The sequence below is a fragment of the Streptomyces chromofuscus genome (assembly GCF_015160875.1).
Lineage (GTDB): Bacteria > Actinomycetota > Actinomycetes > Streptomycetales > Streptomycetaceae > Streptomyces > Streptomyces chromofuscus.
Genome location: NZ_CP063374.1, coordinates 629284 through 853210, shown reverse-complemented (window position 1 = coordinate 853210; position 223927 = coordinate 629284). Strand labels below are relative to the sequence as shown.

At 73.0% G+C, this 223927-nt stretch carries 207 protein-coding genes and 17 pseudogenes (2 of these 224 running past the window's edge); 118 read left to right on the top strand and 106 right to left on the bottom strand.

The features are described from left to right. The 5 genes and pseudogenes from IPT68_RS03845 to IPT68_RS33800 all read left to right on the top strand — a co-directional run. Nucleotides 1-891 carry the 3' portion of a zinc-dependent alcohol dehydrogenase family protein gene (locus IPT68_RS03845; protein WP_189701945.1) on the top strand. The gene continues 180 nt to the left of window position 1, outside the view, so 891 of the gene's 1071 nt are visible here — the last part of the coding sequence; the start codon falls outside the window, past its left edge; its stop codon occupies nt 889-891. A gap of 20 nt (nt 892-911) precedes the next feature. Then, the gene (locus IPT68_RS03840; protein WP_189701944.1) at nt 912-1589 is read left to right on the top strand and encodes a helix-turn-helix domain-containing protein; all 678 of its coding nucleotides are present in this window, start codon (nt 912-914) and stop codon (nt 1587-1589) included. Between the two features lie 187 nt (nt 1590-1776). Further along, nucleotides 1777-4161, top strand: a complete 2385-nt coding sequence (locus IPT68_RS03835) for a phosphoketolase family protein (protein WP_189701943.1) — start codon at nt 1777-1779, stop codon at nt 4159-4161. A gap of 152 nt (nt 4162-4313) precedes the next feature. Beyond that, nucleotides 4314-4487: a hypothetical protein gene (locus IPT68_RS33805; RefSeq protein WP_228040753.1), complete on the top strand. Its 174-nt coding sequence runs from the start codon at nt 4314-4316 to the stop codon at nt 4485-4487. Continuing rightward, nucleotides 4460-4699: pseudogene (locus IPT68_RS33800) on the top strand (hypothetical protein); the annotation flags it as partial. The gene IPT68_RS33805 and the pseudogene IPT68_RS33800, both read left to right, overlap by 28 nt. A 103-nt stretch (nt 4700-4802) precedes the next feature. Here the strand turns inward: IPT68_RS33800 and ppdK are convergent. Together ppdK and IPT68_RS03820 are read right to left on the bottom strand one after the other, a co-directional pair. After that, a complete protein-coding gene (ppdK, locus tag IPT68_RS03825) occupies nt 4803-7472 on the bottom strand; it encodes a pyruvate, phosphate dikinase (RefSeq protein ID WP_194074054.1) in 2670 nt (889 codons plus the stop codon). Nucleotides 7473-7522: 50 nt separating this feature from the next. Continuing rightward, a complete protein-coding gene (locus IPT68_RS03820; RefSeq protein ID WP_189701941.1) occupies nt 7523-7750 on the bottom strand; it encodes a hypothetical protein in 228 nt (75 codons plus the stop codon). A 212-nt stretch (nt 7751-7962) separates the two neighbouring features. Here IPT68_RS03820 and IPT68_RS03815 point away from each other — a divergent pair, with 212 nt between their 5' ends. After that, nucleotides 7963-8661 (top strand): response regulator, encoded by a 699-nt coding sequence (locus IPT68_RS03815; protein WP_189701940.1) that lies wholly within the window; start codon nt 7963-7965, stop codon nt 8659-8661. Nucleotides 8662-8746: 85 nt separating this feature from the next. After that, complete coding sequence (locus IPT68_RS03810; RefSeq protein WP_189701939.1) at nt 8747-10525, top strand: sensor histidine kinase; 1779 nt, start codon at nt 8747-8749, stop codon at nt 10523-10525. Between the two features lie 125 nt (nt 10526-10650). Here IPT68_RS03810 and IPT68_RS03805 read toward each other — a convergent pair whose 3' ends face one another. Further along, on the bottom strand, nt 10651-11103 hold the full coding sequence (locus IPT68_RS03805; protein WP_189701938.1) for a universal stress protein: 453 nt from the start codon (nt 11101-11103) through the stop codon (nt 10651-10653). Nucleotides 11104-11291: 188 nt separating this feature from the next. On the opposite strand from IPT68_RS03805, the gene IPT68_RS03800 reads away from it, so the two are divergent. Beyond that, nucleotides 11292-12197: a universal stress protein gene (locus tag IPT68_RS03800; RefSeq protein ID WP_189701937.1), complete on the top strand. Its 906-nt coding sequence runs from the start codon at nt 11292-11294 to the stop codon at nt 12195-12197. Nucleotides 12198-12347: 150 nt separating this feature from the next. Next, complete coding sequence (locus tag IPT68_RS03795; protein ID WP_189701936.1) at nt 12348-12773, top strand: pyridoxamine 5'-phosphate oxidase family protein; 426 nt, start codon at nt 12348-12350, stop codon at nt 12771-12773. Between the two features lie 104 nt (nt 12774-12877). Here IPT68_RS03795 and IPT68_RS03790 read toward each other — a convergent pair whose 3' ends face one another. Both IPT68_RS03790 and IPT68_RS03785 read right to left on the bottom strand, forming a co-directional pair. Beyond that, nucleotides 12878-13543 carry a CBS domain-containing protein gene (locus IPT68_RS03790; RefSeq protein ID WP_189701935.1) on the bottom strand — a complete coding sequence of 222 codons (666 nt, stop codon included), beginning with the start codon at nt 13541-13543 and terminating at the stop codon, nt 12878-12880. A gap of 65 nt (nt 13544-13608) precedes the next feature. Next, a complete protein-coding gene (locus IPT68_RS03785) occupies nt 13609-14067 on the bottom strand; it encodes a Crp/Fnr family transcriptional regulator (RefSeq protein WP_189701934.1) in 459 nt (152 codons plus the stop codon). Nucleotides 14068-14949: 882 nt separating this feature from the next. On the opposite strand from IPT68_RS03785, the gene IPT68_RS03780 reads away from it, so the two are divergent. Continuing rightward, nucleotides 14950-15825 carry a universal stress protein gene (locus tag IPT68_RS03780; RefSeq protein ID WP_189701933.1) on the top strand — a complete coding sequence of 292 codons (876 nt, stop codon included), beginning with the start codon at nt 14950-14952 and terminating at the stop codon, nt 15823-15825. Nucleotides 15826-15940: 115 nt separating this feature from the next. Here the strand turns inward: IPT68_RS03780 and IPT68_RS03775 are convergent, their stop codons facing one another. From IPT68_RS03775 to IPT68_RS34775, 3 genes are all read right to left on the bottom strand, one after another. Next, nucleotides 15941-16198 (bottom strand): DUF1876 domain-containing protein, encoded by a 258-nt coding sequence (locus IPT68_RS03775; RefSeq protein WP_189701932.1) that lies wholly within the window; start codon nt 16196-16198, stop codon nt 15941-15943. 257 nt (nt 16199-16455) lie between these two features. Beyond that, complete coding sequence (locus IPT68_RS03770) at nt 16456-17562, bottom strand: ABC transporter substrate-binding protein (protein WP_189701931.1); 1107 nt, start codon at nt 17560-17562, stop codon at nt 16456-16458. Nucleotides 17563-17809: 247 nt separating this feature from the next. Next, complete coding sequence (locus IPT68_RS34775) at nt 17810-17911, bottom strand: putative leader peptide (protein ID WP_322734594.1); 102 nt, start codon at nt 17909-17911, stop codon at nt 17810-17812. A 215-nt stretch (nt 17912-18126) separates the two neighbouring features. Here IPT68_RS34775 and IPT68_RS03765 point away from each other — a divergent pair, with 215 nt between their 5' ends. After that, on the top strand, nt 18127-18957 hold the full coding sequence (locus IPT68_RS03765) for a DMT family protein (RefSeq protein WP_189701930.1): 831 nt from the start codon (nt 18127-18129) through the stop codon (nt 18955-18957). A 101-nt stretch (nt 18958-19058) separates the two neighbouring features. After that, nucleotides 19059-19313: pseudogene (locus IPT68_RS03760) on the top strand (gfo/Idh/MocA family oxidoreductase); the annotation flags it as partial. Between the two features lie 130 nt (nt 19314-19443). On the opposite strand, the gene IPT68_RS03755 reads toward IPT68_RS03760, so the two are convergent. Together IPT68_RS03755 and IPT68_RS03750 are read right to left on the bottom strand one after the other, a co-directional pair. Beyond that, a complete protein-coding gene (locus IPT68_RS03755) occupies nt 19444-20226 on the bottom strand; it encodes a DUF899 family protein (RefSeq protein WP_189701929.1) in 783 nt (260 codons plus the stop codon). Between the two features lie 231 nt (nt 20227-20457). After that, nucleotides 20458-20904: a DUF6174 domain-containing protein gene (locus IPT68_RS03750; protein WP_189701928.1), complete on the bottom strand. Its 447-nt coding sequence runs from the start codon at nt 20902-20904 to the stop codon at nt 20458-20460. A gap of 320 nt (nt 20905-21224) precedes the next feature. Between IPT68_RS03750 and IPT68_RS03745 the strand changes: the two genes are divergently transcribed. The 5 genes and pseudogenes from IPT68_RS03745 (at nt 21225) to IPT68_RS33790 (ending at nt 26731) form a co-directional block, all read left to right on the top strand. Next, complete coding sequence (locus tag IPT68_RS03745; protein ID WP_189701927.1) at nt 21225-21875, top strand: DUF4360 domain-containing protein; 651 nt, start codon at nt 21225-21227, stop codon at nt 21873-21875. Between the two features lie 222 nt (nt 21876-22097). After that, nucleotides 22098-24155 (top strand): galactose-binding domain-containing protein, encoded by a 2058-nt coding sequence (locus tag IPT68_RS03740; protein WP_189701926.1) that lies wholly within the window; start codon nt 22098-22100, stop codon nt 24153-24155. A 1259-nt stretch (nt 24156-25414) separates the two neighbouring features. Beyond that, entirely contained in the window at nt 25415-25822 is a 408-nt protein-coding gene (locus IPT68_RS03735; protein WP_189701925.1) for an SseB family protein, read from the top strand. 77 nt (nt 25823-25899) lie between these two features. After that, nucleotides 25900-26220 (top strand): annotated as a pseudogene (locus IPT68_RS33795) (MBL fold metallo-hydrolase); the annotation flags it as partial. Between the two features lie 124 nt (nt 26221-26344). Then, complete coding sequence (locus IPT68_RS33790) at nt 26345-26731, top strand: MBL fold metallo-hydrolase (protein ID WP_228040240.1); 387 nt, start codon at nt 26345-26347, stop codon at nt 26729-26731. A gap of 38 nt (nt 26732-26769) precedes the next feature. Here the strand turns inward: IPT68_RS33790 and IPT68_RS03725 are convergent, their stop codons facing one another. The 4 genes from IPT68_RS03725 to IPT68_RS03710 all read right to left on the bottom strand — a co-directional run bounded on the left by IPT68_RS03725 (nt 26770) and on the right by IPT68_RS03710 (nt 28752). Next, nucleotides 26770-27039 (bottom strand): hypothetical protein, encoded by a 270-nt coding sequence (locus IPT68_RS03725; protein ID WP_189701924.1) that lies wholly within the window; start codon nt 27037-27039, stop codon nt 26770-26772. A 94-nt stretch (nt 27040-27133) separates the two neighbouring features. After that, nucleotides 27134-27538, bottom strand: coding sequence for a MarR family winged helix-turn-helix transcriptional regulator (locus tag IPT68_RS03720; protein ID WP_189701923.1), 405 nt, complete (start codon nt 27536-27538; stop codon nt 27134-27136). An 87-nt stretch (nt 27539-27625) separates the two neighbouring features. Continuing rightward, nucleotides 27626-27976: a VOC family protein gene (locus IPT68_RS03715; RefSeq protein ID WP_189701922.1), complete on the bottom strand. Its 351-nt coding sequence runs from the start codon at nt 27974-27976 to the stop codon at nt 27626-27628. 50 nt (nt 27977-28026) lie between these two features. Further along, nucleotides 28027-28752: a LacI family DNA-binding transcriptional regulator gene (locus IPT68_RS03710; RefSeq protein WP_228040238.1), complete on the bottom strand. Its 726-nt coding sequence runs from the start codon at nt 28750-28752 to the stop codon at nt 28027-28029. 6 nt (nt 28753-28758) lie between these two features. Here IPT68_RS03710 and IPT68_RS03705 point away from each other — a divergent pair. The 5 genes and pseudogenes from IPT68_RS03705 to crcB (IPT68_RS03685) form a co-directional block, all read left to right on the top strand. After that, nucleotides 28759-28953: pseudogene (locus IPT68_RS03705) on the top strand (glycosyl hydrolase 53 family protein); the annotation flags it as partial. Between the two features lie 306 nt (nt 28954-29259). Continuing rightward, the gene (locus tag IPT68_RS03700) at nt 29260-29547 is read left to right on the top strand and encodes a helix-turn-helix domain-containing protein (protein ID WP_189701921.1); all 288 of its coding nucleotides are present in this window, start codon (nt 29260-29262) and stop codon (nt 29545-29547) included. A gap of 746 nt (nt 29548-30293) precedes the next feature. Further along, the gene (gene crcB / locus IPT68_RS03695; RefSeq protein WP_189701920.1) at nt 30294-30755 is read left to right on the top strand and encodes a fluoride efflux transporter CrcB; all 462 of its coding nucleotides are present in this window, start codon (nt 30294-30296) and stop codon (nt 30753-30755) included. Then, complete coding sequence (locus IPT68_RS03690) at nt 30752-31129, top strand: DUF190 domain-containing protein (RefSeq protein ID WP_189701919.1); 378 nt, start codon at nt 30752-30754, stop codon at nt 31127-31129. Before crcB (IPT68_RS03695) ends, IPT68_RS03690 begins: the two co-directional genes overlap by 4 nt. Then, complete coding sequence (crcB, locus tag IPT68_RS03685; protein WP_189701918.1) at nt 31126-31500, top strand: fluoride efflux transporter CrcB; 375 nt, start codon at nt 31126-31128, stop codon at nt 31498-31500. Before IPT68_RS03690 ends, crcB (IPT68_RS03685) begins: the two co-directional genes overlap by 4 nt. A gap of 15 nt (nt 31501-31515) precedes the next feature. Here crcB (IPT68_RS03685) and IPT68_RS33785 read toward each other — a convergent pair. Next, nucleotides 31516-31668 (bottom strand): annotated as a pseudogene (locus tag IPT68_RS33785) (acyl-CoA desaturase); the annotation flags it as partial. A 247-nt stretch (nt 31669-31915) separates the two neighbouring features. Here IPT68_RS33785 and IPT68_RS03680 point away from each other — a divergent pair. The 5 genes from IPT68_RS03680 to IPT68_RS33780 all read left to right on the top strand — a co-directional run bounded on the left by IPT68_RS03680 (nt 31916) and on the right by IPT68_RS33780 (nt 37524). Then, complete coding sequence (locus tag IPT68_RS03680) at nt 31916-32593, top strand: FadR/GntR family transcriptional regulator (RefSeq protein ID WP_189701952.1); 678 nt, start codon at nt 31916-31918, stop codon at nt 32591-32593. Between the two features lie 89 nt (nt 32594-32682). Then, nucleotides 32683-33699, top strand: coding sequence for an asparaginase (locus IPT68_RS03675; protein ID WP_189701951.1), 1017 nt, complete (start codon nt 32683-32685; stop codon nt 33697-33699). A 55-nt stretch (nt 33700-33754) separates the two neighbouring features. Then, a complete protein-coding gene (locus IPT68_RS03670; protein WP_189701950.1) occupies nt 33755-34687 on the top strand; it encodes a glutaminase in 933 nt (310 codons plus the stop codon). A gap of 90 nt (nt 34688-34777) precedes the next feature. After that, nucleotides 34778-36172, top strand: coding sequence for a polyprenol phosphomannose-dependent alpha 1,6 mannosyltransferase MptB (gene mptB, locus IPT68_RS03665; protein WP_189701917.1), 1395 nt, complete (start codon nt 34778-34780; stop codon nt 36170-36172). Beyond that, nucleotides 36169-37524, top strand: a complete 1356-nt coding sequence (locus tag IPT68_RS33780) for a glycosyltransferase 87 family protein (protein WP_228040231.1) — start codon at nt 36169-36171, stop codon at nt 37522-37524. The genes mptB and IPT68_RS33780 overlap by 4 nt, the downstream gene beginning before the upstream one ends. Before the next feature lie 83 nt (nt 37525-37607). On the opposite strand, the pseudogene IPT68_RS03660 reads toward IPT68_RS33780, so the two are convergent. Beyond that, nucleotides 37608-38393 (bottom strand): annotated as a pseudogene (locus IPT68_RS03660) (D-alanyl-D-alanine carboxypeptidase family protein); the annotation flags it as partial. Between the two features lie 234 nt (nt 38394-38627). After that, nucleotides 38628-39773 (bottom strand): transcription termination factor Rho, encoded by a 1146-nt coding sequence (gene rho / locus IPT68_RS03655; RefSeq protein ID WP_189701915.1) that lies wholly within the window; start codon nt 39771-39773, stop codon nt 38628-38630. A gap of 470 nt (nt 39774-40243) precedes the next feature. Here rho and IPT68_RS03650 point away from each other — a divergent pair, with 470 nt between their 5' ends. Continuing rightward, complete coding sequence (locus IPT68_RS03650) at nt 40244-40969, top strand: class I SAM-dependent methyltransferase (RefSeq protein WP_189701914.1); 726 nt, start codon at nt 40244-40246, stop codon at nt 40967-40969. A 21-nt stretch (nt 40970-40990) separates the two neighbouring features. Here IPT68_RS03650 and IPT68_RS03645 read toward each other — a convergent pair whose 3' ends face one another. The 8 genes and pseudogenes from IPT68_RS03645 to IPT68_RS03615 form a co-directional block, all read right to left on the bottom strand. Further along, nucleotides 40991-41737: a GntR family transcriptional regulator gene (locus IPT68_RS03645; RefSeq protein WP_189701913.1), complete on the bottom strand. Its 747-nt coding sequence runs from the start codon at nt 41735-41737 to the stop codon at nt 40991-40993. 152 nt (nt 41738-41889) lie between these two features. Further along, nucleotides 41890-43056, bottom strand: a complete 1167-nt coding sequence (locus IPT68_RS03640) for a serine hydrolase domain-containing protein (protein WP_189701912.1) — start codon at nt 43054-43056, stop codon at nt 41890-41892. A gap of 88 nt (nt 43057-43144) precedes the next feature. After that, a complete protein-coding gene (locus tag IPT68_RS03635; protein ID WP_189701911.1) occupies nt 43145-43549 on the bottom strand; it encodes a nuclear transport factor 2 family protein in 405 nt (134 codons plus the stop codon). A gap of 12 nt (nt 43550-43561) precedes the next feature. After that, nucleotides 43562-44530: an acetylxylan esterase gene (locus IPT68_RS03630; protein ID WP_189701910.1), complete on the bottom strand. Its 969-nt coding sequence runs from the start codon at nt 44528-44530 to the stop codon at nt 43562-43564. A gap of 86 nt (nt 44531-44616) precedes the next feature. After that, a pseudogene (locus tag IPT68_RS33775) lies at nt 44617-45064 on the bottom strand (DUF6010 family protein). Nucleotides 45065-45195: 131 nt separating this feature from the next. Continuing rightward, the gene (locus IPT68_RS03625) at nt 45196-45780 is read right to left on the bottom strand and encodes an Rv1733c family protein (RefSeq protein ID WP_189701949.1); all 585 of its coding nucleotides are present in this window, start codon (nt 45778-45780) and stop codon (nt 45196-45198) included. 142 nt (nt 45781-45922) lie between these two features. Beyond that, on the bottom strand, nt 45923-46678 hold the full coding sequence (locus IPT68_RS03620; protein ID WP_189701909.1) for a ferredoxin reductase: 756 nt from the start codon (nt 46676-46678) through the stop codon (nt 45923-45925). Beyond that, on the bottom strand, nt 46671-47276 hold the full coding sequence (locus IPT68_RS03615; RefSeq protein ID WP_189701908.1) for a sulfite oxidase-like oxidoreductase: 606 nt from the start codon (nt 47274-47276) through the stop codon (nt 46671-46673). The genes IPT68_RS03620 and IPT68_RS03615 overlap by 8 nt, the downstream gene beginning before the upstream one ends. 275 nt (nt 47277-47551) lie before the next feature. Between IPT68_RS03615 and IPT68_RS03610 the strand changes: the two genes are divergently transcribed. After that, entirely contained in the window at nt 47552-48334 is a 783-nt protein-coding gene (locus tag IPT68_RS03610; RefSeq protein WP_189701907.1) for a putative protein N(5)-glutamine methyltransferase, read from the top strand. A gap of 192 nt (nt 48335-48526) precedes the next feature. Here the strand turns inward: IPT68_RS03610 and IPT68_RS03605 are convergent, their stop codons facing one another. Further along, nucleotides 48527-50605, bottom strand: a complete 2079-nt coding sequence (locus tag IPT68_RS03605) for a SpoIIE family protein phosphatase (protein ID WP_189701906.1) — start codon at nt 50603-50605, stop codon at nt 48527-48529. A 361-nt stretch (nt 50606-50966) separates the two neighbouring features. Here IPT68_RS03605 and IPT68_RS03600 point away from each other — a divergent pair. From IPT68_RS03600 to IPT68_RS03585, 4 genes and pseudogenes are all read left to right on the top strand, one after another. Then, a pseudogene (locus IPT68_RS03600) lies at nt 50967-51740 on the top strand (hypothetical protein). Between the two features lie 119 nt (nt 51741-51859). After that, nucleotides 51860-52234 (top strand): hypothetical protein, encoded by a 375-nt coding sequence (locus IPT68_RS03595; RefSeq protein ID WP_189701905.1) that lies wholly within the window; start codon nt 51860-51862, stop codon nt 52232-52234. Between the two features lie 99 nt (nt 52235-52333). Beyond that, the gene (locus IPT68_RS03590) at nt 52334-54349 is read left to right on the top strand and encodes an NADPH-dependent 2,4-dienoyl-CoA reductase (RefSeq protein ID WP_189701904.1); all 2016 of its coding nucleotides are present in this window, start codon (nt 52334-52336) and stop codon (nt 54347-54349) included. 29 nt (nt 54350-54378) lie between these two features. Next, entirely contained in the window at nt 54379-54930 is a 552-nt protein-coding gene (locus IPT68_RS03585) for a PadR family transcriptional regulator (protein WP_189701903.1), read from the top strand. Between the two features lie 9 nt (nt 54931-54939). On the opposite strand, the gene IPT68_RS03580 is transcribed toward IPT68_RS03585, so the two are convergent. After that, complete coding sequence (locus IPT68_RS03580; protein WP_189701902.1) at nt 54940-55473, bottom strand: hypothetical protein; 534 nt, start codon at nt 55471-55473, stop codon at nt 54940-54942. Nucleotides 55474-55638: 165 nt separating this feature from the next. After that, nucleotides 55639-56619, bottom strand: coding sequence for a fibronectin type III domain-containing protein (locus IPT68_RS03575; protein ID WP_228040229.1), 981 nt, complete (start codon nt 56617-56619; stop codon nt 55639-55641). 360 nt (nt 56620-56979) lie between these two features. Between IPT68_RS03575 and IPT68_RS03570 the strand changes: the two genes are divergently transcribed. Continuing rightward, nucleotides 56980-57681 carry a glycoside hydrolase family 75 protein gene (locus IPT68_RS03570; protein WP_189701901.1) on the top strand — a complete coding sequence of 234 codons (702 nt, stop codon included), beginning with the start codon at nt 56980-56982 and terminating at the stop codon, nt 57679-57681. A 160-nt stretch (nt 57682-57841) separates the two neighbouring features. On the opposite strand, the gene IPT68_RS03565 is transcribed toward IPT68_RS03570, so the two are convergent. Genes IPT68_RS03565 through dhaK form a run of 3 tightly spaced genes read right to left on the bottom strand, consistent with a single transcriptional unit; the run spans nt 57842 to nt 59880 of the window. Next, a complete protein-coding gene (locus IPT68_RS03565) occupies nt 57842-58252 on the bottom strand; it encodes a PTS-dependent dihydroxyacetone kinase phosphotransferase subunit DhaM (protein ID WP_194074053.1) in 411 nt (136 codons plus the stop codon). Next, nucleotides 58245-58844, bottom strand: coding sequence for a dihydroxyacetone kinase subunit DhaL (gene dhaL, locus IPT68_RS03560; RefSeq protein ID WP_189700624.1), 600 nt, complete (start codon nt 58842-58844; stop codon nt 58245-58247). Before dhaL ends, IPT68_RS03565 begins: the two co-directional genes overlap by 8 nt. Nucleotides 58845-58887: 43 nt before the next feature. Further along, a complete protein-coding gene (gene dhaK / locus IPT68_RS03555; RefSeq protein ID WP_189700625.1) occupies nt 58888-59880 on the bottom strand; it encodes a dihydroxyacetone kinase subunit DhaK in 993 nt (330 codons plus the stop codon). A 278-nt stretch (nt 59881-60158) separates the two neighbouring features. Here dhaK and IPT68_RS03550 point away from each other — a divergent pair, with 278 nt between their 5' ends. Further along, nucleotides 60159-61232, top strand: a complete 1074-nt coding sequence (locus IPT68_RS03550) for an NAD(+)/NADH kinase (protein WP_189700626.1) — start codon at nt 60159-60161, stop codon at nt 61230-61232. 31 nt (nt 61233-61263) lie between these two features. On the opposite strand, the gene IPT68_RS03545 is transcribed toward IPT68_RS03550, so the two are convergent. Continuing rightward, a complete protein-coding gene (locus IPT68_RS03545; RefSeq protein WP_189700627.1) occupies nt 61264-62298 on the bottom strand; it encodes a zinc-binding dehydrogenase in 1035 nt (344 codons plus the stop codon). Nucleotides 62299-62605: 307 nt separating this feature from the next. Between IPT68_RS03545 and IPT68_RS03540 the strand changes: the two genes are divergently transcribed. Further along, nucleotides 62606-63463 carry an MBL fold metallo-hydrolase gene (locus tag IPT68_RS03540; protein WP_189700628.1) on the top strand — a complete coding sequence of 286 codons (858 nt, stop codon included), beginning with the start codon at nt 62606-62608 and terminating at the stop codon, nt 63461-63463. 11 nt (nt 63464-63474) lie between these two features. Here the strand turns inward: IPT68_RS03540 and IPT68_RS03535 are convergent, their stop codons facing one another. Further along, nucleotides 63475-64140 carry a hypothetical protein gene (locus tag IPT68_RS03535; RefSeq protein ID WP_189700629.1) on the bottom strand — a complete coding sequence of 222 codons (666 nt, stop codon included), beginning with the start codon at nt 64138-64140 and terminating at the stop codon, nt 63475-63477. Between the two features lie 388 nt (nt 64141-64528). Between IPT68_RS03535 and IPT68_RS03530 the strand changes: the two genes are divergently transcribed. Continuing rightward, on the top strand, nt 64529-65623 hold the full coding sequence (locus tag IPT68_RS03530; protein WP_189700630.1) for a carboxylate-amine ligase: 1095 nt from the start codon (nt 64529-64531) through the stop codon (nt 65621-65623). Between the two features lie 12 nt (nt 65624-65635). Here the strand turns inward: IPT68_RS03530 and IPT68_RS03525 are convergent, their stop codons facing one another. From IPT68_RS03525 to IPT68_RS03510, 4 genes are all read right to left on the bottom strand, one after another. Continuing rightward, nucleotides 65636-67237 (bottom strand): polyamine aminopropyltransferase, encoded by a 1602-nt coding sequence (locus tag IPT68_RS03525; protein ID WP_189700631.1) that lies wholly within the window; start codon nt 67235-67237, stop codon nt 65636-65638. A gap of 10 nt (nt 67238-67247) precedes the next feature. Then, nucleotides 67248-67685, bottom strand: a complete 438-nt coding sequence (locus tag IPT68_RS03520; protein ID WP_189700632.1) for a DUF350 domain-containing protein — start codon at nt 67683-67685, stop codon at nt 67248-67250. A gap of 66 nt (nt 67686-67751) precedes the next feature. Next, nucleotides 67752-68150, bottom strand: a complete 399-nt coding sequence (locus IPT68_RS03515; protein ID WP_189700633.1) for a DUF4247 domain-containing protein — start codon at nt 68148-68150, stop codon at nt 67752-67754. Next, nucleotides 68147-68641 carry a DUF2617 family protein gene (locus IPT68_RS03510; protein WP_189700634.1) on the bottom strand — a complete coding sequence of 165 codons (495 nt, stop codon included), beginning with the start codon at nt 68639-68641 and terminating at the stop codon, nt 68147-68149. Before IPT68_RS03510 ends, IPT68_RS03515 begins: the two co-directional genes overlap by 4 nt. Before the next feature lie 210 nt (nt 68642-68851). On the opposite strand from IPT68_RS03510, the gene IPT68_RS34575 reads away from it, so the two are divergent. Next, complete coding sequence (locus IPT68_RS34575) at nt 68852-68977, top strand: hypothetical protein (protein WP_265583895.1); 126 nt, start codon at nt 68852-68854, stop codon at nt 68975-68977. A 27-nt stretch (nt 68978-69004) separates the two neighbouring features. Here IPT68_RS34575 and IPT68_RS03500 read toward each other — a convergent pair whose 3' ends face one another. The 3 genes from IPT68_RS03500 to IPT68_RS03490 all read right to left on the bottom strand — a co-directional run bounded on the left by IPT68_RS03500 (nt 69005) and on the right by IPT68_RS03490 (nt 70611). Beyond that, on the bottom strand, nt 69005-69589 hold the full coding sequence (locus IPT68_RS03500; RefSeq protein ID WP_444545036.1) for an AMIN-like domain-containing (lipo)protein: 585 nt from the start codon (nt 69587-69589) through the stop codon (nt 69005-69007). 205 nt (nt 69590-69794) lie between these two features. Next, nucleotides 69795-70259, bottom strand: a complete 465-nt coding sequence (locus tag IPT68_RS03495) for an SRPBCC family protein (RefSeq protein ID WP_189700635.1) — start codon at nt 70257-70259, stop codon at nt 69795-69797. A gap of 109 nt (nt 70260-70368) precedes the next feature. Further along, complete coding sequence (locus IPT68_RS03490) at nt 70369-70611, bottom strand: DUF6411 family protein (RefSeq protein ID WP_189700636.1); 243 nt, start codon at nt 70609-70611, stop codon at nt 70369-70371. Nucleotides 70612-70811: 200 nt separating this feature from the next. Between IPT68_RS03490 and IPT68_RS03485 the strand changes: the two genes are divergently transcribed. Beyond that, nucleotides 70812-71102 (top strand): zinc-ribbon domain-containing protein, encoded by a 291-nt coding sequence (locus IPT68_RS03485; RefSeq protein ID WP_189700637.1) that lies wholly within the window; start codon nt 70812-70814, stop codon nt 71100-71102. Nucleotides 71103-71151: 49 nt separating this feature from the next. On the opposite strand, the gene IPT68_RS03480 is transcribed toward IPT68_RS03485, so the two are convergent. Beyond that, a complete protein-coding gene (locus tag IPT68_RS03480) occupies nt 71152-71544 on the bottom strand; it encodes a nuclear transport factor 2 family protein (protein WP_189700638.1) in 393 nt (130 codons plus the stop codon). A 125-nt stretch (nt 71545-71669) separates the two neighbouring features. Here IPT68_RS03480 and IPT68_RS03475 point away from each other — a divergent pair, with 125 nt between their 5' ends. The 7 genes and pseudogenes from IPT68_RS03475 (at nt 71670) to IPT68_RS03445 (ending at nt 79711) form a co-directional block, all read left to right on the top strand. Beyond that, complete coding sequence (locus IPT68_RS03475) at nt 71670-72233, top strand: PadR family transcriptional regulator (protein WP_189700639.1); 564 nt, start codon at nt 71670-71672, stop codon at nt 72231-72233. 296 nt (nt 72234-72529) lie between these two features. Beyond that, nucleotides 72530-73159 (top strand): annotated as a pseudogene (locus IPT68_RS03470) (molybdopterin-dependent oxidoreductase); the annotation flags it as partial. 166 nt (nt 73160-73325) lie between these two features. Then, entirely contained in the window at nt 73326-73772 is a 447-nt protein-coding gene (locus IPT68_RS03465) for a hypothetical protein (RefSeq protein WP_189700640.1), read from the top strand. A gap of 734 nt (nt 73773-74506) precedes the next feature. Beyond that, nucleotides 74507-77173 (top strand): LuxR C-terminal-related transcriptional regulator, encoded by a 2667-nt coding sequence (locus IPT68_RS03460; protein ID WP_228040227.1) that lies wholly within the window; start codon nt 74507-74509, stop codon nt 77171-77173. 85 nt (nt 77174-77258) lie between these two features. Beyond that, the gene (locus IPT68_RS03455) at nt 77259-78887 is read left to right on the top strand and encodes an MFS transporter (protein ID WP_189700641.1); all 1629 of its coding nucleotides are present in this window, start codon (nt 77259-77261) and stop codon (nt 78885-78887) included. Next, nucleotides 78887-79399, top strand: a complete 513-nt coding sequence (locus IPT68_RS03450) for a hypothetical protein (RefSeq protein WP_189700642.1) — start codon at nt 78887-78889, stop codon at nt 79397-79399. The genes IPT68_RS03455 and IPT68_RS03450 overlap by 1 nt, the downstream gene beginning before the upstream one ends. A 114-nt stretch (nt 79400-79513) precedes the next feature. Next, entirely contained in the window at nt 79514-79711 is a 198-nt protein-coding gene (locus tag IPT68_RS03445; protein WP_189700643.1) for a hypothetical protein, read from the top strand. A gap of 7 nt (nt 79712-79718) precedes the next feature. Here IPT68_RS03445 and IPT68_RS03440 read toward each other — a convergent pair whose 3' ends face one another. Then, nucleotides 79719-80264 (bottom strand): potassium channel family protein, encoded by a 546-nt coding sequence (locus IPT68_RS03440; RefSeq protein ID WP_189700644.1) that lies wholly within the window; start codon nt 80262-80264, stop codon nt 79719-79721. A gap of 202 nt (nt 80265-80466) precedes the next feature. Here IPT68_RS03440 and IPT68_RS03435 point away from each other — a divergent pair, with 202 nt between their 5' ends. The 10 genes from IPT68_RS03435 (at nt 80467) to IPT68_RS03390 (ending at nt 89898) form a co-directional block, all read left to right on the top strand. Beyond that, entirely contained in the window at nt 80467-81126 is a 660-nt protein-coding gene (locus IPT68_RS03435) for an HdeD family acid-resistance protein (RefSeq protein ID WP_189700645.1), read from the top strand. Between the two features lie 66 nt (nt 81127-81192). Then, nucleotides 81193-82542: a hypothetical protein gene (locus tag IPT68_RS03430; protein ID WP_189700646.1), complete on the top strand. Its 1350-nt coding sequence runs from the start codon at nt 81193-81195 to the stop codon at nt 82540-82542. A 123-nt stretch (nt 82543-82665) separates the two neighbouring features. Beyond that, nucleotides 82666-83115: an SHOCT domain-containing protein gene (locus IPT68_RS03425; protein WP_189700647.1), complete on the top strand. Its 450-nt coding sequence runs from the start codon at nt 82666-82668 to the stop codon at nt 83113-83115. 43 nt (nt 83116-83158) lie between these two features. Further along, nucleotides 83159-83602: a DUF7144 family membrane protein gene (locus tag IPT68_RS03420; protein ID WP_189700648.1), complete on the top strand. Its 444-nt coding sequence runs from the start codon at nt 83159-83161 to the stop codon at nt 83600-83602. Nucleotides 83603-83964: 362 nt separating this feature from the next. Further along, nucleotides 83965-84933, top strand: a complete 969-nt coding sequence (locus tag IPT68_RS03415) for an ATP-grasp domain-containing protein (RefSeq protein ID WP_189700649.1) — start codon at nt 83965-83967, stop codon at nt 84931-84933. Between the two features lie 71 nt (nt 84934-85004). Then, nucleotides 85005-85412, top strand: coding sequence for a luciferase domain-containing protein (locus IPT68_RS03410; RefSeq protein ID WP_189700650.1), 408 nt, complete (start codon nt 85005-85007; stop codon nt 85410-85412). A gap of 184 nt (nt 85413-85596) precedes the next feature. Beyond that, complete coding sequence (locus tag IPT68_RS03405) at nt 85597-87966, top strand: glycoside hydrolase family 65 protein (RefSeq protein WP_189700651.1); 2370 nt, start codon at nt 85597-85599, stop codon at nt 87964-87966. 103 nt (nt 87967-88069) lie between these two features. Then, a complete protein-coding gene (locus IPT68_RS03400; protein ID WP_189700652.1) occupies nt 88070-88960 on the top strand; it encodes an NAD(P)-dependent oxidoreductase in 891 nt (296 codons plus the stop codon). A gap of 33 nt (nt 88961-88993) precedes the next feature. Continuing rightward, complete coding sequence (locus IPT68_RS03395) at nt 88994-89416, top strand: PPOX class F420-dependent oxidoreductase (RefSeq protein WP_189700653.1); 423 nt, start codon at nt 88994-88996, stop codon at nt 89414-89416. Between the two features lie 26 nt (nt 89417-89442). Next, nucleotides 89443-89898, top strand: a complete 456-nt coding sequence (locus IPT68_RS03390) for an RpiB/LacA/LacB family sugar-phosphate isomerase (RefSeq protein WP_189700654.1) — start codon at nt 89443-89445, stop codon at nt 89896-89898. Nucleotides 89899-90084: 186 nt separating this feature from the next. Here IPT68_RS03390 and IPT68_RS34930 read toward each other — a convergent pair. The 3 genes and pseudogenes from IPT68_RS34930 to IPT68_RS03380 form a co-directional block, all read right to left on the bottom strand. Then, a pseudogene (locus IPT68_RS34930) lies at nt 90085-90432 on the bottom strand (hypothetical protein); the annotation flags it as partial. Between the two features lie 53 nt (nt 90433-90485). Beyond that, complete coding sequence (locus IPT68_RS03385; protein WP_189700655.1) at nt 90486-90851, bottom strand: DUF6479 family protein; 366 nt, start codon at nt 90849-90851, stop codon at nt 90486-90488. A 37-nt stretch (nt 90852-90888) separates the two neighbouring features. Continuing rightward, a pseudogene (locus IPT68_RS03380) lies at nt 90889-91291 on the bottom strand (ChaB family protein). A 119-nt stretch (nt 91292-91410) separates the two neighbouring features. On the opposite strand from IPT68_RS03380, the gene IPT68_RS03375 reads away from it, so the two are divergent. From IPT68_RS03375 to IPT68_RS03355, 5 genes and pseudogenes are all read left to right on the top strand, one after another. Beyond that, nucleotides 91411-91791, top strand: coding sequence for a ferredoxin (locus IPT68_RS03375; protein WP_189700656.1), 381 nt, complete (start codon nt 91411-91413; stop codon nt 91789-91791). A gap of 233 nt (nt 91792-92024) precedes the next feature. Beyond that, nucleotides 92025-92951, top strand: coding sequence for an oxygenase MpaB family protein (locus tag IPT68_RS03370; RefSeq protein ID WP_189700657.1), 927 nt, complete (start codon nt 92025-92027; stop codon nt 92949-92951). Then, nucleotides 92933-95149, top strand: a complete 2217-nt coding sequence (locus tag IPT68_RS03365; RefSeq protein WP_189700658.1) for a serine/threonine-protein kinase — start codon at nt 92933-92935, stop codon at nt 95147-95149. Before IPT68_RS03370 ends, IPT68_RS03365 begins: the two co-directional genes overlap by 19 nt. Nucleotides 95150-95201: 52 nt before the next feature. Further along, nucleotides 95202-96778, top strand: a pseudogene (locus IPT68_RS03360) (phytoene desaturase family protein). A gap of 69 nt (nt 96779-96847) precedes the next feature. Then, the gene (locus IPT68_RS03355) at nt 96848-99238 is read left to right on the top strand and encodes a SpoIIE family protein phosphatase (RefSeq protein WP_189700660.1); all 2391 of its coding nucleotides are present in this window, start codon (nt 96848-96850) and stop codon (nt 99236-99238) included. 150 nt (nt 99239-99388) lie between these two features. On the opposite strand, the gene IPT68_RS03350 is transcribed toward IPT68_RS03355, so the two are convergent. Next, nucleotides 99389-101167, bottom strand: a complete 1779-nt coding sequence (locus IPT68_RS03350) for a serine hydrolase domain-containing protein (protein WP_189700661.1) — start codon at nt 101165-101167, stop codon at nt 99389-99391. A gap of 183 nt (nt 101168-101350) precedes the next feature. After that, a complete protein-coding gene (locus tag IPT68_RS03345; RefSeq protein WP_189700662.1) occupies nt 101351-103768 on the bottom strand; it encodes a penicillin acylase family protein in 2418 nt (805 codons plus the stop codon). A 110-nt stretch (nt 103769-103878) separates the two neighbouring features. Here IPT68_RS03345 and IPT68_RS03340 point away from each other — a divergent pair, with 110 nt between their 5' ends. Continuing rightward, nucleotides 103879-105411, top strand: coding sequence for an acyl-CoA synthetase (locus IPT68_RS03340; protein WP_189700663.1), 1533 nt, complete (start codon nt 103879-103881; stop codon nt 105409-105411). On the opposite strand, the gene paaK is transcribed toward IPT68_RS03340, so the two are convergent. Then, nucleotides 105380-106675, bottom strand: coding sequence for a phenylacetate--CoA ligase PaaK (gene paaK, locus IPT68_RS03335; RefSeq protein ID WP_189700664.1), 1296 nt, complete (start codon nt 106673-106675; stop codon nt 105380-105382). The genes IPT68_RS03340 and paaK overlap by 32 nt on opposite strands. Nucleotides 106676-106843: 168 nt before the next feature. Here paaK and IPT68_RS03330 point away from each other — a divergent pair, with 168 nt between their 5' ends. The 5 genes and pseudogenes from IPT68_RS03330 to IPT68_RS03315 all read left to right on the top strand — a co-directional run bounded on the left by IPT68_RS03330 (nt 106844) and on the right by IPT68_RS03315 (nt 110477). Continuing rightward, on the top strand, nt 106844-107695 hold the full coding sequence (locus tag IPT68_RS03330; RefSeq protein ID WP_189700665.1) for an alpha/beta fold hydrolase: 852 nt from the start codon (nt 106844-106846) through the stop codon (nt 107693-107695). A gap of 122 nt (nt 107696-107817) precedes the next feature. Next, a pseudogene (locus IPT68_RS33770) lies at nt 107818-108100 on the top strand (thiolase C-terminal domain-containing protein); the annotation flags it as partial. An 83-nt stretch (nt 108101-108183) separates the two neighbouring features. Next, entirely contained in the window at nt 108184-108426 is a 243-nt protein-coding gene (locus IPT68_RS03325; RefSeq protein ID WP_189700666.1) for a DUF397 domain-containing protein, read from the top strand. Between the two features lie 152 nt (nt 108427-108578). Next, a complete protein-coding gene (locus IPT68_RS03320; RefSeq protein ID WP_189700668.1) occupies nt 108579-109484 on the top strand; it encodes a universal stress protein in 906 nt (301 codons plus the stop codon). A 495-nt stretch (nt 109485-109979) separates the two neighbouring features. Continuing rightward, nucleotides 109980-110477, top strand: coding sequence for a hypothetical protein (locus tag IPT68_RS03315; protein WP_189700669.1), 498 nt, complete (start codon nt 109980-109982; stop codon nt 110475-110477). Nucleotides 110478-110481: 4 nt separating this feature from the next. Here the strand turns inward: IPT68_RS03315 and IPT68_RS03310 are convergent, their stop codons facing one another. Both IPT68_RS03310 and IPT68_RS03305 read right to left on the bottom strand, forming a co-directional pair. Next, nucleotides 110482-112455, bottom strand: a complete 1974-nt coding sequence (locus IPT68_RS03310) for an N-acetylmuramoyl-L-alanine amidase (RefSeq protein ID WP_189700670.1) — start codon at nt 112453-112455, stop codon at nt 110482-110484. Between the two features lie 407 nt (nt 112456-112862). Continuing rightward, nucleotides 112863-114044: an aminoglycoside phosphotransferase family protein gene (locus IPT68_RS03305; RefSeq protein WP_189700671.1), complete on the bottom strand. Its 1182-nt coding sequence runs from the start codon at nt 114042-114044 to the stop codon at nt 112863-112865. Nucleotides 114045-114283: 239 nt separating this feature from the next. Here IPT68_RS03305 and IPT68_RS03300 point away from each other — a divergent pair, with 239 nt between their 5' ends. Then, nucleotides 114284-115777 (top strand): DNA-binding protein NsdB, encoded by a 1494-nt coding sequence (locus tag IPT68_RS03300; RefSeq protein WP_189700672.1) that lies wholly within the window; start codon nt 114284-114286, stop codon nt 115775-115777. 58 nt (nt 115778-115835) lie between these two features. Here the strand turns inward: IPT68_RS03300 and IPT68_RS03295 are convergent, their stop codons facing one another. Next, complete coding sequence (locus tag IPT68_RS03295) at nt 115836-117263, bottom strand: PP2C family protein-serine/threonine phosphatase (RefSeq protein ID WP_189700673.1); 1428 nt, start codon at nt 117261-117263, stop codon at nt 115836-115838. 349 nt (nt 117264-117612) lie between these two features. Here IPT68_RS03295 and IPT68_RS03290 point away from each other — a divergent pair, with 349 nt between their 5' ends. Next, nucleotides 117613-118026, top strand: a complete 414-nt coding sequence (locus tag IPT68_RS03290) for an SsgA family sporulation/cell division regulator (RefSeq protein WP_189700757.1) — start codon at nt 117613-117615, stop codon at nt 118024-118026. Nucleotides 118027-118055: 29 nt separating this feature from the next. Here IPT68_RS03290 and IPT68_RS03285 read toward each other — a convergent pair whose 3' ends face one another. The 3 genes from IPT68_RS03285 to IPT68_RS03275 all read right to left on the bottom strand — a co-directional run bounded on the left by IPT68_RS03285 (nt 118056) and on the right by IPT68_RS03275 (nt 121903). Then, on the bottom strand, nt 118056-119081 hold the full coding sequence (locus IPT68_RS03285; RefSeq protein ID WP_189700674.1) for a Gfo/Idh/MocA family protein: 1026 nt from the start codon (nt 119079-119081) through the stop codon (nt 118056-118058). Between the two features lie 61 nt (nt 119082-119142). After that, on the bottom strand, nt 119143-120237 hold the full coding sequence (locus IPT68_RS03280) for a baeRF3 domain-containing protein (protein WP_189700675.1): 1095 nt from the start codon (nt 120235-120237) through the stop codon (nt 119143-119145). 52 nt (nt 120238-120289) lie between these two features. Continuing rightward, the gene (locus tag IPT68_RS03275) at nt 120290-121903 is read right to left on the bottom strand and encodes an alpha/beta hydrolase (RefSeq protein WP_189700758.1); all 1614 of its coding nucleotides are present in this window, start codon (nt 121901-121903) and stop codon (nt 120290-120292) included. 301 nt (nt 121904-122204) lie between these two features. Between IPT68_RS03275 and IPT68_RS34770 the strand changes: the two genes are divergently transcribed. Beyond that, a complete protein-coding gene (locus IPT68_RS34770) occupies nt 122205-122870 on the top strand; it encodes a chaplin (protein WP_189700676.1) in 666 nt (221 codons plus the stop codon). 577 nt (nt 122871-123447) lie between these two features. Here IPT68_RS34770 and IPT68_RS03265 read toward each other — a convergent pair. After that, nucleotides 123448-123930, bottom strand: coding sequence for a nucleoside deaminase (locus IPT68_RS03265; RefSeq protein WP_189700677.1), 483 nt, complete (start codon nt 123928-123930; stop codon nt 123448-123450). A 184-nt stretch (nt 123931-124114) separates the two neighbouring features. Here IPT68_RS03265 and IPT68_RS03260 point away from each other — a divergent pair, with 184 nt between their 5' ends. Then, nucleotides 124115-124882 carry an ArsR/SmtB family transcription factor gene (locus tag IPT68_RS03260; RefSeq protein WP_189700759.1) on the top strand — a complete coding sequence of 256 codons (768 nt, stop codon included), beginning with the start codon at nt 124115-124117 and terminating at the stop codon, nt 124880-124882. A gap of 79 nt (nt 124883-124961) precedes the next feature. On the opposite strand, the gene IPT68_RS03255 is transcribed toward IPT68_RS03260, so the two are convergent. Next, nucleotides 124962-125414, bottom strand: a complete 453-nt coding sequence (locus IPT68_RS03255) for an SPW repeat protein (protein ID WP_189700678.1) — start codon at nt 125412-125414, stop codon at nt 124962-124964. Nucleotides 125415-125507: 93 nt separating this feature from the next. Here IPT68_RS03255 and IPT68_RS03250 point away from each other — a divergent pair. From IPT68_RS03250 to IPT68_RS03240, 3 genes and pseudogenes are all read left to right on the top strand, one after another. After that, nucleotides 125508-126041: pseudogene (locus IPT68_RS03250) on the top strand (MarR family winged helix-turn-helix transcriptional regulator). A gap of 189 nt (nt 126042-126230) precedes the next feature. Next, entirely contained in the window at nt 126231-126398 is a 168-nt protein-coding gene (locus IPT68_RS03245; RefSeq protein WP_189700679.1) for a hypothetical protein, read from the top strand. Nucleotides 126399-126659: 261 nt separating this feature from the next. After that, nucleotides 126660-126964, top strand: a pseudogene (locus tag IPT68_RS03240) (LLM class flavin-dependent oxidoreductase); the annotation flags it as partial. Between the two features lie 97 nt (nt 126965-127061). On the opposite strand, the gene IPT68_RS03235 reads toward IPT68_RS03240, so the two are convergent. Next, a complete protein-coding gene (locus tag IPT68_RS03235; RefSeq protein WP_189700681.1) occupies nt 127062-128093 on the bottom strand; it encodes an acyl-CoA dehydrogenase family protein in 1032 nt (343 codons plus the stop codon). Between the two features lie 429 nt (nt 128094-128522). Continuing rightward, a complete protein-coding gene (locus IPT68_RS03225) occupies nt 128523-128666 on the bottom strand; it encodes a hypothetical protein (protein WP_189700767.1) in 144 nt (47 codons plus the stop codon). A 15-nt stretch (nt 128667-128681) separates the two neighbouring features. Here IPT68_RS03225 and polX point away from each other — a divergent pair, with 15 nt between their 5' ends. Further along, nucleotides 128682-130433 carry a DNA polymerase/3'-5' exonuclease PolX gene (polX, locus tag IPT68_RS03220; RefSeq protein WP_189700682.1) on the top strand — a complete coding sequence of 584 codons (1752 nt, stop codon included), beginning with the start codon at nt 128682-128684 and terminating at the stop codon, nt 130431-130433. Between the two features lie 31 nt (nt 130434-130464). Here polX and IPT68_RS03215 read toward each other — a convergent pair whose 3' ends face one another. Further along, the gene (locus IPT68_RS03215; protein ID WP_228040223.1) at nt 130465-131529 is read right to left on the bottom strand and encodes a saccharopine dehydrogenase family protein; all 1065 of its coding nucleotides are present in this window, start codon (nt 131527-131529) and stop codon (nt 130465-130467) included. A gap of 233 nt (nt 131530-131762) precedes the next feature. On the opposite strand from IPT68_RS03215, the pseudogene IPT68_RS03210 reads away from it, so the two are divergent. Further along, nucleotides 131763-132431, top strand: a pseudogene (locus tag IPT68_RS03210) (chitinase). Nucleotides 132432-132490: 59 nt separating this feature from the next. After that, the gene (locus tag IPT68_RS03205; RefSeq protein ID WP_189700683.1) at nt 132491-133867 is read left to right on the top strand and encodes a PI-PLC domain-containing protein; all 1377 of its coding nucleotides are present in this window, start codon (nt 132491-132493) and stop codon (nt 133865-133867) included. A gap of 49 nt (nt 133868-133916) precedes the next feature. On the opposite strand, the pseudogene IPT68_RS03200 reads toward IPT68_RS03205, so the two are convergent. Beyond that, nucleotides 133917-134137 (bottom strand): annotated as a pseudogene (locus tag IPT68_RS03200) (sphingomyelin phosphodiesterase); the annotation flags it as partial. Between the two features lie 220 nt (nt 134138-134357). Here IPT68_RS03200 and IPT68_RS03195 point away from each other — a divergent pair. The 7 genes from IPT68_RS03195 to IPT68_RS03165 all read left to right on the top strand — a co-directional run bounded on the left by IPT68_RS03195 (nt 134358) and on the right by IPT68_RS03165 (nt 141615). After that, on the top strand, nt 134358-135188 hold the full coding sequence (locus IPT68_RS03195) for an alpha/beta fold hydrolase (RefSeq protein WP_189700684.1): 831 nt from the start codon (nt 134358-134360) through the stop codon (nt 135186-135188). Nucleotides 135189-135722: 534 nt separating this feature from the next. Continuing rightward, a complete protein-coding gene (locus IPT68_RS03190) occupies nt 135723-136247 on the top strand; it encodes a (2Fe-2S)-binding protein (RefSeq protein ID WP_189700685.1) in 525 nt (174 codons plus the stop codon). 12 nt (nt 136248-136259) lie between these two features. Further along, nucleotides 136260-137288, top strand: a complete 1029-nt coding sequence (locus IPT68_RS03185; RefSeq protein WP_189700686.1) for an FAD binding domain-containing protein — start codon at nt 136260-136262, stop codon at nt 137286-137288. After that, nucleotides 137285-139522, top strand: coding sequence for a xanthine dehydrogenase family protein molybdopterin-binding subunit (locus tag IPT68_RS03180; protein ID WP_189700687.1), 2238 nt, complete (start codon nt 137285-137287; stop codon nt 139520-139522). The genes IPT68_RS03185 and IPT68_RS03180 overlap by 4 nt, the downstream gene beginning before the upstream one ends. A 333-nt stretch (nt 139523-139855) precedes the next feature. Beyond that, the gene (locus tag IPT68_RS03175; protein ID WP_189700688.1) at nt 139856-140035 is read left to right on the top strand and encodes a hypothetical protein; all 180 of its coding nucleotides are present in this window, start codon (nt 139856-139858) and stop codon (nt 140033-140035) included. A gap of 49 nt (nt 140036-140084) precedes the next feature. Further along, nucleotides 140085-140477: a VOC family protein gene (locus tag IPT68_RS03170; RefSeq protein WP_189700689.1), complete on the top strand. Its 393-nt coding sequence runs from the start codon at nt 140085-140087 to the stop codon at nt 140475-140477. 73 nt (nt 140478-140550) lie between these two features. Continuing rightward, entirely contained in the window at nt 140551-141615 is a 1065-nt protein-coding gene (locus IPT68_RS03165) for an adenosine deaminase (protein ID WP_189700690.1), read from the top strand. On the opposite strand, the gene IPT68_RS03160 is transcribed toward IPT68_RS03165, so the two are convergent. Together IPT68_RS03160 and IPT68_RS03155 are read right to left on the bottom strand one after the other, a co-directional pair. Then, entirely contained in the window at nt 141603-142112 is a 510-nt protein-coding gene (locus IPT68_RS03160; protein WP_189700691.1) for a mycothiol transferase, read from the bottom strand. The genes IPT68_RS03165 and IPT68_RS03160 overlap by 13 nt on opposite strands. 533 nt (nt 142113-142645) lie before the next feature. Continuing rightward, entirely contained in the window at nt 142646-143521 is an 876-nt protein-coding gene (locus IPT68_RS03155) for a LysR family transcriptional regulator (RefSeq protein WP_194074052.1), read from the bottom strand. Between the two features lie 116 nt (nt 143522-143637). On the opposite strand from IPT68_RS03155, the gene mgrA reads away from it, so the two are divergent. After that, a complete protein-coding gene (mgrA, locus tag IPT68_RS03150) occupies nt 143638-144627 on the top strand; it encodes an L-glyceraldehyde 3-phosphate reductase (RefSeq protein WP_189700693.1) in 990 nt (329 codons plus the stop codon). A 123-nt stretch (nt 144628-144750) separates the two neighbouring features. On the opposite strand, the gene IPT68_RS03145 is transcribed toward mgrA, so the two are convergent. Further along, entirely contained in the window at nt 144751-145038 is a 288-nt protein-coding gene (locus IPT68_RS03145; RefSeq protein ID WP_189700694.1) for a DUF1905 domain-containing protein, read from the bottom strand. A 302-nt stretch (nt 145039-145340) separates the two neighbouring features. Here IPT68_RS03145 and IPT68_RS03140 point away from each other — a divergent pair, with 302 nt between their 5' ends. The 4 genes from IPT68_RS03140 to IPT68_RS03125 all read left to right on the top strand — a co-directional run bounded on the left by IPT68_RS03140 (nt 145341) and on the right by IPT68_RS03125 (nt 149709). After that, the gene (locus IPT68_RS03140) at nt 145341-145751 is read left to right on the top strand and encodes a hypothetical protein (protein ID WP_189700695.1); all 411 of its coding nucleotides are present in this window, start codon (nt 145341-145343) and stop codon (nt 145749-145751) included. Between the two features lie 74 nt (nt 145752-145825). Beyond that, nucleotides 145826-148162, top strand: coding sequence for an ABC transporter ATP-binding protein/permease (locus IPT68_RS03135; protein ID WP_189700696.1), 2337 nt, complete (start codon nt 145826-145828; stop codon nt 148160-148162). Nucleotides 148163-148171: 9 nt separating this feature from the next. After that, nucleotides 148172-148717: a hypothetical protein gene (locus IPT68_RS03130; RefSeq protein ID WP_189700697.1), complete on the top strand. Its 546-nt coding sequence runs from the start codon at nt 148172-148174 to the stop codon at nt 148715-148717. Continuing rightward, complete coding sequence (locus IPT68_RS03125) at nt 148717-149709, top strand: serine/threonine-protein kinase (RefSeq protein ID WP_189700698.1); 993 nt, start codon at nt 148717-148719, stop codon at nt 149707-149709. Before IPT68_RS03130 ends, IPT68_RS03125 begins: the two co-directional genes overlap by 1 nt. A gap of 133 nt (nt 149710-149842) precedes the next feature. Here the strand turns inward: IPT68_RS03125 and IPT68_RS03120 are convergent, their stop codons facing one another. Beyond that, on the bottom strand, nt 149843-151105 hold the full coding sequence (locus IPT68_RS03120; RefSeq protein ID WP_189700699.1) for a streptophobe family protein: 1263 nt from the start codon (nt 151103-151105) through the stop codon (nt 149843-149845). 209 nt (nt 151106-151314) lie between these two features. Between IPT68_RS03120 and IPT68_RS03115 the strand changes: the two genes are divergently transcribed. Both IPT68_RS03115 and IPT68_RS03110 read left to right on the top strand, forming a co-directional pair. Then, nucleotides 151315-152571 carry a DUF6777 domain-containing protein gene (locus IPT68_RS03115; protein ID WP_194074051.1) on the top strand — a complete coding sequence of 419 codons (1257 nt, stop codon included), beginning with the start codon at nt 151315-151317 and terminating at the stop codon, nt 152569-152571. 173 nt (nt 152572-152744) lie between these two features. Continuing rightward, the gene (locus tag IPT68_RS03110) at nt 152745-153200 is read left to right on the top strand and encodes an ATP-binding protein (protein ID WP_189700701.1); all 456 of its coding nucleotides are present in this window, start codon (nt 152745-152747) and stop codon (nt 153198-153200) included. 88 nt (nt 153201-153288) lie between these two features. Here the strand turns inward: IPT68_RS03110 and IPT68_RS03105 are convergent, their stop codons facing one another. After that, nucleotides 153289-154176 carry an RNA polymerase sigma factor SigF gene (locus tag IPT68_RS03105; RefSeq protein WP_189700761.1) on the bottom strand — a complete coding sequence of 296 codons (888 nt, stop codon included), beginning with the start codon at nt 154174-154176 and terminating at the stop codon, nt 153289-153291. A gap of 318 nt (nt 154177-154494) precedes the next feature. Here IPT68_RS03105 and IPT68_RS34765 point away from each other — a divergent pair, with 318 nt between their 5' ends. After that, entirely contained in the window at nt 154495-154959 is a 465-nt protein-coding gene (locus IPT68_RS34765; protein WP_308438817.1) for a helix-turn-helix domain-containing protein, read from the top strand. Between the two features lie 49 nt (nt 154960-155008). Here IPT68_RS34765 and IPT68_RS03095 read toward each other — a convergent pair whose 3' ends face one another. The 3 genes from IPT68_RS03095 to IPT68_RS03085 all read right to left on the bottom strand — a co-directional run bounded on the left by IPT68_RS03095 (nt 155009) and on the right by IPT68_RS03085 (nt 157582). Beyond that, on the bottom strand, nt 155009-155611 hold the full coding sequence (locus IPT68_RS03095; RefSeq protein WP_189700702.1) for a ClpP family protease: 603 nt from the start codon (nt 155609-155611) through the stop codon (nt 155009-155011). A 2-nt stretch (nt 155612-155613) separates the two neighbouring features. Further along, on the bottom strand, nt 155614-156255 hold the full coding sequence (locus tag IPT68_RS03090) for an ATP-dependent Clp protease proteolytic subunit (RefSeq protein WP_189700703.1): 642 nt from the start codon (nt 156253-156255) through the stop codon (nt 155614-155616). Nucleotides 156256-156370: 115 nt separating this feature from the next. Continuing rightward, nucleotides 156371-157582, bottom strand: a complete 1212-nt coding sequence (locus IPT68_RS03085; protein ID WP_189700704.1) for an epoxide hydrolase family protein — start codon at nt 157580-157582, stop codon at nt 156371-156373. Nucleotides 157583-157704: 122 nt separating this feature from the next. Here IPT68_RS03085 and IPT68_RS03080 point away from each other — a divergent pair, with 122 nt between their 5' ends. Next, nucleotides 157705-158187: a VOC family protein gene (locus tag IPT68_RS03080; protein ID WP_189700705.1), complete on the top strand. Its 483-nt coding sequence runs from the start codon at nt 157705-157707 to the stop codon at nt 158185-158187. 204 nt (nt 158188-158391) lie between these two features. On the opposite strand, the gene IPT68_RS03075 is transcribed toward IPT68_RS03080, so the two are convergent. Then, entirely contained in the window at nt 158392-159270 is an 879-nt protein-coding gene (locus IPT68_RS03075) for an SGNH/GDSL hydrolase family protein (protein ID WP_228040221.1), read from the bottom strand. Between the two features lie 183 nt (nt 159271-159453). On the opposite strand from IPT68_RS03075, the gene IPT68_RS03070 reads away from it, so the two are divergent. Beyond that, on the top strand, nt 159454-160653 hold the full coding sequence (locus IPT68_RS03070) for an esterase-like activity of phytase family protein (RefSeq protein ID WP_189700707.1): 1200 nt from the start codon (nt 159454-159456) through the stop codon (nt 160651-160653). Between the two features lie 41 nt (nt 160654-160694). Here IPT68_RS03070 and IPT68_RS03065 read toward each other — a convergent pair whose 3' ends face one another. Continuing rightward, nucleotides 160695-161696, bottom strand: a complete 1002-nt coding sequence (locus tag IPT68_RS03065; RefSeq protein ID WP_189700763.1) for a zinc-binding alcohol dehydrogenase family protein — start codon at nt 161694-161696, stop codon at nt 160695-160697. Between the two features lie 191 nt (nt 161697-161887). On the opposite strand from IPT68_RS03065, the gene IPT68_RS03060 reads away from it, so the two are divergent. Both IPT68_RS03060 and IPT68_RS03055 read left to right on the top strand, forming a co-directional pair. After that, a complete protein-coding gene (locus IPT68_RS03060) occupies nt 161888-162688 on the top strand; it encodes a VOC family protein (RefSeq protein WP_189700708.1) in 801 nt (266 codons plus the stop codon). 45 nt (nt 162689-162733) lie between these two features. Then, entirely contained in the window at nt 162734-163435 is a 702-nt protein-coding gene (locus tag IPT68_RS03055; RefSeq protein ID WP_189700709.1) for a ribonuclease H family protein, read from the top strand. 129 nt (nt 163436-163564) lie between these two features. Here the strand turns inward: IPT68_RS03055 and IPT68_RS03050 are convergent, their stop codons facing one another. Beyond that, nucleotides 163565-163978 carry a hypothetical protein gene (locus IPT68_RS03050; RefSeq protein ID WP_189700768.1) on the bottom strand — a complete coding sequence of 138 codons (414 nt, stop codon included), beginning with the start codon at nt 163976-163978 and terminating at the stop codon, nt 163565-163567. Between the two features lie 441 nt (nt 163979-164419). Next, entirely contained in the window at nt 164420-165109 is a 690-nt protein-coding gene (locus IPT68_RS03045; RefSeq protein ID WP_189700710.1) for a CAP domain-containing protein, read from the bottom strand. A 546-nt stretch (nt 165110-165655) separates the two neighbouring features. Between IPT68_RS03045 and IPT68_RS03040 the strand changes: the two genes are divergently transcribed. Beyond that, nucleotides 165656-167233 (top strand): M1 family metallopeptidase, encoded by a 1578-nt coding sequence (locus IPT68_RS03040; protein WP_228040215.1) that lies wholly within the window; start codon nt 165656-165658, stop codon nt 167231-167233. 225 nt (nt 167234-167458) lie between these two features. Next, nucleotides 167459-169450 (top strand): N-acetylmuramoyl-L-alanine amidase, encoded by a 1992-nt coding sequence (locus IPT68_RS03035; protein ID WP_189700711.1) that lies wholly within the window; start codon nt 167459-167461, stop codon nt 169448-169450. Here IPT68_RS03035 and melC2 read toward each other — a convergent pair. Continuing rightward, entirely contained in the window at nt 169433-170314 is an 882-nt protein-coding gene (gene melC2 / locus IPT68_RS03030) for a tyrosinase MelC2 (RefSeq protein WP_189700712.1), read from the bottom strand. The two genes, IPT68_RS03035 and melC2, sit on opposite strands and share 18 nt — an antisense overlap. A gap of 32 nt (nt 170315-170346) precedes the next feature. Further along, nucleotides 170347-170754 carry an apotyrosinase chaperone MelC1 gene (gene melC1, locus IPT68_RS03025; RefSeq protein ID WP_189700713.1) on the bottom strand — a complete coding sequence of 136 codons (408 nt, stop codon included), beginning with the start codon at nt 170752-170754 and terminating at the stop codon, nt 170347-170349. Between the two features lie 370 nt (nt 170755-171124). Here melC1 and IPT68_RS03020 point away from each other — a divergent pair, with 370 nt between their 5' ends. The 3 genes from IPT68_RS03020 (at nt 171125) to IPT68_RS03010 (ending at nt 174207) form a co-directional block, all read left to right on the top strand. Further along, nucleotides 171125-172327 (top strand): FAD-dependent monooxygenase, encoded by a 1203-nt coding sequence (locus IPT68_RS03020; RefSeq protein ID WP_189700714.1) that lies wholly within the window; start codon nt 171125-171127, stop codon nt 172325-172327. Between the two features lie 334 nt (nt 172328-172661). Beyond that, nucleotides 172662-173645: an aldo/keto reductase gene (locus tag IPT68_RS03015; protein ID WP_189700715.1), complete on the top strand. Its 984-nt coding sequence runs from the start codon at nt 172662-172664 to the stop codon at nt 173643-173645. A 64-nt stretch (nt 173646-173709) separates the two neighbouring features. Beyond that, nucleotides 173710-174207 carry a DUF6328 family protein gene (locus IPT68_RS03010; RefSeq protein ID WP_189700716.1) on the top strand — a complete coding sequence of 166 codons (498 nt, stop codon included), beginning with the start codon at nt 173710-173712 and terminating at the stop codon, nt 174205-174207. Here the strand turns inward: IPT68_RS03010 and IPT68_RS03005 are convergent. The 11 genes from IPT68_RS03005 to IPT68_RS02955 form a co-directional block, all read right to left on the bottom strand. Next, the gene (locus IPT68_RS03005; RefSeq protein ID WP_189700717.1) at nt 174201-174863 is read right to left on the bottom strand and encodes a DUF2238 domain-containing protein; all 663 of its coding nucleotides are present in this window, start codon (nt 174861-174863) and stop codon (nt 174201-174203) included. The two genes, IPT68_RS03010 and IPT68_RS03005, sit on opposite strands and share 7 nt — an antisense overlap. 126 nt (nt 174864-174989) lie before the next feature. Continuing rightward, nucleotides 174990-175418: an SsgA family sporulation/cell division regulator gene (locus tag IPT68_RS03000; protein ID WP_189700718.1), complete on the bottom strand. Its 429-nt coding sequence runs from the start codon at nt 175416-175418 to the stop codon at nt 174990-174992. 116 nt (nt 175419-175534) lie between these two features. After that, nucleotides 175535-176506, bottom strand: a complete 972-nt coding sequence (locus IPT68_RS02995; RefSeq protein ID WP_189700719.1) for an LLM class F420-dependent oxidoreductase — start codon at nt 176504-176506, stop codon at nt 175535-175537. 74 nt (nt 176507-176580) lie between these two features. Beyond that, nucleotides 176581-178233 carry a serine/threonine-protein kinase gene (locus tag IPT68_RS02990; RefSeq protein WP_189700720.1) on the bottom strand — a complete coding sequence of 551 codons (1653 nt, stop codon included), beginning with the start codon at nt 178231-178233 and terminating at the stop codon, nt 176581-176583. Nucleotides 178234-178403: 170 nt separating this feature from the next. Further along, nucleotides 178404-179081 carry an AIM24 family protein gene (locus tag IPT68_RS02985; RefSeq protein ID WP_189700721.1) on the bottom strand — a complete coding sequence of 226 codons (678 nt, stop codon included), beginning with the start codon at nt 179079-179081 and terminating at the stop codon, nt 178404-178406. Nucleotides 179082-179159: 78 nt separating this feature from the next. Then, nucleotides 179160-180599, bottom strand: a complete 1440-nt coding sequence (locus IPT68_RS02980; protein ID WP_189700722.1) for a CAP domain-containing protein — start codon at nt 180597-180599, stop codon at nt 179160-179162. A gap of 114 nt (nt 180600-180713) precedes the next feature. Beyond that, entirely contained in the window at nt 180714-181454 is a 741-nt protein-coding gene (locus tag IPT68_RS02975; RefSeq protein ID WP_189700723.1) for a hypothetical protein, read from the bottom strand. Nucleotides 181455-181587: 133 nt separating this feature from the next. Continuing rightward, nucleotides 181588-181944, bottom strand: a complete 357-nt coding sequence (locus IPT68_RS02970) for a UBP-type zinc finger domain-containing protein (protein WP_189700724.1) — start codon at nt 181942-181944, stop codon at nt 181588-181590. Beyond that, complete coding sequence (locus IPT68_RS02965; RefSeq protein WP_189700725.1) at nt 181941-183401, bottom strand: ATP-binding protein; 1461 nt, start codon at nt 183399-183401, stop codon at nt 181941-181943. The genes IPT68_RS02970 and IPT68_RS02965 overlap by 4 nt, the downstream gene beginning before the upstream one ends. Then, nucleotides 183398-185074: an FAD-dependent oxidoreductase gene (locus tag IPT68_RS02960; RefSeq protein WP_189700726.1), complete on the bottom strand. Its 1677-nt coding sequence runs from the start codon at nt 185072-185074 to the stop codon at nt 183398-183400. The genes IPT68_RS02965 and IPT68_RS02960 overlap by 4 nt, the downstream gene beginning before the upstream one ends. A 155-nt stretch (nt 185075-185229) precedes the next feature. After that, entirely contained in the window at nt 185230-185583 is a 354-nt protein-coding gene (locus tag IPT68_RS02955) for a VOC family protein (protein ID WP_189700727.1), read from the bottom strand. A 61-nt stretch (nt 185584-185644) separates the two neighbouring features. Between IPT68_RS02955 and IPT68_RS02950 the strand changes: the two genes are divergently transcribed. Continuing rightward, nucleotides 185645-186514: a universal stress protein gene (locus IPT68_RS02950; RefSeq protein ID WP_189700728.1), complete on the top strand. Its 870-nt coding sequence runs from the start codon at nt 185645-185647 to the stop codon at nt 186512-186514. A 486-nt stretch (nt 186515-187000) separates the two neighbouring features. On the opposite strand, the gene IPT68_RS02940 is transcribed toward IPT68_RS02950, so the two are convergent. The 3 genes from IPT68_RS02940 to IPT68_RS02930 form a co-directional block, all read right to left on the bottom strand. Next, the gene (locus IPT68_RS02940; RefSeq protein ID WP_189700729.1) at nt 187001-188236 is read right to left on the bottom strand and encodes a DUF4032 domain-containing protein; all 1236 of its coding nucleotides are present in this window, start codon (nt 188234-188236) and stop codon (nt 187001-187003) included. 9 nt (nt 188237-188245) lie between these two features. Then, on the bottom strand, nt 188246-188992 hold the full coding sequence (locus IPT68_RS02935) for an MBL fold metallo-hydrolase (protein WP_189700730.1): 747 nt from the start codon (nt 188990-188992) through the stop codon (nt 188246-188248). 146 nt (nt 188993-189138) lie between these two features. Then, a complete protein-coding gene (locus tag IPT68_RS02930) occupies nt 189139-189768 on the bottom strand; it encodes an alpha-ketoglutarate-dependent dioxygenase AlkB (protein WP_189700731.1) in 630 nt (209 codons plus the stop codon). Nucleotides 189769-189925: 157 nt separating this feature from the next. Between IPT68_RS02930 and IPT68_RS02925 the strand changes: the two genes are divergently transcribed. Further along, nucleotides 189926-190546 (top strand): TetR/AcrR family transcriptional regulator, encoded by a 621-nt coding sequence (locus tag IPT68_RS02925; RefSeq protein ID WP_189700732.1) that lies wholly within the window; start codon nt 189926-189928, stop codon nt 190544-190546. 20 nt (nt 190547-190566) lie between these two features. Further along, on the top strand, nt 190567-192240 hold the full coding sequence (locus IPT68_RS02920) for an FAD-binding dehydrogenase (RefSeq protein WP_189700733.1): 1674 nt from the start codon (nt 190567-190569) through the stop codon (nt 192238-192240). Nucleotides 192241-192275: 35 nt separating this feature from the next. Here IPT68_RS02920 and IPT68_RS02915 read toward each other — a convergent pair whose 3' ends face one another. Then, nucleotides 192276-192632 carry a DUF488 domain-containing protein gene (locus IPT68_RS02915; RefSeq protein ID WP_189700734.1) on the bottom strand — a complete coding sequence of 119 codons (357 nt, stop codon included), beginning with the start codon at nt 192630-192632 and terminating at the stop codon, nt 192276-192278. A gap of 110 nt (nt 192633-192742) precedes the next feature. Here IPT68_RS02915 and IPT68_RS02910 point away from each other — a divergent pair, with 110 nt between their 5' ends. Beyond that, a complete protein-coding gene (locus tag IPT68_RS02910; RefSeq protein WP_189700735.1) occupies nt 192743-193483 on the top strand; it encodes a L,D-transpeptidase family protein in 741 nt (246 codons plus the stop codon). Nucleotides 193484-193591: 108 nt separating this feature from the next. Then, entirely contained in the window at nt 193592-194041 is a 450-nt protein-coding gene (locus IPT68_RS02905; RefSeq protein WP_189700736.1) for a DUF6098 family protein, read from the top strand. Nucleotides 194042-194054: 13 nt separating this feature from the next. Here IPT68_RS02905 and IPT68_RS02900 read toward each other — a convergent pair whose 3' ends face one another. Next, nucleotides 194055-194954 carry a LysR family transcriptional regulator ArgP gene (locus tag IPT68_RS02900; protein ID WP_189700737.1) on the bottom strand — a complete coding sequence of 300 codons (900 nt, stop codon included), beginning with the start codon at nt 194952-194954 and terminating at the stop codon, nt 194055-194057. Nucleotides 194955-195055: 101 nt separating this feature from the next. Between IPT68_RS02900 and IPT68_RS02895 the strand changes: the two genes are divergently transcribed. Further along, complete coding sequence (locus IPT68_RS02895) at nt 195056-195670, top strand: LysE/ArgO family amino acid transporter (RefSeq protein ID WP_189700738.1); 615 nt, start codon at nt 195056-195058, stop codon at nt 195668-195670. A gap of 72 nt (nt 195671-195742) precedes the next feature. Further along, nucleotides 195743-197041 carry an MFS transporter gene (locus IPT68_RS02890; RefSeq protein WP_189700739.1) on the top strand — a complete coding sequence of 433 codons (1299 nt, stop codon included), beginning with the start codon at nt 195743-195745 and terminating at the stop codon, nt 197039-197041. Nucleotides 197042-197145: 104 nt separating this feature from the next. On the opposite strand, the gene IPT68_RS02885 is transcribed toward IPT68_RS02890, so the two are convergent. The 3 genes from IPT68_RS02885 to IPT68_RS02875 form a co-directional block, all read right to left on the bottom strand. After that, entirely contained in the window at nt 197146-197604 is a 459-nt protein-coding gene (locus tag IPT68_RS02885) for a cyclic nucleotide-binding domain-containing protein (RefSeq protein WP_189700740.1), read from the bottom strand. A 267-nt stretch (nt 197605-197871) separates the two neighbouring features. Next, on the bottom strand, nt 197872-199344 hold the full coding sequence (locus tag IPT68_RS02880; protein WP_189700741.1) for an aminotransferase class I/II-fold pyridoxal phosphate-dependent enzyme: 1473 nt from the start codon (nt 199342-199344) through the stop codon (nt 197872-197874). Between the two features lie 53 nt (nt 199345-199397). Then, nucleotides 199398-199619: a hypothetical protein gene (locus tag IPT68_RS02875; RefSeq protein ID WP_189700742.1), complete on the bottom strand. Its 222-nt coding sequence runs from the start codon at nt 199617-199619 to the stop codon at nt 199398-199400. Between the two features lie 155 nt (nt 199620-199774). Between IPT68_RS02875 and IPT68_RS02870 the strand changes: the two genes are divergently transcribed. After that, nucleotides 199775-200218 carry an ATP-binding protein gene (locus IPT68_RS02870; RefSeq protein ID WP_189700743.1) on the top strand — a complete coding sequence of 148 codons (444 nt, stop codon included), beginning with the start codon at nt 199775-199777 and terminating at the stop codon, nt 200216-200218. 183 nt (nt 200219-200401) lie between these two features. Continuing rightward, nucleotides 200402-201262, top strand: a complete 861-nt coding sequence (locus IPT68_RS02865; RefSeq protein ID WP_189700744.1) for a SigB/SigF/SigG family RNA polymerase sigma factor — start codon at nt 200402-200404, stop codon at nt 201260-201262. 736 nt (nt 201263-201998) lie between these two features. Here the strand turns inward: IPT68_RS02865 and IPT68_RS02860 are convergent. Both IPT68_RS02860 and IPT68_RS02855 read right to left on the bottom strand, forming a co-directional pair. Next, nucleotides 201999-203375 (bottom strand): NAD(P)/FAD-dependent oxidoreductase, encoded by a 1377-nt coding sequence (locus IPT68_RS02860; RefSeq protein ID WP_189700745.1) that lies wholly within the window; start codon nt 203373-203375, stop codon nt 201999-202001. Nucleotides 203376-203562: 187 nt separating this feature from the next. Beyond that, nucleotides 203563-203952, bottom strand: coding sequence for an STAS domain-containing protein (locus IPT68_RS02855; RefSeq protein ID WP_189700746.1), 390 nt, complete (start codon nt 203950-203952; stop codon nt 203563-203565). A 224-nt stretch (nt 203953-204176) separates the two neighbouring features. Here IPT68_RS02855 and IPT68_RS02850 point away from each other — a divergent pair, with 224 nt between their 5' ends. After that, nucleotides 204177-204548, top strand: a complete 372-nt coding sequence (locus IPT68_RS02850; RefSeq protein WP_189700747.1) for a PRC-barrel domain containing protein — start codon at nt 204177-204179, stop codon at nt 204546-204548. 107 nt (nt 204549-204655) lie between these two features. Beyond that, nucleotides 204656-204886 carry a hypothetical protein gene (locus IPT68_RS02845; RefSeq protein WP_228040213.1) on the top strand — a complete coding sequence of 77 codons (231 nt, stop codon included), beginning with the start codon at nt 204656-204658 and terminating at the stop codon, nt 204884-204886. A gap of 39 nt (nt 204887-204925) precedes the next feature. Here IPT68_RS02845 and IPT68_RS02840 read toward each other — a convergent pair whose 3' ends face one another. Then, the gene (locus IPT68_RS02840) at nt 204926-205360 is read right to left on the bottom strand and encodes an ATP-binding protein (protein ID WP_189700748.1); all 435 of its coding nucleotides are present in this window, start codon (nt 205358-205360) and stop codon (nt 204926-204928) included. Nucleotides 205361-205706: 346 nt separating this feature from the next. Here IPT68_RS02840 and IPT68_RS02835 point away from each other — a divergent pair, with 346 nt between their 5' ends. Then, a complete protein-coding gene (locus IPT68_RS02835) occupies nt 205707-205994 on the top strand; it encodes a DUF4190 domain-containing protein (RefSeq protein WP_189700766.1) in 288 nt (95 codons plus the stop codon). 9 nt (nt 205995-206003) lie between these two features. On the opposite strand, the gene IPT68_RS02830 is transcribed toward IPT68_RS02835, so the two are convergent. Beyond that, nucleotides 206004-207908, bottom strand: a complete 1905-nt coding sequence (locus IPT68_RS02830; protein WP_189700749.1) for an AMP-dependent synthetase/ligase — start codon at nt 207906-207908, stop codon at nt 206004-206006. Nucleotides 207909-208062: 154 nt separating this feature from the next. On the opposite strand from IPT68_RS02830, the gene IPT68_RS02825 reads away from it, so the two are divergent. After that, nucleotides 208063-208296, top strand: a complete 234-nt coding sequence (locus IPT68_RS02825) for a DUF6480 family protein (RefSeq protein ID WP_189700750.1) — start codon at nt 208063-208065, stop codon at nt 208294-208296. A 29-nt stretch (nt 208297-208325) separates the two neighbouring features. On the opposite strand, the gene IPT68_RS02820 is transcribed toward IPT68_RS02825, so the two are convergent. From IPT68_RS02820 to IPT68_RS02795, 6 genes are all read right to left on the bottom strand, one after another. Next, nucleotides 208326-209447 (bottom strand): glutamate--cysteine ligase 2, encoded by a 1122-nt coding sequence (locus IPT68_RS02820; protein WP_194074050.1) that lies wholly within the window; start codon nt 209445-209447, stop codon nt 208326-208328. Nucleotides 209448-209553: 106 nt separating this feature from the next. Then, on the bottom strand, nt 209554-211791 hold the full coding sequence (gene glgB / locus IPT68_RS02815) for a 1,4-alpha-glucan branching enzyme (RefSeq protein WP_189700752.1): 2238 nt from the start codon (nt 211789-211791) through the stop codon (nt 209554-209556). A gap of 6 nt (nt 211792-211797) precedes the next feature. Next, nucleotides 211798-213180: a maltokinase N-terminal cap-like domain-containing protein gene (locus IPT68_RS02810; RefSeq protein WP_189700753.1), complete on the bottom strand. Its 1383-nt coding sequence runs from the start codon at nt 213178-213180 to the stop codon at nt 211798-211800. A 28-nt stretch (nt 213181-213208) separates the two neighbouring features. Then, entirely contained in the window at nt 213209-214927 is a 1719-nt protein-coding gene (treS, locus tag IPT68_RS02805; protein WP_194074049.1) for a maltose alpha-D-glucosyltransferase, read from the bottom strand. Next, nucleotides 214924-216909: an alpha-1,4-glucan--maltose-1-phosphate maltosyltransferase gene (locus IPT68_RS02800; RefSeq protein WP_194074048.1), complete on the bottom strand. Its 1986-nt coding sequence runs from the start codon at nt 216907-216909 to the stop codon at nt 214924-214926. The genes treS and IPT68_RS02800 overlap by 4 nt, the downstream gene beginning before the upstream one ends. A gap of 172 nt (nt 216910-217081) precedes the next feature. After that, nucleotides 217082-217378 carry a DUF5133 domain-containing protein gene (locus IPT68_RS02795; RefSeq protein WP_189701548.1) on the bottom strand — a complete coding sequence of 99 codons (297 nt, stop codon included), beginning with the start codon at nt 217376-217378 and terminating at the stop codon, nt 217082-217084. A 300-nt stretch (nt 217379-217678) separates the two neighbouring features. Here IPT68_RS02795 and IPT68_RS02790 point away from each other — a divergent pair, with 300 nt between their 5' ends. Together IPT68_RS02790 and glgX are read left to right on the top strand one after the other, a co-directional pair. Then, nucleotides 217679-218191, top strand: coding sequence for a pep a2 (locus tag IPT68_RS02790; protein WP_189701549.1), 513 nt, complete (start codon nt 217679-217681; stop codon nt 218189-218191). Next, nucleotides 218188-220341, top strand: coding sequence for a glycogen debranching protein GlgX (gene glgX, locus IPT68_RS02785; protein ID WP_189701550.1), 2154 nt, complete (start codon nt 218188-218190; stop codon nt 220339-220341). Before IPT68_RS02790 ends, glgX begins: the two co-directional genes overlap by 4 nt. Before the next feature lie 90 nt (nt 220342-220431). Here the strand turns inward: glgX and IPT68_RS02780 are convergent, their stop codons facing one another. Then, on the bottom strand, nt 220432-221235 hold the full coding sequence (locus tag IPT68_RS02780) for a VOC family protein (RefSeq protein WP_189701551.1): 804 nt from the start codon (nt 221233-221235) through the stop codon (nt 220432-220434). A gap of 124 nt (nt 221236-221359) precedes the next feature. Here IPT68_RS02780 and IPT68_RS02775 point away from each other — a divergent pair, with 124 nt between their 5' ends. Then, nucleotides 221360-221692 carry an ANTAR domain-containing protein gene (locus tag IPT68_RS02775; RefSeq protein ID WP_228040211.1) on the top strand — a complete coding sequence of 111 codons (333 nt, stop codon included), beginning with the start codon at nt 221360-221362 and terminating at the stop codon, nt 221690-221692. Nucleotides 221693-221726: 34 nt separating this feature from the next. Here IPT68_RS02775 and IPT68_RS02770 read toward each other — a convergent pair whose 3' ends face one another. After that, nucleotides 221727-222524 carry a SigB/SigF/SigG family RNA polymerase sigma factor gene (locus IPT68_RS02770; protein ID WP_189701552.1) on the bottom strand — a complete coding sequence of 266 codons (798 nt, stop codon included), beginning with the start codon at nt 222522-222524 and terminating at the stop codon, nt 221727-221729. 469 nt (nt 222525-222993) lie between these two features. Between IPT68_RS02770 and IPT68_RS02765 the strand changes: the two genes are divergently transcribed. Next, nucleotides 222994-223515, top strand: coding sequence for a hypothetical protein (locus IPT68_RS02765; protein WP_189701553.1), 522 nt, complete (start codon nt 222994-222996; stop codon nt 223513-223515). Between the two features lie 9 nt (nt 223516-223524). Here IPT68_RS02765 and hemC read toward each other — a convergent pair whose 3' ends face one another. Then, nucleotides 223525-223927, bottom strand: the 3' end of a protein-coding gene (gene hemC / locus IPT68_RS02760) for a hydroxymethylbilane synthase (protein WP_189701554.1). The gene runs 530 nt beyond the window's last position; the window shows 403 of its 933 coding nt (coding positions 531-933); its start codon lies off the right edge, out of view; its stop codon occupies nt 223525-223527.

Genomic DNA, 223927 nt, shown 5'->3' with positions numbered 1-223927 from the left:
GAGGCGGTCGGCGAGATCGTCGAGGTGGGCGGTGAGGTGCGCACCGTGCGGCCCGGGGACCGGGTGCTGGTCTCCTGCATCACCGCCTGCGGTCGCTGCCGCTACTGCCGGGAGAGCGTGTACGGCCAGTGCCGGGGCGGCGGAGGCTGGATCCTCGGCCACCTGATCGACGGCACCCAGGCCGAGTACGTCCGCGTCCCGCACGCCGACCTGTCCGTGCACGCGCTGCCCGGCGCCGTGGACAGCAACGACGCCGTCCTGCTCGCGGACATCTTCCCGACCTCCTACGAGGTGGGCGTCCTCAACGGCCGGGTTCGCCCCGGAGACACCGTCGCCGTCGTCGGGGCCGGCCCCGTCGGGCTCGCCGCGGTCGCCACGGCGCGGCTGTTCGCCCCCGAACGCATCGTCGCCGTGGACCTCGCCGCCTCCCGCCTGGACGCCGCCAAGCGGCTCGGCGCGGACGCCGTCGCCGACGCCCGCGAGACGCCGGAACAGCTGATCGCCGACCTCACCGACGGGCTCGGTGCCGACGTGGTCATCGAGGCGGTCGGCGTACCGGAGAGCTTCGAGCTGTGCACGCGCATGGTGCGCCCCGGCGGGCACGTGGCCAACATCGGCGTGCACGGCAGGCCCGCGACCCTGCACCTCGAGGACCTGTGGATCAAGAACGTCACCATCACGACCGGACTCGTCGACACGTCCTCCACCCCCACCCTGCTGCGGATGGCGGCGGCGGGCCGGCTGCCGACCTCGCAGCTGGTCACGCACACGTTCCCGCTCGAGCAGATGGAGGAGGCGTACGACGTCTTCGCCGGGGCCGCCGAGACCGGCGCGCTCAAGGTGGTGCTGGGCGAGCCGCGGCACGACGTCGTCGCCGTCCGGCCGGACTGACGGAGAGGAAGTGACAGGCCATGCCTGAGCAGGCGATGGGGAAGAGGACGGACGCCTCCCCGCGCGGCGACCTCGGGAGGCGGATCGCGCAGCGCCGCGCCGAACTCGGTCTGACCCGCAGGGAGACGGCCGCACGGGCGGGTACGTCCGCCAGCTACCTGCGGCACCTGGAGGAGAACCCGGCCGCCGCGCCGGACGCCGGTGTCCTGCTGCGGCTGGCCGGAGCCCTGCACACCACTGTGACCGAGCTGACCGGCGGGAACGTCGATCTGCCGCCCGGTCTCGGCCGGGCCGCCGGGCACCGCCGGTTCACCGAGCTGAGCGCGTCGGAGTGCCGGATGCTGCTGGGCACGCACGGCGTGGGCAGGGTCGGTGTGCCCACCGCCTCGGGACCGGCCATCGTCCCCGTCAACTACAGCGTCGTCGACGGGGAGATCGTGTACCGGACCGCACCCGGTACGACGCCCTGGCAGGCCCGGGGGCGACTGGTCGCCTTCGAGGTCGACCGCGTCGACGACGCGCTCAGCCAGGGCTGGAGCGTGCTGGTGCGCGGCGACGCCCGGGTCGTGACGGAGCCGGACGACGTGCGCCGGCTGGAGGAGCGGGCGTACAGCGCGCCCTGGGTGGGAGGCGGACGCGACGCGTGGGTGCGGATCCATCCGGTGAGCATCACCGGCCGCCGGATCGAGTCCCGGTGACCGCCCCGGACGGCGCGGCCGTCCGGGGCCCCGCATCGGCGGGCGTCCACTGCGGCGAACGGGTGCCATGCGCCAGGGATGGCCCGGTCGGCCCTGTCGGGTACCCGGTCGCCGGGCGGAGTGTGGGAGGGCACTCCTGTGAACCCCCACGCACACATCCGCCGCCGTCCGACCGGAAGGACCCCTCATGTCCGTCGACACGCGACAGGCGCCCGCCGAGCTCACCGACGAGGAGCTGCAGGCACTGGACGCCCACTGGCGCGCCGCCAACTACCTGTCCGTCGGCCAGATCTACCTCATGGCCAACCCGCTGCTCACCGAGCCCCTGCGTCCGGAGCACATCAAACCCCGCCTGCTGGGCCACTGGGGCACCTCACCGGGCCTGAACCTGGTGCACACCCACCTCAACCGGGTGATCAAGGCCCGCGGCATCGACGCCCTGTGCGTCTGGGGGCCCGGGCACGGCGGGCCCGCCGTCCTCGCCAACAGCTGGATCGAGGGGTCGTACACCGAGACCTACCCCGACATCACGCGGGACGCTGCGGGGATGGCCCGGCTGTTCCGGCAGTTCTCCTTCCCCGGCGGCGTGCCCAGCCACGTCGCCCCCGAGACGCCGGGCTCCATCCACGAGGGCGGCGAACTGGGCTACTCCCTGTCGCACGCCTACGGCGCAGCCCTGGACAACCCCGGCCTCCTGGTGGCCTGTGTCGTCGGCGACGGCGAGGCGGAGACCGGGCCGCTGGCGGCCTCCTGGCACGCCAACAAGTTCCTCGACCCCGTCCACGACGGCGCCGTCCTGCCCATCCTCCACCTCAACGGCTACAAGATCGCCAACCCCACGGTGCTCGCCCGCCTGCCGGAGACGGAACTCGACGAGCTGCTCAAGGGGTACGGACACGACCCCGTCCACGTCACCGGCGACGACCCGGCCGCCGTGCACCGCGCCATGGCGCGGGCCATGGACACCACGCTGGACAAGATCGCCGCCGTCCAGCGCGCGGCCCGCGAGGACGGCGCCACCGAGCGCCCCCGCTGGCCTGTGATCGTGCTGCGCACGCCGAAGGGCTGGACCGGCCCGAAGGAGGTCGACGGCCTGCCCGTGGAGGGCACCTGGCGCGCCCATCAGGTCCCGCTGGCCGGGGTGCGCGACAACCCGGAGCACCTGCGGGAACTGGAGGCGTGGCTGCGCTCGTACCGGCCACGGGAACTCTTCGACGAGCAGGGCAGCCCCCGCCCGCAGGTCCTCGCCTGCGTTCCGGCGGGCCCGCGCCGGCTCGGCGCCACCCCGCACGCCAACGGGGGCCTGCTGCTGCGTGAACTGCCGCTGCCGGCGCTGGAACGGTACGCCGTGCCCGTCGACAAGCCCGGCATGACGTTGCACGAACCCACCCGAGTGCTGGGCGAGTTGCTGGAACACGTCGTGCGGGAGACGGCCCAGCGCCGCGACTTCCGCCTCGTCGGTCCCGACGAGACCGCGTCGAACCGCCTGGACGCCGTGTACGCCGCCAGCGGCAAGGCGTGGCAGGCCGCGACCCTGGAGGTGGACGAAGACCTCGACCGGCACGGCCGGGTGATGGAGATCCTGTCCGAACACACCTGCCAGGGCTGGCTGGAGGGCTACCTCCTGACCGGCCGGCACGGCCTGTTCTCCTGTTACGAGGCCTTCGCGCACATCGTCGACTCGATGGTCAACCAGCACATCAAGTGGTTGCGCGTGACCCGCCGCCTGCCCTGGCGCGCCCCCATCGCCTCCCTCAACTACCTGCTCACCTCCCATGTGTGGCGGCAGGACCACAACGGCTTCTCCCACCAGGACCCCGGCTTCGTCGACCACATCCTCAACAAGAGCCCCGAGGTCGTCCGCGTCTACCTGCCGCCGGACGCCAACACGCTGCTCTCCGTCGCCGACCACGCGCTGCGCAGCCGCGACTACGTGAACGTGATCGTCGCGGGCAAGCAGCCCTGCTTCGACTGGCTGTCCATGGACCAGGCCCGGGTCCACTGCACCCGCGGCGCGGGCATCTGGGACTGGGCCGGCACCGAGGACGACACCCGGGAGCCGGACGTGGTGCTGGGCTGCGCGGGCGACGTCCCCACCCAGGAGGTGCTCGCCGCGGCCCAGCTGATGCGCCGTCACCTGCCCCAGCTCTCCGTCCGGGTCGTGAACGTCGTCGACATCGCGCGTCTGCTGCCGAGCGAGGAGCACCCGCACGGGATGACCGACTTCGAGTACGACGGCCTGTTCACCCAGGACAAACCGGTCGTCTTCGCGTACCACGGCTACCCCTGGCTGATCCACCGCCTGGCCTACCGGCGCACCGGCCACGGCAACATGCACGTGCGCGGCTACAAGGAGATCGGCACCACGACCACGCCGTTCGACATGGTCGTCCGCAACGACCTCGACCGCTACCGCCTGGTCATGGACGTCATCGACCGGGTTCCCGGCCTCGCGGTGCGCGCCGCCGTCGTGCGCCAGCGCATGGAGGACGCCCGCCTGCGTCACCACGAGTGGGTCCGTGCCCACGGCACCGACCTGCCCGAGGTGGCCGACTGGTCCTGGGAAGGCTGACGGTCCCTCAACTCGACGGGTGAGTAGGGACGTCCGGCCCGGTGGTCCGGGCCGCGCAGCCCCAGCGGCAGCGGGCGGCCGCGCGGGACATCGGTGGCGCGACGAGAGGTCACCGGGGCCCCGCGCGACACTCCCTGGAAGGGATGAGCATCATGGCAGTCCACGACCACCCCCAGCCGCACCCGGGGTTCCGCGGCCCGCCCCCGCGTCCGCGCCGGACCGGGGCGGCCCCCGCGCCCGGCGGCGCGGCGGCGACCGCGACCGGCGCCCACTTCCTCGCGGTGCTCCGTCTGCTGACCGCGCGGCCGCCGTCGCCGGCACGCTGATGACGGCGCTGATGTGGATCGCCGAGTGGCCGCCGGCCAAGCTCCTCTCCGACGGCTCCCCGAGCATGTCCACCAACCCGTTCGCGGACTACCACCTCGTCCACACCGTCGTCCTCGTCGCCCTCGCCGCCGCGGGCGCGGACGCCACCTGGGGCCTCGGCAGGGTGTGGGCGCGCCTGCCCTTCGTCAGCCGCAACCGCCGGCTGCTCTGACCGGCCCCCGCGTGCCGACCGGGGCACCGCCGCCACGAGGCGGCGGTGCCCCGCCCTCATGCCCTCATGCGGTCGCTCCCGCCGATGCGCGTCACTCGGCCCGTCACGTCGCCAGGACGGCCGCCCGGCCGGCCTCCAGCCGGGCGACCGGGACGCGGAACGGCGAACAGGAGACGTAGTCCAGCCCGGCGGCGTGGAAGAAGTGGACCGACTCCGGGTCGCCGCCGTGCTCCCCGCAGACGCCGATCTTCAGACCGGGCCGGGTGGCCCGGCCCTCGGCGACGGCGAGCCCGACCAGCCGCCCCACGCCCTCCCGGTCGAGCCGCTCGAACGGCGAGGCGGGGAAGACACCCTTGTCGAGGTATGCGGAGAAGAACTCGGCCTCGACGTCGTCGCGGGAGAAGCCCCAGGTGGTCTGCGTCAGGTCGTTCGTGCCGAAGGAGAAGAAGTCCGCCTGCTCGGCGATCCGGCCGGCCGTCAACGCGGCCCGGGGCAGCTCGATCATGGTGCCGACCGGACAGTTCACGGGGACGCCGGTCTCGTCCCGGACCTCGGCCAGCACGCGCTCCACCTCGCCGCGCTCCAGGCGGAGTTCCTCGACGGAGCCGATCAGCGGCACCATGATCTCCGCGACCGGGGTGCCACCCGCGCGCGTGCGCTCCACGACGGCCTCGGCGACGGCCCGCACCTGCATGGCGACCAGGCCCGGGACCACCAGGCCGAGGCGGACGCCGCGCAGGCCGAGCATCGGGTTCTCCTCGTGCATCCGGTTCACCGCTTCGAGCAGCTCGACGTCGTGCGGGTCGGGCAGGCCGCCGCGGGCTTCGACGGTCGCGACGCGCACGGCGAGTTCCGTGCGATCGGGCAGGAACTCGTGCAGCGGTGGGTCGAGAAGCCGGATCGTGACCGGAAGGCCGTCCATCGCGGCGAGGATGCCGACGAAGTCCTCGCGTTGCATCGGCAGCAGCGCGTCCAGCGCCCGGTCGCGCCGGTCGGCGGTGCAGGCCAGGATCATCTCCTCGACCAGCTTGCGGCGCTCGCCCAGGAACATGTGCTCGGTGCGGCACAGGCCGATGCCCTGCGCGCCGAACCGGCGGGCGCGCGCGGCGTCCTCGGGGGTGTCGGCGTTGGCCCGCACCTCGAGCCGCCGTACGCCGTCGGCCTGGAGCAGCGCGCGGGCCACCGCGTCGGCCACCTCGCCCGACCGCTCGCCGGTCTCCAGGTACCGCATGACCGGGGAGTCCACCAGCGGCGCCGCGCCCGGGTACACGGCACCGGCCGTGCCGTCGACCGAGATGACCGTGCCCTCCTCGACCACGGTGCCGTCACGGGTCGTGAAGTTCCGCGTCCCGGCGCGCACGGTCAGTTCCTCGGCGCCGCAGACGCACACCCTGCCCATGCCGCGGGCGACCACGGCCGCGTGACTGGTCTTGCCGCCGTGGCTGGTCAGCACCGCCTGGGCGGCGACCATGCCGGGCAGGTCGTCGGGGGTGGTCTCGTGACGGACGAGAACGACCTTCTCGCCGGCGGCGGCGCGTCGCACGGCCGTCGCCGAGTCGAAGACCACCGCGCCCACCGCGGCGCCGGGCGAGGCGGGGATGCCGTGGGCGAGCGGTACCCCGGCCGCGGCGGTGTCGAAGCGGGGGAACATCAGCCGGACCAGCCCGTCCCCGCTCACCCGTGCCAGGGCCTCGTCCTGGGTGATGAGCCCCTCGTCGGTCAGCTCGGCGGCGATGGCGAACTCCGCCGCGGCGGTGCGCTTTCCCACCCGCGTCTGGAGCATCCACAGCCGACCACGCTCGACCGTGAACTCGATGTCGCACAGGTCCCGGTAGTGATCCTCCAGAGTCCGCAGGTACTCCCGCAACTGCCCGTAAGAGCGCGGATCCAGCCGTTCCAGTTCGGTCAGCGGCACGGCGTCGCGGACGCCGGCGACGACGTCCTCGCCCTGTGCGTCGGGCAGGTAGTCGCCGTACAGGCCGGGGCGGCCGGTGGCCGGGTCGCGGGTGAAGGCGACGCCGCTGCCCGAGTCGGGGCCGAGGTTGCCGAAGACCATGCGCTGGACGGTGACGGCCGTGCCCAGGTCGTCGGGGATGTGCTCGCGGCGCCGGTAGAGGCCGGCGCGTTCGCAGTTCCAGGACCGGAAGACGGCGAGCACCGCCCGGCGCAGCTGCTCGGCGGGGGACTGGGGGAAGTCGTGCCCGGTCGCGTCGCGGATCAGCTTCTTGTACATCTCCACGAGGTCGGCGAGGGCGTCGGCGTCCAGGCGCCGGTCGTCCGGGACGTCGCGGGCCTCCCGCAGCACCGTCATGGCCTCGTCGAACAGCGAGGACTCGACCCCCATGACCGTACTGCCGAACATCTGCACGAGACGGCGGTAGGAGTCCCAGGCGAAGCGGTCGTTGCCGGAGACCACGGCCAGGCCCAGGACGGACTCGTCGTTCAGGCCGATGTCCAGCACCGTGTCCATCATGCCGGGCATGGAGGCGCGCGCCCCGGAGCGGACCGACACCAGCAGCGGATCGTCGCGCTGCCCCAGCCGCCGTCCCGAGGCGGCCTCCAGGCCCGACAGGTGCGCGGAAACCTCCCGGGACAGCCCCGCGGGTTCGGCGCCGGTGGCGAGGAAGGCCCGGCAGGCCTCGGTGGTGACGACGAAACCGGGCGGCACCGGCAGGCCCATCCGGGTCATCTCGGCGAGGTTCGCGCCCTTGCCGCCGAGCAGGTCGGCCATGCCACGGCCGCCCTCGGTGAAGTCGTACACGTAACGGACCATGATCCTCTGCCCTGCCTTCCGTGTCGGGCCCGGTGACCGCTGACTTCCGGTCAGCTCTCGAAGACGACGCAAGCCCTGATCCGCCCGTCGGCGACCTGCGCGGGGGCCGGGAAGCGGACGGTGCGGGGCGCGGGAAAGGCCACCATGACCAGTTTCCCGCCGCTCCGCATCCCGGCGTGCACCGAGGCGAACGCCCGCCCGGGCACGGCCGGGGCGGCCGGGGACCGGTCCGCGATCAGGAGGGGTCCGCCGAAGGAGTGGACGACTGATGCCTTCATGGTCGCTCCTCGTTCCGCCTCCGGGCCCGCCGGTCCGGTCCGATCCCAGGGTCGGACGCGCGCGGGCGCGCGGAACAGGTGCCGGCCGTCCCGGGAATCCGGGAAAACAGGGCCGACCGGCCCTGGCCCTCGGGCCCGGGAACGAGCAAGATCCTCGACAGGGAATCCGACCGCGTCCGGACGGGGACGGCGGCGTACGACGGGAGCAGCCCATGCCGGACAGCGAGCGCGGCGACGCCGAGAGTCCGATCCGTGTCTTCCTCCTCGACGACCACGAGGTGGTACGCCGCGGGGTGCACGACCTGCTCGACGACGAGCCGGACATCACCGTCGTCGGCGAGGCCGCCACCGCCGAGCAGGCCCTGGTCCGCGTCCCCGCGCTGCGCCCGCAGGTCGCGGTGCTCGACGTACGGCTGCCGGACGGCGACGGTGTGACCGTGTGCCGGGAGCTGCGCTCGCGCATGCCGGACCTGGCCTGCCTGATGCTGACCTCGTTCGACGACGAGGAGGCACTGCTCGACTCGATCATGGCCGGAGCCTCCGGGTACGTGCTGAAGCAGATCCAGGGCTCCGACCTGGTCTCCGCCGTCCGGACGGTCGCCCGCGGCCAGTCGCTGCTGGACCCGAGTGCCACGACCCGTCTGATGGCCCGGCTGCGCGGCGGCGGACGGCCCGAGCCCGAGCCCGAGCCGGACGTCCTGCCGGGGCTGACCGACCGTGAACGCGAGATCCTCGCCCTGATCGGCGAGGGCCTCACCAACCGTCAGATCGGTCAACGGCTCTACCTCGCCGAGAAGACCGTCAAGAACCACATCTCCCGCATGCTGGCCAAGCTGGGCGTCGAGCGGCGCATCCAGGCCGCCGTCATCGCGACCCAGGCCCAGGACCGGCTCCGGCAGGAGGGACGCTGACGGGCGGGCCGGACGCCCCGTCGGCGGCCTCGTCCTTCTTCCCCGATCTCCTGCCGTCCCCCCGCTCCGGCCGATACCGTGGCAGATGACCGGAACGATCGGCCCGGGGTATGTCGAGGGGACCTGGAGGACAGCCGTGGGACGCCCCAAGGAGCCCGGGGAGCAAGCGCGTGTGCGGTTGCCGCAGCTGAGGCTGGACGAGCTCCTGGAGGAGCTCCAGGCCCGCCTGGACGCGGCACGCGGCACCCGCGACCGGGTGCACAGCCTGCTGGAGGCGGTGCTCTCGGTCGGCCGTGAGCTGGACCTGCAGCAGGCGCTGCGCGGCATCGTGCAGGCCGCGGCCGTCCTGGTGGACGCCGAGTACGCCGCCCTGGGCGTGATCACACCTGACGGCAAACGGCTGTCGGACTTCCTCACCGTGGGCATCAGCGAGGAGGGCATCGCCCGGATCGGCCACTACCCGGAGGGGCACGGCATCCTCGGCGAGCTCATCCGCAACCCCGAGCCGCTGCGGCTGGAGAAGATCTCCGCGCACCCCGCCTCGTACGGCTTCCCGGCGAACCACCCGCCGATGAACACCTTCCTCGGCGTCCCCATACGCGTCCGCGACCAGATCTTCGGCAACCTCTACCTGACCGAGAAGCGCGGCGGCGCGCAGTTCGACGAGGACGACGAGTCGGTGCTGGCGACCCTCGCCGTGGCGGCGGGGGTGGCGATCGACAACGCCCGGCTCTACGAGGAGTCCCGGCTGCGCGAGCGGTGGCTGCGGGCGAACGCCGAGATCACCCAGCGGCTGCTGTCCGGCAGCGCACGCGGCGAGGTGCTCGCCCTGATCGCCGAGCGGGCCAGGGAGAACACCGGCGCCGCCCTGGCCGTGGTCGCCGTGCCGGTGGAGGACACCGACGCGCTCACCGTGGAACTGGCCATCGGCCGGCAGGCCGAGGCGCATCGCGGGCGGGTGCTGCCGGTCGACGACGGCCTGATCGGCCGGGCCTTCACCACCGGCGCCCCGGTCACCAGCCCCGACGTCCTGGGTGACGAGCGGGGCCCGTCGGACGCCGGGCGGGTGACCGGGCTCGGCCCGGCGGTCGCGGTGCCCATCGGCGGCAAGGAGGGCGTCCGAGGTGTCGTGCTGCTGGTCCGCCCGGCGGGCCGGACGGTGTTCTCGGAGGAGGAGACCGAGCCGCTCAAGGGCTTCGCCGCCCAGGCCGCGGTGGCGATGGAGCTCGCCGAGCACCGCCGTGACGCGGAGCAGATCGCCTTGCTCCAGGACCGGGACCGCATCGCCCGCGACCTCCACGACCTGGCGATCCAGCGGCTGTTCGCCACCGGGATGACGCTGCAGAGCGCCGGCCGGTTCATCGAGCACCCGGAGGCCTCCGAACGTGTCGCGCGGGCCGTCGACGACCTGGACGAGACCATCAAGATCATCAGGTCGACGATCTTCGGGCTTCGCGCGCGTGAGGACGCCGTCGGGCAGGGGCTGCGGGCCAAGGTGGTGCGGGCGGTCGGGGAGGCCGCGCCGCTGCTGGGGTTCGCGCCCAGCCTGCGCATGGAGGGGCTGCTGGACACCCAGGTCCCCCAGGAGACGGCCGACCACGTGCTCGCCGTCCTCTCCGAGGCCCTGACCAACGTCGCCCGGCACGCGCGCGCGGACCGCGCCGACGTCGTCCTGGAGACCGACGGCGGCACGCTCTGCCTCACGGTCACGGACAACGGCGTCGGCATCCCCCCGGACGGCCGCCGCAGCGGCCTGCAGAACATGGCCGACCGGGCCCGGCAGCTGGGCGGCACCCTGGAGGTGACCAGTCCGGTCGACGGCGGGGCGCGGGTGGCGTGGCGGGTGCCGGTGCGTCGGACGTAGTGCATCAGGCGTGGCCCACGGCGGCGGACGGCCGTTCCGGGCCGGTGCGCACGCGGCACGCCGCAGCGCTCCGCCTCAGGCCCCTGCCACGATGCCGGCGTCCGCTGCCGGTCGCGGCAGGACGGTCAGTGCGCCGGGTCCTGTTCCTGACGGACGACGACCACCGGGCAGGCCGCGTGCTGGGCGCAACGCTGGCTGACCGATCCCAGCATCGCCCGGGCGAAGCCGCCCCGTCCGCGGCTGCCCACGACGAGGAGTTCCGCGCCTTGCGAGGCGCGGATGAGCACCTCCGAGGGGTCGCCCTCCACGAGCTCCTCCCGCAGCCCGGCGGGGTGCTCGTCCCGGAAGACGGTGCGCAGCTCCGCCGCGAAACGCTCCCGGGCCTGCTCCAGGTCGAACTCCGGGTCGATGGCCGGCCCGCTCCAGCCGATGGCCGACGGCGTGTCCCAGGCGTGCACCGCCTCCACGAAACCGCCGACCCTCTGCGCGTACTGGACCGCCCAGCGCAGCGCCGCGTACGACGACGGCGAACCGTCCACTCCCACGACCACCCGTGGTACCGGCTCCGAGGAATGCATGGCCACCTCGCTCGACAGTCGACCTCTTCAGCTCCACGCTGCCCGCACCCGCGGCGCCGCGCCAGCCGGGGAGTGGCGGGAGCGGTCGGTCGGGCCGGTCGGCCCGGGACAGGGCCCAGTGGCCCCTCCCCGCACGACGCGCCGAGGACGACGATCGAATCCGACCGATCACGCAGGAGGTGGGCACCATGCCCCGCACCGTCACCGTAGGTCTGGACGGTTCGCCCGAGAGCAGAGCGGCCGCCGAGTGGGCCGCCCGTGAGGCGACGCTGCGGCAGTCGCCGCTGCGGCTCGTCCACGTCTGGGAACCGGTACCGGAGCCGATGGCCCAGGCCCCGCTGCTCGGCGCCGAGACGCACCGGCACTGGACCGAGCGGATTCCCCGGGAGGCCGCCGAAGGCCTCGGGTTGCGTCACCCGGGGGTGGAGGTGACCTGGGAGCAGCGCACCGGCCGGCCGGCCGACGTCCTGCCGGAGGCCGCGCGGGACGCCGAACTGCTTGTCCTGGGCTCGCGCGCCCTGACCGGGTTCGGAGGCTTCCTGGTCGGCTCCGTCGGTCAGGCCGTGATTGGGCGGGCCGCGGTGCCCGTGGTCCTCGTGCGGGCCTATGAGCTGGCCGCCGACGAGCACGTCATGGACCCCGCCGGGGTTCCGAGCGCGTCGACCGCCTTCCGGCCCGTCGTCCTCGGCCTCGACACCGACGGCCCCGACGACACGGTGCTCGCCTTCGCCTTCGAGGAGGCAGCGCGCCGCGGCACCGCCCTGCACGTGGTCCAGGGCTGGAACCTGCCGCCGTACTACGTCTACAGCCCGGCTGCCGGGGTCGAGCCGCACGACGAGGTCGCCCGCGAGAAGGCCGCCGAACTCACCGAGGTACTCCGCCCCTGGCGGCGGAAGTTCCCGGACGTCCCGGTCGTCGAGACCTCCCGCACCGGAAGCCCTTCCGACCACCTCGTCGACGCCTCCCGCGACGCCTCGCTCGTCGTCGTGGGCCGCCGTATCCGGCGCGGCCCGCTCGGCGCCCACATCGGCCCCGTCACGCAGGCCGTGTTGCACCACGCCACCACTCCCGTCGCCGTGGTCGCCCACCGCTGACCCGCAGGGGACGGGCCCGAGGAAGCCGGTCGCCGGTGGACCGGGCCGTTCTCCGGCGCGGGCGGGACCGATGGCCCTCCTCCCCGGGGCGCGCCCGCCCCAGGATGGAGTGAGGCACCACAGCTGGACCACATGAGAGACGACTGGCCCATGTATCGCAACGACGGATTCCGCGAGTTGGAGCGGCAGGAGTGTCTGCGGCTGCTGGCGAAGGCGACCGTGGGCCGTATCGTCCACACCCGTCAGGCGCTGCCCGCCGTGCTCCCGGTGAACTTCGGCCTGGACACGGACGGGTCCGTGCTCCTGCGCACGTCGGCCGCCTCCGAACTGGTCCGCGCCATCGACGGCACGGTGGTCGCTTTCGAGGTCGACGACGTCGACGCCGTCGCCCACACGGGCTGGAGCGTCGTCGTCACGGGACCCGCGTCCGTGGTGACGGATCCGGCCGAGCGTGAACGCCTCGCCCGGACCGGACCCCACTCCTGGGTGCCGTGGCCCGACGAGGTCTTCGTCCGCATCGGGCCCGAGCTGGTCACCGGCCGGGAGCTCGTCGGCCGGCCCAGCGCGTGCGCGTGAGCCGTGCACCACAGCGCTGACCTTCAGCACGAGACACGAGAAGTGCCCCAGGCGGTCACCTGGGGCACTTCACCTCTCCGGCGTCCACGACACCTCGCGGCCTCTCAGCGCGGCCCGGTCACCGCCTGGCCGCTCTCGAGACGGCACTCGACGTCGACGACGCCTTCGACGGCCCGTATCAGCCGCGCCGCGACGGGCACCAGCGACGTGTCCCTGATCCGCCCGGTGAGCGTGGCCACGCCGTCGGAGACCTCCACGCGAACGGGCTCCGGCGGGGCGGGGAAGAGACGGGTGACGATCTCCCGGTCGATCTCCTCGGCGAGCTCGTCGTCCGTCCGCAGGAACACCTTGAGCAGGTCGGCCCGGCTCACCACGCCTTCGAGCAGGCCCTGGGCGTTGACGACGGGCAGTCGCTTGACGTTGCGCCGGGCCATGATGCGGGCGGCCTGCGCGAGCGTGGCGCCGGGATGGACGGTGACGGCCGGAGTGCTCATGAGGTCCCCGGCGGTCAGCCCGCCCGCCTTGGCCAGGTCGGTCAGGCGGCGCAGCTGCGTGAACCGGTCGGGGTCGCTGTCACGGAACTCCTCCTTGGGCAGCAGATCGGCCTCGGAGACGACACCGACGACGCGGCCCTCGCCCTCCAGCACGGGCAGGGCGCTGACCTTCCACTGCTGCATCAGCTGGACGATGTCCTTGAACGGTGCGTCACGGCCGACGGCCACGACGGTGTGCGTCATGACATCGCTCACGATGTGCGGACTGCCGTGCATGGTCTCCTCCTCCTGCGATCGGGTGCGGTGCCCGGCGGGGCGTCCGCGGCGCCGTGGCGGCGCGGTCAGATCAGGCTGCCGCTGCCGTACGGGGCGTACAGGTCCAGCAGCCGGATCCGGGACGCGTGCAGCCGGTCGGCGACCACGTTGCCGACCCAGACGGCGATCGCGCGGCCGAACTCCGCGTCCTGGGCGCACATCGCCCGGACGGCGTCCGCGTCGAACTCCCAGGCCCGTACCGGGCTCATGGCCTCGGCGCCGAGATGCCAGGTGTACGGAGGGAAGTGCCAGGACCAGCCGACCAGTTCGCCCGGGCCCAGCGACTGGATGACGGCGGCGCGGCGGCCGGGCACGTGCAGGTCGAGCGTGACCGTGCCGGTCCGGATGATCCAGAAACGGTCGGCGCGCCGGCCTTCCTCGAACAGTCGGGTGCCCGCGTCGAAGGAGACCTCGCGGGCGGTCCGCATCAGTCGATGACGGTGCTCGGCCGGAAGGCCCGCGGCTCGGGTGGTGGTGGAGGTCATCGATCCGGTTCCTTTCGCTCCGGCCCGCCCCGACCGGTCCGGGAACCGACCGGTCGTCGTGCCCTCCGGGAGCCCTGGGGCCTGCTGATTCCAGCCTGTTCCCGCGACGGCGGGGGCACCACGGGCCGGACGGGCCCGACCGGGGGTCGTTCGGCCCATAAGGACCGGGGGAGCGCATCGGGCGACGGCCCGGCACGACGGGACGGGAAGGACATCCACTTCTCGCGGATCCTGATTGCGCGGTGCGCGGTCGAGAGGGCCGCTTCCCCGCGTCTCTTCCGGCGTCCTTCCCGTCACGTACAGCACACCACGCGCACTGCGCGGGCGCCAGGGCCGTTCAGTAGGGCAGTGGGCGCCCCGAGGGCGTCCTCAGGTCGAGACCCGCCGGGCGGCGCGGTGGACGGGGACGCCTCTCCTCCTGGATCCGCTTCATGACCCTCGCCTCCTCGGTCGTGGCGCGTGACCGCCGGTCCGCGCTCCGCCTGCACGCAAGCCCTGTCCGCGACCGGAGGCCCGGCCCGGGGCGGCGAGCGACCCGATCACCGGGTACGTCCGATCTTCCCCCGGGCCGACGGCCCCAACCCTCGCCCGTCCGCACCGGGCCGTCCAGGAGCCGGACCGACCGGGCCGGACGAAGTGGGATGCATCGCGAAGGACTTGGCCGTGGCAGGCCGGTCCGCCGACGCTGCCGGCCTCCGCATCCCCGCGCTCGCCTGCACAGCCGCGGCTCGGCGTCCCGCGGCCGGACCGCACCGGCCGTAGGGCGTTTCCTCCGCGCAAGCCTCCGCAAAAGGGACCGGACCGCCCTACCCGCCGCTGGCCCAGGGATGCGACCGTGGCAGGGGGACCCGGACGACTGCCGGACGAAAGGCGGTGAGGACGATGGAGCTGCCCCTGGTCGTGGGCGTCGACGGGTCGAACGGCAGCCTCCACGCGGTCGACTGGGCGGTGGACGAGGCCGCCCGGCACGGTCTGGCGCTGCGGCTGATCCACGCCTCCTTGTGGGAGCGGTACGAGGGTGCCGTTCCGGCGACGAGCCCGGAACCCCCGTCGGAACAGGCGATGGCGGAGCACATCGTCGGCTCCGCCGCCGAGCGCGCCCGCCTGCGCAACCCCGACGTGAAGATCGCCACCGACGTGATCGCCACGGACGCGGTGACCGCCCTCATGGAGGAGGGCAACCATGCAACCGCCCTGGTCACCGGCTCGCGCGGGCGCGGTGAGCTGGCCGGACTGCTGCTCGGATCGGTCGGCCTGGCCGTCGCGGCCCGAGCGCAGTGCCCGGTGATCGTGGTCCGGGGCGACCGGGCCGGCCTGGCCGGCACCCACCAGCGGATCGTGCTCGGCGCCGGGCAGCCGGAGGGGTGCGCGGAGGCCGTGCGGTTCGCCTTCCGGGAGGCCGAGGCGCGCCGCGCCGTTCTGGACGTCGTGCGCGCCTGGCGGCGCCCCGCGTACGAGATCGCGGAGTTCCCGGCGGGCGCCGACGAGCCGGCGCGGCACCACGAGGAGCAGGCCTCGGCCGTCCTCGACGCGCTGCTAACCGAGGCGACGGCCGACCATCCGGGGGTGCGGGTCTGCCGTACGACGGTCGAGGGAACGGCCCGCAAGGTGCTCGTGCACCGCTCGGCCGCCGCCGACCTCGTCGTCCTGGGGACCGGGCACAGGTCCGGCCGCTTCGGGCTTCAGCTCGGCCGGGTGAGCCACACCCTGCTGCACCACGCGGCGTGCCCGGTGGCTGTCGTACCGCAACGGGTGTGACGCTCGTGCTCCGTGCGCGCGAGCGAGCCGCGTACCGGGGCGGTCGCCCGATGCCGGTGGACCTCCCGCGAGGGGACGTTCCCGGGCGGGCCGGGCGGCCGCCCCGTCCTCGTGGTCACCTCAGGACCGGCCCCGCGAGCTCGACGATGTCGTCGGCGGCCACGTCGTGCAGCCGGATGGCGAGGTCCTCCAGAGCGCGGCTGGCGGCGAGTTCGTCGCCGATCTCCGGTACGGGCCGGTCGATCGGGTTGCGCCGGGCCACGCCCTTGCCGGTGACGGTCGAGGTGTCGCGGGTGGTGAGCACAGCACGCGCGTGCGTGTCGTCACCGTCCTCGGTGATGTAGATCTGCACGGTCCACTGCTTGGCTTCCATCGTGATCACTCCCGTACGAGGGTCTCGCCCCGTCACCTCTCACCGTGCGCCCGAAACGGCCGCGACGCCAGACGCCGCATGCCGCGCACCCGGTTCCGACCGTGTCGCCCGGCCCCACGGCGTGCGTCTCCCGGAGCGGGTCGGCCGGCGGGCCGGCGATCAGGGCGGGGACGAACCCGCCGGGCGCGGCGGTCCCGGCGACCGTGGTGGCCGCCAGGACCGTCAGCTCCAGGGAACTCGGCGGGTCCGGCCGGTCGTCACTGGGTGCCGAGACCCGCGTCGTCCACCTCGTCCCTGCCCTCGGCCTTGAGGACCTTGTTGAGCGGGGCGAGGTCGTAGATGCCCTTCAGGTTGGGCTTCTCCAGCAGGCCGGCCTTGACGGCGTGGTCCGCCTGGGCGTCGAGGGTGGAGGCCAGCGGGTCGTCGAGGAAGGTGACGGACTCCCAGGCCGGGTCGATGACCTCGGCGGGCAGCGCCTTGCCCGACAGCTTCTTCAGCGCCTCGTTGGCGGAGGCCTTCGCCTTCTCCGGGTTGGCGTTGATCCACTCGTTGGTGCGCACCGAGCCGCGCAGCACGGCCTCGACGACGTCCTGGTGCTCCTTCAGGAAGCTCTGCGACACGATGATGTTCGTGATCACGAACTTCTTGTCCGGCCACAGGTCGGCCTCGTCGAGGAGCACCTTCGCGCCCTCGGAGACCAGCTTGGACGCGGTCGGCTCGGGCACCCATGCTCCGTCGATCGAGCCGGACTTGTAGGCGTCGGGTGTGACCTTGTTGTCGGTGCGGACCACGGACACATCGCCCCGGCCGCTCTCGGCGTCGACCTTCCAGCCCTTCTCCGCGATCCAGTTGAGGAACGCGATGTCCTGGGTGTTGCCGAGCTGGGGGGTGGCGATCTTCTTGCCCTTGAGGTCGTCCAGCGTCTTGATCTTGTCAGGGTTGACGACGAGCTTGACGCCGCCGGAGGCGGAACCGCTGATGATGCGCAGGTTCTTGCCGTCCGACTTGGTGTAGCCGTTGATGGCGGGGGAGGGGCCGATCCAGCCGATGTCGATGGAGCCGGAGTTCAGCGCCTCGATCTCCGAGGGGCCGGCGTTGAAGGTCGAGGCCTTGATGGTGGTGCCACCGAGTTCCTTCTGGAGCAGGCCCTCCTGGACCCCCACCAGAGCGGTGGCGTGGGTGAGGTTGGGGAAGTAGCCGATCTTCACCTCGTCGGCGGAGAGCTTCTCGGCGCCCGCCGCGACCTCCGTCTGCCGGGCGTCGTCGGTGGACTCGGCACCGTAACCGCAGGCGGTCAGCAGGAGAGGGAGTGCTGCTGTGGCGGCGAGGGTGCGCAGGGCGGTGAGCGGTCTTGCGGCAGACACGGAGGTGTCCTCTCAGGGATGGGGACGAACGGTGAGATGCGCGAACGGTGAGATCACGAATGGTGAGATCACGAACGACGAGATGCGCGAACGACGAGATGCGCAGACGGCGGCGGAAGCCTTGGCCAGGGCATCCTTGGGCAGGGCATGCACCGGCACCCCGCCCGACGGCCCTCGGCGGCCCACTGGGCTGCCTAGGGTCCAGGAGCGCGAGACGGTCGCGGTGACACGGTGACGCGGTGGCGGGTCAGACGGAGCGACAGATGGCGCTGGAGGTGCGGCCGAGGTCGATGTGACGGCGCGAGGTCAGCAGGGGGAGCGACCGGTCCGCAAGGTGGAGCGTGCGCATGGTCACCCCCGCGTTCCCGGGATCGATCCGTGGATCCCTAGTTTTCCTATCTGGCTGGTAGGGATCGTGACAGAAGGCGGCCCCCGCCCCAAGAGGGTGTTCACATAATGGATGCATCTATCTCGCACTTCGGAATCGACGTGGTCGCGTTCGTTGCGACACCACGGCGGGCCGCCCTCCGGGCCGGGGCGGCGTCGGCGCATTAGCCTGCGGTCATGGGACTCGGCCTGCTGTTCGCGCTGTGCGCCGCCGTCTTCATGGGAACGGCGACCGTGTTCCAGGCCCTCGGTGCGCGCAGGGTGACGCCCGGAGGCGCAGGGGCGGCGGTGCGGGCCACGTGGCAGTGGCCGTTCATCGTGGGCGTCGCCCTCGACACGCTGGGCTTCGGTGCGGAACTGTTCTCCCTGCGATCGGTCCCGCTCTTCCTGGTCGAGGCGGCGGTCGCCGGGGCACTGGCGGTCACCGCGCTCGTCTCGGCGCTCGTGCTGCGCATCCGGCTGCGCCGGGTGGAGTGGGCCGCCGTCGGCGCGGTGTGCGGCGGGCTCGCGCTGATGGCGATCGCCGCGGGCCGGGAGACCGGCGGGGACGGCGACGCGCGGATGCGGGCCGCGGTGCTGGTGGGAGCGGTCGGGCTCGCCCTGGTGAGCTGGGCACTGAGTCTGCGCCTGGGGCCGATGCGCCACCGCGCCGCCGTGCTGGGCGCCCTGGCGGGGGTCAGCTTCGGCGTGGTCTCCGTGGCGGCGCGGCTGCTGCCGGGACTGTCCTTCCCCGGCCTGCTCGTCGATCCGGCGGTGTACGCCGTGATCGTCTCCGGCATCACCGGCTATCTGGTCCTCATTCAGGCCCTCCAGTGCGGCTCGGTCACCTCCGCCACCGCGGCGATGGTCACCGGGGAGACCGTCTGGCCCGCGCTGTTCGGGGTCGTGTGGCTGGGCGACACCACCCGCCACGGGCTCGCGCCGCTGGCGGTCGCCGGATTCGCGGCCTCCATCGCGGGCGCCCTCACGCTGGCCCGCTTCGGCGAGGCGGAAGAACCGACCCTGTAGACGCTCGGCCTCGTTCCCGCCGACCGACCGACCGACCGACCGACCGACCGACCGACCGACCGCCCACCGCCCGCCGGCCTCGGGCTGACGCGAAAACGCCAGCGGCCAACAACGGCGGGCACGGCGGCATGGACGACGTCCTGCAGTGGCGCACCGTCCAGCAGATGCGCGCCGGGCTCGTCCCCGACATGGACGTCCACGACGCCGCCGTCTGGTGCTCCCCGATCCCCCTGAGCGTCAAGTCCCGCGCAGCGGGCGGCCGTCCGGTCGCCGTCCCCGACTTCACCCGCGGCTCCTGGGTCACCCACCGTACGGGCCTCGACTCACGCCCGAGCGAGATGCCGCCGGTCACCTGAGCAGGACAGCCCACAGGTCCCGACGCCCCACACCCGCCGCCACGTCCTGTCCCCATGTCCCGCGAGGCACACCTGCCGTACGGACGGGTACGGCAGGTGCACGGGACGCCGGCGCGTCGGCGAAGGCACTTCAGTGGTGATCGCCGTGCCGGCCGAGGGTGTTCACCGGGGTTGCGCCGGGGCGGGTCCACTGCGGTACGGGGCGGCTGGTCGGGCCCCAGGTGGCGTTCCCGCCCGCGTCCGTGCGCCAGTACCAGCACGGGCGGCGCCCCTCGGGTCGGCCCTCGGGATTGTCCTCCCAGGCCTCGCCGCGGCCGTAGGGCGTCATGTCGAGCAGGCTCAGGGACCCGTTGACCGGCTCGTTGCCACGGCCCGTCGTGCGGTAGGTGAGGAACACACGGTCGCCGTCGCGCAGGAAGCAGGTGAGGTAGCCCATGTCACCGCCGACCGGCGGCGGCACGTCGCGCACCGAGTACCAGGGCTGCGTGTAGCCCATGAACGCGACGTAGGGGGCCACCTCGTCCCACCGGCCCGTGGTCAGGATGGCGAACGAGACGCCGCGGGCGTTGAGGTAGACGGCGTCCTTCAGGTGCCAGGCCGTGGTGGTGCAGCCCTCGCACTGCCCCTGGTGCGGCGCGCCGTCATGCCACATGTGCTTGTAGACCACGAGCTCGTCGCAGCTCTGGAACAGGTCCGGGAACGGTACCGGGCCGTCGGGTCCGACGACCTCGACCGTCCCGTCGAGCTCCACCATCGGCAGCCGGCGGCGGGCCGCGGCAAGGGCGTCGCCCTCGCGGGTGTGGGCCTTCTCGCGGACGAGCAGCTCGTCCCGGGCCTTCTGCCAGGTGGCCAGGTCGACGACGGGCGGGCGGCCGGGAAGCGCGGTGGCCGGGTCGTCCGGTGCGGTCGTCATGGTGTCCTCCGGGGTGTCTCGTGCCGGGCGCCGTCGTACGACGTCCGACGACGGTCACCAGAACGGACTCCCGACCCGGCCGGAACTCATCGCGGCCGGCGTGTGGCGCAGCCGGCTCCGTCGGCCTCCGGCCTACCGCACGTCGCCCCGTACGCACAGCCCGGCGCAGTTCGTCCGCCTCGAAGCGGCTCCCCCTCGTCCTGACGCGCGCCGGCCTCGGTGTCCGCCCGCCTACTCCTCGACCGGCTCGTACGCGCTGATGACGTACGCGGCCTCGTCGTCGAGGGCGCGCTCGTCCCAGTCCAGGGTGATGCGCACCGGATGCCCCTCGGCGGCGTACTCGACCTCGGCCGTGTCCGCGTCGTCACGCCGCGCCTGTTCCAGCTCCCGCAGCAACTCCCCGATGGTGGGCACCGCTTCGGGGCTGTGCTCGACCACCCGCCGCCCGCTCTCGTCCAGACCGGCCGACCCCGCGACCGCGCCGTCCTTCACGGTCACGCGGAACGTCCCGATCAGCGCCCGCTCTCCTTGAGTGGACCGGAGCGTGTAGGCGTACGAAGGGGGTTCCTTCCAGGTGATCGGGCTGCGCGCTCCGTCCGTGCCGCACGCGGCGGTCGTGCACAACAGCCCTCCCGTCAGCAGGGGAGCGAACACGGCACCCAGGCGTGCACTCGTCATGGCGGCAGTCCCTTCGACCCTTCGGCGGCTACCGCTGTGACGCCGGCCGCCCGCGGAACGTTCGGGCCGCTCCAAAAGGGTCCCCTGCACCAGCCGGAGGCTGCGGAGCGGGGATGTCCGGATACAGCCCTGGCCGCCCGGTGACCCGCCCCCCTACGATGCGACCGCTCCCGACCTTCACAACGTGTTCACAATCGCCTCCCGGGTCGGGGGCGCGATCGGTCTCGCATGGGCATGATTGTTGACATGTTCATGACTAAACCATCGTGGTTGCCACCCCCCTGACCGCATGTACAGAGACCTGTGCAGATAGGAGAACCATGGCTGCCGGCCTGCTCCTGAGCGGCGCGATCGGCGCGCTGCTCGCCACCGCGGTACCCGCACACGACCCGGGGTCCGGAATCGTCGACCCGCCCCCGGACCGCATCGTCATCAAGGTCGCCACGGTGAACGGCTCCGGCTGCCCGCAAGGCACAGCCGCCGTCGCCGTGTCGCCGGACAACACGGCCTTCACCGTGACCTACAGCGAGTACCTCGCCCAGGTCGGCGGCAGCTCCGACCCCACGGCGTTCCGCAAGAACTGCCAGCTCAACCTGATCGTCCACGTGCCGCAGGGCTTCACGTACGCCGTCGCCAGCGCCGACTACCGCGGCTTCGCGGCGCTCCAGTCCGGCGCGAGCGCCGTCCAGCGGGCCTCGTACTACTTCCAGGGCTCCTCGAACACGGAGTTCCGCAACCACCCGTTCCGCGGCCCCTACAACGACAACTGGCAGGCCACCGACACCACCGACTGGGCCCAGCTGGTCTGGGCGCCCTGCGGCGTCCAGCGCAACTTCAACATCAACACCGAGTTGCGGGTGAGCGCGGGCACCTCCGACCCGGCGAGGACCAGCTTCATGACGATGGACTCGACCGACGGGGACATCAGCACCATCTACCACCTGGCGTGGAAGGAGTGCCCCGACACCTGACACCGGCCCCGTGCCCCGCTCGCCGCGGACGCCCGGCGACCGGGGAACGGGTGCACCAGACCGCTCAACGGCCCGATACCGCACGGCTCTTGACGTCCCCAGCACCGCTGGTCATCCTCGTCGAGTATCGCGCCGGTCATGACAACCCGTCAGTAGCGCCCTCGCAAGGGCCCGGCTCGTCGACCGTGCCATCCCGCCGACCTAGGGACGTGGGTAACGACCATGGCTCCACGACGCCCGAACCGCCGCAGACACGTCACCGTCGTGTCGCTGCTCCTCCTCGTGCTCGCCACCGTCCTCGGCCCGTCGCCCAGCTCGGCGGCCGGAACCGACTGGTGGAACCCGGTCGCACGACCCGCCCCGGACTCGCAGATCAATGTCACGGGCGAGCCGTTCACCGGCACGAACGCCCAGGGCGAGGTGCGCGGCTTCGCCGACCTGCACAACCACCTGTTCTCCAACGAGGCGTTCGGCGGACGGCTCATCTGCGGCAGGACCTTCTCCGAGGCGGGCATCGCCGACGCGCTCAAGGACTGCCCCGAGCACTACCCCGACGGCTCACTCGCCGTCTTCGACTTCATCACCAACGGCGGTGACGGCCGCCACGACCCGGTCGGCTGGCCCACGTTCGAGGACTGGCCCGCCCATGACTCGCTGACCCACCAGCAGAACTACTACGCCTGGGTGGAGCGGGCCTGGCGCGGCGGCCAGCGCGTCCTCGTCAACGACCTCGTCACCAACGGCGTGATCTGCTCCGTCTACTTCTTCAAGGACCGCAGCTGCGACGAGATGACGTCGATCCGGCTGCAGGCCAAGCTGACGTACGACCTCCAGGACTACGTCGACCGGATGTACGGCGGCCCCGGCAAGGGCTGGTTCCGGATCGTCACCGACAGTGCGCAGGCCCGTCAGGTCATCGAGCAGGGCAAGCTGGCGGTGATCCTCGGCGTCGAGACCTCCGAACCGTTCGGGTGCAAGCAGATCCTGGACATCGCGCAGTGCAGCAAGGAGGACATCGACAAGGGACTGGACGAGTTGCACGCCCTCGGCGTGCGCAGCATGTTCCTGTGCCACAAGTTCGACAACGCGCTGTGCGGTGTCCGCTTCGACTCGGGCGCGCTCGGCACGGCGATCAACGTCGGGCAGTTCCTGTCGACCGGCACCTTCTGGAAGACGGAACCGTGCGCCGGACCGCAGCACGACAACCCCATCGGCGGCGCGGCGGCACCCGAGGCCGAGAAGGAACTCCCCGCCGGCGTGGAGGTCCCCTCGTACGGCGCGGACGCCCAGTGCAACGTGCGCGGACTCACCGAACTCGGCGAGTACGCCGTGCGCGGCATGATGAAGCGCAAGATGATGCTCGAGATCGACCACATGAGCGTCAAGGCCACCGGCCGGGTGCTCGACATCTTCGAGGCCGAGTCGTATCCGGGCGTGCTGTCCTCGCACAGCTGGATGGACCTCAACTGGACGGAGCGGGTCTACTCGCTCGGCGGCTTCATCGCCCAGTACATGCACGGCTCCGAGGAGTTCGGCGCCGAGGCGCGGCGCACCGACGCGCTGCGCGAGAAGTACGACGTGGGCTACGCCTACGGCACCGACATGAACGGCGTCGGCGGCTGGCCGGCCCCGCGCGGCGCGGACGCCCCGAACCCCGTGCGGTACCCCTTCCGCAGTGCCGACGGCGGCTCGGTCATCGACCGGCAGACCACCGGCCGGCGCACCTGGGACCTGAACACCGACGGCGCCGCGCACTACGGGCTCGTCCCGGACTGGATCGAGGACGTCCGGCTCGTCGGCGGTCAGGGCGTGGTGGACGACCTGTTCCGGGGCGCCGAGTCCTACCTGGACACCTGGGGAGCGTCCGAGCGGCACCAGGCCGGCGTCAACCTCGCCGCGGGCGGCTCCGCCACGGCCAGCTCGGCCGAGTGGAACCCGTTCACCAGCTACGCGCCGGGCCGGGCCGTGGACGGCGCGCCGGACACCCGCTGGGCCAGCGACTGGAGCGACGACCAGTGGCTGCGGATCGATCTCGGGTCGACGAACCTGGTCGGGCGCGTCACGCTCGACTGGGAGCGGGCGTACGGGAAGGCTTACCGCGTCGAGCTCTCCACCGACGGCGTGAACTGGCGGACCGCCTGGTCCACCACCGCCGGTGACGGCGGCCTGGACACCGCGCGGTTCACCCCGGCACCCGCCCGGTACGTCCGCGTCCAGGGCCTGGACCGGGGCACCGACTGGGGTTACTCGCTGTACGAGGTGGGTGTCCACAGCAGCTGACGGCCGCACGGCAGCGGGCGCCGCCGGTCGCGTACGGCGGGGCCCGCCGCCGTCCAAGTCGCTTTCCCTCCTCAGGTGTTCGGCCGAGGCCGGGGCACGGCGGCTCGGTCACGCGCACGTATGCGCGAGTTGCACGCATCTTGTGCGACGTTCCGGTGGTCTGATCGGATTCTCCTGTCCTTGCGGGTGGATATTTCTACGCGGTGGAAGGGGTGGCGGGGCCTGGCGAATTACCCTGGCGAACAGCGCCGCCGGGCGTGGGTGTCCCCGAAGTGCGCGAAAGGGGAGGACGGTTGGCAGGGATCACGGTCGCACGATGGCTGGTCCGTTTCCGTGTGCGGAAGAACCGGGGTATCCGGGTGGAGCCGCGCACTCCTTCGAGTGATCCTCTCGCCGCTCTGGTGAGGACCGCACAGCGGCTCGACTACGGCGCCGGCCGGGCCGGCGGGGCGATGGAGGGCGACCGGAAGCGGTAGGTGTGGCGGTGGGCGCACGGGGCCCGCACTCACAGCCGGTTCGGTGACCGCCGGGCCGTTCGGCGACCGGCCCCCCGCGGCGCACCACCAGGGAAGGGGCGGCCGGTCGGCCCTCGGCGACGCTGTGAGCCAGGACGGCTCGCTCGTCATGGCCGAGGCGCGGGCCGGATCGTGGCCATCGACGGCGGCGACCACCTCACCGTCGGCGCCGAAGGGCCTGGTCGTCCCGTCGACGCGGCCTTCGTGCGGCCGGGCGCTGCCATGGCGCGAAGACCGGTGGGCCGTGCTCCGTGTCGCGGAGGACGGGAGCACGGTGACCGTCGCGGACGGGCTCGGCGCGCCGCGGGGAATGGTGATCGTGGGTGACGAGGCGTTCACGCGGAGACGGCGCACCGCGGGCTCCGGGCGGTCTCCCTCACCACGGGAGAGCCGGACCCGCGTCGAGGGCCTGCCGGTCGGGCCGCCCCGGGCGTCGAGCACCGCGCGCGACCCGCCGTCTCCGTGGGCGCCATGTTCGGCTCACCTGCCCCTGCGCCGGGCCGGCCGTCGCGCTGCTGCTCGCGGCGACGGGGAGGCCTCGGTGCTGCGGCTGACCCCGTCGCGAAGGGCCGACCCGGACCAGCCGCCCCAGGACGGGTGGGGCCGGGCCCGGCCCGGACGTGCCCGGGTTTCTCCTCCCGACGGGGAATGGTCTGCGCCCCGCCGGGGTACGCGTCGAGGGCCGCACCGGGGACCGATCTTGGCCCGGGCGGGCCCCCCAACCCCACGATCAGGGAATCCGCCATGGAGACACCCGCGAACGACCCCACCCCCACACCGGCCCAGCGGGCGCTGGACGCGCTCGTCGTGAACACCGAGGACGAGGCGGCGCTGGACACGCTCGCGAGCAGCGAGGTGCTGATCCCCGTGCCGGACGACGCCGCCGACGAGGAGGCCGCCGACCCCACCGCGGTGGCGCTGCCGGTGCTGGAGGAGCCGGACGGGCGTCCGGTGGTGCCCGTGTTCACCTCCGAGCTGGAGATGGCCGAGCTGCTGCCGTTCGTTTCCCGCTATCGCCTCGTACCGCTCGGCGCCCTCGCCTCGCAGTGGCCGTCGGACGATCTCTCCCTCACCATCGACGGCAGTTCGTCGCACGGTCTGACGCTCACCTCGGACGGGGTGCGCACCCTGCTGGCCCGGCCGCAGCGCTGAGCCCGGGCGTTCACCTCGCCTGAACGCCCACGTCACGCGGGGGCCGCCCCTCCGACGGACGCCGAGGTCGACCGGAAATGTGCGGAACGTCGGGGGTCGTCTTGAGGGTCGTCCTGCTCGGCACCGCGGCCGGTGGCGGCTTCCCGCGGTGGAACTGCGGCTGCACGCCGTGCGCCGCCGCCCGTGACGGCAAACTGCCCTCCCGCACCCAGGAGGCGGCGGCCGTCACCGGCAACTCCCGCGACTGGTGGCTGCTCAACGCGTCGCCGGACATCCGCGCCCGGCTCACCGCCACCTCGGCACTGTGGCCGGGCCCCGGATCCCTGAGGACGCCGGTGCGGGGCGTGCTGCTCACCGACGCCGAGCCCGACCACGTGTCCGGGCTGACCGAGCTGCGCGGAGGTCCGGGCCTGAAGGTGTACGCCGCGCCGCCGGTCCTCGACGCGCTCGCGCCCGCACGCGCCATGGTCGACCGGTATGCGCCCTGGGAGTGGCACGACAAGCCTCACCGCGGGTGGTTTCGTGGTTTCCGGCGGCCTGGTCGTCACCGCGCTCCCCGTCGGGGCGTCGGCGCCCGCGTACCTGCGCCGGCGTCTGACGGACGGTGCGACGGACGGGTGCTGGGTGACGGCGTACCGCATCGAGGACCTGGCGACCGGCGGCGTCCTCGTCCACGCGCCCCGTCTTGCGGCCCGGGGCGCGGACCTGGACGAACTGCTGGCGGGCGCCGACTGCGCGGTGCTGGACGGCGGCGGTCGCCCTCCGGGGGCCACGGTCCCGGCCGCGACCGCCCCGGCCGGGACGTCCGGGCCGCGTCGCGTGCCCATCCGCCTCGACGACATGAGCCCCCTCCTCGATCCCGCCTCGGCCGCGCGCACGCGCGGCCGAGGCGGGCATCGAGGTGCTTGACGACGGGACCGAGTTCGTCCTGTGACGGCCGCCTCGCGTCACTCGGTGGTGAGTTCCAGGAGCTGGTCGGCGGCGGTGGTGCTGCCCGCGTCGGCGAGGCGGCGCAGCTCGTCCAGGTCGCCGCGCTCGGTGGCGGCTTCGACGAGCCGGTCGGTGGCGGCGCTGCTGCCCCGGTCGGCCAGGCGGCGCAGCTCGTCCACGTCACCCCGTTCGGCGGCGCGTTCGACCAGCTCGTCGATCGCGTCGGGGTCGCCGCTGTCGGCCCGCTCCCTCAGCAGGGTGAGCGCCATCTCGTCGGAGTCGGTCATGTCGGCACCTCTCGTGGGTCGGTAGCCCCGTCAGGGCAGCTTTCCCGAGGCTCGGAGTCCGTCACGACCGGGTACCCCGGCGGGTGGCCCGCCATCAGGGGGAAGTCGCCGGGCCTTCCAGCGTCCGGGCCAGCGCCGCCCGGTGCAGGGGCAGCACCTCCGCGTGCAGGGCGCGGCCCTTGCCCGTCAGGGCGACCCACACGCCCCGCCGGTCCTCCGCGCAGACCGACCGTTCGACCAGCCCGTCCTTCTCCAGTCGGCCGATGAGGCGGGACAGGGCGCTCTGGCTGAGGTGCACCCGGCCCACGAGGTTCTGCACCCGGCAGAGGTCGCCCTCCTCGGGCGCGGCGGTGGCCAGGATGTCCAGCACCTCGAAGTCGCTCGCACCGAGCCCGTGCGGATGGAGCACGCGGTCGATCTCGCACATCGTGCGCGCGTGCGCCGACAGGATGTCCCGCCACCGCTGCTCGAGACCGGTGCCGGCTGTTTTCGCTGCCATGTCCGCACGGTAACACCGATTCGACCAATTGTTGAGAGTGCAACTAGTGCGTACGCAAGAAGCCGAACTTCCGGGGACGGCGAGGGCTCAGGCGGTCGGGTCCTGGAGCAGGCCGACGAGGTTGCCGTCGGGGTCCTGCACCGAGGCGATCAGCCGGCCGGCGCCCACGTCCCGGACGTCCTGCAGGGTCTCGGCGCCCGCGGCCAGCAGCGCCGCGAGGGTGGCCCGGATGTCGGCCACGTGCCAGAACGGGACCGGACCGGTCAGGCCCTGCGCATGACCGTTCGGGTCGAGGCCGATCTCCTGCCCGGCGTACCGGAAACCCGCGTAGTAGGGCTGATCCGTGTGCGGCTCGACTCCCAGCAGCGCGCTGAACAGCGACTTCGCCTTCTCCAGGTCCTTGACGGGGTAGACGATCGTCTGCAGGCCGGCGGTCATTGGCGTACTCCTCGTGTGGCGTGGTCCGACGGCTGTTTCCGTCGGTGGCCTCACGCTAGGCCGGGGGAGCGGTGGACGGCTTCTTCGATCCTGACCAGTTGCCGCGCACGCTGCCGCGGCTCGCCGTCACGCGCCGGTCCCCGCTGCGTCGACGCCCGCTTCACCAGCTCCGTCGGCAGAATGACCGCCGCCGGATCCTCCCGCCGATCTGCGTGAGCAGCACCCGCACCATCTCCGCGCTGATCCGGTCCCACGGCTGCCGGATGGTCGTCAGCTGCCGGGCTCACGGCGACGACGGCGGGGGAGTCGTCGAAACCGCCGACCGCCACGTCCTGCGGCACCCGGCGCCCCGCCCGCCGCCGTGCGGTGAGCACGCCCTGCGCCATCAGGTCCGACGCGACGAACACCGCGTCCGTGCCGGGAGCCCGTGCGAGCAGCCGCTCGGCGCCCGCCTCGCCGCCGGCCCGGCTGTAGTCGCCGGAGACGATCAGGCGTTCGTCGACGGCGACGCCGGCCTCGGTGAGCACCTCCCGGTACCCGGCGAGCCGCTCCGCACCGCCGGGTGTGTCCGGCGGGCCGGTGACGACCCCGATCCGGCGCCGCCCCAGCGACAGCGGATGACGGACCATGTCCCGCGCGCCGTCCCGGTCGTCGGCGGCCACGTGACTCACCTTCGAGCCCGGCCCGATCGGCTTGCCGCACGCCCCCAGTGGCACCCCGGCCTCCCGCAGCTCCTGCGCCACCGGGTCCCCGGAGTGGCTGGAGACCGGCAGCACCCCGTCGACGTCACCAGCATCCTGGAGGCCGTCCCGAACCGCCGCGGCCTCGGCGTCTTCCCCTGGGCGGCCACCTGGACCGCGGTCCCCGGCAACGGCTGGGACCCGGCAGACGCCTCCTCCGGACAACGATGGGAGAATCAGGCGCTGTTCGGCTACGACGACCGGGCGCTGCCGGCGATGGCGTGGTTCGCCCACCGCCAGGGCGAGGGCCCTGTCGTGCCGAGCCGGACTGCCGAGGAGCCCGCCCCCGGCCGGGAGTGCGGTGACCTTCCGCGAGGCCTGGACAGGGTCCCCGCTCCGGGGAGCCGCGTACCGGTCCTCGGCGCATCCGGACGACCCGGTCGGGGAGGGCGCACCTCCGCGGCCGAGTGGTCGCGCTTCCGCGACATTGCGTCGAAGGCCCGTTCGATCCCGGTCAAGTGCGGCGGTGTGCCCGGCGGGGCCGCTTGCCCGGCGCCACAGTGGGAAAGCCGCTTGTGAGCGCCCGGACCGAGGGGGACGAGAATGCTGCAACCTCCCGCCAACGACACCCGCCTGCGCATCCTGGAGTGGCTGAAGGATCCGGTCGCCCACTTCCCACCCCGACGGCACACCGACCTCGTCGCGGACGGCGTGTGCGCCGACGCCGTCGCCGCGAAGCTCGGTGTGCGCCGCTCGGTGGCCCACACCCACCTCACCCTCCTGGCGGACCTCGGCATGCTGCGCGCCAAGCGGGTCCGGCGCCGTACGTACTACCGCCGCGACGAGGTGCGCATCGCCGAGGTGGCCCGGCTGTTCGAGAAGGGCTGGTAGGGGAGCGGCCGCGACGGGCACCCGCCCGGGCGTCACGCCCCCGACCGCGAAGGGCAGCCGCCCGTGCCCGGTCCCCGCCCCTCGTGCCGCTGCGCCCAACGGCCCCGCCGCGCGCCCCGGTTCACGTCGACACCGGCGCGCGGGGCCCCGAGGTCGTCGTCGCCGACCCCGGGCCGCTTCCTGACCGGAGTCGAGGACGGCCGCATCCTGCGCGTCGACGGCCGGAGCGACCCGCGGCGACCCGTGTCGAGACCGTCGCCGAGACCGGGGGCCGCCCGCTCGGTCCCGAACTCCCGCCCCGCGACGCGCTGTTCGCACGGGTCGGCCGATGCGCCGGAGCCCGGCGTGACCGGCCCGAAGCGCTGCTGGACGGACTGCAGTTCGCGAGCGGCCTCGCGTCAGCCGGTACGGCTCGTTCCCGGTCGTCGCCGGGACCAGCGCCTGCCGCCTCCTTCCCCCCTCACCCACCGCCGCACCGGCTTCCGCATGGTCACCATCGTCCGCGAAGGGGGCGACCTGCCGGTCCCGGGCAGCGTCCGGGACCGCGGCGTCGAGGTGCGCACGGCACCGGAGCCGACGTGACGGGGCCGCGGACCCGGAGTTAACCTGGCGTGCGGCCGCGTACCCGCGCGGCGCGGCGGTGGGGCCCGCCGTACCCGAACCGCGGCGTCGGTGCCGCCACCGGTCCCTACTCGCGACGACAGGCGCCCGCGGTGAGGGCCCCGGCGAGTAGGAGACATGCCGTCATGACATCCCCGGAGACCGAGAGCCTCTCCGCGGGCACCCGTCGCCCGCGGCGGCGCGACTGGCGCGGCCAGGTTCCCGTCGTCGCGGTGGTGGCCGTCGGGGGAGCGATCGGCGCGACGGCCCGGTACGCGGCCGGCCTGTGGTGGCCCGAGCGGACCGGCGGGTTCCCCTGGGCGACCTTCTGGGTCAATGTCGTCGGCTGCGCCCTCATCGGCGTGCTCATGGTGCTCATCACCGACGTTCGGGTCGCCCACCGCCTCGTCCGCCCGTTCTTGGGCACGGGCGTCCTCGGTGGCTTCACGACCTTCTCGACGTACGCCGTCGACATCCAGCGGCTGGTCGACGGCGGCCACCCGCGCACCGCCCTGGCGTATCTGGCGGCGACCGTGTCGGCGGCGCTCGCCGCGGTGTGGCTCGGCGCGACCGCGACCCGCCGTTTCTTCACCTGGAGGCAGCGATGACCCGGCTGACCGGCAACGCCACGCGCGTGACCGTCTTCGTCGGAGAGAACGACACCTGGCACCACAGGCCCCTGTACTCCGAGATCGTGCACCGGGCCCGCGCCGCGGGGCTCGCCGGCGCCAGCGTCTTCGCGGGGGTCGAGGGCTTCGGTGCCTCGTCCCTGATCCACACCTCCCGGCTGCTGTCGCTGAGCGAGAACCTGCCGGTGGCCGTCGTCGTCGTCGACACCGAGGAGCGCGTCCGGGCCTTCCTGCCGCAGCTGGACGAGCTGGTCACCGAAGGGCTCGTGATCCTCGACGACTGCGAGGTCATCAGGTACGTCGGCCGGGAGGGCGGCCGGGGCGGAGCGGACACGGAGGAGGAGCCGTCGTGAACTGGCTGCTGGTCGTCGCGGGCGCCGTGATCGGCGCCCCGCTCCGCTACCTGACCGACCGGGCGGTGCAGTCCCGGCACGACTCCGTCTTCCCGTGGGGCACCTTCGTGGTCAACGTCGTCGGCTGCGCGGTCCTCGGCCTGCTGGCCGGTGCGGCAGCGGCGGGGGCGGCGGGCTCGCACCTCCAACTGCTGCTCGGCACCGGCCTGTGCGGGGCCCTGACGACGTACTCGACCTTCTCCTACGAGACCCTGCGGCTGGCCGAGACCGGGGCCGGTCTCTACGCCGCCGTCAACGTCGTGGGGAGCGTGGGCGCGGGCCTCGGCGCTGCCTTCGTGGGGGTGGCGACGGCCGAGGCCGTCTGGGCGTAGTGGAACCGCGTCGACTCAGTCGCCCGCGTCGCGTCGCAGCGGCTCCCCGACGCTCCGCAGGTGGCGCAGTGCCTCCCGGTGCGAGGCGAGCAGCCCGGTCCGGTGGTAGGGGATGCCCAGGTCGGCGCAGTACCGCTCGGTGATGACCTGGGCCCTGCCGAGTGCCGGCGCATGGACGAGTTATCCGTGAGCACCATGGGATTGGCCATGCGGTTCAGTATCGGAACCGCTTTCCGGCGGCGGAATGCCGTCCGCCCCCGGGGTGGGGGTGCCGCCCGCCCCCTGCCGGAGCGGGGTTTCCCGTACCTGGGCCGCCCCGGTCCGCTTGACACCTCCGTCCCGCCGGCCGGAATATCTCCCCGTGAACCTGTCAGACAGCCAGACAGGTGGAGCGGGCCCGCGGCGCGTCAGCGCGATGGAAGCGGTGCTGGCCCACCTCCGCGGCGCCATTGAGCGCGGCGACTACGCGATCGGCGACAAACTGCCCTCCGAGGCGGAGCTCTGCCGCACGCTCGAGGTCTCCCGGCCCGTGCTGCGGGAGGCCCTGCGCGCCCTGCAGACGATGGGGCTGACGGTGGCCAAGACCGGCAAAGGCACCTTCGTCGTCGCCAGCAGCGTCGAGGACCCCACCTTCGGCGACTACTCGGCCAGCGACCTGCTGGAGGTGCGCCGCCACGTCGAGATCCCGGTCGCGGGCTACGCGGCGCTGCGCCGCACCCCCGAGAACCTGGACCACCTCGCCCACCTGCTGGAGCGCATGGAACGGGAGACGGACACCACCGCGTGGGTCGCGATGGACACCCTCTTCCACCTGGCCGTGGCGGAGGCCGCCCAGAACCCGGTGTTCCGCCGGGTCATCGAGGAGATCCGGGACGCGCTGGCCCGCCAGTCGGCGTTCCTGAACGAGCTGGGCGGACGGCGTGAGCAGTCCAACCGGGAGCACCGCGCCATCGTCGAGGCGCTGATCGACGGGTCCGAGCGGGACGCGACCGAGGCCATGTCCCACCACCTCGACCGCGTCGAGACCAGCCTCACCGACATCGTGCGCCGCGCGCCCAGGGCCGACGCCGTCGACGGCGGACCGCAGACGTGAGCCGGCGGCCCTCCCACCCCACCGACCCCCGGACCCGACGCGTGACCCGCGCAGCGGTCCACCCCGACCCCTCAGCGAGCCAGGCAGTGATCCACAGCAGCTCCGTCGCGGACGCACCCCCCGTCCGTGAGCCCCTCCACGCCCCCGTGGCCCACCTGATACGCGCCGGGATCGTCGAAGGCGTCCACTACGGCTCCGTCGTCGTCCTCGACGCGGACGGCGAGGTCGCCTTCCAGCTCGGCGACATCGAGGCGGCGTTCTACCCGCGCTCGGCGCTCAAGCCGCTGCAGGCCGTGGCCATGGTGCGCGCCGGGCTGGCGCTCGACGGCGAGCTGCTGTCCCTCGCCGCCGCCAGCCACTCCGGCGAGGAACGCCACCTCGCCGGCACCCGCCGCATCCTCGAGATCGCCGGGCTCTCCGAGAGCGACCTGCGCAATGTCCCCGACCTGCCGCTCGACCCGGTCGTCCGGGACGCCTGGGTGCGCGAGGGCCGGACGCCCTCCCGGCCGGCGCAGAACTGCTCCGGCAAGCACGCCGCCATGCTCTGCACGGCCAAGCTCAACGGCTGGTCCCTCGACGACCACCTCGACCCGGCGCACCCCCTCCAGCAGGCGATCGCCGAGGCCGTCGAGGACCTCACCGGGCAGCGCGTCGCCCACGTGACCGTCGACGGCTGCGGCGCGCCGCTGTTCTCCGTCTCCCTGCACGGCCTCGCCCGCGCCACTGCCCGGATCGTCACCGCCGCGCCCGGCACCCCCGAGGCGCGCGTCGCCGACGCGATGCGGGAGCACGCCGAGATGGCCTCCGGGTCGGGCCGGGACGTGGCCGCGCTGATGCGGGCCGTGCCGGGGCTGCTCGCCAAGGACGGCTTCGAGGGCGTTCAGGTCGCCGCGCTGCCCGACGGCCGGGCGATCGCCGTGAAGATCGCCGACGGGGCGAGTCGGGCTCGCGTCCCGGTCGCCGCCGCCGCGCTGGCCCGCGCCGGGGTCGACCCGGCGCTGCTCACCGCGTTCGCGGGCGAGCCGCTGCTCGGCGGCGGACGGCCGGTGGGGTGCGTGCGGGCGGTTCGGGCGCTGGACCCGGTTCCTCTGCTGTCCTGCGTGTAGCGCGCAGCCGATGGCCGGTCCGAAGGGCGCGCGCCGGGACCGGACCGGAGGCACACTGGTGATCATGACGTCGTCGCTGAGCTTCCAACCGGTCCTGGAGCGCATCGCCGAGGTAGTCGAGCACACCCCCGGCCGAGGACGCCCCGCCGACCACATCCCGGCACTGGCCGCCTGCGACCCGCGCCGCTTCGGCATGGCCGTCGCGGAACTCGACGGCACGGTGTACGGGGTGGGGGAGTGGCGCGAGCCGTTCTCCACCCAGTCCGTCACCAAGGTCTTCACCCTCGCCCTCGACCTGGCCCGCGAGGGCGACGAGCTCTGGGAGCACGTCGGCCGCGAGCCCTCCGGCAACCCCTTCAACTCCCTGGTGCAGCTGGAGTACGAGAACGGCATTCCGCGCAATCCGTTCATCAACGCCGGTGCGCTGGTCGTCACCGACCGCCTCCAGACCCGTACCGGCGACGCGGCGGGCACACTGCTGCGGTTCCTGCGCGACGAGAGCGGCAACCCCGAGGTGGACCTCGACCCCGAGGTCGCCGCATCCGAAGCGGCGCACGGCGACCGCAACGCCGCACTGGCCCACTTCATGGCCTCCTACGGCAACATCGACAACCCGGTGCCGCTGCTGCTCGACCAGTACTTCCGGCAGTGCTCGATCCGGGCGTCCTGCGCCGATCTCGCCCTGGCCACCGCCTTCCTGGCCCGGCACGGCGTGCGCGCCGACGGTTCCCGGCTGCTCAGCCGCAGCCAGGCCAAGCAGGTCAACGCCGTGATGCTGACCTGCGGCACGTACGACGCGGCGGGCGACTTCGCCTATCGGGTGGGCCTGCCCGGCAAGAGCGGGGTGGGCGGAGGAATCGTCGCCGTGGTGCCGGGACGCTGCACGTTGTGCGTGTGGAGCCCGGGACTCGACGAACGCGGCAACTCGGTGGCCGGGGTCGCCGCCCTGGACCGTTTCACGACGCTCACCGGACTGTCGGTGTTCTGATCACACGGAGGTCAGACGCAGGTCAACCCCCGGAGGGTGGCGCGTCGCCTTCCGGCCACCCGGCGTTGACACGCTGACCGAGTGTTGGCCATGGCTTCCTCCGTCGATCTCCGCCGCTGCCAGATGCTCGGTCTGGCCGGTACCGCCTTCCTGGCGCTGGGTGGTGAGACGGCCGGAGCCCTCCCGGTCCGGGAGTTGCTGTCGCCGTCCTCGGCCGGCGCCGCGCTCGGACTGGTCGGCGTCTACTTCGGCGTCGTCCTGCTGATAGCCGCCTGGGCGCTGCTCGGCCGGCTGCTGCGCGGCCCCGAACCGCCCGCGCCGCGCGCCCTGTTGCTGGTCCTCGCCTTGTGGGCGGCCCCGCTGCTGCTGGCCCCGCCGCTGTTCAGCCGGGACGTCTACAGCTATCTCGCGCAGGGCGCCATGGTCGACGCGCGGATCGACGTGTACACGCACGGCCCGTCCCGGCTCGGCGGCCCCCTCGCCGAGGAGGTGTCCCCGGTGTGGCAGCACACGGCCGCCCCCTACGGGCCGGTGTTCCTCGCCGCCGCCTCCGCGCTGTCCGGCCTGACCCGGGGCGACCTGCCCGCCGGCCTCATGGGCATGCGGCTGCTGGCGCTGCTGGGCGTCGCCCTGATGGCGGCCGCGCTGCCCCGCCTGGCCCGGCACAGCGGCGCCGACCCGGCTGCCGCCCTGTGGCTCGGCGCCCTCAACCCGCTGGTGCTGCTTCACCTGGTGGCCGGCGCGCACAACGACGCCATGATGCTCGGCCTGCTGGGCGTCGGCCTGGTCGCGGCGCTGGGCCGTTGGCCGGTTCTCGGCGCCGTCCTCGTCACGCTCGCCGCGCTCGTCAAGGCGCCCGCCGCGCTCGGTCTCGCCGCGCTCGTCGTCCTGCAGATGCGCGCGGGCCGCAGCGCGGCGCGGGCAGTGCTGACGACCGTCGCCGCGTCGGCCGCCACGACCGTGGCCGCGACGGCCGTCGCCGGCACGGGATACGGATGGATCGCCGCTCTGAACACTCCCGTCTCACCGCACAACTGGGCGCTCACCAGCCTGCTCGGCCGCGCCACCGCCGCGTTGCTGGAGCGGCTCGGCAGCGACCTGGCCCCGCTCGCCGTGCCGGTCTGGCACATGATCGGCCTGGTGATCACCGCCGTGGCGCTGCTCGTCATATGGGCGCGGCTGCGCCGGCGCCCGGTGTACGCCCTCGGCCTCAGCCTGGCGGCGGTGGCCGCCTTCGGCCCGGCCATCCGGCCCTGGTACGCGCTGTGGGGCCTGTTCCTCATCGCCGCCGCCGCACCGAACACCTCGGTGCGGTACCGGGTGGCGGCGGTCACCTGTGTGCTCGCGCTCGGTGTCCTGCCCAGCGGGGGCCCGGCCGGCCTCGGGCAGCTGGTGCTGGCGGTCTCCGGCGGCGTCCTCGCCGTCGTCGTGCTGTGGCAGGCCCACCAGGCCGCGCAGGCTCCGGTCCTGGGGCGCACGGCATGAGAACACCCCGCACCGACCGCGGGCGGCTGCTGGCCGTCCTGGCCCTCGCCGTCGCCGTGACCGTCTTCACCGCGACCGTGCCGCTCCTGCGCGACTGGTTCGACCTGCGCGTCTACCACGGCACCATCCACAGCTGGATCCACGACGGCGGCCGGATCTACGACTACCGGGTGCCGGGCACGATGTACGGCTTCACCTACCCGCCGTTCGCCGCCGTCGCCATGCTGCCGATGGCCCTGGTCGGGATCGGGGCCGCGATCGTGATCGCGCTGCTGCTCAACCTGGCCGCGCTGGCCGTGTCGATGCGCGTGCTGACCGGCCGGGCCTGGCGCCGCCACGGCTGGTACGGCTGCGCCCTGGCCGCCGGTGCCCTCGCGCTGTACGAACCGCTGCGCGACACGTTCAGCTTCGGGCAGGTCAACGTCCTGCTGCTGGCCCTGGTGCTGGTGGACGCCTGGCTGCTCGCCACCGGGCGGGGCCGCTGGGCCGGCATCGGCATCGGTCTCGCGGCGGCCGTCAAGCTCACGCCCGCCCTCTTCATCGGCCTGCTGCTGCTCGCCCGGCGCCGGCGGGCCGCCGGCGTCGCGACGGGCGTGGCCGTCGGGGCGACGGGCCTGGCGGCCGTGGTGGTACCGGAGGCGTCGCGCTTCTACTGGACGCACGCCATGTGGGACACCACCCGCGTCGGCCGGCTGGACTACGTCTCCAACCAGTCCCTGCAGGGCATCCTGGCCCGGCTGGACGTCGAGAGCCGCGCGGTCTGGGCGGTCACGGTGCTGCTGGTGCTCGGGGTGTGGGCGTGGCGCGCCCGCAGGGCCGTGGCGGCCGGCGACTGGTACGCCGCGTTCGCCCTCACCGGTCTGACGGCGTGTCTGGTCAGCCCGATCACCTGGGTGCACCACCTGGTGTGGCTGCTGCCGGCCTTCGTGCTGCTGGTCCGCGCCGGTCAGCAGCGGGTCGCGGCCCTGCTGTACGCGGTGATGTGCACCAGCGTGGTGTGGCTCTGGTTCGACGACGCGTCCGGCGTCGACGGCTTCCTCGGCAGCAACACCTACGCCTGGATCACCCTCGGGCTGCTGCTGGGGACGCCGGTCGGTCAGTCCTCGATGTGGAAGGGTTCCAGCCGCAGGACCAGCGCGACGGCCGCCGCGCCCAGACAGGCGGCCGCCGTGATCGCCGCCGTCTCCGGCCAGCCTGGCTCGGGCTCCGGCGCGACCGCCGCGGTCACTCGCGCGGGCACGGCCTCCGGGCCCGGGCGGGGCCTGCTGCGCAGGGCCTCCAGCGAGCCGACCGGGTCGACCTGGCCGGCGGCGCCGAAGCCCCAGTCGAGCAGCGACCGGGCCTCCTCGTAGACGTCGAACGGGCCGCCCGACTGAGGGTTCATCACCGACACCACCAGCGTGCGCCCGTCGCGTCGGGCCGCGGCGATGAGGGTGTGCCCGGCGTCGCTGGTGTAGCCGTTCTTGACGCCGATCAGGCCGGGGTAGCGGTCCACGCCGTCGTCGCCGGTCAGCAGCCGGTTGGTGTTGCGGATGTCCCAGCCCCAGTCGCCGTCCCCGGGGAACCTGGCCTCCAGGGTGGCGCAGTACCGTGCGAACTCGGCGTTGCGCAGTCCCTCCCGGCCGAAGACGGCCAGGTCGTACGCCGACGACACCTGGCCCTGCGCGTCGTATCCGTCGGGCGACTTCACCCGCGTGTCGCGGGCTCCCAGCTCGCGGGCCTTGGCCTCCATCTGCCGCGCCGTGACCTCCCAGCCGCCGTTGAGCCGGGCCAGCACGCGCACGGCGTCGTTGCCCGAGTTGAGGAAGACCCCGCGCCACAGGTCCGAGACGCGGTACGCGTCGCCCTCGGTGACGCCGACCAGGCTGCTGCCCTCGCCGACCTCCGACAACTCGCCGTAGGTGACCCGGTGCCGGATGCCGCTGGGCAGCCCGGGCAGCACCGTGAGGGCGAACAGCGCCTTGAGGGTGCTGGCGGGCGGCAGCCTGCGGTGCGCGTCGTGCGCGGCGAGCACCTCGCCGGTGCGGGCGTCGGCCACCAGCCAGGACAGGGCGGAGACGTCCGGGACGTCCGGCGCCCCGGGGCGTGGCCGCACGTGCGTGCCGGCGCGATACAGCACGGCCGGTACGGGTGCCGTTCCCCGCGGCCCGCCCGGTGCGCCGGGGTCGGACCCGGTCGGGGCGGCCGTCGCGACGGGCGCGAACGCGAGGGCACCGGCCATGCAGAGGCCACAGGTCGACACAGCCACCCGGCAAGAGAATCCGATCGTCATATCGTCAACCTAGGAACGGACCTGCCTCGCCCGCGCGCTGCCCGGGCCAACCGGGAGCCGCGTGCACCCGGATGCCGCACGCGCCCCGGCGCGTCGCACCGGACACACCGCGCCTGACACCTGCGCGAGCCCCGGCGCCGCCTGTCCGACCGGCAGGACGCCTGCGCGAGCCCCGGCGCCGCCCTATCCGGTCGGCAGTGTGGGCTGGATGCGGCGCAGGAAGGCGGCGTTGTCGGGGGTCTGCCGCATCCGCTCCAGCAGCGTCTCCAGACCGGACTCGCCGTCGCGGGTCCGCAGCGCCCGCCGCAGTCCCCGTACGGCGGTCGACTCGGCCGGCGTCAGGAGCAGTTCCTCGCGGCGGGTGCCGGAGCCGGCGATGTCGACGGCCGGGAAGACGCGGCGGGAGGCGAGTTCGCGGCTGAGGCGGAGTTCCATGTTGCCGGTGCTCTTGAGCTCCTCGAAGAAGAAGTCGTCGGCCCGGGAGCCGGTCTCCACCAGGGCGGTGGCGAGGATCGTCAGCGAACCGCCCTCCTCGGCCAGGCGCGCGGCGCCGAAGAACCGCTTGGGTCCCTGCAGCGCGGCGGCGTCGACGCCGCCGGTGAGCGTACGGCCGCCGGCGCCCGCCGCGTTGTTGTGGGCCCGGCACAGCCGGGTCAGCGAGTCGAGCAGGATCACGACGTCCTCGCCGGCCTCGACGAGCCGTTTGGCCCGCTCGACGACCAGTTCGGCGAGCGCGATGTGCTGCTTGGGCGTCCGGTCGAAGGTGGAGGCGTACACCTCGCCCCGCACCGAGCGTCGCATGTCGGTGACCTCCTCGGGGCGCTCGTCGAGCAGCACGACCATCAGCCGGCACTCGGGGTGGTTGCCGGCGACGGCGGCGGCGATCTGCTGGAGCAGTACGGTCTTGCCGGTCTTCGGCGGGGCCACGATCAGCCCGCGCTGCCCCTTGCCGACCGGGGAGATCAGGTCGGCGACGCGTCCGGTGAGTCCGGCCGCCGGGTGTTCGAGGCGGAGCCGCTCGCGGGGGTGGAGGGGCGTGAGCTCGTGGAAGGCGCGCCGGCCGCGGAGCTGCCCGGGCGCACGGCCGTCCACGCGCTCGACCTCGCTCACGCTGTGACGGGGGCCGCGCACGGCTTCGACGAGGTCGCCCCTGCGTAGTCCGTACCGGCGGATCAGGGCGGCCGGCAGCTGCGGGTCGGCGGGCGAGGGCAGGCAGTCGGTGCCGCGCAGATGTCCCTTGCCGCCCGCGTCGATGTCGAGGACGCCCATGACGGCCTGGACGGCCACGGCCTGCTGCGGGACGGGAGGGTGTTCGAGAGTGGTGGTCATGGGGGTCGGTCCTTTCACGGACGCGGAGGGCCTGCGGTGCGGGCGGGCGGAAGGAGGAGAAAAGGGGGGAGAGCCGCGGACGAGGCCTGCGTACGTGCCTCCGGACGGCGGGAACAGCACCTCGGCGACGGGCGGACGGGCCCGTGGGCGAGGTGGTGCCGGGAAGCCGCCGCACCGGCCGGAGAACGGCGGGTGTCCGACGGACTGAGGAAGGAAATGCACCGGCGCCACAAGAGGGCGTACACAAGTGCTGACGGCACCTTACCACGTGACGTGCACCTGCCGCTGTGACGTGGCTCTCAGTAGTGCGCGGACGGTCGGGTTCGGGCTGTCACCTGTCTGGCCGCCTGGCATCCGGTGCTCGCCACCCGCCGGCTGGAGCAGGCCCCGCGCACGCGCCGCGGTCGCGCTCGCCGGGCCGCCGACGCCGGCGACTCCGCCGCCGACCTGCCGGGACTAAGCTGAGGTCGATGTTCAGGCCTCGAGGTCCCAGCCTGCGTGAACTCGCCGTCCAGGTGCTGTCGTCGGTCGAGCGCGGCTACGACCTGCTCGCACCCAAGTTCGACCACACGCCCTTCCGCACGCCGGACTCGGTGCTCGACGCCGTCACCGCTGCGCTGCGGCGGATCGGGCCGTTCGAGGACGGGCTCGACGTGTGCTGCGGTACCGGCGCGGGCGTCGGCGTGCTGCGCCAGGTGTGCCGGGGGAGCGTCACGGGTGTCGACTTCAGCGCGGGCATGCTCGCCGTCGCGCGGGAGCGCGTCCTCTCAGGCCCGCCCCGGGTGTCGTGGGTGCGGGCGGACGCCCGGGCCCTGCCGTTCCGCCCCGCGTTCGACCTCGCGGTGAGTTTCGGGGCGTTCGGGCACTTCCTGCCGCGCGAGCTGCCGGGACTGTTCGCGCAGGTGCGTTCGGTGCTGCGGCCGGGCGGGTGCTTCGCGTTCCCGGTCGTCGCCCCGCCCCGGACGGGCTCCCTCGTCTACTGCATGCTGCTCGGCTTCGACCTGGCGATGCGGGTGCGCAACGCCGTGTGGCGGCCGCCGTTCGTCATGTACTACCGGTCCGTGCGGTTCGGTGATCTCGTGCGGGACCTCGAAGGCGCCGGGTTCCGGGTGGATCTCCACCCGCTGGCCGAGTTCGGGCACCGGCGGGACGGCAGCCCGCGGGTACGGATGGTCGTGGCCCGGCGCCCTCCGTAGGAATCGCGGTCCGGGGTTCGGTCAGACAGCCGCCGGGAGTGTGAACTCGTAAACCAGGGCGTCCCGGCGGGTGTCGACGACGAGTTCCGTGAACTCCAGTGGCCGCTCGTGCTGGTCGTGTACAAGGCGGGTCACCCGAACCGAAGGGCTGTCCGGGAGGCGGGTGATCGCGTCGCGGTGGCGCAGGGTCAGCCCCGCCCTGCGCATCCAGTCGTAGGCGCGGCGCAGTTGGGCCGCGGCGGTGCCGTCGGCGCGGTCGCGGTAACGGCCCAGCTCCTCGACCTCGGCCAGGGCCACGGCCGAGAAGGAGGTGACGGCCCTGCGCAGGCCGCGGCCGTCGGCGGAGGCGGACTCGTAGCGGTGCATCAGGGTGGGCCGGTGCGGGGCCAGACCGAGGGCCGCCGCGTGCTCGGGCGGGGGCGTCTCCCAGGTGACGGTGGCCCGGTCGACGGCGCGCGGGTCGGCGGCGGGCCGGGCGCCGATCGGGAAGGCCAGTGAGGTCTGGGGCTCGACCGGCGGACCGGACAGGGTGGCGTGGCTGCCGCGCCGGTCGGTGGCGACCAGTCCGTCCCGGCGCAGCACCTCCAGCGCCTGTCGTACGGTCTCCCTGCTGACCCCGAAGTGTTCGGCCAGCTGCCGCTCGCCCGGCAGCCGTTCGCCGGGCGGGACCGTGCCGTCGCGTAGTTCGCCGAGCAACTCCGTCGCGATCCGCCAGTACAGGGGCTGTGCGTCGGTGTGCGGGCGGTCGTGCGGGGTGGTGCGGGCCATGCCGCGCCCTCCTGTGGGTGACGTGCGGTAGCCGTGCGGGCTCATTGCGCCACCACATCTAGCATTGGTCTAAACCACCAGGGAAGAGCGGCCCGGCGGTTCGGCCGAAAGAGACGGGGCGGCGCGGCGTCGCGGGAGGGCGCGCCCGGCCGTCACAGGGCGCCGTAGACGGCGTCCACCAGCGCCATCTTCCGGGGGTCGTCGGCGATGTGCGGCCCCATGCTGTTCATCACGTACCCGAGCGACACGCCCGCCTCGGGGTCGGCGAGCCCGCAGGAGCCGCCGAATCCGTCGTGCCCGAAGGCCCGGGGGTTGGGTCCGTACGAACCGTTCGGCCCGCTCAGCCACAGCCCGAGGCCGATCTCCGTCTCCCCTGGGAGCCCGGCGCCCAGCACCAGGTCCCGGCAGCTGCCCTGACCCTCGCGCACCCGCTCGGCCGCCTCGGGGGAGAGGACGCGACGGCCGTCGTAGGTTCCCCGACCCGCGAAGACGCCGTACAGGGCGGCCACCGCCCGCGCGGTGCCGTGGCCGTTGGCCGCGGGGATCTCGGCGGCCCGCCACTGGGGCGTGTTGGCCTCGGCCGCGCCCACGGCGGGATTGGTCAGCGCGGCGAGCGCGGCGGGCGACAACTGGGCGAAGACCGTGGCCTGTTCGGTGCTCGCCGCGACCCGCCGGTGCGTCAGCTCGGCCGCCCGCCCGGCGTCCTTCTCCGGCAGCCCGATGGTGAAGTCGACGCCGAGCGGTCCGGTCACCTCCCGCTCGAGGAACGCCCCGGGCAGCAGCCCCGAGACCCGCCGGACGACCTCCCCGACCAGATGGCCGTACGTCAGCGCGTGGTACCCCGACACCGTCCCCGGCTCCCACCAGGGCTCCATGGCCGCGAGCCGGCGGGTCGTCAGCTCCCAGTCGCACAGCTCCGCGAACGAGTGCGGTTCGCGCGGCCCGGACAGCCCGGCACGGTGGGACAGCAGATGCCGGACAAGCACCTTCTCCTTGCCCGCCGCGGCGAACTCCGGCCAGTACGTCGCCACCGGCGCGTCCAGGTCCAGCAGGTCCCGGTCGGCGAGGACGTGCGCGCACAGCGCCACCGGGCCCTTGGACGTCGACCACACGTTGACCAGGGTGTCGCGCTCCCAGCGCCGGGTGCGCGCCGGGTCGGCCCAGCCGCCCCACAGGTCGACCGCGGTCACCCCGTCGACCATGACGGTGACGGCCGCGCCGAGTTCCTCGCGCTCCCGGAAGTTCTCCTCGAACGCCGATCGCACCGCCGCGAAGCGGGCGTCGCAGTGGCCGTGGATCTGTGGCTCGCGCTCGGACATGCACCCTCCGTCGTCCGTGGGAAACCCGGTCCACGACCCTGCGGACCGGGCTCCCCGAACGTACCGACTGGTCGGACAGTGCGGAAGGTCAGGAGAGGAACAGCGTGCCCGACGGCTCCCGGTGGCCGTCGGCGGTGTGCCAGTAGTCCCGTGTCTCGACCGCCAGCCCGTCGGCGTCGAACCGGACGAAGACGCACCCGGCGAGGGTGGCCGGTTCGCCGTCCTCCTCCGACAGCACCCGGAACTCGGCCACCACCACCCCGTTTTGGCCCACGACCGGCGCCGAGAAGCGCACGTCGGTCACCCGCTCACCGGCGAACGACCAGCGCAGATACGCGCCGAGTCCGGCGTGGCCGCGGTGCGGCTCGCGGAACGGCATCGAGCGGTGGACGCACTCCTCGGCGTACAGCGCCAGCAGCGCCTCCACGTCGTGCTCGGCCCAGCCCCGCTGCCACACGCGCACGAACCGCTCGGCCGCCTCCCGTGTGTCCACGACGCGCCCCTCTCAGGCGTGGGAGCGCAGCCAGCGCATCTTGGCGGCCTCCTGGAACGGGCCGCCGCCCTCGTGGTCGTTGAAGTCGTACACCTCGATCGCCTTCTCCTCGTGCGCCCAGGCGTTGAACGCGGCGAAGACGGTGGACGGCGGGCACGTCTGGTCCTCCAGCGCCGCCGAGAACAGCGCCGGGGCCCGGCCGCGCGCGGCGAAGTGCACGGCGTCGAAATAGGACAGCGTGCGCAGCGCCTCCTCGCCTCGGCCCCGGTGCGTCTTGAGGTAGAGGCCGATCTCCCGGTAGGGGTGGCGGTCGGTCAGCGTCGCGGCACGCGGGTAGTCGCACAGGAACGGCACGTCGGGCGCGACCGCCGCCAGGTCCGGGACGAGGCCGCCGACGGCGATGGTGATGCCGCCGCCCTGACTGGCGCCGAGCGCGACCGTGCGGGACGGATCGGCGAGCGGGTGCGAGCGGGCGGCCTCGACGGCGCGGACCGCGTCCGTGAACACCCGGCGGTAGTAGTAGTTCTCGGGCGCGTCGATACCCCGGGTCAGGAAACCGGGGTACGCGGGAGCGCCGCCGACCGGGTCCGGGGTGCCGCCACCGCCGCCCCACGCGCTGCCCTGGCCGCGGGTGTCCATCACGAAGTGGGCGCGGCCCGCGGACGCCCACAGCAGGTGCTCGTGCGGCAGCCCGCGCCCGCCCCCGTACCCGACGAACTCGACGACCAGCGGCAGCGGCTCGGCCGCGGCGGCGGGCAGCGTCAGCCAGCCCTTCACCGGGTGCCCGCCGAACCCGGCGAACGTCACGTCGAACACCTGAACGGTGGTCAGGTCCGTGTCGACCGGCTCGAACCGGGCGTCCAGGTCGTGCTCACGGGCCTCCTGAAGGGTCTTCGACCAGAAGGCGTCGAAGTCCTCGGGTTCGGCGCTGGAGCTGCGGTACTCGCGGAGTTCGTCGAGGGGGAGGTCGAACAGTGCCATGCAGGACCACCTTGGGTGCCGACGACGATGATGATCACACCGTACGCGGGTGGTCGGACCACTCGCCAGAGCCCGCGCCGCGTCGGTCAGGCGTTCACGGCGGGGTCGTGGACCCGGCGCCGGAACAGCTCCCGCGGTGTCGGTCCGCCGGCCGGGCACCACAGGGCGATGACCGGGTCGCAGATCGCACAGCCGAGGGAGGAGTCGTGGGCGAAGGGGATGATCGGACTGCCCTTGAGGTGGTGGACGACGTCGCAGGCGGTGTGCAGCAGCCAGGGGACGCCGATCCAGGTCCACGACTCCCGGCCGCGGTGGGCGACGTAGGCGACGAGCGCGGTGAACGCGAACTCCCAGCCGCCCAGGCCGCTGCCGCTGGGGTAGGCGGCTCCGGCACCGGTGACCTCCCCCAGTCTCGGCTCCGCTCGACCGGGCGGTGCCCCCGTCCGCGTGGAAGCGGCGGCGGTGCGGTTCGCGAACGAGGGACATGAGGAGCGCGTGGAGGACGCCGATGGCGATCGGCACGACGTAGGTCATGGGGGTGCTTCCCGGGAAGGCGACGGTTCGGCGTCCGCGCGCGTGGACGCAGCACCCGCTGGATCCGCCCCCGGCGCCCCCACAGGGGCATTACCGACAGGTTCCGACGGATTGCGGCCAGGGGCCGCGCGTCAGGCCCACCGACGGGTCCACTCCGGTTCCGTACGGGCCCAGGCGCGCTCCCACTCCGCCATCCGGCGCCGGCCGGCCGCACGGCGTACGGCCGCGTGCCCGAGCAGCACCAGGGCGGCCGTCCCGGCCGTGGTGCACACCCCGAGTGTCAGGCTGTGCTGCCAGATCGTCGTCTCGGCGGGCGGCGGCGGCACGCTGCGGCCCCGCCCGTCGAACCACACGTCGACCGTCTCCCCGGACCGGGTCCCCGCCGGAACCCGCGCCGTGCCCGTCCTGGCACCCTCGCCGGGCTCCGTCCAGCGCACCGTCGCGCGGTACGTGTACTCCCGGCCGGCCTGCACCGCCGGCAGCGAGTCCGGAGTCCTGCCGACGACCTCGGCCCGCACGAGCCGCCGGTCCTCCCACTGGGCCGCCGCGGTCCGCCGTGCCTCGCCGTGGGCCCACCAGCCGGTCAGCGCCCCGGCCAGCGGCGCCCCCAGGAACAGCAGCACCGCCACGGCCAGGACCGTCCACGCCTCGACGACGTCCGACCTGCGCCGCAACGGATTGCGCCGCCAGCGCCAGCCGCGCACCCGGGTTCGCATCTCCGCCTCCTCGCCGTCACCGGAGCCGGGGGAGCCGTACCGGCGCCCCTCGGGCCCATGTACGCGTGCGAGTGCCACATGCATCTCGTACCCCGTCCCGCGGACTTCGCGCACCGCACCGGGGCGGCGAGAGAGCGGGCGGTCAGCCGAAGCGTTCGACGCGGATCCGGTGCACCGGCTGTCCCGCCGCCACGAGCAGGCGCGAGGCGTGCTCGGCGAAGGCGTTGGAACCGCACACATAAGCCTCCCACCCACCGGCGGGCGCCGCCTCCAGGAGCGGGTCCAGATGTGCCGCGGTCATCCGTCCCACCGGGACGCCGGGCGGAGCCGCGCGGGTGAAGACGGGCGTCGTCTCGGCGCCGTACTCCCGCGCGTAGATCAGCTCCTCGGGACTCCGCGCGGACACCAGCAGCCGCAGCGGTACGGACAGGCCGCGGGCCCGGTGGTGCCGCACCATGGACATCAGCGGGACGACGCCGGATCCGGCGCCGATCAGCAGTGCGGCCCGGTCGCCCGGCCAGGCGAAGAAGCCGCTCAGCGGGCCGCGCACCTCGACGCGGTCACCGGGCCGGGCCTCGGTGTGGAACCAGCCGGAGACCTCGCCGTCCTCGGCGTGGTCCAGGGTCAGCTCCACGTGCCCGGAGTCGTCCGGCGCGGACGCGATCGAGTAGTGGCGCTGGGCGGTGTAGCCGTCCGCGGCGGTCAGTCGCAGCCGGAGGTGCTGGCCGGGCAGATGGCCCACCCAGGCGGGCACCGCGAACCGGAACGTGGCCGCCCGCGGTGTCTCGCGGCGGATCTCGGTGAGGGTGGCGGTCTGCCAGTGGCCGGCGGTGCCGTTGCTCACGGCGATCCGGCCGGGCACGGCGAACCGGGTCGGGGGAGTGAAGGTCTCAGTCACCGGAGTACCGCTGCTCCTCCCAGGGGTTGCCCCGCGCGTGGTAGCCGTTGCGTTCCCAGAAACCCGGCTCGTCGTGGTCGAGCAGGTGGATGCCCGCGATCCACTTGGCGCTCTTCCAGAAGTACAGGTGCGGCACCAGCAGCCGCGCCGGTCCGCCGTGCTCCGCCGGGAGCGGCCGGCCGTCGTACTCCCAGGCGATCCAGGCCCGGCCGCCGGTGAGGTCGGCGAGCGGGAGGCTCGCGGTGTACCCGGTGTGCGAGTAGGCGACGGCGTGCGTCGCGGCCGGCAGCGGTCGCACCCGCTCCAGGAAGGCGTCGAGCGAAACGCCCCCGAAGCGCACCCCGAACTTCGACCAGCTCGTCACGCAGTGGATGTCGCCCTCGTACGCCGAGGCGGGCAGCGCGTGCGCCTGCGCCCAGTCCCAGGTGCGGGGCGCCTCCACCAGGCCGTCGATGCGGAAGGTCCAGTCGGCGGGGGCGAGGTCGGGCGTGACCTCGGCGGACAGGACGGGCCAGTCGTCGCCCGCGTCGTACTGCCCGGGCGGCAGCCCGTGGTTGTCGACGCGTGGGCGCCCGGTGAAGCCTCGGGTGACGTTCATGCGGGTGGTGCCTCCAGACCGCCGGTGCGACGGCCCGCGGGTAGTACCTGATCAGTGCGTGCGCCTACCACCGTACGTGGTGCGCGGCCGTGCCCCTGTCCGGCCGTGGGGTAGGGTGGCCGTCCGGCTGAGGGCGGTCCCAGCCGTGCGTGACCGGGGAGGTGAGACCCATTACCGCTGTGTCAGCTCGGGTGCTCTCCCCTCACGCCGGCGCGGAACGCCGGCAGTAGGCGACCGCGAGAGCGCCCTTCGGCTTCCGAAAGGCCCTCACCTCCATGCCTCTGCCGCTTTCCCCCTCCCGTTCCTCCGTGGTCGCCGCCCTGTGTGCGGCGGGCTGTGTCTTCGCCGAGGACGAGGCGGAACTGATCCTCGGCGCCGCCCGCACCCCGGACGAGCTCGCCGCCATGGTCGACCGCCGCGCGAGCGGACTGCCGCTCGAACTCGTCGTCGGCTGGGCCGGGTTCGCGGGGCTGCGGATCGCCGTGGAACCCGGTGTCTTCGTCCCCCGCCGCCGTACCGAGTTCCTCGTCGAGCAGGCCCTGGCCGCCGCCCCGGACGCCTCGGTCGTCGTCGACCTGTGCTGCGGTTCGGGCGCGGTGGGCGCCGCCCTGGCCGCCGCCCTGCGCCCGGTCGAACTGCACGCCGCCGACATCGATCCGGCCGCGGCGCACTGCGCCCGGCGCAATGTCGCCGGGTACGGCGGCCGGGTCCACACGGGCGACCTGTACGCGGCGCTCCCCGGTGAACTGCGGGGCCGCGTCGGCATCCTCGCCGCCAACGTCCCCTACGTCCCCACCGCCGAACTCGCGCTGCTGCCCGCCGAGGCACGTGACCACGAACCGCCGGTCGCCCTCGACGGCGGCGCCGACGGACTGGACGTGCTGCGCCGGGTCGCCGGCGGTGCGCGGGAGTGGCTGGCGCCCGGCGGCTGCCTGCTGACCGAGACCAGCGAACGCCAGGCACCGGCGGCCGTCGACGCCTTCACCCGCGCGGGACTGACGACCCGTCTGGCGGTCTCGGAGGAGCTGTACGCCCACGTGGTGATCGGAACGGCCTGACCCGGCCGCAGGGGCCGGCCCTTCCACCGACGCGATCAGGAGCGTCCGGGCCCCCTGTCGCCGGGAGACCGTCCGGACTCCGGCGCCGGGAGACCGTCCGGACCCCGGCGCCGGGAGACGGTCCGGACCCCGGCGCAGGAAGACCGTCCGAACCCCGGTCTCAGGGGGACGGGCGGTCTGCCGGCGCGACCGTCAGTTCTCCGGCCGGGCGCGGGCGATGAGCACGGCCACGTCGTCGTGGTTGTCGGGGTGGTGCAGGGTGCGGACGAGGAGGTCGCAGACCTCCTCCAGGGGGCGGCCCGGGTCGTCGAGGAGGCCCAGCAGGGTGTCCAGGCGTTCGTCGAGGGAGTGACTGCGGGTCTCCACCAGGCCGTCGGTGTAGAAAACGAGTTCCTCGCCCGGGCCCAGCTCGAAGACCGTGCTGGTGAACTCGACGCCGCCCACGCCCAGCGGCGCCCCGGTCGGCAGGTCGAGCAGCTCCGAAGTCCCGTCGACGCGGACGTGGACGGGCGGCAGATGGCCCGCGTTGGCGATCCGGCAGCACCGCTGACGCGGGTCGTGGACGGCGTAGAGGCAGGTGGCGATGGAGTGGTCCAGGTCCTCGGTGATCCGGTCCAGGTGCTCCAGGAGCACGGCGGGGTCGAGGCCGAGGGACGCCAGGGTGTTGGTGGCGGTGCGCAGCCGGCCCATCGTCGCCGCGGCGGTGATGCCGCTGCCCATCACGTCGCCCACGACGAGCGCGGTCCTGCCGCCGTCCAGGGGGATGACGTCGAACCAGTCGCCCCCGACCTCGGTGGCCGCGCCGGCCGGCTGGTAGCGCGAGGCGACTTCGAGGCCGCCGGTGACGGGCGGGTGGCTGGGCAGCAGGCTGCGCTGGAGAGTGAGGGCGGTGTCGCGGGCGTTCTGGTACCAGCGTGCGTTGTCGATCTGCACCGCCGCGCGGGCCGCCAGTTCACGGGCGAGCAGCAGGTCGTCCTCGCTGAACGGCCTCGGGTGGTGGATGCGTTTGAGGTCGAGGGCGCCCAGCACCTCACCGCGTGCGATGAGGGGGACGGCCAGGTAGGAGTGGACGCCCGCGCTGCCCAGCAGGGCGGACGCCTCGGGGGACCGGGCGATGCGCGGCAGGTCCTCGTCCTTCACCCGCGGGATCATCACCGGCCGGGCCGAGCGCACGCACTCGGTGACCAGACGGTCGGGTCCGTAACGGGCCACCTGTCCGGGCGGGTCGGCCGCCCGCAGGGCCTCCGGGGCGTTCTCCGCCTTGACGGCCAGGGCCCGGATCACGGCCGGTTCGCACGGGTCGGCGCTGCTGCGCCGGCCGCCCATGACCGAGTCCAGCAGGTCCACGGCGGCGACGTCCGCCAGTTCCGGCACCGCGACGTCGGCCAGTTCGCTCGCGGTGCGCTCCAGTTCCAGCGTGGTGCCGATCCGTGCCGAGGCGTCGGCGATCAGCGCCAGCCGCCGCCGCGCCGTCTCCGTCTCGACGCCCGCCCGGTACTGCTGGGTGACGTCCACCACGGACAGGGCGACGCCGAGCACCGTGCCGCGGACGTCCTCCAGCCGGTACAGCGAGACCGACCAGGCGCGGTCCTCGTGCGGGTCGGCGGGAGTGCGGCCGACGACGGGATGGTCGACCAGCGGCTGCCCGGCGTCCAGGACGTGCCGCAACGCGAACTCCAGGGACGCCCTTTCCAGCATCGGCAGCACCTCGCCGATCGTCCGGCCGACGTGCTCGTCGGCCGGGACGCCGTTGATCCGCTCCATGGCGGCGTTCACGGACACGTAGCGCAGTCCGGTGTCCAGGACGGCCAGGCCGACCGGCGACTGCGCGATCACCCGCGTGGACAGCGCGACGTCCTGCTCCAGCCGGCGCACGGTCGACTGGTCCGCGGCGAGCCCCAGGGCGTAGACATCGCCCTGGTCGTCCATCAGGCGCATGTTGCGGAACTCCACCAGGCGCGTGCTGCCGTCCTTGCGGCGTACCGGGAAGGCGCCGGCCCAGCCCCGGCCGGTGGCCATGACGTCGGCGAAGAGCTTCTTGACCAGGTCGAAGTGATCCTCGTGCACCATCACCCGGGCGGCGTAGCGGCCCAGCGCCTCCTGTGCGGGGTAGCCGAACAGCTCCTCGGCCTGTGGACTCCACAGAACGATGCGGCCCTGGTCGTCCAGTACCACCGAGGCCACCCCCAGCACGTCGAGCAGGCCGCTGGGCCGCCCCGGTCCGCTGCCCGGTTCGGTCTCGTCGGCCACCGGTGGCCCGGTTGCACCCATCGCACGCACCGCCTTCCGCACAGCACGCCTTCCGCACGGCACGCCGTCCCGTGCCGACTCCCCGAGCCGTAGCGCGCTCAACCATCTCTTACGCCACCACCGCCCTACTCCACCATCCCTCAACATGACTGGGGCTGTCTGGCGATGACGGGGGGACGGGTCGGTGGAGGGGAGGGCGATCGGACGGCGGGCGAGGCGTCCGGGACGGGCCGGGTGGGACGGGCCGCCGGGTGGCGGCGGTCGCCCTGACGACAACCGCCGTTCTCCTTTTGGTCTGCACATGACCATACCGTGCCCGTCACGCTGATGCGCCGATTGCGCCCCACCCCCACCCGAGGAGTCGCCCCATGCGCTCCGTCGACTGCGGCAACGTTGTCAGACCCTCCTGGCCGGCCTTGCCGCCCGTGCCCTCACCGTGCTCGCCGCCCCCTCCGCCACCGCCGCCGGCGCCTGGACCGAGATCGGCTCGGACCGGGCCGATCCGCTCGCCGAGAGCCAAGGCCCGACGTCGGTCGAGGTCCCCGCCGGCAGCTCCAACCGCTACCCCGGCATCGGCACCGTTCCCGCCTCCGTCAGCAGCCGCGGCTGGAACCACGTCCAGCAGCCGCGGCTGGAACCACGTCGGCGACCCCGACGCCTCCTGCGACGGCCACTGCACCAAGACGTTCCGGGTGCAGTCGCCGGGCGGCGCCCCCGGTCGGAGTTCGTGCACACTTTCGGCCCCGGAGAGGGTCTGAACAACTCCTGGGTGGCGATCTCCCCGGGCGGACCGTGGACGCTCGCGGGCGGGTACGGCACCGTCCACCTCGACCACGCCGTCCGTGACGTGCGGGGCTGCGACGTCACCGGCCCGACCACCCTGCTGTGCTCCTCCGACGACCCGGCCGGCAGGCTCTTCGGCATCACCAGGCCACTGCTCCGGATCGACCTGTCCGCCGCGCCCGACGGCACCTCCGACGTCTCCGGCCGCGTCACCGCGCTGCGACAGCTGCCCCTGCGCGGCGGCTGCTCCGGCACCTACGAGGCGGAGGGCATCGACTACGACCGCCGCACCGGCACCCTGCGCGTGATCGTCCTGTCCCCGGGCTTCTGCATCCTGACCGACAGCAAGACGTACCGCTTCACGGAAAGCTGAGTCGGCGCTCCTCTCGGGGCTGTACATCCCGGAATGTGGTGGTTTTCTGGGAGTGCGGCACGGCGTCGTGGGGGAACCCGCTGCCGTACCGCAGTGCGGCCACGAGAGGAGCCACCACGATGGACAGTGAGCGAACGCACCCGGAATCCGTCTCCCTGGAGATCAGTGGATGCAGCAAGGAGGATGCCCGGATCGTGTTCGACACCCTGTGCGCGTACTTCGACTCGGACCGGTGCTCCGACGACGTACCGCGCGACTGGGACGAGGTCCGGCCGACGGTGTGGCTGGGCACCTTCGAGGTCTCCGCACCGCACGAGGCCCCGCGCCCCGCCACCCCCCGGCTCTCCGCCTCGGTCGAGGCCGACGCGCACGGCGGGTACTGGGCGATCGACCGCTTCCGCAACACCCTGCACGACCTGTTCAGGGTCCACGACCTCAGCACGGCCTCCGGCGACCAGGAGCGGGAACTGCACGTACGGCTCGAGAGCCGCTGACCCGTCGCCGAGCCGCGGCCGGCCCTTGTTGTGCAACTAGTTGCATAAACCGTGCGCGGTCCTCTACAACAGAGGCACGTCACCGCGCACGGAGGGGCCATGAGCCGTTACCCACACCTGCTGAGCCCGCTGGACCTGGGCTTCACCACCCTGCCCAACCGGGTCCTCATGGGCTCCATGCACGTCGGTCTGGAGGAGGCCGAGCGCGGCTTCGAGCGCATGGCGGAGTTCTACGCCGCCCGCGCGCGCGGGGGCGTGGGGCTGATCGTCACCGGCGGCATCGCGCCCAACGACGAGGGCCGGCCGTACGAGGGCGGCGCCAAGCTCACCACCGAGGCGGAGGCCGAACAGCACCGGCACATCACCGAGGCGGTGCACCGCGAGGGCGGCCGGATCGCGCTGCAGATCCTGCACTTCGGCCGGTACGCCTACCACCAGGACCTGGTCGCCCCCAGCCCTCTCCAGGCCCCGATCAGCCCCTTCACGCCCCGCGAGCTCACCGACGCCGACGTCGAGCGGACCGTCGACGACTACGCCCGCGCCGCCCGCCTCGCCCGGCGGGCCGGGTACGACGGCGTGGAGATCATGGGCTCCGAGGGCTACCTCATCAACGAGTTCATCGCCGCGCAGACCAACCGGCGCACGGACCGCTGGGGCGGCCCGTACGACAACCGCATGCGCTTCCCCGTCGAGATCGTCCGGCGCGTCCGCGAGGCGGTCGGCGAGGACTTCATCCTGATCTACCGGCTGTCGATGCTGGACCTCGTGCCGGGCGGCTCCACCCTCGACGAGGTGGTCACCCTTGCCAAGGCGGTCGAGGCCGCCGGCGCGACCATCATCAACACCGGCATCGGCTGGCACGAGGCGCGCATCCCCACCATCGCCACCTCCGTGCCGCGCGGCGCCTACACCTGGGTCACCAAGCGCCTGATGGGCGAGGTGTCGATCCCGCTCGTCACCACCAACCGCATCAACACCCCCGAACTGGCCGAGGACTTGCTGGCCGACGGGTGCGCGGACATGGTGTCCGTGGCCCGCCCGATGCTGGCCGATCCCGACTTCGTCGCCAAGGCCGCCGCCGGGCGACCGGAAGCCATCAACACGTGCATCGGCTGCAACCAGGCCTGCCTCGACCACACCTTCAGCGGGCAGATCACCTCCTGCCTGGTCAACCCGCGCGCCTGCCACGAGACCGAGCTGGTCCTGTCCCCGACGCGGCGGCGCAAGCGCGTCGCCGTGGTCGGCGCCGGCCCGGCGGGCCTCGCCTGCGCCGTGAGCGCCGCCGAACGCGGCCACCAGGTCACGCTGTTCGACGCCGCGAGCGAGATCGGCGGCCAGCTCAACGTGGCCCGCAAGGTCCCCGGCAAGCAGGAGTTCGACGAGACGCTGCGCTACTTCCGCCACCAGCTCGACGCCAACGGCGTCGACGTCCGCCTGAACACATTCGTCGCCGCCGCCGACGTGACCGGTTACGACGAGGTCGTCGTCGCCACCGGCGTCACCCCGCGCACCCCCGACATCCCCGGCGTCGACCACCCGAAGGTCCTCGGCTACCTCGACGTGCTGCGCGACGGCGCCCCCGTCGGCGACCGCGTCGCCATCCTCGGCGCCGGCGGCATCGGCTTCGACGTCGCCGAGTACCTCACCGACGCCGGCGACAAGGCGCACGAGGACCCGGCGACGTACTTCCGCCACTGGGGCGTCGACCTGGCCTACGGGCAGCCGGGCGGTCTCACCGCCCCCGAGCGCCCCGCGCCGCCGCGCACCGTCCACCTGCTCCAGCGCAAGACCTCCAAGGTCGGCGCCGGCCTCGGCAAGACCACCGGCTGGATCCACCGCACCGAGCTGAAGCACCGCGGCGTCACCATGGTCCCGGGCGTGCGCTACGACCGCATCGACGACGCCGGACTGCACGTCACCGTCGGCGAGACCAGCACCGTCCTGGAGGTCGACACCGTCGTGCTGTGCACCGGGCAGGAGCCGCGCCGGGACCTGTACGAGGAACTGGTCGCCGCCGGGCACAGCGCGCACCTCATCGGCGGTGCCGACGTGGCCGCCGAGCTGGACGCCAAGCGCGCCATCAAGCAGGGCACCGAACTGGCGGCCGCTCTGTAGGCACAGGGGCCGTCCCTAGGATGGCCCCCATGTCACTCCCGCACGCGATCCTCACCGCCCTGCTCGAAAAGCCGTCCTCGGGGCTGGAGCTGACCCGCCGCTTCGACAAGTCGATCGGCTACTTCTGGTCGGCGACACATCAGCAGATCTATCGGGAGCTGGGAAAGCTGGAGGCCGAGGGGCTGATCCGGGCCCTGCCGGCCGAGCAGCCGGCGCGCGGGCAGAAGAAGAGCTACGAGGTGCTGCCCGCGGGCCGCGCCGAACTGGCCCGGTGGACCGCCGCCGCACAGGAGCCCAAGCCGCTGCGCGACACGCTGCTGCTGCGGCTGCGCGCGGCGGCCGTGGTCGGCACGGCAGGTCTCCAGGCCGATCTGAGCCGCCATCTCCAGCTGCACCGGCGGCAGTTGGCGGAGTACGAGGAGATCGAGCGGCGCGACTTCCCGCCGGGCAAGGACAGCCCGCAGGACCGGCTGCAGCATCTGGTGCTGCGGGCCGGCATCGACCTGGAGACCTTCTGGACCCGCTGGCTGGAGCACGCGCTGGCGGAGTTCGCCGAACTGCCCGCGGAGCGGAGCCAGTAGGCGGCGGCTTCAGAGCCGGTACGGCTTGGAGCGCTTGCGCAGGTACCAGGCCGCGGCGATCACTCCGGTGCCCACCAGCGCGCCGCCCGCCACCAGCGTCAGCGTGCCGTAGTCCCGGCTGCCGCCGCCGACACCGCCGACCACGCCGCGCGTCGGTGAGGGCGTGGTGGTGGCCGAGATGGTCGGCGTGGACGGGGCCGAGACGATCACGGACTGGGTGCCGGCGGTGTTGCCGTTCGCGCACATGACGACGACGGTGTACGTGCCCGGAGTGACGTTCGTCCAGGCGGCGTTCTGCAGGGCACTGGAACCGGTCACCGGCACCCGCCGGCCCTGGGCGAAGGTGGCCTGGCCGCTGCTGAGGAGCGAGGCGGTGCCCCAGCTGCCGTTCAGCTGGGTGCAGGCGCTGGTGGTCACCGAGACGGTGGAGCCGCTGGTGCTCACCGAGATCCCGGAGTTCGCGGCGGCCGGCCCGGCGACCAGGGCCAGCGGCAGCGCGGCGGCTGTCACGGCCGCCCCGAGGAGAGGCTGAGAAGTACGCATGGGACTGCCCTCCGGCGGCACGGTTGGCGGTACATCCCTTGCGCCGCCGAGGTCGGGGAACGCCCGTGCTGCCTCAGTGGCAGCCAACGTGCCCTCGGCTCCCGCCGCATGCGGGCCGCACCCGCCCAGGTGACGGACTGCGTCCTCCGGGGGACTCCCGGAGCCTCAGGACCCTCCGCCGGTCGTGACCGTCCGCTCCGCCGAGAACCCGCCCCAGGTGCCGTCCGGCAGCCTGGGGCGGATCCGCACCCGATGGCTCACCCCGGCCTCCTGCCCGATGTAGAAGCTGTACTCCGCCCTGTCCCGGGGCGCGGTCCCGCCGAAGACCAAAGAGGTGGCCGGACGGCCGTCGAGCTGGACCTGGTACTCGGTGATCACCCCGTCCACCTGGGGCGGCACCCAGGACAGGTCGATGTGGTACGCCCCGTCGGCGCGCCGGGTCGTCGCGCGGAAGCCGGTCGGCGCGGTGTCCCGCCCGTCCCCCGGGCCCGGCGCGGTGGTGACCCGGACGGCGGCACTGGGGGCGGAGACGTTGTCCGCCGTGTCGCGCGCCCGGACGGTGAAGGTGTAGCGGGTGCCGGGCCGCAGCCCCGTCACCACGGTCGCGGTCTGCGTGCCGCGCACGCTGTGGATCTTCGTGTCGCCCTGGTGGACGTCGTACGACGCCACGCCCCCGTCGTCCGTCGACGCGGCCCACGACAACTGCACCGCCCGGCTCCCGGCGGCTCGCCCTCGCGCCCGGCCCGGCCGCGAGGGGGCGGAGGTGTCGGCCGCGACGGTGGCGGGCGTCCTGGCCCGCACCGCGCGGCTCGGCGGTCCGAGCCGCCCCTCGGTGTCGCGGGCCCGGACGGTGAAGACGTAGGTCGTCGACGGCCTGAGCCGGGTGACGTCCACCATGTGCGTCGAACCGGGGACTTCCCTCACCCGGGTGGCGTCGCGGTACACCTCGTAGCCGCCGAGGCCGTCCGAGGACACCGCGTTCCACATGACATGGACGCTGGTCGCGCTGCCCGCCGCCGCGGTGACCCCTGTCGGCGCGGCGGGCAGCCGCCCCTCGTCGCCGTCGGCGGTGCCTCCCCAGCCGCAGGACGGGACGAGCAGCAGCACGCCGAGGGCCAGGGCGGCGGGGACGGAAGGGCGTCGCACGACACGGCCTCCAGGGACGGCACGTCGGCAATGGTCCGGACCAATATGACGTGACTGGCGCGGCCACATCAAGGGGGCGGGGCCCGGAGCACCCGCCGCGCTTACGTATGCTGAAGTGAGCACGGCCGAACTCCTCACCCGCACAGGGGAGTTCGTGTCCATGGCGCGGACCGCTGTCGTCGCCGTCCCGCGCCGGCCGGGGCTGCCGGGAGGCCGGAGCCGACACGGGCTCGGGCCCCCGGCCCCTGGTGGGGGGCGTGGCGTGCACCGTCCGGACCCCCCGGGTGGCCCCATGATCGGGAACGGCATCAGATGGTGCTGAGAGTGACCGTCAGCGTCCCCGGCAGAGAGTTTCCTATCGTGCGTGCCCAGTCCCTCGTGCTGGCCGCGGCAAGTGCCGCCCTGCTCGCCCCGGCGACATCCTCGACCGCCCACCCGCCCAAGGAGCCCCGCACGCGGAACGAAAGACCCGCCCAGGTCCCCGTCCGCGCGGCCGACCTGCTGGCGAAGGTACGGCAGTGCGACCCCGTCTCCCGGGGCCGTTACCGCACCGACGCGGACAGACCCGCGACCGTTCCCGTCTGCGGCACCCGGGACGCCGTCTTCTGGACGGCCGACATGGACATCGACTGCGACGGCCGCCCCGGGCGCCGCTGCAACGGCCGCGCCGACCCGCACTTCTCCGCCGGTACGGCCTTCCAGGCCTCCGACGGCCGCCACCTGAACGCCGAACACCTGCCCTTCGTCGTGGTGCCCGGCCCGAGCCGCGTCTGGGACTACCGCGAGCACGGCGTGCGGGGCGGATCGGTGGTGGCCGTCGTCCACCGCGGCCGGGTGCGGTACGCGGTCGTCGGGGACACCGGGCCGCGCGAGGTCATCGGCGAGGCGTCGTACGCCGCCGCCCAGGCCCTCGACATCCCGCCCGACCCCCACGGCGGGGGAACGGACGGCCGTGTCACCTACGTCGTGTTCAAGGGCTCGCAGGTCTCACCCATCGAGAGCCACGCCGCCGCCGTGACGCTGGGGGAGCGGCTGGCGCGGCGGTTCGTCGAGGGACGCTGAGCGGCTCGGACAGCCGCGGGCGGCGGCCACGCGGCCGAACCGGTGCGGGCCCGCGCCCGCGCCGAGCGGGCCGGGCGGCCGGCGGACGATCCGCCGTCCGCCGGCCGCCGCCGCTGGAGAGGACGGCCCGGGGTGCGGGCCTCCCGGTGACCGCCGGGGCTCAGACCTTGCGGTAGCTGTACGCCTCGGCGGCCGCCGCCGCCACCGCGTCCAGGTCGGCTCCCGTGGCCGCCGTGACGACCGCGGCGACGGCGCCCTCGACGAACGGACAGTCCACCAGGCGGCTGTGCGGGGGCAGTTCGTCACCCTCGGCCAGCAGCGCCTTCACGGTGAGGACGGCGCTGCCGAGGTCGGTGAGGACGGCGACCCCCGCGCCGCGGTCCACGGACGCCGCCGCCGCGGCGATCAGCTCCGCGCTCGTCCCCAGTCCGCCGCCCTCGGTGCCGCCCGCCGGCGCGACGGGCACCGCCGTGGCGCCGCCCGCGAGCCCTTTCGCCAGCTCGGCCACGGACGCGGCCACCTGCGCGCTGTGCGACACCAGCACGATCCCGACCAGCTTCTCGTCACTCACCGGCGGCCTCCACGAGTCCCGCGACCAGCAGCGCCGACGACGTGGCGCCCGGGTCCTGGTGACCGATGCTGCGCTCGCCCAGATAGCTGGCCCGGCCCTTGCGGGCCTGCAACGGCGTCGTGGCCAGCGCGCCCTGCTCGGCGGCGTCGCGGGCCGCGCCGAAGGAGACGCCGAGCGCGTCCACCCCCGGCACCAGCGCGTCGATCATCGTCTTGTCGCCGGGCGCGGCGCCGCCGAGCGTCATCACGGCGTCCACGCCCGCCCGCAGCGCCTCGGCGAGCTGGGCCCGGTCGACCTCGGCGGCGTCGCCGAGCGCCTTGCCGGTGCGGCGCAGCAGCGTGCCGTAGAGCGGACCGGAGGCCCCGCCGACCGTCGAGATCAGCTGCCGCCCCGCCAGGATCAGGATCGCGCCGGGCGTCGAGGGCGTCTCCTTCTCCAGCGCCGCCGTCACCGCGGTGAACCCGCGTTGCAGATTGCTGCCGTGGTCGGCGTCCCCGATGGGGGAGTCGAGAGCCGTGAGCCGTTCCGCCTCGCGGTCCACGGACGCGGCGGTCGCCGTCATCCAACGGCGGAAGAAGTCGGCGTCGAGCACTGGGTCTCCTTGCGTGGTAGGTGCGTTGATCGTCGTGTCGCCGTCACATGCCCCAGCGCAGCCCCGGCGTCCGCACCGGCGCGTCCCACAGCCGCAGCAACTCCTCGTCGACCTGACACAGGGTCACCGAGGCGCCGGCCATGTCGAGGGAGGTCACGTAGTTGCCGACGAGGGTGCGGGCGACGGCCACGCCCCGCTCGGCGAGCACCCGCTGCACCTCGGCGTTGAAGCCGTACAGCTCCAGCAGCGGCGTCGCGCCCATGCCGTTGACCAGGACCAGGACGGGGTTGCGCGGGTTCAGGTCCTCCAGCACCGCGTGCACCGAGAAGTCGGCGATCTCGCGCGAGGTCATCATCGCGCGCCGCTCCCGTCCGGGCTCGCCGTGGATGCCGATGCCCAACTCCAGCTCGCCGGGCGGCAGATCGAAGGTCGGACTGCCCTTGGCGGGCGTGGTGCACGCGCTCAGCGCCACACCGAAACTGCGCGCGTTCTCGTTGACCTGCCGGGCGATCGCCTCCACCCGCTCCAGCGGCTGCCCCTCGTCGGCGGCGGCCCCGGCGATCTTCTCCACGAACAGCGTGGCGCCGGTACCCCGCCGCCCCGCCGTGTAGAGGCTGTCGGTGACGGCCACGTCGTCGTTGACCAGCACCTTGGCGATCTGGATGCCCTCGTCCTCGGCGAGCTCGGCCGCCATGTCGAAGTTGAGCACGTCACCGGTGTAGTTCTTCACGACGAACAGCACCCCGGCCCCGCTGTCCACGGCCGCGGCCGCCCGCACCATCTGGTCCGGCACGGGGGAGGTGAAGACCTCGCCGGGGCAGGCGGCCGACAGCATCCCCGGCCCCACGAACCCGCCGTGCAACGGCTCGTGCCCCGAGCCCCCGCCGGAGACGAGCGCGACCTTCCCCTCGACGGGCGCGTCCCGCCGTACGATCACCCGGTTCTCCACATCGACGGTCAGCTCCGGATGCGCCGCCGCCATCCCCCGCAGCGCGTCCGCGACGACGGTCTCCGGAACGTTGATGAGCATCTTCATGGGTGCCTCCTGGTGAAATTCTCCGCTGGAGCACTGTTGTCGGCAGTATCGACCTTGCGGCAGCGAAGGTCACGTGCGGGGACTCACGGGCGCGGCCCGGCCACGCGCCGTGGCGCCGCGCACACGTTCCGTACGGGTCGGGCACCCGCGCCCGGGTACGGCGCCCTCCCGCGGTGGCGGCCGTGACCGGCCGCGGACTACGCTCGCGAGCGTGGCGCGTGGGCCACGACGCGCACCGTCGCCACGACCTGGTGACCCAGCTGTCCCCGGAGGCAGACATGACGGTGAGCCGAATCGGACTGGTCGTGCACGGCGGACGCCCGGAGGCCGTGGCGGCGGCCGGTGTGGTCCGCGCCTGGTGCGAGGAGCACGCCGTGCGGTGCACGGACATCGACGTGTGGGACGACGGCGGGCGGCGCACCGCCCGGGAGGAGGTCGAGGCCGCGGGCGACCCCGATCTCATCGTCACCCTGGGCGGCGACGGCACCTTCCTGCGCGGCGCGCGGCTGGCGGCCCAGAACGACGCCCTGGTGCTGGGCGTCGACCTGGGGCGGGTGGGTTTCCTTACGGAGGTGTCGGCCGACGGCGTGCGTGCGGCGCTGGACGACGTGCGCGAGGACCGGCTCAGGATCGACAGCCGCATGCTGCTCGCCCTGCGCGCCTCCCGCCGCCTCGAAGTGCCGCCGCCCATGGAGGACTGGGTCTGCTACGGTCGCGGGCCGCTCCTGCCGCCGCCCCCGGTCCGCGGCGAGTGCGAGGTCGACGACGACTGGGGCATCGCGCTCGACGTCACCGCGCTCAACGACGTCGTCCTGGAGAAGCTGGCCCGGGACCGGCAGGTGTCGGTGGGGGTCTACGTCTCCGGGCGGCTCCTGGCGTCCTATTCCGCCGACGCGCTGCTGGTGGCCACCCCGACCGGCTCGACCGCCTACAGCTTCGCCGCCGGCGGGCCCGTGGTCTCGCCGCGCGCCGAGGCCCTCGTCTTCACGCCGGTCGCCCCGCACATGGCGTTCAACCGCTCGGTCGTCACGGCCCCCGACGAGCCCGTCGGCCTGCGCGTCCTCGAACGGTCGGGACCGGCCGCGGTCAGCATCGACGGCCAGGTCCGGGGCGTTCTGAACCCGGGGGACTGGATCGGCGTGTACGCGGCCCCCCGGCGGCTGCGGGCCGTACGGCTGGGGCCGATGGACTTCTACGGCCGGCTGCGGGAGCGCATGAACCTGACCGACGCCCCGGCCGCGGTCGCCGACGGGTCGCCCGCGCCCCTGTGGTCGGTGACGACTCCGCCGCCCGGAGATCTCGCCCATCTGGCGCTGCTGACAGTCACGGACGGCTCGTCACCGCTTCTGTGACCGCAGCGGAGACCCCGCGGACCCCGGCGGGTCAGGGACGGACGAGGACCTTGAGCGCCTCGCGCCGGTCCATGGCGCGGTACCCCTCCGGCACCTCGTCGAGGCCGACCGTCCGGTCGAACACGCGCCCGGGCTCGACCGTGCCGTCGAGGACGCCGGGCAGCAGTTCCTCGATGTAGGCGCGGACCGGCGCGGGCCCGCCGGTGAGGGTGACGTTCGGGCCGAACAGGCTGCTGAAGCCGACCGGCGCCTCCTCGTACTGAGGGACGCCGACGCGGCTGATGACACCGCCGGGTCGGACCGTGCCGACCGCCATCTCGTAGGCGCTCATGTAGCCGACGCACTCCAGCACGGCGTGGGTGCCGTCGCCGCCCGTCAGCTCCCGTACGCGCTCGACGCCCTCCTCACCGCGCTCGGGGACGACGTCGGTGGCGCCGAACTCACGGCCGAGCTCGGTGCGGACCTCGTGCCGGCCCATGAGGATGATCCGCTCGGCGCCGAGCCGCCTGGCCGACAGCACCGCCAGCAGGCCGACCGCGCCGTCGCCGATCACGGTCACGGTGCTGCCCGGACCGACGCGGGCCTGCTTGGCGGCGTGGTGGCCGGTGCCGTACACGTCGGACAGGGTCAGCAGCGACGGCAGCAGCTCGGAGTCCTCGCCGACCGGCAGCCTGACCAGCGTGCCCTGCGCCTGCGGTACGCGGACCGCCTCCGCCTGACCGCCGCCGACCCCCGAGGCGAAGAAGCCGCCGTTGGGGCAGGACGTGTGCAGTCCCTCGCGGCAGAACGCGCACGTGTTGTCGGCGTAGGCGAACGGGGCCACCACGAGGTCGCCGCGCTTCAGTCCGGCGACCTCGGAGCCGAGTTCCTCCACCACACCCAGGAACTCGTGACCCATCGGCGTGCCCTCGTCGGAGGCCGGCATGGTGTGGTACGGGTGCAGGTCGCTGCCGCAGACGCAGGCGCGCACGACGCGTACCACGGCGTCGGTGGGCCGCTCCAGCACCGGGTCGGGCGCCTGCTCGACGCGCACGTCGCCGGCACCGTACATGAACGTTGCTCGCATGGAGTGTCGCCTCTCGGTTCGGCCGGTCTCCGGCACGGGTGCGCATTCCATGAGATCAGCGCTCCCACGCCGGTGCACGCGCGCGTCCGGTGCACGCGCGCGTCCGGTGCACGCGCGCGTCCGGTGCACGCGCGCACGGAGGCAGGCCCCCTCCGGGGCGGGAGCCCCGCCAGGTGCGCACGCGGTGGGCCGTCCGGGCACGGCGTGGAGTGACCCGGCCCGTCACGGGTACTCCGCGAGCAGGAGGAGGGCACGCACCCACGGTGCTTTCGAGGTGTCCTCCGGCTCCGTCGAAGGACGGGCGACCATGCCTCGGACCCCGGACGACCCCGCTGACGGCGCGATCGATCTCCACTTCATCGGCAACGCGACCGTACTTCTGCGCTACGGGCGGCTCACCCTGCTCACCGACCCGAACTTCCTGCACCGCGGGCAGTACGCCTACCTCGGGTACGGGCTGCTGAGCCGGCGGCTGACCGAACCGGCCGTCGACGTGACCGAGCTGCCCGCGCTCGACGGGGTCGTGCTGTCGCATCTGCACGGGGACCACTGGGACCGCCGGGCCACCCGGCACCTGGACCGCACGGTGCCCGTCCTGACCACACCGCACGCCGCGCGCCGTCTGAAGGTCGTGCACGGATTCCGGCGCACCGCGGGGCTGCGCACCTGGCGGGCGCTGACTTTTCGGCACGGCGGGCAGCAGGTCAGGGTCACGGCCCTGCCGGGACGGCACGCCGGCCACCCGCTGCTGCGCGGCCTGCTGCCACCGGTGATGGGCAGCATGCTGGAGTTCGGCCCCGTCGGCGCACCGGCGCGCACGCGGCTGTACGTCTCCGGCGACACGCTGGTCTACGACGGCCTCGACGAGATCGCCCGCCGCTTCCCGGCCGCCGACCTGGCCCTCCTCCACCTGGGCGGCACCCTGCTGCCCGGCGGGTTCCTCGTCACGATGGACGGGGCGCAGGGAGCGGAACTCGCCCGGCGGCTCGATCCCCGGCGTGTCCTGCCCGTGCACTACGGCGACTACACGGTGATGCGTTCGCCGCTGGCCGCGTTCCTCGCCGAGGCGGAGCGGATCGGGTTCGGCGACCGGATCGTTCACTGCGGCCACGGTGACTGGGCCCGTGTGACCTGCGAGCCCGGCGCTGCCCCGACGGTCGTGTGATCCCTCCCCGGTCAGTCGGTCCCGGTGTCCACCGCCACCGTCGTGGTGACGCGCACGACGCACGGCTTCCGGGGCGTCGAGCCGAACCCGAACCGTACGGGTGGTTCCACCCGGGCCGGACAGCCGAGGTCCTCGCCCTCGTAGGTGCCGACGGCGGTGGTGATCGGGTGCAGGTCCCGCGCGCCGTACCACTCGCGCCGACCTGCGCGGGCGCTGCCGCGGGTGCGCACGCCCAGGAGACGGGCGAGTGGTGAGACGGCCGTGGCCCAGGCCGGGCGGGCGGCGAGGGCTGGGGGAACGGCGCGGAGCAGCCTCCCCAGAGGACTCCGCCGGCCGGTGACGAAGCGCAGCTCCAGCGAGGCCGCGGTCACCGTCCAGACGTCCCCGCCGGTCCTGACGCTCACCGGTACGACCAGGACCTCGTCGAAGACGTAGGTGGCGGCGACGAACCCGGCCACCTCCGCGGAGGGAGCCATCAGCAGCCGATGTCCGTCCGCCCGTTCGAGCATCACGTCGCTGATCGGCCCGAACGGGGAGCGGGGCCAGTGCCCGAGCACCACACGGGTGCCGGAGGAGGTCCCGATCCCCGCGATCCAGCCGTCGAAGCGCAGCCGTGTCCGCCGGGCGGGCCCGGCTGCCGGGTGGGCCGGAGCCGCCCTGACCCACGTCCGTCTCATCGGTCCTCCGTGCGGTGGTCGGCCTGTGTGCGGTGGTCGGCCTGTGTGCGGTGGTCGTGGCCTGCGTGCGGTGGTCGTGGCCTGCGTGAGGTGGTCGGCCTGCGTGAGGTGGTCGGTCCTGGGTGAGGTGCGCGGTCCGGTACGAGGTGGCCGCCGGGGCGCCGCCACGGGGCCGTGCCCGCCGTCCGGCACCGGCGCGCCGAGTACCCCGAGCCGCCCTCGGTCATCGTGGCCGCGCGCGCGAAGGTTTGAAACGGCGCGTTCGCGGCACTTGCTGGTGGCACCCTCCAGCAGACGGGACGGCGCGGGCGCGGCTTCCACCGGCGCCCGCGCGGGCGCGCCCGTTTCCCGCCGGGGCGGTGCGCGGCGGGAGAGGAAAGGGGCGTCGATGGCGACGGTCGGTGTCGAAGAGGAGTTTCTGCTGGTCGATCCGGTCACGGGCCGACTGGCTCCGTACGCGGAGAAGGTGAGGGCCTCGGCCGGCCTGGAGCCGTTCGTCGCCTCCCGGGAGATCCAGCCGGAGCTCCTGCAGGCGCAGGTCGAGGTGGCCACGCCCGTGTGCGACTCGCTGGAGGAGGTCGGCGGACACCTGCTGCGGCTGCGGCACGCCGTGGCCGGGGCGGCGGAGACGCACGGCTGCCGGATCCTGGCCAGCGGCACGCCCCTGCTCCGGGAGGACACGCCCGTGCCGGTCACCGCGCAGACCCGCTACAAGGCGATGCAGCGGCAGGCGCCCCAATTGGTGGCGGAGCAGATGGTCAACGGCATGCACGTGCACGTCGCCGTCCCCGGCCGCCGGGTCGGGGTGGAGGTGCTGAACCGGATCCGTCTGTGGCTGCCGACGCTGACCGCGATGGCGGCGAACTCCCCGCTGTGGGAGGGACACGACACCGGCTTCGCCAGCTGGCGCACCGTCGTCTTCGACCGCTGGCCGGTCAGCGGCGTCCCGCCGCGCTTCCTGGACGACCAGGACTACGACACACGGGTGCGGCGCCTGGTCGACACCGGTGTGATCAGTGACGCCGGACAGCTCTACTGGCAGATCCGGCTGTCCGAGCGTTGTCCCACGGTCGAGGTGCGCTGCCTGGACGTGCAGCTGCGTACGGACGACGCCGTGATGTTCGCCGGTCTGGTGCGGGCGCTGGTCGACACCGCCGTGTGCGAGGTGACAGCCGGGCGTCCGTCGGCGGAGCCGGGCCAGGAGCTGCTGCGGGCGGCGATGTGGCAGGCGGCCCGGCACGGTCTGAGCGAGGACCTGATCGATTCGGCGGGCAGCCGTCGCCGCGCGGGCGACGTGGTGTGCCGGCTGCTGGAGTACGTCTCTCCGGCGCTTCAGGCGTCCGGTGACAGCCGTGAGGTGACCTCGCTGGTCCACCGGCTGCTGCGCCAGGGCACCGGCGCGGACCGGCAACGCCATGCCCTGGCCGAGGGCGGCATCGACGGAGTCACCGCGATGGTCACCGAAGCCGGCGGCAACCCTTGAGACAGGGCTCGATCAGTAGTTCTGCCACTCGTGCCGCGTGTACTCCAGCACCGCGGGATCCATGAGGGTGCTCGCCCGGACGTCCTGGGGGCGGCGGTCGACCGGGAAGACGGAGGCCGCCCGAAGCACGGCGTCGTCCAGGAACCGCAGGGACGGGGCGTCCTCGGCCAGCCGCAGTGCGGGCGCCGGTCCGTCGGCGCCGGGTACGGCGAGGACGAAGCCCCAGTTGCCGAAGCTGGGGACGTCCACCTGGTACGCGGTCGTGCGGTAGCCGGCCTCGGCGATCGTCGTGGCGATGGACCAGTACGACTTGGGGGCGAAGAACGGAGAGCCGGCCTGCACCACCACCCGGCTGTCGGGGTGCAGGGCGTGCCGCAGCAGATGGTAGAACTCCACGCTGTAGAGCTTGGCCAGCGCGGCGGTGTCCGGGTCGGGGAAGTCGATGACGACCGTGTCGTGGCGCCGGTCGGCGTCGCGCAGCCAGTTGAAGGCGTCGGCGTGGACGACGCGCACCCTGGGGTCGCCGAACGCGTCGTCGTTGAGGTCGGCCAACGGGCCGAAGGTACGGGCGAGCCGGGTCATCGCCGGGTCGAGATCGACCAGCGTGACCCGCTCGACGTCGTCGTACCGCAGCACCTCCCGCAGGGCCAGTCCGTCGCCGCCGCCCAGGATCAGAACCGAGGTGCGTTTGCCCGACAGCGCCGGATGCACGAGGGCCTCGTGGTAGCGGTACTCGTCGACGGACGAGAACTGCAGGTCCCCGTTGAGGAACAACCGCATGTCCGGGGTGCCCGTGAACGCGGTCGACCGGGTGACGACGATGTCCTGGTACACCGTGGTCTCGGCGTGGACGATCGGGTCCCGGTACAGCTTCTGCCGGGCCGTCACCTCGATGTCGTCCGCCAGGACGTACACCGTGCCGAGCACGGCGAGTACGGCGGCGCCCCCGGCCAGGAGCGCCAGGCGTACGGCACGCCGGGTCTCCCGGCGGAAGATCCACAGGACGACGACGACCCCGGCCACGGCGTTGACCGCGCCCACCACCAGCGCTCCCCGTAGCTGTCCGAAGGTGGGCAGGAGCAGCAGCGGGAAGCACAGCCCGCCGACCAGGGCCCCGACGTAGTCCACGGCGAACATGTCGGCGACCGCGCTGCCCGCCTCCTGCCGCCGGATCCGCTGAAGCAGCGTCATCAGCAGCGGGATCTCGGCGCCGATGAGGAGGCCGACGAGGAACGACACGGCCACCATGGCCGGCATGTAGATCCGCAGCCAGGCGAACGTGATGTACAGGACGAGCACCGACAGGCCGCCGACGAGCGCCAGCGCCCCTTCCAGCAGGGCGAAGGCGCCGACCGCGCGCCGCTGCATCGGCTTCGCGGCCAAGGAGCCGATGCCCATGGCGAAGACCATGACGGAGATGACCACGGAGGTCTGCGTCACGGAGTTGCCGATGAGGTAACTGCCCAGCGCGGTCAGCGCCAGCTCGTAGACCAGACCGCAGGCGGCACAGACGAACACCGCGAGAAGGAGCAGGAAACGCGCCGCCCGCGAGTGCGTCACGGGCGGCCGTACGACAGTCGGATCGGTGCTGCGGTCCGGGGCGGTGGTAGTCACGGTGACGGGTTCAGGAGACGGCGGCGCCGACCATGAAGGCCGTACCGAGGTAGATGGCCGCCTGCACCCAGGCGGCGGGATGGGGCCTGCCGTCCTGGTCGTCGAGCACGGCGTGGCCGAGGCGGCCGGGGGTCAGCAGTCCCACGACGCACGCGATCAGGGTCATCACCACGACCCCGGCCAGGCCGTACAGCAGGGTGCTCAACAGGCCGTAGCCGAGGCCCAGTTCGGATTCGCTGGCCCGGATGGACTGGTCGATGACGAGACCGATCGCGATCGTCTGGCCGGCGAGCAGGACGGCCGCGCCCCGGTTGCGCTCCGTCCACACCACATGGACCAGCTTGCCGGGGGTGACGAGGTCGAGGGCGATGAACCCGACCGCCATCACCACGAAGCCGACCAGGCCGTAGAGCAGCGCAGTGCCTGCGGACTCGAAGATCTCTGCCACGGGGTGCCTTTCGGGGACTACGGATGGGTGTACTCGGTGGGCCGGGAAGCGTCGGGCGGCGGTGGCTCACTTGCCGGAGCCGGGGCCACCGCCGCGGAAGGAGTCGCTGTCGGGATCCGGCCACACCGAGCTCAGATGCGGCCGCCAGCGGTGGTAGCCGCCGCGGTAGTCGTCGATCTCGATCCGGCTGCCGCCCAGGTAGGGGCTGACCGCGACGATGTCGTCCCGGTAGCGGAGGAAGACCATGCGGCCGCTGCTGGTGCGGTCCTGGGGCGCGGTGTGCTTCTCTATCTCGCTCGCGACCGTGGTCACCGGGTCGCTCCGGTCCAGGTAGGATCCGCCGCCGGCCCGGTACTCCTGGCGTATCCAGCCGGACGGGACGGCGTTGCCGCCGGAGTCACCGGAGCAGGCGGCGAGCGCCGCCGTGGTGAGGAACAGGACGCCGATGCGTCGGGCGGTCTTCAACGGACCTCCAGCCGGGTGTGCGTCGCCACGATCGCGCGGCTCTGCGGATACGTGTGCCAGGTACGCCAGCTCGGTCCGGTGTCGCACGACTCGACGGTCAGCGCGGTCACCGCGTCCGGGGAGCCGGGGAAGATACCGCACAGCGCGTGGGGGTGCGCCTCGGCCTGCGCGCGTATGCTCGCCACCCGCGCGCCGAACTCGCCCGCGGACAACCGCAGGACGCGGGCGTCGAAGTGGTACGCCCAGCCGTCGAACTGACGCTCCGCCGTGTCCGGCAGGCCTCCCTCGACGCCGGGCAGACAGGCCACGGTCTCCGCCACCGGTCCCGCGAAGACCTGGTGCGAGGCGCCCAGGAGCCTGAGCTGTACGTCGAGCCCACCGACCGTCAGGTTCCGTACGGCCAGCGCGGTGTACGGAGGGTGGCCGAGCGCGAAGGAGAGCTGGTCGGCGTCGGTGTCGAGGTACGGCGCGGCGAGTGCTGTGCCGCTCATCCGGGACGGCCCCAGTACGACACCCGCGCCCCCGTGACGGAGCGCGCCAAGCGCAGCTTCACCGAACATCCCCCGAACTGGACCATGCAGAATCGCGCCGAGTATGACACACCGTTCACCCGGTCGGCCCCGTCGCGCGAGTACGTCGAGGCCGAGTTCGCCGCCCGGAAGGCGGCGGGTTCCCTGTGTCGCTCACGTACGACACGCCCGGTGCGACCGGCAGTGCACGAGGGGGTTCCCGGCGCCGTGCCCGCCGCCGACGACGAGACGGGTAGGCGTACCGCGCCGGCGACGCTCGCCCGGCTGCTGGAGCCGGGCGAGTCCGGTACGGGCTGACAGGTCCGTTCGCTGTCCGGCCCGACCTCAGCGGGCTCCGGTCCAGTTGTGCGCGACGTCCACGACGACGCGGTCGGTCAGCACCAGTACCCGGAAGGGCAGCCGTGCCCGTACTCCCAGTCCGACCTGCGTCTCGCCCTCGAAGCTGCCGGCGAAGCGGGCGTCGCGGAAGGTGCGGTACCCGGTGAGGTCGACGCCCGGCAGCGGGCGGCCCGCCCGGGCGGGGTACGTCGGCGCGCCGGTGTCCGGGTCGTAGGCGGGTGCCGTCACCCTTACCTCCAGGACGGCTCCGCCGCCGACCGGTATGGGGCGACCCGATCCGTCCTGGCGCAGCTTGGCGACGTACCTGACCGAGTAGCCGAGTCCGGCGGTTCCCGCGCCCGGGACGTCGACGACCATCCGGTCGTAGCAGGCGTGGCGGCCGGTCCTGATGTTCGTCACCGGCTCCGTCGTGCCGGCGGTCCGGGTCTTGGCCGTACTGCCCCAGCCGGTCGGACACGCCGTCGCCGTAGCGGCGGCGACGGAGGCGGTCCGGGCCGGAGCGGCTTGGCCGGCGGCGGCCTGTGCCGGGGCGGCCGCCGCAGACGTGGCGCCCATGAGCGCCAGCGCCATCCACACCGTCCCTCTCACTGTCCCTGTTCGTGTCATTGCGTCCCCCAAAGTGTGGCTGTTGGTGATATCTGCTAGGACAGTCGGGATGGCCGAAAGGTTGCACGGCGCGATCACGTACTGTCACGCCTCGGCTAGGGGCGGCGCCTGGGCAAGGGCAGACCCCCGTGCGGGGGTCGCACGGGGGTCGGGGTGGGTGGTCGTCGCCTCAGGACGGTCCGGGCTTGATGCGTCCGCGCCAGCCTCCGGTCTCGGTCCCGCGGTGCTCGACGTAGTCCTTGAAGCGCCGCATGTCGCCCTTGACGCGCCGGTCGATGACGCCTGCCATGTCCCCGGCCTTCTCCACGGCGCCGGAGGGTTCGACGTCCATGACCAGTTCCACGCGGGTGTGCGTGTCGTCCACGCGCTGGAAGCGGACGGAGCCCCTCTGCCGGGTGTCACCCGAAGTGGTGCGCCAGGTGATCCGCTCGTCGGGGAGCTGGTCGACGATCTCGGTGTCGAACTCGCGACGTACTCCGCCGATCTTGGTGGTCCAGTGGTTGTGCCGGTCGTCGACCTGCCTGACCTCCTCGACGCCCTCCATGAAGTTCGGGAACTCCTCGAACTGCGTCCACTGGTTGTAGGCGGTGTGGACGGGGACCTCGACCTCGACTGTTTCCTTGACCGTGCTCATGTCCGACCTCCTCGGAGTCGTGTACGGCGGACCGCGGGCCCGCCGCGCGGATCTCTCACAGTGCAGCGAGTACCCGAGGAGCGCGGGTTAACAGCAGGCCCGGGGCATTTCAGAACGGCAGCCGCCCTCGTGCGCGGCGGCCGGCGGAGCCGCTGCGGCCGAGCGCTCGGGAACTGGACCGGAACGGCTTGCTGAAGAGCCGGCCCAGGGGCCCCGGTGCCTTGGAGCCGGCGCGGGAGCCGAAGCCGAGGGTGCGCTGTGCGCCGTTCTGCGGATGCCTGGACAGGCGGGGGAGGAGAAAGGCGAGGACGGCGAGCACGACGCAGGCGACTATCACGCCGGCGATCATCATGGGGGCCTCCGATCTCACGGTCGCTGGTACGGACCGACTTCCCCGGTTCCCCCCGATCACGCACCGTGTCCGTCGGCGCGGTCGCCCGAGGGCCCGCGGGCCGTGGTTTGGCCCGGTGAGCCGGTGTGTACGAGGCTGTGTCCGTGAGCGCACCGCGCCGCTCGCCGCCGAAAGGCGCCGCTCCGGGGAGGAACGACCGCATGATCATCTTCGGCACCAAGGGATACCTGTACCAGATCGCCGTGCTCACGCTGCTGTGCGGCCAGTGCGGCAATCCCGCCGCCCACACGCTCAGGAAGCGCGTCACCAAGTTCACGCTGTTCTTCGTGCCGTTGTTCCCGTTCTCGACCAAGTACGCGACCCAGTGCACGTTCTGCGGCGCCGAACAGAGGGTGACCAAGGAGCAGGCCGAGCAGTTGCAGGCGCAGGCGGCGGGTGGGCAGGGCGGCATGCCGTACGGGCAGCCGCAGCAGCAGCCGTACCAGTCCTGAGGGCGACCTCCTTCCTCGGACGCCCCGACCCGGGCCGTCGGTGCCCGGGTCAGGTCCCGGCGGCCTCCCGGGCGACGGCGTCGAAGCGGGCGCCCATCTGCTCGGCCAGGGCCTTCGCGGCCGACAACGGGCGGACCATGACCATGAGTTCCGCGATCCTGCCGTCGTCGTCCATGCGCAGGAAGTCGCAGCCCTGGAGCTGCTTGCCGGCGACCGTCGCGGTGAAGACGAGGGCGTGGTCGCGGGCGTCGGGGGCGCCGATCTCCCGCTCGTAGGCGAAGTCCTCGAAGACCTCGAAGACGGCGCGCAGGATCGCGGCGGTGATGGCCTTGCCGGTGTACGGCTTGAAGACGACGGGGCTGGTGAAGACGACGTCGTCGGCCAGCAGGGCCTCCACGGCGCCGAGGTCCGCGGCTTCGACCGCCTGGCGGAAGGGATGCATCTCGCCCACCTCTGATAGTCAACGAGTTGAATAGGTGGCTGCGAGGCTACGGGGCGTGGTGTCCGGCTGTCCAGGGTCCGGATACTCAACTCGTTGACTGATCAACGCGGTGCTAACGTGGCGCGATGGCATTGCGCAACGCGGTGATGGCCGCACTGCTGGAGGGCGAGGCGTCCGGGTACGACCTCGCGAAGGGGTTCGACGCCTCCGTCGCCAACTTCTGGACGGCCACCCCTCAGCAGCTGTACCGCGAGCTGGAACGCATGGAGCGCGACGGCCTCGTCGCCGCCCGCGTGGTCGAGCAGGAGCGCCGGCCCAACAAGCGGCTGTTCTCCCTCACCGAGGCCGGTCTCGCCGCCGTACGGGCCTACGTCGCCGAGCCGCCCGCCCGGCCGACCGCGATCCGCGACGAGCTGATGGTCAAGGTGCAGTGTGCGGACGTCGGTGACGTCGAGGCCGTGCGCGCGGCGATCGCGCAGCGCGGGGAGTGGGCCGCCGCCAAGCTCGCCCGGTACGAGCGGACCAGGGAGCGGATGCTGGGCGGGTGTACGGAGGACGAGTACTTGGCGCAGGCCGAGCGGATCGGGCCGTATCTCACGCTGCTGCGGGGGATGGCCTTCGAGCGGGAGAACCTGCGGTGGTGCGAACTGGCAGTGCGGCGCCTGGAACAGCGGGCGACGGCCCGCTGAGCCCGGGTCCCGGCCCGAGGGCGCCCGCGCCGGCCATGGGCTCCGGGGATCGGCCGAGGCCGGCGATGCGCGTCCGTGCCGTGACGGTTCGCGGTGTGGTCCGTGGGGTTCGACTCGGGCAGTGACGAGGAGTCGCCCCGGGCCGGTGATCAGCGGTGTGCGCCGTGGTCCGCCCGACTCCGCTCGGGCCGGTGACGCGGGCGCGTGCCGTGGCGTCGAGGTTCGGTGGGGCCGGCTTGGGCACTCGGCACCGGCAGATGGCGTCGAGGGCTCCGGCCGGGCGGTGAGGGAACACGATGGGACGGCGCGTGGACCGGATCGCCGATCCATGGGGCAGCCGTACGCCGTACGGGCGCGGCGGCGACTGGCCGGTGCGCGTGGACGCGCGGCTGGCCGAGGGCGTCGCGCCGCAGGACGTCGAGCGCTGGGTGCGCTCGGCGTCGGTGCTGCACTCCAACGGGGACGCGCTCGACATCGCCGTCCGGGACGGGCGGATCGTCGGGGTGCGGGGCCGGGCCGAGGACCGCGTCAACCGGGGCCGGCTGGACCCCAAGGACCTGTACGGCTGGGAGGCGAGCGCCTCGCCGGACCGGCTGACCCGGTCCCTGGTCCGGCGGGACGGACGCCTGGTGGAGACCGACTGGGACACCGCGCTCGACCTCGTCGTGGCCCGCACCCGGGAACTGCTCGACGAGCAGGGGCCGGGCGCGATCGGCTTCTGCACCACCGGGCAGCTGTTCCTGGAGGAGTACTACACGCTCGGTCCGATCGCCCGCGGCGGCATCGGCACCCATCACCTCGACGGCAACACCCGGCTGTGGACGGTCACGGCGGCCACCGCGCTGAAGGAGAGCTTCGGCTGCGACGGCCAGCCCGGCTCGTACGCCGACATCGACCACGCCGACGCCATCGCCCTGTTCGGGCACCCGCCGCCGCCGGGCTGCGCCGCCTCGGCCCGGCGGACGGCCGGCCCGCGCCGGCCCCGACGGCCACGGCCTCCGCGCCGCTCGACGAGGCCGTTCCCCCCACGCGCGGCGGCGCGGCAGCGGCGGCCGACGAGGACGTACGACGGGAAGGGACGGAAGACCACTGATGAAGATCGGCCTGGCACTTCGCGAACTGCACGACGCCGAGGTGGAGTTGGTACGCACCCTGCTGCGCACGGCGGACCACCACAGGTCCGCGCACGACGTCCACCACCTTGCCCTGGACCTGGCCGCCTGGTCCCGCCGCCATCTGCGCGAACTGGCCGCCATCGGCGGGCGCTACGGTGTCGACCTCGTCCAGGACCCCGCGCCCGCGCACGGAAAGCACGCCCAGGACGGTGAGCCGGACGAGGGCCTGCTCCTGCTGCGCGACCTGCGCGAGGTGCACGTCAGGGCGTCGGAGGTCTCCCTGGACTGGGAACTGGTGGCCCAGGCGGCCCAGGCGACCGCCGACGAACGGCTCCTGGACCTCGTACGCCAGTGCCACCCCGACACCCTGCGCCAGCTGTGCTGGGCGAACGCCCACCTGAAGGACACGCGCCGCAGGTGCTGACAAGTTGACGAGGTGAGCGCCGGCGGCGCAGGAACCGCGCACCGGGACCGGCGCCGCCCCGCGGCCGGGGCGTCCCTCACGCCGTGCCGGCGTCCTTCCGTCGGCGCCTCGCCGCGCTGCGAGGCGGCCGGCATCGCGTTTCTGCCGTGGCGGCCGGTCGCGCACGGCACGCTTGTCCGCCACGCCGCGATCGCCCGGCGTGGCGGACGAGCTGGGCAGCCGGCTGCCACACCGGCCCAGGCAGCCCTCGCCCGGCTGCTCGCCCACTCACCGGCGATCGGCCCCGTCCCGGCACCGCCCGCACCGACCACCTGGAGGAGAACGTCGCCGCGGCCTGCCCGGAGCTGTCGCCGCCCAGCTCGCCCGTCCCGGCTGGACGGTCCGAGCGAGCAGCCCTGAGCGAGCCGGGACGGCTGTCTGCCCCCCGGCCGACTGCCCAGGCCAGGCCGGATCGCCCCGCCGCGCGAGGACGAGGGCGGGACGCGCGCGGCGGGGCGGACAACGGAGCACCGGGACACCCGGTCTCCGGCGGGGCCGAACGGCCCGCCGGCGCGGCCCATCCGGCCCTGCCGGAAATGCCCCGCATGCCCGGCGGGCGCGGCCCATTCGGCCCTGCCCGGGCATGCGGGTACGCGCGAACGCTGGGATCCTGTATCTGGCAGTGCTGCCCACGACCGCCCGATCGAACGACGGTGGTGATCGCCCTTGACGGTGAGTCACTCCGGGGCTCGACGGTGAGCCCCGACGACGACCGGCATCCGGCGTGTACGGGCGTGGACCCCGCGGGAGTCCCGTTCCTGCGCACCCGGCTGGCCCTGCCGACGAGGCCCGCCACGTTCCTGCGTCGGGAGCGGCTGGTCCAGCGCCTCGACCAGACGCCGCCGCTGCCGTTGACCATGGTCAACGGCACGGCCGGTGCGGGCAAGACCCTCCTGGTCGCCGACTGGGCCGCCGGCCTTGAGCTGCCGCTCGCCTGGCTGACCTGCGACGCCGCCGACCGGGCCCCCGGGGTGTTCTGGGCGTACGTCCTGGAGGCGCTGCACGGTGCCGGCGTGCCGGTGCCGGCGGGGATCGGCGGCCCCGCCGAGGCGAGCCGTGTGGACCCCGGGCTGCCGGCCCGCCTCGCGGCCGGCCTCGACGAACTGGACCGGCCCGTGGTCCTCGTCCTCGACGAGTACGACCGCGTCACCACCCCCGAGGTCGCGGAGCAACTGCGTTTCGTCCTCGACCACGCCGGCCGCGGACTGCGGCTGGTGCTCGTCACCCGCACCGAGCCGCTGCTGCCGCTGCACCGGTACCGGGCGGCGGGCCTGATGACGGAGATCCGCAACGCGGACCTCGCCTTCACCCCCGAGGAGGCCGCGGAGCTCTTGACGCTGCACGGTCTGTCCCTGCCCGCGGAGTCCGTGCGGGGGTTGGTGCGGCGCACCCAGGGCTGGGCCGCGGGGCTGCGGCTGTGCGCCCTGGCCGCCCGGCAGAGCCCGGATCCGGAGACGTACCTCAAGGAGTTCGAGGCCTGCCGCAGCACGGTGGCGGACTTCCTGCTGGCCGAGGTGCTCGGCACGCAGGCGCCGGAGCGACAGGACCTGCTGCTGCGGGCCAGCGTCCTGGACCGGTTCTGCCCCGACTTGGTGAACGCGCTGACGCTGCGGTCCGACGCGGAGCCGACACTGGCGGCACTGCACCGCGAGAACGCGTTCCTCCAGCAGCTGGGCCACTCCTGGTACTGCCTGCACCCGCTGTGCGCGGAGATCCTCCGGGCTCACCTGCGCGAGCGCGCGCCCGGGCTGGAACCGGAACTGCGCCGCCGGGCCGCGCGGTGGCTGCGCCGGTACGGGGCCCTTCCCGAAGCCCTCGCCCAGGGCGCCGCCGCGGACGACTGGGAGTTCGCCGCCCGGACCTTCGTCGACGACCTGGCGATCGGGCAGCTCTTCACCGGCCTGCGCTCCCAGGACCTCTCCGACCTGTTCGGGCGGATGAGCCCCGAGGCGACCGGACCGGCCGCGCACCTGGTCCGCGCGGCCCGTGAACTGGCCCACCACGACCTCCAGCACGCTCTGGCCCATCTGGACCGTGCCCGGGAAGGCCTCGACGGGGACGGGCTCGACCCGGGCCCGGCCCGGCTCAGCCGGGCCCTGCTGGAGGCACTGGCCGCACGAATGACGGGTGCGCCGGACCGGGCGGAACAGGCGGCGCGGGCGGCGGAGGAGGCCCGACCGGACATTCCCGCGCATCTGTTGGACGCGCACCCGGAATGCACCGCCCTGTTGCTGACGCACCTGGGCGTCGCCCGGCTGTGGGCCGGACGGTTCGACGCGGCGCGCGCGGCACTGAACGCCGTCCCGGGGTGCGGGGGCGGAGCGGCGACAGCCCTGCCCCGGCTGGAGTCCCTCGGCCACCTGGCCCTGATCGACTACCTGACCGGCTGGCACGGCCGGGCGGAACGCAAGGCGCAGGCGGCGGCGGCCGAAGCGGAACGCCACGGCCTGCCCCAGCAGGCCGCCTCCGGCATCGGCCGGCTGGTCCTGGCCGCCGTGGCCGTCGACCGCGACGAACTGCGCAGGGCCGAGGAGCTGCTGAAGGAGGTCAGCGACTCCCACGACGGAACACCGGACCCGGTGACGCGGGCGGTGCTGGCCCTCACCACGAGTCGCCTGCTGCTGGCCCGGGGGGACGCGCGGGCGGCCCTGGAGACGGCGGACCCCGCCGTCCCCGCCGCCGTGGCCTCCCCCTGGGTCACGGAGCAGACCGCCCTGATCGCGGCCGCCGCCCACCTCGCGCACGGCCGCCCCGAGTCGGCGCTGAGGGACCTGCGGCGCGCCCCGGATCACCGGACGGCGGGCGCCGTGGAGCGGGCACGCGCCCGGCTCGCGGCCGGGCGGCTGGACGAGGCCCGCGACCTCATCGACCACCTGCCCGGCGAGGACCGGCCCGGTCCGGCGGTGACCGTACGGGCCACCCTGGTGCGGGCCCAGGCCGCCCACCAGGCGGGAGACCCGGGCACCGCCCGGCGCCTCGTCGCGCGGGCCCTCCTCGACGCCCGGCGCGAACACCTGCGCAGGCCGTTCCTGGAGGCCGGCCCCTGGATCCGTCCCCTGCTGGCCTCGGACCCGCTGCGGGAGCTGACGCACGGCTGGCTCACGCCGGGCCCCGGCCCCCGCGTCGACCGCGACGCGTCCACGGCCAGGGCCTCCACCGCGCTCGTCGTGGAACCGCTGAGCGCCCGCGAACGCGACGTGCTGCGACGGCTGGCCCGGATGATGTCGACGGAGGAGATCGCCGCGGACCTGCAGGTGTCCGTGAACACCGTGAAGACACACCTCAAGAGCGCCTACCGCAAGCTCGGCGTCAGCCGGCGGGGCGAGGCGGTGCGCCGCGCACGCGACCTGCGGCTGCTGTGAACCACGAGGACGACGCCCGCCGACCCCGGCCGCATCGCCCCCGGAGGGTGAGGCGGCCTGGGACGTCGGCTGGTGCGATGGTCCCGTGAAGCACTGGCGCCCTCTGATCGTCCTCGGTACGGCACAGTTCCTGATGGTGCTGGACACCTCGGTGATGAACGTGTCCATCAGCCAACTGGTCGACGACTTCGACACCGAGGTCACCGCCATCCAGGCCGTCATCACGCTGTACGCCCTGGTGATGGCGGCCTTCATGCTCATCGGCGGGCGGCTCGGCGACATCCTGGGCCGTCGTCGTGTCTTCCTCCTCGGAATGGTCGTCTACGGCACCGGGTCGGCCGTGACCGCCGTGGCACCCACCCTGGGGGTCCTCGCACTGGGCTGGTCCGTGGTCGAAGGGCTCGGCGCGGCCATGGTGCTGCCGTCCATGGCGGCCCTGGTCGCCGAGTCCTACCGGGGACGGGATCGGCCCATCGCCTACGGCGTCGTCGGCGGCCTGGCCGGCGCGGGTATCGCCGTGGGGCCGCTGCTGGGCGGCTGGGTCACGACGTACCTCACCTGGCGCCTGGTCTTCGTCGGCGAGGTCGTGGTGGTCCTCGCCGTGCTGCTCTGCCACCGGGCGATCCCCCGGGAGGCACCGGGCGGTCGCCGGCCGCGGATGGACGCCGTCGGGGCGGTGCTGTCGGCGGCCGGGCTCGGGATGGGTGTGCTCGCGGTGCTGCAGAGCGGCACCTGGGGATGGGTGCAGCCCCGCAATCCGCCGTTCACGGTGCTGGGCTTCGCACCCACGCTGTTCCTGATCGCGGCCGGCGCGGTCGTGCTCGGCCTCTTCCGTGCCTGGGAGCGACGCCGGGAGGAGCGTGGGGAGTATCCCCTGGTGCACCTGGATCTGCTCGGCCGGCCGCGGCTCCGCTCCGGACTGCTGGCCCTGCTGAGCCAGAACCTGATCCTCCTCGGCCTGTTCTTCGCCATCCCGCTGTACCTGCAGGTCGTGCAGGGCTTCGACGCCTTCGAGACCGGCCTGCGGCTGCTCCCGGTCTCGGTCACCATGCTGGTGACCTCGCTGGGGGCGGCCCGGCTCGCCCGCAGCATGGGACCCCGCACGGTGGTCAGGCTGGCTCTGGTGACGCTGCTGGTGGCCGTGGTGTGGCTGCTGGCCACCATCGACCCGGTCATCGACGACGCCCAGTTCTTCGGCGCCATGGCGGTCCTCGGCGTCGGCATGGGCCTGCTCGCCTCGCAGCTCGGCAACGTCGTGCAGTCCAGTGCCGGGGAGGAGGAGCGCAGCGAGGTCGGAGGGCTGCAGTTCACCGCCCAGAACCTGGGCTCGGCGCTGGGCACCGCCCTCATCGGCTCCCTCCTCGTCGGGGCCCTGGCCCACGCCTTCTCCACCCAGGTCGAGGACGACCCCCGCCTGTCCGACCAGGCACGCCAGGAATCGGGCGTCGCCCTGGAGGCCGGGGTCAGTTTCGTGCCCACCGCTCAGGTGCGCTCGGCAGCCGAACGGGCGGGACTGCCCCCGTCCGAGGTGGACGCCCTCACCGATTCCTACGCGCAGGCGCAACTGGACGGCCTGAGGGCGGCCATCCTGGCGGCCGGCGGCATCGCACTGGCGAGTTTCCCGGCCACCCGGCACCTGCCGACGGGCCGAACCGCCCGCGACGAGGAGCCCCCGACGGTGGGCGACAGCACAGGACGGGAGGACAGGGCGTGATGTCCGGGATGGAACGCGCGTCGGCCCGGACGGCGGAACGCCGTGCGCACGCCGACTACACCGGCGGTGTCTACGGATCGCTGCTCGCCGCCTCCGTCGTGGCCGGTGCCGGCACCCTCGGCTCGTTCCCGCGCGTGGAGCTGGTGGTGCTCCTGCTGCTCACGGGTGGGGTGTTCTGGGTCGCGCACGTGTACGCCCACCTGTTCGGGGCGCGGCTGGCGCAGCAGCCCCTGGGCCGCCGCGTGGTGCGGCAGGTGTGCCGTGACGAGTGGCCGATCGTGAAGGCCGCCGTACCGCCCGCCGTGGCGGTCGCGGTCAGTCCGCTGCTGGGCCTCGACGTGCAGGGGGCCGGGTGGCTGGCGCTCGGCGTCGCCGTGGCCGGACAGGTGGGCTGGTCGGTGGCCGCGGCGCGCCGGGCGGGCGCGAGCCCGCGCCAGATGGCCACCGCCGCGGCGGTGAACCTGGTGATCGGCCTGCTGATCGTCGTGTTCAAACTCGCCGTCACGCACTGACCCGGCGGTCCGCCGGGTCACCTGTCCGGGGTGAGGCCGCTCGTGCCACAGGGGCGGAGGATCGCAGGGTGGCCGCAGTCGGCCCGGTGGAAGTCGCCCGCGGGAGAGCAACCCATGCGCTATGAGATCCGCGTCGACGGGCAGGTGTCGGAGACGCTGACCGAGTCCTTCCCCGAAATGGAGCACGTGGTGATGTCCGGTCAGACGGTCTTCTACGGCCCGGTCGTGGACGAGGCGCACCTGTACGGACTGCTGGCCCGCTTCCAGGCCGTGGGGCTGACCGTGGTGGAGATGCGCCGCATCCCGGAGTGACGGCGGGTCACTGCCCTCCCGCGTCCTTGGTCCCGCGGCGCTGACGCTGCCGCAGCCCCGCCTGCACCGCGCCCGCCAGCACACGCACCGCGACACTCACCAGCAGCAGTCCGCCGGCCATCTGCAGCATGGTGAGGACACGGCCGGCCTGGGAGCGGGCGGTGATGTCGCCGTATCCCACGGTGCTGAAGGTGGTGAGGGCGAAGTACAGTGCGTCCGTCCTGGTCAGCGGCTCGCTGAAGGTGCCCGGGAAGGACCGGCCCACCAGGTAGTAGGTGCTGGCGAAGAGCAGCAGGAACAGCGGCACGGTGGCGGCGAGCGCCTCCACGGCCTTCAACCGCGGATAGGGCGAGCGGGAGATCATGCGGACCTCCCAGGCGAAGACCACCATGACCGCCAGCAGACCGCACACGAGCCATGCCAGGGTGTCCGCCGCCATGCTCCCGTCCAGGGGCAGTGCGTAGTACGCGGTCACCAGTCCGGCCGCGATGACGGTCCCGCGCACGAACACGAAGGCCGCTCCCCACCTGCCCGGACGCGACGCCACCTTCATCTCCGCTCCGTTCCGCCGGGACCGGTGCACCGGTCAAGGACCACCTCAGCGCCACGGCGACGTCCGCGGATCACCCGTCGTGGGTGAGCCGGTGCCCGGCGGCGGCTCCGACACTGGCCGGGTGGGCGCCCCAGGTGGGCATCGCGCACCGTTGCGCGGGCGGTTCGCAAGGCGCCCCGGCCTGACCGCGCGAGGAGGAGCCATGACCGTTCCGCGTGGTCCGGCACCGCAGGCCGGACCAGAACCCCCGGCCGACGGCCCGGGTACCGCCCCGGGAAGTGACCCGGCCGAACTGCTGGGACGGCTGGGCGGCTCGTGGACGTGGCTGCTGGGCTCGGCCGTCGCGACGCTGGTGCCCGGGATCATCGTGCTGGCCTGGCCGAACGGGACGCTGCACGTGCTGGCCGTGCTCATCGGGCTGTATCTGCTCGTGACCGGGGGCTTCCGGTTCGTCGCCGTCTTCGGCCAGGAGCACGGCCGGCGACTGCCCGGGCTGCTGCTCGCCGTGCTGTACGTGCTGGCCGGGGTGCTGTGCCTGAGGAACCCGCTGCAGACGATCGCCGCGCTCTCGCTGATCGTCGGGATCGTCTGGCTCGTCACCGGAATGCTCACCACCTACGCGGCCCTCGCCGCCGAGGCGCTGCCCCACCGCGGTGTCGTCTTCTGTGCCGGCGTGCTCGCCGCGGTCGCGGGCATCGTCGTGCTGGCCCTGCCGGCCGAGTCGGCCGTCGCCCTGACCCGGCTGCTCGGGCTGTGGCTCGTGCTGCTCGGTCTGGTCGAGCTCGCGGTGGCCCTCGCCCTGCGGGCCGCGCTGCGCAGGGCCCGTACCGAGCGCCGGACAAGTACCCCGACGGCGGCGTGAGGTCCGGGAGCCCGCACGTGGAGCCCGTTGCCCGTCAGGCGGCCGTCAACGACCGAGGAGACCCCCATGGGCCCGTCGCAGATCCCCCCACCACCGTCCGGCGGCGACGCGGGAGACCGGGTCGTCGTGACCGCCGAGGAGCACGCCGAGTACCGACGGCTGCGCCACGCCGCCGACGTCCGCCACCGCAGAGCGCGGCACATCGGCGCGTCGGTCCTGCTCCTGATCACCCTGCTGCTCGCCCCGCTCGCCGTGGTCGCCGCCTGGGTGGACAGCGAGGTCAGCGACACCGACCGGTACGTGCAGACGGTGGCGCCGCTGGGCACGGACCCGGCGGTGCAGTCGGCGGTCACCGACCGGCTGACCAACCGTGTCGTGGCCGAAGTGAACGTCGAGGCGGTGACGCAGTGGCTGGGCGAGGCACTCGCCGACGCCGGGGCGCCGCCGGCCGTCGTGGACCGGACCGGGGCCCTCGCCGGGCCGCTGCGCGCCGCTGTGACCAGTGCCGTGCACCGGGTCGTGAACCGCGTGGTCACGAGCGACACCTTCGCGCAGGCGTGGGACGCCGCCAACCGGCGCGCCCACGCGGCGGTGGTGAACGTGCTCACCGGCAGCCGGAGCGGAGCCGTGCGCGCCGAGGGGGACAAGGTCGTCCTGGACCTCGGGACCGTGGTCGACGAGGTCAAGAAGCGGCTGGTCGACGCGGGCTTCGAGAAGGCCTCGGCCATCCCCGCGCCGGACCGGCAGATCACCCTGTTCGAGAGCGAGGAACTGTCCCGGGCGCAGGCGGGCATGCGGCTGCTGGACATCCTCGGCGTGTGGCTGCCGGTGCTCACCGTCGTACTCGCCGCCCTGACCGTGTGGACCGCCCCGGCGCACCGTGTGATGCTGTTGATCACCGCCGCGGGCATCGTCGTGATGATGGTGGTGCTCCTCGTCGCGCTGGCCGTCGTGCGCCGCGTCTACCTGGACGCCGTGCCCGCGTCGACGCTCCCTCCCGACGCCGCCCAGGCGATCTTCGACACCTTCGTGCGCTTCCTGCGCGACAGCACGCGCACCCTGTTGGTCGTCGCCGTGATCACCGCGCTGGCCGCCTACCTGTACGGCCCGGGGCGCGTGGCCCGCGGTGTGCGCACCCTGTCGGCGCGCGGCACCACCGCGGCCGGCCACGGGCTGCGCCGCGTGGGGCTGCGTACCGGTGCGGCCGGGCAGTGGCTGGACGCGCACCGCTCGTGGACCACCGGCGTCGTCGTCGCGGGCGGGGTGCTGGCCCTCGTGCTGTGGAACTACCCCACGGTCGGTGCCGTGGCCCTGGTGCTGGGCCTGGTCCTGCTGGTCCTCGTTCTCCTGGCGGTCCTGGCGGCGGCAGGAGGGCCGGCGACCGCGGCCGGAGAACCGGGCGGGGCACGCCCGTGAGCCGTGAACCGGGGACCGGCGGCCGGTCTCACCCCCGACGGGTGAGGTCGTCGCGCGGTTGCCTGCGCAGGCTGAGATCAGCGGGTGATGCCCGTCGGATCCTGTCACGAACGGAGACGACAGATGAGCACTGAGATGTACCTCGCCTACGACTATCCGCTGCTGAGCATGTTCTGGACCCTGCTCTGGTTCTTCCTGTGGATCATGTGGTTCATCCTGCTCTTCCGCATCATCGGCGACATCTTCCGCGACGACAGCCTCGGCGGCTGGGGCAAGACCGGCTGGCTGGTGCTCGTCCTCGTGCTGCCCTTCCTCGGTGTCTTCATCTACCTCCTCGCCCGCGGCAAGGAGATGGGCCGCAGGGAGGTGTCCCACGCCCGGGCGCAGCAGGAGGCCTTCGACTCCTACGTCCGCCAGACGGCGGGCGGCGGCCGTTCCAGCAGCGCCGACGAACTCGCCAAGCTGTCCGAGATCCGCGCCCGCGGTGACATCACGGACGAGGAGTTCCGGCGGGCCAAGGAACTGGTCCTGAGCGACTACGGCCCGTCGGGCCGGACCGGCGCCGTCGGCTGACCCCCTCACGCCATCGAGCACACGACAAGGAACGAGGCAGAACATGACCGCCACTCAGCCAGGCACGCGCACAGCAGGACGCGAGTGGGCCGCGGGCTTGATGGTCTTCGGTGCCATCATGCTCATGCTCGCGGGCATACTCGCCATCTTCCGCGGCATCTCCGCGATCGCCCAGGACGACGTGTTCGTCACGACCCCCAACTACGTCTTCCAGTTCGACCTCACCGGCTGGGGCTGGATCCACCTGATTCTCGGAGCGGTCGCCGTCATCGTCAGCTTCGGGCTGTTCCAGGCGGCGACATGGGCGCGAGTCGGCGGCGTCACCATCGCCGGGCTCATCATCATCGCCAACTTCCTCTCCCTGCCGTACTACCCGGTGTGGTCGGTGCTGATGATCGCCTTCTCCGGGTTCATCATCTGGGCGCTGTGCGTCGCCCGGAAGGAAGACATCGACGAACCGCTCGGCCGCATGCCGCGTGACGTGTGAGGCGCACCGGCCCCTTCCACAACCGGACATCGACCTGCGGCGGTCGGCGCAGCGCGTCGTGGACGGGCTTCCCGCGCGGGGGGCCGGTCCACGACGCCGTTCGGCGGTCCGCAAGGCGCACGCGAGGGGGCGGACGGCGCAGAGGCGGGAGCAGGCGGCGGGCACGTGTGCGCCCTGTTACGGCGTTCCTCCCTGCGCCTACAGTGTGGCGCCCCGGTCCGCTCCGGGCGTTCGTCATGCGGAGCCCGCAGTGAAGGGCGCCGACGACCGCCCGCGCGACCGGCACCACCCCGTGAGTTCGCTCGGGCCCGCGACCGAGTGTGCGCGGCACCCGTGCGCGTCGAGCACCGCTGGAGGTCGCCGTGTCCCGCCCGTGCATCGCCCTGATCACCGACCCCACCTCGCCCGAGGGCTGCGCCGAGTTCCTCGCCCTGGCGGTGGAACTGCTCACCGGTGCCGCGCCCGTCCCCATCGACGCCCGGCACTTCGCGACCGGCGGCACCGGGCGCGGTGTCCCGGCCGGCGACGGCTTACGGCTCCACGTCCCCGACGAGCAACTGGACCTCGTACCGGACGTCGTCCTGCTCTACGAGATCCTCCCGCACCGCCGCCACGAACTCGCCGCCTTCCAGCGCCTCCTCGAACACCACGACGTGGTGACCCTCGGCACCGGCGTCGCGGCGTGGCGCACCGCCACCGAGAAGGACCTCACCGTCGAGCGCTTCCGGCGGGACGGCATCGCCCACATGGAGACCGTCGTGCTGTCCCGGCCCGGCGTGGCCGAGGCGCTGGCCGCCTTCGACAAACTGGGCCGGGACACCTGGGCCAGGCCCGTCGTAGGCACCGGCGGTGGTGACACCTTCCACCTCACCACCGAGGCCGGAGTGGAGCGGGCCACCGCCTTCTACGCCGACCGCGGCACCGACTGGCTGCTGTCGCGGGACGCGGGCAACTTCACCGCCGACGGCGCACGCCACCAGTTCCGCGTGTTCGTCCTCGGCGGCCGGGTCGTCCACGCTCGTGAACACCTCCAGCCCAGGCCCGACACCCCCTGCAACACCTGCCAGGGCGCGACCCCCGTGCCCATCGCGCCGGACGACCTCCCGCCGCGCCTCGCCCAGCTGGCGGTCGCGGCCACCGCCTCGGTCGGGCTGCCCTTCGCGGGTGTCGACCTCGCCATCGAGAACGGCGGGGTCGTCTTCGAGGTGAACGTGCAGCCCGCCTTCGTCGACGGCGAGGTCGAGACGGTCGCCGTGCCCTACGTGCAGGCCCACCTCAACGCCCTGGCGGCGGCGCGCAGGGCGCGTCCGGCACGGCGGTTGCCCGCATGATGATCCTCACGCCTGGGTTACGAAACATTCAACCACTGGTATCCGTGGGGTGATGCGGTGACGATGGAGACATGACTCTGGCCCAGCGCGCCCTGGAGCAACTGCAAGCCTGGCCCGACCTCACGGCGGGACCGGCGAGTTGTGGCACAGGGCGGGCAGTTCGCTCCGTCCGCAGTGAGATCGCCCACTTCCACACGGCCCACGACGTGGACCTGCACCTGACCGGCCGGGCCATCCGGCGGATCGCCCAGGACCTCAGTGTCTCCACGGCGATCCGGCTGGTGCCCGGCTCCCGGTGGGTGACCGTGCACCTCGACTGCGACACGGACGTCGACCTGCTGATGAGCCTGGTGAGCGTCGCCCTGCACGCCCACCAGGAGCGGTTCCCGGCCGAGCCCGCCGCGCCCGCCGGGTGCAACTTCCACCGGGTCACGGTGCTGCGCCGCGACCCGGCCGGCATGGCACCGCCGACCCCGTAGGAGGCCGGCCGGGCCACCGCCGCACGCGTCCCGGCCCACAGCCCGGACCCGGGCGCCCTTCCCGCTCGTCACCGGCGTGGGCCGCGCCCCGCGGCAGGACGTCGGGGAGACACTGCTTACGCACGGGTGCCGAGAGAGCCGTAACCGGTCTCGGCGAGCCGCCCGCTGCGGGAGGAGCACCGAGGTGACGGGCTGGACCTGGGAGTACGAGGGCTACGAGCCGGCCGACGAGCGGCTGCGGGAGTCGCTGTGCACGCTCGGCAACGGCTACTTCGCCACCCGCGGCGCCCTGCCGGAGTGCTCCGCGGACGATGTGCACTACCCGGGGACCTACGTGGCCGGCTGCTACAACCGGCTCACCTCCGACGTGGCCGGACGCAGGGTCGAGAACGAGGACATGGTCAACCTGCCCAACTGGCTGCCGCTGCGGTTCCGGCTGCGCGGCCGCCCCTGGCTCACCCCGGACACCGCGACCGTCCTCGAGCACCGCCTGGTGCTGCACCTGTCGTCGGGCGTGCTGGAACGGCTGACCCACTACGGCCTGGGCAACGGGCGGGCGCTCACGGTGCGCCAGGAGCGGCTGGTGCACATGGCCGATCCGCATCTGGCCGCGTTGCGCACCGAGTTCACCGCCGACGGCTTCTCCGGCGAACTGCACGTGGAGGCCGCGCTCGACGGCGGTGTCACCAACGCCGGAGTGGCGCGCTACCGGGATCTGGACGGCCTGCACCTCACCCACGAGCACGCGGGCACCGCCGAGCACGACACGGTCTGGTTGCGCTGCCGCACCCGCACCTCCGACATCCGCATCGGCATGGCGTCCCGCCTCACCGCCGACGCTCCCGTCACCGTCCGGCACGCCCGTCCGCGCACCACCCAGCGGACCCGGTTGCAGCTGGTGCCGGGCCGCGCCGCCATCGTCGACAAGATCGTCGCCCTGCACACCTCCCGCGACCCCGCGATCAGCGACCCGATGCACGCCGCCGTCGCGCGGGTCGGCCGCGCGCCCGGCTTCGACGAGCTGCTGCGCGGTCACCGCACCGCCTGGGCCCAGCTGTGGCGCCGCGCCGACCTCGACGTCGCCGGTGAGGCCGGCCGCATCCTGCGGCTGCACCTGTTCCACGTGCTGCAGACGCTCTCCCCGCACACCGCCGACCTCGACGTCGGCGTGCCCGCCCGAGGGCTGCACGGCGAGGCCTACCGCGGCCATGTCTTCTGGGACGAGCTGTTCGTGCTGCCCTTCCTCAACCTGCACTTCCCCGAGGTCTCGCGGGCCCTGCTGCGCTATCGCCACCGCCGCCTCGAGCAGGCCTGCACCGCCGCGCTGCACGCCGGCCGCCGGGGCGCGATGTACCCCTGGCAGAGCGGCAGCGACGGACGCGAGGAAACCCAGCAGGTGCACCTCAACCCGCGCTCGGGCCGCTGGCTGCCGGACCACTCCCACCTCCAGCACCACGTCGGCTCGGCCATCGCGTACAACGTGTGGCAGTACTGCGAGGCCAGTGGCGACGCCGAGTTCCGGCACACCAAGGCCGCCGAGATGATGCTCCAGATCGCCCGCTTCTGGGCCGACGCCGCACGGTATGACAAGGCGCTCGGGCGCTACCGCATCCGTGGCGTGGTCGGCCCCGACGAGTACCACGACGCCTACCCCGGCGCCCCGCAGCCCGGTCTGAACGACAACGCCTACACCAATGTCACTGCCTCCTGGGTGCTCACCCGCGCGCTGGAGCTGCTGCACGGCCTGCCCGAGCCACGGCGCCGGGAACTCGCCGAGCGCACCGGCCTCGACGACGACGAACTCGACCAGTGGGAGGAGGTCTCCCGGACTCTGCACGTGCCCTTCCACAAGGGGGTCATCAGCCAGTTCGACGGCTACGGCGAGCTCGCCGAACTCGACTGGCACCGCTACCGGCAGGAGTACGGCGACATCCGCCGCCTGGACCGGATCCTGGAGGCCGAGGGCGACACCGTCAACCGCTACCAGGCCTCCAAGCAGGCCGACGTGCTGATGCTCGGCTACCTGTTCTCACCGGCCGAACTCCGAGGCCTGTTCGCCCGGTTGGGGCTGCGGCTGGACGAGGAGACCTGGCAGCGCACCGTCGACTACTACCTGCATCGCACCAGCCACGGCTCCACCCTCAGCGGCCTGGTGCACGGCTGGATCCTCACCCGGGCGCGGCGCGCCGAGGCCTGGCAGTTCGTGCAGGAGGCGCTGCGCGGCGACATCGCCGACGTGCAGGGCGGCACCACCGGCGAGGGCATCCACCTCGGCGCGATGGCCGGCACCCTCGACCTCGTCCAGCGCGGCCTGACCGGCCTGGAGACCCGCGAGGGCGCCCTGTGGCTGGACCCGGTCCCCCTGCCGGAGCTGTCCTCGTACGGCTTCTCGCTGCGCTACCAGAACAACTGGGGTGTCCGTCTCCGCCTGCGCCACGGCCGCCTGGAGATCACCGTCCCGTCGTCCGACGAAACCCCCATCGACGTGCGCCTGCCGGACCGGGCGGTGCGTCTGGAGCCCGGGGAGCTGGGGCGGTTGGTGCTGCCCGAGTGAACGGCGAGCGCCCCGGCGCGCGTGACGCCACCGAGCAGTGGCATCGTCGAAGGCAACGGTCCGAGCAGTGCAGCGATCACCGTACCGACCAGGAAGTGGACGCATGACCGACACACTCACCGTGGGTGTTCTGGGCACCGGCATCATGGGCGCCGCGATGGCCCGCAACCTCACCAGGGCCGGACACACCGTCCGCGCCTGGAACCGCAGCCGCGACAAGGCGGAACCGCTCGCCGCCGACGGCGCGCACGTCGCCGACACGCCGGCGGAAGCCGTCGAAGGCGCCGACGCCGTCCTCACCATGCTGTACGACGGCGACACCGTACGGGACGTCATGCACCGGGCCGCGCCCGCCCTGCGCCCCGGCACCGTCTGGGCGCAGTCGACCACCGCGGGCCTGGACTCCGTCGCCGAACTGGCCGCCTTCGCCGAGGAGCACGGCCTGGTCTTCTACGACGCTCCCGTGCTCGGCACCCGCCAGCCCGCAGAGGCCGGCCAACTGCTCGTGCTCGCCGCCGGCCCAAGCCGGGGCCGCGAGAAGGTCACCCCCGTCTTCGACGCGGTCGGCACACGTACCGTGTGGACCGGCGAGGACGGCGCGGCCGGCAGCGCGACCCGGCTGAAGCTGGTCGCCAACAGCTGGGTGCTCGCCGCCAACAACGCGGCCGGCGAGGCCCTCGCCCTGGCCCGCGCGCTCGGCGTCGACCCGCAGAACTTCTTCGACGCCATCGCGGGCGGCGCGCTCGACATGGGGTACCTGCACGCCAAGAGCGGGCTCATCCTCGACGGCCGGCTGACCCCGCCCCAGTTCGCGGTGACCACGGCCGCCAAGGACGCCCGGCTGATCGTCGAGGCGGGGGAGCGGCACGGCGTACGGCTCGACGTCGCCGCCGCGGGCGCGCAGCGGCTGGCCCGCGCGGCGGCCCAGGGCCACGGCGACGAGGACATGGCCGCCGCCTACTTCGCCAGCTTCGACGACACGCCCTCCGAGTGACCCCCACTTCACCTTTCGACCTGGAGAAAGCACATGTCCAAGCCCCCGCTGCCGCCCGAGGCGGAAGCCCTGCTGGCCCGCCCCAACCCCTGCGTGATGGCGACCCTGCGTTCCGACGGCACCCCGGTCTCCACGCCCACCTGGTACCTGTGGGAGGACGGGCGGGTACTGATCAACCTGGACCAGGGGCGGGTCCGGCTGCGGCATCTTCAGCGCGACCCGCGCGTCACCCTGACCGTCCTCGACGCGGACGACTGGTACACCCACGTCACCCTCATCGGGCGCGTCGCGCGGACGTACGACGACGAGCAGCTGGCCGACATCGACCGGCTCTCCCGGCAGTACACCGGCGAGCCGTACCCCGCCCGGGCACGCGCCCGGGTCAGCGCGTGGATCCAGGTGGAGCGCTGGCACGGCTGGGGCGCCCTGAAGGACAGCGACCAGGCCGCCACCTGAGCCGGTCCTGACGTAGGCTCCGAGGCATGCGCATCTCCGTCTCCTCGGACATGGACGAACCCGTCGCCCGTCTGCTCGTCACGGAACTGCGCGACCGTGGCCACGAGGTGCTCACCCACGGCGCGCTGCGCGCCGGCGACGACCCGCAGTGGGCGGCGTGCTCGTCGGCGGCCGCCCGGGACGTGGCCGACGGGACGTCGGCGATGGCGGTGGTGTGCTGCTGGACGGGCACCGGTGCGTCGATCGCCGCGAACAAGGTGCCGGGCGTGCGGGCGGCCCTGTGCGCCGACGCCTACACGGCCGACGGCGCCCGCCGCTGGAACGACGCCAACGTGCTCGCGCTGAGCCTGCGGCTGACCTCCGAGCCGGTCCTGAAGGAGATCCTGGACGCCTGGTTCGCCGGCGAGGCCGGCGAGGACGCCGAGGACCGGGGCAACCTGGCCCGCATCGAACAACTGGACGACGCCCGCGCCATGCCGTGACACGCCGCGGCGGCTGGGGCCCGAAGCCGCGGCGGAGACCGGCGGAAGGCCGGCGCACCTCGGGTCCCGCAGGGCCTGACCGGGCACCACGGCCGCGAGTGCCGTTTCATGCCTCAGCGGCCGAGGGGTCAGGAGCCCCCAGCCGCTGAGCATGCCACGGGCGGGTCGGCCGCCGGTGGTCCATAAGCGGTCGCCCTTCGGCTTCCCGCGCTGGTCCGGCGTCCCGTGCGGCGGCGGGCCGCCCGGCTGCGGCGATGTCGCGGGCGACACCGGGGAGCCCGCCCGTCCGGCCGCGCCCTGCTCGGGGCGCACCGCCGACGGGTCGCCGGAGGTCGGCTCCGCGCCCGCCTTCAGCTGCTCCAGCCGTGCCGTGAGCAGCTCGGTGGCCGGCAGCCGGTCGGCGTGCGTCCGCTCGTTGCGCGAGGAGCTCCTCGACCTCCTCGGCGGTCAGCGACCGCACGCGTGCCTCCAGGCCCCGAGCGGCAGATGCTCGTAGTCGGGCAGTGGCAGGGCGCTGCGGCCGGCGTCGGCCATGATCGTGCCTTCCCTCCGGCGGTGCTCCGCGTCCGTGCTGCCGGGGGCGGTGCTCAGTGCGCGCCGAGCCCGCCGCCGCCGAACGAACCCGTGGTGCCCTTGCTCCAGCGGGGCCGGTCCTTCGACGCGCTGGGCCGGGTCCGCATGTTGGTCAGCTCGTACGGTGTGAGCGGACGGCCGCCCTTGGGGGTCCGCGGCACCTCGTCCGGCTCCCGGTTCTGTCGGACCTCGTGCACCGGCCCTTCCGGCGGCAGGTGCGGCTGCTCGTCGGGCCGCGGACGCGGCGGCTCGTTCAGCTTGATGCGGTTGCCGAGCCAGAAGCTGCCCGCCAGCATCGCGACAACGGCGATGGCGACGACGAACAGCGCGAGAGCGAGCAGTCCGCTCGGCGCGGCCAGCTGCATGGATGCGATGTTCATATCGGACGAATACCCCCTAAACCGGCAGTGAACCGGGTCACTGCGCTCGGGCGGCGCGCGTCCTGGAGCGGTTCGCCTTGCGGATCGAGTCGAGCAGTTCCGTCTTGGACATCCGGGACCGTCCGTCGATCCCGAGCCGCTTGGCGATGTCGTACAGATGCTGCTTGGAGGCGTTCTCGTCGACACCCTCGCCGCTGCGCCCGCCCTGCCCGCGCGGCCTGGCCGACCGCGGGTCCGAGGGGCCCTTGCCCGCCCTCCTTGCGCTCCCAGTGGTCGCCGACCTTCTCGTGGGTGTGCTTCAGCGCCCCGTAGGCGACGCGGTGGGCGCGCTCGCCCTCGCCGTACTGCTCGACGGCCGAGTCGTGCGCCTTGATCCACGTCCGCTGGGCCTCCGGGGAGGAGCGCTCCAGGGTGGAGGGGAGTTCCTCTCGTCCGGGCATGCCTTCCACCTCCCTCGTTCGTCGGGTGTTTCCGGGTGCCCGCGAGCGTCGGCGGAAAAACGGCCCTACCCTTCGTCCCGCACGGGTTTGGCCGGGCCTGCCATGGCTACCCGCGCGGTGTGACTTCGACTTCGACGACTTCGCAGCAGGAGGTCATCCGGTTCCTGGAAGACCGGTTCGCCTGTGCGCAGGCGTGCACGGAGTGTGCGCGGGCGTGCGCGTTGCGCGCGAGCCTGGTGGATCCGGACGGGACCGAGGACCAGGAGCTCCTGCGCCGCAAGGGGATCATGTGCGCGGAGGTCTGCGACGCGACCTGCCGGATGCTGTCCGAGCAGACCCTCGTCGACGAGGACGGCCTGCGCGTGCAGCTGGAGTGGTGCCGCACCGTGTGCCTGGAGTCCGCGCACGTCTTCGACGGCCACCCCGCCGCCGAGGACACCGCGGCGGCCTGCCGCGCCTCGGCCCGGGCCTGCACGGAGTTCCTCGGCACACTGAGCTGACCCGGCCGCCCCCAGCCCGACCCGCGTGCCGCGGGCCGCATGGGCGAGCGTGCCGACCCTCGCCGGGCCGGCCCGGCCTCCCGGACCGCCGTGCCCTCAGGACCAGGGCCGACCGCGGGTCACCCACCGCTCTGCGGCGACCTTCACCTACGACGGTGGCACGAGGAGGTCCAGCGCGAGATCATCTCGGGATCGGCCTGTGCATGCTCCGGGTACGGCGTTAGCCTGCCCGCATGGCGGGTGATCCGGGGCTGTTCACCCCACGGTCCGTGACCTGGCAGATGCACGGCGACCCGATGATGTGGGTCGCCGGCATCCGCGCGCTCCACCTCCAGGCGCTGCACCCGCGCGCGGTGCGCGGCGTGCTGCAGAACAGCGACTTCCGGCGCGACGCCTGGGGTCGGCTGATGCGCACCGCGAACTTCGTCGGCACCACCACCTACGGCACCACCGAGGCCGCCGAGCGGGCGGGCGCCCGCGTCCGCAAGATCCACAGCATGCTGCGCGCCACCGACCCGGACACCGGCGAGCAGTACCGGATCGACGACCCCGACCTGCTGCTGTGGGTGCACTGCGCCGAGATCGACTCCTATCTGCACGTGCTGCGCCGCTCCGGCTACCCGCTCAGCGACGCCCAGGCCGACCGCTACATACGCGAACAGCGTGCCGGTGCCCGCCTGGTCGGGCTCGACCCGGACGCCGTACCGGCCGACCGTTCCGAGCTGGCCGCCTACTTCGACCGGGTCCGGCCCGAACTCGCCGCCGGGGCCGGGGCCAGGGAGGTCGACGCGTTCCTGCGCCGCCCGCCGGTGCCCCGGGTGCTCGTACCCCTGCGCGGACTGCTGTGGCGCCGGGTCGCCGGGCTGGCGTACGCCTCCCTGCCGCCGTACGCCCACGAGCTGTACGGCCGTCCCGCCCCCGCACCCGACGTCGTCACCCGCCGCCTGCGCCGCACCGGCGCCCTGCTGCGCGCCGTCCCCGCACGCGTGCGCTGGCAGCTGCCGCCGAAGCACATCCTGCGCGCCATGGCCCGGCTCGGCCCGGCCGCCCGCCCGGCACCGTTCAAACTCGAACGACAGGTCGCCATACTGGACGGGCCAGGGGAGGGCGACGAGCACAGTGACGGGGGCGACGGCACGCGATGGGGGAGACGAGACTGATCCAGGGCCGGTACCGGCTGCTGGAGGTGATCGGGCGCGGGGGCATGGGTGAGGTGTGGCGGGCGCGCGACGAGTCGCTCGGTCGGCACGTCGCCGTCAAGTGTCTCAGACCCCTCGGCCCGCACCACGACCAGTCCTTCACGCGCGTGCTGCGCGAGAGGTTCCGCCGCGAGGCCCGGGTGGCCGCCGCGCTGCAGCACCGCGGGGTGACCGTCGTGCACGACTTCGGTGAGGCGGACGGTGCGCTGTTCCTGGTGATGGAGCTGCTCCAGGGCCGAAACCTCAGCCAGGTCCTGGAGGACAACAAGCAGCATCCGCTGCCGGTCCCGGACATCGTCGACATCGCCGAGCAGGTCTCCGCGGCCCTCGCCTACACCCACCGGCAGGGCATCGTGCACCGGGACCTGAAGCCGGCCAACATCGTGCGGCTGACCGAGGGCACGGTGAAGATCTGCGACTTCGGCATCGCCCGCCTCGGCGCCGACGTCGGCTTCACCTCCCGGCTCACGGGCACCGGCGTCGCCATGGGCACCCCGCACTACATGTCGCCGGAGCAGATAGGCGGGGACGAGGTCGACCAGCGCAGCGACCTGTACTCGCTGGGCTGCGTGCTGTACGAACTCGCCACCGGCGTGCCGCCGTTCGACCTGGGCGACGCGTGGGCGATCCTCGTCGGCCACCGCGACACCCCGCCCGAGCCGCCGCGCACCCACCGGGCCGACCTGCCCGCCCACCTGGAGCAGATCATCCTGGACCTGCTCGCCAAGCTCCCCGAACAACGGCCGCGCGACGCCGCCGAGGTGGGCCGCAGGATCGGCGCGGCCCGGATCGTCCCGGCGTACGTGCCCACCGTCATCGGCGCCGAGCCGGCCGCCCGTGAGGCGCGGCTGCCGTCCTGGACCCACGGCATCACCACCGGCCACAAGGCGGCCGGCGCCGCGCTGCGCACCCCGCCGCCGGACGCCGGCGCCGGACTGACCGGCGAGTGGATCGCCCGCCCCGCCACCGGCCCCACCCCCCGGCCGGCGCCGGAGACCCCGCAGGACCCGCCCGAGGAGGCGCTCGCCGCCCTCGCCGGACGCCACGACGCGGGCCTCAGCCTGGGGCGGCTCGGCCGCTGGGCCGAGGCGGGGGAGGTGCACCGCGCGGTCACCGCCGAACGCGAGCACCTCCTCGGCCCGGACCACCCCGACACCCTCGCCAGCCGCTACGAGGTCGCCTTCACCCTCAGCCGCTCCGGCCGCGCGGCCGACGCGCTGCGTGAGTACACGCACGTCGCGCGGGTCCGCGAGCGGGTGCTCGGCGCCGAGCACCCGGACACGCTCGCCGCCCGGCAGGAGACGGCCTACGTGCTCGGCCGGCTGGGGCGGCCCCTGGAGGCCCACCGGGTGTACACGTCGGTGCTCGCCGTGCGGGAGCGCATCCTGGGCGCCGACCACCCCGACACCCTGCGCTGCCGCCACAACCTCGCCTTCAACCTCAGCAGACTCGGCCGCCTGGAGGACTCCTACCGCGCGGCCCGCGACGTGGCCGAGGCCCGCGCCCGGGTGCTCGGGCCCAGCCATCCCGACACCCTGGTCACCCGCTATGAAGTCGCCTACGTCCTGGGTCAGTTGGGCCGCTGGCCGGAGGCGCTGGACTGCTACCGCCGGGTCGCCGAGGCCCGCACCCGTGCGCTCGGCCCCGACCACCCGGACACGCTCGCCGCCCGCTACGAGATCGGCATCAGCCTCGGGCGGCTCGGCCGCAGCGCGGAGGCGCTCGAGGTGTACCGCGACCTGATCGAGGACCGCACCCGCGTCGACGGGCCCGACCACCCCGAGACCCTGCGCGCCCGGCACGGCCTCGGTGTCAACCTCGGCCGCCTCGGCCGCTGGGAGGAAGCCCTCGCCGAGTCCCAGGACGTGTGCGCCGTCCGGGAACGCGCCCTCGGCCCCGACCACCCCGACACCCTGGTCAGCCGCCGCGAGGTCGCCGTTGGCCTCGGCCGGCTCGGCCGCTGGGCCGACGCGCTCACCGAGCACCGGGCGGTCGCCGACGCCCGCGAACGCGTCCTGGGCGCCGACCACCCCGACACCCTCGCCGGTCGCAGCGACGAGGCGCACTGCCTGGAGCAACTCGGCCGGGGCCGGGAGGCGGTGGAGCTCTACCGCAGGGTGGCCGAGTTGCGCGGGCGGCGCGAATCCCACGGCACCTGACCGGGGCCGTCGCGCTCTGGCCTACCCGCGACGACGCGTGTTACCAAGAACCATGCCTGCACACGAGGGATCACGCGCGTACGACGCCGTCATCGTCGGCGGCGGCCACAACGGCCTGGTCGCCGCTGCTTATCTGGCTCGCGCCGGACGGTCCGTCCTGGTGCTGGAACGGCTGGACCACACCGGCGGCGCCGCCGTCTCCTCCCGCCCTTCCCCGGCGTCGACGCCCGCCTCTCGCGCTACTCCTACCTGGTCAGCCTGCTCCCGCGGAAGATCGTGCGCGACCTCGGCCTGGACTTCCGGCTGCGCACCCGCACCATCTCGTCGTACACCCCCGCCGAACGCGACGGCCGGCCGACCGGACTGCTCGTCGGCGGGGGCGAGCGCCGCACCCGGGAGGCCTTCGCCCGGCTGACCGGCGGGGAGCGCGAGTACGAGGCCTGGCAGCGCTTCTACGGCATGACCGGCCGCGTCGCCCGGCGGGTGTTCCCCACGCTGACCGAACCGCTGCCCACACGCGACGAGCTGCGTCGGCGCGTCGACGACGAGGACGCCTGGCGGATGCTCTTCGAGGAGCCGATCGGCGTCGCCGTCGAGGACCACTTCGCCGACGACCTGGTCCGCGGCGTCGTCCTGACCGACGCGCTGATCGGCACGTTCGCCGACGCCCACGACACGGAGCTGCGCCAGAACCGGTGCTTCCTGTACCACGTCATCGGCGGCGGCACCGGTGACTGGGACGTCCCCGTGGGTGGCATGGGCGCCCTGACCGGCGCCCTCGCCGCCGCCGCTCGCGACGCGGGGGCCGTCATCGCCACCGGCCACGAGGCCCTGCGGATCCACACCGACGGCCGCGCCGCCGAGGTCACCTACCGCACGCACGACGGCGAGGGCGTCGCCGTCGCCCGGCACGTCCTGGTGGGGGCCTCCCCGCAGGAGCTCGCCGCCCTCACCGGCGACACACCGCCCGCGCCCGCCGAGGGCGCCCAGCTGAAGGTCAACATGCTGCTGAAGCGGCTGCCGCGACTGCGCGACCCCTCCGTCGACCCGCGTGAGGCGTTCGCCGGCACCTTCCACATCGCCGAGGGCTACGAGCAGCTGGCCACCGCCCACGCCCAGGCCGCCGCAGGCGAGCCGCCCGCCGCCCCGCCGTCCGAGATCTACTGCCACTCCCTGACCGACCCGTCGATCCTCGCCCCGGAACTGGCCGAGCGGGGCTACCAGACCCTCACCCTGTTCGGGCTGCACACTCCCGCCCGGCTCTTCGCCCGGGACAACGACGCCGTCCGCGACGCCCTGATGAAGGCCGCCCTCGCCCAGCTCGACGCCCACCTGGCCGAACCCCTCGCCGACTGCCTGGCCACCGATGCCGAGGGACGGCCCTGCATCGAGGCGAAGGCGCCGCTGGACCTGGAGCGCGACCTGCGGCTGCCCGGCGGCAACATCTTCCACCGCGAACTGTCCTGGCCCCACGCCCAGGAGGGCACCGGCCGCTGGGGCGTGGAGACCCGGCACGCCAACGTGCTGCTGTGCGGGGCGGGCGCCGTGCGCGGCGGCGGGGTCAGCGGGGTGCCGGGGCACAACGCGGCCATGGCGGTGCTGGAGGGCGACGCGGGCCCGTCGCGGTGACCGCCCGGCCGGAGCGGCCCGCCGGGACTCCGCTTGATGGCACCCGCCGCGCGCGCGATGCTCGTACACATGGTGACGTCGCCTCTCGATGACGCGAGGCGAGCCGGCGCGGCCGGGGACGCCGTGGTGGTGCTCGACTCGCGCGGCATCGTCACGGGCTGGAGCGAGGGCGCGCGCGAGCTCACGGGCCACGTGGCCGAGGAGGTGACGGGCCGCCCGGCCGCCGGCCTCGTGGACGGCGACGCCGGCACCGCCTGGCACGCCCTGCGGGCGACGGGCGCCGCCGTCGTGCCCGTACGGCGCCGGGACGGGCGCCGTACGGACCTGGCGTTGCGCGCCTGCCCGCTGGCGGGCGCCGACGGCCGGGCCCATGCCTACGTGGTCACCGCGAGCCACGGCGAGCGGGCCCGGATGCTGGGCGAGCTCGCGTTCCAGCAGGCGTCCATGTCGATGTCCGTCTTCGACACCGGGCAGTGCTGTCTGCGCGTGAACGAGGCGGGCTGCCGTACCAGGGGCCGGCCCGAGGCGGAACTCCTGCACCGCGGGATACCGGACACCGGTGCGGACGACGAGCACAGCCGCGGCTTCACGCACCATCTGCGCAAGGTCGTGGAGACCGGGTGCCCGGTCCGTTACGAGAGCCGGATCCGGCCTCCGGCCGGCCGGCGCACGCACGCGTTGCACGTCGAGATGTGGCCGGTGCGGGACGACTCCGGCGAGCTGATCGGCACCGCGCTCGCCACGCTGGACAGCAGCGAGCAGCACTGGGCCCAGCAGCGGCTGGCGATGCTGAACGAGGCCGCCGAGGGCATCGGCACCAGACTCGACGTGGTGCACACCGCCCGTGAACTGGTCGGCCTGGTGGTGCCCCGCCTCGCGGACTTCGCCGCCGTGGACCTGCTGGACTCGGTCCTCATGGGCGAGGAACCGGCCGTCGGCGCGGTGGACACGGACGTGACGCTGCGCCGGGCCGCCCACCGCTCGCTCACCCCCGGGGTGCCGGAAGCCGCGATCGAGCCGGGCACGGCGGACGTCTACCCGCCCCGGTCGCCGCCCGCCCGCGCCCTGGCCACCGGCACGCCCGTGCTCACCCGGACCGGCGAGGCCGGCCTCGACGCCTGGCTCGGTGGGCACGAGGCCCGCACCGCCGCGCTGGACCGGGCCGAACGGCCGGAGTTCTCGCTGATGGCCGTCCCCCTGATCGCCCGCGGCAGGACGCTGGGCGTGGCCGTCCTCGCGCGCGTCCTCACCCCCGAGTCCCCCGACGTCTTCGACGCCGACGACGTCACCCTGGTCCAGGAGCTGGCCCGCCGTGCGGCCATCTGCGTCGACAACGCCCGCCGCTACACCCGCGAGCGGACCACGGCCCTCGCCCTGCAACGCAGCCTGCTGCCGCAGGCGGTGAGCGGACAGGCCGCGGTCGAGTGCGCCTCCCGCTATCTTCCGGCGCTCTCCCAGGCGGGCGTCGGCGGCGACTGGTTCGACGTGATCCCGCTGTCCGGGACGCGGGTGGCGCTGGTCGTCGGGGACGTCGTCGGCCACGGCATCCACGCTTCCGTGACCATGGGACGGCTCCGGACGGCGGTGTGGACGCTGGCCGACGTCGACCTGCCGCCCGACGAACTCCTCACCCACCTCGACGACCTGGTCGGCCATCTCGCCGGCGACGAGTACGAGGCGGCCGGGGAGTTCGGCGCGACCTGCCTGTACGCGGTGTACGACCCGGTGTCGCGGCGGTGCTCGGTCGCCGCCGCGGGGCATCCGCCGCCCGCCGTGCTGCTGCCGGACGGAACGGTCGAGGCGGTCAAGATGGCGCCCGGACCGATGCTCGGCGTCGGCGGGCTGCCGTTCGAGTCCACCGAACTGGAGCTGCCGGAGGGGGCCGTGCTGGCCCTCTACACGGACGGCCTCCTCGGGGCCCGCGACCTCGACGTGGACGCGGGCACGGAGGCCCTGCGCTGCGCGCTCGCCGCGCCCGCCGAGAGCCTGGAGGACATCTGCGACACCGTCCTGAAGTCCCTCCTGCCGGACAACCCGGCCGACGACGTGGCCCTGCTGATCGCCCGCACCCGCGCCCTGGACGCCGGCCAGGTGGCCGTGTGGGACCTGTCCGCCGACCCGGCAGAGGTCGCCACCGCGCGCCGCCACACCACCGATCAGCTGACCCGCTGGGGGCTCGACGAGGCCGCGTTCGTCACGGAACTCGTGGTGAGCGAACTGGTCACCAACGCCATCCGCTACGGCGGCGCCCCCATCCAGCTCCGGCTCATCCGTGACCGCACCCTCATCTGCGAGGTGTCCGACGCCAGCAGCACCTCACCCCATCTGCGCCGGGCCCGCACCTACGACGAGGGCGGCCGTGGCCTGCTGCTGGTGGCCCAGTTGACGCAACGGTGGGGGACGCGGCCGAGCGGGGCGGGCAAGACGATCTGGGCGGAGCAGGAGCTGCCGACGACCTGAGGCGGGGCCGCCGGTCGCTCTGCCGACGGGCGGCCGGCCAGTGACGCGGGCTGCCGGTCGCTGTGCGGGCGAACTGAGGCGGGCTGCCGGCCGTGTCGACGGCGAGCCGAGGCGGGCGTCGGTGGCTCGACGGACGGCGCCGTCGGCCGGTCAGTCGGCGGAGGCCGTCCACCCCGCCGCCGTGATCCGCGCCGCGTCGGCGGGCCGCGCCTCGTCGAAGAGGGCGGTGCCCGCCGCCTCGACGCGCAGGCCGTCGACGTACGCCCCACGGCCCACGTACAGCCGGTCAGTGGTGTACCGCCAGCGCAGGGTGAGCGCCGGGTCCGCCGGGAGAGGCGCCGTGAGCCGGTGCCAGGTGCGGCCCGACCAGCCGGTGACGCGGCCGGACGGGTGCTCCTCGGGCTGCTCGCCGGGCCGGGCGGTGGTGAACGGGACCGGCTGCCAGGTCGCGCCGCCGTCCGTCGACGACTCGAGGACCAGGCCGTCGGCCGCCGGTTCGGTGTCCCACCACAGCGCGCAGCGCAGCCGCGCCGCGCCCGGCGTCGTGTCCAGGGCGGGCAGCGCGAGCGTCGCCTCGGTGGAGTTGGCCGTCCCGGAGAACCAGGCGGTGCGACCGCGCGCCGGGCGGACGGGTACGGCACGCGCCAGGTGGTTCGCCGCGGCCACCCGGGGAGCCGATCCGGAGCGCCAACTGCGCACCGGGTGGACCGAGTTGCCGAGCACGACGAGGAAGGAGTCGGTCGTCGGGTCGAGCACGAGACAGGTGCCGGTGAAGCCGGTGTGCCCGGCGGTGCGGGGGGTGGCCATCGCGCCCATGTACCAGTGCTGGTACAGCTCGAAGCCGAGGCCGTGCTCGTCGCCGGGGAAGGCGGTGTTGAAGTCGGTGAACATCAGCTCCACCGACTCCGGCCGCAGGATGCGCGCCCGGCCGTAGGCGCCGCCGTTGAGCAGGGTCCGGCCGAGCACGGCGAGGTCCCACGCACAGGAGAAGACACCGGCGTGTCCCGCGACCCCGCCGAGGCTGTAGGCGTTCTCGTCGTGCACCTCGCCCCACACCAGCCCCCGGTCCAGCCCGGACCACGGCTTGCGGGCGTCCTCGGTGGCGGCGATCCGCGGTCTCCAGGAGTCCGGCGGATTGAAACGTGTGCGGTGCATCCCGAGCGGATCGGTGATCTCCGTGCGGAGCAGCACGTCCAGGCTCTGATCGGTGATCCTTTCCAGCACCAGCTGAAGCGAGATCAGGTTGAGGTCCGAGTACAGGTACCTGGTGCCCGGCGCGCTGACGGGGGCCTCGTTCCAGATGAGCCGCAGTTTCTCCTCGTACGTCGGCGCGTTGTACAGCGGGATCCACGCCCGGAACCCCGAGGTGTGCGTCAGCAGCTGCCGCACCGTGACGTCCTGCTTGCCCGCGGCCCCGAACTCCGGCAGGTACGAGGCGACCGGCGCCTCCAGTTCCAGTGCCCCGCGCTCGATCTGCTGCACGGCCAGGATCGAGGTGAACAGCTTGGACACCGAGGCCAGGTCGAAGACGGTGTCCTCGGCCATCGGTATCTGCTGCCCGGCGGGCAGTTCGACACCGGTGTCGGTCTTCTCGTCGTACGCCGAGTACCGCACCGCCGTCCCGATCGGCTCGTGCAGCGCCACGGTCCCGCCCCGCCCGGCGAGCAGCACGGCTCCCGCGTACCACGGGTGCTTGGGGGAGGGGCCGAGGAAGGCCCGGGCGTCGGTGACGAGTCGGCGCAGGTGCGAGCCGAGCAGCCCGGCGTGCTCGGCCGAGCCGTGCCGCAACGTCTGGTGACCGGACCGGGACGGCGCGGCGGCCGCGGCGGGTCCCGCCGGGAAGGGCGTGAGGGCGAGCGCCCCGCCCAATGCCAGTGCGCCGAGACCCAGTTGACGGCGGCTGAGACCGCTCGCCAGCTCTTCGCCCATCGAGGACCCTCCCGTACCCGACTGAAAGTATCTTTCGAGGACCGCCGTGCGGAGTGAAACTTTCCTGTCGGGTGCGGGGGTGTGTCAATGGGGCGTGCGTGCGGCGAGGGGTGGACTTTTATCTGACGGGACGTCAGAAGTCTGGGTGCCGGCCCGATCGGGGACGGCACCCCGCCGGCACGGTCAGCTGCGCTCGCGCACCACGACCACCCGGAGCGCGGGCGAGGCGCGGATGTCCTTCTCGCAGAACCGGGACGTCACCCACCTCTCGGCGGAGAACAGCCGGGTCTGGTCGGCGAAGTGGGCCGAGTGCGGGTTGGAGGACTGGGAGTACGACAGCAGGGTGCGGGCCACCGGGCAGGGACCGCCGTCCCAGCCCACGGCCTGGATGTAGCTGGACCCGGTCGACACCTCCGTGTACCCGCCGTTCACCGGGTCCCACACCGGCTCGATCTTGTTCCACACGCCGAGCGACTCGGTGCCGCCGGGCACCGGGATCCGCTGTCCGTTCCGTACGACGACCTGGTGCTCACCGAGCCGGGAGTCCGGTGCGATGCCCGCCGCCCGCAGTTCGGCGACGGCGTCCGCGAGGGCGGTCGCGAAGCCGGGGGCCGACGTGTCGAGGGTGTTGGGCGTGTGCACCGGGTCGGAGGCGGAGAACGGCACCTTCCACAGGCGGGCCGCCGGGACCCTGGCCGTGAGCTTCCGCCAGAACCGGTCGAACAGCAGCGCGCCCCGGCCGGCGGTGTCCATCGTGCGGTCCCAGTCGGCCAGCACCCGGCACGCCTCCGTGACGTCGACGGCCTTGCCGTCGCTGCCGGTCGCCGTGCCACCGGGCAGCGCGGCACAGGCCTTCGCCGCGTCGGCCGCGGCCAGGTCCCCGGCGGGCACCCGGTCGGCGAACTGCTGCGCCTGCAGGTCCCGCACCGTCAGACCGCCGCGCCCGGCCATCGCCGCCACGTCCTGCAGCGCGCCGCGCGTGCGCAGGCTGCGGACCGTGCCGATGGTGCCGAAGACGCGCTCGTACCCCGTCAGCGGCCGCTCGGCATGGGTCAGCCAGGCGCTGTCGTTGGAGTTCTCCGCGTAGGGCGCGTCCTCGAGCACCGGCATCCTCGCCGGGCCGAAGATCCCCGGCTGCACGGCGGCGGCGTCCCGGCCGAGCGCGCAGTCGCCGCGCGATCCGTCCAGCACGGCCAGCCCGGACGAGGGGTAGGTGACCTGGCCGAGCGGGGTGGAGCAGCGCGCGGCCAGCTCGTCGGTGACCCGTGGGAGCACCTGGGACTGCGTGAACAGCGTGTGGCCCGCGGAGTCGGCGGCGATCGTGTTCACCCACGGCAGGCCCTGGGTGCGCCGCAGGGTGGCGAGGACGTCGTCCGTGCTGCGGGCCCGGCTGAAGCCGAGGGCGGTGTCGGAGGCGCGCAGATTGGCCGCGTTGGGGTCGTTGAGCGCGTACGCCGTCGTGGTCGTCCACGGCAGCGGCACCGAGGCGCCGAGCGAGGTGACCACCGGGCCGTACCGGGTCCACCACTGGGTCCGCGTCACCGGCGGCCCGTCCTTCACGGCCACGGTGACATGACGTTCCGTCATCCGCTCGGGCCTGCCGTCGACGACGTAGACGGTCGGGTCGGCCGGGTCCAGGGTGAGCTGGTGCAGGTTGAGGGTGACGCCGGTGGCCACGGTGTGGCTCCAGGCCACCCGCGCGTTGTGACCTATGGAGACGGTCGCCGTGCCGAGCAGCGATCCGCCGGAGACGTTCAGCCGGCCGGGGATGGTCTGCTGCGACTGCCAGAACCGGCGGCCGCCCTGCCACGGGTAGTGCGGGTTGCCGAGCAGCAGCCCACGGCCATTGGCCGTCGTGGCGCCGCTGAAGGCGACCGCATTGGAGCCCATGTCCGCGCTCTCGGCCGCGAACAGCTCGCGGGCGGCCCGCGCCGTGCCGTCGGCGTCGGGCGCGGCCGTCGTCGGTCGGTCGGCCGTCGGCGGTTGCGCGGCTGTAATGCCGTCCACGCCGCGGCCCTGGCCGCCGAGCACCGCGAGGGCGTAGCCGCGGGCGGCGACGTCCAGGGTGGTGACCGGCCGCACCCAGGCGGCGTCCCGGCACGCCGGGTCGGTGATCCGGTTCTGCTCCAGCCAGGCGTTGTAGCCGGCCGCGAACCCCCGCATGAGGTCCTTCGCGGCCCTGCTCGGCCCGGCCGGCGCCGGAGCGGCGAGCAGCCGTTCCACCGTGCCGGCCTGGCGCACTCCGCGGAAGTACAGGTCACTGGAGAGGTTGCGGGTCGCCGAGGACAGCGCCGGGTCGGACGGCGCGTCGGCGCCGAAGTACCGCGAGCGCTCACCGCGTACGGTCAGGAAGCCGTCGGCCAGCGTGCACACCTGGTCGGCGGCCTGTGCCCAGCCCGTGCCGAAGCCGAGGCCGGCGTGGCTGCGCGCGAGGACGTGCGGAATGCCGAACTCGGTGTAGCGGACGACGGCCGACAGGCCGCCGCGCGAGGGGTGTTGTTCCTGGCGGTCCTGCGCGGGCGCCGCCGTGGCCGGCAGCGCGGTGGCGGCGGTGAGCAGGGCGACGGCCGTGAGCGTGAACCGTCTCAGGCGGGTGCGCATCGTGCCTCCCAACGTCATCGGGGGAAGGAGCGGTTGAGCGTACCAACGGGTATGTCCGCCGCGGCCCTGTCTCTTGACCTCGTCCGCACACGCACCGAGGATCCTCAGTCATGACGCCCGGACACGGCAGCACCGTCGACGGGGTGCTGCGGCGCAGCGCCCGCCGCACCCCGGCGCGCGTCGCGGTGGAGTACCGCGACCGCCGCTGGACGTACGAGGAACTCGACGACGCCGTCTCCCGGGCGGCGAACCTGCTGCTGGGCGAGGGCCTCGCCCCCGGCGAGCGGGTCGGCGCCTACGGCCACAACTCCGACGCCTACCTCATCGGCTTCCTCGCCTGCGCCCGCGCGGGCCTGGTGCACGTGCCCGTCAACCAGAACCTGACGGGCGACGACCTGACGTACATCGTCGGGCAGTCGGGCAGCCGGCTGGTCCTCGCCGACCCGGACCTGGCCGGCCGACTGCCCGACGGGGTGCGGGTGCTGCCGCTGCGGGACGCCGACGGCTCGCTGCTCGCCCGGCTGCCGTCCGCGGCCCCCCACGACGGTCCTGAGGCCCGCGCCGAGGACCTGGCACAGCTGCTCTACACCTCGGGCACCACGGCCCTGCCCAAAGGTGCGATGATGACGCACCGCGCGCTGGTGCACGAGTACCTCAGCGCGATCACCGCCCTCGGCCTCGGCGCGGGCGACCGGCCGGTGCACGCGCTGCCCCTGTACCACTCGGCGCAGATGCACGTGTTCCTGCTGCCCTACCTCGCGGTCGGGGCGACGAACATCGTCCTGGACGCGCCGGACGGCGACCGGCTGTTCGACCTGATCGAGAACGGGCGCGCGGACAGCGTGTTCGCACCGCCGACCGTGTGGATCGGCCTGGCCAACCGGACCGACTTCGCGACCCGCGACCTCGGCGGCCTGCGCAAGGCGTACTACGGGGCGTCGATCATGCCGGTGCCGGTCCTGGAGCGGTTGCGGGAGCGGCTGCCGCACCTGGCGTTCTACAACTGCTTCGGCCAGAGCGAGATCGGCCCCCTGGCCACGGTCCTCGGGCCCGACGAGCACCAGGACCGGCCGGCCTCCTGCGGCCGTCCGGTGCTCTTCGTGGACGCCCGGGTCGTCGACGAGGACGGCAAGGAGGCGCCGGAGGGCACGCCCGGCGAGATCGTCTACCGCTCCCCGCAGCTGTGCGAGGGCTACTGGGACAAGCCGGAGGAGACCGCCGAGGCCTTCCGGGACGGCTGGTTCCACTCCGGCGACCTCGCGGTGCGGGACGCCGAGGGCTACTTCACGATCGTCGACCGGGTGAAGGACGTCATCAACTCCGGGGGCGTGCTCGTCGCCTCACGGCAGGTCGAGGACGCCCTGTACACCCATGACGCGGTCGCCGAGGCCGCCGTGGTCGGCCTGCCCGACGAGAAGTGGATCGAGGCGATCACCGCCTTCGTCGTGCCGCGCGGCGAGGTGACGGAGGCGGAGCTGATCGCGCACGCGCGCCGGAACCTGCCGCACTTCAAGGCACCGAAGCGGGTCGTCCTCGTGGACGCGCTGCCCCGCAACGCCAGCGGCAAGATCCTCAAGCGGGAGCTGCGGGACCGGTTCGGCGACGGCGGCGTCACCTCGGGCGCAGGTCCACGATCCGCCTGATCTTCCCCACGGACCGCTCCAGCGACTCCGGTTCGACGATCTCCACCGTCACCGACACGCCGATGCCGTCCTTCACGGCCGCGGCGATGGCCCGCGCCGCGTCCTCGCGTGTCCCGGCGGGCGCGTCGGGGCGGGCCTCCGCCCGGACGGTGAGCGCGTCGAGCCGGCCCTCGCGGGTCAGGCGCAGCTGGAAGTGCGGGGCCACGCCCGGGGTGCGGAGCACGATCTCCTCGATCTGGGTGGGGAACAGGTTCACCCCGCGCAGGATCACCATGTCGTCGCTGCGGCCGGTGACCTTCTCCATCCGGCGGAACGTACGGGCCGTGCCCGGCAGCAGCCGCGTCAGGTCCCGGGTCCGGTACCGGATGACGGGCATGGCCTCCTTGGTGAGCGAGGTGAAGACCAGTTCGCCCCGCTCGCCGTCGGGCAGCACCTCACCGGTGACCGGGTCCACGACCTCCGGGTAGAAGTGGTCCTCGTGCACGTGCAGGCCGTCCTTGGTCTCCACGCACTCCTGCGCGACCCCCGGGCCGATCACTTCCGACAGCCCGTATATGTCCACCGCGTCGATCGCGAACCGCTCCTCGATCTCCCGCCGCATCCCCTCCGTCCACGGCTCGGCCCCGAAGATCCCCACCCGCAGGGAGGTGCTCCTCGGATCGACGCCCTGCCGCTCGAACTCGTCCAGCAGTGTCAGCATGTACGACGGCGTCACCATGATCACGCCGGGCTTCAGGTCCTGGATCAACTGCACCTGACGAGCCGTCATGCCGCCGGACGCGGGGACGACCGTACAGCCGAGCCGCTCGGCGCCGTAGTGCGCGCCCAGTCCGCCGGTGAACAGCCCGTACCCGTACGCCACGTGCACCGTGTCACCGGGCCGCCCGCCCGCCGCCCGGATCGAACGGGCCACCATGTCGGCCCACATCGACAGGTCGTTGTCCGTGTACCCGACGACCGTGGGGCGGCCCGTGGTGCCGCTCGACGCGTGGATCCGGCGGACGCGTTCCCGTGGCACGGCGAACATCCCGTACGGGTAGTGCTCGCGCAGGTCGGCCTTGGTCGTGAAGGGAAAGCGGGCCAGATCGGCGAGGGAGCGGCAGTCGTCCGGGTGAACGCCCGCCTTGTCGAACGACTCCCGGTAGAAGGGCACGTGGGCGTAGGCGTGCCGCAGCTGTGCCCGCAGCCGCTCCAGTTGCACCTCCCGCAGCTCCTCCGCGTCCAGCCGTTCGCCCGCGTCCAGCAGCTCCGTCGTCTCCGTCATGGGACCTCCCCTTGCCCACCGCGCAATCCGGGCGACCGATCATTCGGTCGAGGTGTTGTGGATCAGTAATCCAGTCCGGCGCGGCTCGGACAAGTGCTCGGCCCGCACTTTCTCCCGCCGACGTAAGTCTGTTGCGCGGGGTCCTCCCGCGAGCCGAGGATGACCGCCATGCCCACCTTCAGCGCCCCCGACGGAACCCGGCTCGCCCACCACCTGCGCGGCGACGGCGCCCCCCTGGTCGTCCTGCCCGGCGGCCCCATGCGGCCCTCCGGCTACCTCGGCGACCTGGGCGGACTCGCCGCCCACCGCCGGCTGGTCCTGCTCGACCTGCGCGGCACCGGCGACTCGGAGGCGCCGGCGGACCCGGCGACGTACCGCTGCGACCGGCTCGTGGCCGACGTGGAGGCGCTGCGGGTCCACCTGGGGCTGGACCGGATGGACCTGCTCGGTCACTCGGCGGGTGGCAGCCTGGCCATGCTGTACGCCGCCCGGCACCCCGACCGGGTCGCACGGCTCGCGCTGATCACCGCGACGCCCTGGGCGCTGGGCATGCCGGCGACGACCGAGGACCGGCTGGCCGCCGCACGGCTTCGCACGGGCGAGCCGTGGTTCGCAGCGGCGTATCCGGCGTTCGAGAGGTGGCTGCTCCAGGGCGGCGACTTCGACCCGGCGTTCATCCCGTTCTTCTACGGGCGCTGGGACGAGGCGGCCGCCGCGCATGCCCGGCGGGACGAGGAGGAGAGCAACGAGGAGGCCGCGGACCGGTACGGCGCCGAGGGCGCCTACGACCCGCCCGCGACCCGCGCCGCGCTCGCCACGCTGACCGCCCCGGTCCTCGTGTACGCCGGCGAACTCGACGGCGGCCCGCGCCCCGGACTCGCCCGCCGCACCGCCGAGGTCTTCCCGAACGCCGAGGTCGCCGTGCAGCCCGGCGCCGGGCACTATCCGTGGGTGGACGACCCGGCGTGGTTCGCGGGGCGCACCGCCGACTTCTTCGCCGCGAACGAAAAGGGCGCGTAGCCGACCGCCTGCTGGGCCGGTCCGGGAGGCCCACGTCGCCGGTGCCGGCGTCGGCGATCCCGTGCGGGCCCACCTGCGCTCGTCGGGCACCGCTTCCCGGCCCCCGCCCGGTCCGCCGGACCGTGTCCGACCCGCGCCGGGACGTCGACGCCGCCGAACCCACCGAATCCGTCGTGACCGAGCCGGACGGGGACCTGCCGGTCACCGTGTCGGGGGTGGTGTGCTCTCCACCGACCCCATTGGCGCAACCGCCGTGATCCGCTTCGCGGAGGCCGCTTCCAGGTGCGCCGACAGGCGGGAGAGAACCAGGTGGACGGCGCCCGGACGGCGCTCGGGCACGCCTACGGAGGCGGATCCCGGTTCTTCTCCATGTGGCTCGTGGGAGCGCAGCCACCGGACGCCTGAAAGGGTCCCCCCCACGTGGCCTGTTGACTCCGGGGACCGATCGCTAGGCTGGCCGCGGACGACGAGTCGGGAGGAGCACGGACGTGGCCGAGACCACCACCCAGCAGCAGCCGCTCATGGGCTGGGACAAGCCGGAACTGGACCTGAGCAACGCCCAGTGGCAGTCCAGCAGCCGCGGCGTGGGGGATGTGCAGATCGCCTTTGTCGAGGGTTTCATCGCCATGCGCAACAGCGGCCGCCCGGAGAGCCCCTCCCTGATCTTCACCCCCGCCGAATGGGGCGCGTTCGTGTCGGGTGCGCGGGAGGGCGAGTTCGACCTGACCTGACCCCACCGGCGCGCACCGGGGGGACGGGCCGGTCCGGGGGGTGTTCCCCACCCTTTTCGTGGACACGCGATCCAGTGAGCCCTCCCGGGGCCGAGGCCTGAGCGAGGCCGGCCCCGGGGAGTGGTGGGTCGCCACTGCGGAGGTGAGGAACCATGAGCACCCTGCCGGTCATCGCGGCGTTCGACGGTTCGCCCGACAGCCTGCGGGCCCTGGACTGGGCCTTCGACGCCGCCCGCGGACGCGCCGCGCCGCTGCGGGTGGTGCACGTCCGCCAGTACGCCGTCCGGGTGCCCGCCGACGTCGCGGTCGCCCGGCTGCCGGAGCCGGCGGACGATCCGGTCCTCGCCCGGGCCCGCGCCCACGTCGCCCAGCGGGCCGACGCACCGGCCGTGGAGTACCTCGGCCCCGAGGGCACCCCCGCCGTGGTACTCCCCGACCTGGGCGCCGAGGCCCAGGTGCTCGTGCTCGGCTCCCGGGGCCGGGGCGGCTTCGCGAGGCTCCTGCTCGGCTCCAACGGCCTCGCGGCCGCCCGGGACGCCGAGTGCCCGGTCGTCGTCGTGCCCCGGCCCGGCCGCGAGGTGGACGACGCCCCGCCGCAGGAACCGGGGCCCCGCGTCGTCGTCGGGCTCAACGTGGACGGCCCGGACGACGCCGCCCTCGCCTTCGCCTTCCAGGAGGCCGCGCTGCGCCGCGCCCGCCTCCAGGCGGTCGCCGCCTACCCGTGGCCGGTGCAGCTCTGGGCGGGCGCCGCCGGTGAACTGCTGCCGACCGGCATCGACCAGGACGCCGTGGAGAACGAGGCGCGGGCCCTCGCGGAGGGCTTCCTCACCCCGCACCGCCGGCGCCACCCCGGCGTCCGGGCGGAAGCACGCGTGGTCCCCGGCGACGCCGCCGCGAACCTCGTCGCGTACTCGCTGGACGCCGAGCTGGTCGTCGTGGGCCGGCACCGCCGCCGCCTGCTCGCCCCCGCCCGCCTGATGGGCTCCGTCACGCACGCCGTCCTGCTGCACGCGGCGAGCCCGGTCGCGGTGGTGCCGCCCGCGCCGCCGGAGGAGTGACGCCGGACCCGTGCTCATGGAGGGCCGGGCTCGTGGATGACCGTGCCAGTCGGCAACCGTGCTCATGGGTGGCCGTGCCAATGGATGACCGGCCACCCCTTCCCTCAGCTGCATGCGGGACTCGGACCCGGCCAGCAGGGACGCCCGGCTCGCGCCGGACCTCGCCCTGACCGTCCGGCACGACGGACGCGGCGGCGGCGTCGCCGACGACCCGGCCGACCCCGACGTGCTCACCGCGTGGGTCCGCTCCCACCCCGACGCCTGCCCGCCTCACCGCCGCGGCGGCCCGTACTCCCACCGTCCCCGTCGACAGGTCCGCCCGAGCGCTCCGCGGAGGCGCCGCTCGACGCGCCGCGGTGTGCCGTCGACCGTCCGCGGGGCCGTCGTGGCTGGTCGCACCCGTTCCCCGCGCGGCTTCCAGGCGCTGCCCGAACGCCGCGGACTTCCGCCTCGCCCGCCCGACGCCGACGACCTGCGGGCACGTACCATGGCGGCATGTCGTTCCTCCGCCGCCGCAGCGCCACTCCCGCCGGCCCCGACTTCGACGTGCTGGCCATGGACCCGGGCGACTGGCCCGGCAACCTCGGCGCCGGCCTGCTGCCCGCCCCCGACGGCACCTGCCAGGGCGTCTTCCTGCGTTACGACCTGTTCGGCGGCCGCGGCCCCGCGATGATCATCGGCAACCTGCCCGAGGGCTCCCCGGCCCGCGAGGTCGCCGAGGGGCAGATCCCGTTCGAGGTGGCCCAGCTGCTGCTGGCCCTGGAGAACGACGAGGAGGTGACGGTCGTCGGCACCGAGGACGTGCCGGTGATGCAGGGCGACAACCTCCTCATCGTGCGCCGCCTGAAGCTCTCCGAGAGCCGGATCTCCTGCGTGCAGTTCGACCGCAGCGACAACGTCCTCGTCACCATCGCCGCCTGGGACCGCCCCATCACGGACGACCTGTACGCCCTGCTGAAGCCGCTCCCGGCGGAACTGTTCCAGCAGGGCTGATCCGCTACGACACCGGCCGCACGTCGGCCGCCCGGACGAACGCGACCCGGTGGCCGAACTGAATCTCGTAGTACAGGTCCTTGCCCACGACGACCCGGTGCGCGTCGGTGGCGAAGGTAACCGCGTAGTAGTACTCGCCGGGCACCTTGTCGCCGACGACGTACTTCTGGCCCTTGAGCAGCTGGTACGGCAGCGGGGACACCGACTGCGCCGGCACACCCGCCGGGTAGGCGGACGCCTCCGGATAGGCACGGCCGTACACCGGGACGCTGTCCAGGCCGTCCCTCGGCGTGACGACCCTGCCCTTCGCGGGGACCGCCGTCGGGGCCTGCACCGGGTTGCGGAACCAGGCCTTCTGGCCCAGGTACCAGATCGCCGTCCAGTCCCCCTGGCGTTCGGCCACCGCGTACTGCTGGCCGGTGGAGACCCGTGAGCCGATGTCGTTGACGTCGGTCGTCGAGTCCTCGCCGCCCGGACGCAGGCCGATGTCCTTGATCAGCGGGTAGGTCTCGCCGGGCCCGGAGTACAGCCGCACGGCGCTCGAGCCGTGCACCGCACACGGCTCGGCCTGGGCGGTGCAGCCCGTGTACACCGGCCGGTTGGCGGCGTAGTCCGGCAGGATCGTCACGATGTTCCCGCCCGCGCGGGCCGTGGGGCCGAAGGGGCGGCCGAGCAGGGTGAAGTAGTGCTGCCAGTCCCAGTACGGGCCCGGGTCCGTGTGCATGCCCCGGATCGTCGAGGTGGTCGGGCCGGGCACGTTGTCGTGGCCGAGGATGTGCTGCCGGTCCAGCGGGATGTCGTACTTCTCGGCGAGGTACTTCACCAGACGCGCCGACGAGCGGTACATCGCCTCCGTGTACCAGGCGTCCGGCGAGGCCAGGAAGCCCTCGTGCTCCAGACCGATCGACTTGGCGTTGACGTACCAGTTGCCGGCGTGCCAGGCCACGTCCTTCGCCTTGACGTGCTGGGCGATGTGGCCGTCCGTGGAGCGCAGCGAGTAGTTCCAGGACACATAGGCCGGGTCCTGCACCATGGCGAGGACGCCCTCCCAGGCGCCCTCCGTGTCGTGCACGACGATGTAGTCGATGTCCTGCGACGCCGGGCGCTCACCCAGGTCGTGGTTGCCGTAGTCGCCTTCGCCGAACTCCTCGTACGGCGCCGGGATCCACTCGCAGGAGACGGTCGCCGGGCACTCGGTGCCCTCGGCGGACGCCGGGCGCAGGCCGGTCCGCCGCAACTGGGAGGTGTCGGGGACGAGTTCGGGCTGTGCGGCCAGGGTGACCAGCTGACCGGCGTCCGTGCGCCGTTCCTGGCCGGCGCGCAGCACGTCGTACACGTCGCCCGCGTACGTCGCCGCCGTCGCGGTGTCGTCGGCGCCGGAGAACCGGGCCACCGCGCCGTACCAGTCCGCCGGGTCGTCGCTCGGCGGCGCGCCCAGCTCCCGCTGCGCGGCGGCGAGCAGCGCGGCCCCGCCCGCCACGTTGGCCGCCGGGTCGGTGCGCAGCCGCTCGGCGCTGATGCCGGTCAGCTCGGCCGCCTTGGACAACGTCGTCAGGCGGGCCGGGAGTTCGGTGGTCTGCGGCAGCTGTGCCTCGGGCAGCAGCGGCGGGCGGGCGTCGTCGCCGCGCGGGTCCTCCGCGCCCTCGCTGTGGTGCGGGGTGGTGGCCAGCGCCGTACGGGCGTCGGTGAGGTGCATCGGGCCGTAGCCGCCGGTGACGCTCGGCGCGCCGCCGTGCGCGTCCCAGCGGGACTGGAGATAGGCGACGCCGAGCAGCACGCTCCGCGGCACGTCGTACGCGACGGCCGCCTGCTCGAAGGCCTGTTGCAGCCGGCCGTCCGGCGGGCCGTCCGAGCGGGCGCCGGACGGGGCGGCGCCGAGCAGCGGCAGCAGCAGCGCGGCACAGGCCGCGGCGCCGACGGTGCGGTGTGCGCGTCTCGGCCCGGCGGCTCGTCGGGGGTCGGTGGGGGATCCTCGCAAAGCAGCCTCCTGGGACGGTTGAGCGCGATGAGCCGTGCGGGGCCGAGCGTGTCAGTGGTACCGGCTCTCCGACGATCCGTCAATCATGCGCCGCGGGAGGCGATGTCCCCGGTCAGGGCGGGGTGGGGGGAGTTTCGTGGCGCCGGCCGACGGGCCTGCGGGGCGTCAGTGGCGTACACCAATGGTCCGTCCGTGACGACCCGGACGAGATGGCTCCGGACCGACGATCCCCGGCCACGGGCGCCAGAGGCGACGGCCTTTGGACACGCCCCCGGACACAACGGCTGTGGGCGCGACGCCCTCGGCTACGGCAGCCCGGGGGTAGAGCACCGGAAGGCGACGGTTTTGGGCGCGACGAGGTCCGCGGTGCGCGTTGTCGCCGGCGCACCGCGGACCGTCATCCCCCTTCAGCGAGTACCGACCGCCGCGCGCACGGCCCGGCGGGCCAGCTGGCAGTCGTCGTGGAGCCGCCGCAGCAGCAGCCGCTGTTCCTCGCCGGACGGCGCAGCACCCTGGTGGGCCACTCCCGGTGCCGCCGGGGTCGCGTCGTGCATCGAACGCTGCACGGCCGTCTCGTACGTGCGGATCTCGCGGGTCAGTACGAGCATCAGATTCACCAGGAACGCGTCCCGTGAGGCCGGCCCCGCGGACTGGGCGATCTGGCTGATGTGCCGCCGCGCCGCCGGGGCGTCGGCGAGCACCGACCACAGGGTGGCCAGGTCGTACCCCGGCAGGTACCAGCCGGCGTGCTCCCAGTCCACCAGGACCGGTCCCGCGGGCGAGAGCAACATGTTCGACAGCAGCGCGTCGCCGTGGCAGAACTGGCCCATGCCCTGGCGCCCGGCGGCGAGCGCGATGCCGTGCAGCAGCTTCTGCAGGTCGCCCAGATCCCGGTCGGTGAGCAGTCCGAGCTCGTGGTACCGGGAGATCCGGGCCGCGTAGTCCAGCGGCGCGGCGAACGTGCCCGCGGGGGGCCGCCAGGCGTTCAGCCGGCAGATGGCGCTGAGCGCCTGCCGGATGTCCGCACGCGGCGGTGGCTCCGACGGGTGCCGCTGCAGCGCCGCGGCCCGTCCCGGCATCCGCTCGATGACCATGGTGCAGTTGTCCGGATCCGCCGCGATCAGCCGGGGCGCCCGCACAGGCGGGCGGTGCCGGACGAACGAGCGGTATGCCGCTATTTCGTGGCGGATCCGCTCCGCCCACGCGGGGGAGTGGTCCAGTAAGCACTTGGCGACGGCCGTACTGCGTCCTGTGGTGCCGACCAGCAGCACGGACCGTCCGCTTCGCCGCAGCACCTGCACGGGGGCGAACTCCGGGCAGATCCGGTGCACCGAGGCGATCGCCGTCCGCAGCTGGGCGCCCTGGGGGCCGGACAAGTCGAGTCTCCCGCTGAGCGGTTGGGTACCGAGCCCCGCGGGGCGCCGCGTGCGGCCCGCACCGAGCACGGGGGCCGTCGGGCGCGCGGGGGCGAGATAGGGGCCGCCGCCGCCCGGCAGCGAGGGCTCTCCCGGCCTCGGGGAGGCGGGAGCCGCGGGGCGCGGGCGCAGCGGCCGGGGCGGGGCGGACACGGAGGACGATGCTGCGTACATGGGCGAGACAGATCCCTTCGTGTGCCTGCGACGTCATTGCGCCACCCGAACCGACCGCCCGGGTGCACCCTGGGGAATGCACCGGCCGTAGGGCGACCGGGTCGGGGTGGCGCGTTCCTACCTGACACCCGATGCCCGGTGGCACACCATCTGGCGCACCCTGGCGAACCCTGGCGAATAGTCGCCCGGCAACTCGCCCCGGGCTACTGTCAACTCAGCCGAGTACCTGGGGGCTTGATGTGAGCGGACAACCCAACACCCGCCTTGCGGACCTGTTCGGCCTGGCCGGCTGGTCCAAGGGAGAGCTCGCGAGGCTGGTCAACAAGCAGGCGGCGGCCATGGGCCACCCCCAGCTGGCGACCGACACCTCACGGGTGCGGCGGTGGATCGACACGGGAGAGATCCCGCGCGATCCGGTGCCGCGGGTGCTGGCGGCTCTGTTCACCGAGCGTCTCGGCCGTGTCGTGACCATCGAGGACCTCGGTCTGGTCCGGCACGGGCGTGCGGGGAAGCGGCAGGGCGGCGGGAGCGTGGAGCATCCCGACGGTGTGCCGTGGGCGCCCGAACGGACCGCTGCGGTCCTCACCGAATTCACGGGAATGGACCTCATGCTCAACCGACGCGGCTTGGTGGGCGCGGGTGCCGTGCTCGCCGCGGGATCCGCACTCAGCAGTGCCATGTACGACTGGCTGCACACCGATCCGGCCCTGGCGGCCGACGCACCTCACCTCGACGACCCCCTGCACGCCGACCCCGCCGGGTACGACCGCTACGAGGCCGCCCCCATCGGGTCGCAGGAGATCGAGGAACTGGAGCGCTCGGTCGAGGTGTTCCGCGCCTGGGACGCGGCCCGCGGCGGCGGGCTCCAGCGCAAGGCGGTCGTGGGCCAGCTCAACGAGGTGGGCGGCATGCTCGCCTACCGCCATCCCCCCCATCTGCAGCGGCGCCTGTGGGGCGTCGCGGCCAACCTCGCCGTCCTCGCGGGCTGGATGTCGCACGACGTCGGCCTGGAGCCCACGGCCCAGAAGTACTTCGTCATCGCCGCCCATGCCGCGAGAGAGGGCGGCGACCGGCCCCGGGCCGGCGAGGCGCTCTCCCGGGCTGCCCGCCAGATGGTGCACCTGGGCCGGCCCGACGACGCGCTCGACCTGATGAAGCTCGCCCAGTCCGGCTCCGGTGAGGAGGTACTGCCCCGCACCCGGGCGATGTTCCACACCATCGAGGCCTGGGCGCAGGCGTCGATGGGCAAGAGCCAGGCGATGCGCCGCACCCTCGGTCAGGCGGAGGACCTGTTCGTCTCCGACAAGGGGGACGTACCGCCGCCCAGTTGGATGCAGTTGTTCAACGAGGCGGACCTGTACGGCATGCAGGCCCTGGCCTACCGCACGCTCGCGGAGTTCGAGCCGGGCGCGGCGGCGCACGCCCAGCACTACGCGGACAAGGCGCTGGCGCTGCGGGTGGAGGCACAACAGCGGTCGAAGATCTTCGACTTCCTGTCCATGGCCTCCGCCTGCTTCATCGCCGACGACCCCGAACAGGCGGACCGGTTCGCTCGCCTCGCCCTGATGTCGATGGGGCAGAACTCCTCCCGCCGCACCTGGGACCGGCTGCGCCAGATGTACCGGCTGACGGCCGAGTACGCCGAGTACCCGAGGATTCAGGAGCTGCGCGAGGAGATCAAGCTGGCGCTGCCCAAGCCGAAGGGGAGGGGCGGCAACAACTCACAGGTGTAGTGCGACTGTCCCCGTGTCGACCGACTGCCCCATATTCGACCGACTGCCCCCATGACCCCTATGACGTGACCCTGGCGATCAGCACGCAGGCTTCGTCCTGACGTTCGGTCCCGCCGAACTCCTCCACGACCGTCCGCACGCAGTCCTGTGCGGTGCGTGCTCCGGCGAAGAGCGGAGCCAGGTCGACGAGGCGGTGCGCGGCGGCCGTCCCGCTGTCCCCGGGCGCCAGCCCGTCGGTGTGCAGCAGGATCAGGTCGCCCTCCTGAAGGGTTTCCTCGGTCTCGCCGTAGGTGGCACCCGAGGTCGCGCCGAGCAGGACACCGTCCGGTGCGTTCAACCTGCGCCCCGTCCCGTTGCGGAACAGCAGCGGGGCGGGGTGCCCTGCTTGGGCCCACACCAGCGTGCGGGTCTCGGGCCGGTAGCGGCAGCAGACGGCGCTGCCGAGGGCCGGCTGGACGGTGGTGTCCAGCAGCTGGTTGAGCCAGGCCAGCAGCGTGCCGGGCCGGGTCCCCGCCATCGCCATGCCGCGTACCGCGCCGAGCAGCATGGCCATGCCCGATGTCACACCGACGCCGTGGCCGGTGAGGTCCCCGATGCTCAGGAGCGTCTCGCCGCCGGGGAGTTCCAGCGCGTCGTACCACTCGCCGCCGACCGGGGTGCCGGTGGAGGAGGGCAGGCAGCGGGCCGCCACGTCGAGGGTGTGCTCGCCCTGGCGCGGGAGCCGCAGGGTGCCGTGCCTCGGCGGCAGCACGGCCTCCTGCAGCTCGACCGCGAGCCGGTGCTCGGTCTGTGCGACGTGCCGCCGGCGCTGGAGCGAGTCACGGGTCTCGCTCACCGCCTGCTGACTGCGCCGCAGTTCGCTGACGTCCCGCAGCACGGCCCACATCGAGGCGGTGCTGCCGTCAGTGTCGAGCACGGGCTCGCCCATCATGTGCACGGTTCGCACCTCGCCGTCCGGCCGTACGATCCGGAACTCGCCGTCGATGCGCTTGGCGTCGACCAGGCAGTCCGTGACCATCGCGGTCAGCTTCGGCCGGTCCGCGTCCAGCACGAGCGAGGGCAGCTCGTCGAGGGTGAGCGGGGGCGCGGTGGGGGCGCGGCCGAGGATCTCGTACAGCTCGCCGGACCAACTGGCCTGATCGGTCTGCAGGTTCCACTCCGCGCTGCCGACCCGACTGAGCAGCGACTCGCTCCGGGCGGCGGGCGGTGCCGCCGGGGCCGGCTCGGCCTGTGGCGCCGGTGGCACCGGCGGAGGGCCGTCGCGCAGCTGGGCCAGGTGCTCGTCCAGATCGTTGAGTTGGTGCAGCGCGAGGTCGTAGAGTGCGCGCTGCCATCGATCCCGCGGGTCCGAACCGTCACTGTGCGCGTCCCGCCGTACGGCGTCCACCTCGCCCTTGAGCCGCCGCGCCTGCGATATCAGCGCGTCGACCGAGCCGGGTCCGGGTGGCTGGCCGGCTGGGCGGTCCGCGGAGAGATGGGACGGCATGACGCACTCCGATGCGGGGACGGTACGACCAAGGGTGACGGTGGGACCGTTACGACTGTTGCACAGCCCGCGGCGCCCTGTAAGAGATTTGGCAACACACGATACGGTGGTGCTTCTGGCATATGCCACAGTCTTCACGGAGCGCTTGTGACGTAGATGGCGCGTACGCCCGGCGGCAGACAAGTCGTAGGCGGTATACGCGAATTGGCGAGCCGTCGGGCCACTTGTGCGGCACTCACTCGAGTGTTCGACGCATGTGTGTTCCAGGTGTACGTCGGGCGCCTCGTCGGGGTCGTAAGAGAACCGGCACCGGACCGGCCGCCCTCTCGCCCGCAGTGGAGACCGCATGATGGACATCACCCTCCAGCAGCCCGCCCGTGCCCGGCTGATCACGGCGGAGCAGCGGGACGTTCCCGTCCCCGTCACCCTTCGCTACCTCTCCACCGACCCGCTGGCCGTGCACTTCGACTTCCCGCCCGAGGCGTGTCTGGACGGCGAGGCGCTCAGCTGGACCTTCGCGCGGGCCCTGCTGGAGGAAGGGGTGCGCGGCCCGGCCGGGAGCGGGGACGTGCACATCTGGCCGTGCGGACGCGCCCGTACGGTGCTGGAGTTCCACGCGCCGCCCGGGCTGGCGCTGCTCCGGTTCGACACCGCCGCCCTGCGCCGCTTCCTGCTGCGCACGTACGCGGTCGTCGCCGCCGGTCACGAGGACGTCGGCGACGCCGTCGACCGGGGGCTGAGCAGCCTCTTCGACGGGGTCTGACGCGGGACGGCCACTGGCCACGCCCCGCGTCAGCCGGCCGCCTGCGGGTAGAGCTCCGGGCACGGCGCGAACTCGACCGCGGTCCGGCCGCCGCTCTGCAGTGCCCGCACCCCGGCCTCGGCGACGGCGGAGGCCGCGTACCCGTCCCAGGCGCTCGGGCCGGTGACCCGGCCCCGCCGGGTGGCGTCGACCCAGGCCTGCACCTCGCGGTCGTAGGCGTCCGCGAACCGTACGAGGTAGTCCTGGGGCACCTCCTCGCGGGCGCCGCCCTCCGCCGTGACCACCATGGAGTGGGCCTCCCCGATGCGCGCGCTGCCCGCCTCGCAGACGGCCTCGCAGCGCACCTGGTAGCCGAAGCCGCAGTTGACGAAGACCTCCACGTCCACCAGGGCGCCGCCCCCTGTCTCGAACAGCACGAACTGCGGATCGAGCAGGCCCTCGGGGGCGTTGCCGGAGGGCCGGGGACGCAGCGCGGTCACGGCGGTCAGCTCCTGGCCGAGCAGCCAGCGGGCCGCGTCGATCTCGTGCGCGACCGAGCTGTTGACCAGCATCGCGCTGGTGAAGCCGGGCGGTGAGGAGACGTTGCGGTGGACGCAGTGCAGCATCAGCGGCCGTCCCAGACGGCCGCTGTCCAGCAGCGACTTGAGCCGCAGGTACTCGGCGTCGTACCGCCGCATGAAGCCGATCTGCGCCAGCCGCCGGCCGAGCCGTGCCTCGGCCTCCACGACGCGCAGCGCCCTCGCCGACTCCGGCACCATGGGCTTCTCGCACAGCACCGGAAGGCCGCGTGCGAACGCCGCGAGCAGCGCCTCCTCGTGCGCGGGACCCGGCGAGGCGATCAGGACCGCCTCGACACCGGGCGCGTCCAGCGCGGCCTCCGTCTCCGTGTGCACCGAGACGCCGTCGACACCGGCGACCGCTTCCTTCGCCCGTGCCGGGTCGGGGTCGCCCACGGCGGCGACCCTTGCGCCGCTCACCACCCGGTCGAGGCGCCGTATGTGGTCGGCTCCCATGTGTCCCGCGCCCAGCACCGCCACGCCCAGCAGCTCACCCACGTACGCCCTCCCTCGTCGCCGGCTGTCCCGGCGTAGCGTAGGCGCAGGTGCGCGGGCGGCGTCAGTAGCGCAGGACGCCCGCGATGCCGTTCGCGTCGGCCAGGGTGCCGTCGGGGACGAAGCGGACGTCGGCGCCGGTCTCCAGGCACTGCTCCACGATCTCGTCCACGATGTCCTCGCGGGCGTCGAGATCGTCGCTGGAGGCCGGCAACAGGTGATCGCCGTCGTCGCGCACGGTCACGCGGTAGTTCTCCTCGACGGCGAGCAGCCGCACCCGGGCCTCCCGGGCGTTCTGCCACACCTCGTCGACCCCGGCCGCGAACTCCTTGCGGCCGCGGGCCGATTCGAGCTCCTTGGTCACGGTGTCGACGGTCCTCATGTCCTCGGCCTCGACCACCGGCCGCACGGCCTGCCAGACGGCGTCCGGGGTGCCGTGCGCGAGGCCGCCGTGGGGGATGTGCAGGGCACGCCGGGTGACGTCCCCGATCTCGTCCAGGCAGGACAGCGCGGCCTGCTCGCCGGTCACGTAGAGCGGCCTGGGGCTGTCGCGCAGCACCGTGCCCACGGCCGCGTCGACCTCGCGCAGGAAGTGCCGGGTGCCCTCGTCGCGGAAGGTGCTCGGCATGTCACCGAACCGCTCCAGGCGCTCGGGGTCGAAGTTCTCGTTCCTGCGGGTGTAGGGGAAGCCGCCGGTGCGCTGCTCGGTGATCCGCCCGCCACCGCCGTTCCAGAGGGTGGCGCGGTCGGCCGAGACCGACAGCACCCAGAACGGCCGCTCGGACACCTGGGCGGAGACCAGGTTGCGGGTGAGGAAGGTGTCGGAGAGCACCACCCGCTCGGGCACGGTGCGGGCGAGCGACCACACCTGGTGCTCACCCGGGGCGGCGAAGATCACCAGGCCGTCCTCGGCGTACGTGAGGTCGACCTCGCCGAGCGCCTGGTCGAGCTGGGCCGCCACCTCGGCACGCCGTTCGCGGGTCACCGCGGGGTCGGCCTCCAGTTGCCTCTTGGCCTCGGACACCACATTGCGCAGCCGGACCCGGTCCTGCGCGTTGTACGGCTCCCTGCGGTGCGTCGGCGTGAGCACCGACACCGCGGGGTAGGGGCGAGGCCGGCGCAGCTCGGACAGGGTCGTGGGACTGAGTGCGTGCTCCATAGCAGCACCATAGGGCTGATTCACGTATCGGGCATTTGGGGCGCATTGATCGTCAGGGTGCCGCTTCCTCGCCGCTCCGGGAGCCGCACGAGCTGCCGTTCGGGGGCAGGGTGCCGTACAGCAGGAAGGCGTCGACCTTGCTGTGCACGCACTTCGACGATGCGTAGCCGGTGTGGCCGTCGCCCTTGTTGTCGAGCACCACGGCCGACGGTCCCAGCCGCTTCGCCGTCTGTGTGGTCCAGCGGTACGGCGTCGCCGGGTCGCCGCGGGTGCCGACCAGCAGCATCTTGGCCGTGTCGACGTTCTTGACCTTTTCGCGGATGAAGTCGGTGCCCTTGGGGCGGCCGTAGCAGAGCAGGACCTGGGTGAGGCGGAACGGGCCGAACACCGGCGACGCCTCCTCGTACGCGGCGCGCAGCCGGCCGAGGTTCGAGGTGATCTGCCGGGCGGACGGGCGGTCGGGGTCGTCGGCGCAGTTGATCGCCATCAGCGCGGCCGGAAGGTTGTCCAGGGGGACGTCGTCCTGGTCCACGAGTGCGCCGTCGGCCGACGGCGACCGTTGCTGCCGACCCTGTCCGAGGCCGGGGAGCGCGGAGCCGCCGGTGGCGAAGGCCTCCACCTCACTCGTGTCCCCGTCCTCGACCAGCGAGGCGAGCGCGTGCTGCAGCGAGGGCCACATCTGCCTGCTGTAGAGCGCCTGACTCAGGGCGCCGACCAGGTCCTGCCCGGTGAACTCGCCGCTGAACGCGGTCGGGACCGGGTCCTGGTCCATCGACCGGATCAGGCGTACGACGGCCTCCCGCGCCGTCCGGGCGTCCTGGCCGAACGGGCAGGCGACGTCCTTCACGCACCAGTCGAGGAAGTCCTCCAGCGCGGTCTGCTGCCCCTGGGCACCCGCCATGCCCTGCTGGGTGAGCGACTCCGTCAGCGTGTCCACCCCGTCGAGCGCCATCCGGCCCACCTTGTCCGGGAACTGGGCGGCGTACACCGCGCCGAGGCGCGTCCCGTACGAGAAACCGAGGTAGTTGAGCTTGTCGTCGCCGAGTGCCTGGCGGATGACGTCCAGGTCGCGGGAGGTGTTGACCGTGCCTATGTGCGGCAGTACGGGCCCCGAGTGCTTCGCGCACTCGCCGGCCGCCTTCTTCAACTGCCGCAGCACCGTGCCGGGATCGCGGAGCGTCTCGTCGGTCCCCGCCGTGATGACGGTGCCGCCGTACGGGTTGTCGCCGCAGCTGACCGGCGAGGACCGGCCGACGCCGCGCGGGTCGAAGCTCACCACGTCGTAGCCGTCGGTCAGGTCCATGAAGTCGTCGCCGCTGTGGGCGAGTTCGCTGACGCCGGGGCCGCCGGGACCGCCGAAGTTCAGCACCAGCGAGCCGCGCTTGTCGCCGCTCGCCCGGTATCTGGCCAGGGCCAGCTCCAGTGTCCCGGCGCCGGGACGGGCGTAGTCGAGGGGCACGGTCACCTTGCCGCACTGCAGATCGTCCGAGGTCGGCCCGCCGTCGCAGGTCTTCCACGCGACCTTCTGACGGTAGAACCGGGTCAGGTCCGGCTGTGGATCGTCCGCGGCCGTCGTCGGCAGGGCGGCGCCCAGCATCGCCAGGCCGACGGCTCCGGCGACCGCGTGGCGTCGCACCGCGCGCCGCGGTGACAGCTTGGCCAGCATCGATGCCTCCAGGGCGCCCCGCTGGGGACCGGTGGCGGCGCCCTCGCTCACGATAAGCGGCACTCGCGGGGGCCGCCTCCGGGCCGGCACGGCGGGGGTGGCGCTGCCGTGCGCCGCTCGCTCACTCGGTCGACAGGGGTGGTTACGGAGGGTGTGTGACGGTTCGGAGACTTTACGGCTAGTTCGACAACCGTGCCACTCGAAGGGGTGAAAGGCGGATAAGCCATAACTCGGATGGTTCACCCGCGTTTTATCCGGTGCGGGTGAACGCCCGTGACCACGTCTGGAAGGCAGGGACCCTATGAAACGGGTTACCCGAAACGGTGTGATCGCCGTCGCCGCCGCCTCGGGCGCGATGGCTGTGACGTTTCCGGCGCACGCCGACTCCGCGGCCGACGGAGCCGCGGTCGGCTCGCCAGGGCTGATCTCCGGCAACACCGTCCAGCTCCCGGTGCACGTCCCGGTGAACGTGTGCGGGAACACCGTGAACGTGGTGGGGCTCCTGAACCCCGCCGCGGGCAACCGCTGCGCCAACACCGGCGGCAGCGGCGACCGGCACCCCGCAGCGGGGTCCGCGTCGGGCGGGGGAGCGACCGCCGAGGGCGGTGGAAAGGATTCGCCGGGGGTGATCTCCGGCAACGGAGTGCAGCTTCCGGTGCATCTGCCGGTGAACGTCAGTGGCAACAGCGTGAACGTCGTCGGCATCGGCAACGGCGCCGTCGGCAACGAGTCCGTGAACACCCCAGGTGACCGTCCGGTGTCACCGCCGCCGACGGCCGAGCCATCCGTCCCGCCGAAGGCGCGCCCGGTGCCGAAGCCGGCGGCCCCGCGCACGGTGCCGCCCACCACGTCCGGCCTGGCGGACACGGGCGCGGACGCGACCCTGCCCACCGCGCTCGGCGCCACTGCGATGGTGCTCGGCGGGGCGGTCCTGTACCGGCGCTTCCGCCCCCGGGCGGTGCGCTGAGCCCACGCGGCACCGCGCATGCGCACGGGGGAGGCCCCATCGGGGGGTGATCACCGGTGGGGCCTGGGGCGTGGGCCCGAGGTCGAGGGCATGGGGCCGCGGTCGGGGCCCTGAGGCAGGGCCCGGGTGTCACCCGATGTGCCGGCGCCTTCGAGTGCCCGGAGCAGGTGGCGGTACCCGTCATGGGACCGGATCGGGCCTCGCGCCGCAGCGCGACTCGACCCCGCGTGCGGTTGATCGGTGTCGGGTCCGCTCTGTGGGGCGGGACTCGGCTTCGCGCCGTGGCCGGATTCGCCCGCGTGCGGTTGATCGGTGTCGGGTCCGCTCCGCAGGACGGCACTCGGCCTCGCGCCGTGGCCGGATTCGCCCGCGTGCGGTTGATCGGTGTCGGGTCCGCTCGGTGGGGCGGGACTCGGCCTCGTGCCGTGGCCGGATTCGCCCGCGTGCGGTTGATCGGTGTCGGGTCCGCTCGGTGGGGCGGGACTCGGCCCCCGTCGCAGTTCGGGACTCGGCCTCGTGCGCCGGAGGACGGCTGACGCGGACGGCACTCGGCCGGCCCCTCGTCGCAACGCCGGACTCAGCCCCGCGCGCCGCAGAAGCGGCGGTGCAGTTCCCGTATGTCTTTGGTGAGTTCGAGGACCGGCCCCGCCACGGCCACCCCCGGCGCGACCTCGTTGACCGGCAGTGTCCGCACCGGCGGCAGCGGTACGCCCCACTCCGTCAGCCATGACGCGAGTTGCTCGGACGAGGCCACGTACACGATGCGGCCCAGGCCCACCCAGGCGTGCGCGGCCGCGCACATCGGGCAGTGCTCGCCGGACGTGTACACGGTCGCCGCCGCCCGCTGCTCCGGGGACAGGTGCGCCGCCGCCCAGCGCGCCAACGCGAACTCCGGATGCCGGGTGCGGTCACCGGAGGCGACCCGGTTGTGGTCCTCGGCGAGCACCGAACCGTCCCCGCCCACCAGCACGGACCCGAACGGCTCGTCGCCGGCCTCCAACGCCTGGGCGGCCAGCTCGACGCACCGCCGCAGATGCGGCAGCTCGGCTTCGCTCACCATGGGCTACGGCCTCCCTCTCATCGCCGGTGGCGCCCGCCACTCGGGCGCGGCGGCGACACCCACAGGATCGCCCACCCGGCCCGCGTCAGGAAGGCGAACGCCTGCGGTCGACCCGCCCGACCTTGACATGCAGCCAATTAGCTGCATAACTTTGGGTGTGCAATCAGGAGACGACGACTTCCGGATGGACCAGGTCTTCAAGGCCCTGGCCGACGAGACCCGCCGACGCCTGCTGGACCGGCTCCACGAGGAGAACGGGCAGACGCTCGGTGAGCTCTGCGAGCAGATCGACATGACCCGTCAGTCGGTGACCCGGCACCTGGCCCTCCTGGAGGCCGCCAACCTGGTCAGCACGGTGCGACGGGGGCGGGAGAAGTTGCACTACCTCAACCCCGTGCCGCTCCACCGGATCCAGGAGCGGTGGATCGACAAGTTCGAGCGCCCGCGCCTGCGCGTGCTCGGCGCCGTGAAGCGACAAGCCGAGGAAGCCATGACCGACAAGCCCACCTTCGTGTACGTCACCTACATCGCGAGCACCCCCGAGAAGGTCTGGGACGCGCTCACCGACGCCGACCTCACCGCCGCCTACTGGGGTCACCGCAACGAGTCCGACTGGCGGCCGGGGTCCCGCTGGGCCCATGTCCGTACGGACGGCTCGGGCATCGCCGACGTGGTCGGCACCGTGACCGGGAGCGAGCGCCCGACGCGGCTGGTCACCACCTGGGGCGCGCCCGGGGAGGAGGGTGACGTCAGCGGCCATTCGCGCGTCACCTTCGACATCCGGCCGCACGGCGACATCGTCCGCCTCACCGTCACCCACGAGGACCTCGCGGACGAGGACGAGCGCGCCGACGCGGCGTCCGGCTGGGCCGCGGTGCTGTCCAACCTCAAGTCGTTGCTGGAGACCGGCCGTCCGCTGCCGCAGGAGCCGTGGCTGGTGCCCAGCGGCTGAGGCGCGCGAAGGGCCGGTCCGCCAGGAGCGGCGGGCCGGCCTGGGTGTTACTCATCGACTCCCTTCCTGTCGGGGACTCCTACGGCTTGGGGGCGCTCTTCGCCGCCGTACCGGCGCACACCAGGCCCAGGACCAGGGCGAGAGCGCCGATGATGACGTTGTTCCAGACGACGCCGGCGTCCGGGTTCGCGCCGACGATCCACGGGGAGATGATCATCCACACGCCGAGTGCGCACATGGCCCAGCTGAGGCCGTACATGCGCTCCGGGGCCCGTGTGAACCCGAGTGCCAGCAGTCCGATCGCTATCCCGACGATCAGGTTGTGGGTCGCGAGTGCGGGCTGACTGGCGGCGTAGTGGACCACCCAGGGGGACACGGCGCAGTACAGACCCAGCAGGAACACGGGTCCGTCCACGAGTGCCACATCACGGCCGCCGAGCATGCGGGCGTACCGGTCCCGCATCTCCAGGGCGTCGGGGTGGCTGGTGATGTCACCTCTGGTGTCACCTCTGGTGGGGTGGACATTGGCCATGGCTGTCTCCTTCGTGACGTCGCTGGCCAGACCACGTCTGGTGCGATATGCGGTAAGCGCCACTGATGTCCATTCTGCTCTTATTCGGCCTTTATGTGTAGAGGTCACTACTCTGATCATCGTGGAGACAGAAACGATCACTTACGTCGTGTCGGCGGGCGTCGGCCCCTCGAGGCGCCCGGCGGCGTCGACCTGCGCTTCCTCTCCTTGCAACTGCGCGGATGAACGGCGAGATCAACCGCCTGGTCCACGCTTTCGCGGGCGGGAACGGGCTGAACGCCACCGATGTCCAGGCGCTCGCGGCCATCCTGGACGCCGACGAGCCGATGACCCCGGGACGGTTGCGCGAGCGACTGGGGCTCACCTCCGGCTCCGTCACCGCCTGCGTGGAGCGGCTGGAGCGCGCCGGGCTCATCCGCCGCGTCCGGGGTGACCCCGACCGCCGGGTGGTCCATCTGCGCCCACGCCTCCGCCGCCGCCTCGACGGCCGGTTCGTACTACCGGCCGCTCCCCGAGGCCACCGCTGCCGCGCGGGCCCGCTTCTCCTAGGCGGAACTCGCGGTCGCGCTGCGCTTCCTGGCCGCGCTGACCGAGGAACTCTCCCTGCACCGGGCGTCCGACGACTGAGCGCGGGTTCTGCGCGGGGCGGGGCGGCAGGACGAGGCGGGGCGCCTGCTCGTCACCGCCTGTCGGCCCCCGCTCGCCCGCGTCACGCGGGCGTACATGATCGCGGGGATCGAGGGCAGGCGAATCGTACGGGAGTTGCCCGCACCCGTCGAGGGTTCGGAGCGTCGGACGTTGGAGGTGTCTGCGGCTATGAGTGCGAAGGTGATGGAGCGGTTTCCCGCCGGGGCTCCGCGAGGATCGTGGCCGGCGGAGGAGTACGCCGCCGCGCTGCGTGCCGAGGGTGAGCCGGCGACGGTCGTGATGGACCTGAAGTCGGACGCGTTCCTCGTGGTGGTGCCTGCGCGCGACGAGGACTGAACCACCGGCGGGTGAGCGAGCCACCGACCACCGGGCCCCGCGCACGACGGCTTCGCCGGGGCCCGCCCGATCCGCGGCCGCACAACGGCGCGATGTCGATGTCCAGTTGCGCCGCACGCGCTGGTCCGCAATGCGAGACCGGCCGGGTTCTCCTTGACGGCTGCCGCCCGCCCCGGTGCGGGTGGTGCCGGGGCGGGCGCGCGCCGTTCAGCCCGCCCCGGCCGATGTGCCGGACCTTCGGGCGGGCCGGGTGGTGCGGGGGTGTGGGTGCGAGCGTCGCGCCACAGCCGCCATGTCGTCGGCGCCGGCCACGGCACCCCGGCCACCGCCTCCGGCCGGGACCGGCCGCCGACGGTCGCCCGTCCGAGCCAGGTCGCCCGCGCCGCCGTGGACCCCGGTTTCGAGGGCGCGCTCACGCCGACCGGCGCCTGCTGCGAGGACACCTGGCCGACCACCGCGATGGCCGGCCGCACACCGAGCGGCTGATGTTCCTGGTCGCCGGACGCCCCTGGGCAGCGAGGAGTTCAGTCTCTCCGGCCGTCCGCACCTGGAGGAGGCGTACTGGTGCGGCGAGGCGTCCTGCCGCGCCTGGCCGCCCAGGGTCTGTGGCGGCATCCGGCGGCCGAGTGGCCGCCGTCCGCCGCGCCGCGAGTGCCGTTCACGTCATGAGGCCAGGGCGTCGAGGTGCGCTCGCCGTGACTCGGCGGTCTGCCCCTGGACGAGCAGGAACAGGGCCTCACGGGCGAGCCGCTGGGCCTTGCTGGACAGGACCATCGACCGGCCGCCGCCGGACACCACCGCCGCCGTGGTCGCCGCACTCAGCACCTCGTGCGACCGCAGCCTCAGCGCCAGCCGCTCGTCCAGGTGCTCGTGCGGTGCCGCCTCGTCGGCCAGCGCGTAGGCGTGGTCCCGGACGCCGGAGAGGCGGGTGCGCAGCGGGCCGGCGGTGTCGTCGTCCAGGAGGGCGAGGGCGGCCTCGGCGACACCGAAGACGGCGGGGGAGGCGGCAACCGTCTTGGGGCGGTCCTCGGCGGCCCACCGCTCGTACGGCGTCCGCAGCGCCACCGCCTCCTCGGGCAGCCACAGCCCGTCCAGCTCCAGCGACACCGTGCGCGCCGCGGTGAGCGCGGCGAGCCGGATCGGCGGCGAGGCGCGCAGCCCCGGCTGCTCGCGCGCCTCGGCGAACGCGAACACGGCCTCGCCGGCGCCGGTCACGCCGGCCAGCAGCATCACGTCGTTCAGGCCCCACCCGGTGTACCAGGGCACGGTCCCGTCGAACCGCCACCCGCCACGCTCCCGGACCACCCGCACCGGCCTGCGGGGGTACGTCCGCAGATGCGCGTACGCCACCCCGGACAGCAGCTCACCGCGGGCCAGCGGTCCCAGCAGCCGCTCCCGCACCGGCGCCGCGCCCTTCATCAGCGTCGCGACCGGCGTGTGGTGCTGGGTCTGCACGAACCAGGTCGAGCAGCACGCACCCGACAGGATCTCCGCGATCTCCCGGGCCACCGACGCGGGCGCGGCCGAACCGCCGTAGTCCTCGGGCGCGCCGATCCCCAGCAGCCCGGACCCTTTGATCGCCTCGATGTGGCCGGCGGGCACCTCCGTCCGGTCCACCGTCTCGGCGTTCGGGGTGAGGAGGCCGTCCGCCAGCTGCCGGGCGCGGGTGACGAGCGGGTGCGGTGTGGTGGTCATGGGAAAGATCCTCCGGCCGCGCGGCGCGCGTTGTCGATCCCGCGGGCCGTCATTCGTGCAGGCGGGCAGAGGTGTGAGAACTCTCGGCGCCCGGAGGACGCCATGACGTCCTACCTGCTCGGCGTGAGGCAACCGGTGGGCGAATCGCCCCCCCGAGGTCCTCGCCGAGATCGGGAGGAACCTCGACCGCTTCCACCAGGAGCTGCGGCAGGCCGGCGCCTGGGTGTTCGCCGGTGGACTCCACGGACCGGAGTCGTCCACCGTGCTGCGACCCCGCGACGGCGACGTCCTGATCAGCGACGGCCCGTACGCCCGGGGCGAGGAGCACCTCGGCGGGATCTGCCCCGTCCAGACGCCCGACCTCCAAACGGCCCTCACTGGGGCCGCACGGCCGCGCCGGAGACGACACTACCGATCGATTGCGCCCGTTCACGGGCGGGGCGGCCGGCCGATGACGGCGGACGTCACGGCGGTGTCCCGGGCCGCGTACGGCCGCGCGGTCGCCGTCATCGTCCGCTCACCCGGCGACGTCGACACCGCCGGGGAAGCCGTCCGGCGGCGTGCGCGGGTCATGCTTACGCTGGAGGCGTGGCTCGTTCCAACGATGAGGTCGCCGCGCTGTTCGCCGAGTACGCGGACCTGATCTCGATCACCGGGGGAGACGCGTTCCGGGCGCGGGTGTACGAGAAGGCCGCCCGGGCGATCGGCGGCCACCACGCGGACGTGTCAGGGCTCGACGTCAAGGGCCTCCAGGAAATCCCCAACGTCGGCAAGTCCATCGCGGAGAAGATCGTCGAGTACTTCGGCACCGGGCAGGTGTCCGCGGTCGAGGAGCTGCGGGCGCGCATCCCCGCGGGGGTCCGGCGGCTGACGGCCATCCCCACGCTCGGCCCGAAGAAGGCCATGGCGATCTACCAGGAACTGGGCATCTCCTCGATCGAGGAACTGGCCGACGCCATTCACGGGGAGCGGCTGCGGGACCTGAAGGGCTTCGGCCCCAAGACGGAGGAGAACATCCTGCACGGCATCGCCCTGCTGCAGTCCTCCGGGGACCGCGTCATGCTCGACGCCGCCACGGACGTCGCCGAGGGCATCGTCGCCCAGCTGTCGAACGTGACCGGCTGCCTGCGGTGCGCGTACGCCGGTTCGCTGCGCCGCGTCCGCGAGACGATCGGGGACGTCGACGTCCTCGCCGCCGCCGAGGACTCGGAGCCGCTGATGCGGGCCTTCACCGGCCTGCCGGAGACCGCCGAGGTCGTCGCGCACGGTACGACCAAGACGTCGATCCGCACCACCAAGGGCCTCGCCGTCGACCTGCGGGTCGTGCCGCCGGACTCGTGGGGAGCGGCACTGCAGTACTTCACCGGCTCCAAGGCGCACAACATCCGCACCCGGGAGCTGGCCGTGCACCGGGGGCTCAAGCTCTCCGAGTACGGGCTGTTCGACGTCGAGAGCGGAGAGAGGATCGTCTCCGCCACGGAGGAGGACGTCTACGCCCGGCTCGGTCTGCCCTGGATTCCGCCGACCCTGCGCGAGGACCGCGGAGAGGTGCAGGCCGGGCTGCGCGGCGAACTGCCCGAGCTGGTCCAGGAGTCCGACGTCCGGGGCGACCTGCACACCCACACCGACCTCACCGACGGTCTCGCCCCGCTGGAGGAGATGGTCGCTGCGGCCGCCGAACGCGGCCACGCCTACTACGCGATCACCGACCACGCGCCCAACTTGTCCATGCAGCGCATGACCGACGAGCGGATGCTGGCCCAGCGCGAGCGGGTACGGGAGCTGGACGAGGAGTACGGGCGGCGCGGCAGGCGGAGCGGGATGCGGCTGCTGCACGGCGTGGAGCTGAACATCGACCCGGACGGCGAAGTGGACTGGCCGGACGAGTTCCTGGCGGAGTTCGACCTGTGCGTGGCCTCGGTGCACTCGCACTTCAACCAGGCGCCCGACGCGATGACCCAGCGGTTCCTGCGGGCCTGCGAGAACCCGTACGTCAACATCATCGGCCACCCCACCACCCGCATCATCGGCAAGCGTCCCGGCGTCGACGCCGACCTCGACGCGGTCTTCGCCGCCTGCGCCCGCACCGGCACGGCCCTGGAGATCAACTCCCATCCCGACCGGCTCGACCTCAACGACGAGCACATCCTGCGGGCCAAGCGGCACGGGGCGAAGTTCGCCATCGACAGCGACGCCCACTCCACCCTCCACCTGGCGCACCTGCGCTACGGCGTGGGCACGGCGCAGCGCGGGTGGCTCACCACGGACGACGTGATCAACACCTGGCCGCTGACCCGCCTGCGGCGCTTCCTGCGCAAGGGCCGGACGGGCACGGTGTAGCCAACGCGGGCGCGGACCACGCGCCCGACGCTCAGGACCGCTGTCCGCCGGTCGGCGCCGCCCGGCGCAGCAGCCCGATGTCGCCGTGCCGGACCAGGTCCTCGGGCAGCCCGGCCAGTGCGGGCAGTTCGTCGATGTGGTGCACTCCGGCGGGAAACCCCCTCCCGTCGAGCAGAGCCCGCGCCGTGTGCGCCGCCACCAGGCCGGTGACCCGGCTCTGTTCCCGCCCCGTGAGCGCGTAGGCCGCGTGCCGTCCGCCGCTTCGGGCGTCCACGCGCACCACGAACCCGTCCCCGCCGAGATGCACGCCCGCCAGGGCGCGGGCCACCCTCCGCTGCGCCCGCGGCCGGCCGATCAGCCGGACCAGTCCCGTACGGCGCAGCGCGAACAGCGCGGCGGTCAGCGGGCGCGAGTCCAGGCACAGCCGGGTCGTCACGTCCGGGACGCCCAGGGTGTGGGGGAGTGTGTGCTGGTCGGAGAAGGGGAAGGGGTACGCCGTCCTGGTGCCGAACCCCGGAAGCGGAACCAGGCGGGGAGCGGCCCGCACCGGCTCGGCCAGACCGGCGATCGTCCAGCGCAGGGCGTCCGCGCCGTGCCGCTCGCCGGCGCCGAACAACAGCGTGATGTCCACGCTCCGCGCCCCGCCGACGTCCCGATGGGCGCGCCGGGCGAGCAGGTTCGTCAGCCCGGGGGCCACGCCCACGCTGAGCACCGCCGTGGCTCCCGTGGCCGCCGCGATCGGGCTCAACTCGGCCACGGCGTCCAGGAGTCGGGCGGTGGCGCCGACGTCGACGAGATGGATCCCGCGCTCCAGGCAGACCCGGGCGATCGACGCGTCGGGCGGCTCCACGCACAGCACCACCATGCCCACGTCGCCGAGTGCCGCCAGCTCCCGTCCGAACCCGTCCGGGTCGCTGACGTCCACCTGGACGCCGCCGAGTCGGCGCACCCGTTCCGCGTCCCGCCCGCCCGGCACCGCCCGGCCCGGGAACCACGCGTTGAGCGCCGAGGTGACGACGGCGCCGACGGCGCCGTAGCCACCGGCGACGAGAATGCGCCCGTCGAGGGGCGCCCGCGCAGACGTCTGCCTGGTCATGCCTCCTGGATACACCGTGCGCGCCCGGCCGTGCGGCAACTCGCCCGGCGTCCCGGGGCGGTTGACTGGTCTACACCCTTGACTGGTACAGACCAAGCCGGTTGAGTGTCGGTCCAACCCCCCACCACGGCCGCCCCCACCTCCAGTTCCCGGGAGCGGCCGTGCACCGCAAAGGAGCTGAACCTGTGTCGAGGCGTCGTGCTCGCATCTCCGCACTCCTGAGCTCACTCGCCCTGGCGGGCGCCGCCCTCGCCCTCCAGTCGGCCCCCACGGCGTCCGCCGCCGGATTCGTCGTCAGCGAGGCGCAGTTCAACCAGATGTTCCCGAACCGGAACTCCTTCTACACCTACAGCGGTCTCACCGCCGCGCTCGGCGCGTACCCCGGTTTCGCCGGCACGGGCAGCGACACCGTGAAGAAGCAGGAGGCAGCGGCCTTCCTCGCCAACGTCGGCCACGAGACCGGCGGCCTGGTGCACATCGTGGAGCAGAACCAGGCCAACTACCCGCACTACTGCGACGGGAGCCAGTGGTACGGCTGCCCGGCGGGCCAGGCCGCCTACTACGGCCGCGGCCCCATCCAGCTGAGCTGGAACTTCAACTACAAGGCCGCGGGCGACGCGCTCGGCCTGAACCTCCTCGACGACCCCTGGATGGTGCAGAACAACGCCTCGGTCGCGTGGAAGACGGGTCTGTGGTAAGGGAACACCCAGACCGGCCCCGGCACCATGACCGGCCATGACGCCATGGTGAACGGTGCCGGCTTCGGGCAGGCCGTCCGCAGCATCAACGGCGCCCTGGAGTGCGACGGCAAGAGCCCGGCGCAGGTGCGGAGCCGAGTGGCCAACTACCAGCGGTTCACGCAGATCCTCGGGGTTCCACCGGGCGGCAACCTCTCCTGCTGACACCCGTCCGCGGCGCATGGTGTCATGCACCTGACCATTACTCCCTGGAGGGCATCGTCATGCGTCGCACCCCCCACGCCCTGCTCGCCGCGACCGCCGCGCTGGCCGCCGCGGTCGTGGCGCCCTCGCCTCCGGCCGGGGCCGCGGCGGCGGCCCCGGCCTCCGCCGCCTACTACCTGCAGAGCGCCACCACCGGCCTCAACGCGGCCGATATCCAAGGCGCGGTCGAACAGCGCAGACCCAAGGGCGACGAGGACCGCCAGCAGTGGAACCTGCGGCCGAGCGGATCGTCGTACGTCCTCGAAAGCACGGACGCCACGGGCACCTGTCTCGGCCGCTCCGGCGACCGGGCGCGCACCGTCGCCTGCGCGAGCGCCGACGCGGCCTGGGACATCACGGCCACCGGCGCAGACGACCGGTACACGCTGAAGGTCCCCGGCACCGACCGCCACCTCACGCTCGCCCCCAAGCCCCCCGGCGCCAACTACCCGGCCCAGCTGGCGATCGGCGCGCCCGGCGCCCTCGCCTCCTGGTACCTCACTCCCGTCACCCCGGCCACCGGCCCCATGCCACCCGAGGACCGGCGCACCCTGGACCAGGTCACGTTCCTGACCGCGCACAACGCCTACGCCAACGGCGTCGACGGCGGCTTCGCCCCGCCCTTCGTGAACCTCGTCCCGAACCAGTCCCGCGGCATCACTCAGCAACTTGCCGACGGCGTACGGGGATTCATGCTCGACATCCACCAGACACCCGACGGCGCGATCCTCTGCCACAACAGCTGCACCCTGGTCGGCAGGCCGGTCGCCCTCTGGGTCGACCTGCAGCGGATCGTGGACTTCCTGAAGACCCGCCCGGACCAGTTCGTCACCGTCTTCCTGGAGGACTACGTCGACCCGGGCGTCCTGCGCGCCGAACTCGCCCGCGTGAACGGCCTGGACGACGTCCTGTACCGCCCCGACCGGACGGGCGTCCGCGAGAACGGCTGGCCCCGGCTCGCCGACCTGATCGCCGCCGACGACCGGCTGCTGATCTTCACCGACCACAGCCGCTCCGCCGACCAGTCCGCGGGGCTGACCCGGGACACCTTCGGCGTGATGTACCAGCGGGAGTGGACGGTGGAGAACCACTGGTCCATGGGCCCGGGCATCGGCTCCTCCGACTGGTCCTGCTACAGCCGCTGGTACGACGCGAACACCAACATCCCGCTGACCCGCACGGAGCCCGGCTTCCGCCCGCTGTTCGTGATGAACCACTTCCGTGACGTGCCGATCACCGCGACCGTCCGCACGGACAACGCCAAACTCGCCGACCGCGCCCGCCGGTTCTGCCTGCCGGCCGCCCGCAAGAAGCCCAACTTCCTCGCGGTGGACCACTACGACCTGGGCGACACCGGCTCCGCGGTGAACGCCCTGAACAGCCACACGTATCCGTGACGCCCGAGGGGTGGGCCCCGGCCGCCCGGGGCCCACTCGGCTCAGCTCACTACCCGGGCGTCGGGTAGTGGTCGGAGAGGTCGGTGTACGTGCAGTCGGTTCCCCGGCTCGTCACCGTCCAGGGTGCGCTCTGCTCCTCGACGACGTCTTCTGCCAGATCACCGGCCGCGCGTGCCCCGCCCGGTGGAGCACGTGGTCGAGGTCCTCCCGCGGGTCGTCGGGGTAGCGGTTGCGGGCGATGAAGTTCCCCGCGGTGTCGAAGGAGTTGCGCAACGGATGGAGGAGGGGCGTCCGCCGAGGGCCGTCGGCCGTCGTGGGGGCACAAAATGAGGTATGCCGGACATGGGCGTAACGTGGCTGCAGGGATTCGGCCATGGCCTGCGGCCGCGATTCCGCGCTTCCGTATGGCTGGGATCCGTCTGCCCTCGCCCCCGCGTCGGCGACCGCCGTACCGCCCAGCCGCCTCAGCCTTTCCAGCAAAGGATCAGCAATGGGCACGGTCACCACTTCCGACGGCACGACCATCTTCTACAAGGACTGGGGTCCGCGCGACGGGCAACCGATCGTCTTCCATCACGGCTGGCCGCTCAGTGCCGACGACTGGGACAACCAGATGGTGTTCTTCCTGGCCCAGGGCTTCCGTGTGATCGCCCACGACCGGCGCGGACACGGGCGCTCCGGCCAGCCCTCGGGCGGCCACGAGATGGACACCTACGCCGCGGACGTGGCGGCGCTGACCGACGCGCTCGACCTCAAGGACGCCGTGCACATCGGACACTCGACCGGCGGCGGCGAGGTCGCACGCTATGTGGCGCGGGCCAAGCCGGGCCGTGTCGCCAAGGCCGCGCTGGTCGGTGCGGTTCCGCCCGTCATGGTCAAGTCCGAGAGCAATCCGGGCGGTACGCCGATCGAGGTCTTCGACGAGTTCCGCGCCTCCCTCGCCGCCAACCGCGCCCAGTTCTACATCGACGTGCCGTCGGGGCCGTTCTACGGATTCAACCGGGAGGGCGCCAAGGTGTCGCAGGGCCTGATCGACAACTGGTGGCGACAGGGGATGATGGGCGCTGCCAACGCCCACTACGAGTGCATCAAGGCGTTCTCCGAGACCGACTTCACGGAGGACCTCAAGCAGATCGAGGTGCCGGTGCTCGTCGCGCACGGCACCGACGACCAGGTCGTGCCCTACGACGACTCCGCGCCGCTGTCGGTGGAACTCCTCAAGCACGGCACCCTGAAGTCGTACGAAGGGTTCCCGCACGGCATGCTCTCGACCCACCCGGAGGTCCTCAACCCCGACCTCCTGGAGTTCGTGCGGTCCTAGCGGCTCGAGCGGCTGCGGCGGAGCCCCGGGGCTGCGGGCGCGTCCGGTCCTCCGGGTACGGCCACGGCCGCGGGAGCCGGCTCGGCTGGGGTCACATCTTCCGGCGCGCGGGTGGCCGGGCCGTGCCGCCGGGGGCGTCGAACCACGCCTCCAGGCCGGTGGTGGTCGGCTTCGGGTGCGCCGAGCGGCCGTACGGCCTGACGCGCTCCTGCCAGGCGGCGCTCGCTCCGTCGAGGTCGTCCAGCGGTCCGGGCTGCGGGTGTCGGCGAAGCGGACACGGCGTGGCGGCGGTGGCTGTCGCTCCCGGGCTCGAGCCAGGTCCCCCCGGGTGACCGGGTAGGGCGGCTGCCCCGCTCGAGCCCGTGCGCCCGGCGCTCGAACTCCGGCTCCGTGCCCGGCACCACCTCCCACGTGTACCCCACGGTCATCGGCTCCTGGGTTTCCGGCACATGCGGACGAACAACGCACATCAAACTTTTGCGGGCATTCTGCGCCCGTATGAGAATTGACAGGCGTTTTCTCTGGAGGTGCGCCATGTCCACCATCGGCCCTGCCGTCACCGGAGCAGGCATCGCACGGGCGGAACGAGGCCCCGGCCCTGTGCAGGTCAGACTGTCGATCAACGGCACCGAGCACACCGTCGACATCGAGCCGCGCGTGAGCCTGCTGGACGCCCTCCGGGAGCGCCTCGACCTGACCGGCGCGAAAAAGGGCTGTGACCAGGGCACCTGCGGCGCCTGCACCGTGTGGGTCGACGGACGGCGCGTGCTGGCCTGCCTCACGCTGGCGATGACCTGCGAAGGCCGCGAGATCACCACCGTCGAAGGGCTCGCCCGGGACGGGGAGCCGCATCCGATGCAGCAGGCCTTCGTCGAGCAGGACGCCTTCCAGTGCGGTTACTGCACTCCCGGCCAGATCATGTCCGCCGTGGCACTGATCGCCGAAGGGCACGCCGGGGACGACGCCGAGATCAAGGAGTGGATGAGCGGCAACATCTGCCGCTGCGCCGCCTATCCGCACATCCGGGCTGCCATCCGTGCCGTCCGCGACCAGACGTAGGGAGGCGCCCCCGTGCGGCCCATCACCTACCTCCGCGCGACCGACACGGCGACCGCCGTAGCGGCCGTGAGCACGGACCCCACCAGTGACTTCCTCGCCGGGGGGACCACCGAGGTCGACCTGCTCCGCCAGAACGTGCTGAACCCCCGACGGCTCGTCGACATCAACGACCTCCCCCTCGCCGGCATCGAAGGCACCCCCGAAGGCGGGCTGCGCATCGGCGCGCTGGCGCGGATGAGCGACGTCGCGGCGGCGACCGTGGTCCGCGAGCGTTTTCCGCTGATCGCGCAGGCACTGGAGCTGGGAGCGTCCGCGCAACTGCGCAACATGGCGTCCATGGGAGGCAACCTGCTGCAACGCGTGCGCTGTTCGTACTTCCGTGACGCCGAGTCCCCCTGCAACAAACGTGACCCCGGCACCGGCTGCTCGGCCATCGAGGGCTTCAGTCGCGGTCACGCCGTACTCGGCACCAGCGAGCACTGCATCGCCACCCACCCCTCGGACGTCGCCGTGGCCCTGGCCGCGCTGGACGCGCGCGTGCACACCCTGGGCCCGAACGGCGAACGGGCCTACGCCTTCGACGACTTCTTCCTCCTCCCCGGTGACTCCCCGCACCGCGAGCACCCCATGGAACACGGTGAGCTGATCACCGCGATCGAGGTGCCCGCCGCACCCGTGGCACGCCACTCCCTGTACCTGAAGGTGCGGGACCGCGAGTCGTACGAGTTCGCGCTCGTCTCGGTCGCGGCGGCGCTGTCCGTGGTGGACGGCACGATCGCGGACGTGCGGATGGCGCTGGGCGGCGTGGCCACCAAGCCCTGGCGGGCCAGGCGTGCGGAGGACTTCCTCATCGGCGCGGCCCTGAACCGGGACAACCTCGCCCTCGCCGGGCGCGTCGAGATGGCCGACGCCCGGCCGACCTCCATGAACGCCTTCAAGGTCGAACTCGCCCAGCGCGCGATCGTCCGAGCCCTGGACACGCTCAGCGACGGAACGGGAACGGGGCTCGCGCCCCGGCCCGGGACCGGGAGCCCGTCATGACCGCGACCATCCCGCCCGCCATCGGCCAGCCCTTGAGCCGCGTCGACGGCCGCGCCAAGGTCAGTGGGACCGCGCGGTACGCGTCCGAGATCCCCGTCCCGGACATGGCCTACGCGTATGTGGTCGGCTCCCGCATCGCCGCCGGACGGGTCATCGCGATCGACACCAGTGCCGCTCTGGCCGAGGAGGGCGTGCTGGCGGTCCTCACCCACCAGACGCTGCCGAAGATCGCCGAGCAGCCGCCGCTCATTCCCTCGCTCGCCGGCACGGCGGCCCCCGGGCAGACGTTCTTCCCCCTGCAGGACGACACCGTGCACTACGCGGGTCAGCAGATCGCCCTCGTCGTCGCCGACACCTGGGAACGGGCCCAGTACGCGGCGCGCCTGCTGCGCGTCTCCTATGCGGAGACCCCTCCCGTGACCACCCTCGACCAGGGCCGTGGCCTGTCCTACGAACCCGAGCGGATCTTCGGCGGCTGGGTGCCGGGCCGCATCGAACGCGGGGACGTCGAGGCCGGGCTGCGCGAGGCGGACGTCCGGGTGGGGGGCACGTACACCTACGCGGCGAACCATCACCATCCGATCGAGCCGTCCTGCACCACGGCCCAGTGGGACGGCGACGACCTGCTGCTGTACGACGCCACCCAGGGCGTCAACGCCACACAGATGACCGTCTCCCGGCTGCTCGGCGTCCCGATGTCGAGGATCCGGGTCATCGGCCACTACGCGGGCGGCAGTTTCGGCTCCAAGGCGATGATCCACGCCCACCCGACGCTCGCCGCGATGGCGGCCCGCGCGGTCGGCAGGCCGGTCAAACTCGTCCTCACCCGCGAGCAGATGTTCACCTCGGTCGGTCACCGCGAGGAGCAGGAGCAGCACATCACGCTCGGGGCGACGCACGACGGCCGGCTGACGGCCGTACGGCACCACAAACTGTCCCCGACCTCCCACTTCGACGACTGGGCGGAACCGTCCGTCGGCACCTCCTCGCAGATCTACGCGTGCCCCCACTACGAGGGCGTCTACCGGTTGTTCCGCGCCAACACCATGACCCCCACCTTCATGCGCGCGCCGGGTGAGGCGAGCGGCATGGTCGCGCTCGAGTGCTCGCTGGACGAACTCGCCCACGAGCTCGGGTTGGACCCCATCGAGCTGCGCCTGCGCAACCACACCGACGTCGATGCGATGACGGGTCTGCCCTGGTCCAGCAGCGGCCTGCGGGAGTGCTACGAGCGCGGCGCCCAGCGCTTCGGCTGGGCCGGTCGCGATCCCCGGCCGGGGACGCGGCGGGACGGGAACTGGCTGATCGGCACCGGCATGGCCACCGCCTGCTACCCGGTCGCCCCCCTCGCCAACCCGCAGCGCGCCCGCGCACGCCTCTACGCCGACGGCACGGCGGTCGTCCAGGCCGCCACCCCCGACTTCGGTACGGGCGTCGCCACGGTGATGGCCCAGGTCGCCGCGGACGGTCTCGGGGTGAGCGTGGAGCGCTGCCGCTTCGAGAACGGTGACACCGATCTGCCCAACATCGCCGCCGCGGTGGGCTCGGCGGGGGCCGGCATGATCAGCGCGGCCGTGCACAGCGCGGCCAGCGCCCTGCGCCGGCAGCTCATCAGGAGCGCCGTCGGCGACCCCGGCTCACCGCTGCACGGCGCCGACCCGGTCGACGTCGTCGTGCACGACGGCGTGATCACCGCCGGGACCGCCTCCGAGTCGTACAGCGACCTGCTGCGGCGCACCTTCCGGCCGGACGCCGAGGCCGCGGGGCAGTGGAAGCCGCCCGCACACGACACCCCCTACGCGATGATGACCTTCGGCGCCCAGTTCGCCGAGGTCGCCGTGGACGCCGAGCTGGGCCTGGTCCGGGTGCGGCGGATGACCGGGGCCTTCGCGCCCGGCCGGGTGCTCAACCCGAAGACGGCCCGCAGCCAGCTGATGGGCGGCATGCTGTGGGGCCTTGGCCAGGCCCTCCTGGAGGCCAACCACATGCGGCCCGACACCGGCCGCTGGGTCAACTCGAGCCTCGGGGAGTACCTCGTCCCGGTCAACGCGGACGCCCCCGACGTCGACGTCGAGCTCATCGAGGTCGAGGACGACATCGTCAACCCCCTGGGCGTCAAGGGGGTCGGTGAGATCGGCCAGGTCGGTGCGGCGGCCGCGATCGCCAACGCCGTGCACCACGCCACCGGGCGGCGGGTGCGCAGACTGCCGATCATGATCGAGGACCTTCTCTGAGGGCACGCTCAGGGCAGGAGCAGACCGCGTCGGCGGCCGACCCCGACGACGTCACGGTGATCGCGACGGGCGGCCTGGCCCCCGTGTCGGCGAGGCGTTCGAGTCCGACGCAGAGGCACTGATCCGGGAAGCCGGGAAGGAGGCCGGAGCGGCGCTGCGCGTGACACTGACGGGCTCGGTGGCCGGAGTGACCCTCTGGGACACCGACCTGCGCTGCGTCCGGGTCAGCGACGGGCTCGTCGAGGAGCGCCTCCACGACGTCGACGTCGGTGTGCAACGCGTGGCGCGCGCCCCCGCCCGGAGCGCCACGTCCTGGAGGAGCTGTACACGGCGGTGCTCGGCACGCTGGCGAGCACGACCGCGGCCGACGACGTCACCCTGCTGCTCGCGCGCGCCCGGGGAGACGCCGGCGAGGCCCAGTATGAAACAGGCGATTCGGGCCGAAGCGCGTCGCGGGCCGGCACGGTCACGGACGCTGAGGGACCGATGGCCGACGAGGGCTGGCGTCCGTGACGTTTTACGTATAACCTCTCCCGTCAATGAGCCCTCCCGGAAGGTCCCGATGAGCCGCATCGCCCTGGTCACCCTCGTCGTCGACGACTACGACGAGGCGATCCGCTTCTACACCGAGGCCCTCGGCTTCCGGCTCTCCGAGGACGCGCCCCGCGAGGACGGTTCCCGCTGGGTCGTGGTCGAGCCCGGCGCGGAGGGCACCGGCACCGCCCTGCTGCTCGCCCGCGCCAAGGGTGCGGCGCAGCGAGCCCGGGTGGGCGACCAGACCGGCGGCCGCGTCGGATTCTTCCTGTACACGGACGACTTCGCCCGCGACCACGACCGGATGGTCGCCGCGGGCGTGACCTTCCTCGAGGCGCCGCGGCACGAGCCGTACGGCACGGTCGCCGTCTTCCAGGACCTGTACGGCAACCGCTGGGACCTGCTCCAGCCGGCCGGCTGACCCTCGCCCCCGGACGCCCGTCCGTCCCACAGCACCGCTCACTTCGCACGTTCCGCCCGAGAAAAGGCGCACCATGACCGCTACGCGCGTAGACACCGCGATCCTCCGCAGACTCCCCAAGGCCGTCCTGCACGACCACCTCGACGGCGGCCTGCGTCCCACCACCGTCGTCGAGCTCGCGGAGACGGTCGGCCACACCCTGCCCACCACCGACCCCGACGCGCTCGCCGCCTGGTACTACGACGCCGCCAACTCGGGCGACCTGGTCCGCTACATCGCCACCTTCGAGCACACCCTCGCCGTGATGCAGACCCGCGAGGGCCTGCTGCGCACGGCCGAGGAGTACGTCCTCGACCTCGCGGCGGACGGTGTCGTCTACGGCGAGGTCCGCTACGCGCCGGAGCTGATGGTCCAGGGCGGGCTGAGCCTGCCCGAGGTGGTCGAGACCGTGCAGGAGGGGCTCGCGGCGGGCATGGCCAAGGCGGCCGCCGCCGGCACGCCGGTCCGGGTCGGGACGCTGCTGTGCGGCATGCGGATGTTCGACCGCAGCCGGGAGATCGCCGACCTCGCGGTCGCCTTCCGGGACGCCGGTGTCGTCGGCTTCGACATCGCCGGTGCCGAGGACGGTTTCCCGCCCGCCGACCACCTGGCCGCCTTCGAGCACCTGCGCCGCGAGAACGTGCCGTTCACCATCCACGCCGGTGAGGCGCACGGCCTGCCCAGCATCCACCAGGCGCTCCAGGTCTGCGGCGCCCAGCGGATCGGCCACGGAGTGCGGATCACCGACGACATCGTGGACGGCAAGCTCGGCCGCCTCGCCGGGTGGGTGCGCGACCGGCGGATCGCGCTGGAGATGTGCCCGACGTCCAACCTGCAGACCGGTGCGGCCACCACCATCGCCGAGCACCCCATCACGGCACTGAAGGACCTCGGCTTCCGGGTCACCCTCAACACCGACAACCGCCTGGTCTCCGGTACGACCATGACCCGCGAGATGTCGCTGCTGGTCGAGGAGGCGGGCTGGACGCTGGACGATCTGCGCACGGTGACCGTGAACGCCGTCAAGAGCGCGTTCATCCCGTTCGACGAGCGCAACGCCCTCATACGGGACGTGGTCCTGCCGGGCTACGAGGCCTGAAGCAGACCGCGTACGTAGGCGGCCTGGCCGACGTGCTGGAGGTCGTCGGACAGCACGCTCACCAGCCTCACGCCGAGGCTGACCGGCGGGTCCCAGCGGTCGTCGACGATGTCGTCCAGTTCGGCGGAGGTCAGCCCGCGCACGAAGCCGAGCGTCTGCTGGTGCACGGCGTCGTAGTAGCCGGTCAGCAGGTCGGGGGAGTCGACCCGCACCTTGGCGACCTTCGCGGGGCCGTGCCCGTACCCGGTGTCGTGGCGCGGCAGCCCGAGCCCGAAGCGCTTCTCCCAGTCCTGCGCCAGCCAGACCTGGTCGAGTCCGGAGGCGTCGGAGACGTGGTCGTCCTGGACGCGGCTGAGATGCCAGATCAGCCAGGCGACGGAGTTGGCGGACGGACCGGGGCGGGCGTTGAGGTCGTCGGCCGTGAGGCCGTCGACGGCGGCGTGGACTTCTTCCTGAATGCGGCCGTAGCTGTCGATGAGGATGTCCTTGGCATGCATACGTCCCACGATGACGCATAGCCGGGAATCCCACGACGGCACGGCTCCGGCGCCGGCATCGGCGTGGCGCCGGCTCCGGCGGCGGCGGGCTTCGGGATCCGCGGTGGCACGCGGTGGGGGTTCGGGACGGTGCGGTGCCGGGACCGCGCGTCGGCGTGGCGCGGGATCCGTGGTGGCGTGCGGCCGGAATCCCGGACGGCGCGCTGCCCGGATTCGACGTCGGCCGTGCGCCGGGATCCGTGGTGGCGTGTGGCCGGAATCCCGGACGGCGCGCTGCCCGGATTCGACGTCGGCCGTGCGCCGGGATCCGTGGTGGCGTGTGGCTGGAATCCCGGACGGCGCGCTGCCCGGATTCGACGTCGGCCGTGCGCCGGGACCCGTGGTGGCGCGTGGCCCGAATCTCCGACGACGCGCCGGGATCCCGCGTCGGCGCGTCAAGAGAGCCCGTGACGGCGCGCCGCGGAGACGACGGCGCGCTGACCGGATTCCGCGTCGGCGCGCCCGCTGATCGCGCGACGGCGCGCCGCCGGGATTCATGTGTCGAGGAGCGCCATCAGGGCCCGCGCCGCGGGGCTCGTCGCCTCTGGGGGCGGGAGCAGGGCGACCGTTTCGTAGACCGCCTCGCCGATGCCCTTCAGGGGCAGCGCGGTGAGCGACGGCCGCTTGTGGCGGAAGTGGTGCGGTACGACGGCGACGCCCAGGTCCTCGTCCAGGAGGTCGAGCAGACTGTGCACGTCGTTCACCTCCATGTCCACGCTCCGCCGTACGCCCGCCCTGGCGAACGCGGCGTCGGTGGTCTGGCGCGGCCCCCAGTCGGGGTGAAAGTCCACGAACACCTCGCCGCCCAGCTCGTTCGGCGTGACGGCCGCGCCGGCCCCGGCGAGGCGGTGCGTGGGATGGCACAGCACCGTCATCGGCTCGCTGCTCAGCGGCACCGAGCGCAGCTGGTCGGTGTCCTCCTGCGTACGCACCGCGAAGGCCAGGTCAAGCCGCCCCGCCGCGACCTCCTCCGCCAGCGCGCCGGAGCCGGCCTGCCGCAGACAGATCTCCACGTGCGGGTGCCGGCGCCGGAACGCGGCGAGCAGCCGCGCCACGTTCACCCCGGCGACACACTGCTCGGTGCCGAGCGCGAGCATCCCGCGCAGCACGCCCTGCACCGCGGCCACCGCCTCGTGGGCCGACCGCACCTGCGCGAGGATCCGCTCCGCCTCGCCCAGCAGCGCCCGCCCGGCCGGGGTGAGCGTCACCCGGCGGGTGGTCCGCACGAACAACGGCGTCCGCAACTCCCGTTCCAGCGCGCGGATCGAGGCGGACAGGCCCGACTGGGACACCATCAGCCGCTCGGCCGCCCGGGTGAAGTGCTGGTCCTCGGCGACCGCGACGAAGTGCTGAAGATGGCGCAGTTCCATGACTGAGAAGCGTAGTCGCTGAATTCCATCGGATTCTTCTGTTGGACCACTGCCCGCAGGTCACGACAGAGTGAGGACCACACTGTCTCATCCGTGCCAACCCCTCTGGAGTCGCGTTGTACACGGCACACCCCGACCGCTACGCCGACATGCCCTACCGGCGCACCGGACGCAGCGGCCTGAAGCTGCCCGCCCTGTCGCTCGGCCTGTGGCACAACTTCGGCCCCGACCGACCGGTCGAGACCCAGCGCGCCATCCTGCGCCGCGCCTTCGACCTGGGCATCACCCACTTCGACCTGGCCAACAACTACGGTCCGCCGCCCGGCGCCGCCGAGTCCGCGTTCGGCGAAGCGCTCAAGGCCGACTTCGCGCCCTACCGCGACGAGCTGGTGATCTCCACCAAGGCCGGCTACCTGATGTGGCCCGGCCCGTACGGCGAGTGGGGCTCGCGCAAGTACATGCTGTCGTCCCTGGACCAGAGCCTGCAGCGGATGGGCCTGGACTACGTCGACATCTTCTACTCGCACCGCCCGGACCCCGAGACTCCGCTGGAGGAGACGATGGGCGCCCTGCACTCGGCGGTGCAGCAGGGCAAGGCGCTCTACGTCGGCGTCTCGAACTACTCCCCGGAGCAGACCCGTGAGGCCGCCCGCATCCTGGGCGAGCTGGGTACGCCCCTGCTGATCCACCAGCCGCGCTACTCGATGCTCTACCGCAGCCCCGAGGAAGGTCTGCTGGACGCGCTGGACGACCTGCAGGTCGGCTCCATCGCCTACTCGCCGCTGGACCAGGGCGTGCTCACCGGCCGCTACCTCGACGGCATCCCGGAGGACTCGCGGGCCGCGAGCGACAGCCCGTTCCTGAAGTCCGACGCGCTGACCGAGGACCTGGTGGGCCGCCTGCGGACCCTGGACGACATCGCCAAGTCGCGCGGTCAGACGCTGGCCCAGATGGCCCTCGCCTGGGTGCTGCGCGGCGGCCGGGTGACCTCCGCCCTGGTCGGCGCGAGCAGCCCGCAGCAGCTGGAGGACAGCGTCCGCGCGATCGGCAACCTCGACTTCGACGCGGACGAGCTGTCCCGCATCGACGCCGTGGCCCAGCCCTGACCCACCGAGCCGGCGGCCGCGCCCGCGGGCGCTGATGCACCTCCCGGGCGCGGCCGCCGCCTCGTTCTCAGGACGGCCGCCCGGACTGCGGGAGCACCCGCGCTTCGGGAGCCGAGCCACTCCTCAGGAGCCGAGGCGCTCCCGCAGGCGCACGGTCACCGTGTCGCCCTCCTCCTTGCCGATCGCCCTGCGCACATCGGCCCTGACGGGCAGCTTGTGGGTGCCGTCGCCCAGGGCCATGAAAGAGCCCTGGAAAGGGTGCCCGTCGATGGTGCCGCGGATCCTGACCAGTCCGCGGGTGCCGAAGAAGGCGACGGATTCGGGCCAGACGACATACGTCCAGCCGCCTTTGGCCGGGCTCCTGCGCAGGACGGCGGTGAATTCCGCGTCCACCTTTCCGGTCGTCCCCATGGCGTCCTCCGCTCCGGTGATCTCGAAATACTCAGTCTTCAGACCCGGTAAAAGGGAAGAACTCATCGCGGACGCCGTCACTCCGGTTCCGGCCCGAGATCCGCACCGTCCGGCCTGCGCACCTCACCCGTCGCATTCCAGCCATTACATGCGGTGAATATGCCAGGAGACTGGCCGGAAAGACATGGTGACAGTGATTCAAGAGTGAAGATACTCGAACCTCAGGGACTGTTTCACTGCACAGGAGCCGCACCGAAAGCGAGGCATCACCGGAAGCGGGCGACGCGACGGGGGAGGCGTACGTGCACGACGAATTCCTGTGCCATGTCACGGCCTACGGCATCTGCGACGGCCGGCGTATCGGCGTACCTCTCGGCACCTACCGGGCGCCCACTCTGGCTCTCGCCCTGTGGTGGCTGCGCGACCGCGCGACCTGGATCGCCGAGCGGCTCGATCCGCAGCCCGGCGACGCGCCGTACCCGCCGAACGCGCTGATCCCGGTCGGCGACTCGGTGGCCGACGTGCCGTCGGTGCTGCGCGCCTGGTGCGCGGACGTGGACCAGCAGGAGCTCATCGCCGACCAGCTGGCGGCCGGGCGGCTGGTCAGGATCGCCACCAGCGACGACACCACGGAGTACGAGCTGCTCGCCGAGTCCGTCGACGCCCTGCGGATGCAGCGCACCCTCCCGGCGCTCGTCGTTCCCGTCGCCTGACACGTGCCAGCCGGAGGTCGTCCTGGTTTGTCCCTGGTCGGCGTACATGTGAGCGAATCTGTAGAATTCTCACCATGGCGAAGCGGCTGGCCGCGTCGGCGGCGCCCGAACTCGTCGTGGAGACCGACACGGGCTCCACCGTGATGAGCCCCGATCGCGACTACCACGTCGGCCGCGATCCGCTCAGCGACATCGTCGTCGACGACCCCCGCGTCTCCTGGCACCACGCGGTGCTGCGTCCGGTGAACGGCCACTGGACGCTGGAGGACGAGCACAGCACCAACGGCACCTACGCCGACGGCCGGCGGGTCGACGAGCAGGACGTCGGTCCCGGCAGCGTCATCCGCTTCGGCAACCCCACCGACGGGCCCCGCGCCGTCCTGGTGGGTCTCGACGCCACCCCGGAGCGCCCCTCGGTGGTCTCCCGGCCCGCCCTCAGCCACACCTTCCGGTACCCCGCCTCGGTACGGCCGCTGCCCACCCGCACCGTCCGCATCGGTCGCGCCGAGGACAACGACCTGGTCGTCGACGACCTGATCGTCTCCCGCCGCCACGCCGAACTGCGCACGCACGCCGACGGGACGTACGAGATCGTCGACCTCGGCAGCGACAACGGCACCTACCTCAACGGCCAGCTCGTCACCAGCGCCCTGATCGGCCCCGGGGACGTCATCGGCATCGGCCACTCGGCGTTCTGCCTGGTCGGCGACACCTTGCAGGAGTACGTCGACACCGGCGAGGTCATCCTCGACGTCGAGGACCTCACCGTGGCCGTCGACCGCGGCCGCAAGACCCTGCTGGACGGCGTGTCGTTCCCGGTGGGGGAGAAGTGCCTGCTCGCGGTCGTCGGGCCGAGCGGCGCCGGAAAGTCCACCCTGCTCAACGCCCTGACCGGACAGCGTCCCGCGGACCACGGCACCGTCCTGTACGACGGCCGCGACCTCTACCACGACTACGCCGAGCTGCGCCAGCGCATCGGCCTGGTACCGCAGGAGGACATCCTGCACGCCCAGCTCACCGTCCGCGCCGCCCTGTCCTACGCCGCCGAACTGCGCTTCCCGCACGACACCGCCAAGGCGGAGCGGCGCGCCCGCGTCGACGAGGTGATCCGCGAACTGGGCCTGGAGCAACGCGCCGACCAGTCCGTGCACAGCCTCTCCGGCGGCCAGCGCAAACGGGTCAGTGTGGCCCTGGAGCTGCTGACCAAGCCGTCGCTGCTGTTCCTGGACGAGCCGACGTCCGGGCTCGACCCGGGCATGGACCGCTCCGTGATGCACATGCTGCGCGGTCTCGCCGACGACGGCCGGACCGTCATCGTCGTCACGCACAGCGTCCTCAGCCTCGACGTCTGCGACCGGCTGCTCGTCCTCGCCCCCGGCGGCAAGGTCGCCTACTACGGCCCGCCCGGCGACGCCCTCCCCTTCTTCGGCTTCCCCCAGTGGCCGGAGGCCTTCGAGGCCTTCGAACACGACCGGGACCGGGACTGGGCGGGCGAGTACCGTGACTCTCCCTTCCACCGGCAGTACGTCGCCGACGCCGGCGCCCAGCCGGAGCAGCCCGACGAGGAACCCGTCGCCGTGGTCCCGCCGCCCAGGCCCCGCGGCTGGGCCGCCCAGCTCGGGACGCTGATCCGCCGCTACACGGCCGTCCTCGGCGCCGACCGCACCTTCCTCGTCGTCATGATCGCGCTGCCCTTCGTCATGGGCGGCATGGCCCGCGCCCTCGCGGGCGGCGAGCTGGACCGCAGATCGGCGCTGAACACCCTGCTCGTCCTGTGCGTCGGCGGCGTGCTGACCGGCGCCGCCAACGCCGTGCGCGAGATCGTCAAGGAACGCGTGATCTACCGGCGGGAGCGGGCCGTGGGCCTGTCCAGATCGGCGTACCTGACCTCCAAGGTCGTCGTCCTCGGCACGGTCACCGTGCTGCAGGCCGTCGTGCTCACCCTGGTCGCCCTGTACGGCGTCGAGCTCAACGCACCGCAGGGACAAGGGGTGCTGATGCCGCCGCTGATCGAGATCGCGCTCGCCGTCGCCCTGCTCGCGTTCACCGCGATGATGTTCGGCCTGCTGGTCTCCGCGCTGGTGCGCAAGGAGGAGGTGACGATGCCGCTGCTGGTGCTGCTCGCCATCGTCCAGGTCGTCTTCTGCGGCGCCCTGCTGCAACTGGACGGCGTGCCCGGGCTGGAACAGCTGGCCTGGCTGGTGCCCGCGCGCTGGGCGTTCGCCGCGATGGCCGGCACCGTCGACCTGGGCCGGCTGTCGCCCGACGAGCTGAGTGGCGACCCGCTGTTCCAGCACACGGCCGGGGTGTGGCTGCTCGACGTCGGGATGCTCCTGGCCCTGTCGGTGGTGTCCGGGTACGTCGTCTACCGGCTGCTGCGCCGCCGCGAGCCCGCCGTGATGCGGAAGTAGGCGCCCGCCATGGCGACCCACGGCTTCCGGCCCACCCACGTCGTCCCCGCGCACGGAATGCCCGCATGGGAGGACCCCGACCCCGCCCGGCCCACCGTGCCCCTCGACCCGCTGCTGCCCGTGCGGCTCGTCGAGCGGCGCGGCGACTGGGCTCACATCCTGTGCGCCAACGGCTGGTCCGCCTGGGTCGACGGCCGCCGGCTGATCGCCGTACCGCAGGACCCGCCCACCGAGGACCACCCGCTCACGGCGGCCGCCGACCCGCGCCCGCTGCTCGCCCGCGCCGAGCAGGCCCTGGCCCGCTACCGGGCCGCCGTCGACGCGCTGCTGGCCGGCGGCCTCGACGGCGAGTCCTTCCGGGACCGTACGCGCGGACAGCGGATCGGCGTGGTCGTCGACGGGGAGTCCGTCTGGCTGTACGACGCGGAGACCGAGCGGTGGGCGTACAGCGACGGGAAGCGGCTGACCACCTACGCGGCGGACGAGGCGCCCCGCGCCACGCCCGAACCCGGCCACGCCCCCACACGCGTGGCGACCTTCGAGGGCGAGCCCTGATGGCGGGCGACACCGGCCTCTTCTCCGGCCGGCCCTCCGAGCTGGTCGGCCGGAGCGTCGCGGGCTACCGGATCGAGCAGGAACTGGGGCGCGGCGGCATGGCCGTCGTCTACCGCGCCCGCGACCTGCGCCTGGACCGCACGGTCGCGCTGAAGCTGCTCGCCCCGGAACTCGCCCGCAACGACACCTTCCGGCAGCGTTTCAGCCACGAGTCCCGGGTGGCCGCCGCGATCGACCATCCACACATCGTGCCGGTCTTCGAGGCGGGTGAGACGGACGGCCTGCTGTACATCGCCATGCGGTACGTCGCGGGCCGCGATCTGCGCAGGCTGCTCGACCGGCAGGGCCCGTTGCGCCCCGGGACGGCCCTGCGGATCGCGGGGCAGGTCGCCTCCGCGCTCGACGCCGCCCATGAGCACGGGCTGGTCCACCGGGACGTCAAACCCGGCAACATCCTGGTCGCGCGCGGCACCGACAGCGACCACCCCGAGCACGTCTACCTCACCGACTTCGGATTGACCAAGAAGTCGCTGTCCCTGACCGGCTTCACCGCGGTCGGCCAGTTCGTCGGCACCCTCGACTACGTCGCCCCCGAGCAGATCTCGGGCCGGCCGGTGGACAGCCGGTGCGACGTCTACGGCCTCGCGTGCGTGGTCTACGAGTGCCTGGCCGGGCACCCGCCGTTCCGGCGCGACGACGACCTGGCCCTGCTGTGGGCCCACCAGAACGACGAGCCGCCCCCGCTGACCGGGTCCCGCCCCGGCCTTCCGGCGGCCGTCGACGAGGTCTTCGCCCGGGCGCTGGCGAAGAACCCGGACGACCGCCCCGACTCCTGCCTCGCCTTCGTCGCCGCCCTGCGCACCGCCCTGACCGGCGCCCCCGCCGCCGGGCACCCGCCGACGCAGGTGGACCTGAGGGCCGTACCGCTGGGGCAGGGGGAACCCGAGCCGCCACCGCGATGGGCCGGACCGGTCTTCGGCCGGCGTACCTGACGCCGGGCAGGACCGGTCCTCGGGCACGGCACCTGACACCGGGCAGGACCGTCGCGCGCGCCGCCCCCGCACGGGGCCGTCCGGACGCGTCGCCCTGCCGGAAACCCGGCCGGGGGTCGCCGGGAAACTCGGGCTACGGCCTCGCGCCTCGCCGCCGTGTCCCCCTGGCCAGCAGTCCGCCGAGGAAACCGGTCACCAGCCCCCACAGCACGGCAAGCCCCAGCGCGGACCAGACGCGTGGTCGCAGGAACAGCTCCCCGGCGAGGTCGCCGCCCAGGTCGCCGATGCCGACGACCGACAGGCCGTACGACGCCGAGACGCCGCCGACCAGGCAGATCATGAGCACGGTGAGCGCCAGCGCGACGGCCGTGCGCACGGCGTGCTGCCAGAGCCGCACCCGCTCCGGGGAACGGGCAGCCATCACGAACGCCGCCGCGAGCACCAGCAGCACCGCGGCGACGACCAGCCACCACCACCGTGCGTCGTGCTCGGCGAGTACACCCACGTCGACGGCCTCGACGTCCTCGGAGCGCAGCACCTGGTCGAGCACGTGCGGCATCGGCAGGCCGAACGGCCCTTCCACCCGGCCGTCCCAGGTGGCGCCCATGCCGAGGGTGAGCGCGAGCCAGGCCAGATTCGGCAGCCCGAGCAGCAGCACGGCGAAGGTCTCGGCGGGATGCCCCCGGGTCGCCGCGACCACCAGGCCGATGACCAGACCCAGGACGACACAGGCGAGCAGCAGGGCGACCATCGCGTACGCGGCCGGGCGCACCGACTCCTGGAAGCGCAGCAGCCGGCCCGGCAGCGGGGCGCCGCGCGAGACCAGCAGGGCCAGCAGCAGGACGCCCGCCAGCCACAGCAGGCCGAAGAACAGCGACACAGGCACGTCCGTGGTGAAGCCGACCTCCGGCGTGAGGCCGAACAGGTCGCCGATCTCACTGATCGCGCCCTCGCCGAGCGGGATCCGGAAGGTCTGCCGGGCCCCGAGGGCAAGACCGAGCAACCCCAGCAGCCACAGGACGGCCACCTTCCCGGCCCACGCGCCCAGTTCCCCGGCCCCGGCCACCGCGCGGTGCCGCAGCGGGCGCAGGAAGGCCGCGGCGATCACCAGGGCGCCGACCAGCGTCACGGACAGCGGGATCACGGTCAGCCCGGCCGTCGTCTCGGCGAGGCCCCCGGCGTCTCCGGAGAACTCGACCGCACCGCCCACCGAGGTGACGACGGTCGCCGCGACCACCCGTGGGAACGCCCCGTCCGGCAGGTCCGCCGCCCCCGCCGCCCACAGTCCGAGTGCGGCGGTGACCCCCATGGCGACCAGCCCCGCCAGCACCGCGACCACGGCCCACACCCAGCCGGGGCGGGGCAGTGCCTGGTAGGGGAAGGGGCGCGCACTCACGTGGCCACGCTAAGCAGCACCGGCACCCGGCGCGCGCCGGGAGGTCCGTCCGGCGTCCGCTTGCGGGGCGTACGGAAACCGGGCACACAATGAGCGCATCAGGGAGAAACAGGACGTGAGGAACGAAGGGTGCATTCGAGGCGAGCGACTTCGGGGCCGGGGGATGCGACGCGTGCGCCCGGGGCCACTCCGGGAGGGGAGCGGGGCTCGTGAACACCGAACCGCCCCGGCCCGGCCGCCCCACCGGCCCGCCCTCGGGCCCCCTGTCGGGACCCACCCAGCCGCCCGCCGGCCCGCCTTCCGGCCCACCGTCCCAGCCGCCCGCCGGTCCGCCCTCCGAGCCGCCGACCGGCCCGCCGTCCCGTCCGCCGGGTGGCGGAGCCGGGCCGCCGTCGCCGCGCCGCCCGTGGTGGCGGCCCGTACCCCGCATCGCCGCGATCGCCGCGATCGTCGCGGCCGCGGTGGCCGTGGCCGTCGTCCTCACCCGGACCGGCGGCGACGGCACCTCCGACGCCGAGGGCGGCGAGGTCTTCCTCCAGGCCGCGAACGTGACCGGACCCAACCCCTTCAACGAGTCGACGGCGAGGGACAGCTCCGCCCCACCGGTCACCCCCACCCCGACGGGATCGGTGGCGCCGAACGAGGTCCGCGGCGTGAACGGCGGCACGCCCGGCCTCTACGGCGGCACGCGCAACGTCGCCGCCTGCGACGTGGAGAAGCAGATCCGCTTCCTGCAGGAGGACGGGGTGAAGAACCGTGCTTTCGGCTCCGTCGTCGGCGTCGAGCCGTCCGGTGTCCCCGCGTACCTCCGCTCCCTGACCCCCGTGCAGCTGCGCCTGGACACCCGGGTCACCAACCATGGCTTCCGCGACGGCGCCGCCACCCCTTACCAGGCCGTCCTCCAGGCCGGTACGGCCGTCCTGGTCGACGACCGCGGCGCGCCCCGCGTCCGCTGTGCCTGCGGCAACCCGCTGACCCCGCCGGTCGCCCAGCGCACTCCGCCCGAGCCGACCGGCGAAGCATGGCCCGGGTACCGCTCCTCGGCCGTGGTCGTGGTCACGGAGTCCCGGCGGGACGTGGACGCCTTCGTCCTCTACGACACGGACCGCGGCGAGTGGATCTCCCGGCCGCAGGGCGACACGGGAGCCAAGGACAAACCGACCGAACAGCCGAAGGCGCCGGTGTCCCCGGCCCCGGAAACGCCGTCGCCGGCGTCACCGCCGTCCCGCCCGCAGTCGCCCGGGCCCGAGTCGCCGCCGCCGGAACCGGACTCTCCGGACGCTCCGCAGTCACCCGACTCACCGAACTCACCGAATCCCGCGGACTCACCGACCAACCCGGACTCTCCGGACGCTCCGAACTCTCCCCATGCCCCGGACTCGCCGGATGCGCCGAATTCCCCGGAATCGCCTGACTCGCCGGGTTCGCCGCCCTCGCCGCAGTCCCCGGCCTCCCCACCTGGGTAACCACCGGCCCCACGGGACGCGCGCCGTTCGTCCCCCGCATACATCGTGCCCGAATCGGCCGCAAACGCTTCGGCGGTGTGACGACTCCGGCACTATGGACTGCGGCGCCCGGCTCTGGGTACGAGGACTGGTGCAGTAGCGTCCGGCTTGGCCGGCTTCGGAGAGAGACACGCATGATCGAGCACGGGGACGGGGCCGTCGTACCGACTGGTTTCGACGTGCCCGTGGAGCCGCTTCGGCGAGCGGCGCACTACACGGGCGAGCCGGGATGCATCGCCGAGGCGCGGTCCGTCGCCGCCCTCTTCGTCGAACAGCTCAGAAACGAGTGGTGCGCGGAGATCGACGACCGCGCCGAAGGAGCCGTGCTCCTCGTGGTGAGCGAACTGGTCACCAACGCGGACCGGCACAGCAACGGGCCGTACATCCTGGAACTGGAGGGGACGGACAGCGCACTGGCCGTCTCCGTCTACGACAGCAGCGCCGCCCTGCCCAGGCGGTTCCCGCGCGACCCGGCCCGCGTCGGCCGGCACGGCCTGGAGATCGTGCACGCGCTGGCGACGGAGGTGACCGTCGAGCGGGTGCCGGTGGGCAAGCGGGTGCGCGCGGTCATGCGGCTGGACGGCGCGTGAGTCCCCGGCGCGGTCGACGGCCGGGGACTCACTCGCGGAATCCGCAGGTCTTTCCCGGGTGGCGGCACGCCGTGCGGCGTGGCCGCCGTCAGGCGCAGCCCAGCTCTCCGAGCATGCCCCGGCGGAGCCGCACGATGATCCGCTTGAGCAGCCGGGACACGTGCATCTGGGAGCAGCCGAGGCGTTCGCCGATCTCGGCCTGGGTGGCCTCCTCGACGAACCTCATGTGCAGGATCTGCCGGTCGCGTTCGTCGAGTTCGGCCATGAGCGGCGCGAGCGACTGGAAGTCCTCGACGAGCCGCAGTCCGTGCTCCTCGACGCCGATGAAGTCGGCGAGGACGGCCTCGCCGTTCTCGGGGCCGTCGCCGGTCAGGGCGGCGTCCAGGGAGGCCGAGTTGTAGCCGTTGGCGGCGATCTGGGCCTCGACCACCTCGTTCTCGGAGATGTTCATCAGCGTGGCGAGTTCCGCGACCGTGGGGTCCCGGTCCAGCCGGCTGGCCAGCTCCTCGCGGGCCTTGGCCAGTTCGACGCGCAGTTCCTGAAGACGGCGGGGGACGTGCACGGCCCACGTGGTGTCGCGGAAGAAGCGCTTGATCTCACCCACGATGTAGGGGAGCGCGAACGACGTGAACTCGACCTCGCGCGAGAGTTCGAACCGGTCGATGGCCTTGATGAGGCCGATCATGCCGGTCTGGACGATGTCCTCCATGTCGTCACCGCGGTTGCGGAACCGGCCGGCGGCGAACCGCACCAGCGACATGTTCATCTCGATGAGGGTGTTGCGCGCGTACTGGTACTCGTGCGTGCCTTCCTCGAGTTCGGCCAGGCGCGCGAAGAACTGGCGGGACAGCTCACGCGCGTCGCGCGGAGCCACGGTCCGGGGGTCCACGACTTCCGGCGTTGGCCCCTCACCCGTCCTGGCCACGGGGCTGTCCTTGACGGCCTCTGCCTCCGACCGGGTCACGGCGGTGTCCATTACCTCTCCCACGAAAGTCATGGTGCGACGTCTGCCTCTTCGGCTTCGGTTGTGCTCGGTTGTGCCCGACGTCCCGTCCCGGTGAGCGACCGGGACCCGACGGCGTATCGGTGCGTGTACCCGGACTTCCGGAGCGCATGCCGCCCATGTGTGGCGGTGGCTCGAATATTTCCCGGGCCGGGCCGAACCCGTCGCAACAGACCTTCGTAATCCGGTGATCTGTATAACTAGAAACCGGTTGATGGTGTTTCATCCGATTCCACCGAGGGCGGAACGCCGAGGGCTTCCGCCACGGTTCGGCGAACCTAGGCTGAGAAGGTGAGCAACCAAGCGCCGAACCACCGGACGACCTCCGACGAGGCCCGTGTCATCCCGTTGCGCCCGCAGCCGGAGCGTCCCGGCGGCGTCCGCCCGGCCGGCCGGACCGATGGTGCGCTGCCCGGGCCGCCCGCGCCGCCCGCCGGGGGACCGGCCCGCACCGCCGGCAGGGAGCCGCTCTGGCGCGACCTCGTCGGTGACGTGCTGCGGCGGGAACGGCTGGCCCAGGAGCGGACGTTGAAGGACGTCGCCGACGCCGCGCGGATCTCGATGCCGTACCTGTCGGAGGTGGAGCGCGGCCGCAAGGAGGCCTCCTCGGAGGTGCTCGCGGCTGCCGCCCAGGCCCTGGGGCTCGGCCTGGGCGATCTGCTGGCGCGGGCGCACGGCGAACTCACCCGGCACACGCGGACGCGTGGCCGCGCCACGTCCACCGCACCCCGCAACGCACTCTGCCTGGCCGCCTGACGCCGCCTTGTCCGGCGCCTCGGACCCGCACGCCTCGGACCCGCACGGCTCAGACCCGCACGAGGCGCCGGCTCAGCACCTCGTCGGCCAGCCCGTACGCCACCGCCTCCCGCGCGGTGAACACCGTGTCGCGGTCCATGTCGGCGCGCAGGGTCGCGATGTCGTGGTGAGTGTGCCGGGCCAGCACCTCCTCGACCTGGGCGCGGATCCGCACCATCTCCTGGGCCTGGAGCGCCAGATCGGACACCGTGCCCTGCCGCCCGGCACTGGCCGGCTGCCCGAGCAGCACCCGCGCGTGCTCCAGCACGAACCGCCGCCCCGGATCCCCGCCGGCCAGCAGCACGGCCGCCGTGGAAGCCGCCTGCCCGACGCAGAACGTCGAGATGGGCGCCTGCACGAACGTCATCGTGTCGTAGATCGCCATCAGCGAGGTGTACGAGCCGCCGGGGGAGTTGATGTAGATCGCGATCTCGTTCTCCGGGGCCGCCGACTCCAGGTGCAGCAGTTGCGCGATGACGACGTTGGCCACGCCGTCGTCGATCTCGGTGCCGAGGAAGACGATCCGCTCCGACAGCAGCCGGCTGAACACGTCGTACGACCGCTCGCCCTGGGGGGTGCGCTCGACGACGTTCGGAATCGTGTACGTCCCCATGACTACAGCCCCGTCCGTCGTCGTGCGGCGGCCGGGCGGACGTCGGCAAAGGACTCCACGACCCGGTCGACCAAGCCGTACTCCCTGGCCTGCTCGGCCGTGAACCAGCGGTCGCGGTCGCCGTCCCGGGAGATGGTCTCCGGGCTCTGCCCGGTGTGCTCCGCGGTGATCCGCTCGATGGTCCGCTTGGTGAACTCCAGGTTCTCCGCCTGGATCTCGATGTCGGCGGTCGTGCCGCCGATCCCGGCCGACGGCTGGTGCATCATGATGCGGGCGTTGGGCAGCGCGTAGCGCTTGCCGGGCGCGCCCACGCTGAGCAGGAACTGCCCCATGCTGGCGGCGAACCCCATGGCGAGCGTGGAGACGTCGTTGGGGATCAGCCGCATGGTGTCGTAGATGGCGAGCCCCGCGTGCACCGAGCCGCCCGGGCTGTTGATGAACAGGCCGATGTCGGTGCGCGGGTCCTCCGCCGACAGCAGCAGCAGCTGGGCGCAGACCCGGTTGGCGGAGACCTCGTCCACCTGGGTGCCCAGCAGGACGATGCGCTGCCCGAGCAGCTGGGCGGCCAGGTGGTCGTCGAACCGGGTGGGCGGTGTGTCGCCCTCCTCGGCACGGGGCGGCGACAGGACAGTACGTGGAGACATGGGCGCTCCTCGGGTCGTGGGCGTTCGAGCGTGTGGTGCGATGCCCACTGTCGGCCCGGGACCCCGCCCGTGGCTGCTTTCTCTGCCCGCGGCAGATTCGCCACGGGCAGAGCGCTCATCCGCCCTGCTTCTCGCGCAGCTGCCGGAAGAACGCCCGCACGTCCCCCACCAGCAGGTCCGGCTCCTCCATCGCCGCGAAGTGCCCGCCCCGGTCGAACTCCGTCCAGCGCACGATGTTCTCCGTGCGGTCCGCCTTGTGCCGCAGGGGGACCTGCAGTTCGGCCGGGAACAGCGCGAGGGCGGTCGGCGCGGTCGACGGCTCCTGCGGCTCGGCCCTGCGGCCCTCGTGCGTGTGCGCCCGCTCGTAGTAGATCCGCGCGGACGAACCGGCCGTCCCGGTCAGCCAGTACAGCATCACGTTGGTGAGCAGCCGGTCCCGGTCGACGGCCTCCTCGGGCAGTTCCTCGGAGTCCGTCCACTCCCTGAACTTCTCGACGATCCAGGCGAGCTGACCGACGGGCGAGTCGGTCAGCGCGTACGCCAGCGTGTGCGGCCGGGTGGACTGCAGCACGGCGTACCCCGTGCCCTCCCGCGACCACGCGCTCCACCGGCGCCACGAGGCCAGCGTCCGTTCCCGGTCCTCGGTCCCGAGTCCCGCCAGTTCGTCACCGGTCGGCTCGGTGACCGCCTGCGCTCCCGGCAGCAGGTTCAGATGGACGCCGATCACCCGGCCGGGGTGGGCGCGGCCCAGCTCACGGGAGATCGCCGCGCCCCAGTCACCGCCCTGCGCCCCGAACCGCTCGTAGCCGAGCCGGCCCATCAGCTCGGCCCACGCGTCGGCGACCCGGCCCGCCTCCCAGCCGGAGTCCCGGGTCGGCCCGGACAGCCCGAAGCCGGGGATGCTCGGCAGGACGACGTGGAACGCGTCGGCCGGATCGCCGCCGTGCGCGGCCGGGTCGGTCAACGGGCCCACCACGTCCAGGAACTCCACGATCGAGCCCGGCCAGCCGTGCGTGACGATCAGCGGGGTGGCGTCCGGCTCGGGGGAGCGGACGTGCGCGAAGTGGACGTTCGCCCCGTCGATCGTGGTGGTGAACTGCGGCCACTCGTTGAGCCGCGCCTCGGCCGCACGCCAGTCGTACGTGTGCCGCCAGTACCGGACGAGCTCGCGCAGATAGCCGCCGGGCACGCCGTACGCCCAGCCGGCACCGGGCAGCTCGTCCGGCCAACGGGTGCGGTCGAGGCGCTCGTACAGGTCGTCGAGGTCGCGCTGCGGGATGTCGAGACGGAAGGGCCGGATGCCGTCGGGCGGCGAGGACGTCGTCATGGTCGCGATGCTAGTTCGGCGGGCCGCCGGGGCCGCCGGACGTCTCGCGGACGCGGCCGATGAGTTTCGTGGCCTTTCACCGGTCGATATGGATGACAACACTCCCCGCACAGGAGGTGCCCATGGCCACCGACGGTCTCACCACGTGTCTCTGGTTCGACGGCAAGGCCGAGGAAGCCGCACACCACTACGTCTCGATCTTCAAGAACTCCAGCATCGGCCGCGTCGCACGCTACGGCGAGGGCGCGTTCCAGCCCGCCGGTTCGGTGATGACGGTGGAGTTCACGGTCAACGGCCAGAACTTCGTCGCGCTCAACGGCGGACCGCAGTTCACGTTCAGCGAGGCGATCTCCTTCCAGATCTTCTGCGACGACCAGGAGGAGGTCGACTACTACTGGACCAGGCTCACCGAGGGCGGCGGCGAGCCCGGCCCCTGCGGCTGGCTGAAGGACAAGTACGGCGTGTCCTGGCAGGTCATCCCCGACGGGTTGATCGAGCTGGTCACCGACCCGGACCCGGAGAAGGCGCAGCGCGCCACGCAGGCGATGATGTCGATGGGCAAGCTCGACATCGCCGCCGTGCGCACGGCCCACGCGGGCGGGTGACCACGAGGCGGGGGAGGGGCCCGTCGCCACGCCGTCGCACGGACGCGGCCCGCTCCCGGCACGCCGCCGGGAGCCGGGGTCGTCTCCGTCCGCAGCGGTGGGCCGGGCCCCGTCCCGCGGGGAGGTCCCTTCACCCGCGCTCGGCCAGTACCTGACTGATCACGTGCCGTGAGTTCTCGGCGAGCGGCGGACGGGTGTCGTGCGTCATCCGGCGCCGGCCGCTTCGCCGACCACCCGCGTGATCTCCCGCGCGATGCGCAGGATCCCCGGCGAGCGCACCGGGCACGGCTTCGGGGTGGACGTCGTGGGCGCCAGACAGAAGTGCAGGTAGTCGTCGTCCCGGTGCAGCGCGGTACGGTCGCTGCCCGGCCGGGTGCAGTAGCCGGGGTGGGCCCGCTCGTACGCGGTGCAGGGCAGGTACTGCGTCCACGTGTAACGGGACCCGGCCGCACTCACCGCCCGGCCCGCGTCGGCGACCAGGTCGCCGGCGGCCGCGGACCGCTCCTCGTACACGGCGTTCACGCGCCGCACCCGGTCGGGCGTGATCGGGTCCGGTCCCTGCAGCACCCAGACGATCCGCGTCGGCCGGTCGCGGGCCGCCGCGTCGATCTGCTCGGCGAGCCGCCGCACGTCGGCGGCGTACCGCTCCAGGTAGCGCCCGCGTGCCGCGTCGTAGGTGATGCCGTCCATGCAGGGCGTGTAACCCCAGGCGTTGCCCCAGAACTGGAGCACCACGAAGTCCGGGCGCAGCGAGCGCACCAGCGCCGCCGCCTTGTCGGCGTCCGGAACGAGGGAGCGCTCGCCGGTGCCCTCCAGGTAGTCGCACGGGGTGGTCCCGGAGTAGGGCGCGCTCGTGTACGTGGCCTGCAGGTCCCGGCGGAGTTCCCGGCCGAGGACCTCCTGGTTCTCCATGGCCAGCGAGTCGCCGAGATACAGCACCCCGGGCGCCTCGGCGGGCGGGCGGGGGGCGCGCTGCCGGGTGGTGGCCGGCGCCCCGGACGCCTCGCGCTCAAAGGGCGCGGCGGGCGCGGGCGGCGCGGCCTCCGGCCGGGACGCCGGATCCCCGCAAGCGCCGAGCAACACGGCACCGGCCAGGAGACGGCAACTCCCGCCCCGCCACCGACAAGGCACCCCAGGCAAGCACAGCCCGCCGGGCGCGGGAAGGCATGCGTCGGACACGCCGCGGCCGACCCCGACCGCACGCGTGTCCGGTTTCGTCTTCCCGCGTTGGCGCACTGGTCATACGGTGTCTCTACGGTGCCCGCCATGAGAAGACCTTCGATCTTGCTCAGCGCCGCCGTTCTGACCGTGGCGCTGGCCTCTCCCGCGGTGGCCGGAAACGACTCCGCGAACGGCGACTTCGGGCGTGCCACGCTCACCGGGTTCGCCTCGCTGCCGGCCGAGACGTTCGTTCCGGACAGCGAGCCGTCCGGCGCGCTCATCGGCACCGGCCCCTTCAACGGCATCGCGGCACCCTTCGCCGACCAGCCCGTCCAGGGTTTCAGCGGCATCGTCGACCGGCACGACGGCACCTTCGACGTGCTGTCCGACAACGGTTACGGCAACAAGGCCAACAGCGCCGACTACCTGCTGCGCGTCCACCGCATCGAGCCGGACGTGAAGACGGGCACGGTCCGGGTGCTGGGCGGGTTCAACCTGAGCGACCCGTACCGCAAGGTGCCGTTCGCGCTCACCCGCGCCGACCGCGTGCTGACCGGCGCCGACTTCGACGTCGAGTCGCTCGTACGGGTCGCCGACGGCACGTACTGGACGGGTGACGAGTTCGGCCCGTTCCTGCTGCACTTCGACGCCAAGGGGCGGCTGCTCGACGCGCCCGTCGCGCTGGAGGGCGTCAAGGCTCCCGAGAACCCCTACCTGGGCGGGGCCCAGCCGACCATCGGCAGCAGCAAGGGCTTCGAGGGTCTGGTCCGCTCCGTCGACGGCCGCCGGCTTTACCCGCTGCTGGAAGGCACCGTCACCGGCGACACGCCCGGCGACCTGCGATTCAACGAGTTCGACCTGCGCACGCGTGCCTACACCGGCAAGCGGTTCGTCTACCGGCTGGAGTCGGCCGCGCACGCCATCGGTGACGCCGTCGCCGTCGACCGGCACCGCTTCCTGGTCATCGAGCGCGACGGCGGCCAGGGCGACGCGGCCCGGTTCAAGCGCATCTACCTCGCCGACACCCGCGACCGCGACGGCGACGGCGTGATGGACAAGACGCTGGTCGCCGACCTGCTGGACATCGCCAACCCCGAGGGACTCGGCGGCTTCGGCGAGACGTTCCGCTTCCCGTTCACCACGATCGAGGACGTCGTCCTGCTCGACGACCGGACGCTGGCCGTGCTGAACGACAACAACTTCCCGTTCTCGTCCGGCCGTACGCCGGGCAAGGCCGACAACAACGAGTTCATCACCATCCGGCTGACGGACCGCCTGCACGCCGACCGGCGCGCCTTCCGGTGAGGTACGCCTGATTCGGACCGGCTGCCCCGTGCGGCCGGTCCTCAGTCGTTCACCAGTACCGCCGCCCCGTCGAACCGCCCCGCCTTCAGGTCCGCCAGCGCCTGTGCCGCCCGGGCCATCGGATAGACGTGCGTCGTCGCCCGCACGTCGTGCCGCGCCGCCAGCGCCAGGAACTCGCGGGCGTCCTGGCGCGTGTTGGAGGTGACGCTGCGCACCTCCTTCTCGTAGAACAGCTCGCTCTCGTAGCGCAGCGGCGGGATGTCGCTGAGGTGGATGCCGGCGATGGACAGAACCCCGCCCCGGTCCAGCGCCCGCAGCGCCACCGGGACCAGCTCGCCGGCCGGGGCGAACAGGATCGCGCTGTCCAGCGGCTCCGGCGGCACATCGTGGGCGTCGCCCACCGAGGCCGCCCCCAGCTCGAGCGCCAGCCGCCGCGCCGCCGCGCCGCGGGTCAGGACGTGCACCCTGGCGCCTTCCGAGAGCGCCACCTGCGCGCACAGATGCGCGCTGCCCCCGAAGCCGTACAGACCGAGCCGTCCGCCCGGCGGCAGTGAGGCGCGCCTGAGGGCCCGGTACCCGATGATGCCGGCACACAGCAGCGGCGCCGCCGCCACGTCGTCGAGACCGGCCGGCAGCCGGTGCGCGAACGCCGCCGGCACGGTCGTGTACTCGGCGTATCCGCCGTCGGCGTCCCAGCCCGTGTACCGGGAGGCCGGGCAGAGGTTCTCGGCGCCGCGCGCACAGTGGGCGCAGCTGCCGTCCGTGCGGCGCAGCCACGCCACCCCCACCCGCTCCCCGGTGACGAAACCGCGCACAGCCGCACCGGAGCCGGCCACCACACCCACCACCTCGTGCCCCGGCGTGACCCCCGGTCGGCGCACGGGCAGGTCGCCCTCGGTGACATGCAGATCGGTACGGCACACTCCGCACGCCCGTACCCGCACCAACAACTCGTCCTCTCCGGGCACCGGCACGGGCTTGACGACGGGCCGCAGGCCGCCCGCCTCCACCGGTCCCGGCACCACGACCGACCACGCCCGCATCGTCGCTCCGACCGGCACCGTCATCGCGCGCCCCGCTTTCCGGAAGAACCCCCCTGCCCGCGGTGTCCGGCCCCCTTCGACCGGATCCCTTCCCAGTCTGGGGCTGAAGGGCGCGTTCGGCGCGCGGGTCCCCCGGCCGGTGGCTAGCGTGAGGAATCGGACCACCCCACCCATCCGGAAGGGCCACGGCCATGGCGGTGCAACCAGAGGGAACTCCCATGTGGGCCGACGCGATGCACAGCGACGTCGAGGGAGCCAAGGCCTTCTACGGCGACGTCCTCGGCTGGACCTTCGGCGAGGTGGAGACGGACCTCGGCACCTACAGCCAGGCCTACGCCAACGGCAAGGCGGTCGCCGCCGTGGTACCGCCCATGCCCGGCCAGGAGAGCCAGGCGCAGTGGTGTCTGTACTTCGCGTCACGGGACGTCGTCGCCACGGCCGGCCGAATCCGTGACAGGGGCGGCCAGGTGCTGATGGAACCCGTGCGGGTGGGGGACGCCGGCAGCATGTGCCTGGCCGGTGACCCGACCGGTGTCGTCTTCGGCGTGTGGCAACCGGGCACCCACAAGGGGTTCGAGGCGCCCATGGAGCAGCCGGGCGCCTACTGCTGGGCGGAGGTCTTCACCCGTGAACCCGAGAAGTCCGACACCTTCTTCTGCGCGGTCTTCCCGTACACGGCGCAGCAGATGGAGGACGACGGCGTCGACTTCCGGATCTTCAACCTGGGGGGCAATCCCGTCCTGGGCCGGATGAAGATGACCGACGAGTTCCCGCCCGAGGCACCGCACTACATCAACGTCTACTTCACCGTCACCGACTGCGACGACGCCGTGGCGCGGGCGACGGAGCTGGGCGGCGTGCTGCGGTTCGGGCCGATGGACAGCCCGTTCGGGCGGTTCGCCGCGATCAGCGACCCGCAGGGCGCCAACTTCTCGGTGATCGACACCACGACCACCGTCGGGGAGATGCCGGACCTGAGCGACGCCTCCTGACCGGCCCGGCCCCCGCTCCGATCAGGGGCCTGGCCCGTTCATGGCATGATCGGACGCATGCGTGAACGAGTGGTGGCCGCGTGCGACGGGGCTTCGAAGGGAAACCCCGGACCGGCCGGCTGGGCCTGGGTCGTCGCGGACGAGGGCGAGACCCCCACCCGGTGGGAAGCCGGTCCGCTGGGCCGGGCCACGAACAACGTCGCCGAACTGACCGCGCTGGAGCGGTTGCTGACGGCGACGGACCCGGACGTCCCGCTGGAGATCCGGATGGACTCCCAGTACGCGATGAAGGCCGTCACCTCCTGGCTGCCCGGCTGGAAGCGCAACGGCTGGAAGACCTCCGCCGGCAAGCCGGTCGCCAACCAGGACCTGGTCGTCCGCATCGACGAGCTGCTCGACGGCCGCGCGGTGGAGTTCCGCTACGTCCCCGCCCACCAGGTCGACGGCGATCCGCTGAACGACTTCGCCGACCGTGCGGCCAGCCAGGCCGCCTCCGCGCAGCAGCCCGCGGGCAGCGGCCTGGGCTCACCGGAGCCGCCGTCCGCCCCGGACGTCCCGCCGACCGCCCCGCGGCGCAGGTCACCCACGGCCAGGACGACCCGCAAGGGCGGCGGTTCCGCCCGCACCCTCAAGGCCAAGTTCCCCGGCCGGTGCGTGTGCGGGCGCGCCTACGCGGCCGGCGAGCAGATCGCCAAGAACGCCCAGGGCTGGGGCCACCCGGAGTGCCGTACGGCCGACGGTCAGTGACCGGATCCGGGAACACGCACTGACCGCCTCGGCCCGCCGCGGCAGGGACGGGTCGACCGACGCTGAAACCCGCAATGCGCGGCCCCCGCAAGGGAGTCGCGCATCGCCTTGGTACCGCTGGGACAGCTGTCAGCGACCGCCGCCGCCGCCACCGCCGCCGCCGTGGCCATTGCCACCGCCGCCGCCGCCGTCGCCGTGGCCATTGCCACCGCCGCCGTCGTGGCCGCCGTTGCCGCCACGACCGTTGTCGCCACGACCGTCGTGACCGTTGTCGCCACGACCGTCGCGACCGTTGTCGCCACGACCGTCGTGACCGTTGTCGTCCCAATCGTCATCGTCGTCGTAGTCACGGTCCCAGCCGTCGTAATCGTCGTCGTCGTCGTCCCATGAGCCATGGTCGTCGTCGTACGACGAGTAGTTGTAGTCGTGGCCGGTCTCGACACCGGCCGAGGCCGTGCCCGCTGTGCCGATCGCTGCGCCGCCGGCCATCAGGACGGTGGTGGCAGACGCCGCGATGAGACGCCTCGCGCGATGTGATCGCATGGTTTTACCTTTCCTTCCATCGTCTCGCGCTGCTCCCACGCACGAGAGGAACGGCCGCGGCCATAGCTGATGTGGCGAGCGGCGCGGTCATGGGCGTCGCCGCAAAATGTGAGAAGCAACCTCTCGGCCGCCGACGCCGCCTATGGTTTCCGCGCCGTGTCACGCGTGCGGCGCTACGGTCGCGGTCCTCGCTGTGCAGGAACCTTGCCGGCCGGGGGCGAGCCCCCGTTTGCGGCTCTCACCCTTGACGTTAGCCCCGCACGCCGTGCGCGGCATCTTGAAACAGGCGAATTCTGGAATTCGTGAAAATTGGTTGAATAGACGTGCAGATGGCCGTATCGGGCTGCATGCGATCCATGTGTGTGAAGCTGCACAAAAGGCGGCTGCTCATGCCGCTGCCGCCCCGGGAACCAGTCCCGGGGCGGCAGCAGGTCGATTGCTTCAGCGGGCGGTGCCGAAGTCCTGTGTCCAGTAGTTGCCGGGCTGTGCGAGGCCGACGCCTATCTCCTTGAACGTGCAGTTCAGGATGTTCCGCTTGTGGCCGGGGCTGGACATCCAGCCCGCCATGACCTGCTCCGGGGTGCTGTATCCATATGCGACGTTCTCGCCGTACGTCTGCCAGGTGTACCCGGCGGCCGTGATCCGCCGGCCCGGGTCCGAGCCGTCGGAGCCCGTGTGCGACATGGTCCGGCGGCTCGCCATGTCGGCGCTGTGGTCCTGGGCGGCCTGCGTGAGCTTCGCGTTCACCTTCACGGCGGAGCAACCGGCCTTGGCGCGCTCACTGTTCACCAGCTCGACGACGCGCTGTGCGGCGCTGGACGCCGTGGCGGGCGCGCTGGGGGTGCTCGGGGCCGTGGTCGGCGCGCTGGGGGTGCTCGGCGCCGTGGTGGGCGCGCCGCTCCCGGCGCCGGCCGTCGAGTCCGGCACGCTGGTGCGCGGCGGCACGGTGGTCTGCCGGTAGTCGGACGCGTTCACCCAGTTCCGCCACTGGCCGTAGGGCCTGGCGGACTCGGTGGCCTCCGCGCTGCCGTCGTCCCAACAGGCCATGGCGGCGGACGGTACCGCCAGGGCGGTGAGGGCGACGGCGGCGACGGCTATGTGCCGGTGGCGCGTCTTCCTGCGGTGCTTCATGGGACCTCGCTCCATCGTCGCGGGTCGCCTCCGGGCCCGGCGCGGCCTGAAGCCGCGTCTGACCTGCGGTGACGCCTTCTGGGGCCGTCATTGTTAAGACGGGCGTGAGTAGGGGGCAACGAGGCCCACTACTACCCCGCGTCGTAGACCCCGATCGCCCTTGAACCGGGCGCGTGGGTGTGCTCACCCGGCTCGCCGGAACCGGAGCGGCGCCTGACGTGCCGTCAAGGCGTGGCGTGCGCCGGGTGGGTGGCGTGACGGGGCCCTGCCGGGCTCATCGTGGTGGGCCAGGCGCGCCGTTTGTCTGATTCAGTGCGGCAAGTCCCTCTATATCGCCCAGGTCCGTCGTACTACCGAGCCACGTTGATGCGCACAGGCCGCGTGAGGGATGTCACTGTGAGCGGTTGCAACCTTTTTCGTGCGGGGGTGTAGTCCGCACGGATGGAAGGCGCGCGCATATGAACCGATTTACGGACATCTTGCTGGCATAGTGCGCCCCATGACGATCACGACGGTCGGCTGCCGCGACCCCCGACGGTTGCTGCCGTGAACAGGCCGATGACCAGCTCCCCGGAGGAAGGGCCGGACGGGCAGCGGCGCCCCCGCCGCACGTCCCTCGCCCTCGCCCTGGCCGGCGCGGGCTGCATCACCTGCGTCGCCGTCCTCGTCGGCGTGCTTCCCTTCGGCGACCCCCGGACCACCGCACACCGCGGCGACCCCGTCCACGGTCCGTCCGGCGGCCCCTCCTCCGGCCCGGCCCCGACCCCCGGCGCGCCGGGCATCGGCGACCCGCTGATGCCGCTCGACGGCAACGGGGGCTACACGGTCCGCCGCTACACGCTCGACTTCGACTGGCGCGCCCCGCGCAAGCCCTTCGCCGCCCGCACCACCGTCAGTGCCACCGCCACCCAGGCGCTGTCCCGCTTCAACCTCGACTTCGCGGGCAACACGTTGCACACCGTCACGGTCGGCGGCGCACGGGCGACCGCCGTACGCGACGGCGACGAACTCGTCGTCACCCCCGCGCGGCCGATCCCCCGGGGCAAGGCCTTCACCGTGCGGGTCGCCTACACCGCCGACCCGACCCAGCAGCGGCAGCGCGGCGACGCGATCCAGGCCTACGGCTGGGTGCCCACGCCCGACGGCACCGTGGTGTGCGCGCAGCCCAACGGCGCCAAGATGATCTTCCCGGTGAACGACCACCCCAGCCTGCGGGCGCCGGTCACCTTCCGCATCACCACCCCGCCGGGCCTCAGCGCGGTGGCCAACGGGCGGCTCGTCGAGCGGGCCCGGCGACCGGACGGACGGGTCCGGTGGACGTACGACTCGGAGCATCCGGTCGCGGCGCAGCTGATGCAGCTGGCGATCGGGAGGTTCGCCTTCGTCGACCGCACCGGCCCGCGCGGTCTGCCCGTGCGGGACGTGGTCCCGCAGGGCCTGGTCACCGACACCGAGACGCACCGCTCCCTCACCTCGGAGCACCTGACCTGGCTGGAACGCAGGCTCGGCCCGTACCCCTTCCGCCGCTACGGCGTCCTGGTCGGGGACACCGACCTGCCGGTGGCGCTGGAGACGCAGGCGCTGTCCGTGCTGCCGCGGGGCGACCTGCTGTCCGACCGGGTCGACGCCGAACGCGACCTCGTGCACGAGCTGGCGCACCAGTGGACCGGCAACAGCGTCGCCATCCGCCGATGGTCCGACCTGTGGCTGAGCGAGGGACACGCCCGCTTCTACGAGCGGCTCTACTCCGACGCCCACGGCGGCGTGGACATCGAGGACGCGATGCGGTCGGCGTACGAGCAGCACGACCAGTGGCGCCATGACGCCGGGGCACCCGCGGAACCCACCGAGCCGACCCTGTTCAAGGTGATGCGGTACGACGGCTCGGCGCTCGTGCTGTACGCCCTCAGGGAGAAGGTCGGCGAAGAGACGTTCGACCGGATCGAGCGGTCGTGGGTGAAGAGGTACCGCGGCCGGGTGGCCGGCACCCGGGACTTCGTCAGGCTCGCGTCCGAGGTGGCCGGCGAGGACCTGACGCCGTTCCTGAACGCGTGGCTGTACGGGGAGCGGACCCCGCCGATGCCGGGCCGTCCCGACTGGGAGGTGGACCCGGTCCAGTACTGAACAGCGCGCCGACGGTGCCGGACCGTACCGATCGGTAAGGGGGCGCAGGGTCGTGCACGCCCGGGCGGACGTACTGCCGCTGACCGGGTGGCCTGTGGCGGGCGGCTGGTCCAGCCCGGTGACGGTTGGCGCGACGTGGCGCTGCGGGCACGGAAGCGTACGAGGGGTGACGTGGAGAGCATCTCCGCCGTCCTGGTCGCGTCGTCCATCGCAGGAGGCCCTTCGATGACAGAACCCGCCGCCCCCCGTGTCCCGGACGCCGCGCGCCGGCGTCGCCGCCGGGTCGTCTGCGTGACCGCGTCGATGGCACTCCAGGTCCCGCTGCTGGTCACGCTGCTGAGCGTGCCACCCGCCGGCAGCGGCGCGGCGGTCGGGAGCGGTGCGGCGGACGAGCGGCGTCTGCAGGACGTCTTCACGGCCGCCGCGGACGAGTACGGTGTGCCGCGCAGCGTGCTCATGGGCGTGTCGTACCAGCAGTCACGGTGGGACTCCCACCGGGGGGCGCCGAGCGTCGTCGGCGGCTACGGGCCGATGCACCTGGTGGACGTGCCCCACGTGCAGGGCGCGCTGCCGAAGGCGGGCACCCGGCCGCTCGCCGGTACGCAGACCTCGCCGCGCTGGACGGGCTCCCGCAACAGCCGCGCCGCCCAGCCCGCCGACCTGCAGCGCGCCGCCCGCCTCATCGGGGTCCCGGTTGAACGGCTGCGCACGGACCCCGCCGCCAACGTGCGCGGCGGCGCGGCACTCCTCGCGGCGACGCAACGCGAACTCGGCAAGCCGCTCAGCGCCGACCCGGCCGACTGGTGGGAGGCGGTGGCGCGCTTCCCCGGCGTGGGCGACTCCGTGTCGGCGAACACGTACGCGCACGACGTCTTCAGCGTGATCCGGCGCGGCGCGCGGCGCACCAATGACGCGGGGCAGCGCATCACCCTCCCCGCCAGCCCGGGCGTGCGGGCCCAGCCTTACGACCCGCGGCGGCCCAAGGACATCGAGTGCCCGCCGGAGCTGTCCTGCTCCTGGGTCAAGGCTCCGTACGTCGACATCGGTGACGGCTACTACGGCAACTACGACCCCGCGGACCGGCCCAACGACCAGAAGGTCGAGTACATCGTCATCCACGACACCGAGGGCCCGCTGCCGGCCATGCTCGAGACGGTCCAGGATCCCAACGAGGTGTCCTGGCACTACTCGGTCCGCTCCAGCGACGGCCATGTCATCCAGCACGTCAAGACCAAGGACGCGGCACGGCACTCCGGCAGCCAGTACATCAACGCCCGCTCGATCGGCATCGAGCACGAGGGCATCCTCGCCCAGCCCGACACCTGGTACACCGAGCAGATGTACCAGGCCTCGGCCCGCCTGGTGCGCTACCTGGCCAAGAAGTACGACGTCCCGCTCGACCGGCAGCACATCTTCGGCCACGACAACGTGCCGTCCCCGATGGGCGTGACCATCCCCAGCATGCACGACGACCCGGGGCCCTTCTGGGACTGGGAGCACTACTTCGACCTGCTCGGGGCGCCCCTGCGCGGCAGGGCCGGCCGGGACGGCGACATGGTGATGATGCTGCCGGAGTACACCACCCACAAGCCGCTGTTCACCGGGTGCAAGACCAGCGGTGTGCCGTGCGCCCCGCACGGCTCCAGCGCCGTCCGCCTGCACACCGAGCCCCGCGACGACGCGCCGCTGATCCAGGACCCGGGCCGCCGCCCGGAGGGCGACCCCTCCACGGAAGACGTCAACGACCTCGGGTCGAGGGTCTCCGCGGGCCAGACCTTCGCGGTCGCCGGACGCAACGGCGACTGGACGGCGATCTGGTACCAGGGCGGCAAGGCGTGGTTCAAGAACCCCAGGACGCGCCCGACGGCCGTCGCCGCGACCGGGCGGATGGTGACGCCGAAGGAGGGGCTGAGCGAGATCCCCGTGTACGGGCGGGCCCTGCCGGAGTCGGAGGCCTACCCGGACGACGTGCCGGTGAAGGAAGAGTCGCCGCTCCCGTACAGCCTCCTCACCGGCCAGCGCTATGTGACCCAGGACCGCGTCGCCGGCTCCCATGTCGACAAGGCGGACTCCGACGGCGAGTTCCTGGTGGTGCGGGGCGACGAGGAGTACTACGAGATCCAGTTCGGCCACCGGATCGCGTACGTCAAGGCGAGTGACGTGGACGTGGTGAACGGCCACACCGCGGCGGGATCACCGTCACGGCCGCGCAAGTGACCCGCGCCGCCCGGGCGTTCCGCGATCACCGGGGCGCCGGGCGTCCGTGTCGAACGTGTAGTGGGCGGTGTGGTCCAGCAGGTCCGCCGGAGTCACGTCGTTCCACGGCTTCATCGGCTCGTTCAGGTCGACCACGTCCGGCGTCCCCGCCGCCGGGACGTAGCCGGAGGCCGGATGCAGGCGCTGCCACTCGGCCCACAGCTTGTCGACGAAGGCGTGGTGCAGCCAGAACACCGGGTCGTTGGGGGAGACCCCGGTGGCCATCTGGCCGCCGACCCAGACGTGCACCCGGTTGTGCAGATTGACGCCGCGCCAGCCCTCCAGGTGATTGCGGAACCCGTCGGAGGCGCTGTTCCACGGCGCCATGTCGTACGTCGCCATGGAGAGGACCGAGTCCACCTCGGCCCGTGTCGGCAGCTCGCGCACGGCGGTGCCCAGCGACCGGCGCAGGAACGTTCGCCCGTCGACCCGTACGGTGATCGGCCAGTTGCCGCTCGCCCCGGAGAACGGCCCGTCCGTCACCCGCCCGTCCCGGGCCCGCCCGCTGCCGCCGAGGAAGTCCGGTCCCCACAGCGGGGACCGCACGGAACGGTCGGCGGTCCAGTCCCAGTAGGGCAGCGCCACCGACGCGTCCACCGACTGCAACGCCAGCTCGAAGTCCAGCAGGAATCTGCGGTGCCAGGGCAGGAAGGACGGTGAACGGTGCCCGGTGCGTTCGCCGTTGTCGGTGTCACCGAGGACGAAGGCGTTGTGGGTCGTGACGAACTCGTCGTAACGGCCGCTGCGCTTGAGCTCCAGGAGCGCGGCGACGAAACGCCGCCTCTCGTCGGTGATCAGGCTCGCCTGGTTCTTGCGGACGGTCATGTGCGGGGACTCCAGGTGCGGTGCGGCGGTGATCAGTTGGCGGGGAAGGGGACGAGGTCGGCGCCCTGGAGCTCGTCGACCGCGGCGCGCGCGGCGGCACGCGGGGTGGGCACCGGGTCGTAGTGGCTGACGACGCTGATCCAGGTGCCGTCGGCGTTCCGCATCACGTGCAGCTCCGTGCCGTCGACGAACACGGCGTATCCGCCGCCGTGATGCCGGTGGCCGCCCCCGGCGAGCGGCCGGCCCTGTATCCGGCGGCCCTTGTAGACCTCGTCGAAGGGCGCGGGGGAGGCGTGGCCGTGGTCGTGCCCGGTCGCCTCCGGCGCGGTGGCGGGGGCGGCGCCGGCCGCCGCTCCCGACGCGACGACGGATGCGGTGCCGGCGGTCGCGGCGAGGGCGGCCGCGGCGGTGAGCGCACGGCGACGGCTGAGTTCCGGCATGCGGACCTCCAGGGTTCAGTGGACGCTGCTTTCGGCAGGCCGTTCGATTGACGGCCCCGCATGCCTATCGGTGCGGCGAAGAGTGGGAGAAATCGCCCGCGACGGGTTGGCTCCGATCCGGACAAGTGCCCACATCCGATGCAAGGTTGAACCAGGACGATCTTGCCGACGCGACTGACCGGCGCACCCCGGAAGGGGGAATTCCTTCCCCCGGGAGCGGCCTTCCCGTCGATCCTTCGCCGGCCCCCGTGCCTGCCGTGGCCTGGCTCACTCCGGGAAACTGACGCGATCCGACAACCTGATCACGGCGGCCCCGGCCTGCTACTGTGCGTAGCCGAACCAGCGCCATGAGTGATCACCAGGAGGGTGCGTGAAGGTCGTCTGCGTCGGTGGCGGGCCCGCCGGCCTGTACCTCTCGATCCTGCTCAAGCGGCAGGACCCGGCCCATGACATCACCGTCCACGAACGCAACCCGCGGGGCTCGACCTACGGCTGGGGCGTCACCTACTGGCGCGGACTGCTCGACGAGCTGCACGCGCACGACCCCGAGTCGGCCCGCGCCCTCGACGCGCACTCCGTCCGCTGGGACGAGGGTGTCGCCCACGTCCGCGACCTGACCACCCGCCACCGCGGCGACCCGGGCTTCGGCATCGGCCGCCACCGGCTCCTGGAGATCCTCGCCGACCGGGCCCTCGCCCTCGGTGTCCGCGTGGAGTACGAGCACGAGGTCGGCCCCGACCGGCTGCCCGACGCCGACCTGGTGGTGGCCGCCGACGGCGTCCGCAGCGCCCTGCGCACCCGGTACGCCGACCACTTCGGCACGGAGGTCGCAGCAGGCCGCAACTTCTACGTCTGGCTCGGCACCACCAAGGTCTTCGACTCCTTCACCTTCGCCTTCGTCGAGACCGAGCACGGCTGGATCTGGTGCTACGGCTATCCCTTCGACGGCGAACGCAGCACCTGTGTCGTCGAGTGCGCCCCCGAGACCTGGACCGGCCTCGGCCTGGACCGCGCGGGGGAGGCCGACGGGCTGACCCTGCTGGAGCGGCTCTTCGCCGTCGCCCTGGACGGCCACCGGCTCATCGGCCGCTCGTCGGCCCGGGCCGGCGCCTCCTGGCTCAACTTCCGCACCGTCACCAACCGCACCTGGTACCGCGACAACCTCGTCCTCGTCGGCGACGCCGCCCACACCACGCACTACTCCATCGGCGCCGGCACCACGCTCGCCCTGCAGGACGCCATCGCGCTGGCGGCCGCCCTGCGCGAGCAGCCCACCCTCCCGCAGGCCCTCGCCCACTACGAGCGGGAACGCAGCTCCGCCCTGCTGCCCGCGCAGAGCGCCGCCCGCCACAGCGCCCAGTGGTACGAGAACCTGCCGCGCTACATCCACCTGCCGCCCGAGCGCATGTTCGCCCTGCTGGGCCAGCGGCACTCGCCCCTGCTGCCGTACGTACCGCCGCAGCTGTACTACCGGCTGGACCGCGCGGCCGGACAGGTCCAGGCGCTGCGCAGATTGAAGCGCTGGCTGGGCCCGAGGCTCGCTCGCACGGCACAGTCCCGGACACTGAAGTAGCCGCGCTCAGCCGCCCAGCAGCCCGCGCACGAAGGCGGTGCTGAACACGTGGTGCGGGTCGAGCCGGTCCGGAGCGCCGGCCGCCCGCCTCCACACGCCGTCCCCGAACGAGGCGGGCACCGCCGTGGCGAAGACGTCCTCGTCGAGCCGCGGCCGGTCCAGGGGCGCCGGGCTCGTCGGTCATCGCGTCGGTCACGCGCTCACGTCAGGGGCGGCTCGCCCGGATTCCGTCCGCCTGCCGCGGTCGCTCACTCGTGTGAGTGATGGATGCCCAGGGTCCGGTCCGTGGCGGCCGCTGCGGCGCACGCCGGTGACGGATGACAGACTGACGTCCATGGAAGAGCGTGAATTCGGCAGGTCGGGTCAGCATGCGTCGGTCGTCGGTCTCGGCACCTGGCAACTGGGCGCCGACTGGGGAGACGTGGACGACAAGGAAGCCCTCGCGGTACTGGAGGCGGCGGCCGAGTCGGGGGTGACCTTCTTCGACACCGCCGACGTCTACGGCGACGGGCGCAGCGAGCAGACCATCGCGACGTTCCTGAGCAGCCGGCCGGACCTGCATGTGCTGGTCGCCACCAAGATGGGCCGCCGGGTGGAGCAGATCCCCGCGAACTACGTCCTGGACAACTTCCGCGCCTGGAACGACCGGTCCCGGCGCAACCTCGGCGTGGACCGCATCGACCTGGTGCAGCTGCACTGCCCGCCGACGCCCGTGTACTCCTCCGACGAGGTCTTCGACGCCCTCGACACCCTCGTCGAGGAGGAGCGCATTGCCGCGTACGGCGTCAGCGTGGAGACCTGCGCGGAGGCGCTGACCGCGATCGCCCGGCCCAACGTGGCGAGCGTGCAGATCATCCTCAACCCGTTCCGGATGAAGCCGCTGCGCGAGGTGCTGCCCGCCGCCCGTGAGGCCGGCGTCGGCATCATCGCCCGGGTACCGCTGGCCTCGGGCCTGCTGTCCGGCAAGTACACCAAGGACACCGTCTTCCCTCAGAACGACCACCGCACCTACAACCGGCACGGCGAGGCGTTCGACCAGGGCGAGACCTTCTCCGGGGTCGACTACGCCACCGGCGTCGAGGCCGCCGCCGAGTTCTCCGCGCTCGCTCCCGAGGAGTACACCCCGGCTCAGCTCGCCCTGCGCTGGATCATCCAGCAGTCCGGCGTCACCACCGTGATCCCCGGCGCCCGCAACGCGGAGCAGGCCCGCGCCAACGCGGCCGCCGCCGCCCTGCCCGCCCTGCCCGGCGCCACGCTCGCCGCGATCCAGGACCTGTACACCACGCGGATCAAGGACCAGGTGGAGACGCGCTGGTAACAGCGCTGCTCGCGGGGAACCCGGTTGGGAAGAACGTTTTGGCCCTTCTCAACCGGGAGGAACCGTGTCGACCGCGGCAAGCAGTGTGCAAAGGCCCAGAGGGCGCAACGAGACCGAGGAGGAGCGGGCCGACCGCATGTGGGGCGAGCTCATCCAGGAGGTCCGTGTCGCGCAGATGGGCGTCCAGATCCTGTTCGGTTTCCTGCTGACCGTCGTCTTCACCCCCACCTTCTCGGACCTGTCGGACATGGACCGGCGGCTGTACATCGTGACCGTGGTCATCGGCGCCGCGGCCACCGGCGCGCTGATAGGGCCGGTGTCGCTGCACCGCCTGGTGTCCGGCCGCCGCGTGAAGCCGCAGGCGGTGACCTGGGCCTCCCGGCTCACCCTGGTGGGCCTGCTCCTGCTGCTCGCCACCATGATCTGCGCGCTGCTGCTGATCCTGCGCGTGGCGACCCACGACCCCTACGTGCCGTACATCGTGGCGGGGGTCGTCATCTGGTACGTACTGTGCTGGTTCGTGCTGCCGATATGGACCCGGCGTCGCTATACGAGTCAGTAGCGGGCCGGAGCGTCCAGCTGCCGGTCGTGGAACCGGCTGAGCAGGAGCAGCGAGGCGGTGGCGCCGATCAGGGCGCAGAACATGTCCCACTGCGTGTCCCACACGTCGCCCTGCGTGGCCAGGAAATCGTCCGCCGCCTCGCCTCCGATCACTGCCGCCGCCCACTCCAGCATCTCGAAGACCGCACTGAAGGCCAGGCACGCGCACACGGTCAGCGGCGCCAGCCAGCGGCTGCCGCGCAGCGGTGAGGTGCGCACGAGCAACTCCCGCACGAGGACGGCGGGGACGAAGCCCTGCACGAGGTGACCGAAGCGGTCGTAGGGATTGCGGTCCAGAGCGAAGGTGTCGCGCACCCAGTCGCCCAGGGGGACCTGCGCGTACGTGTAGTGACCGCCCACCACCAGGACCAGCGCGTGCGCGGCCAGCAGGCAGCACAGCAGGCCGGTCATCGGGAACCGCCGCCAGGTCAGGAACAGCAGGGGCAGTCCGACGATCACCCAGACCGTCTCCAGGAACCAGGTCGCCCGGTCGTGCGGTTCCCAGGCGGAGAGCGCCAGCGCCGCGACCACCAGCCCGGCGAGCAGCAGGGGCAGTAGCCGGCCGGAGCGGGCGACGGACGGTGGGACCGGTCGTGGGGCGGGGCCGACAGCGGACATGGGCGCACTCCTCTTCGTGGGAGCCCCATCGTGGCGGCGGCCGCGCGACCGGGACATGAGTACGGCTACTCAACTCCCGCCACGCGCACCGGGTATCCGTACGGCCGCGTGGCGCGCGGCGCCGGCTCAGCCCGCGTCGGAGATGACCTCGGCGAGGAAGTCGTCCACCTGGATCCGCTCCTGCCCCGGCGCCACGACGTCGTACGTCTGGCGCAGGAACGACTCGACGGCCGGGGCCCAGGCGTACACCACCGCATGATGGCGCTCCCCGTCGGACCGGGCGTCGCCGAAGAACTCCATGCGCAGCTCGTCCCACACGCCCGTCGACACGGGGCAGAACCGCACGTCACCCGTGCCCACCGGGCGCCGCAGGCCGTCGAGGATCATCTCGCGGTCCAGCCGCCACCGGGCCAGGACATGGCCGTCGTGGCTGAACACCGCGGTGACGGCGAACGGGTCGTCGGCCTCGTAGCTGAGGTGGGCGAGCACGGGGAAGCGGTCCGTGGCGCCCGCCTGGAGCTGCATGACCAAGGTCTTGTGCACATTGGCGTTCACGAGAGGGCCTCCGAGGAGAACGGTCGTAGAGACCTCTAGTACCCCCGTCGTGCGGGTGATGCTCAGTCCTTGGGGTGATTCTCCGGCGCCCCGGCCGGGTCCTGTTGTTCGACGCGTCAGCCGAAGGCGTCGCGCAGGGCCGGCAGCAGGGTCTTCGCCGACCAGTCCAGGTACTCCGGCTGCGCGTCGCCGCCGATCTGCACCAGGGCGATCTCCGTGAACCCGGCCTCGGCGTACGGGCGTACCGCGGCGACGAAGTCGTCCGGGTCGTCACCGCACGGGATCGACTCGGCGACGTCGTCCGGCGAGACGAACTGGGTGGCCGACTCGAAGGAATCCGGGTGCGGCAGCTCGGAGTTGACCTTCCAGCCGTTGCCGAACCAGCGGAACTGCGCGTGCGCCCGCTTCACCGCCGCGTCGCGGTCGGTGTCGTGGCAGACCGGCAACTGGCCCACGCGCGGCTTGCCCGCGCCGCCGTGCTGGTCGAAGGCTTCCAGCAGGCCCCGCTTCGGTTCGGTGGCGATGACGAGGTCGGCGAGCCGGCCGGCCAGCGCGCAGGAACGTTCGCCGGAGACGGCGATGCCGATCTGCGGCGGCTCGTCGGGCAGGTCCCACAGCCGGGCCGACTCCACGTCGAAGTGCGTGCCTCGGTGGTTCACATGACCGCCCGCGAACAGCGCCCGGATGATCTCGACCGCTTCCTCCAGCATCTCGTGCCGCACGTCGACGGACGGCCAGCCGCCGCCGACGACATGCTCGTTGAGGTTCTCGCCCGATCCCAGACCCAGCCGGAAGCGGCCCTGGGACAGCAGTTGCATGGTCGCCGCCTTCTGCGCCACCACCGCCGGGTGGTAGCGGAAGGTCGGGCAGGTCACGTAGGTCATCAGCGGGATGCGCTCCGTCGCCTGAGCCGCCGCCCCCAGCACACTCCACGCGTACGGCGAGTGACCCTGCGAACGCAGCCACGGAGAGTAGTGGTCCGAGGTCACGGAGAAGTCGAACCCCGCTTCCTCGGCCCGCACCACATGGTCCACCAGGTCGCGGGGCCCGGCCTGTTCGGTCATCATCGTGTATCCGATTCGCACCATAGGGGGCGAGTTTCCGGGAGGGGCGAGCGGAAACGGCACGGCTGCGGACGAGGGGATCGGCGGCCGCCCGGCCGTCAGCTGTCGGCCGGGCGGAAGGTGCGCAGGAAGACGTCCAGGGCCTCGCGGTTCGCCGGGACGTCCCATTCCGCGGCCGGGGTGGTCCAGCGCAGTGAGTAGCCGCGCCCACCGCCGATGAGAAAGCCCCGGCCCAGCGTGCGCACCTGGCTGCCGTCGACGTCGGCGACCCACTCCATGTCGGCGGCGGCGCGGCCCCGGAACGTCGTCGCGCGGATGTCGCCGAGCCGCCGGTAGCCGTCAGTGGCCTGCTTCAACCCCGGTTCCACGGTGTCGCGCCAGACGGTGACCGGATCGGACCCGACGCGCTCGCTGTACGTCACCGCCAGCGTGCGCGGGTCGCCGGGCGCCCCGAGCACCACGCGGTAGGCCTGGTCGGATGCCCGCCTGGTGCTCAAGGGCTCCCAGTCGGCGGGCAGGGCCACGGAGAAACCCTCGGCGGAGCGGAAGGTGCGGAAGCTCTCCGGCAGGGCGGGGACCGACGGGGACGGGGCGGCGCTGGTCGTCGGGTCGGCCGGGGTGGCCGGGGCCGCGCCGGCCGGCGGGCCGCCCGGGCTGCTCGGAGCCGGTGGTGGGGGAGTGGGCGCCGCAGTGGGCGGGCGGTCCGGATCCGGCGTGGCGGCGGAGGCCGACGGGCGGGGAGCGGCGCCGGACGCGGACGTGCTCGTACCGGGCAGCTCGCGGGTCACGGCGAGGACCGCGACCGCGACGGTGACCACCGCGAGCGACGTCCCCGCGATCACGGTTCGTCTGCTCCACCCCGGGTCGGTGGCGTGCAGGGCGGTGGCGTAGGCACGGCGCAGCCGGGGGGCCGGCGCCGCAGGCGGCGCCGCTCCGGGGTCCTCGCCGACCATCCGGGTGAGCGCCTCGCGCACCACGGGCCGGGTCAGCCGCTCCCGGCAGTCCTTGCGCAACAGGCCCTGGACGACCTGGGTGAGCGGCCCGGCCCGCACCGGGGTGCGCAGCGGAAGCCGGTCCACGCCCTTCAGGGTCGTCTCGGGCCGGTCCCGGTCGCGGAACGGCGGACGCCCCTCGACCAGGGTGTAGAGGATCGCGCCCAGCGCCCACAGATCGGCGGCGGGACCGATGCGCTCGTCCCGGGCCTGCTCGGGCGAGGCGAACGACAGGGCCGTGAGCCGGGGGGCCAGGGTCGCGCCCGCCAGACCGAAGCCCGCCACCACGGCGGGACCCTCCTCACGGACGAAGACCTGGCCGGGGCTCAGCTCGCCGTGCGTGATGCCCTCGCCGTGCGCGGCGTCGAGCACGTCGAGCAGCTCCAGCCCGATGCGGGCCGTCCGCACGTAGTTGAACGAGCCGTGCTCGGCAAGGACTTCCCCGAGCGGCGTGCCGCCGATCCACTCGGTGACCGTCCACAGCCCGCCCTCCTCCGCGATCGCGTCGACGACGATCGCGACCCTGCCGGGGCGCAGCCGAGCCATGGTCTCCGACGTGCGCACGACGCGGCCGACCGTCCGGCGTGCGGCGTCCCCGTCCGGCTCGCCCGGCAGCCCGACCCGGGTCAGCAGACAAGGGCGCCCGGACTCGACGTCCTCCCCGTACCAGCAGACGCGGTTCGTCTCGTGGTGGAGGGGCTGGAGGAGCCGGTACCGGCCGGCGACCCACCCGTGTGCGGAGACGTGCGTCTTGCTCATGGTCATCCCTCGCTGAACGCCTGGCTCTCACCTTTCCCAGAGGTACGCGGAGCGCCACGGAGTGTGTTCAACGAGGGCGCGCACATTCACACGGAATCCGCAGTTTTGACGTTCCGTCAGTGCGGCGCGCCGCGCGGATCACGTACGGCGTGCTCGGAGCGACGGCGTGCTCAGTGCTGCTGGGCCTTGTGCGGCGTCGCCTCGCTCGGCCGCACGACGACGTACCCCTGGCCCTGCAGCACGAGTTGCACGGCCTCGCCCGAACCGCCGCGCAGCATCGAGCCGATGGACTGCGAGCGGTGCAGCGACGTCTGCAGCGCGGCGGTCCAGCCGACCACCGCGTCCGTGTCGACGTACACCGGGTACTGCGGCGACACCGGGATCACCAGCGGGTTGCCTTCGCAGACCAGGCCGAGCCTGCCCTGGCCGCTGAAGACGCTGTTGAACAGTCCGCCGCCGGTGATGCCCGCGCCCTTCACCGTGGCGATGCGGTACGACAACGAGGCGTCGAAACACAGGACGTTGCGGCCGTTGACGGTGAACTCGTCGCCCGCCTCGACGTCGACGACGAAGCAGTTCTGCGCCTCGTGCGCGAACCAGGCCTCGCCCTGGCCGCGCACCGTCATGAGGGGCAGCCCCTCGCCGGTCACCGCGCGCTTGAGCATCCCGCCCACGCCCTGGCCCTTGCGCTCGAACGCGAGGTTGCCGCGGTAGGCGATCATCGCGCCCTGCCGGGCCAGCATCTCGCCGTTGACCGCGTACCTGATGCACTTGGCGTTCTCGACGGTCATGCCCGGCGCCTGCGCGGGCTGGACCATGTGCTCGCTGGAAAAGAGGTCACCCTTCATGCGGGCATCCTGTCCGGTGTATGCCGTTCTGCCAACATCGCCTGCCGAACTGCGGGCCGCGGGCCGCTTCGGCGCCGCTCATCCGCCGCCGAACAGCTGCGTCCAGTACGTTCCCGCCCGGCCGCCGCCGGTGAAGCCGATGCCGATGCGTGTGAAGCCGGGCTTGAGGATGTTGGCGCGATGGCCGGGGCTGTTCATCCAGCCGGTGACGACCTCGGCCGGGGAGCGCTGGCCGCAGGCGATGTTCTCGCCGATCGAGTGGTGGGTGGAGCCCGCGGCGGCGGCCCGGTCCCAGGGCCGGCTGCCGCCCGGCGCGGTGTGCGAGTAGAAGTCGCGGGCCACCATGTCGTCGCTGTGCGCCTGCGCGGCCCTGGTCAGCGCTGCGTCGGAGGCCAGGGGCGGCAGACCGGCGCGGGTGCGTTCGTGGTTGGTGAGCTCGATGACGTCGGCTGCGGTGCGGGTCAGTTCGGCCGGGGTGAGCGGTCTGGCCCACAGTGCGGTCCAGTACGTCTGGCCGGAGCGTCCGCCGCCCGCGTGGGCGAGTCCGGCGTGGGTGAAGGCGGGGTCGAGCACGGTGCGGCCCCTGCCGTCCGTGCGCAGGCAGTAGTCGATGAACTCGGCGGGCGTGCGCGGCCCGGAGACCAGGTGCTCGCCGATGGTGATGTACGCGTACCCGGCGGCGGTCACGCGCTGGTGGACGGAGACGCCGTCCCGGCCCTCCACGCCGAGCCGGCCCGCGGCGGCCATGGCGGAGGCGTGGCCCTGGGCGGCGCTGACGAGGCGGGCGTCCAGGGAGACGGGTGGGGAACCGGCGCGGGCGCGGGCCGAGTTGACGAGCGCGAGGTGGCCGTGGGGGTCGGGGACGGACACTGCGTGGGGCGGCGCGGTGGGGCGGGCGCGGTGCACCGGGCCGTTCGTGGTGGCGGGGCGCGCGGGGTGCACCGGGCCGTCGTTCGCAGTCGTCGGGGAGGCCGCCGGGGACGCCGGTCCGGTCCTGGCCGTGGGGGCGCCGCTCGCCGGGCCGGCGGGCCGCGTGCCGTCGTCCAGGACGTCCACGCCGAAGTCGCGGGCCACGCCCGCCAGTCCGTCGGCGTAGCCCTGCCCGAGGGCGCGCACCTTCCAGTCCGCGCCGCGCCGGTACAGCTCGGCGAGCAGCAGGACCGTCTCCTGCCCGGGGCGCGGGGGAGTGAAGCGGGCCAGGTGGCGACCGTCCGGACGGGTGACGAACAGCGTGGGGACGGGCAGCCGGCCCAGTGACGTGCCGGGGTCGGCGGAACTGACGACGACCGTGACGCGGGTGGCCCCGGCGCGCAGTCGCGGTGGGTCGACGGTGAGCGTGTCGCCGCGCAGCACGGCTCCCGGGGCGGACGGCTGGTTGTAGAACACGAAGTCGCCGTCGCCGCGGACCTTGCCGCTGTCGTCGGTGATCAACGCGGACACGTCATAGGGCCCCGGAACCCGCACGGTCACGGCGCCGCCCGGCAGCGCCAGATTGCCGCCGGGGACCAACTCGCCCATGGTGCCCCCCTGCTGGTGTCCGTCGCGGTCAGAGGTTCGGGGTGCTGACCTGACAACGCGCGCCGGCGCGCCCCGGTTCCCGGCGGCGTCCCCGCCATGAAGCCGCTCCGCGCCTCACGTCCACTGCTTCTCCACCTCGTCGGCAACCCTGAACACGGCGTCGCAGGAGGGGCAGCGCCCCTGGCCGAACACCAGCGTCAGCGCCGCGGCCACCGCGCTCTGACCGGCCTCGGCCGCTTCCCGGTACAGCCGCGCCCCGATCCCGTCGAGCTGCTCCGGGCGCGCGGGCGTCAGCTCGGCGCGTGCCTGCTCGCCCCGCGCGCCCGGGCCGGTCACGTAGTCACCCGCCGACACGAAGGTCCCGTGCGAGCCGAAGGCCGCGAACAGCCCGTCCTCGCACGCGGGGCAGTCCAGCTCGTACTCCTCCCCGCTGACCCCTTCCAACGCGTCCCACCACACCTCGACGCCCTCGAAGGCGAGGAGCGACTGCAACAGCTCGACGAACTCGTTCCGTTCGCGGTCCCGGACGTCCAGCATCGAGCGCGTGACACCGCGCAGCGCCTCGATCTCGAGGGCGTACCGTTCCCGGTGGTCCTCGTCCGCGTCGCCGACGATCGCCCCGGCCATGAGGACGGCCTGCCGGGGATCGCCCGCCGCCGCGCCCCGGGCGATGTCCGTGAGCCGGGGCAGGGCGGCCCAGCTCGCGCCGTAGACCGATCCCTGGTGGCACAGGGCCGACCACAACTCGTTCCACACCTGCTCGTCCTCGGGGCCGCCGAGCCGTGCGAACAGACCGGGAATGTCGGCGGCGCTGCCGTAGGCATGGGTCAGCTCGTGCCAGTCGATCGTCGTCATGACGACGATTGTGCCGTGCGGCACCGACAACGGGTGCGGCCGTCTCTCCGCATCCCGTGACGCCTTCGATCTGCCGCCAATTCTCACCCCGGTACGGGAATCGACGGCAGCGACAGAACCGGCCGGCGGACGATCAACCCCGCAGTGTCCGGGCCCAGTCGGCCGGCACCCGTCCGGTCGGCCCCGGCGACGGCTGGTCGGCCGGATGGCTCACCGGTGGCTCCAGCTCGGGTCCGGCCTCGTACATCTCGTTCGTGGCGAAGTTGTAGAACCACCGCTCACCCGGCTCGAAGCTCCGCATCACCGGATGCCCCGTGGCCTCGTAGTGCGCCGAGGCGTGCTTGGCGGGCGAGGAGTCGCAGCAGCCGATGTGCCCGCACTGGGCGCAGCGCCGCAGGTGGAACCACCACCCGCCGACGTCGTCGCACTCCACGCACCCGGTGCCGCTGGGCGGGACGCTCGGGTCGATGCCGCTGATGTCACTGGTCATGCCGACTCCTCGGGGGCCGTCTCGTCCTCGCCGGTGGTGAGTGGAAGGAGTACCTGGAAGCGGGTGTCGCCCGGCACGGACTCGACCTGGAGGCTCCCGTGGTGCTTGTTGACCACGATGCGCCAGGAGATGTCCAGGCCGAGCCCGGTGCCCTCGCCCACCGGCTTGGTGGTGAAGAAGGGGTCGAAGATACGGTCCCGGATCTCCGGCGCCACCCCGGGACCCGTGTCGCGGAACTCCACCAGCAGCCGGTCGTGGTCCAGACCCGTGCGCACGGTCAACGTCCCTTCGCCGCCGTCGCCGTTGATCGCGGAGACCGCGTTGTCGATCAGGTTGGTCCACACCTGGTTGAGCTCCGCCGGGTAGGCGGGGATCTTCGGGAGCGTGCGGTCGTAGTCCTTGACGACCTCGATCCGCCGCCCGATCTTGCCCGACAGCATCAGCAGGGTGCTGTCGAGCAGTTCGTGCACGTCGGCCATCCGGTAGGGGGCGCGGTCGAGCTGCGAGTACTGCTTCGCCGCGTCCACCAGCTGCGAGATCCGGGTCGTGGAGTCCTGGATCTCGTCCATCAGCAGCTCGGTCTCGACCGTGTAGTTGAGCCACCCGATCGCGCCCGGCAGCACCTCCTCGTCGACGGCCGCCGCGACCTGGTCCAGCCAGTCCAGGTCCAGCCCGGCCTGCACGAAGGTGGGCGCGAGCCGCCAGCCGTCGGGGATGCCGTGGTCGTCCAGCCAGTCGCTGACGGCGTCCTCGCGGTCCGAGGCCTCCAGCGGGCTCAGCGCGGGCGCCTTGGCGACGCGTTCGGCGGTGCGTTCCTGGATCTCGATCAGGCTGGCCAGCGCCTCGCGCGGATACGGGCCCGCGGAGATGACGCTGAGCTTGTGCCGCATCTTCGCCACCCGCTCACGCAGCGAGGACGTCGCCCGCACGGCCGCCGCCGCGGGGTTGTTCAGCTCGTGCGTGAGCCCGGCCGACAACGAGCCGAGCGCCAGCAGCCGCTCGCGCTGGCCGATCATCCGCTGGGTGTTCTTCGAACCGAAGAACAGCCCTTCCAGCAGGTGGACCGCCATCGGGAACCATTCCCGCATGATGCTCGCGAACGTGTCGGCGGGCACCACGAAGAAACGGGTCGGCTCGGTCACCCGCATCGAATTGGTGTAGACCTGCCGGACCCGGTCGCCGATGTACGCCTGCATGGCCCCGGCGTACACCCCGCGCTGCGAGGTCCTGGTGACCTCCACGTCGTCGGTGCCGACCCGCCGGTACAGCACGACCGTGCCGTCGAGCATCACGTAGAAGCAGGTGGCGGGATCGCCCTCGGTGTACACCGGACCGGGCTCGAACAGCTCCACCCGCCCTTCGGCGCACAGCCGGCCGAGTTGCTCGGGCGACAGCTTCTCGAACAGGAAGAGAGTGCCGATCTCCTCGGGGTCGCACTGCATCGGCCGACCGCTCATGACTGCTCCAGGTACCGGTGGACGAGCATGACGGCCATGGCTCCCTCGCCGACGGCGGACGCGACCCGCTTGGCGGACTCGGCGCGCGCGTCGCCCGCCACGAACACGCCAGGGACGTTGGTCTCCAGATGGTACGGCGGCCGGTCCAGCTCCCAGCCCGCGGGTGGCCGCCCGTCGGGCGTGAGGTCGGGCCCGGCCAGGATGAAACCGCGCTCGTCGCGCAGCACCGTGCCGTCCAGCCACTCGGTCAGCGGGGCCGCGCCGATGAACACGAACAGCCACTGCGCGTCAACGAGTTCGGTGTGGCCCGTCGCCGCGTCGCGCAGCGTCAGCTGCTCCAGGTGGTCGGAGCCGTGCGCGGCCTCGACGACCGTGCCGCAGCGCACCGAGATGTTCGGCGCCTGCTCGATCTGCTGGACGAGGTAGTACGACATCGACGCGGCCAGCGACGGGCCGCGCACCAGCAGCGTCACCGACTTGGCACCCCGGGCCAGGTACATCGCCGCCTGCCCCGCGGAGTTGGCGCCGCCCACGATGTACACGTCGTGGCCCTGGCAGGCCGACGCCTCGGTCAGCGACGAGCCGTAGTACACCCCGCAGCCGTTCAACTCGTCGCATCCCTGGGCCGCCAGCTGCCGGTACTGCACACCGGTCGCCAGGATCACGCTGTGCGCGGCGATCGCCGAGCCGTCCGAGAACCGTACGACCCGCGCCGCCCCGTTGATCTCCAGGCCCGTCACCTCGCGCGCGGTGAGGACCTCCGCGCCGAACTTCGTGGCCTGCCGTCGGGCCCGGTCCGTGAGCTGCGCGCCCGACACGCCGTCCGGGAAGCCCAGGTAGTTCTCGATCCGGGAGCTCTGCCCGGCCTGCCCGCCGGTCGCCGACCGCTCCACGAGCACCGTCCGCAGCCCCTCCGACGCCCCGTACACGGCGGCGCCGAGCCCGGCCGGGCCGCCACCGATGACGACCAGGTCGTAGAAGTCGGCGGTCGGCTGCGTCGCCAGCCCCACGTGGGCGGCGAGTTCGGGAGCGTCCGGTTCGACCAGGGGCGTCCCGTCCGGCGTGATCACCAGCGGCAGCCGCTGCCCGTCCGCCCCGGCGGCGTCCAGCAGCCGCCGGCCCTCGGGCTCGTCGGCCGAGTACCAGCGGTACGGCACCTGGTTGCGGGCCAGGAACTCCCGGACGTCGGTCGAGCGCGCCGACCAGCGGTGCCCGACGACCTTCGTGCTGGGCACGGGCCGGTAGTCGCTGCGCCGCCACGTGTCCAGCAGGTCGTCGAGGACCGGGTACAGCTTCTCCTCGGGCGGGTCCCAGGGCTTGAGGAGGTAGTGGTCGAGATCGACGACGTTGATCGCGTCGATCGCCGCGTTGGTGTCCGCGTAGGCGGTCAGCAGCACCCGTCGCGCGCCCGGATACACGTCCAGGGCCTGCTCCAGGAACTCGATGCCGTTCATCTGCGGCATGCGGTAGTCGGCGAGGATCACCGCCACCAGGTCGCCGCGCAGCTTCAGCTCGCGCAGCGCCTGCAGCGCGGACTCGCCGGACTCCGCGCGCACGACGCGGTACGACGCGCCGTAGCGCCGCCTGAGATCCCGTGCGACGGCACGGGAGACTCCGGGATCGTCGTCCACGGTCAAGATGACGGTCCGCGCCGAATCGGCGGCCTGTGCCATACCTCTCCCACCCCGAGTGGTTGTTGTCGCGGCCCGGCGGCCCCTCGTCACCGCGCCGACTGGGCCATCGTATGTTCGATCGCCGCTGCGCGCCCACGGAAGGCCCGGGCGCGGCCCGCTCACCTCGCCGAAGGGCGATACGCGGGCCGGCCCGCTCAGTGGCGGCGGGAGCGCAGGACGCAGAACTCGTTGCCCTCCGGATCCGCGAGCACCACCCACGTCTGCTCGCCCTGGCCGACGTCCGCGGACCGCGCCCCGAGGGCGAGGAGACGGGTCACCTCGGCCTCCTGGTCGTCGGGGCGGAAGTCCAGGTGGAGGCGGTTCTTCACGGACTTGCCCTCCGGCACCGGCGTGAACAGCAGTCCCGGCAGTCCGTCCGCCGCGGGCCGGATCTCGTACTCCTCGGCCGATTCGTTGATCACCACCCAGCCGAGCGCCTCCGCCCACCAGTTCCCGAGGGCGACCGGATCGGCGGCGTCCACCACTACTTGCTCCCATGTGAGGCTCATGCCCGCAGCGTAGGGAAGACTGAGCGTGACGGATGTGAACGCGACGCAAGGAGACAGCCGGATGACGCGCCCGATCACCGCAGGGGTGGACGGATCGGAGGAGAGCCTCGCGGCGCTGGCCTGGGCGGGGCGCGAGGCCGTCCGGCGCGGCCTGCCGCTGCACGCGGTGCACGCCTGGCGGTACGAGCCGCACGAGGCCGTCGAGGGCGATCGGGACACGCAGGCGGGGTGGGTGCGGGACGCCGTGGACGCCGGCGTGCGAACCGTCAGCGGGCGCCACGCGGGCCTGGAGGTCAGCACTGACGTCGTCGAGGGCGACGCCGTGGACGTCCTGGCCGCCGCGGCGGCCGAGTCGGACATGCTGGTGCTGGGCTCGCGCGGGCACGGCAGGGTCGTGGGCTTCCTGCTCGGCTCGGTGGGGCAGCAGGTGATCGCCGGGACGACGCGCCCGGTCGTCCTGGTGCGGTCCGGGGACCGCGCCACGGCCGAGGTGGACGGCCGCGAGATCGTCGTGGGCCAGGAGGGCAGCCCGGAGGACAGCGCCGCCGCGCTGGGGTTCGCGTTCGAGACGGCCGCCGCGCGCGGGGCGACGGTGCGGGCGGTACGGGCCTGGACGCTGCCGCCGGTGTTCGCCTACAGCCCCGGCTCGCTGAAGCTGCTCGACGAGGCGGGCGGGCCGGAGCCGTACGAGAACAAGGCGCTGGCCGAGGCGTTGCAGCCGTGGCGGGAGCGGTTCCCGGACGTGCCGGTGGTGGAGCACGTGGAGATGGGCAGCGCGGGACAGGTACTGCTGTCGGTGGCCCGGCGCGCCCAGCTGATGGTCGTCGGCCGCCGCGCGCGCCGTACGGCCGTGGGCGCGCGGATCGGCTCGGTGGCGCACGGCGTCCTGCACCACGCGGACTGCCCGGTGGCGGTCGTCCCGCCCGCCTGATCGACACGCGCGGGTGGGGAGGGCGGCGGGGGCGTCCGGGGTGAGCGGAGTGCCCGTGGTCGTCCGGCGGGCCCTGGTGGACCGTGCGGGTGGGGAGGGCGGCGGGGGCGTCCGGGGTGAGCGGAGTGCCCGTGGTCGTCCGGCGGGCCCTGGTGGACCGTGCGGGTGGGGAGGGCGGCGGGGGCGTCCGGGGTGAGCGGAGTGCCCGCGGTCGTCCGGCGGGCCCTGGTGGACCGTGCGGGTGGGGAGGGCGGCGGGGGCGTCCGGGGTGAGCGGAGTGCCCGCGGTCGTCCGGCGGGCCCTGGTGGACCGTGCGGGTGGGGAGGGCGGCGGGGGCGTCCGGGGTGAGCGGAGTGCCCGCGGTCGTCCGGCGGGCCCTGGTGGACCGTGCGGGTGGGGAGGGCGGCGGGGGCGTCCCGGGTGCGCGGAGTGCTCGGTGCCTGAGCTCACCCCCGCGGGCGCGGCCGGCGGCCGGGGCGTCGTGGGTCACTCCGGCGGCGGGGCCTCCATACTCTTCCGCGCCCGCGGAAGGATGTTCTCGACGTAGTCCTTGACGGCCGTGTCGAGGCCGATGTCGTGCTGGGCCCGCTCGGACAGGTACCAGCGGTGCTCGAGGAGCTGGTGGTAGATCTCGGCCGGGTCCATCGCGCCGCGCAGGTCGGGCGGCACGGCGCGCACGGTGGGGCGGAACACCTCCCGCACCCAGCGGTGGGCGAGGACCTCCGGGCGGGCGGTCAGGGGATCGCCCGGCGCGTAGTCGTCCTGGGTGGCCATCCAGCTCTCCAGGTCGTTCAGCAGCCGGCGGGCCTGGTTCTCCTCGGTGTCCAGCCCGGTCAGCCGCAGCAGCTGCCGCTGGTGGTGGCCCGCGTCGACCACCTTCGGCACGAAGGTGACCGTGTCGCCGTTCGAGGAGTGCTCGATCTGCATCTCGGCCACGTCGAAGCCGAGGTCGTTCAGGCGGCGTATCCGGCGCTCTATGTAGTGGTACTTGCCCGCCGGATAGACCGAGGTGCGGGTCAGCTCCTGCCACAGGGAGCGGTAGCGGGCGCAGATCTCCGTGCCGAACTCGATCGGGTCGACCGACGGGTGCAGCGCGCCGGACGCCTCCAGGTCGAGCAGCTCGCCGCTGATGTTGACGCGGGCCAGGTCGAGGTCGTAGTCGCGCTGGCCGTCGCTGAGCCTCGGGTGCAGCTCGCCGGTCTCCGCGTCGACGAGGTACGCGGCGTACGCGCCGGCGTCCCGGCGGAAGAGCGTGTTGGACAGCGAGCAGTCGCCCCACGCGAACCCGGTCAGGTGCAGCCGCACCAGCAGCACCGCCAGCGCGTCCATCAGTCGGTGCATGGTCGCCGGGCGCATGGTCGTCTCGAACATCGACCGGTACGGCATCGAGCCGCCCAGGTGCCGGGTGATCAGCACCGGCTCCAGCGGGTCGCCGTCCGCGTCGGTGCGGCCGGTGACCACGGCGAGGGCGTCCACCGCGGGGATGCCGAGCCGGTCCAGGTCGCGCAGCAGCTCGTACTCGCGCAGGGCGGGCCGCCGGGCGAGCTCCTTGACGGCCACGACCTCCTCCCCGGCGCGGGCGTAGCGCACGACGTGCCGGGAGATGCCGCGGGGCAGGGGCACCAGATGCTCCGGCGGCCACTCCTCGAGCGGCAGATGCCACGGCAGTTCCAGCAGCAGCGCGGGGTGTTCCGGGTTGGTGGCGTTGATCTGCAAGGACATGGCCGGAGCCTAATGGGCGCGTTCCCGTGCCCGGCGCGCGGCGTCCGGCACGGAACCCCGGTGGACCGGACCGTGCCCGGGCAGCAGCACGTCGGCCGACAGCCCTTCGATCAGCTCCAGCGAGGCCAGGGCCCGGGACCGCTCGCGGTGGAACATGTCGGGCAGCAGCTGCGGTCCCTTGAGCCGCGAGGTCGCGTGCCCGCTGACCAGCGCGTCCCCGGAGATCACGATCCCGGCGTCGGGCAGATGGAACGCGCAGTGCCCGTCGGTGTGGCCGGGGGTGTGCACGGGCACCGGACGGCCCGGCAGGTCCAGTGGGCCCGCCGCCGGGAACGGTTCGGGCGAGACGACCGGGATGTGCGCGGTGCCGCCCGACCGGAGCGCGTGCACGGCCCACGGCAGTACACCGGGGCGCCAGCCGTTGCGCAGCACCCCGGCGACGGACACCTGGTGCAGGAACTCCCGTCGCGCGTGCGGCACCTCGGCCGCGTGCAGGTACACCGGCGTGCCGTAGGTGTGACGCAGGTACTCCGCCGAGCCGAGGTGGTCGTTGTGCGCGTGGGTGATCAGCACCGCGGCGACCGCCTCCGGGGCGCTGCCCGTCGCCGCGAGGGAGTCGAGGAGCCCTTGCCGGTCCCCGGGGTATCCGGTGTCGATCAGTGTGACGGCGTCCCCGTCCTTGAGGATCACCCAGTTGGTGTTGCTGCCGTGCACCAGATGGATGCCCTCGGCGACTTGTTGCACATCTGCCCGCATGTTCGTCCCGCTCGGTGAGGTCGGCCCCCGACGGACACAGCAAAGCAGGTCAGGGCACCGGCTTCGCCGGAGGGTCCGCGCGCGTGCCGAGCAGGGGTGGGCGGGGCGGCGGGGACACGGTTCCGCGGGACTGCGCACGCAGGGCGTCAGTTCACCCCGCGTGGGCGGAACTGGATGCTGATCCTCGGCCCGGTCGCCTTGGTGGACTTCGGCACGCAGTGCTCCCAGGTCCGCTGGCAGGAGCCGCCCATCACGATCAGGTCGCCGTGCCCGAGCGGCCGCCGGACGGTCCCGCCGCCCCCGTGCATCGGGCGCAGCAGCAGGTCGCGGGGCGCGCCGACGGAGAGGATCGCGACCATCGTGTCCTCGCGGGCGCCGCGCCCGATCCGGTCGCCGTGCCAGGCGACGCTGTCCCGGCCGTCGCGGTAGTGGCACAGGCCCGCCGTCGCGAACGGTTCGCCCAGTTCGTCGGCGTAGTGCGCGGACAAGGCGTCCCGTGCCTCGGTCAGCACCGGGTGCGGCAGCGGGTCGCCCGCGCCGTAGTACGCCAGCAGTCGCGGTACGTCGACGACGTGGTCGTACATCGTGCGGCGCTCCGCCCGCCACGGCGCCTCGGCCGCCAGGTGTTCGAACAGCGTGTCGGATCCGCTCAGCCATCCCGGCAGCACGTCGATCCAGGCGCCGGAGCCGAGCGGGGTGCGGCGCAACCCGTCGAGCGGGCCGAGCCGGACCTCGTCGGTCTGGTCGAAGAGCGAGCCCTGGAGGTGCATGGTCATGCCCTCAGCGTAACTCGCATTCGAATATGTGTTCCAAGTCGATGTCGGGAGCTCGCGTCCGGTGCGGCGGGATTCAACGGTGCACGACCCTTCTGGATGCATTCCTGTATCGGATACATTCCCGTATCGAACGGGGGTGTCGAACGGAGGGCCGGACATGGAGCGCTCGGCCGGGCGGGTGACCAGGCGCCGTGTCCGCACGCGCGCCAACCTCCTGGACGCCGCCTTCGAGGTGTTCGCGGCCAAGGGGTTCGGGCGCGTGTCGATCGAGGAGGTGTGCGAGGCCGCCGGTTACAGCCGGGGCGCCTTCTACTCGAACTTCGCCAGCCTGGACGAGCTGTTCTTCGCCCTCTACCGGCAGCGGGCCGACCTGATCGCCGAGCAGGTCTCCCGGGCGCTCGCCCAGGACGGACCGGACCTCGACGTGCCCGCCGCCGTCGACCGGGTCACCGAGGTGCTCCTGCTCGACCTCGACTGGCTGCTGGTCAAGACGGACTTCCTGGTGCACGCCGCGCGCCACGCGGCCGTGGCGCAGACCCTGCTGGCGCACCGGGCCCGGCTGCGCGGCGCGATCGCCGAACGGCTCGCCCGCGCGCGGGGCCACACCGCACTGCCCGCCGTGCTCGGCGACGTCGACGCCGCCGCCCACGCGGTCGTCGCCGCCTACGACGGAGTCACCACCCAACTGCTGCTGGACAAGGACGTCGAGCACGCCCGCGCGTGGCTCAAGCAGCTGCTCACCGCCCTGCTGACCGACGGCAGCGGCGCACACCGATGAGTCAGGAAGGGACGATCGCCATGGATGCCGACGTCATCGTCGTCGGAGCGGGCCTGGCCGGACTGGTCGCCGCGCACGAACTCACCAGCCGGGGCCGCCGCGTCGCGCTGGTCGACCAGGAGAACGCCGCCAACCTCGGCGGGCAGGCGTTCTGGTCCTTCGGCGGGCTCTTCCTCGTCGACTCGCCGGAGCAGCGGCGCCTCGGCGTGAAGGACTCCTTCGACCTCGCCTGGAACGACTGGCAGGGCAGCGCCGGGTTCGACCGGCTCGACGACGAGGACTCCTGGGCGGTGCGCTGGGCGCGGGCCTACGTCGAGTTCGCGGCGGGGGAGAAGCGCTCCTGGCTGCAGGGGCACGGCATCACGTTCCTGCCCACGGTCGGCTGGGCGGAGCGCGGCGACCTGCGCGCCCACGGACACGGCAACTCCGTGCCCCGATTCCACATCGCCTGGGGCACCGGCACCGGTGTGGTGGAGCCGTTCGCGCGGTACGCCCGGCAGGCCGCCCGCGACGGGCTGCTGACCTTCCACCACCGCCACCGGGTCGACCACCTCGTGGTCGAGGACGGCGCCGCACGCGGCGTGCGCGGCACGCTCCTGGCCGACGACGACTCCCCGCGCGGCGTCGCCTCCAACCGCGAAGCGGTTGGCGAGTTCGAACTCACCGCCCAGGCCGTGATCGTCACCACCGGCGGCATCGGCGCCAACCACGACATCGTCCGCCGTCACTGGCCCGAACGGCTCGGCACCCCGCCCGCGCAGATGGTCACCGGCGTCCCCGCCTACGTCGACGGCCGCATGCTGGACATCAGCGCCGAGTCCGGCGTACGGCTGGTCAACCGCGACCGCATGTGGCACTACACCGAGGGCCTGCGCAACTGGGACCCGATCTGGCCCGGCCACGGCATCCGCATCCTGCCCGGCCCGTCCTCGATGTGGTTCGACGCCCTCGGCCGCCGCCTGCCCGACCCCTGCCTGCCCGGCTACGACACCCGCAACACGCTGAAGTACCTGCGCACCACCGAGGACATCGCCGGGCACGACCACTCCTGGTTCGTCCTCACCCGGCGCATCGTCGAGAAGGAGTTCGCGCTGTCGGGTTCCGAGCAGAACCCCGACATCACGGCCAAGGACCGCAAGGCGTTCCTGCGTGAACGCGTCCTCGGCAAGGGCGCGCCCGCCCCGGTGGCGGCCTTCCTGCGCAACGGCGCCGACTTCGTGACCGCCCCCACCCTCGAACAACTCGTCGAGAAGATGAACGGCCTGACCGACAAGCCGCTCCTCGACGCCGAGATGATGCGCCGTCAGATCGAGGCGCGGGACGCCCAGATCGCGAACCCCTACAGCAAGGACGCCCAGGTGCAGGGCATCCGCAACGCCCGCCGCTACATCGGCGACCGCCTCGGCCGCGTCGCCACCCCGCACCGCATCCTCGACCCCGCGGCCGGCCCCCTGATCGGCGTCAAGCTGCACGTGCTGACCCGCAAGACGCTCGGCGGCATCCAGACCGACCTCGACTCCCGCGCCCTGGGCGCCGACGGCCGGCCCGTCGAGGGGTTGTACGCGGCGGGGGAGGTCGCCGGCTTCGGCGGGGGCGGCGTGCACGGCTACAACGCGCTGGAGGGCACCTTCCTCGGCGGCTGCCTCTTCTCGGGCCGTGCGGCGGGGCGGGCGGCCGCCCGCCAGACCGGCTGATCCGCACCGAGGGCCTTTCTCGTCAGGACCAGGACTCAGGACTCGGACCGCAGGAGGCGGGCCAGCACGGACGCGTGCCCCTGCTCCAGGTTCTTCGAGGCCGTCACCAGCGTCACCGGGCCCTTGGCCGCCAGCCCGCGCACCCGGTCGAGCAGTTCGGCCGCCTCGGGCTCGGCCAGCTCCGCCTCGTACCGGCGGGCGAACTCCTCGTACGACCCCTCGCCCGCGTGGTACCAGCGGCGCAGCTCGGCGGACGGCGTCAGTCCCTTGGGCCACTCGTCCACGCGGGCCTCGTCCTTCGCCAGGCCGCGCGGCCACAGCCGGTCGATCAGGACGCGCACCCCGTCCTCGGACTGCGGCGGTTCGTAGACTCGGCGGACACGGACACTCATGCGCGATGCCTTTCGGACGGGGGAGAGGTGTGACGGGAGCGTACGCCGGGCGGGTGCATGGAGCCGTGGAACCCGGCGGGTTCCGCGGCTGTGTCGGTCAAGGTCGGAGCATGACCAGACGTATCCGCCGGTTCCTGCTGCCCGCCGCCGCACTGCTGCTCACCGCGTGCGGGGCCGGGGGTTCGGACGCGGCGCCCGCGCACGGCCCCCTCGCCTCCGAGGCCAAGGCGCCCGGGCCCGCGGCCGAGCACTCCCTCGCCGGCGCCCCGGCGCTGCCCGGGCTCGGCCCCGTGACCCGGGCCCAGGTGCCCGCCGCCGCACGCCAGGCCGTCGTGGTGACCGGCCGCGACAGGAACTCCCCGGTCTCCGAGGCCGTCCTGTACGAGCGCAGTCCGGCGGGCTGGCAGGCGACCCGGAGCTGGCCCGCGCACAACGCGCTCAACGGCTGGACCGACGACCACAGCCTCGGCGATCTGCGCTCACCCGTCGGCGTCTACACCCTCACGGGCGCCGGCGGGCTGCTTCCCGACCCCGGTACCCGGCTGCCGTACGACCACTCGAGCATGTTCACGGCGACCGGTGCCGGCTTCGGCGGCGAGCCGCTGGCCGGCTCGTTCGACTACGTCGTCGCCATCGACTACAACCGCCGGCCCGGCACCTCGCCGCTCGACGGGCACCGGCCGCTCGGCTCCGAGCGCGGCGGCGGCATCTGGTTCCACGTCGACCACGGCGGGCCCACTCAGGCCTGTGTCACCGTCCGCAGGGCCCACATGAAGGAGCTGCTGCGGGCCCTGGACCCGGGCCGGTACCCGGTGGTCGTCATGGGCGACGCCGCCTCGCTGGCCCGCTGAAGGCCGTCGGACCGGCCCGGCCACGGGCAACCGGAGGTCACAGGTCCGATTCCGTTCGCCCCGTGCGGGTACTTCGGTCGCCGGGCGCCGAGCGGAGGGAGGCCCGCCATGAGCGCACCCGACGACCTTCCGGTCGTACGCACACTCGCCGAACTCGCCCGGCTGGTCGAACGGCACCAGAGCCTGTACGTCCGCTGGTCGCGCGGCCCGGAGACCGACCTCACCTCGGTCTCCAGCACCGACGAGCTGACCGGCGTACCGATGTCGGGCCTGTCGGCCAACCCGCTCGACGTCGAGGAGTGGTGGCAGGGCCGGCCGGTCGAGTTGTGGGTGGCCCGGCGGCTGTACGACTACGCCCATCTGCCGCACGACAAGGGGCCCGGAGTACGCCCTTGGGTCCTCAAGGGGCGGGAGCGGGGACGGGGACCGGACAACGAGCCGCTGGTGGCGGAGGTGCGCCCGATGCGCTGGGTGGACGACCGGGTGATCCAGGAGGCCCGCACGGAGGTGGAACGGCAGGAGAACGCCTGGGGGCCGCTGCGGCGGACGGGGCGGTGACGCCGCCGGGGGTTCAGGCCGGCCGCAGTGCCCGCGCGGCCGCCTCCGTCACAGCCCGCGCCACCGCCGCCAGCGCGGGCGAGTCCAGCTTCCACTGCTGCCAGTACAGCGGCACGTCCACGGTCCGGTCGGGCGCCAGGTGGACCAGGCGGCCCGAGGCCAGCAGCGGATCGGCCTGGGTCTCGGGGACGAGTCCCCAGCCGAGGCCCGCGGCGACGGCCTCGGCGAACCCGTCGGAGGTGGGCACGAAGTGCCGCACCGCGCTCGCGCCGCCCCCGCCGCGGCGCAGCCGGCGCACGAACGCGTCCTGGAGGTCGTCCCGGCGGTCGAAGACCACGACCGGCGCGTGCGGGAGGGTCTCGGGCAGCGGCCCGTCCAGATGCCGCTCGGCGAAGTCGGGGCGGGCCGCGGCGACGTACCGCATGATGCCGAGCGCCCGCACGGAGCAGCCCGGCACGGGCACCGACGACGACGTCACCGCCGCCATCACCAGGCCCTCGCGCAGCAGCGCCGCCGTGTGGTCCTGGTCCTCGCGGCGCAACTCGAAGCAGAGCCGCAGTTCCTCGGGGACGCCGGTGAGCGCCGGGAGGAACCAGGTCGCCAGCGAGTCCGCGTTCACCGCGACGGACACGCGGGTCGCGTCCCCGGCACCGCTCAGGCCCAGTTCGGCGCGAGCGTCCCGTTCCAGCCGGGCCAGCTGACGCGCCAGCCGCACCACGACCTCGCCCGACTCCGTCGGCCGTACCGGCTTGGTCCGCATCAGCAGGATGCGCCCGGTGCGCTGCTCCAGGGCCTTCACCCGCTGGCTCACCGCCGACGGCGTCACGTGCAGCGCGGCGGCGGCGGCCTCGAAGGTGCCCTCGTCCACGACCGCCAGCAGGGTCCGCACCTGGTCGAGTGGAAGCTCCGTCATCACCGCGCCCGTCTCGTCCTGCCGGCTCGCATCAGTCGTGCTAAGGGTACGTAAGAATCTTCAGCTGTACGCACAGTGATCGTTTCCGTAGCGTCGAGGGCATGTCCCCTGCTCTCTCCGCCGCGGCCGCCGGTTTCGGCACCGGTCTGTCGCTCATCGTCGCCATCGGCGCTCAGAACGCCTTCGTCCTGCGTCAGGGGGTCCGCCGCGAGGCGGTGCTCGCCGTGGTCGGCATCTGCGCGCTCTCCGACGCCGCCCTGATCGCCCTCGGCGTGGGCGGGATCGGCGCGGTGGTGGTGGCCTGGCCGGGCGCGCTGACCGTCGTCGGCTGGATCGGCGGTGCCTTCCTGCTCTGCTACGGCGCCCTGGCCGCCCGCCGGGTCGTCGACCCCCAGGGCGCGCTGCGGACGGAGGGAGACACCGCCGGGTCGGTCCGGCGGGCGGTGCTCACCTGCCTGGCGATGACCTGGCTCAACCCGCACGTCTACCTCGACACGGTCTTCCTGCTGGGCTCGCTCGCCGCCGACCAGGGCCCGCTGCGCTGGACGTTCGGGATCGGCGCGGCGACGGCCAGCCTGTGCTGGTTCGCCGCGCTCGGCTTCGGCGCCCGGCTGCTCGGCCGCTGGCTCACGAAGCCCGCCGCCTGGCGGGTGCTGGACGGACTGGTCGCCGTGACCATGATCGTCCTCGGTGTCACGCTCATCGCCGGGAGCTGAGCGGAGGTGCTCGGAACCGGGCTGCGATAGTGATCCGCGTTCCGAAAGATGTAGTGAGCAACCGGGAAGCGCGTGGACACCAGCGAGAGCAGCACCGAGCACCCCGTCGAGGACCCCGCACCCGCCGGGCCGCCGAGACGCGGCCGGCGGCGGTGGGCGATGGACACCCGCCCCCTGCGCCGCCCGGCCTACCGCCGCCTGTGGGCCTCGACCGTGGTCACGGCCGTCGGCAGTCAGCTGACCGCGGTCGCCGTGCCCAAGCAGATCTACGACATCACCGGCTCCTCCGCCTGGGTCGGCTACGCCGGCCTCGCGGGGCTGCTGCCGCTGGTGGTGTTCGCGCTGTGGGGCGGGGCGGTCGCCGACAGCATGGACCGCCGCAGACTGCTGCTGATCACCAACAGCGGCATAGCCGTCACCTCGGTGCTGTTCTGGCTCCAGGCCGCCACCGGCCTCGACTCGGTCGGCGTCCTGATGGTGCTGCTCGCCGTCCAGCAGGCCTTCTTCGGCCTCAACGCCCCGGCGCGCAGCGCCTCCGTCGCCCGCCTGGTCCCCGAACACGAACTGGCCGCCGCGAACGCCCTCGGCTCGACCGTGATGCAGACCGGCCTGGTCGCCGGGCCGCTGCTCGCCGGCGCCCTCATCCCGGTCGTCGGCCTGCCCGAGCTGTACCTGATCGACGCCCTGGCCCTGTGCGTCGCCGTCGGGGCGGTGCTGCGGCTGCCCTCGCTGCCGCCGCTCGCGGGCACGGCGGCCCGGCGCGCCGGGGTGCGGGAGATCGTGGCGGGCTTCCGCTACATCGCGCTGCACAAGGTGCTGCTGCTGTCCTTCCTCGCCGACATCGTCGCCATGGTCCTGGGCATGCCCCGCGCCCTGTTCCCGCAGCTCGCCGCGGAGACGTACGCCCCCTACGGCGAGGGCCTCGCCCTCGGCCTGCTGTTCGCGGCCATCCCGGTCGGCGCGGTGGCGGGCGGGCTGTTCTCCGGCACGTTCTCCCGGGCCCGGCGGCACGGCTGGATGGTGATCGGCGCGGTCGTCGCGTGGGGGGTGGCCGTCACCGGCTTCGGGTTGAGCGCGAGCCTCTGGATCGCGGTGGCGTTCCTGGCCGCCGCAGGGGTCGCCGACATGGTCTCGATGGTGTTCCGCGGCGCGATCCTGCTGTCCGCCGCGACCGACGAGATGCGCGGCCGGATGCAGGGCGTCTTTACGGTCGTCGTCGCGGGCGGCCCCCGGCTCGCCGACGTCCTGCACGGCACGGCCGGCTCGGCCTTCGGTGCGCGCACGGCCGTGGTGGGCGGCGGCGTGCTGGTCGTCGCCGTGATGCTCGCCCTGGCCGCGGCGGTGCCGGACCTGCGGCGCTACCGCGTCTGACGGGACCCGGGGCCTGTCGTCCGGATCAGGTCGCGGGGAGCCGACGGTGCCGATCGGCGCGTGTGCCGGGCCCCGCGTCTGCGGCGTGATCCGAGCGACCGGCCCTAGAGGCTGCCGGAGCGCCGGTGCAGGGCGTACTGCTCCATGAGCTGGCCGCGGGTCATCTCCAGGCGGTACGCGAGGATCTCCGCGACGATCCGTACCAGCGACATGCCGAGCTGCGGATCCTGCTCGCACAGCGCGAGCACGGGCCGCGCCTCGAACTCGTAGGCGCGCACCGGACTGAAGGCCTCCGCGCCGAAGTCCCACTGGTGCGGCGGGAACAGCCACGACCAGCCGAGCAGATCGCCCGCGCCGAGGCTGGCCACGGTCACCCGCTGGACGGACGTCACCTGCTGGTCGAGCGAGACCGCGCCCGAGCGGATCACCCAGAAGCGGTCGGCCGTGCCCCCCGCCTCGAAGATCCGGGTGTCCTCGGGGAAGGACACCTCGCGCGCGAGCGTCATCAGGCGCTGTCGCTGCGGCGGGGGCAGGGCGGTCAGCAGTTTCGTCGCTTTGGTCATGGCGCAGAGCTCCTCGCCGGCGAGAGGACCCGGTGCTGTTCCTATGCCCATTTCACCGGCTGCGGGCGCGCGGAGCACCTTGGCGCATGGAGAAGCCCTGGCTGGACGGGGGAAGCCAGCCAGGGCCGTAAGGGGTGGTGTCCGGAGGAGAAGACCTTCGACCCCGCCACCACGTATGAGTGAACGATAAACCATCTCGAGGGGTACTCCCCGCCGCAAGCGGGTCACGTGACCCGTTTCACTTTCCCCCGGGGCACGGCTGTGAGGTCATCGCTCCGCGACGACGCGGACGGTCTCCAGTCGCGCGTCGCTGGGGTCGGGGAGGTTCATGCCGGCGTCCAGGCCGGTGCGCAGATAGCGCAGCACCGGCTCGGCGAGCCGTTCGCCGGGCAGTACGGCCGGGATGCCGGGCGGGTACGGCGTGATCATCTCCGCGGCGACCCGCCCGGCGGCCTCGGACACCGGCGCGTCCTCCGTCGGGCCGAAGAACGCGTCACGGGGCAGGCGCACCTGCTCAAGGCGCAGCTCGGACGGGGACGGCAGGTCGACGCGCGAGGCCGGATCCAGGTCCGGTGCCGCGGCCGTCAGGTCCTTGAGCGCGGCGAGCAGTTCGCCGGTCGTCTCCTGGTCGTCGGCGTGGGTGAGCTGCGCGCCGATGCGCCGGTGGTCGGTCAGGTGCGCCTCGATGTCGCGGTGCTCGCGCAGCCAGTCGGCGGCCTGGAAACCGGTGATCCCCAGCCCGTCGACGTCGATGACGACCGGCAGCGGGTCGAAGTCGTCGGCCAGGCCCGGCCCGCAGAAGTCGGCGCGGTCGTTGACGTGCAGCCCGTCGATCTCCTCGATCGCCGCCCGCACGTCCGCCGCCAGATCCAGGGTGCCGCCCATGAGGTCCTGCCCGCGCAGCGCCATCTGGCGGCGCCAGCCGTCCAGCCCGGCGTAGATCAGCGCCGACGGGCTGGTCGTGCTGAGCAGATCGGCGCGCAGCTTCAGCAACTCCGGCGGGACCAGGTCGCCCCGGAGATGGAAGACGGAGCCCTGCTCCAGGCCGCTGCCCATCTTGTGGATGCTGGTCACGCAGATGTCGGCGCCCGCGTCCATCGCCCAGGACGGCAGATCCGGATGGAACGGCAGATGCGCGCCCCACGCCTCGTCCACGATCAGCGGCACCGACCGCCGGTGGCAGACCTCGGCGATCGCCCGCAGGTCGGCGCAACTGCCGTACGGCGTCGGGCTGGTGACCAGCGCGCCCTTGGCGTCCGCATGCTCCGCGAACGCACGGGCGAACTCCTCGGCGGACGGCGGGTGCGCCAGATGCCGCTCGGCGTCCCAGCGCGGCTCGACCCACACCGGCTCGATGCCCGACAGGATCAGGCCGGACACCACGGACTTGTGGGCGTCCCGTCCGATCAGCAGCTTCTCGTGCGGGCCGGCGACGGCCAGCATCGCCGCCTTCACGGACAGGGAACTCCCGCACGTGGTGAAGAAGGTGTGGTCGGCGTGGACCGCGTCGGCCATCAGCTGCTGGGCCCGCTCCAGCACCCGGCCCCGGCCGAGCCGGTCGTCGAGACCACCCGACGCCAGCACGTCCCCGAGGAAGACGGCGTCCCCCAGCACCTCCCGTACGGCCGGATCGGCGCCGCGGGCCTGCTTGTGCCCGGGCGGGGTGAACGACAACCGCCCCGCGCGGCGGTACTCGGCGAGGGCTTCCAGTACTGGTGCTCTGGTGTGATCAACGGACATGGGGGTCGGGTTCCCGGCGCCCCGGCCCCCAATCCGCCCGCCAGGGTGACCGGTCAGCCCACCTCGGCGTGCCGGCCGGGCGTCACGATCTCGTCCAGCACCCTGAGCACCGCCTCGTAGGCCAGCCGGCGCACCGCGGCCTCGCGGGCTCCGGCCGGGTCGGTCGGCTCCAGAGCCTCACTGCGCGCTCGCCACGCGCGTTCCTCCTGTTCCGCGCAGGCCCTGCCGCGCTGGATACGCCGCAACAGCTCGTCCGAGTCCACGACATCAGTCATGTTCTCCACCTACCCCCGCGTCCGGCATCGATGGCCCGGACGCGGGTTTGGTGTGCCCCAAGGGGGTGAGCCGACTTGAGAGGGCAGTGCCGGACAGACCTGTTTCTTTCGACTCAGTGGTTGCTTCACCAGCCGATCAGTCAGGGAGCCGACAAGTGAGCGCGCAGCAGTGGACCCAGCCCGCAGGCGAACCGGCCGACCAGGCCAGGCCCGGCCGAAGCGGCACCTGCCGTCCGGCGGATGTCCGCCGGGCCGTGCGGCACGCGGTGGCGTGCCGGTGCCGGGCCACCGGTACCCGGTGCGACGAGGAGGCGCTGTCGGACGCGCTCCTCGTCGCCTCTGAGCTGACCAGCAACGCCATCCTGCACGGCGGTGGCGTCACCGGCGTCGACGTCGACGTCGTCGGGCACGAGGTGCGGGTCTCCGTGTGCGACCGCAGCGACCGGCTGCCGGTGGCCGTGGCGCCGGTCGACGAGCAGGGGCGCCGGCGGGCCGGAGGGCGCGGCTGGCCGATCGTGTGCCGGCTGTCGTGCGACGTCCGGGTGGCCGATCTGCCCACCGGCGGCAAGCGCATCACGGCGGCGGTGCCGGTTTTCTGAGCGACCTCCGGATGCCCGGAGTTTGTTCCTCCGGGCCCAGGGCAGAAGCAGTTTCGTGCTTCGGACCGGAGGCGCGCTAGCGGGGAGCGGTATGCGCTCCGGGGCCTCCGGGTGACCGGAGCGGCACCCTTCCCGCGGACAGTCCCTGAAGTCCCTGAAAAGACCGTTCAGGAGCGATTCCGCATGCTCATCGACATGTCGACAAGCCGTCCCGGCACGCCCGACTCCTCCGCCGCCCCCGCCCGGCGGCGGCACGACGACGCTCCCGAGACCGCCGACCTCTTCGCCCGTCTCCACGATCTTGAGGACGGGCCCGAACGGGACGCCGTCCGGAACGAACTCGTCACCGCGTGGCTGCCCATGGCCCATCGCATCGCCGGCCGGTTCCGCGACCGCGGCGAGTCGCTGGAGGACCTCAAGCAGGTGGCGGCGCTCGGGCTGGTCAAGGCGATCGACCGGTACGACCCCTCCCGCGGCGCCTTCGAGAGCTACGCGGTGCCCACCATCACGGGGGAGGTCAAGCGTCACTTCCGGGACCGGATGTGGGCGCTGCGCGTGCCGCGGCGGGTGCAGGAACTGCGCAACAAGGTGCGGGTGGCCCGCCGGGAGCTGGCACAGACCCCGGGCGCGCCGGAACCCACGGCAGCCGACATCGCCGCCCACACGGGGCTGACCGAGGACGAGGTGGCCACGGGCGTGGAGGCCCTGGAGAGCTTCAGCACGCTCTCCCTCGACGCCGAGCTCTCCTCCGACGACGACGGCTACAGCCTCGCGGACACCCTGGGCGCGCCGGACGGCTCGTACGACGTGGTGGTCGACCGCGAGTCCGCCAAGCAGAGCCTGCGCAACCTGCCGGAGCGTGAGCGGGCCATCCTCTACATGCGCTTCTTCGAGGACATGACGCAGAGCCGCATCGCCGACCGGCTCGGCATCTCCCAGATGCACGTCTCCCGCCTCATCAGCCGCAGCTGCGCCCGCGTGCGGGACGAGGCCCTGGGCCACCGCCCGGCGCGCGCCGGGCGGAACGGCTCGACAGCGGCCTGACGGCCCCCTCCCACCGACCGGGCCGCGCGGAATCGTGGCCCGGTCGGTGTCAGCGGGGAGTCACCAACGCCGCGGCCCGACGAGCGATCGGCCGCGCCGAGCACATCCGTCGCGGAGCCTCAGCCCCCCGCGAGCCGACGGCCGTGGGACCCGGCCCGCCGGAGAGCGGCGCCGCGCGGCCGACCTGGAGGCGGGAGGTCACGGCGCGGGCTTCCGACCGCCGACGGCCCACCCGGCCGCGGGCGGTGCCGGCCGGCGGTTGCCTGCCGGACGGTCGCACGTCGGCGTCGGCCGGGGTGGCCTTTCACCACGCCGCTCGTGACTGCCCAGCGCCTGCGCGAGATCACGCCCGGGGTGGACGTGCCCCTTCGACGGGCGGTCGTCTGTGTGCCGCTTGCCAGAAGTGGGCGGCATCCACATGCGGGGGCCGGCGCACAGCACGCGATACGCCGGTGCCGGTCCGCAGACACGTTCCGGTCTCCCGCTGGGAGCGGTGTCCCGCCTCCGCCTGCCGGAGCGGACGCTCCACCGGCGTCCCCGCACCCCCCGAGCCGAGCGGTGCGCCCGCACGCCTTGGGCCGACTGCGGGCGCGTCCCTCCCACGCCGTGCGTCGGGCCGTGCCCCGTTCAGGGCCTGCCCGCACCGTTGACGGCGGGTGGCGGGCCCACGCCCATGCCCAGGCCCCTTGGGTCGACTCCTGCCGCTCCCTCGACACCGGGCGCCGGGCCCCGCCAGTCAGTTCTGTGTCGGGTTCACGCTCTCCACCCGGGCGCGGATCTGCTCCGGGGTCAGGTAGACGTTGGTGTACTCGAAGTCCTTCAGCTTCGCCGGGCGGCGAGCCTGGAATCCGGTGCGGACGAAGTCGTCGCCGGCGACCGCGTTGAGCAGCCAGTTGGTCATGACGCGGGTCTTGGCGACGTTCGTGCGCAGCGCCGACCAGTGGTAGCCGCGGGCGACGGCCTGGGCGATCGTGCCGCGCAGTTCCACACCCAGGGGCTTGGAGACCGCGTCGCGCCCGCCGAGGTCGACGACCAGCCCGAGGTCCGTGTGGACGTACGGCTGCATCGGCTGGTTCCGCAGCGTCGCGATGACGTTGTCGGCGACCTTCTTGCCCTGCCGCATCGCATGCTGCGCCGTCGGCGGGCAGATCGCCCCCTTCTCGCCCTTGGCCTCGTCCGGCACCGCCGCGGCGTCGCCCAGCGCGAACACCCCGTCGTGGCCCGGCACGCACATCTCGGCGGTGACCGCGAGCCGCCCCCGCACCGTCTCCGCGCCCAACGTGGCGATGAGCGGGCTGGCGACGACGCCCGCCGTCCAGATCAGCGTGCGCGTGGGCACCACCCGGCCGTCCGTGAAGGTCACCTCGTGCGGGCCCGCCTTCTCGATGGACACGCCGAGCGAGATCTCGATACCACGCCGGCGCAGCACCTCCTGGGCGCTGCGCCCCAGCTTCTCGCCCAGTTCGGGCATCAGCCTGGGCGCGATGTCGATCAGGTGCCACCTGATCAGCCGCGGGTCGAGCCGGGGGTAGCGCTTGACCGCGTTGCACGTGAGGCGGTGCAGACACGCCGCCGTCTCGGTGCCCGCGTAGCCGCCGCCCACCACCACGAACTGCAGCCGCGCGGCCCGCTCGGCCGGGTCGTGACTGGCGTCGGCGAGGTCCAGTTGCGAGATGACGTGGTCGCGGACATAGGCGGCCTCGGCCAGGCTCTTCATCCCGAAGGCGTTGTCGACGAGCCCCGGGATGTCGAAGGTGCGCGTGACGCTTCCCGGCGCCAGCACGATGTAGTCGTACGGCTCGTTGATGATCTCGTCGGTGATCGTCCGGATCACGCAGACCTTGGCCTTCAGGTCCACGCCGATCGCCCCGCCAGGGATGATCCGCGTGCGGTACTTGCGGCTGCGGCGCAGGGACACCGCGATCGACTGGGGCGTGAGCACCCCGGAGGCGACCTGGGGAAGCAACGGGAGATAGAGCTGGTAGGAGAACGGCGTCACCAGAGTGACCGCGGCCTCGTCGGGGGAGAGACGGCGCTCCAGGCGCCGTACGCACTCCACTCCCGCGAAGCCGGCGCCCACCACCAGGATCCTGGGTCGTGTCACGATGTCCATCCCTTCCACGGTTCCGGGCGGTTTGCCTCGACGTCTGGCGCGTGCCCCTGGATCGTGGCTTCGCACCTGTCGATCCCACCGTGCCCGGAGTCGCTGCGCCACTTGGACGCGGCAGGCAGACGAACGGCTCGAACACCAGCATGCGCCCCCCGGCCGCCATCCGCGCCGACCGGAGAGAAGGCGGGCCTCAGCCCTCCGCCGCCTGCGCCGCCACCTGCTCGTCGATCAGGGCCAGCGCCTCGTCGAAACTCCCGGACACCGGGACCGTGATGCTCACCCCGGTCAGGTCCAGGACCCGCTGGACGGGAGGGGTGGGGGACAGCACATGGACGCTGCCGCCGTTGCGACGGGTCTCCTGGTAGATACGCAGGATGATGTTCATACCGGACGAGTCCATGAACGGCACCTCGGAGACGTCCAGGACGAAGTGACGCCGACCGTGGTGCAACTGGTTGGCCAGGTGATGCTGGAACTCGGTCGCGGTGTCGACGTCCAGATAGCCTTCGACCCTCACCAGGGCGACGTCCTCGCGCGGCAGCGTGACCTCGACGGACAGCGGGTTCTGGGCAATTGTCACGAGTACCTCCAACAAGGTCGACGGCCGGGGCTGGTTACCCCGCGCGGCGCACTCGATGCACGCCCCTGCGTCAGTCAACTGCGCCGATCATCATGTTGATCGGCGCGCAGCGCGCGTACCCCCGCACGGGCCTTTCATGCAGCCCGCCGCCCACCGATTGCCCTCGGGGGTCGGGGGTAGTGGGAGCTGTGAAGCACAGGCGTGAAGGAGGAGGAATCAGCAGCGTGACCATCGACAGAATCTGGTCGTACGCACCGGGCACCGGCCACGTCGAGGGCCAGGACCTCACGGGGTTCACCGTCGACGGCACGGACGGCACGCTCGGCCACGTGGACCGGCTGGCCGACCCGCACGGCATGCGGCACCTGGTCGTCGACACCGGCGTCTGGGTGTTCGGCAGGAGCGTGCTGGTTCCGGTGGGCCTGGTCACGGGGATCGACACCGAGCACCGTCTGGTCTCGCTGGCCTGCACCCGGGCGGAGGTCAAGGAGGCTCCGCGCTTCCGCACCGACAGCGAAACCCTCGACCCGCACTATCTGGCGACGGTCGGCGACTACTACGGCAACCTGCCGCCGCGCGAGCCCACCACCGCCTGACCCGACCTGCAGGCCCCGGACGCGACGTCATCGATCTGCACCTGGTCGTCTCCGAGCCGGCCGGCAACGCCGTGCGGCACGGCGGCGGGCCGGCCGGCTTCGAGGCGGTGGCCACCCCGCAGGGCGTGCGCCTGGCCGTCCACGACCACGGCGACGTCGTTCCCGCCGCCGCGTTCGGGACCGGCGACCTGCCGCACGGCCGTCACGGCAGCGGCTCCGGCCGGCCCCTCGTCGTCCGCGTGGCGCGCGACATCGCCGTCGAGCCGCGGCCCGGGGGCTGCAAGACCATCCGTGTCCTGGTTCCGCTGCGGGCCGCGGAGGACCGGGCGCCCGAGTGACCCCGTTCATCACAGCGACCCCGTGCTCAGCGATCCCGTTCACCAGGGCAGGAACACGTGGATGTCCTTGCCGTGGTCGTCGCTGACCACGCTGACCTGGTCGCACAACGTCTGGATCAGATGCCACCCGATGCCGCCACCCCCGGTGCTCGGATGGAACGGGCGGGGCGACGGGGGCGTGCTGCTGGTGTCGTGCAAGGTGAGGTGCACCCCGTCGTAGGTCCGCCGGATCCGCAGGTGGAAGGGTCCGGGCGCGTACTGGACCGCGTTCGCGGCAAGCTCCGTGACGACCAGCAGGATGTCGTGCCACGACTCCGGGGTCGCGGGCGGTGCGGTGCGGGCCAGGTCGCGGAGGAAGCTCTCCGCCGCCAGGCGCGCACCGGTCACGTCCTGCGGATCACCCGGGAAGCCGGTCGTCCGGCTCGGGATTCCTTGGCCAGCCAGTGTTTCGTCCCAATGCGGCTCGGTTGCCATGTCGCCTTTCCAGCCTCTCGGTCGCAAGGCTGTGCTTCTGCCTCTCGGGTCGCACTCTGCGGGTTCCCGTACCCGTGGTACCTACGCGTCTCACCACACGGAAGCACCCGATTCGCCCGATGCGGGCCCTTGCCGGCGCGAACGCCGGACCGCCTGCCGGAGCAGGCGACGACTCCGGGAACGCAAAGAATATTCGCGTCCCAGAAAGTTTCCGCGAGGAACGCTTTCCCGTCCCGCCCGGCTGTCCTTGCGCGTAATCCAGCCCGAGGGAATGCGGGGCGAATTGCCGGGCACCCGGAATTTCGGAAAGGGCGGAAACATCCGTGATCCCGACCTCGAAGGAAAAGTGATGACCTACGGCAGTTCCCCCGCCGCGTCTCCCGGGTCGCGCACCAACGGCCTGGCCATCGCGAGCCTCACCTGTGGAATCATCGGCATATTCCTCTTCAATGTCATCCTCGGACCGATAGCGATCGTGCTCGGCGCCGTCGGAATGCGCCAGGCTCCCGTCAAGGGCGGCGGCGGAATGGCCAGGGCCGGAATCATCCTCGGCATCGTCGACCTGGTGCTCTTCGTGGCGCTGCTCGCCCTCGCCGCCTCCGACGGCGGATTCAGCTGGTACGTCGGCGGCTGACCGGGCGGCTCACCGGAACACACTGTCCGAGTCGTCCCAGCCGACCGGCTCCTGCGGTGCGGCGAGCCGTGGCGGGCGCGAGCGTGCCTGGTACATGGCGTCGATCTCCTCGGCGTAGTGCCGCACGATCGCGTCCCGCCGCAGCTTCATCGACGGGGTGAGCAGCCCGTTCGCCACGTCGAACGGCTCCGGCAGGATGCGGAACACCCTGATCGACTCGGAGCGCGACACCGCGCTGTTGGCCGCGGCGACCGCGCGCCCGACCTCCTCGCGCAGCGCGTTCTCCTCCCGGGCCTCCCGGACCGGCGCGTCGCCCTGCAGTGCCAGCGCCGCCCGCCAGTGCGCCAGGAAGTCCGGGTCCAGGGTGATCAGGGCACCCACGCAGGGCCGGTCGTCGCCCACCAGCACCGCCTGGTGGATCAGCGGATGCATCCGCAGCCGCTGCTCCAGCGCGGCCGGGGCGACGCTCTTGCCGCTGCTCGTGATGATGATGTCCTTCTTCCGGCCGGTGATCGTCAGATAGCCCTCGGAGTCCAGCCGCCCGAGGTCCCCGGTCGCCAGCCAGCCACCCCACAGCGCGGCCCGCGTCGCCCCCTCGTCGTGGACGTAGCCCTGGAACACCGAGGGGCCGCGCACCAGGATCTCCCCGTCGTCGGCGATACGGATCTCCATGCCGGGCAGGGCCCGCCCCACCGTCCCGGACTTCTCCCGGCCCAGCGGCTGCATCGTCACCCCGCCGGAGGTCTCGGTCAGGCCGTAGCCGTCGTGCACGTAGATGCCGACGCCCTCGTAAAAAAGGGACAGTTCGCGGTGGAGCGACGAGCCGCCCGACGTCCCCCGGCAGACCGCGCCGCCCAGCGCGGCCCGCAGCCGGCGGTACACCGTCCGCTCGTACAGCGCGTGCTGCAGCCGCAGCTCGAAGCCGGGCCCCGCTCCCCGGCCGAGCCGCTGCCGCTCGGTGGCCGCGGCGAAGGCCCGCGCGGTCTCCGCGGCCCGCTCGAACAGGGCGCCGCGGCCCGCCTGCTGGGCCGCGCGCAGGAAGTTCTTGTACAGCTTCTCGAAGACCGACGGCACGGCGTAGAAGTACGTCGGCCGGAACGAGCGCAGCGCCGACGCCAGCGTCTCCTGGTCGATGGCCGGCTCGTGCGCCATCAGTAGCCCGCCGCGCACGCACAGGCCTTGGATCATCAGCCCGTACACGTGCGAGAAGGGCAGAAAGGCCAGGACCCGGCCCTGCTCGCCCGGCGGCGCCGCCGTGTGGCCCCAGCCGGCGAGCAGGGTGTCGCACACGTTCGCCAGGCCCCGGTGGCTCAACGCGCACCCGAGGGGGCGGCCCGACGTGCCCGAGGTGTAGGCGATCACGGCGGTGGAGTCCGGCAGCACGATGCGCCGCAGCGAGTCGACCGTGAGCGCGGGGAGGAACGCGCCGCGATCGGTCAGCTCCTCCAGCGCGCCCGTGTCCAGCTGCCACACGTGGCGGAGCGCGGGCAGCCGCGCGCACACCGGGCCGATGGTCATCACGCCCTGCTCGTCCTCGACGACGACGGCCACGCAGCCCGAGTCCCGGAGGATCCACTCGACCTGGTCTTGCGACGACGTCGGATAGATCGGGACGACCTCCGCGCCCACCGCCCACAGCGCGTGGCTGAGGACGGTCCACTCGTAGCGGGTGCGGGCCATGATCGCCACGCGGTGACCCGGCGAGATGCCGGAGGCGACCAGTCCCCGGGCCAGATCGACCACCTCGTCCCGCAGTTCGATCGCCGTGACCTCCTCCCAGACGGTCGCGGAGGAGCCGGGGCGGCGGGCGATCAACGGCAGGGTCGGCTGGGTCGCCGCCCACTCGAAGAGACTGTCGGCGAGCCCGCCGGTCAGGGGCGGAACGGTGGGCGGAGCGAGTGCGACGTCGCGCATGCGCTGCTCCTGACGTGTACGGGCTGTGACCTCACCGACGAGAACCGTTATCGGCGGTGGTCGAATCTAGCCCAGGCCGGACCGTTTCGTGCCGGGAACGGAGAATCGGCCTCGCGCCCTGATGATCTCGGCGGCTTGGGGGGACTCGGACGGCATGAGTCACACCAATCCCGATCCCGAACCCGACCGCTCGACGGGCCTGGAACCGGGCGGCGGCGTACCCCCCGGGGAGACCCCGCCCGCGGAGAGCAGCATGTCCGGAGCCCTCCCCCGGGAGACCCACAACCCGACCAAGGGCTGGGCCAAGGCACCGCTGGCGCTGATCCTCGTGCTCGTCGTGCTGGTCGCCGCCTTCTTCCTGGCGTACAGCCTGATCCTGATGCTCTAGCGGCACAGAGCCCCGTGACGCCACCGCCCTCACGGCTCAGGTGTCACCCCCCGGCGCGCGGCCTCACCCTGGGTGTGCCGCGCGCACTCCAGGACGACGTCCCGCAGGCTCCCCGTCCGCTCCAGCAGCCCGCGCTGCACCTGCGCCCCGTTGCCACGCCGGAACAGCTCCGCGCAGGCCTCCTTCGCCCGGTCCAGGTCCCCGGTGTCCGCGAGCGCGTCGCCGAGGTGCTCCAACAGGGCCCGCACGACCGTCTCGGCGGGCGCCGGGCGCATCACCGCCGGGTGCAGCAGCTCTCCCGTGAGGCCGGAGCGGGCCGCCCGCCAGGCGGCGAGGCGCAGCACGCTCACGCTGTGCCCGGCCGGCTCGCGGCCCGCACGCCACTCGCGCGCCGCCGTCTCGACCAGCCCGCGGGCGAGGGTGGCGATCAGCACGGCGGTGTCCGCGTGCAGGCAGACGTCCGCGACCCGCAGCTCGACGGTCGGGTAGTTCCGGGACAGCCGGGCGTCGAAGTAGACCATCGCCTCGTCGAGGAGGGTCCCCGTCGCCATCATCTCCGCGACCCGCGCGCGGTACCGCTCGGCCGAGCCGAACAGCTCGGTCGGTCCGGCCGACGGCCAGCGCTGCCACACCCGGCTGCGGTAACTGCTGTAACTGGTGTCCTTGCCCTGCCAGAAGGGCGAGTTGGCGCTCAGCGCCGCCAGCACCGCGAGCCACGGCCGGACCCGGTCGACGACCGCGACACCCTCCTCGTCGGACTCGACAGCTACATGGACATGGCAACCCAGGACGAGCTGCTCCTGCGTGGCGATTCCGTACTCCACCGCCATCCACTGGTAGCGGCGGTGCGCGCCGACCGCGGGCTTGACCGGCAGCGGCGAGGTGGCGAGCGCCGCCACCGAGCAGCCGATCTCCCCGGCGTTGCGCGCCGCCTCCCGGCGGCAGCGCACGATCTCCGCGCCCAGGTCCGCCATGTCCGTCTGCGGGTGCGTGTTGAACTCCAGCATCTGGTCGTGGAGTTCCTTCTCGAAGACGAAACCGCCGGTGCCGTCGTGCTCGGCGCGCGCCAGCACGGCGGCCGACCGCGCACGCGGTTCCCCACTCTCCGGATCCACCAGGAGGAGCTCCTCCTCCACTCCGACGGTGCGCACCTCACACGGCCTTTCGTCGACGTTCCAGGACGGCGGGGCCCGCCGTACGTCTCCGAATGCCCATGGAGCGCCACTCGAATCCGGTGGAGGCCGCGGGCGGCCGCCGTCAGGCCGGGCGCAGCCAGACCGTGGCCAGGGGCGGCAGGGTCAGCTTGATGCTCGCGGGACGGCCGTGCGACTCCTGCGCCTCGGTCTTGACGGGGTCGGGGTGGACGACGTCGCTGCCGCCGTAGCGGGACGCGTCGGTGTTGAGGATTTCCTGCCAGGCCGGGACGTCGTCGGGGACGCCGAGCCGGTAGTCGTGCCGGACGGCCGGGGAGAAGTGCGAAATCGCCAGCAGGGGCGTGCCCTTCTCGTCGTAGCGCAGGAAGGCGAAGACGTTGTCGTCGGCCGCGTCGCACTCCACCCACTGGAAGCCGCCGGGGTCGGTGTCGCGCTGCCAGAGTGCCGGCGTGCCCAGGTAGTGGGCGTTGAGATCGCGGACCAGGTCCCGCACCCCGCGGTGGTCGCCCGCCGCGCAGTGGCCGGGGTCGAGCAGCCACCACTCGGGGCCGTGCTCCACGGACCACTCGCCGCCCTGCGCGAACTCCTGCCCCATGAACAGGAGCTGCTTGCCGGGATGGGCCCACATGAAGCCCAGGTACGCGCGGTGGTTGGCGCGCCTCTGCCACCAGTCGCCGGGCATCTTGCTGACCAGGGCCTGCTTGCCGTGGACGACTTCGTCGTGCGAGATGGGCAGCACGTAGTTCTCGCTGTACGCGTAGATCATCGAGAACGTCATCTCGTGGTGGTGGTACTTGCGGTGGATCGGCTCCTTGCTCATGTACTCGAGGGAGTCGTGCATCCAGCCCATGTTCCACTTCAGCCCGAAGCCCAGACCGCCGCTGTCGGTCGGCCGGGTCACCCCGCCCCAGGCCGTGGACTCCTCGGCGATCGTCACGACGCCGGGTGCGCGCCGGTAGACGGTCGCGTTCATCTCCTGCAGGAACGCGACCGCGTCGAGGTCCTCCCGTCCGCCGTGGGCGTTCGGGGTCCACTGGCCGGAGTCCCGCGAGTAGTCGAGGTAGAGCATCGAGGCGACGGCGTCCACGCGCAGCCCGTCGATGTGGAACTCCTCGCACCAGTACACGGCGTTGGCGACCAGGAAGTTGCGCACCTCGGTCCGCCCGAAGTCGAACTCGTAGGTCCCCCAGTCGGGATGCTCGGCGCGCTGCGCGTTCCCGGGTTCGTACAGCGGGTCCCCGTCGAACCGGGCCAGCGCCCAGTCGTCCTTGGGGAAGTGCGCCGGTACCCAGTCCATGATCACGCCGATGCCGGCCCGGTGGCAGGCGTCGACGAAGTACCGGAAGTCGTCGGGGGTGCCGAGGCGGGAGGTGGGCGCGTAGAAGCCGGTGACCTGGTAGCCCCAGGAGCCGCCGAAGGGGTGCTCGGCGACCGGCATCAGCTCCACGTGCGTGAAGCCGAGGTCCTTGACGTACCGCGGCAGCTCCTCCGCGAGTTGGCGGTAGGTCAGCCCCGGGCGCCAGGAGGGCAGGTGCACCTCGTACACCGAGAACGGCGCCCGGTGCACCGGCGTGTCGCCGCGGTGCGCCATCCACTCCTGGTCGCCCCACTCGTAGTGCGAGGCGGTCACGATCGAGGCGGTGTCCGGCGGCACCTCCGTGCGACGTGCCATCGGGTCGGCCTTCAGGAACCGGTGGCCGTACTGCGAGGTGATCTCGAACTTGTACCTGGTGCCCTCGCCGATGCCCGGCAGGAACAGCTCCCACACCCCACAGGCGCCCAGCGAGCGCATCGGGAAGGCGGTCCCGTCCCAGTAGCAGAAGTCTCCGGCGACCCGCACCCCGCGCGCGTTCGGCGCCCACACGGTGAACCGGGTGCCGGTCACGCCCTGGTGGGTCATCGGCTCGGCGCCCAGCGCCTGCCACAACTGCTCGTGCCGGCCCTCCTTGATCAGATGCAGGTCCAGCTCGCCGAGGGCGGGCAGGAAGCGGTACGGGTCGTGGACCTCGTACTCCTCCTGCTCGTAGGCCACCAGCAGCGTGTACGCCGGGATCGTCTGGTGCGGCAGTACGGCGGAGAAGAGGCCGTCGCCCTCCGACGTGAGCGCGACGCGCTCCCCGCCGACCAGCACGCTCACCGCGCGGGCGAACGGCCGCAGCGCCCGCACGGCGGTCCCGCCCGGCACCGGATGCGCGCCGAGCAGGGCGTGCGGGTCGTGGTGGGCGCCCGCCAGCAGGCGCTCCCGGTCGGCGGGATCCAGCGGGGGCGCGCCCCTGACGGACGTGCGAGCCGACGAGTGCGGGCCGGAGGCCTTCGGGGGTGAGATGTCGCGCAGCGCCACGGCTGTTCAGTCTCCTCTCACGGCGAGTCGTTCGATCGCCGCCATGGGTACGGGAAGCCAGTCCGGGCGGTGCCTGGCCTCGTACAGCACCTCGTAGACCGCCCGATCCGTCTCATAAGCACGCAGCAGGCCGTGCTTCTTACGGGGATCCCAGCCGGCCCGGGCCGCGTAGCCCGCGCAGTAGGCCTCCCGGCAGCGGCGCGCCCACTGCGGACGCCAGGGCCGGCGCTGCCGGGCCGCGTAGTCGAAGGAGCGCAGCATGCCCGCGATGTCCCGGACGGGGGACTGGGCGCTGCGCCGTTCGGCGAGCGGACGGGACGGCTCGCCCTCGAAGTCGATCACGAACCACTCACGGCCCGCCCGCAACACCTGCCCCAGATGCAGATCACCGTGGATGCGCTGGGCGGGCGGCCCGGCGTCGCACGTCAGCAGGGCGCTGAACGCCGACCGCAGCCCGGGCACGAACGACCGGAGCCCCGGAACGCTGTGCGCGGCGGCATCCAGGCGTTCCGTCATCGCCGCCGCCGTCCGCCCGTTCTCGCACCGCCCGCCGGCCGGGAACGCCGTGGCCAGCGCCAGATGCACCTCCGCCGTGGCCCGCCCCAGCTCGTGCGCCTCCGGCGTGAAGTCGCTGCCGGTGGCGAGCGCGTGCAGGGCGAGGGTCCAGCCGTCGGAGGCGTTGCGCAGGAAGGGCTGGAGCACGCCCAGCGTGGCCTCCTGCGGCTGGGTGGTACGGAACCAGGCCACGGGCGCGGGGACCCGCTCGCAGCCCTGCCCGACCAGCGCGCCCGGCACCTCCAGGTCGGGGTTGACGCCGGGCTGGATGCGCCGGAAGACCTTCAGGATGAACTCGTCGCCGTACACCAGTGAGGAGTTGGACTGCTCGGCGTCCAGCACCCGCGGCACCAGACCGGCCGGGACCGGCATGGCCGGGTCGGCCTCGAAGTGCAGCGGGCCCGCGCTGCCCGGGTGCCGCAGGCGCTCCAGCAGCAGTTGCGCCGAACGCAGGTCCTGCAGGGCGTCGTAGACCGTCATCCCCGCCAGCGGGCCGTCCTGGGCGAGACCGATCAGCGCCCGGCCCAGGCGCGGGGAGGGATGCTCCCGGACGCCGAGGAACAGCTGGTAACAGTCCCCGGGCGGGGGAGTGCCCCCGGGGGAGGGCACTCCGGCGAGGCCGCTGTGGCCGCCCACGTGGCCGGCGTGCACCAGAAGGTGCAGACACCCCGGGAACAGCTCCGTCAGCGACAGCAGGCGCAGATCCGTGACGGGCCGGTCCTTGCCGGCGAACCAGCGCTGCCGGGGCAGCCATTCGCGCAGCAGCCCGTTGAGCGAGGCCATGGACGCGGTGAGCCCACTGTCGCTCGGCCGGAGGGATGCGGTCTTCGTCATGGTGACGCCTCCTTTCGTCGGCGCACGCTCACAGTCGTCGGCCGATGCGAGATGCGACTCGGGCGAGCCGGAACCAGTAGAAGCCGTGGCCCCCCAGGGTCAGCAGGTAGGGAAGTTCACCGATGGCGGGGAAGCGCACTCCGCCGAACAGCTCCACCGGATACCGTCCGGCGAACTCGCGCAGGTCGAGTTCGGTCGGCTGGGCGAACCGGGCGAAGTTGCTGACGCACAGCACCAGGTCGTCCTCGTACTCGCGCAGGAAGGCGAGTACCGCGGGGTTCGACGACTGCAGTTCGGTGTAGGAGCCGAGTCCGAAGGCGGGGTTCTGCTTGCGGATCTCGATCATCCGGCGGGTCCAGTGCAGCAGCGACGAGGGCGACGCCATGGACGCCTCGACGTTGGTGACCTGGTAGCCGTAGACCGGGTCCATGATCGTCGGGAGGGTGAGCCGGCCGGGGTCGCAGGTGGAGAAGCCCGCGTTGCGGTCCGGCGTCCACTGCATCGGCGTGCGCACCGCGTCGCGGTCGCCGAGCCAGATGTTGTCGCCCATGCCGATCTCGTCGCCGTAGTAGAGGATCGGGCTGCCGGGCAGCGACAGCAGCAGGGCGGTGAACAGCTCGATCGTATGGCGGTCGTTGTCCAGCAGCGGGGCCAGCCGGCGCCTGATTCCGATGTTGGCGCGCATGCGCGGGTCCTTGGCGTACTCCGCGTACATGTAGTCGCGCTCTTCGTCGGTGACCATCTCGAGCGTGAGCTCGTCGTGGTTGCGCAGGAAGATGCCCCACTGACAGCCCGAGGGGATCGCCGGGGTCTTGGCGAGGATCTCCGAGACCGGGTAGCGGGATTCCCGCCGCACGGCCATGAAGATGCGCGGCATCACCGGGAAGTGGAACGCCATGTGGCATTCGTCGCCGCCGGAGGAGTAGTCGCCGAAGTAGTCGACGACGTCCTCGGGCCACTGGTTGGCCTCGGCGAGCAGCACCGTGTCCGGGTACAGCGCGTCGATCTCGCGGCGGACGCGTCTGAGGAACTCGTGGGTGGCCGGGAGGTTTTCGCAGTTGGTGCCCTCCTCGGCGTACAGGTAGGGCACGGCGTCCAGCCGGTAGCCGTCGATCCCGAGGTCCAGCCAGAACCGGAGGGCGGCCAGGATCTCCTCCTGCACGGCCGGGTTCTCGTAGTTGAGGTCGGGCTGGTGGGAGAAGAACCGGTGGAAGAAGTACTGCTTGCGGACCGGGTCGTAGGTCCAGTTGGAGACTTCCGTGTCGACGAAGATGATTCGGGCGTCCTGGTACTGCTTGTCGTCGTCGGCCCACATGTAGTAGTCGCCGTAGGGGCCGTCGGGGTCTCGTCTCGACTCCTGGAACCACGGGTGCTGGTCGCTGGTGTGGTTCATGACGAAGTCGATGATGACGCGCATGCCGCGCTGGTGGGCGGCGTCGACGAACTCCACGAAGTCGGCGAGGTCGCCGAACTCGGGCAGGACGGCGGTGTAGTCGGAGACGTCGTAGCCGCCGTCGCGCAGCGGGGACTTGAAGAAGGGCGGGAGCCAGAGGCAGTCGACGCCCAGCCACTGGAGGTAGTCGAGCTTGGCGGTCAGGCCCTTCAGGTCGCCGACGCCGTCGCCGTTGCTGTCCTGGAAGGAGCGGACGAGGACTTCGTAGAAGACGGCACGCTTGAACCAGTCGGGGTCGCGGTCCTTGGCGGGCGTGTCCTCGAAGGTGTCCTGCACGGGCTCGTTGACGGTCATGACGCTGCTGACCCTCCGTTCTGCGGCGAGACGGCCGGCGGCTGGACGTGGAGCACGTGGGCGGGGGCCCGGCCCGGTTCCAGGCGCACGTAGTTGGCCCTGCCCCAGTGATGGGTCTCGCCCGTCAGTTCGTCGTGCACGGGCACGCAGGTGTGCCAGTCCAGGCCGAGTTGCGGCATGTCCAACGAGACCGTGGCCTCCTGGGTGTGGTGCGGGTCGAGGTTGACGACCACCAGGACGGTGTCGGAGCCGGTGCGTTTGCTGTACGCGATCAGCGCGTCGTTGTCCGTGTGATGGAAGCGGAGGTTGCGCAGCCCGCGCAGCGCGGGGTGCTCGCGGCGGATCGCGTTCAGCCGTGTGATGAGGGGGGCGATGCTGTTCGGGTCGTCCCAGTCGCGGGGTTTGAGCTGGTACTTCTCCGAGTCGAGGTACTCCTCGCTGCCCTCCCTGAGGGGGGTGTTCTCGCACAGTTCGTAGCCGGAGTAGACGCCCCAGGCGGGGGAGAGGGTGGCGGCGAGGACGGCGCGGGCCTCGAAGGCGGGCCGGCCGCCGTGCTGGAGGTAGGCGTGCAGGATGTCGGGGGTGTTGACGAAGAAGTTCGGCCGCATGTAGCTCGCGGCCTCGCCCGACAGCTCGGTGAGGTACTCCGTCAGCTCCTGCTTGGTGTTGCGCCAGGTGAAGTACGTGTACGACTGCTGGAAGCCGATCTGCGCCAGGGTGTGCATCATCGCCGGGCGGGTGAACGCCTCGGCCAGGAAGACGACGTCCGGGTCGGTGCGGCCCACGTCGGCGATGACCCGCTCCCAGAACACGACCGGTTTGGTGTGCGGGTTGTCCACGCGGAAGATCCGCACGCCGTGGGCCATCCAGTGCCGCAGCACCCGCAGCGTCTCGGCGACCAGGCCGTCCATGTCCCGGTCGAAGGCGATGGGGTAGATGTCCTGGTACTTCTTCGGCGGGTTCTCCGCGTGGGCGACGGAGCCGTCGGGGCGGTGGTGGAACCACTGGGGGTGCTTGTCCACCCACGGGTGGTCCGGGGAGCATTGCAGGGCGAAGTCGAGCGCGATCTCCAGGCCGTTGTCGTGGGCGCGGGCGACGAACCAGTCGAAGTCCTCCAGGGTGCCCAGGTCGGGGTGGACGGTGTCGTGGCCGCCCTCGGGGGAGCCGATCGCCCAGGGCACGCCGACGTCGTCGGGGCCGGCGGACAGGGTGTTGTTGCGGCCCTTGCGGAAGGTGGTGCCGATCGGGTGGATCGGGGGCAGGTAGACGACGTCGAAGCCCATCGCCGCGATCGCCGGCAGCCGCCGGGCGGCGGTGCGGAACGTGCCGTGCGGGCGCTCGGGTGTGCCCTCCGAGCGGGGGAAGAACTCGTACCAGGAGCCGAACAGGGCCCGCTCCCGCTCCACCAGCAGTGGCAGCGGCTCGGACGCGGTCACCAACTCCCGCAGCGGACACCGCGACAGCACCGCGTCCACCTCCGGCGTCAACGCCGCCGCGAGGCGGGTGGCGACCGGCAGTGAGTCGTCCCGCAGGGTTCGCGCGGCGGCCAGCACGACCTCGCGGGCCGCCCGTTCGGGTACGTCGGCGGCGGCCCGCTCGTACAGTCCGGCGCCCTCTTCGAGGACCAGGCCGGTGTCGATCCCCGCCGGCACCTTGATCCGGGCGATGCGCCGCCAGGTCGTGACCGGGTCGCTCCACGCCTCGACGGAGTACGTCCACAGACCCACGGCGTCCGGTGTGACCTCGGCGCCCCAGCGGTCGGATCCCGGGGCGAGTTCGCGCATCGGCGTCCACGGGCCGGGACGGCCCTGCGGATCCCGTAGGACGACATTGGCGGCGACCGCGTCATGGCCCTCGCGGAACACGGTGGCCGAGACCTGGAACGTTTCTCCAGGGACGGCCTTCGCGGGGCGCCTGCCGCACTCCACCGCCGGATGGACGTCCCGGACCGGAATGCGGCCGATGGCCTCAGTCGTACTCATGGGTCTCACCTCCGTCGTACTCGAAGCCGGGCCCCTCGGCCCGGCTCGGGATCCTGCACCTGAAAGGGCTGGTGCCGCGGCAGGCAACGTGTGCCCGGCAAGGAGCGGCGTCCGGTGCGGCGAGAGGGCGTGCCGGGCGTCGCGACGGGGTGAACGTTGCCTGTCGCGGCACCTAGCGCCCCGCTCGGGAGCGCCGGCCCGCCGGGGGTCCCCGCCTGGGGACGCGGTTCGGACGCGGACGGCAGGTCTCGTCCCGCAGGTAGGTGGCCGGCGTGGTGCGCAGATAGCGTTCGGCCGCCTCGGCGGCCTCGCGTGCGCAGCGCTTCCCCATCAGCACGCAGAGGGTGTAGCCCGAGTCCTCGAAGCCGGTTCGCACCGCGCTGTCCGCGGGGGCCGCGAGCATCGCGCGCTCCCAGGCCCGGTACCGCCGCAGCTGCCGGGTGACTTCGGCTCTGGCTGGTAGCAGCATGGCGCCGTTCACCTTCCGGGCGCTCGATGGGCACGTTCCCGACGGTCGGGCCGGCGGCCGTGCGCACGAGGCGGCACGGGTCCGTTACGGCGATCGAGGCCTTCACTCATGGTGCACGGGTGACGACTCAGCGTCTTGTTGGATCTTCAACCAACTCGCCCGGCTGCTCGTGTTGCACGAATGGGCTAGCACCCGCACTGTTGAGGTGACTCGGAAGCGATCATCACTCACGCTTCGTGTTCGGGGGGTCGGCTTGCTAGGGCGAGGGAGCGAGAGCCTCACCGGTGAGGAGCCACGACGATGAAGACCGCAGTGCCCTGCTACTACCACCTCGATGTGGAAGTCAGTCCGGAACGCGTCGGACAGGTCAGCCGCATTCTGGAGGCCCACCTGAAGTACTGGGACCTCGAACCACTGGTCAAGCCCGTCTGCGGCAGCGCCGAGCTGCTGCTGAAGGCCATCGACGAGCACGCGACGGACAAGCACACGTCGATCGAGATGTGGTGGAACGGCCAGCACCTGATCACCGCCGTCGGTGACAACGACCAGGACCTCCGTCCCGATCAGGACCTGCGGGCGTGCCTGGAGCACATCGCCGCGATGAGCGACGGCTGGGGCTGCTGCGCCACCGACACCGGCAGCAAGGTCATCTGGTTCTCGCAGCGGGCCCGCGCCGGCCAGCGCGTGCCGCTGGTGCCCACGGCCCCCGCGCCCAGCCTGCGCGAGGTCCTCCAGGTGCCCCGCGAGACTCCGGTGACCACCCTGGCCACGCCGGCCGACCCGCCCGACGGTGCCCTGGAGGACGCGCGGTGACGAAGCAGTCGAACCGCAAGGACGGGGTGTCCGCGTGGAGTGGGCACCCCTACCCCTTGGGCGCCGCCTACGACGGCAAGGGCACGAACTTCGCGCTGTTCAGCGAGGTCGCCGAGCGCGTCGAACTCGTCCTGGTCGACGACCGAGGACACCACCGCAACGTCCCCCTGACCGAGGTGGACGGCTTCGTCTGGCACGGCTATCTGCCCGGTGTCGGGCCCGGCCAGCGGTACGGCTACCGGGTGCACGGACCGTGGCACCCGGCCGCCGGCCAGCGCTGCAACCCGGCGAAGCTGCTGCTCGACCCCTACGCCACCGCCGTGGACGGGCAGATCGACAACCACCCGTCCCTGTACGAGCGTTCCGCGTCCGGCCCCGACCCGGCCGACAGCGCCGGACACACCATGCTGGGCGTGGTGACCGACCCCGCGTTCGACTGGGGCGACGACCGCCCGCTCGGACGGCCCTATGCCGACACGGTGATCTACGAGGCGCACGTCCGCGGGCTCACCCGCACCCACCCCGACGTGCCGCCGGAACTGCGCGGCACCTACGCCGGACTCGCCCACCCCGCGGTCGTCGACCACCTCGCCTCGCTGGGCGTGACGGCGGTGGAGCTGATGCCGGTGCACCAGTTCGTGCAGGACGGTCATCTCCAGGACCGCGGCCTGTCCAACTACTGGGGCTACAACACGATCGGCTTCTTCGCGCCGCACAACGCCTACGCCGCGCACGGCACCCGTGGTCAGCAGGTCGCCGAGTTCAAGTCGATGGTCAAGGCGCTGCACGCGGCCGGACTCGAGGTGATCCTCGACGTGGTCTACAACCACACCGCCGAGGGCAACGAGAAGGGTCCCACGCTCTCCTTCCGGGGCATCGACAACTCCTCGTACTACCGACTGGTGGACGGCGACTTCAGGCACTACTACGACACCACCGGCACCGGCAACAGCCTGCTCATGCGGCACCCCTACGTGCTGCAGCTGATCATGGACTCGCTGCGGTACTGGGTCACCGAGATGCACGTCGACGGATTCCGCTTCGACCTCGCGGCCACGCTGGCGCGGCAGTTCCACGAGGTGGACCGGCTGTCGGCGTTCTTCGACCTGATCCAGCAGGACCCGGTGATCAGCAGGGTCAAGCTGATCGCCGAGCCCTGGGACGTGGGCGAGGGCGGCTACCAGGTGGGCAACTTCCCGCCGCTGTGGTCGGAGTGGAACGGCAAGTACCGGGACGCCGTACGGGACTTCTGGCGCGGTGAGGAACACACGCTCGGCGAGTTCGCGTCCCGGCTCACCGGCTCCTCCGACCTGTACCAGCACAGCCGGCGCCGTCCCCGCGCCAGCGTCAACTTCGTCACCGCGCACGACGGGTTCACGCTGCGCGACCTCGTGTCGTACAACGACAAGCACAACGAGGCCAACGGCGAGGGCAACCGGGACGGCGAGAGCGACAACCGGTCCTGGAACTGCGGCGCCGAGGGCGACACCGACGACCCGGCGGTGCTCCGGCTGCGCGCCCGCCAGCAGCGCAACTTCCTCGCCACCCTGCTGCTGTCCCAGGGCATCCCGATGCTCTGCCACGGCGACGAACTCGGACGCACGCAGGGCGGCAACAACAACGCCTACTGCCAGGACAACGAGGTCTCCTGGATCGACTGGCGGCCGACCGACGAACAGCGCGACCTGCGGGACTTCACGCGGTACGTCATCGCACTGCGCGCCGCCCACCCGGTGCTGCGCCGCCGGCGCTTCTTCCGGGGCGAGACGGTCACGCACGCCGGACAGCCGCTGCCCGACCTGGTGTGGCTGCAGCCGGACGCGACCGAGATGGCCGACGAGGACTGGCAGCGCTCCGACGCGCACTCCATGGGCGTCTTCCTCAACGGCGATGCCATCGCCGAGCCCGACGCCTACGGACGCCGGGTGACCGACGACTCGTTCCTGCTGCTGATCAACAGCTACTGGGAGCCGGTGGACTTCCGGCTGCCGGACAGCAGGTACGGCGAACGGTGGACGACCCTCATCGACACCGCCGACCCGCAGGGCCCGCCGGACGAGACCGAGCACAAGGCGGGGACCGGCCTCACCGTGGAGGCCCGCAGCCTCGTGCTGCTGTCCCGGCCGTCACGGAACGCGCCGCCCGCGTAGAAGGGGGACGATCAGAGCAGCACGGAACGCCGGTGGGTTGTCCCCACCGGCGTTCCGTGCCTCGGCCCGGCCCCGGCCGCGCCGAGGGCGTCAGCGTCTGCGGCCCGCCGTCACCGTGAACTGCGCCCCGTCGGGGTCGCGCAGCACCGCCTCCTCGGTGTCGAGACGCAGCACGCTGCCGCCGTGCTGTTCCGCCGCCCGGGCACAGGCCGCCACGTCACTCACGGCGAAGTGGATCTGCCAGTGCGGCCGGATGGTGGGGTCGGGGGCGGACTCCAGCGCGCCGGACTCGATACGGGCCACCACTTCGCCCTTGCTGCGCAGGACGACCTCCTCGGCCTCGTAGGTGACTTCGCAGCAGCCGGTGTCCGCCGAGGCCCATTCCAGGACCTCGCCGTAGAAGATCGCGGCGTCGAAGGCGTCACGCGTGTGCAGCCGGATGAAGGCCGGCGAGGCGCGCCGCCAGGTCTCCCAGTCGGTGACCAGCTCCCCCTCCCAGATGCCGAAGGTCGCCCCGTCCCGGTCGGCGAGCAGCGCCGCCCGGCCGGGCGGCAGGGAGATCGGCCCGACCGCCGTCGTGCCGCCGCGCTCCTGCGCCCGGCCCGCCGCCTTGTCCGCGCTGCGGACGGCGAAGTAGGGGGTCCAGGCGACCGCCATGTGCCACATGGCGGCGACCGCCGCGATCCCGGCGACCGGGGCGCCGTTCGCCAGGGCGATCCGGAAGTGGTCGCCGAGCTTGGCCTTCCGCCACTCCCAGCCCAGTACGGCCGTGTAGAACTCCTCGGTGGCCCGCACATCGCGGCTCGTGAGGCTCACCCAGCAGGGCGCCCCGAAGACGGTGTGCGTGGAGACGACGTCCGTCGTACGGGTCGTGGGTGTCGTGTCATGTTGCATGGCAGTCGTCCTGGTCTCGTCGACCGGCAGCCACCGGTTCGACACCAGTGTCCAACCGGAACCGGTCATGGCGCCTGCCGAGTACCCCGGTGGCAGGCGTCAGTCCCGGTGGGAGGATGGAGGGGTGGCAGGAGTACCGCACGACCCCACGGCGGACACCGACCGGGTCCGCGCGCTGGAGGACGAGATCGCCCAGCTCAAGGAGGCGGTCTGCTCGCATGCCGTGGTCGACCAGGCCATCGGGATGATGGTGGCGCTCGGCAGGGTGACGCCGGACGAGGGGTGGGCGGTGCTGAAGGAGGTCTCCCAGCACACGAACATCAAACTCCGCACGATCGCGGAGCTGGTCCTGGCCTGGGGCCGTGCCGGGGAGATGCCCCCGGAGATCCGCGCCGAACTGGAGGACGCCCTGGACCGGTACGGTCCGACGCAGATCCCCGGTGCTTCCTTGGAGTGACCCGATCGAGTGACCCGATTGCCGGAACCGGCCGTCAGCGGGGCGGCGGGCCGGCGAGCAGTTCCTCGCGCAGCCGGGCGAAGCAGGCGCTGAGCAGCCGGGAGACGTGCATCTGCGAGATGCCCAGCTGCTGTGCGATGCAGCTCTGGGTCATGCCCTGGAAGAAGCGCAGGTAGAGGATGGTCCGCTCGCGCTCCGGCAGGGCCTGCAGGCAGGGCGCCACGGCGACCCGGTCGACGACGACGTCGTAACGGGGGTCGAGCCCGCCTATCGCGTCCGCGAGGGCGTAGCCGTCCGTTCCGGGCATCTCGGCCTCCAGGGACAGCGCGGTGAAGCACTCCAGGGCCTCCATCCCCGTGCGCACCTCGCTCTCGGTGAGCTCCGCGTGCGCGGCGATCTCCGCGACGGTGGGGGGCCGTCCGGGGGTCGTCTGCGCGAGTTCCTTCGCGGCGCGCCGCACCCGGTTGCGCAGGTCCTGGACGCGACGGGGGACGTGCAGCGTCCACATGTGGTCGCGGAAGTGGCGCTTGATCTCGCCGGTGACCGTCGGCACGGCGTACGCCTCGAAGGCGCGGCCGCGCGCGGGGTCGTAGTGGTCGACGGCCTTGACCAGGCCGAGGGCGGCCACCTGGTACAGATCCTCCAGGGCCTCTCCGCGGCCCCGGAACCGCACGGCGATCCGCTCCGCCATGGGCAGCCAAGCCCGCACCAGCTCGTCACGCAGGGCTTTGCGCTCCGGGCCGTCGGGGAGCTGCCGCAGGCGTTCGAAGTCCGCGGCCGTGTCGGGGGCGTCGTCGTGGGGGTGCTGCTTCGTTCTGCTGGCGGTACGCATGCCGCGCGCCTCCCTCAGCAGGTGCCGGGTGGACAGACACCGTGGGGGCCGCGCCAGGACCGCTCGGAGGAGTCGTACGGGTCGGCGAGCCGGTTCCCACGGACGTGCCTCCTGTCCGAAGCACTTGTAGGAGGATTCCCGGGACAAATACGTACGAAACGCGCTTCAGGTGAGAATCCGAACCCCGCAGCGGACACGCAGCGAAGTGATCTGCCGACAGGGGGGTGTCACGGTGGCCGTTGCGCCCGGTGTCGCCGTCGCCTGCGCACCGCCGGGTCGGCCGGTGCGTCGTCCCGGATCCGGACGTGATGTGCGGCACGCTTGCGGAGCGGCCGGTGCGGATTCTCCCAGGGCACGGCTTGATCAGCGATCAAGTAGGGGGAAATCGCTGGCCACAGCCCATTCTGCTCATTTGACACTGTGCTGAGCCCACGGATAGGAAGCAGCTTCGAGAGTCGAGAGGTGGAGTGTGTACGAGCCGAACGTGGTCGGGGACTGGCAGGAGTACGACGAGCATGCCGGTCTGCGCGTTCGCGTCCACGGGCTTGAGCGGGCCGAACCGCCGCGCGGACGCGACGACGGCGCCGAGGGGCTGACGTACTTCCGGCTCCGGGTGACCGTCGAGAACCGCGGTGATCACCGCTTCGGCGTCCACCTGGAGGACGGCCAGATCGACGTGCGGATCGGCCCCGACGGGGAGAGCGTCTTCCTGGACTGGCGCAACTCGCAGTTCATCGAGGGCTACGACGTGTACCCGCTGCGCCGGGCGACCGCCGTGGTGTACGCGGCCGGACCGGAGGCGGCCCTGGGGCAGGTCGACGTCCAGATCCAGCTGCGGGTGGACGACGACTGGGCCGACCGCCGGCTGTGGACGGGCGGCATCGGACTGCACGACGCCACCGCCTGCGCCCCGGCCGGCGCCGGCCGGGAGAGCCTGGCCCACCAGGTGAGCAACTTCCTGCGCGACCAGGCCGAGGAGGGCACCGCCTGATCGTCGCGGTCAGTGCGGGATGCCGTCGATGATCTCGCGGGCGCCCTGCCGCAGCAGCGCCACGGCCACCGACGTGCCCAGGGTGGCCGCGTCGAGGCGCCCCGCCCACTCGTGGGCGTTGAGACGGGTCTTGCCGTCCGGGGTGAACACGCAAGCGCGCAGCGAGAGTTCTCCGTGGCTCACCCTCGCGAAACCGGCGATCGGGCTGTTGCAGTGACCTTGCAGCACGTGCAGGAACATCCGCTCCGCCGTCGCCTCCCGGTGCGTGTCCGGGTCGCCGAGCGCGCTGACGGCGTCGATGAGGTCGGTGTCGCCCTCGCGGCACTGCACGGCGAGGACGCCCGCGCCGATGGGCGGCATCATCACCTCGGGGGAGAGCACCTCGCTGATCACGTCCCGGCGGCCGATGCGC

Excerpts from the sequence above, each read along its gene's own strand:
- IPT68_RS03260 (WP_189700759.1), top strand. The coding sequence starts at position 124,115 with ATGGACCAGGTCTTCAAGGCCCTGGCCGACGAGACCCGCCGACGCCTG.
- IPT68_RS03170 (WP_189700689.1), top strand. The coding sequence starts at position 140,085 with ATGAGCCGCATCGCCCTGGTCACCCTCGTCGTCGACGACTACGACGAG.
- IPT68_RS03135 (WP_189700696.1), top strand. The coding sequence starts at position 145,826 with ATGGCGAAGCGGCTGGCCGCGTCGGCGGCGCCCGAACTCGTCGTGGAG.
- IPT68_RS02810 (WP_189700753.1), bottom strand. The coding sequence starts at position 213,180 with ATGACGAAGACCGCATCCCTCCGGCCGAGCGACAGTGGGCTCACCGCG.
- IPT68_RS03840 (WP_189701944.1), top strand. The coding sequence starts at position 912 with ATGCCTGAGCAGGCGATGGGGAAGAGGACGGACGCCTCCCCGCGCGGC.
- IPT68_RS02985 (WP_189700721.1), bottom strand. The coding sequence starts at position 179,081 with ATGAAGGGTGACCTCTTTTCCAGCGAGCACATGGTCCAGCCCGCGCAG.
- IPT68_RS02940 (WP_189700729.1), bottom strand. The coding sequence starts at position 188,236 with ATGTCCTTGCAGATCAACGCCACCAACCCGGAACACCCCGCGCTGCTG.
- IPT68_RS03400 (WP_189700652.1), top strand. The coding sequence starts at position 88,070 with ATGACCGACACACTCACCGTGGGTGTTCTGGGCACCGGCATCATGGGC.
- IPT68_RS03295 (WP_189700673.1), bottom strand. The coding sequence starts at position 117,263 with ATGCCGTCCCATCTCTCCGCGGACCGCCCAGCCGGCCAGCCACCCGGA.
- IPT68_RS02905 (WP_189700736.1), top strand. The coding sequence starts at position 193,592 with ATGAGCGCACCCGACGACCTTCCGGTCGTACGCACACTCGCCGAACTC.
- IPT68_RS03780 (WP_189701933.1), top strand. The coding sequence starts at position 14,950 with ATGGAGCTGCCCCTGGTCGTGGGCGTCGACGGGTCGAACGGCAGCCTC.
- IPT68_RS03080 (WP_189700705.1), top strand. The coding sequence starts at position 157,705 with ATGGCCACCGACGGTCTCACCACGTGTCTCTGGTTCGACGGCAAGGCC.
- IPT68_RS03105 (WP_189700761.1), bottom strand. The coding sequence starts at position 154,176 with ATGGACACCGCCGTGACCCGGTCGGAGGCAGAGGCCGTCAAGGACAGC.
- IPT68_RS03790 (WP_189701935.1), bottom strand. The coding sequence starts at position 13,543 with ATGCACGGCAGTCCGCACATCGTGAGCGATGTCATGACGCACACCGTC.
- IPT68_RS34770 (WP_189700676.1), top strand. The coding sequence starts at position 122,205 with ATGAAACGGGTTACCCGAAACGGTGTGATCGCCGTCGCCGCCGCCTCG.
- IPT68_RS03720 (WP_189701923.1), bottom strand. The coding sequence starts at position 27,538 with ATGGCAGCGAAAACAGCCGGCACCGGTCTCGAGCAGCGGTGGCGGGAC.
- IPT68_RS03430 (WP_189700646.1), top strand. The coding sequence starts at position 81,193 with ATGGGCCCGTCGCAGATCCCCCCACCACCGTCCGGCGGCGACGCGGGA.
- IPT68_RS03035 (WP_189700711.1), top strand. The coding sequence starts at position 167,459 with ATGACAGAACCCGCCGCCCCCCGTGTCCCGGACGCCGCGCGCCGGCGT.
- IPT68_RS03480 (WP_189700638.1), bottom strand. The coding sequence starts at position 71,544 with ATGCATCCCTTCCGCCAGGCGGTCGAAGCCGCGGACCTCGGCGCCGTG.
- IPT68_RS03475 (WP_189700639.1), top strand. The coding sequence starts at position 71,670 with ATGGCATTGCGCAACGCGGTGATGGCCGCACTGCTGGAGGGCGAGGCG.
- IPT68_RS02920 (WP_189700733.1), top strand. The coding sequence starts at position 190,567 with ATGGATGCCGACGTCATCGTCGTCGGAGCGGGCCTGGCCGGACTGGTC.
- IPT68_RS03450 (WP_189700642.1), top strand. The coding sequence starts at position 78,887 with ATGTCCGGGATGGAACGCGCGTCGGCCCGGACGGCGGAACGCCGTGCG.
- IPT68_RS03605 (WP_189701906.1), bottom strand. The coding sequence starts at position 50,605 with ATGGGTGCAACCGGGCCACCGGTGGCCGACGAGACCGAACCGGGCAGC.
- IPT68_RS03775 (WP_189701932.1), bottom strand. The coding sequence starts at position 16,198 with ATGGAAGCCAAGCAGTGGACCGTGCAGATCTACATCACCGAGGACGGT.
- IPT68_RS02880 (WP_189700741.1), bottom strand. The coding sequence starts at position 199,344 with ATGTCCGTTGATCACACCAGAGCACCAGTACTGGAAGCCCTCGCCGAG.
- IPT68_RS02840 (WP_189700748.1), bottom strand. The coding sequence starts at position 205,360 with ATGGCAACCGAGCCGCATTGGGACGAAACACTGGCTGGCCAAGGAATC.
- IPT68_RS03280 (WP_189700675.1), bottom strand. The coding sequence starts at position 120,237 with ATGGAGCACGCACTCAGTCCCACGACCCTGTCCGAGCTGCGCCGGCCT.
- IPT68_RS03690 (WP_189701919.1), top strand. The coding sequence starts at position 30,752 with ATGACCCGGCTGACCGGCAACGCCACGCGCGTGACCGTCTTCGTCGGA.
- IPT68_RS02995 (WP_189700719.1), bottom strand. The coding sequence starts at position 176,506 with ATGGTGCGAATCGGATACACGATGATGACCGAACAGGCCGGGCCCCGC.
- IPT68_RS03735 (WP_189701925.1), top strand. The coding sequence starts at position 25,415 with ATGGAGACACCCGCGAACGACCCCACCCCCACACCGGCCCAGCGGGCG.
- IPT68_RS03750 (WP_189701928.1), bottom strand. The coding sequence starts at position 20,904 with ATGACGAGTGCACGCCTGGGTGCCGTGTTCGCTCCCCTGCTGACGGGA.
- dhaK (WP_189700625.1), bottom strand. The coding sequence starts at position 59,880 with ATGAAGATGCTCATCAACGTTCCGGAGACCGTCGTCGCGGACGCGCTG.
- IPT68_RS02770 (WP_189701552.1), bottom strand. The coding sequence starts at position 222,524 with ATGCGTACCGCCAGCAGAACGAAGCAGCACCCCCACGACGACGCCCCC.
- IPT68_RS03810 (WP_189701939.1), top strand. The coding sequence starts at position 8,747 with ATGACCGGAACGATCGGCCCGGGGTATGTCGAGGGGACCTGGAGGACA.
- IPT68_RS03700 (WP_189701921.1), top strand. The coding sequence starts at position 29,260 with ATGCTGCAACCTCCCGCCAACGACACCCGCCTGCGCATCCTGGAGTGG.
- IPT68_RS03320 (WP_189700668.1), top strand. The coding sequence starts at position 108,579 with ATGAGCACCCTGCCGGTCATCGCGGCGTTCGACGGTTCGCCCGACAGC.
- IPT68_RS02925 (WP_189700732.1), top strand. The coding sequence starts at position 189,926 with ATGGAGCGCTCGGCCGGGCGGGTGACCAGGCGCCGTGTCCGCACGCGC.
- IPT68_RS03050 (WP_189700768.1), bottom strand. The coding sequence starts at position 163,978 with ATGCGATCACATCGCGCGAGGCGTCTCATCGCGGCGTCTGCCACCACC.
- IPT68_RS03180 (WP_189700687.1), top strand. The coding sequence starts at position 137,285 with ATGACCGCGACCATCCCGCCCGCCATCGGCCAGCCCTTGAGCCGCGTC.
- melC1 (WP_189700713.1), bottom strand. The coding sequence starts at position 170,754 with ATGCCGGAACTCAGCCGTCGCCGTGCGCTCACCGCCGCGGCCGCCCTC.
- IPT68_RS02965 (WP_189700725.1), bottom strand. The coding sequence starts at position 183,401 with ATGAGCGGTCGGCCGATGCAGTGCGACCCCGAGGAGATCGGCACTCTC.
- IPT68_RS02790 (WP_189701549.1), top strand. The coding sequence starts at position 217,679 with ATGAAGACCGCAGTGCCCTGCTACTACCACCTCGATGTGGAAGTCAGT.
- IPT68_RS03340 (WP_189700663.1), top strand. The coding sequence starts at position 103,879 with ATGACGCCCGGACACGGCAGCACCGTCGACGGGGTGCTGCGGCGCAGC.
- IPT68_RS03500 (WP_444545036.1), bottom strand. The coding sequence starts at position 69,589 with ATGGCGCTGGCGCTCATGGGCGCCACGTCTGCGGCGGCCGCCCCGGCA.
- IPT68_RS03510 (WP_189700634.1), bottom strand. The coding sequence starts at position 68,641 with ATGAGCGGCACAGCACTCGCCGCGCCGTACCTCGACACCGACGCCGAC.
- IPT68_RS03765 (WP_189701930.1), top strand. The coding sequence starts at position 18,127 with ATGGGACTCGGCCTGCTGTTCGCGCTGTGCGCCGCCGTCTTCATGGGA.
- IPT68_RS03835 (WP_189701943.1), top strand. The coding sequence starts at position 1,777 with ATGTCCGTCGACACGCGACAGGCGCCCGCCGAGCTCACCGACGAGGAG.
- IPT68_RS03190 (WP_189700685.1), top strand. The coding sequence starts at position 135,723 with ATGTCCACCATCGGCCCTGCCGTCACCGGAGCAGGCATCGCACGGGCG.
- IPT68_RS03130 (WP_189700697.1), top strand. The coding sequence starts at position 148,172 with ATGGCGACCCACGGCTTCCGGCCCACCCACGTCGTCCCCGCGCACGGA.
- IPT68_RS03265 (WP_189700677.1), bottom strand. The coding sequence starts at position 123,930 with ATGGTGAGCGAAGCCGAGCTGCCGCATCTGCGGCGGTGCGTCGAGCTG.
- IPT68_RS02900 (WP_189700737.1), bottom strand. The coding sequence starts at position 194,954 with ATGACGGAGCTTCCACTCGACCAGGTGCGGACCCTGCTGGCGGTCGTG.
- IPT68_RS03155 (WP_194074052.1), bottom strand. The coding sequence starts at position 143,521 with ATGGAACTGCGCCATCTTCAGCACTTCGTCGCGGTCGCCGAGGACCAG.
- IPT68_RS03045 (WP_189700710.1), bottom strand. The coding sequence starts at position 165,109 with ATGAAGCACCGCAGGAAGACGCGCCACCGGCACATAGCCGTCGCCGCC.
- IPT68_RS03795 (WP_189701936.1), top strand. The coding sequence starts at position 12,348 with ATGTATCGCAACGACGGATTCCGCGAGTTGGAGCGGCAGGAGTGTCTG.
- IPT68_RS03615 (WP_189701908.1), bottom strand. The coding sequence starts at position 47,276 with ATGAACGTCACCCGAGGCTTCACCGGGCGCCCACGCGTCGACAACCAC.
- IPT68_RS03255 (WP_189700678.1), bottom strand. The coding sequence starts at position 125,414 with ATGGCCAATGTCCACCCCACCAGAGGTGACACCAGAGGTGACATCACC.
- IPT68_RS03545 (WP_189700627.1), bottom strand. The coding sequence starts at position 62,298 with ATGCGAGCAACGTTCATGTACGGTGCCGGCGACGTGCGCGTCGAGCAG.
- IPT68_RS03650 (WP_189701914.1), top strand. The coding sequence starts at position 40,244 with ATGTTCAGGCCTCGAGGTCCCAGCCTGCGTGAACTCGCCGTCCAGGTG.
- IPT68_RS03195 (WP_189700684.1), top strand. The coding sequence starts at position 134,358 with ATGGGCACGGTCACCACTTCCGACGGCACGACCATCTTCTACAAGGAC.
- IPT68_RS03345 (WP_189700662.1), bottom strand. The coding sequence starts at position 103,768 with ATGCGCACCCGCCTGAGACGGTTCACGCTCACGGCCGTCGCCCTGCTC.
- IPT68_RS03015 (WP_189700715.1), top strand. The coding sequence starts at position 172,662 with ATGGAAGAGCGTGAATTCGGCAGGTCGGGTCAGCATGCGTCGGTCGTC.
- IPT68_RS33780 (WP_228040231.1), top strand. The coding sequence starts at position 36,169 with ATGAGAACACCCCGCACCGACCGCGGGCGGCTGCTGGCCGTCCTGGCC.
- IPT68_RS03445 (WP_189700643.1), top strand. The coding sequence starts at position 79,514 with ATGCGCTATGAGATCCGCGTCGACGGGCAGGTGTCGGAGACGCTGACC.
- IPT68_RS03205 (WP_189700683.1), top strand. The coding sequence starts at position 132,491 with ATGCGTCGCACCCCCCACGCCCTGCTCGCCGCGACCGCCGCGCTGGCC.
- IPT68_RS03540 (WP_189700628.1), top strand. The coding sequence starts at position 62,606 with ATGCCTCGGACCCCGGACGACCCCGCTGACGGCGCGATCGATCTCCAC.
- treS (WP_194074049.1), bottom strand. The coding sequence starts at position 214,927 with ATGACCGTCAACGAGCCCGTGCAGGACACCTTCGAGGACACGCCCGCC.
- melC2 (WP_189700712.1), bottom strand. The coding sequence starts at position 170,314 with ATGACCGTCCGCAAGAACCAGGCGAGCCTGATCACCGACGAGAGGCGG.
- IPT68_RS03680 (WP_189701952.1), top strand. The coding sequence starts at position 31,916 with ATGGAAGCGGTGCTGGCCCACCTCCGCGGCGCCATTGAGCGCGGCGAC.
- IPT68_RS02795 (WP_189701548.1), bottom strand. The coding sequence starts at position 217,378 with ATGCTGCTACCAGCCAGAGCCGAAGTCACCCGGCAGCTGCGGCGGTAC.
- IPT68_RS03065 (WP_189700763.1), bottom strand. The coding sequence starts at position 161,696 with ATGCGGGCGTGGTCGGTCGTGGTGCCGGGACCGGTGGAGGCGGGCGGC.
- IPT68_RS02875 (WP_189700742.1), bottom strand. The coding sequence starts at position 199,619 with ATGACTGATGTCGTGGACTCGGACGAGCTGTTGCGGCGTATCCAGCGC.
- IPT68_RS03085 (WP_189700704.1), bottom strand. The coding sequence starts at position 157,582 with ATGACGACGTCCTCGCCGCCCGACGGCATCCGGCCCTTCCGTCTCGAC.
- IPT68_RS33805 (WP_228040753.1), top strand. The coding sequence starts at position 4,314 with ATGGCAGTCCACGACCACCCCCAGCCGCACCCGGGGTTCCGCGGCCCG.
- IPT68_RS03215 (WP_228040223.1), bottom strand. The coding sequence starts at position 131,529 with ATGACCAGGCAGACGTCTGCGCGGGCGCCCCTCGACGGGCGCATTCTC.
- IPT68_RS03440 (WP_189700644.1), bottom strand. The coding sequence starts at position 80,264 with ATGAAGGTGGCGTCGCGTCCGGGCAGGTGGGGAGCGGCCTTCGTGTTC.
- IPT68_RS02895 (WP_189700738.1), top strand. The coding sequence starts at position 195,056 with ATGTCCCCTGCTCTCTCCGCCGCGGCCGCCGGTTTCGGCACCGGTCTG.
- IPT68_RS03245 (WP_189700679.1), top strand. The coding sequence starts at position 126,231 with ATGAGTGCGAAGGTGATGGAGCGGTTTCCCGCCGGGGCTCCGCGAGGA.
- IPT68_RS03110 (WP_189700701.1), top strand. The coding sequence starts at position 152,745 with ATGATCGAGCACGGGGACGGGGCCGTCGTACCGACTGGTTTCGACGTG.
- IPT68_RS03370 (WP_189700657.1), top strand. The coding sequence starts at position 92,025 with ATGGCGGGTGATCCGGGGCTGTTCACCCCACGGTCCGTGACCTGGCAG.
- IPT68_RS03815 (WP_189701940.1), top strand. The coding sequence starts at position 7,963 with ATGCCGGACAGCGAGCGCGGCGACGCCGAGAGTCCGATCCGTGTCTTC.
- IPT68_RS03385 (WP_189700655.1), bottom strand. The coding sequence starts at position 90,851 with ATGAACATCGCATCCATGCAGCTGGCCGCGCCGAGCGGACTGCTCGCT.
- IPT68_RS03745 (WP_189701927.1), top strand. The coding sequence starts at position 21,225 with ATGGCTGCCGGCCTGCTCCTGAGCGGCGCGATCGGCGCGCTGCTCGCC.
- IPT68_RS03800 (WP_189701937.1), top strand. The coding sequence starts at position 11,292 with ATGCCCCGCACCGTCACCGTAGGTCTGGACGGTTCGCCCGAGAGCAGA.
- IPT68_RS03580 (WP_189701902.1), bottom strand. The coding sequence starts at position 55,473 with ATGCGTACTTCTCAGCCTCTCCTCGGGGCGGCCGTGACAGCCGCCGCG.
- IPT68_RS03590 (WP_189701904.1), top strand. The coding sequence starts at position 52,334 with ATGAGCCGTTACCCACACCTGCTGAGCCCGCTGGACCTGGGCTTCACC.
- IPT68_RS02910 (WP_189700735.1), top strand. The coding sequence starts at position 192,743 with ATGACCAGACGTATCCGCCGGTTCCTGCTGCCCGCCGCCGCACTGCTG.
- IPT68_RS03365 (WP_189700658.1), top strand. The coding sequence starts at position 92,933 with ATGGGGGAGACGAGACTGATCCAGGGCCGGTACCGGCTGCTGGAGGTG.
- IPT68_RS03785 (WP_189701934.1), bottom strand. The coding sequence starts at position 14,067 with ATGACCTCCACCACCACCCGAGCCGCGGGCCTTCCGGCCGAGCACCGT.
- IPT68_RS02800 (WP_194074048.1), bottom strand. The coding sequence starts at position 216,909 with ATGAGTACGACTGAGGCCATCGGCCGCATTCCGGTCCGGGACGTCCAT.
- IPT68_RS02960 (WP_189700726.1), bottom strand. The coding sequence starts at position 185,074 with ATGGCACAGGCCGCCGATTCGGCGCGGACCGTCATCTTGACCGTGGAC.
- IPT68_RS03330 (WP_189700665.1), top strand. The coding sequence starts at position 106,844 with ATGCCCACCTTCAGCGCCCCCGACGGAACCCGGCTCGCCCACCACCTG.
- IPT68_RS03235 (WP_189700681.1), bottom strand. The coding sequence starts at position 128,093 with ATGACCACCACACCGCACCCGCTCGTCACCCGCGCCCGGCAGCTGGCG.
- IPT68_RS03715 (WP_189701922.1), bottom strand. The coding sequence starts at position 27,976 with ATGACCGCCGGCCTGCAGACGATCGTCTACCCCGTCAAGGACCTGGAG.
- IPT68_RS34775 (WP_322734594.1), bottom strand. The coding sequence starts at position 17,911 with ATGCGCACGCTCCACCTTGCGGACCGGTCGCTCCCCCTGCTGACCTCG.
- IPT68_RS03740 (WP_189701926.1), top strand. The coding sequence starts at position 22,098 with ATGGCTCCACGACGCCCGAACCGCCGCAGACACGTCACCGTCGTGTCG.
- IPT68_RS02825 (WP_189700750.1), top strand. The coding sequence starts at position 208,063 with ATGAGTCACACCAATCCCGATCCCGAACCCGACCGCTCGACGGGCCTG.
- IPT68_RS03005 (WP_189700717.1), bottom strand. The coding sequence starts at position 174,863 with ATGTCCGCTGTCGGCCCCGCCCCACGACCGGTCCCACCGTCCGTCGCC.
- IPT68_RS03725 (WP_189701924.1), bottom strand. The coding sequence starts at position 27,039 with ATGACCGACTCCGACGAGATGGCGCTCACCCTGCTGAGGGAGCGGGCC.
- IPT68_RS03805 (WP_189701938.1), bottom strand. The coding sequence starts at position 11,103 with ATGCATTCCTCGGAGCCGGTACCACGGGTGGTCGTGGGAGTGGACGGT.
- IPT68_RS02860 (WP_189700745.1), bottom strand. The coding sequence starts at position 203,375 with ATGGACATCGTGACACGACCCAGGATCCTGGTGGTGGGCGCCGGCTTC.
- IPT68_RS03290 (WP_189700757.1), top strand. The coding sequence starts at position 117,613 with ATGGACATCACCCTCCAGCAGCCCGCCCGTGCCCGGCTGATCACGGCG.
- IPT68_RS03225 (WP_189700767.1), bottom strand. The coding sequence starts at position 128,666 with ATGACCCGCGCACGCCGCCGGACGGCTTCCCCGGCGGTGTCGACGTCG.
- IPT68_RS02970 (WP_189700724.1), bottom strand. The coding sequence starts at position 181,944 with ATGACCAGTGACATCAGCGGCATCGACCCGAGCGTCCCGCCCAGCGGC.
- IPT68_RS03420 (WP_189700648.1), top strand. The coding sequence starts at position 83,159 with ATGACCGCCACTCAGCCAGGCACGCGCACAGCAGGACGCGAGTGGGCC.
- IPT68_RS02980 (WP_189700722.1), bottom strand. The coding sequence starts at position 180,599 with ATGGGCGAGTTGGTCCCCGGCGGCAATCTGGCGCTGCCGGGCGGCGCC.
- IPT68_RS03640 (WP_189701912.1), bottom strand. The coding sequence starts at position 43,056 with ATGTCCGAGCGCGAGCCACAGATCCACGGCCACTGCGACGCCCGCTTC.
- IPT68_RS03060 (WP_189700708.1), top strand. The coding sequence starts at position 161,888 with ATGGCGGTGCAACCAGAGGGAACTCCCATGTGGGCCGACGCGATGCAC.
- IPT68_RS03355 (WP_189700660.1), top strand. The coding sequence starts at position 96,848 with ATGGTGACGTCGCCTCTCGATGACGCGAGGCGAGCCGGCGCGGCCGGG.
- IPT68_RS03160 (WP_189700691.1), bottom strand. The coding sequence starts at position 142,112 with ATGCATGCCAAGGACATCCTCATCGACAGCTACGGCCGCATTCAGGAA.
- IPT68_RS03390 (WP_189700654.1), top strand. The coding sequence starts at position 89,443 with ATGCGCATCTCCGTCTCCTCGGACATGGACGAACCCGTCGCCCGTCTG.
- IPT68_RS03275 (WP_189700758.1), bottom strand. The coding sequence starts at position 121,903 with ATGCTGGCCAAGCTGTCACCGCGGCGCGCGGTGCGACGCCACGCGGTC.
- IPT68_RS03645 (WP_189701913.1), bottom strand. The coding sequence starts at position 41,737 with ATGGCCCGCACCACCCCGCACGACCGCCCGCACACCGACGCACAGCCC.
- IPT68_RS02930 (WP_189700731.1), bottom strand. The coding sequence starts at position 189,768 with ATGACCATGCACCTCCAGGGCTCGCTCTTCGACCAGACCGACGAGGTC.
- IPT68_RS03530 (WP_189700630.1), top strand. The coding sequence starts at position 64,529 with ATGGCGACGGTCGGTGTCGAAGAGGAGTTTCTGCTGGTCGATCCGGTC.
- IPT68_RS03435 (WP_189700645.1), top strand. The coding sequence starts at position 80,467 with ATGACCGTTCCGCGTGGTCCGGCACCGCAGGCCGGACCAGAACCCCCG.
- IPT68_RS03315 (WP_189700669.1), top strand. The coding sequence starts at position 109,980 with ATGTCGTTCCTCCGCCGCCGCAGCGCCACTCCCGCCGGCCCCGACTTC.
- IPT68_RS02865 (WP_189700744.1), top strand. The coding sequence starts at position 200,402 with ATGCTCATCGACATGTCGACAAGCCGTCCCGGCACGCCCGACTCCTCC.
- IPT68_RS02935 (WP_189700730.1), bottom strand. The coding sequence starts at position 188,992 with ATGCGGGCAGATGTGCAACAAGTCGCCGAGGGCATCCATCTGGTGCAC.
- IPT68_RS03610 (WP_189701907.1), top strand. The coding sequence starts at position 47,552 with ATGCCTCTGCCGCTTTCCCCCTCCCGTTCCTCCGTGGTCGCCGCCCTG.
- IPT68_RS03820 (WP_189701941.1), bottom strand. The coding sequence starts at position 7,750 with ATGAAGGCATCAGTCGTCCACTCCTTCGGCGGACCCCTCCTGATCGCG.
- IPT68_RS03585 (WP_189701903.1), top strand. The coding sequence starts at position 54,379 with ATGTCACTCCCGCACGCGATCCTCACCGCCCTGCTCGAAAAGCCGTCC.
- IPT68_RS03125 (WP_189700698.1), top strand. The coding sequence starts at position 148,717 with ATGGCGGGCGACACCGGCCTCTTCTCCGGCCGGCCCTCCGAGCTGGTC.
- IPT68_RS03485 (WP_189700637.1), top strand. The coding sequence starts at position 70,812 with ATGATCATCTTCGGCACCAAGGGATACCTGTACCAGATCGCCGTGCTC.
- IPT68_RS03465 (WP_189700640.1), top strand. The coding sequence starts at position 73,326 with ATGAAGATCGGCCTGGCACTTCGCGAACTGCACGACGCCGAGGTGGAG.
- IPT68_RS03535 (WP_189700629.1), bottom strand. The coding sequence starts at position 64,140 with ATGAGACGGACGTGGGTCAGGGCGGCTCCGGCCCACCCGGCAGCCGGG.
- IPT68_RS02990 (WP_189700720.1), bottom strand. The coding sequence starts at position 178,233 with ATGAGCAAGACGCACGTCTCCGCACACGGGTGGGTCGCCGGCCGGTAC.
- IPT68_RS03410 (WP_189700650.1), top strand. The coding sequence starts at position 85,005 with ATGACTCTGGCCCAGCGCGCCCTGGAGCAACTGCAAGCCTGGCCCGAC.
- IPT68_RS02915 (WP_189700734.1), bottom strand. The coding sequence starts at position 192,632 with ATGAGTGTCCGTGTCCGCCGAGTCTACGAACCGCCGCAGTCCGAGGAC.
- IPT68_RS03055 (WP_189700709.1), top strand. The coding sequence starts at position 162,734 with ATGATCGGACGCATGCGTGAACGAGTGGTGGCCGCGTGCGACGGGGCT.
- IPT68_RS03165 (WP_189700690.1), top strand. The coding sequence starts at position 140,551 with ATGACCGCTACGCGCGTAGACACCGCGATCCTCCGCAGACTCCCCAAG.
- IPT68_RS02975 (WP_189700723.1), bottom strand. The coding sequence starts at position 181,454 with ATGACGACGATCGACTGGCACGAGCTGACCCATGCCTACGGCAGCGCC.
- IPT68_RS02950 (WP_189700728.1), top strand. The coding sequence starts at position 185,645 with ATGACGCGCCCGATCACCGCAGGGGTGGACGGATCGGAGGAGAGCCTC.
- IPT68_RS03595 (WP_189701905.1), top strand. The coding sequence starts at position 51,860 with ATGGACAGTGAGCGAACGCACCCGGAATCCGTCTCCCTGGAGATCAGT.
- IPT68_RS03395 (WP_189700653.1), top strand. The coding sequence starts at position 88,994 with ATGTCCAAGCCCCCGCTGCCGCCCGAGGCGGAAGCCCTGCTGGCCCGC.
- IPT68_RS03425 (WP_189700647.1), top strand. The coding sequence starts at position 82,666 with ATGAGCACTGAGATGTACCTCGCCTACGACTATCCGCTGCTGAGCATG.
- IPT68_RS02830 (WP_189700749.1), bottom strand. The coding sequence starts at position 207,908 with ATGCGCGACGTCGCACTCGCTCCGCCCACCGTTCCGCCCCTGACCGGC.
- IPT68_RS02885 (WP_189700740.1), bottom strand. The coding sequence starts at position 197,604 with ATGACCAAAGCGACGAAACTGCTGACCGCCCTGCCCCCGCCGCAGCGA.
- IPT68_RS03090 (WP_189700703.1), bottom strand. The coding sequence starts at position 156,255 with ATGTCTCCACGTACTGTCCTGTCGCCGCCCCGTGCCGAGGAGGGCGAC.
- IPT68_RS03550 (WP_189700626.1), top strand. The coding sequence starts at position 60,159 with ATGACGGTGAGCCGAATCGGACTGGTCGTGCACGGCGGACGCCCGGAG.
- IPT68_RS02955 (WP_189700727.1), bottom strand. The coding sequence starts at position 185,583 with ATGAGCCTCACATGGGAGCAAGTAGTGGTGGACGCCGCCGATCCGGTC.
- IPT68_RS03495 (WP_189700635.1), bottom strand. The coding sequence starts at position 70,259 with ATGAGCACGGTCAAGGAAACAGTCGAGGTCGAGGTCCCCGTCCACACC.
- rho (WP_189701915.1), bottom strand. The coding sequence starts at position 39,773 with ATGACCACCACTCTCGAACACCCTCCCGTCCCGCAGCAGGCCGTGGCC.
- IPT68_RS03625 (WP_189701949.1), bottom strand. The coding sequence starts at position 45,780 with ATGCGAACCCGGGTGCGCGGCTGGCGCTGGCGGCGCAATCCGTTGCGG.
- crcB (WP_189701920.1), top strand. The coding sequence starts at position 30,294 with ATGACATCCCCGGAGACCGAGAGCCTCTCCGCGGGCACCCGTCGCCCG.
- IPT68_RS03630 (WP_189701910.1), bottom strand. The coding sequence starts at position 44,530 with ATGGCACTGTTCGACCTCCCCCTCGACGAACTCCGCGAGTACCGCAGC.
- ppdK (WP_194074054.1), bottom strand. The coding sequence starts at position 7,472 with ATGGTCCGTTACGTGTACGACTTCACCGAGGGCGGCCGTGGCATGGCC.
- IPT68_RS02780 (WP_189701551.1), bottom strand. The coding sequence starts at position 221,235 with ATGCAACATGACACGACACCCACGACCCGTACGACGGACGTCGTCTCC.
- IPT68_RS03095 (WP_189700702.1), bottom strand. The coding sequence starts at position 155,611 with ATGGGGACGTACACGATTCCGAACGTCGTCGAGCGCACCCCCCAGGGC.
- IPT68_RS03070 (WP_189700707.1), top strand. The coding sequence starts at position 159,454 with ATGAGAAGACCTTCGATCTTGCTCAGCGCCGCCGTTCTGACCGTGGCG.
- IPT68_RS03305 (WP_189700671.1), bottom strand. The coding sequence starts at position 114,044 with ATGTACGCAGCATCGTCCTCCGTGTCCGCCCCGCCCCGGCCGCTGCGC.
- paaK (WP_189700664.1), bottom strand. The coding sequence starts at position 106,675 with ATGACGGAGACGACGGAGCTGCTGGACGCGGGCGAACGGCTGGACGCG.
- IPT68_RS03350 (WP_189700661.1), bottom strand. The coding sequence starts at position 101,167 with ATGGGCGAAGAGCTGGCGAGCGGTCTCAGCCGCCGTCAACTGGGTCTC.
- IPT68_RS03145 (WP_189700694.1), bottom strand. The coding sequence starts at position 145,038 with ATGGGGACGACCGGAAAGGTGGACGCGGAATTCACCGCCGTCCTGCGC.
- IPT68_RS03490 (WP_189700636.1), bottom strand. The coding sequence starts at position 70,611 with ATGATGATCGCCGGCGTGATAGTCGCCTGCGTCGTGCTCGCCGTCCTC.
- mptB (WP_189701917.1), top strand. The coding sequence starts at position 34,778 with ATGGCTTCCTCCGTCGATCTCCGCCGCTGCCAGATGCTCGGTCTGGCC.
- IPT68_RS03755 (WP_189701929.1), bottom strand. The coding sequence starts at position 20,226 with ATGACGACCGCACCGGACGACCCGGCCACCGCGCTTCCCGGCCGCCCG.